Origin of the sequence: Bradyrhizobium sp. CCBAU 21365, from assembly GCF_015291305.1 — a bacterium.
In the GTDB taxonomy this organism is placed as follows: domain Bacteria; phylum Pseudomonadota; class Alphaproteobacteria; order Rhizobiales; family Xanthobacteraceae; genus Bradyrhizobium; species Bradyrhizobium elkanii.
This window is the reverse complement of sequence record NZ_CP030036.1, coordinates 6798323-7029008: the sequence shown is the minus strand read 5'-3', so window position 1 is coordinate 7029008 and position 230686 is coordinate 6798323. Positions and strand designations below refer to the sequence as shown.

General features: G+C 64.8%; 199 protein-coding genes, 1 tRNA gene, 2 pseudogenes and 1 riboswitch (2 of these 203 cut by a window edge). Of the genes and pseudogenes, 105 read left to right on the top strand and 97 right to left on the bottom strand.

Annotated elements, in window-relative coordinates; genetic code table 11:
• Both XI02_RS33065 and XI02_RS33060 read left to right on the top strand, forming a co-directional pair.
• Positions 1-403 carry the 3' portion of a class II aldolase/adducin family protein gene (locus XI02_RS33065; RefSeq protein WP_172647311.1) on the top strand. Its footprint begins 326 nt before the window's first position, so only the last 403 of its 729 coding nucleotides appear in the window; its start codon lies beyond the left edge, outside the window; the stop codon is at positions 401-403.
• Positions 400-1908, top strand: a complete 1509-nt coding sequence (locus tag XI02_RS33060; protein WP_172647312.1) for a glycerol-3-phosphate dehydrogenase — start codon at positions 400-402, stop codon at positions 1906-1908. The genes XI02_RS33065 and XI02_RS33060 overlap by 4 nt, the downstream gene beginning before the upstream one ends.
• A 23-nt stretch (positions 1909-1931) precedes the next feature.
• Here the strand turns inward: XI02_RS33060 and XI02_RS33055 are convergent, their stop codons facing one another.
• The 3 genes from XI02_RS33055 to XI02_RS33045 are packed head-to-tail and all read right to left on the bottom strand — an operon-like array spanning position 1932 to position 4510.
• Positions 1932-2927 carry an ABC transporter substrate-binding protein gene (locus XI02_RS33055; RefSeq protein WP_172647313.1) on the bottom strand — a complete coding sequence of 332 codons (996 nt, stop codon included), beginning with the start codon at positions 2925-2927 and terminating at the stop codon, positions 1932-1934.
• Positions 2928-2948: 21 nt separating this feature from the next.
• Positions 2949-3758 carry an ABC transporter ATP-binding protein gene (locus XI02_RS33050; RefSeq protein ID WP_069278535.1) on the bottom strand — a complete coding sequence of 270 codons (810 nt, stop codon included), beginning with the start codon at positions 3756-3758 and terminating at the stop codon, positions 2949-2951.
• Complete coding sequence (locus tag XI02_RS33045; RefSeq protein ID WP_244620870.1) at positions 3755-4510, bottom strand: ABC transporter permease; 756 nt, start codon at positions 4508-4510, stop codon at positions 3755-3757. Before XI02_RS33045 ends, XI02_RS33050 begins: the two co-directional genes overlap by 4 nt.
• A gap of 122 nt (positions 4511-4632) precedes the next feature.
• Here XI02_RS33045 and XI02_RS33040 point away from each other — a divergent pair, with 122 nt between their 5' ends.
• From XI02_RS33040 to XI02_RS33030, 3 genes are read left to right on the top strand one after another with little or no spacing between them, the layout of a single operon-like run.
• Positions 4633-5760: a mandelate racemase/muconate lactonizing enzyme family protein gene (locus XI02_RS33040; protein ID WP_172647314.1), complete on the top strand. Its 1128-nt coding sequence runs from the start codon at positions 4633-4635 to the stop codon at positions 5758-5760.
• Positions 5760-7355, top strand: coding sequence for a GMC family oxidoreductase (locus XI02_RS33035; RefSeq protein WP_172647315.1), 1596 nt, complete (start codon positions 5760-5762; stop codon positions 7353-7355). The genes XI02_RS33040 and XI02_RS33035 overlap by 1 nt, the downstream gene beginning before the upstream one ends.
• Positions 7356-7383: 28 nt before the next feature.
• Positions 7384-8106 (top strand): GntR family transcriptional regulator, encoded by a 723-nt coding sequence (locus XI02_RS33030; protein ID WP_172647316.1) that lies wholly within the window; start codon positions 7384-7386, stop codon positions 8104-8106.
• Between the two features lie 10 nt (positions 8107-8116).
• Here XI02_RS33030 and XI02_RS33025 read toward each other — a convergent pair whose 3' ends face one another.
• Genes XI02_RS33025 through XI02_RS33010 form a run of 4 tightly spaced genes read right to left on the bottom strand, consistent with a single transcriptional unit; the run spans position 8117 to position 11953 of the window.
• Positions 8117-9907: a chloride channel protein gene (locus XI02_RS33025; RefSeq protein ID WP_069278533.1), complete on the bottom strand. Its 1791-nt coding sequence runs from the start codon at positions 9905-9907 to the stop codon at positions 8117-8119.
• 1 nt (position 9908) lies between these two features.
• Entirely contained in the window at positions 9909-10172 is a 264-nt protein-coding gene (locus tag XI02_RS46495; RefSeq protein ID WP_069278532.1) for an SUMF1/EgtB/PvdO family nonheme iron enzyme, read from the bottom strand.
• Entirely contained in the window at positions 10169-10903 is a 735-nt protein-coding gene (locus XI02_RS33015) for an SDR family NAD(P)-dependent oxidoreductase (protein WP_172647317.1), read from the bottom strand. Before XI02_RS33015 ends, XI02_RS46495 begins: the two co-directional genes overlap by 4 nt.
• 15 nt (positions 10904-10918) lie before the next feature.
• The gene (locus XI02_RS33010) at positions 10919-11953 is read right to left on the bottom strand and encodes a LacI family DNA-binding transcriptional regulator (protein ID WP_016848473.1); all 1035 of its coding nucleotides are present in this window, start codon (positions 11951-11953) and stop codon (positions 10919-10921) included.
• Between the two features lie 181 nt (positions 11954-12134).
• Here XI02_RS33010 and XI02_RS33005 point away from each other — a divergent pair, with 181 nt between their 5' ends.
• The 8 genes and pseudogenes from XI02_RS33005 to XI02_RS32970 all read left to right on the top strand — a co-directional run.
• Positions 12135-13436 carry an ABC transporter substrate-binding protein gene (locus tag XI02_RS33005; RefSeq protein ID WP_172647318.1) on the top strand — a complete coding sequence of 434 codons (1302 nt, stop codon included), beginning with the start codon at positions 12135-12137 and terminating at the stop codon, positions 13434-13436.
• 57 nt (positions 13437-13493) lie between these two features.
• Positions 13494-14381: a carbohydrate ABC transporter permease gene (locus tag XI02_RS33000; protein ID WP_194483249.1), complete on the top strand. Its 888-nt coding sequence runs from the start codon at positions 13494-13496 to the stop codon at positions 14379-14381.
• A gap of 4 nt (positions 14382-14385) precedes the next feature.
• Complete coding sequence (locus tag XI02_RS32995; RefSeq protein ID WP_016848476.1) at positions 14386-15213, top strand: carbohydrate ABC transporter permease; 828 nt, start codon at positions 14386-14388, stop codon at positions 15211-15213.
• Between the two features lie 6 nt (positions 15214-15219).
• Entirely contained in the window at positions 15220-16224 is a 1005-nt protein-coding gene (locus tag XI02_RS32990; protein WP_172647319.1) for a zinc-binding dehydrogenase, read from the top strand.
• Positions 16225-16230: 6 nt separating this feature from the next.
• Positions 16231-17304 carry an ABC transporter ATP-binding protein gene (locus XI02_RS32985; protein WP_075968360.1) on the top strand — a complete coding sequence of 358 codons (1074 nt, stop codon included), beginning with the start codon at positions 16231-16233 and terminating at the stop codon, positions 17302-17304.
• Complete coding sequence (locus XI02_RS32980; protein WP_018273190.1) at positions 17301-18260, top strand: sugar kinase; 960 nt, start codon at positions 17301-17303, stop codon at positions 18258-18260. The genes XI02_RS32985 and XI02_RS32980 overlap by 4 nt, the downstream gene beginning before the upstream one ends.
• Positions 18257-19294 carry a tagatose 1,6-diphosphate aldolase gene (locus XI02_RS32975; protein WP_016848480.1) on the top strand — a complete coding sequence of 346 codons (1038 nt, stop codon included), beginning with the start codon at positions 18257-18259 and terminating at the stop codon, positions 19292-19294. The genes XI02_RS32980 and XI02_RS32975 overlap by 4 nt, the downstream gene beginning before the upstream one ends.
• Before the next feature lie 123 nt (positions 19295-19417).
• A pseudogene (locus XI02_RS32970) lies at positions 19418-19590 on the top strand (IS21 family transposase); the annotation flags it as partial.
• A gap of 105 nt (positions 19591-19695) precedes the next feature.
• Here the strand turns inward: XI02_RS32970 and XI02_RS32965 are convergent.
• From XI02_RS32965 to XI02_RS32955, 3 genes are read right to left on the bottom strand one after another with little or no spacing between them, the layout of a single operon-like run.
• Positions 19696-22746 carry an NAD(P)-binding protein gene (locus XI02_RS32965; protein WP_172647320.1) on the bottom strand — a complete coding sequence of 1017 codons (3051 nt, stop codon included), beginning with the start codon at positions 22744-22746 and terminating at the stop codon, positions 19696-19698.
• Positions 22747-22757: 11 nt separating this feature from the next.
• Positions 22758-24968 carry an FAD/NAD(P)-binding protein gene (locus tag XI02_RS32960; protein WP_172647321.1) on the bottom strand — a complete coding sequence of 737 codons (2211 nt, stop codon included), beginning with the start codon at positions 24966-24968 and terminating at the stop codon, positions 22758-22760.
• Positions 24965-28975 (bottom strand): AAA family ATPase, encoded by a 4011-nt coding sequence (locus XI02_RS32955; protein ID WP_172647322.1) that lies wholly within the window; start codon positions 28973-28975, stop codon positions 24965-24967. Before XI02_RS32955 ends, XI02_RS32960 begins: the two co-directional genes overlap by 4 nt.
• Before the next feature lie 967 nt (positions 28976-29942).
• Here XI02_RS32955 and XI02_RS32950 point away from each other — a divergent pair.
• From XI02_RS32950 to XI02_RS32935, 4 genes are all read left to right on the top strand, one after another.
• The gene (locus tag XI02_RS32950; protein WP_172647323.1) at positions 29943-30194 is read left to right on the top strand and encodes a hypothetical protein; all 252 of its coding nucleotides are present in this window, start codon (positions 29943-29945) and stop codon (positions 30192-30194) included.
• A 613-nt stretch (positions 30195-30807) separates the two neighbouring features.
• A complete protein-coding gene (locus XI02_RS32945) occupies positions 30808-32745 on the top strand; it encodes a DUF3604 domain-containing protein (RefSeq protein ID WP_197971363.1) in 1938 nt (645 codons plus the stop codon).
• 15 nt (positions 32746-32760) lie between these two features.
• Entirely contained in the window at positions 32761-33615 is an 855-nt protein-coding gene (locus XI02_RS32940) for a peptidyl-prolyl cis-trans isomerase (RefSeq protein WP_018273186.1), read from the top strand.
• A 2-nt stretch (positions 33616-33617) separates the two neighbouring features.
• Positions 33618-34622: a HupE/UreJ family protein gene (locus XI02_RS32935; protein WP_016844827.1), complete on the top strand. Its 1005-nt coding sequence runs from the start codon at positions 33618-33620 to the stop codon at positions 34620-34622.
• A 220-nt stretch (positions 34623-34842) separates the two neighbouring features.
• On the opposite strand, the gene XI02_RS32930 is transcribed toward XI02_RS32935, so the two are convergent.
• Together XI02_RS32930 and XI02_RS32925 are read right to left on the bottom strand one after the other, a co-directional pair.
• Positions 34843-34918: transfer RNA gene (locus XI02_RS32930), tRNA-Ile, on the bottom strand.
• A gap of 195 nt (positions 34919-35113) precedes the next feature.
• Positions 35114-36082, bottom strand: coding sequence for a tripartite tricarboxylate transporter substrate binding protein (locus tag XI02_RS32925; RefSeq protein ID WP_172647324.1), 969 nt, complete (start codon positions 36080-36082; stop codon positions 35114-35116).
• 119 nt (positions 36083-36201) lie between these two features.
• Here XI02_RS32925 and XI02_RS32920 point away from each other — a divergent pair, with 119 nt between their 5' ends.
• Positions 36202-37170, top strand: coding sequence for a TAXI family TRAP transporter solute-binding subunit (locus XI02_RS32920; protein WP_172647325.1), 969 nt, complete (start codon positions 36202-36204; stop codon positions 37168-37170).
• An 83-nt stretch (positions 37171-37253) separates the two neighbouring features.
• Here the strand turns inward: XI02_RS32920 and XI02_RS32915 are convergent, their stop codons facing one another.
• Positions 37254-38465, bottom strand: coding sequence for an ABC transporter substrate-binding protein (locus tag XI02_RS32915; protein ID WP_172647326.1), 1212 nt, complete (start codon positions 38463-38465; stop codon positions 37254-37256).
• A 184-nt stretch (positions 38466-38649) separates the two neighbouring features.
• Here XI02_RS32915 and XI02_RS32910 point away from each other — a divergent pair, with 184 nt between their 5' ends.
• Complete coding sequence (locus XI02_RS32910; protein ID WP_172647327.1) at positions 38650-39759, top strand: molybdopterin-binding protein; 1110 nt, start codon at positions 38650-38652, stop codon at positions 39757-39759.
• Positions 39760-39768: 9 nt separating this feature from the next.
• Positions 39769-41718, top strand: a complete 1950-nt coding sequence (locus XI02_RS32905; protein ID WP_172647328.1) for a molybdopterin biosynthesis protein — start codon at positions 39769-39771, stop codon at positions 41716-41718.
• 240 nt (positions 41719-41958) lie between these two features.
• Here the strand turns inward: XI02_RS32905 and XI02_RS32900 are convergent, their stop codons facing one another.
• On the bottom strand, positions 41959-42504 hold the full coding sequence (locus tag XI02_RS32900; RefSeq protein ID WP_244981136.1) for a hypothetical protein: 546 nt from the start codon (positions 42502-42504) through the stop codon (positions 41959-41961).
• Between the two features lie 186 nt (positions 42505-42690).
• Between XI02_RS32900 and XI02_RS32895 the strand changes: the two genes are divergently transcribed.
• Positions 42691-42936, top strand: coding sequence for a hypothetical protein (locus XI02_RS32895; protein WP_172647329.1), 246 nt, complete (start codon positions 42691-42693; stop codon positions 42934-42936).
• A gap of 26 nt (positions 42937-42962) precedes the next feature.
• Here XI02_RS32895 and XI02_RS32890 read toward each other — a convergent pair whose 3' ends face one another.
• Positions 42963-43274, bottom strand: coding sequence for a hypothetical protein (locus tag XI02_RS32890; protein WP_016847487.1), 312 nt, complete (start codon positions 43272-43274; stop codon positions 42963-42965).
• 473 nt (positions 43275-43747) lie between these two features.
• Here XI02_RS32890 and XI02_RS32885 point away from each other — a divergent pair, with 473 nt between their 5' ends.
• The 5 genes from XI02_RS32885 (at position 43748) to XI02_RS32865 (ending at position 47457) form a co-directional block, all read left to right on the top strand.
• The gene (locus XI02_RS32885) at positions 43748-44050 is read left to right on the top strand and encodes a hypothetical protein (RefSeq protein ID WP_245164275.1); all 303 of its coding nucleotides are present in this window, start codon (positions 43748-43750) and stop codon (positions 44048-44050) included.
• A gap of 173 nt (positions 44051-44223) precedes the next feature.
• Positions 44224-44751 (top strand): molybdopterin-guanine dinucleotide biosynthesis protein B, encoded by a 528-nt coding sequence (gene mobB, locus XI02_RS32880; RefSeq protein ID WP_244981058.1) that lies wholly within the window; start codon positions 44224-44226, stop codon positions 44749-44751.
• A 54-nt stretch (positions 44752-44805) separates the two neighbouring features.
• Positions 44806-45075 (top strand): sulfurtransferase TusA family protein, encoded by a 270-nt coding sequence (locus XI02_RS32875; RefSeq protein WP_016847484.1) that lies wholly within the window; start codon positions 44806-44808, stop codon positions 45073-45075.
• Between the two features lie 325 nt (positions 45076-45400).
• Positions 45401-47056 carry an OFA family MFS transporter gene (locus XI02_RS32870; protein ID WP_018273122.1) on the top strand — a complete coding sequence of 552 codons (1656 nt, stop codon included), beginning with the start codon at positions 45401-45403 and terminating at the stop codon, positions 47054-47056.
• A 152-nt stretch (positions 47057-47208) separates the two neighbouring features.
• On the top strand, positions 47209-47457 hold the full coding sequence (locus tag XI02_RS32865) for a hypothetical protein (RefSeq protein ID WP_172647332.1): 249 nt from the start codon (positions 47209-47211) through the stop codon (positions 47455-47457).
• A gap of 73 nt (positions 47458-47530) precedes the next feature.
• Here the strand turns inward: XI02_RS32865 and lon are convergent, their stop codons facing one another.
• Together lon and XI02_RS32855 are read right to left on the bottom strand one after the other, a co-directional pair.
• The gene (gene lon / locus XI02_RS32860; protein WP_172647333.1) at positions 47531-49909 is read right to left on the bottom strand and encodes an endopeptidase La; all 2379 of its coding nucleotides are present in this window, start codon (positions 49907-49909) and stop codon (positions 47531-47533) included.
• A gap of 11 nt (positions 49910-49920) precedes the next feature.
• A complete protein-coding gene (locus XI02_RS32855; RefSeq protein WP_016842263.1) occupies positions 49921-50328 on the bottom strand; it encodes an Hsp20/alpha crystallin family protein in 408 nt (135 codons plus the stop codon).
• Between the two features lie 263 nt (positions 50329-50591).
• Between XI02_RS32855 and XI02_RS32850 the strand changes: the two genes are divergently transcribed.
• Both XI02_RS32850 and XI02_RS32845 read left to right on the top strand, forming a co-directional pair.
• Positions 50592-50867 carry a hypothetical protein gene (locus XI02_RS32850; protein ID WP_172647334.1) on the top strand — a complete coding sequence of 92 codons (276 nt, stop codon included), beginning with the start codon at positions 50592-50594 and terminating at the stop codon, positions 50865-50867.
• A gap of 1 nt (position 50868) precedes the next feature.
• Positions 50869-51033: a hypothetical protein gene (locus XI02_RS32845; protein WP_172647335.1), complete on the top strand. Its 165-nt coding sequence runs from the start codon at positions 50869-50871 to the stop codon at positions 51031-51033.
• A gap of 254 nt (positions 51034-51287) precedes the next feature.
• Here XI02_RS32845 and XI02_RS32840 read toward each other — a convergent pair whose 3' ends face one another.
• The 6 genes from XI02_RS32840 to XI02_RS32815 form a co-directional block, all read right to left on the bottom strand.
• Positions 51288-52049 (bottom strand): slipin family protein, encoded by a 762-nt coding sequence (locus XI02_RS32840; protein WP_018273118.1) that lies wholly within the window; start codon positions 52047-52049, stop codon positions 51288-51290.
• Complete coding sequence (locus XI02_RS32835; RefSeq protein ID WP_172647336.1) at positions 52046-53455, bottom strand: nodulation protein NfeD; 1410 nt, start codon at positions 53453-53455, stop codon at positions 52046-52048. The genes XI02_RS32840 and XI02_RS32835 overlap by 4 nt, the downstream gene beginning before the upstream one ends.
• A 115-nt stretch (positions 53456-53570) precedes the next feature.
• A complete protein-coding gene (dapA, locus tag XI02_RS32830) occupies positions 53571-54500 on the bottom strand; it encodes a 4-hydroxy-tetrahydrodipicolinate synthase (RefSeq protein WP_172647337.1) in 930 nt (309 codons plus the stop codon).
• 7 nt (positions 54501-54507) lie between these two features.
• Entirely contained in the window at positions 54508-54762 is a 255-nt protein-coding gene (locus XI02_RS32825; RefSeq protein WP_172647338.1) for a hypothetical protein, read from the bottom strand.
• A gap of 175 nt (positions 54763-54937) precedes the next feature.
• Entirely contained in the window at positions 54938-55213 is a 276-nt protein-coding gene (locus tag XI02_RS32820; RefSeq protein WP_172647339.1) for a hypothetical protein, read from the bottom strand.
• 13 nt (positions 55214-55226) lie between these two features.
• Entirely contained in the window at positions 55227-55691 is a 465-nt protein-coding gene (locus XI02_RS32815; RefSeq protein WP_172647340.1) for a hypothetical protein, read from the bottom strand.
• Positions 55692-56097: 406 nt separating this feature from the next.
• On the opposite strand from XI02_RS32815, the gene XI02_RS32810 reads away from it, so the two are divergent.
• The 7 genes from XI02_RS32810 to XI02_RS32780 all read left to right on the top strand — a co-directional run bounded on the left by XI02_RS32810 (position 56098) and on the right by XI02_RS32780 (position 64595).
• Entirely contained in the window at positions 56098-56187 is a 90-nt protein-coding gene (locus XI02_RS32810; protein ID WP_016846764.1) for a K(+)-transporting ATPase subunit F, read from the top strand.
• Between the two features lie 119 nt (positions 56188-56306).
• A complete protein-coding gene (kdpA, locus tag XI02_RS32805) occupies positions 56307-58010 on the top strand; it encodes a potassium-transporting ATPase subunit KdpA (RefSeq protein WP_018273111.1) in 1704 nt (567 codons plus the stop codon).
• A gap of 24 nt (positions 58011-58034) precedes the next feature.
• The gene (kdpB, locus tag XI02_RS32800) at positions 58035-60149 is read left to right on the top strand and encodes a potassium-transporting ATPase subunit KdpB (protein ID WP_172647341.1); all 2115 of its coding nucleotides are present in this window, start codon (positions 58035-58037) and stop codon (positions 60147-60149) included.
• Positions 60150-60161: 12 nt separating this feature from the next.
• On the top strand, positions 60162-60767 hold the full coding sequence (locus XI02_RS32795; protein WP_172647342.1) for a K(+)-transporting ATPase subunit C: 606 nt from the start codon (positions 60162-60164) through the stop codon (positions 60765-60767).
• A 39-nt stretch (positions 60768-60806) separates the two neighbouring features.
• A complete protein-coding gene (locus tag XI02_RS32790; protein WP_172647343.1) occupies positions 60807-63518 on the top strand; it encodes a sensor histidine kinase KdpD in 2712 nt (903 codons plus the stop codon).
• Positions 63515-64204 carry a response regulator gene (locus XI02_RS32785; protein ID WP_018273107.1) on the top strand — a complete coding sequence of 230 codons (690 nt, stop codon included), beginning with the start codon at positions 63515-63517 and terminating at the stop codon, positions 64202-64204. Before XI02_RS32790 ends, XI02_RS32785 begins: the two co-directional genes overlap by 4 nt.
• A gap of 148 nt (positions 64205-64352) precedes the next feature.
• Positions 64353-64595 carry a DUF6496 domain-containing protein gene (locus XI02_RS32780; protein WP_172647344.1) on the top strand — a complete coding sequence of 81 codons (243 nt, stop codon included), beginning with the start codon at positions 64353-64355 and terminating at the stop codon, positions 64593-64595.
• Positions 64596-64707: 112 nt separating this feature from the next.
• Here the strand turns inward: XI02_RS32780 and XI02_RS32775 are convergent, their stop codons facing one another.
• Complete coding sequence (locus tag XI02_RS32775; protein ID WP_172647345.1) at positions 64708-65589, bottom strand: Ku protein; 882 nt, start codon at positions 65587-65589, stop codon at positions 64708-64710.
• Between the two features lie 116 nt (positions 65590-65705).
• Between XI02_RS32775 and ligD the strand changes: the two genes are divergently transcribed.
• Positions 65706-68345, top strand: coding sequence for a DNA ligase D (ligD, locus tag XI02_RS32770; RefSeq protein ID WP_172647346.1), 2640 nt, complete (start codon positions 65706-65708; stop codon positions 68343-68345).
• Between the two features lie 176 nt (positions 68346-68521).
• On the opposite strand, the gene XI02_RS32765 is transcribed toward ligD, so the two are convergent.
• Positions 68522-68686 carry a DUF3309 family protein gene (locus tag XI02_RS32765; protein WP_016846774.1) on the bottom strand — a complete coding sequence of 55 codons (165 nt, stop codon included), beginning with the start codon at positions 68684-68686 and terminating at the stop codon, positions 68522-68524.
• 168 nt (positions 68687-68854) lie between these two features.
• On the opposite strand from XI02_RS32765, the gene XI02_RS32760 reads away from it, so the two are divergent.
• The gene (locus tag XI02_RS32760; RefSeq protein WP_016846775.1) at positions 68855-69163 is read left to right on the top strand and encodes a polyhydroxyalkanoic acid system family protein; all 309 of its coding nucleotides are present in this window, start codon (positions 68855-68857) and stop codon (positions 69161-69163) included.
• A gap of 9 nt (positions 69164-69172) precedes the next feature.
• Here the strand turns inward: XI02_RS32760 and treY are convergent, their stop codons facing one another.
• Genes treY through XI02_RS32730 form a run of 6 tightly spaced genes read right to left on the bottom strand, consistent with a single transcriptional unit; the run spans position 69173 to position 83215 of the window.
• The gene (gene treY, locus XI02_RS32755; protein ID WP_172647347.1) at positions 69173-71956 is read right to left on the bottom strand and encodes a malto-oligosyltrehalose synthase; all 2784 of its coding nucleotides are present in this window, start codon (positions 71954-71956) and stop codon (positions 69173-69175) included.
• 4 nt (positions 71957-71960) lie between these two features.
• Positions 71961-73733, bottom strand: coding sequence for a malto-oligosyltrehalose trehalohydrolase (gene treZ / locus XI02_RS32750; protein ID WP_172647348.1), 1773 nt, complete (start codon positions 73731-73733; stop codon positions 71961-71963).
• Positions 73730-75802 (bottom strand): glycogen debranching protein GlgX, encoded by a 2073-nt coding sequence (glgX, locus tag XI02_RS32745; RefSeq protein WP_172647349.1) that lies wholly within the window; start codon positions 75800-75802, stop codon positions 73730-73732. The genes treZ and glgX overlap by 4 nt, the downstream gene beginning before the upstream one ends.
• A gap of 3 nt (positions 75803-75805) precedes the next feature.
• A complete protein-coding gene (gene glgB / locus XI02_RS32740; protein WP_172647350.1) occupies positions 75806-77953 on the bottom strand; it encodes a 1,4-alpha-glucan branching protein GlgB in 2148 nt (715 codons plus the stop codon).
• A complete protein-coding gene (gene treS / locus XI02_RS32735; protein WP_026193167.1) occupies positions 77950-81255 on the bottom strand; it encodes a maltose alpha-D-glucosyltransferase in 3306 nt (1101 codons plus the stop codon). Before treS ends, glgB begins: the two co-directional genes overlap by 4 nt.
• Positions 81256-81265: 10 nt before the next feature.
• Positions 81266-83215, bottom strand: coding sequence for an alpha-1,4-glucan--maltose-1-phosphate maltosyltransferase (locus tag XI02_RS32730; RefSeq protein ID WP_172647351.1), 1950 nt, complete (start codon positions 83213-83215; stop codon positions 81266-81268).
• A gap of 203 nt (positions 83216-83418) precedes the next feature.
• Between XI02_RS32730 and malQ the strand changes: the two genes are divergently transcribed.
• Together malQ and XI02_RS32720 are read left to right on the top strand one after the other, a co-directional pair.
• Positions 83419-85371 (top strand): 4-alpha-glucanotransferase, encoded by a 1953-nt coding sequence (malQ, locus tag XI02_RS32725; RefSeq protein ID WP_172647352.1) that lies wholly within the window; start codon positions 83419-83421, stop codon positions 85369-85371.
• 15 nt (positions 85372-85386) lie between these two features.
• Positions 85387-87195 (top strand): glycoside hydrolase family 15 protein, encoded by a 1809-nt coding sequence (locus XI02_RS32720; RefSeq protein WP_172647353.1) that lies wholly within the window; start codon positions 85387-85389, stop codon positions 87193-87195.
• Positions 87196-87428: 233 nt separating this feature from the next.
• Here the strand turns inward: XI02_RS32720 and XI02_RS32715 are convergent, their stop codons facing one another.
• The 8 genes from XI02_RS32715 to XI02_RS32680 all read right to left on the bottom strand — a co-directional run bounded on the left by XI02_RS32715 (position 87429) and on the right by XI02_RS32680 (position 96289).
• Entirely contained in the window at positions 87429-88232 is an 804-nt protein-coding gene (locus XI02_RS32715) for a Cof-type HAD-IIB family hydrolase (RefSeq protein ID WP_172647354.1), read from the bottom strand.
• Positions 88229-88717 (bottom strand): gluconokinase, encoded by a 489-nt coding sequence (locus XI02_RS32710; RefSeq protein ID WP_018273094.1) that lies wholly within the window; start codon positions 88715-88717, stop codon positions 88229-88231. The genes XI02_RS32715 and XI02_RS32710 overlap by 4 nt, the downstream gene beginning before the upstream one ends.
• A gap of 28 nt (positions 88718-88745) precedes the next feature.
• Positions 88746-89498 carry a 6-phosphogluconolactonase gene (gene pgl / locus XI02_RS32705; RefSeq protein WP_172647355.1) on the bottom strand — a complete coding sequence of 251 codons (753 nt, stop codon included), beginning with the start codon at positions 89496-89498 and terminating at the stop codon, positions 88746-88748.
• Between the two features lies 1 nt (position 89499).
• Entirely contained in the window at positions 89500-90993 is a 1494-nt protein-coding gene (zwf, locus tag XI02_RS32700; RefSeq protein ID WP_172647356.1) for a glucose-6-phosphate dehydrogenase, read from the bottom strand.
• Positions 90994-91110: 117 nt separating this feature from the next.
• A complete protein-coding gene (gnd, locus tag XI02_RS32695) occupies positions 91111-92094 on the bottom strand; it encodes a phosphogluconate dehydrogenase (NAD(+)-dependent, decarboxylating) (protein WP_018273091.1) in 984 nt (327 codons plus the stop codon).
• A gap of 12 nt (positions 92095-92106) precedes the next feature.
• Complete coding sequence (locus tag XI02_RS32690) at positions 92107-94953, bottom strand: bifunctional transaldolase/phosoglucose isomerase (protein WP_172647357.1); 2847 nt, start codon at positions 94951-94953, stop codon at positions 92107-92109.
• A gap of 217 nt (positions 94954-95170) precedes the next feature.
• Positions 95171-95617 (bottom strand): DsrE family protein, encoded by a 447-nt coding sequence (locus XI02_RS32685; RefSeq protein WP_172647358.1) that lies wholly within the window; start codon positions 95615-95617, stop codon positions 95171-95173.
• A 54-nt stretch (positions 95618-95671) separates the two neighbouring features.
• Entirely contained in the window at positions 95672-96289 is a 618-nt protein-coding gene (locus XI02_RS32680; protein ID WP_172647359.1) for a hypothetical protein, read from the bottom strand.
• A 499-nt stretch (positions 96290-96788) separates the two neighbouring features.
• On the opposite strand from XI02_RS32680, the gene XI02_RS32675 reads away from it, so the two are divergent.
• The 4 genes from XI02_RS32675 to XI02_RS32660 all read left to right on the top strand — a co-directional run bounded on the left by XI02_RS32675 (position 96789) and on the right by XI02_RS32660 (position 103116).
• Positions 96789-98732 (top strand): PrkA family serine protein kinase, encoded by a 1944-nt coding sequence (locus XI02_RS32675; RefSeq protein ID WP_016844047.1) that lies wholly within the window; start codon positions 96789-96791, stop codon positions 98730-98732.
• 117 nt (positions 98733-98849) lie between these two features.
• Positions 98850-100118 (top strand): YeaH/YhbH family protein, encoded by a 1269-nt coding sequence (locus tag XI02_RS32670; protein ID WP_172649109.1) that lies wholly within the window; start codon positions 98850-98852, stop codon positions 100116-100118.
• A 4-nt stretch (positions 100119-100122) separates the two neighbouring features.
• Positions 100123-101667 (top strand): SpoVR family protein, encoded by a 1545-nt coding sequence (locus tag XI02_RS32665; protein WP_172647360.1) that lies wholly within the window; start codon positions 100123-100125, stop codon positions 101665-101667.
• 258 nt (positions 101668-101925) lie between these two features.
• Positions 101926-103116, top strand: coding sequence for an ABC transporter substrate-binding protein (locus tag XI02_RS32660; protein WP_172647361.1), 1191 nt, complete (start codon positions 101926-101928; stop codon positions 103114-103116).
• 214 nt (positions 103117-103330) lie between these two features.
• Here the strand turns inward: XI02_RS32660 and XI02_RS32655 are convergent, their stop codons facing one another.
• The 4 genes from XI02_RS32655 to XI02_RS32640 form a co-directional block, all read right to left on the bottom strand.
• On the bottom strand, positions 103331-104386 hold the full coding sequence (locus tag XI02_RS32655; protein ID WP_016844043.1) for a 2-oxoacid:ferredoxin oxidoreductase subunit beta: 1056 nt from the start codon (positions 104384-104386) through the stop codon (positions 103331-103333).
• A 166-nt stretch (positions 104387-104552) separates the two neighbouring features.
• Positions 104553-106400 carry a 2-oxoacid:acceptor oxidoreductase subunit alpha gene (locus XI02_RS32650; RefSeq protein ID WP_016844042.1) on the bottom strand — a complete coding sequence of 616 codons (1848 nt, stop codon included), beginning with the start codon at positions 106398-106400 and terminating at the stop codon, positions 104553-104555.
• On the bottom strand, positions 106370-108169 hold the full coding sequence (locus tag XI02_RS32645) for an FAD-dependent oxidoreductase (protein WP_026193164.1): 1800 nt from the start codon (positions 108167-108169) through the stop codon (positions 106370-106372). The genes XI02_RS32650 and XI02_RS32645 overlap by 31 nt, the downstream gene beginning before the upstream one ends.
• Positions 108170-108457: 288 nt before the next feature.
• Positions 108458-109129 (bottom strand): DUF4286 family protein, encoded by a 672-nt coding sequence (locus XI02_RS32640; protein ID WP_172647362.1) that lies wholly within the window; start codon positions 109127-109129, stop codon positions 108458-108460.
• 184 nt (positions 109130-109313) lie between these two features.
• Between XI02_RS32640 and XI02_RS32635 the strand changes: the two genes are divergently transcribed.
• Positions 109314-111671 carry a caspase family protein gene (locus XI02_RS32635; protein WP_172647363.1) on the top strand — a complete coding sequence of 786 codons (2358 nt, stop codon included), beginning with the start codon at positions 109314-109316 and terminating at the stop codon, positions 111669-111671.
• Positions 111672-111953: 282 nt separating this feature from the next.
• Here XI02_RS32635 and pip read toward each other — a convergent pair whose 3' ends face one another.
• The 6 genes from pip to pqqA all read right to left on the bottom strand — a co-directional run bounded on the left by pip (position 111954) and on the right by pqqA (position 116408).
• Positions 111954-112925: a prolyl aminopeptidase gene (pip, locus tag XI02_RS32630; RefSeq protein ID WP_069278074.1), complete on the bottom strand. Its 972-nt coding sequence runs from the start codon at positions 112923-112925 to the stop codon at positions 111954-111956.
• Positions 112915-114147, bottom strand: coding sequence for a pyrroloquinoline quinone biosynthesis protein PqqE (pqqE, locus tag XI02_RS32625; RefSeq protein WP_018273077.1), 1233 nt, complete (start codon positions 114145-114147; stop codon positions 112915-112917). Before pqqE ends, pip begins: the two co-directional genes overlap by 11 nt.
• Positions 114144-114452: a pyrroloquinoline quinone biosynthesis peptide chaperone PqqD gene (gene pqqD, locus XI02_RS32620; RefSeq protein ID WP_016839838.1), complete on the bottom strand. Its 309-nt coding sequence runs from the start codon at positions 114450-114452 to the stop codon at positions 114144-114146. The genes pqqE and pqqD overlap by 4 nt, the downstream gene beginning before the upstream one ends.
• Before the next feature lie 10 nt (positions 114453-114462).
• Positions 114463-115218, bottom strand: a complete 756-nt coding sequence (pqqC, locus tag XI02_RS32615) for a pyrroloquinoline-quinone synthase PqqC (RefSeq protein ID WP_172649110.1) — start codon at positions 115216-115218, stop codon at positions 114463-114465.
• A gap of 20 nt (positions 115219-115238) precedes the next feature.
• Complete coding sequence (gene pqqB, locus XI02_RS32610; protein WP_172647364.1) at positions 115239-116168, bottom strand: pyrroloquinoline quinone biosynthesis protein PqqB; 930 nt, start codon at positions 116166-116168, stop codon at positions 115239-115241.
• Between the two features lie 159 nt (positions 116169-116327).
• Positions 116328-116408, bottom strand: coding sequence for a pyrroloquinoline quinone precursor peptide PqqA (pqqA, locus tag XI02_RS32605; RefSeq protein WP_035635412.1), 81 nt, complete (start codon positions 116406-116408; stop codon positions 116328-116330).
• A gap of 325 nt (positions 116409-116733) precedes the next feature.
• Here pqqA and XI02_RS32600 point away from each other — a divergent pair, with 325 nt between their 5' ends.
• The 9 genes from XI02_RS32600 (at position 116734) to XI02_RS32560 (ending at position 126489) form a co-directional block, all read left to right on the top strand.
• Entirely contained in the window at positions 116734-116991 is a 258-nt protein-coding gene (locus tag XI02_RS32600) for a hypothetical protein (protein WP_016839844.1), read from the top strand.
• A 167-nt stretch (positions 116992-117158) separates the two neighbouring features.
• Positions 117159-118430: a sorbosone dehydrogenase family protein gene (locus XI02_RS32595; protein ID WP_172647365.1), complete on the top strand. Its 1272-nt coding sequence runs from the start codon at positions 117159-117161 to the stop codon at positions 118428-118430.
• A 72-nt stretch (positions 118431-118502) separates the two neighbouring features.
• Positions 118503-119069, top strand: a complete 567-nt coding sequence (locus XI02_RS32590; protein ID WP_172647366.1) for a c-type cytochrome — start codon at positions 118503-118505, stop codon at positions 119067-119069.
• A gap of 71 nt (positions 119070-119140) precedes the next feature.
• Entirely contained in the window at positions 119141-120532 is a 1392-nt protein-coding gene (locus tag XI02_RS32585; RefSeq protein WP_172647367.1) for an amidase family protein, read from the top strand.
• 1 nt (position 120533) lies between these two features.
• Complete coding sequence (locus XI02_RS32580) at positions 120534-121010, top strand: glutathione peroxidase (RefSeq protein WP_172647368.1); 477 nt, start codon at positions 120534-120536, stop codon at positions 121008-121010.
• Positions 121007-121273 (top strand): DUF3297 family protein, encoded by a 267-nt coding sequence (locus XI02_RS32575; protein WP_016848389.1) that lies wholly within the window; start codon positions 121007-121009, stop codon positions 121271-121273. The genes XI02_RS32580 and XI02_RS32575 overlap by 4 nt, the downstream gene beginning before the upstream one ends.
• A 137-nt stretch (positions 121274-121410) precedes the next feature.
• Positions 121411-122580: a mandelate racemase/muconate lactonizing enzyme family protein gene (locus XI02_RS32570; protein WP_172647369.1), complete on the top strand. Its 1170-nt coding sequence runs from the start codon at positions 121411-121413 to the stop codon at positions 122578-122580.
• Positions 122581-122761: 181 nt separating this feature from the next.
• Positions 122762-123823: a hypothetical protein gene (locus tag XI02_RS32565; RefSeq protein ID WP_172647370.1), complete on the top strand. Its 1062-nt coding sequence runs from the start codon at positions 122762-122764 to the stop codon at positions 123821-123823.
• A gap of 299 nt (positions 123824-124122) precedes the next feature.
• Positions 124123-126489, top strand: coding sequence for a TonB-dependent siderophore receptor (locus XI02_RS32560; protein WP_244981059.1), 2367 nt, complete (start codon positions 124123-124125; stop codon positions 126487-126489).
• Positions 126490-126632: 143 nt separating this feature from the next.
• On the opposite strand, the gene XI02_RS32555 is transcribed toward XI02_RS32560, so the two are convergent.
• Positions 126633-127985, bottom strand: a complete 1353-nt coding sequence (locus tag XI02_RS32555) for a malonyl-CoA decarboxylase (protein WP_172647371.1) — start codon at positions 127983-127985, stop codon at positions 126633-126635.
• Positions 127986-128143: 158 nt separating this feature from the next.
• Complete coding sequence (locus tag XI02_RS32550; RefSeq protein ID WP_028342411.1) at positions 128144-128944, bottom strand: helix-turn-helix domain-containing protein; 801 nt, start codon at positions 128942-128944, stop codon at positions 128144-128146.
• 74 nt (positions 128945-129018) lie between these two features.
• Here XI02_RS32550 and XI02_RS32545 point away from each other — a divergent pair, with 74 nt between their 5' ends.
• From XI02_RS32545 to XI02_RS32520, 6 genes are all read left to right on the top strand, one after another.
• A complete protein-coding gene (locus tag XI02_RS32545; RefSeq protein WP_018273066.1) occupies positions 129019-130209 on the top strand; it encodes an MFS transporter in 1191 nt (396 codons plus the stop codon).
• Positions 130210-130413: 204 nt separating this feature from the next.
• Entirely contained in the window at positions 130414-131958 is a 1545-nt protein-coding gene (locus XI02_RS32540; protein WP_172647372.1) for an SUMF1/EgtB/PvdO family nonheme iron enzyme, read from the top strand.
• A 37-nt stretch (positions 131959-131995) separates the two neighbouring features.
• Positions 131996-132421, top strand: coding sequence for a DUF4399 domain-containing protein (locus XI02_RS32535; RefSeq protein WP_016848375.1), 426 nt, complete (start codon positions 131996-131998; stop codon positions 132419-132421).
• A gap of 157 nt (positions 132422-132578) precedes the next feature.
• Positions 132579-133325, top strand: coding sequence for a transporter substrate-binding domain-containing protein (locus XI02_RS32530; protein WP_244981060.1), 747 nt, complete (start codon positions 132579-132581; stop codon positions 133323-133325).
• Positions 133326-133752: 427 nt separating this feature from the next.
• Positions 133753-134571, top strand: coding sequence for a formate/nitrite transporter family protein (locus tag XI02_RS32525; protein WP_016848373.1), 819 nt, complete (start codon positions 133753-133755; stop codon positions 134569-134571).
• Between the two features lie 186 nt (positions 134572-134757).
• The gene (locus XI02_RS32520; RefSeq protein ID WP_172647374.1) at positions 134758-136494 is read left to right on the top strand and encodes a bifunctional protein-serine/threonine kinase/phosphatase; all 1737 of its coding nucleotides are present in this window, start codon (positions 134758-134760) and stop codon (positions 136492-136494) included.
• A 153-nt stretch (positions 136495-136647) separates the two neighbouring features.
• Here XI02_RS32520 and XI02_RS32515 read toward each other — a convergent pair whose 3' ends face one another.
• Both XI02_RS32515 and XI02_RS32510 read right to left on the bottom strand, forming a co-directional pair.
• On the bottom strand, positions 136648-137442 hold the full coding sequence (locus tag XI02_RS32515; protein WP_172647375.1) for an extracellular solute-binding protein: 795 nt from the start codon (positions 137440-137442) through the stop codon (positions 136648-136650).
• Between the two features lie 238 nt (positions 137443-137680).
• Complete coding sequence (locus XI02_RS32510; RefSeq protein ID WP_172647376.1) at positions 137681-138904, bottom strand: polyhydroxyalkanoate depolymerase; 1224 nt, start codon at positions 138902-138904, stop codon at positions 137681-137683.
• A gap of 174 nt (positions 138905-139078) precedes the next feature.
• Between XI02_RS32510 and XI02_RS32505 the strand changes: the two genes are divergently transcribed.
• From XI02_RS32505 to XI02_RS32495, 3 genes are all read left to right on the top strand, one after another.
• Entirely contained in the window at positions 139079-139735 is a 657-nt protein-coding gene (locus tag XI02_RS32505; protein WP_016848369.1) for a glutathione S-transferase, read from the top strand.
• 321 nt (positions 139736-140056) lie between these two features.
• Positions 140057-140491 carry a cupin domain-containing protein gene (locus XI02_RS32500; protein WP_016848368.1) on the top strand — a complete coding sequence of 145 codons (435 nt, stop codon included), beginning with the start codon at positions 140057-140059 and terminating at the stop codon, positions 140489-140491.
• A gap of 30 nt (positions 140492-140521) precedes the next feature.
• A complete protein-coding gene (locus XI02_RS32495; protein ID WP_016848367.1) occupies positions 140522-140659 on the top strand; it encodes a hypothetical protein in 138 nt (45 codons plus the stop codon).
• Positions 140660-140749: 90 nt separating this feature from the next.
• Here the strand turns inward: XI02_RS32495 and XI02_RS32490 are convergent, their stop codons facing one another.
• Entirely contained in the window at positions 140750-140974 is a 225-nt protein-coding gene (locus tag XI02_RS32490) for a hypothetical protein (RefSeq protein ID WP_016848366.1), read from the bottom strand.
• 195 nt (positions 140975-141169) lie between these two features.
• Here XI02_RS32490 and XI02_RS32485 point away from each other — a divergent pair, with 195 nt between their 5' ends.
• Complete coding sequence (locus XI02_RS32485) at positions 141170-141520, top strand: hypothetical protein (RefSeq protein ID WP_172647377.1); 351 nt, start codon at positions 141170-141172, stop codon at positions 141518-141520.
• Positions 141521-141718: 198 nt separating this feature from the next.
• Here XI02_RS32485 and XI02_RS32480 read toward each other — a convergent pair whose 3' ends face one another.
• Together XI02_RS32480 and XI02_RS32475 are read right to left on the bottom strand one after the other, a co-directional pair.
• The gene (locus tag XI02_RS32480; protein WP_172647378.1) at positions 141719-142822 is read right to left on the bottom strand and encodes a mandelate racemase/muconate lactonizing enzyme family protein; all 1104 of its coding nucleotides are present in this window, start codon (positions 142820-142822) and stop codon (positions 141719-141721) included.
• 223 nt (positions 142823-143045) lie between these two features.
• Positions 143046-144287: an ABC transporter substrate-binding protein gene (locus tag XI02_RS32475; protein WP_172647379.1), complete on the bottom strand. Its 1242-nt coding sequence runs from the start codon at positions 144285-144287 to the stop codon at positions 143046-143048.
• Between the two features lie 238 nt (positions 144288-144525).
• Between XI02_RS32475 and XI02_RS32470 the strand changes: the two genes are divergently transcribed.
• From XI02_RS32470 to XI02_RS32460, 3 genes are all read left to right on the top strand, one after another.
• The gene (locus XI02_RS32470) at positions 144526-145365 is read left to right on the top strand and encodes an AraC family transcriptional regulator (protein WP_172647380.1); all 840 of its coding nucleotides are present in this window, start codon (positions 144526-144528) and stop codon (positions 145363-145365) included.
• A 210-nt stretch (positions 145366-145575) separates the two neighbouring features.
• A protein-coding gene (locus tag XI02_RS32465) for an IS5 family transposase (RefSeq protein ID WP_085967191.1) occupies positions 145576-146339 on the top strand; the annotation gives its coding sequence in 2 pieces (ribosomal slippage) (positions 145576-145911 and positions 145914-146339; 762 coding nt in all).
• 209 nt (positions 146340-146548) lie between these two features.
• Complete coding sequence (locus XI02_RS32460; RefSeq protein WP_018269112.1) at positions 146549-147838, top strand: IS4 family transposase; 1290 nt, start codon at positions 146549-146551, stop codon at positions 147836-147838.
• Between the two features lie 46 nt (positions 147839-147884).
• Here the strand turns inward: XI02_RS32460 and XI02_RS32455 are convergent, their stop codons facing one another.
• Entirely contained in the window at positions 147885-148895 is a 1011-nt protein-coding gene (locus tag XI02_RS32455; protein ID WP_026193158.1) for a polyprenyl synthetase family protein, read from the bottom strand.
• Between the two features lie 135 nt (positions 148896-149030).
• Between XI02_RS32455 and XI02_RS32450 the strand changes: the two genes are divergently transcribed.
• The 8 genes from XI02_RS32450 (at position 149031) to XI02_RS32415 (ending at position 156509) form a co-directional block, all read left to right on the top strand.
• Complete coding sequence (locus tag XI02_RS32450; RefSeq protein ID WP_026193157.1) at positions 149031-149258, top strand: DUF2007 domain-containing protein; 228 nt, start codon at positions 149031-149033, stop codon at positions 149256-149258.
• Positions 149251-150078 (top strand): tRNA1(Val) (adenine(37)-N6)-methyltransferase, encoded by an 828-nt coding sequence (locus tag XI02_RS32445; protein WP_080586147.1) that lies wholly within the window; start codon positions 149251-149253, stop codon positions 150076-150078. Before XI02_RS32450 ends, XI02_RS32445 begins: the two co-directional genes overlap by 8 nt.
• Before the next feature lie 245 nt (positions 150079-150323).
• The gene (locus XI02_RS32440; protein ID WP_172647381.1) at positions 150324-151235 is read left to right on the top strand and encodes a S49 family peptidase; all 912 of its coding nucleotides are present in this window, start codon (positions 150324-150326) and stop codon (positions 151233-151235) included.
• A gap of 116 nt (positions 151236-151351) precedes the next feature.
• On the top strand, positions 151352-151543 hold the full coding sequence (locus XI02_RS32435) for a hypothetical protein (protein WP_026193154.1): 192 nt from the start codon (positions 151352-151354) through the stop codon (positions 151541-151543).
• A 117-nt stretch (positions 151544-151660) separates the two neighbouring features.
• Positions 151661-152596 (top strand): glycine--tRNA ligase subunit alpha, encoded by a 936-nt coding sequence (locus XI02_RS32430; RefSeq protein ID WP_172647382.1) that lies wholly within the window; start codon positions 151661-151663, stop codon positions 152594-152596.
• On the top strand, positions 152596-154692 hold the full coding sequence (glyS, locus tag XI02_RS32425) for a glycine--tRNA ligase subunit beta (protein WP_172647383.1): 2097 nt from the start codon (positions 152596-152598) through the stop codon (positions 154690-154692). The genes XI02_RS32430 and glyS overlap by 1 nt, the downstream gene beginning before the upstream one ends.
• Before the next feature lie 3 nt (positions 154693-154695).
• Entirely contained in the window at positions 154696-155289 is a 594-nt protein-coding gene (locus tag XI02_RS32420; RefSeq protein ID WP_172647384.1) for a bifunctional 2-polyprenyl-6-hydroxyphenol methylase/3-demethylubiquinol 3-O-methyltransferase UbiG, read from the top strand.
• A 119-nt stretch (positions 155290-155408) separates the two neighbouring features.
• Positions 155409-156509: a hypothetical protein gene (locus tag XI02_RS32415; RefSeq protein ID WP_172647385.1), complete on the top strand. Its 1101-nt coding sequence runs from the start codon at positions 155409-155411 to the stop codon at positions 156507-156509.
• Positions 156510-156850: 341 nt separating this feature from the next.
• Here XI02_RS32415 and XI02_RS32410 read toward each other — a convergent pair whose 3' ends face one another.
• Positions 156851-157210 carry a DUF1236 domain-containing protein gene (locus tag XI02_RS32410; protein ID WP_026193153.1) on the bottom strand — a complete coding sequence of 120 codons (360 nt, stop codon included), beginning with the start codon at positions 157208-157210 and terminating at the stop codon, positions 156851-156853.
• Positions 157211-157444: 234 nt separating this feature from the next.
• Here XI02_RS32410 and XI02_RS32405 point away from each other — a divergent pair, with 234 nt between their 5' ends.
• The 7 genes from XI02_RS32405 (at position 157445) to XI02_RS32375 (ending at position 166013) form a co-directional block, all read left to right on the top strand.
• Positions 157445-157600, top strand: coding sequence for a DUF3096 domain-containing protein (locus XI02_RS32405; RefSeq protein ID WP_016844375.1), 156 nt, complete (start codon positions 157445-157447; stop codon positions 157598-157600).
• A 91-nt stretch (positions 157601-157691) separates the two neighbouring features.
• A complete protein-coding gene (gene ppdK / locus XI02_RS32400; RefSeq protein WP_172647386.1) occupies positions 157692-160601 on the top strand; it encodes a pyruvate, phosphate dikinase in 2910 nt (969 codons plus the stop codon).
• Positions 160602-160929: 328 nt separating this feature from the next.
• Complete coding sequence (locus XI02_RS32395) at positions 160930-162408, top strand: cell wall hydrolase (RefSeq protein WP_172647387.1); 1479 nt, start codon at positions 160930-160932, stop codon at positions 162406-162408.
• Positions 162409-162598: 190 nt separating this feature from the next.
• Positions 162599-163843: an MFS transporter gene (locus XI02_RS32390; RefSeq protein ID WP_172647388.1), complete on the top strand. Its 1245-nt coding sequence runs from the start codon at positions 162599-162601 to the stop codon at positions 163841-163843.
• Between the two features lie 46 nt (positions 163844-163889).
• A complete protein-coding gene (locus XI02_RS32385) occupies positions 163890-164876 on the top strand; it encodes an MDR family oxidoreductase (RefSeq protein WP_172647389.1) in 987 nt (328 codons plus the stop codon).
• A 185-nt stretch (positions 164877-165061) separates the two neighbouring features.
• The gene (locus tag XI02_RS32380) at positions 165062-165640 is read left to right on the top strand and encodes a hypothetical protein (RefSeq protein WP_172647390.1); all 579 of its coding nucleotides are present in this window, start codon (positions 165062-165064) and stop codon (positions 165638-165640) included.
• 139 nt (positions 165641-165779) lie between these two features.
• Positions 165780-166013, top strand: a complete 234-nt coding sequence (locus tag XI02_RS32375; protein ID WP_016844381.1) for a hypothetical protein — start codon at positions 165780-165782, stop codon at positions 166011-166013.
• A 25-nt stretch (positions 166014-166038) separates the two neighbouring features.
• Here the strand turns inward: XI02_RS32375 and XI02_RS32370 are convergent, their stop codons facing one another.
• From XI02_RS32370 to XI02_RS32350, 5 genes are all read right to left on the bottom strand, one after another.
• Positions 166039-168744, bottom strand: a complete 2706-nt coding sequence (locus XI02_RS32370) for a DUF2339 domain-containing protein (RefSeq protein ID WP_194483248.1) — start codon at positions 168742-168744, stop codon at positions 166039-166041.
• Positions 168745-168853: 109 nt separating this feature from the next.
• A complete protein-coding gene (locus XI02_RS32365) occupies positions 168854-169360 on the bottom strand; it encodes a tyrosine phosphatase family protein (RefSeq protein WP_018273050.1) in 507 nt (168 codons plus the stop codon).
• A 115-nt stretch (positions 169361-169475) separates the two neighbouring features.
• On the bottom strand, positions 169476-170087 hold the full coding sequence (locus tag XI02_RS32360; protein ID WP_016844262.1) for a YfbR-like 5'-deoxynucleotidase: 612 nt from the start codon (positions 170085-170087) through the stop codon (positions 169476-169478).
• On the bottom strand, positions 170084-170710 hold the full coding sequence (locus tag XI02_RS32355) for a DNA-3-methyladenine glycosylase I (protein ID WP_016844261.1): 627 nt from the start codon (positions 170708-170710) through the stop codon (positions 170084-170086). The genes XI02_RS32360 and XI02_RS32355 overlap by 4 nt, the downstream gene beginning before the upstream one ends.
• Positions 170707-171597 (bottom strand): folate-binding protein YgfZ, encoded by an 891-nt coding sequence (locus XI02_RS32350; protein ID WP_244981137.1) that lies wholly within the window; start codon positions 171595-171597, stop codon positions 170707-170709. The genes XI02_RS32355 and XI02_RS32350 overlap by 4 nt, the downstream gene beginning before the upstream one ends.
• A gap of 119 nt (positions 171598-171716) precedes the next feature.
• Here XI02_RS32350 and XI02_RS32345 point away from each other — a divergent pair, with 119 nt between their 5' ends.
• Positions 171717-173051: a dihydroorotase gene (locus XI02_RS32345; RefSeq protein WP_069278045.1), complete on the top strand. Its 1335-nt coding sequence runs from the start codon at positions 171717-171719 to the stop codon at positions 173049-173051.
• Between the two features lie 65 nt (positions 173052-173116).
• Here XI02_RS32345 and XI02_RS32340 read toward each other — a convergent pair whose 3' ends face one another.
• From XI02_RS32340 to XI02_RS32320, 5 genes are all read right to left on the bottom strand, one after another.
• The gene (locus XI02_RS32340; RefSeq protein WP_069278044.1) at positions 173117-173383 is read right to left on the bottom strand and encodes a hypothetical protein; all 267 of its coding nucleotides are present in this window, start codon (positions 173381-173383) and stop codon (positions 173117-173119) included.
• Positions 173384-173539: 156 nt separating this feature from the next.
• Positions 173540-174196: an HAD family hydrolase gene (locus XI02_RS32335; RefSeq protein ID WP_069278043.1), complete on the bottom strand. Its 657-nt coding sequence runs from the start codon at positions 174194-174196 to the stop codon at positions 173540-173542.
• Positions 174186-174563, bottom strand: coding sequence for a TIGR02301 family protein (locus XI02_RS32330; protein WP_028343726.1), 378 nt, complete (start codon positions 174561-174563; stop codon positions 174186-174188). The genes XI02_RS32335 and XI02_RS32330 overlap by 11 nt, the downstream gene beginning before the upstream one ends.
• A gap of 85 nt (positions 174564-174648) precedes the next feature.
• Positions 174649-175068: an NUDIX hydrolase gene (locus XI02_RS32325; protein WP_069278042.1), complete on the bottom strand. Its 420-nt coding sequence runs from the start codon at positions 175066-175068 to the stop codon at positions 174649-174651.
• Between the two features lie 42 nt (positions 175069-175110).
• Complete coding sequence (locus XI02_RS32320; RefSeq protein ID WP_172647393.1) at positions 175111-175611, bottom strand: hypothetical protein; 501 nt, start codon at positions 175609-175611, stop codon at positions 175111-175113.
• Positions 175612-175673: 62 nt separating this feature from the next.
• Here XI02_RS32320 and XI02_RS32315 point away from each other — a divergent pair, with 62 nt between their 5' ends.
• Complete coding sequence (locus XI02_RS32315; protein WP_172647394.1) at positions 175674-176435, top strand: SOS response-associated peptidase; 762 nt, start codon at positions 175674-175676, stop codon at positions 176433-176435.
• A 266-nt stretch (positions 176436-176701) separates the two neighbouring features.
• Here the strand turns inward: XI02_RS32315 and XI02_RS32310 are convergent, their stop codons facing one another.
• Genes XI02_RS32310 through XI02_RS32300 form a run of 3 tightly spaced genes read right to left on the bottom strand, consistent with a single transcriptional unit; the run spans position 176702 to position 178009 of the window.
• Positions 176702-177097 (bottom strand): RidA family protein, encoded by a 396-nt coding sequence (locus XI02_RS32310; protein ID WP_172647395.1) that lies wholly within the window; start codon positions 177095-177097, stop codon positions 176702-176704.
• A gap of 4 nt (positions 177098-177101) precedes the next feature.
• A complete protein-coding gene (locus XI02_RS32305) occupies positions 177102-177581 on the bottom strand; it encodes a DUF6691 family protein (protein ID WP_172647396.1) in 480 nt (159 codons plus the stop codon).
• Positions 177582-177583: 2 nt separating this feature from the next.
• Positions 177584-178009 carry a YeeE/YedE family protein gene (locus XI02_RS32300; protein ID WP_018273048.1) on the bottom strand — a complete coding sequence of 142 codons (426 nt, stop codon included), beginning with the start codon at positions 178007-178009 and terminating at the stop codon, positions 177584-177586.
• 206 nt (positions 178010-178215) lie between these two features.
• On the opposite strand from XI02_RS32300, the gene XI02_RS32295 reads away from it, so the two are divergent.
• Positions 178216-178650, top strand: a complete 435-nt coding sequence (locus XI02_RS32295) for a hypothetical protein (RefSeq protein ID WP_016840903.1) — start codon at positions 178216-178218, stop codon at positions 178648-178650.
• A gap of 25 nt (positions 178651-178675) precedes the next feature.
• Here XI02_RS32295 and XI02_RS32290 read toward each other — a convergent pair whose 3' ends face one another.
• Positions 178676-179197 carry a mismatch-specific DNA-glycosylase gene (locus XI02_RS32290; protein ID WP_172647397.1) on the bottom strand — a complete coding sequence of 174 codons (522 nt, stop codon included), beginning with the start codon at positions 179195-179197 and terminating at the stop codon, positions 178676-178678.
• 134 nt (positions 179198-179331) lie between these two features.
• Positions 179332-179727 (bottom strand): hypothetical protein, encoded by a 396-nt coding sequence (locus tag XI02_RS32285; protein ID WP_069278036.1) that lies wholly within the window; start codon positions 179725-179727, stop codon positions 179332-179334.
• Positions 179728-179881: 154 nt separating this feature from the next.
• On the opposite strand from XI02_RS32285, the gene XI02_RS32280 reads away from it, so the two are divergent.
• Positions 179882-181552 carry an NAD(P)/FAD-dependent oxidoreductase gene (locus XI02_RS32280; protein WP_172647398.1) on the top strand — a complete coding sequence of 557 codons (1671 nt, stop codon included), beginning with the start codon at positions 179882-179884 and terminating at the stop codon, positions 181550-181552.
• Between the two features lie 91 nt (positions 181553-181643).
• Here XI02_RS32280 and XI02_RS32275 read toward each other — a convergent pair whose 3' ends face one another.
• The 7 genes from XI02_RS32275 to XI02_RS32245 form a co-directional block, all read right to left on the bottom strand.
• Positions 181644-182039, bottom strand: a complete 396-nt coding sequence (locus tag XI02_RS32275) for a hypothetical protein (RefSeq protein WP_069278034.1) — start codon at positions 182037-182039, stop codon at positions 181644-181646.
• A 391-nt stretch (positions 182040-182430) separates the two neighbouring features.
• Entirely contained in the window at positions 182431-184329 is a 1899-nt protein-coding gene (gene thiC, locus XI02_RS32270; RefSeq protein ID WP_172647399.1) for a phosphomethylpyrimidine synthase ThiC, read from the bottom strand.
• Positions 184330-184487: 158 nt separating this feature from the next.
• Positions 184488-185096: a thiamine phosphate synthase gene (locus XI02_RS32265; RefSeq protein ID WP_172647400.1), complete on the bottom strand. Its 609-nt coding sequence runs from the start codon at positions 185094-185096 to the stop codon at positions 184488-184490.
• Complete coding sequence (locus XI02_RS32260) at positions 185083-185865, bottom strand: thiazole synthase (protein ID WP_172647401.1); 783 nt, start codon at positions 185863-185865, stop codon at positions 185083-185085. The genes XI02_RS32265 and XI02_RS32260 overlap by 14 nt, the downstream gene beginning before the upstream one ends.
• Positions 185866-186049: 184 nt before the next feature.
• Entirely contained in the window at positions 186050-186247 is a 198-nt protein-coding gene (gene thiS / locus XI02_RS32255) for a sulfur carrier protein ThiS (protein ID WP_016840913.1), read from the bottom strand.
• Positions 186238-187251 carry an FAD-dependent oxidoreductase gene (locus XI02_RS32250; RefSeq protein WP_016840914.1) on the bottom strand — a complete coding sequence of 338 codons (1014 nt, stop codon included), beginning with the start codon at positions 187249-187251 and terminating at the stop codon, positions 186238-186240. The genes thiS and XI02_RS32250 overlap by 10 nt, the downstream gene beginning before the upstream one ends.
• Positions 187239-187380: riboswitch (TPP riboswitch) on the bottom strand. It overlaps the preceding gene by 13 nt.
• Positions 187381-187530: 150 nt before the next feature.
• On the bottom strand, positions 187531-188055 hold the full coding sequence (locus XI02_RS32245; RefSeq protein ID WP_172647402.1) for a lytic transglycosylase domain-containing protein: 525 nt from the start codon (positions 188053-188055) through the stop codon (positions 187531-187533).
• 376 nt (positions 188056-188431) lie between these two features.
• On the opposite strand from XI02_RS32245, the gene XI02_RS32240 reads away from it, so the two are divergent.
• Positions 188432-188629 (top strand): hypothetical protein, encoded by a 198-nt coding sequence (locus XI02_RS32240; RefSeq protein ID WP_016840916.1) that lies wholly within the window; start codon positions 188432-188434, stop codon positions 188627-188629.
• A 29-nt stretch (positions 188630-188658) separates the two neighbouring features.
• Here the strand turns inward: XI02_RS32240 and XI02_RS32235 are convergent, their stop codons facing one another.
• Positions 188659-190017: an ATP-binding protein gene (locus XI02_RS32235; protein WP_172647403.1), complete on the bottom strand. Its 1359-nt coding sequence runs from the start codon at positions 190015-190017 to the stop codon at positions 188659-188661.
• A gap of 2 nt (positions 190018-190019) precedes the next feature.
• Positions 190020-190757 carry a response regulator gene (locus tag XI02_RS32230; RefSeq protein ID WP_018273044.1) on the bottom strand — a complete coding sequence of 246 codons (738 nt, stop codon included), beginning with the start codon at positions 190755-190757 and terminating at the stop codon, positions 190020-190022.
• 288 nt (positions 190758-191045) lie between these two features.
• On the opposite strand from XI02_RS32230, the gene XI02_RS32225 reads away from it, so the two are divergent.
• Positions 191046-191423 carry a PRC-barrel domain-containing protein gene (locus XI02_RS32225; protein WP_018273043.1) on the top strand — a complete coding sequence of 126 codons (378 nt, stop codon included), beginning with the start codon at positions 191046-191048 and terminating at the stop codon, positions 191421-191423.
• On the opposite strand, the gene XI02_RS32220 is transcribed toward XI02_RS32225, so the two are convergent.
• Positions 191405-191800: a hypothetical protein gene (locus tag XI02_RS32220; protein WP_172647404.1), complete on the bottom strand. Its 396-nt coding sequence runs from the start codon at positions 191798-191800 to the stop codon at positions 191405-191407. The two genes, XI02_RS32225 and XI02_RS32220, sit on opposite strands and share 19 nt — an antisense overlap.
• Between XI02_RS32220 and XI02_RS32215 the strand changes: the two genes are divergently transcribed.
• Positions 191781-192317, top strand: a complete 537-nt coding sequence (locus tag XI02_RS32215; protein ID WP_016841647.1) for a PRC-barrel domain-containing protein — start codon at positions 191781-191783, stop codon at positions 192315-192317. The genes XI02_RS32220 and XI02_RS32215 overlap by 20 nt on opposite strands.
• 223 nt (positions 192318-192540) lie before the next feature.
• Positions 192541-195609, top strand: a complete 3069-nt coding sequence (locus tag XI02_RS32210; protein ID WP_172647405.1) for a glycoside hydrolase family 38 C-terminal domain-containing protein — start codon at positions 192541-192543, stop codon at positions 195607-195609.
• 84 nt (positions 195610-195693) lie between these two features.
• Here XI02_RS32210 and XI02_RS32205 read toward each other — a convergent pair whose 3' ends face one another.
• From XI02_RS32205 to XI02_RS32195, 3 genes are all read right to left on the bottom strand, one after another.
• A complete protein-coding gene (locus XI02_RS32205; RefSeq protein WP_057015099.1) occupies positions 195694-196908 on the bottom strand; it encodes an ABC transporter substrate-binding protein in 1215 nt (404 codons plus the stop codon).
• Between the two features lie 203 nt (positions 196909-197111).
• Positions 197112-198680 carry a DUF4403 family protein gene (locus tag XI02_RS32200; protein WP_172649113.1) on the bottom strand — a complete coding sequence of 523 codons (1569 nt, stop codon included), beginning with the start codon at positions 198678-198680 and terminating at the stop codon, positions 197112-197114.
• Between the two features lie 189 nt (positions 198681-198869).
• Entirely contained in the window at positions 198870-199559 is a 690-nt protein-coding gene (locus XI02_RS32195; RefSeq protein WP_069278024.1) for a L,D-transpeptidase, read from the bottom strand.
• A 253-nt stretch (positions 199560-199812) separates the two neighbouring features.
• On the opposite strand from XI02_RS32195, the gene XI02_RS32190 reads away from it, so the two are divergent.
• Positions 199813-201033: an acyltransferase gene (locus tag XI02_RS32190; RefSeq protein ID WP_245163951.1), complete on the top strand. Its 1221-nt coding sequence runs from the start codon at positions 199813-199815 to the stop codon at positions 201031-201033.
• Between the two features lie 23 nt (positions 201034-201056).
• Here the strand turns inward: XI02_RS32190 and XI02_RS32185 are convergent, their stop codons facing one another.
• Together XI02_RS32185 and XI02_RS32180 are read right to left on the bottom strand one after the other, a co-directional pair.
• Positions 201057-201839, bottom strand: a complete 783-nt coding sequence (locus tag XI02_RS32185) for a sulfite exporter TauE/SafE family protein (protein WP_026193148.1) — start codon at positions 201837-201839, stop codon at positions 201057-201059.
• A 115-nt stretch (positions 201840-201954) separates the two neighbouring features.
• Positions 201955-203337 (bottom strand): TAXI family TRAP transporter solute-binding subunit, encoded by a 1383-nt coding sequence (locus XI02_RS32180; RefSeq protein ID WP_016841640.1) that lies wholly within the window; start codon positions 203335-203337, stop codon positions 201955-201957.
• Between the two features lie 138 nt (positions 203338-203475).
• On the opposite strand from XI02_RS32180, the gene XI02_RS32175 reads away from it, so the two are divergent.
• The 3 genes from XI02_RS32175 to XI02_RS32165 all read left to right on the top strand — a co-directional run bounded on the left by XI02_RS32175 (position 203476) and on the right by XI02_RS32165 (position 206114).
• On the top strand, positions 203476-204531 hold the full coding sequence (locus tag XI02_RS32175) for a glycosyltransferase family 1 protein (protein WP_172647406.1): 1056 nt from the start codon (positions 203476-203478) through the stop codon (positions 204529-204531).
• A gap of 33 nt (positions 204532-204564) precedes the next feature.
• Positions 204565-205254 carry a class I SAM-dependent methyltransferase gene (locus XI02_RS32170; protein WP_018273037.1) on the top strand — a complete coding sequence of 230 codons (690 nt, stop codon included), beginning with the start codon at positions 204565-204567 and terminating at the stop codon, positions 205252-205254.
• 242 nt (positions 205255-205496) lie between these two features.
• Positions 205497-206114 (top strand): hypothetical protein, encoded by a 618-nt coding sequence (locus tag XI02_RS32165; RefSeq protein WP_172647407.1) that lies wholly within the window; start codon positions 205497-205499, stop codon positions 206112-206114.
• 291 nt (positions 206115-206405) lie between these two features.
• Here XI02_RS32165 and XI02_RS32160 read toward each other — a convergent pair whose 3' ends face one another.
• Positions 206406-208070 carry an aminotransferase class III-fold pyridoxal phosphate-dependent enzyme gene (locus XI02_RS32160; RefSeq protein WP_172647408.1) on the bottom strand — a complete coding sequence of 555 codons (1665 nt, stop codon included), beginning with the start codon at positions 208068-208070 and terminating at the stop codon, positions 206406-206408.
• A gap of 34 nt (positions 208071-208104) precedes the next feature.
• Here XI02_RS32160 and asd point away from each other — a divergent pair, with 34 nt between their 5' ends.
• Both asd and XI02_RS32150 read left to right on the top strand, forming a co-directional pair.
• Positions 208105-208971 (top strand): archaetidylserine decarboxylase, encoded by an 867-nt coding sequence (gene asd / locus XI02_RS32155; RefSeq protein ID WP_172647409.1) that lies wholly within the window; start codon positions 208105-208107, stop codon positions 208969-208971.
• Positions 208972-209092: 121 nt separating this feature from the next.
• Entirely contained in the window at positions 209093-209893 is an 801-nt protein-coding gene (locus XI02_RS32150) for an NUDIX hydrolase (RefSeq protein WP_018273036.1), read from the top strand.
• Here XI02_RS32150 and XI02_RS32145 read toward each other — a convergent pair whose 3' ends face one another.
• Entirely contained in the window at positions 209894-211633 is a 1740-nt protein-coding gene (locus XI02_RS32145; RefSeq protein ID WP_246783596.1) for a winged helix-turn-helix domain-containing protein, read from the bottom strand.
• A 241-nt stretch (positions 211634-211874) separates the two neighbouring features.
• Between XI02_RS32145 and XI02_RS32140 the strand changes: the two genes are divergently transcribed.
• The 3 genes from XI02_RS32140 (at position 211875) to XI02_RS32130 (ending at position 213614) form a co-directional block, all read left to right on the top strand.
• Positions 211875-212180, top strand: a complete 306-nt coding sequence (locus XI02_RS32140) for a nickel-binding protein (RefSeq protein ID WP_018273035.1) — start codon at positions 211875-211877, stop codon at positions 212178-212180.
• Between the two features lie 78 nt (positions 212181-212258).
• A complete protein-coding gene (locus XI02_RS32135; RefSeq protein ID WP_172647411.1) occupies positions 212259-212669 on the top strand; it encodes a hypothetical protein in 411 nt (136 codons plus the stop codon).
• A 117-nt stretch (positions 212670-212786) separates the two neighbouring features.
• Positions 212787-213614: a class I SAM-dependent methyltransferase gene (locus XI02_RS32130; protein WP_244981063.1), complete on the top strand. Its 828-nt coding sequence runs from the start codon at positions 212787-212789 to the stop codon at positions 213612-213614.
• Positions 213615-213706: 92 nt separating this feature from the next.
• Here the strand turns inward: XI02_RS32130 and XI02_RS32125 are convergent, their stop codons facing one another.
• The 4 genes and pseudogenes from XI02_RS32125 to XI02_RS45565 form a co-directional block, all read right to left on the bottom strand.
• Positions 213707-215209: a FecR domain-containing protein gene (locus XI02_RS32125; protein ID WP_370142927.1), complete on the bottom strand. Its 1503-nt coding sequence runs from the start codon at positions 215207-215209 to the stop codon at positions 213707-213709.
• 159 nt (positions 215210-215368) lie between these two features.
• Positions 215369-215692, bottom strand: coding sequence for a hypothetical protein (locus XI02_RS32120; RefSeq protein ID WP_245163952.1), 324 nt, complete (start codon positions 215690-215692; stop codon positions 215369-215371).
• 143 nt (positions 215693-215835) lie between these two features.
• On the bottom strand, positions 215836-216450 hold the full coding sequence (locus XI02_RS32115) for an inner membrane-spanning protein YciB (protein WP_172647415.1): 615 nt from the start codon (positions 216448-216450) through the stop codon (positions 215836-215838).
• A gap of 186 nt (positions 216451-216636) precedes the next feature.
• Positions 216637-216745 (bottom strand): annotated as a pseudogene (locus XI02_RS45565) (DUF2147 domain-containing protein); the annotation flags it as partial.
• Positions 216746-217290: 545 nt separating this feature from the next.
• Between XI02_RS45565 and XI02_RS32110 the strand changes: the two are divergent.
• From XI02_RS32110 to XI02_RS32095, 4 genes are all read left to right on the top strand, one after another.
• Positions 217291-220914 carry an autotransporter domain-containing protein gene (locus XI02_RS32110; RefSeq protein ID WP_244981065.1) on the top strand — a complete coding sequence of 1208 codons (3624 nt, stop codon included), beginning with the start codon at positions 217291-217293 and terminating at the stop codon, positions 220912-220914.
• Between the two features lie 126 nt (positions 220915-221040).
• Positions 221041-222276 (top strand): extensin family protein, encoded by a 1236-nt coding sequence (locus tag XI02_RS32105; RefSeq protein ID WP_172647416.1) that lies wholly within the window; start codon positions 221041-221043, stop codon positions 222274-222276.
• Positions 222277-222389: 113 nt separating this feature from the next.
• Positions 222390-222767 (top strand): response regulator, encoded by a 378-nt coding sequence (locus XI02_RS32100; RefSeq protein ID WP_016845813.1) that lies wholly within the window; start codon positions 222390-222392, stop codon positions 222765-222767.
• A gap of 75 nt (positions 222768-222842) precedes the next feature.
• A complete protein-coding gene (locus XI02_RS32095; protein ID WP_016845814.1) occupies positions 222843-223541 on the top strand; it encodes an ABC transporter permease in 699 nt (232 codons plus the stop codon).
• Here the strand turns inward: XI02_RS32095 and XI02_RS32090 are convergent.
• Entirely contained in the window at positions 223515-224336 is an 822-nt protein-coding gene (locus XI02_RS32090; protein WP_172647417.1) for an extracellular solute-binding protein, read from the bottom strand. The genes XI02_RS32095 and XI02_RS32090 overlap by 27 nt on opposite strands.
• Before the next feature lie 140 nt (positions 224337-224476).
• Here XI02_RS32090 and XI02_RS32085 point away from each other — a divergent pair, with 140 nt between their 5' ends.
• A complete protein-coding gene (locus XI02_RS32085) occupies positions 224477-225181 on the top strand; it encodes an SDR family oxidoreductase (RefSeq protein WP_016845816.1) in 705 nt (234 codons plus the stop codon).
• A gap of 272 nt (positions 225182-225453) precedes the next feature.
• Positions 225454-228126: an alpha/beta hydrolase fold domain-containing protein gene (locus XI02_RS32080; protein WP_172647418.1), complete on the top strand. Its 2673-nt coding sequence runs from the start codon at positions 225454-225456 to the stop codon at positions 228124-228126.
• Between the two features lie 242 nt (positions 228127-228368).
• Here the strand turns inward: XI02_RS32080 and XI02_RS32075 are convergent, their stop codons facing one another.
• On the bottom strand, positions 228369-229211 hold the full coding sequence (locus XI02_RS32075) for a GNAT family N-acetyltransferase (RefSeq protein ID WP_172647419.1): 843 nt from the start codon (positions 229209-229211) through the stop codon (positions 228369-228371).
• 172 nt (positions 229212-229383) lie between these two features.
• On the bottom strand, positions 229384-230028 hold the full coding sequence (locus XI02_RS32070) for a TetR/AcrR family transcriptional regulator (protein WP_016845819.1): 645 nt from the start codon (positions 230026-230028) through the stop codon (positions 229384-229386).
• Between the two features lie 188 nt (positions 230029-230216).
• On the opposite strand from XI02_RS32070, the gene XI02_RS32065 reads away from it, so the two are divergent.
• Positions 230217-230686: the 5' portion of an HlyD family secretion protein gene (locus tag XI02_RS32065; protein ID WP_172647420.1), read on the top strand. 817 nt of this gene lie beyond the right edge of the window; only the first 470 of its 1287 coding nucleotides appear in the window; its start codon is at positions 230217-230219; its stop codon lies off the right edge, out of view.

The following is a 230686-nucleotide window of genomic DNA, read 5'->3' as shown; positions in this document are numbered from 1 at the left end:
GCGCAAGCCGATCCCGGCCTGCCATTACATGATGGCGGCGTTCGGCGGCACCGAGATCCGCTGCGCCGGCTATGCGCGCTACGGCACCAAGGAATTGTCCGACCATGCGATCGCGGCGCTCGAAGGACGCAACGGCTGCCTGCTCGCCAATCACGGCATGATCGCGCTCGGCGCCAATCTCGACAAGGCGATGTGGCTCGCGGTCGAGCTCGAGACCATCGCGCGGCAGTACTACCTCTCGCTGGCGCTCGATTCGCGCGTCATCCTGACCGACGAGGAGATTGCCGACACCGCGAAGGGATTCTCCACTTACGGTCTGCAGGCGCCGAAGCCGAACAAGGCCCGCGCAACGGCAAAGGCAGCGCCGCGCCGCGCCGAGAAACGGCGCAGCAGCAAGCGATGACGGGCACTGCGCCGGTCGCAGGTAAAGATCACGGGCTGGTCGATATCGCGGTCATCGGTGGCGGCATCAACGGCGCCGGCATCGCCCGCGACGCCGCCGGCCGCGGGCTGAAGGTGCTGCTCTGCGAGAAGGATGATTTCGCCGAGGGCACCTCGTCGCGCTCGGGCAAGCTGATCCATGGCGGGCTGCGCTATCTCGAATATTACGAGTTCCGCCTGGTGCGCGAGGCGCTGATCGAGCGCGAGGTGCTGCTCGCGTCGGCGCCGCACATCATCTGGCCGATGCGCTTCGTGCTGCCGCATTCGCCGGAGCAGCGGCCGGCGTGGCTGGTCCGCACCGGGCTGTTGCTCTACGACCATCTCGGTGGCCGCAAGCAGCTGCCGGCGAGCCGCAGCCTGGATCTGTCGCGCGCTCCGGAGGGCGCGCCGCTGCGTCAGGAGTTCCGGCGAGGCTTCGAATATTCGGACTGCTGGGTCGATGACAGCAGGCTGGTGATCCTCAATCTGATCGATGCCGCGCAGAACGGCGCCTGCATCCTGCCGCGCACGCGGGCGGTGCGTGCGCGCCGCGACGGCGGGACCTGGCTGCTCGAGATGCACGGCGATGACGGCACAACGCAGGTCGTGCGGTCGCGCGCGCTGGTCAACGCCGCCGGGCCGTGGGTTCAGGATGTCATCCAGGGCGTGGCGGGCCTGAACTCCGCCCAGAGCGTACGGCTGGTCAAGGGCAGCCACATCGTGGTGCCGAAATTCTGGAACGGGCCGCAGGCCTATCTGCTGCAGAACAGCGATCGCCGGGTGATCTTCGTCAACCCCTATGAGGACGGTCTCGCGTTGATCGGCACCACGGACATTCCCTATCACGGCCGCGCCGAGGACGTCGCGATCGGCGAGGACGAGACCGATTACCTGTTGCAGGTCTTGCGCCGCTATTTCCAGACGCCGCCGCAGGCGAGCGCGATCGTGCACGCGTTCTCCGGGGTCCGGCCGCTCTATGACGACAACGCCGACAATCCGTCGGCGGTGACGCGCGACTATGTGTTCGAGGTTCACGGCGCCGAGGGCATGCCGCCGCTGCTCTCGATCTTCGGCGGCAAGATCACGACCTACCGCCGGCTGGCGGAGCAGGCGCTGCAGCGCCTCGCGCCGTGGTTTCCGAAGCTGTCGTCGGCCTGGACCGCGCATCGGCCGCTGCCGGGCGGCGACATCGGCGGCAGCTTCGATGAATTCTCAAACGGCCTGGCACGCGACTATCCCGATTTGCCGCGAATGCTCATCCATCACTATGCCCGTCTCTATGGGACGCGCGCGCGCCAACTGCTGGGGCCGGTCCGCAGCGCCGTCGACCTCGGCCGTCATTTCGGCGGTGAGTTCTATGAATGCGAAGCGGTCTATCTCCGCGAGAAGGAGTGGGCCAGGAAGCCTGCCGACTTCCTGGACCGGCGCACCAAGCACGGCCTGCATTTGACGCCGGCACAGCGCCTCGCGTTCGAGAGCTTTCTCTAGGACGGCATCCGCGTCCAGATGCGTCACGCAATCGTTTTCAAATACAGGCTCGGATCGAAATACTTGCTTGCCGGCGTAAAGTCCTTGATGCCGGCATTGGCCATGAAGAAGTCGGTCGATTGCTGCAGCCAGTTGGTGACCGTGCCGTCGGAATACATCCGCTTCCAGTCCCGCGACGAGAACATCTTCTGCGCCTTGAACGATTCGTCGATGTCGGCCATCGGGGTCTGGCTGTAATGGCCCTTCTGCAGCTTTTCCATCGCCTCGGTGCTGTTCGCGATGATGTAGTCATTGGCATCGGCCCAGCCACGGATCAGCTTCGCCAGCGTTTCCTTGTTGGGCTCGTAATAGTCGTTGGCCGCGGCCCAGCCGCCGATGATCGCGGCCTTTGGATAATAGGCTGAGGCGTCGGCGAGCTTGACCGCGCCCGGCACCTTGTCGCGAACCGTCACGTTGAAGGGCACCCAGAGCGCAACGGCAGGCACCGCGCCTGAAATGAAGGCGGTTACGGCGGCAGGCATGGTCTGGTTGACGAGTTCGACCTCTTTGGGATCGACCTTGTTCGCGCGCAGCGCGGTGTCCAGGAACACATGCGCGGTGGTGCCGGTCGCAGTTGCGATCCGCTTACCCTTCAGATCCTCGAATGACTTGATGCCCTGATCGCCGCGCACCCAGAGCTGTGCGGTCGCGACCTCGATGTCGTTGATGAGGAAGACCTTGCCCTGGCCGCGGGCCGGGAAGTTCGAGAGCACGGCGCCCGTCGCCAGCACGTCGAGGCTGCCGCCGATCAGCGCCTGGAAGATTTCGAGGCCGGTATTGAACTGCCGCAGCTCGAGATCCAGTCCCTGCTTTTCAAAGGAGCCGCGGTCCATGCCGGTCCAGATCTGGCCGTCGACGGCAACGGTGTGCAGATAGCCGACCCGAACTTTTGTTTTTGCCTGCGCAATCGCAGGCGCTGCGGCGGTGAAGGACCCCAGGGCAAGCCCGGCCGTCGTGGTCAGAAATTGTCGCCGATCCATAGGTCGTCCTCCGCTGTGTTGTTATTCCGAGAATGAGACCGGACGCATCTGCGCCTGCTGGGCGCGATACTCGTCCATCACCAGATGCTTGATATGGCTTCGCAACTCGCCGAATTCGGGCCGCTCCTGGATCGATTCGTCGCGCGGATAGGCGAACGGCACGTCGATGATCTGCCTGATCCGCGCCGGCCGCGCGGTCACCACCACGATGCGGGACGCGAGATAGATCGCCTCCTCCACGGAATGGGTGATCAGCATGACCGTCTTGCCTTCGGTCTGGAGCACCTTGAGCAGCAGGTTCTGCATGTTGGAACGGGTCTGGGCGTCGAGCGCACCGAACGGCTCGTCCATCAGCAGGAACTGCGGCTTGACGGCGTAAGCCCGCGCGATCGCGAGCCGCTGCCGCATGCCGCCGGACAAATGCTTCGGATAGGAGTTGGCGAAGTCGGACAGCCCCATCAGGCCAAGATAGTGATCGCAGATCGCATCGCGCTCGCCGGCGGCGACGTGATTGGCCCGGAGCGTCAGGCCGAAAGCGATGTTCTGTTTCACCGTCAGCCACGGGAAGACGCCATATTCCTGGAAGATGACGCCGCGCTCGGGACCGGGACCGGCGACGGGCTGTCCGTCGAACAGCACGGTTCCGGTCGTCGGCTTCTGGAAGCCGGCGAGCATGCTCATCATCGTGGTCTTGCCGCAGCCTGAAGGGCCGATCACCGCGATGAAATCGCCATCGTTGATATCGTAGCTGACATCCTCGACGACGTTGAGGCGTCCCTTCGGGGTCTCGAAGGCAAGCGAAACCTTGTCGAACCGTGCACGCGTGGTCATGCGATGGCCCGATCCTGCCAGACCAGCAACCGGGCCGTGATCTTGCGCAGGATCATGTCCATGATCAGCGCGATCAGGCCGATGCAGATGATGCCGACATAGATGACGTCGAGCAGGAAGTAGGTCGACGCATTCTGGATCATGGCGCCAAGCCCACGCTGGGCCGCGATCAGTTCGGATGCCACCAGCGTTGCCCAGGCTACCCCAAGCGCGACCCGCAGCGCGGTGAGGATGTGCGGAACGGTGAGAGGAATGATGACCTTGCGAAAGATTTCCGCCTGATTGGCGCCGAGGGTCTGCGCCACGCGGATATAGAGCGGCGTGATCTGCGAGACACCCTCATACATGACGATCACGCCGGAGAAGAACGAGGCGTAGAACAGGATGACGAGCTTTGCGAGCTCGTCCACGCCGAAATAGACGATGACAAGCGGGATCAGGGCGATCGGCGGCAGCGCGCGGAAGAAGTTGATCATGGGGTCGGCGAAGGTGCGGGCCGGGCGATACCATCCGAGCAGAAAGCCGACCGGCACCGCGACGAGAATTCCAAGCGAGACGCCGAAAAAGACGCGCCTCGTCGAGGCGAAGATGTCGATCAAAAGGCCTTCCTTGGTGAGAAGCTCGACGAACTTCGCGGCGACCTGATGCGGGGCGGGGATCAGCGATGCGTTGACGAAGCCGCTCCAGCGCACGGCATACCAGAGCAGGATCGCACCGACCCAAGGTATCAATCCGAGACCAAGGCGTCTCACGCCAGCTCCGTCCATTCGACGCATCCACCCAGATTGCAGTTGATGTTTGGCCGAGTCATATTATAAATAGGAGGACCATACAAGCGCCGCTTTGGTCGCAGGCGCCGCAGGCATTTCCGCGCATGACATCGCCGCCTTTCACTATCCGGAGCGTCCAGGCCTTTGGCTTCCGCTATCCGCTGACGACACCGGTCATCACCTCGTTCGGGCGCATGGGGGACCGGCCTGCCGTGTTCGTTCGGATCGAGGACACGGACGGTTACGCGGGCTGGGGCGAGGTCTGGTGCAACTTTCCCTCGCCGGGTGCCGAGCATCGTGTTCGGCTGGTCAACGAGGTTCTGGCACCGGCGCTTGTCGGATTGAGGGCAAGCGAACCTGATGCCGCATTCGAGCGATTGACGCGGGGAACTTCGGTGCTCGCGTTGCAATCCGGCGAAGCGGGCCCGTTCGCGCAATCGATCGCCGGCATCGATCTCGCCGTCTGGGATCTCCATGCGCGCCGCCGGAACGTTGCGTTGTGGAAACTGCTCGGCGGATCGCGGAAGCGGATCAAGGTCTATGCCAGCGGCATCAATCCCGTCGGATCGGAGCGGGCGGCGGAAGCAGCCCTCGGCCGCGGCTATCGCGCCTTGAAGCTGAAGATCGGCTTCGATCCGGCAGACGACCGGGCCAATCTCGCCGCGCTGCGCCGCCTCGTCGGCGATGGCATGCTTGCAGCCGACGTCAACCAGGGTTGGACCATCGCGCAGGCGCTCGAGCGTGCGCCGCAGCTCGAGCCGTTCGGCCTTGCCTGGCTCGAGGAGCCGATCCGCGCGGACCGTCCGCGGCAGGAATGGAAGCAGCTACACGAGACGATCCGTTTTCCGCTCGCGGCCGGTGAGAACATCGCGAGCCACGCCGGCTTTGCCGAGGTGCTGAGCGAGCCGGTTCTCGGTATCGTCCAGCCCGACATCGCCAAGTGGGGCGGGCTCTCGGCTTGCGCCGGCATCGCCCGTGACATCCTGGCGTCAGGCAAGATGTTCTGTCCGCACTATCTCGGCGCCGGCATCGGCCTCTTGGCGTCGGCGCATCTGCTGGCGGGCGTCGGCGGCGAGGGACTGCTGGAGGTCGACAGCAATGAGAACCCGCTGCGGGATCAATTTTGCGGCCCCGTGCTGGACGTCAGCGATGGCATGATCGAGCTCGGCGACGGGGCGGGTCTCGGCATCACGCCCGATCTTGCCTCGATCGAACGATACCGGACCGCTTGATGTCGGGACTTGGCTACGATTACATCATTGTCGGTGCGGGGTCGGCCGGCTGTGTGGTCGCAAACAGACTGTCGGCTGATCCTGCCTGCCGCGTGCTGCTGCTCGAAGCCGGCGGATCGGACCGGAATTTCTGGCTCAAGCTGCCGGTCGGCTATTACCGGACCATCTACAACGAGCGCTTCTCGCGCCTGTTCAGGACCGAGCCGTCGGAAGGAAGCGGCGGCCGCGCCATCGTCTGGCCGCGCGGCCGCGTGCTCGGCGGATCGTCGTCGATCAACGGCCTGATCTTCATCCGCGGCCAGCACGAGGATTTTGACGACTGGGAACGTCTCGGCGCCGACGGCTGGAGCTATCGCGACGTCCTGCCCTATTTCCGGCGCTACGAGCGCTATCGCGGCGGCGAGAGCCAGTTTCACGGCGGCCTCGGAGAGTTCGAGGTCTCCGACCTGCGGAACGACAATCCGGCGTCGAGGGCCTGGGTGGAGGCGGGCGTGCAGTTCGGCCTGCCGCGCAATCCCGACTTCAACGGCGCGACGACGCTTGGCGTCGGGTCCTATCAGCTCGGCATCGGGCGGCATTGGCGGACCAGCTCGGCATCCGCCTTTCTTCGACCGATTGCCGACCGGCGCAATCTGACCATCATCACGCACGCACAGGTGAGCAAAGTCACTTTCAACGGCCGCGTCGCGACCGGCGTCGAGTGGATCAGCAAGGGGCAGGTTCATCGCGCGACAGCCGATCGCGAGGTCATCCTGTCCGGCGGCGCGCTGCAATCGCCGCAAATCCTCCAGCTTTCCGGGATCGGTCCGGCCGACCTGCTTCGCAAGCACGGTATTCCCGTCGTCACCGACTCGCCCGAAGTCGGCTCCAATCTGCAGGACCATTACCAGGCACGGCTGATCGTGCGCCTGAAGGAGCGGATCTCGCTCAATGACCAGGTCCGCCATCCTGTCGAGCTCGCGAAGATGGGGTTGCAATGGATGCTGGCCGGGCGGGGGCCGTTGACGGTGGGGGCGGGACAGGTGGGCGGAGCGGCCTGTACCGAATATGCGGTCGGTGGGCGTCCGGACGTGCAGTTCAACGTGATGCCGCTGTCCGTCGACAAGCCCGGCGAACCCCTCCACAGCTATTCCGGCTTCACGGCCTCGGTCTGGCAATGCCACGGCCGGTCGCGCGGACAGCTCGCGATCCGCTCGGCCGATCCGTTCGAGCAGCCGCTGATCGTGCCCAATTATTTCGCCGAGGAGATCGACCGCAAGACCATTGTTGCCGGCCTCAAGATCTTGCGCGAGATCTATCAGCAAAAGGCGTTCCGCCCGTTCTGGGATGTCGAGATGGTGCCGGGCGAGGCCGCAAGCAATGATGCCGGGCTGTGGGATTTCGCGCGCAACACCGGCGGCACGGTGTTTCACTGCGTCGGGACCTGCCGCATGGGTAGCGACGCGCGGGCGGTACTCGATCCGCAGCTGCGGGTGCGCGGCGTCGAGCGGCTGCGCGTGATCGACGCCTCGGTGATGCCGCAAATCACCTCGGCCAACACCAATGCGACGAGCCTGATGATCGGCGAACGCGGTGCAGCCCTTGTGATGCCGTGATTGGGCCGCTTGATTTCCGGAGGGCGAGATGGAATTGAGTTCCGACAGTCACGTCCCCAAATATGCGCAGATTGCCGATATTTTTCGCCAGCGGATCGCGCGCGGTGTCTGGAGTCAAGGTTTTCGCCTGCCGGCCAATGAGGAGCTGGCGGCCGAGTTCAGCGTCTCGCGCGTCACCATCAGGCAGGCCGTCGAACTGCTCGCCCGCGACGGTGTCATCGAGGCGCAGCAGGGCCGCGGCACCTTCGTCACCGGGACCGTACGGCAGGACCGCTGGCTCAAGGTCGAGACCACCCTGGCCGATCTCGCGGACATGTACCGCGACACCTCTCCGGAGATCATCAACATCTCGGAAAGCCGGAGCGATGCGCCGCTGCTTCCCGAAGACGGCAAGCCGGCCGAGAAATATGTCTTCATGCGCCGTCTGCACTCGCGCCAGAAGCAGCCTTACTGCGTCATTTCCATCTATCTCGATGAGAAGATCTTTCGCAGGTCTCCAAAGCGCTTTCGCAACGAGACGGTGATCCCGATCCTCAACGATCTCAGGGATCCGGCGATTGCCAGCGCACGCCAGACATTGACCATCGGAACCGCAGACATCGAGGCCGCGCGGCTGCTGCGCGTGCCTTTGAACTCGCCGGTTGCCGAAGTCCGCCGTGTCTTCACGGCGAGCGATCGCACCGTGATCTATCTCGGTGAAGTCACCTATCGCGGCGATTTTGTGCGGATCGATATGGATCTAAGGCCATAGCGCGCAAGTATCACCGCGAAAACAGCTCCTGGTTCCGGCGTTCGAGCTCTTCCCCATAGGTGCGCAGCACATGGGATTCGCTTAAGGTGCCGATCGTGACGCGATGGTCGGCACGGTCAATGACCGCGAGGACGTCGGCTTCGCTCCGTTCAAAGGCCTTCAGGATCTCGCGAACCGACGTGGTCGGAAGCAGGTACTCATCCTGCTGCTGGGCCAGCGACCCGAGCGGATCGTCGTCCCGATTGGTGACGGAATGCAGCGTCGCCGACGCAACGATGCCGGCATAGCTGCCGTTCGGATCGCGCAGCACGACCTGCCGAACCTGCGCCGGCGAAAACAGCTTCTGCGCCTCGCCGATCGGCATTGTGGTCAGCGCATTCTCGAAGTCGGCACGCATCAGGGAGGCTGCGCTCATTTGACGGACCCAGCCGATGTCCTGCGGACCGCGGATCACCTCGCCGCGCAGGTGGAAGCGCCATGTCGCAAAGCTGTAGCCGAACAACTCGCGGACGATCAGCGCGCAGACCGATGATGCGACCACCGCCCCGACGGTCACGGAGAAATCGCCGGTGATCTCGAGTGCGAGACAAACCATGCTGAACGGTGCGCCCAGCACGCCGGTTCCGAGCGCGGCAAGAGCCGCGATGGCGGCGGTGCCGGGCTGAAGCGCGAGTGTGGGGAAGGGGCCGGTCAGCACGACGCTGTAGAGCTGGCCGATCAGCGCGCCAAGTAGCAGCGAGGCAAAGAACAGGCCGCCGCGAAAGCCGGAGCCGAGCGAGACGGCCGATGCCAGGATCTTGAGCACGATGGTCGTCGTGAGCAGGAGCCAGGTCGGATTGCTGACCAGCAGGATCTGCATTGCGCCATGGCCGGCGCCGAGCACGGTCGGCGTCAGCAGGGCGAGGCCGCCGAGGAGCAGGCCGCCAAGGATCGGACGCATGAATCCGCTGAAAAGGCTGACGCGCTGAAAGCAACGTTCTGAGAATGCGACCGCGAGCATGACGAGGATGCTGACGAATGCGCAAATGATGCCGATCAGAACGGTCTGTCCGATCATCTCGACGGACACGGGCGATGGGAAGCCAGGCACCATCAGAAACGACTGATGCGTCAACTCCCGTGCCACCAGCCAGGCCGTGACGGCGCTGGCGATGACGGGCACGAGAGCGGCCGAGGTGTAGGCTCCCAGCACGACCTCGAAGGCATAGAAGGCGCCGGCCAGCGGAGCCGAAAACGCTGCGCTGATCGCCCCCGCCGCGCCGCAGGCCACCAACAGCCGCATGTCGTTGCGGCGGGCGGCGAGGCGCTGGCCGACATGGGAGCCAAACATCGAGCAGATCTGCGTGTATCCCGCTTCCAGTCCGACCGACCCACCGAACCCGTTGGACAACAGCGTCTGGATCGAGATCAGCAGGCTGCCGCGGAAGGACACCCGGCCGCCATAGAGCGCGTTGGCTTCGATGGCGTCAGCGAGCTGCTGTCCCTTCACGCGTCGCGCGAAGTACAGCCCGATCAGCGCCAGGACCAGGCCGCCAACTGCCGGGATCAGCAGGGTGCGCTGCCAGGAAATCACGCCGGTGGCGCTGAGATGTGCGTCGAGGGGAATGTCGAACAGCAGCGCGTGCGAGGCCTGGCTGAGGCCCGAGATCGCCGCAACGAGGACGCCGCTCAGCAACCCGACGACAATGCCGACCAGCACGAGGCCAGTCTCGCGATTGCGCACGAAATTGCGCAAGAACTGCGGCAACAGACGGGTGCCGGGAGCAGCGGCCGGCTTCGCGGCATTTGTCGCCAGCGTCATCCTATGCCGGATCCTGTAGCTGCTCGGTGCGCACGACAGGGAAGCCGATCTTGCTCGACGGGCCGACCGACGCGTTCGGGCATCGCGCTGCGAAGCGGCGGCTGCCGCAGGACTCGTCGCTGAGGAAGGATCCACCGCGCGTCGAGCGGTTCGGTGCAGGCTCGCGATTCAAGGGGACTCCCGACGGTGCGAGGCGGTCCTCGTACCATTCCCAAACATTTCCGGCGACATTATGCAGGCCGTATCCGTTGCTTTCCTGGCTCATCCGGCAAGAAACCCGCCATCCACCGTGACGACGGTGCCGGTAGCATATTGTGATGCCGGCATGCAGAGGAACGCGACGGCTCCCGCAATGTCCTCCGGCTGACCCCAGCGCTTGAACGCGGTGCGATCGGCGATGCGCTGATAGTGCGCGCGATCGGTGCGGCCGGCTGCATTGATCGCCGTTTCGATATAGCCGGGGGCAACCGCATTGACCCGGATGCCTTGCTCGGCCCATGCCAGGGCGAGCGCCTTGGTCAGCATCACGACACCGCCCTTGCTGGCGCAATAGGCCGGGATTCGCGGCAGCGCCAATGTCGCGTTCATCGAGGCAAGATTGACGATCGAGCCCTTGCTCTCGGCGAGAAGCGGACGGAACGCCATGCAGGTTCGAAAGGTGCCCGTGAGATTGACGTCGAGAACCTTCATGAAGGTTTCGATCTCGTATTCCTTGTCGCGGGCAAGGATTCCCGCGCAGTTGACCAGCGCATCGACGCGCTTTTGCTGTCGGGCGAAAGAGGCGACAGCGTCGTCGTTCGTGACGTCGAGCGTTGCGAGTGTGAGGCTGGCGCGCGATTTCAGCAAAGTGCGCGCCAGATCGGTCTCGTTGGCCGCCGTTGCGGTCACCGTCGCGCCGAGGTCGCAAAACTGATTGCTGATTGCGGCGCCGATGTCGCCGGCGCCGCCGATCACCACGGCATGGAAGTCGGGCGCAAGAGAGAAATTTGAGCGCATCGGATAGGTCTCGCTTCAGGATTTGAGAGGGGGAGCCGTCGATTCACGGACCACCAGGGAGAAGTCGATCTCGCGATGCATGATGGTCTGCTCGCCGGCGAGGCTGCGCACCAGATATTCCCCGGCGCGCTGCCAGGTTTCTCCGGTCGGTACGTGGATCGTGGTCAGGCTCGGCCGCAAATGGCGGCTCCAGTCGAGATCGTCGAAGCCGACCACCGACAGGTCGCGCGGCACCGAAAATCCGTCGCGCTCCGCCTCGAGCAACACGCCGTAGGCGATCACATCGTTGCCGCAGACGACGGCGGTCGGACGATCCTTCAGGTTGAGGAGATAGCGGGCCGCTTCGCGCGCGTCGTCCAGCGTGTAGGGTACCTCGACATGCCATTGTGGAGGAAGCTCCAGGCCGTTCTCGGTGAGGGCGCGACGAAAGCCGGCGACGCGAGCGCTGGCGCGGTCGTTGTTGCGCTGGAGCGCCGAGACGATCCCGATGCGGCGGTGGCCAAGCTCGATGACGTGCGCGGCGGCGCGATGGGCGGCCGCTTCGTTGTTGGTTCCGACGCAAGGGTGGGGTCGATCAGGCTGGTAGATGCCGACATTGATGAAGGGAACCGCATTGTCCGCAAGCAACTTGCGCAGTCCGTCGTGATGGCAATCGCCGCGCAGCACAAGTCCATCGACGCCGCGGCTGATCAAATTGCGCGCTTGCTGCAATTCGACGTCGAGATCGTAGCCGCTCGTGGTGAGAAACAGCATGTATCCGACCGAGGAGAGGTACTGCTGGAGCGAGGCGATGCCGCGCGCGAACATCGTATTGTCGATTGTCGGAACGATCGCGCCGAGCGTGCGCGAGCGCCGTGACGACAGGATGCGCGCCGGCGCATGCGGGATGTAGCCGAGCGCGTCGATGGCCTGTTCGATGCGCGCCCGCAAGGAAGGGCTTACCGCATCGGGATTGTTGAGTGCGCGGGACACCGAGGCCGTGGAGACGCCGGCGCGGGCTGCGACGGCGCGGATGCCCTGTTTCACGGATTTGGCGTTGGTCAATCGCATCAATGTAACGTTACATTCGATGAGGCAAACCGCGTGGTAGCGGTAATCTTGTAAATTTGCCGCAGAATATGCAGTTTGTCCATTGCTTGACACGACCGATGTGAGGTCTAAATTGTAACCGTTTTCAAGCCGCGTTCAAATGGCCCGCCAGCTTAAGGCGGCCAGCCGGGAGGAGAGTTCGATGAAGGCCAGGATGCTCGCGACGCACGTCGCGTTGCCCGTTCTTGCGATTGTCGCCGTCAGCGCGCAGGCTCATGCGGCCGATTTCGACTGGATGAAGTTCAAGGGCAGGACCGTCACCTTTCTCGCCAACAACAATCCGGTCGCGCAGGCGCTGCTGACCTACAAGGCCGATTTCGAGAAGCTGACCGGCATGACCCTGAAGGTCGACGGCTATCAGGAACAGCAGATGCGCCAGCGTCTGGTCACCGTCATGAATGCGAACAGCGACGAGGTTGACGTGTTCATGACGCTGCCTTCGCGCGAGGGCGAGCAGTTCGCCGCGGCCGGCTGGTACGGCGATCTCACTGCGATGGCCAAGAACGAGGTGGCCAAGGAATACGACCCCGCCGGCTTGAGCCAGGCCTTGCTCAAGGCCGCGACCTTCGGCGGCAAGCTGACCAGCATGCCGATGAACATCGAAGGTCCGATCTTCTATTATCGTACCGACATCTTCAAGAAGTGCGGCATTGAGGCGCCAAACACCATCAAGGATGTCGAGGCGGCCGCCGAGAAGATCAAGACCTGCGACAGCGCCGTCACGCCCTTCGTCTCGCGTGGCCTCAAGCCCGCGGTCGCCTACACCTTCAGCAACATGCTGCACAACATCGGAGGCAGCTACATCGCAGGCGGCAAGTCGAACCTCTGCTCGGCCAAGGGCAAGGAAGCACTCGACACCTACAGCCGGCTGCTGCGCGACTTCGGTCCGCCGGGTGTGGTCAACTACAGCTTCCAGCAGATTTCGGCGCTCTACCGCAGCGGCCGCGCCGCGATGGCGTTCGAATCCTCGAATGAGTTGCGCACTGTGATGGAGGGCGGCGCGCGCCTGAAGGACACCGGTCTGTTGCCGTTCCCGGCAGGCGAGGCCGGCCAGGTGCCGACCACGATCGGCTGGGGCATGGCGGTGTCCTCGCACAGCAAACAGCCGGACGCGGCCTGGTACTTCGTGCAGTGGGCGACCAGCCCCGAGGTGCAGAAGAAGATGGCGCTCCAGGGCATTGCCCCGCCGCGGCCATCGGTCGCCAAGGATCCTGAGTACCGGAAATGGATCGACGAGGAGCCGGTGCGTAAGGAATGGCAGGGCGCACTCGACGTGCTTGCGACCAAGGGTTCATCGGAAGTCGGCTATCCCATCATTGCCAATCCGGAATCGCGCGAGTTCATCGGTCAGGCGGTACAAGATCTGATCCTGAAGCAGAAGAGCGTCGATCAGGCCTGTGCCGACGCAGACAAGGCGCTCGATGCGCTGATCGCGCAGAAGTAAAGGTCCGAGGCCGGCTTCGCGCCGGTCGGCATCTCATTCGATCAAGGACATGGACGCATGTCGGATACGGCTGCGACACTCACGCAGGATCGGCAGAGGCTGGAGATGTCGGCGCTCTCGGCGCCGGCGGTGATCTTCACGGTCGCGATGATCGCGTTTCCGGTCGTCTATACGATCTGGCTCGGCTTCCAGAATTTCTCCTCGACCGGCAAGCAGTCCTTCGCGGGTCTCGCCAATTACTCAAAGCTGATCTCCGATTACGAGTTTTGGCACGGGCTGTGGGTCACCATAGCGCTCTATGTGCTGTCGTTGGTGCTCCAGCTTGTCTTCGGCATGTGGCTGGCTCTGGTGTTGTTTCACGCCAAGCGCCTGCCGGGAATCGTGCGTTCGCTGTTCATCTCACCGTTCATGATGCCGCCGGTGGTGGCGGGCATGATGTGGCTCGTGATTCTCGATCCCTCGCTCGGGGCGGCCAATTACATCCTCCAGTCGTTCGGCCTGCCGCCGTCGGACTGGCTGGCGTCGCCGACCTGGGTCATTCCGACCGTCGCTCTGATCGACAGCTGGCAGTGGACGCCGTACGTCGCCTTGATCGTGCTGGGCGGCCTGCAATCCCTGCCGCCGAGCGTCTACGAGGCGGCGCAGATCGACGGAGCTTCGCCGTTCAAGACCTTCCAGCGCATCACTCTGCCGCTGCTGTTGCCGACCATCGTCACCGCGGCCATCCTGCGCAGCGTCGATCTCCTGCGTTTCTTCGACATCATCTACATCACGACTCAGGGCGGGCCGGGCAACGCCTCGAACACACTCAACATCTACGGCTTCCGGGTGGGTTTCGAGTTCTTCAACATCGGCTATGCCAGCGCCCTGATGCTGACGCTGACCGCGATCGTGTTCGGCGCCGTGCTCGCCTTCAACCGCCTGCGCGGCGCCGTGGCGTGGTGATGTCATGACGGATGCCGCCAACACCGACCGCTGGATCCGCTGGCTCAACACCGTCCAACTCGTGCTGGCCGGCGTGCTCATCATGGCCCCGACCGTCTGGATGGTGCTGTCCTCGTTCAAGCCGTCGTTCGAGGTGACGGCCTATCCGCCGACGCTGATCTTCACGCCAACGCTCGACAATTATGTCGAGCTGACGAAGACCACGCCGTTCCTCAGCTATGCGCTCAACAGCCTCATCGTCACCGTCGGCTCGACAGCGCTCGGCCTACTGTTCGGCATCCCGGCTGCTTTCGCCGTGTCCTGGACACGGATCTCGTGGCCGGCGATCCTGACGCTCGCCGCGCGCATGGCGCCCGGCACGCTGTTCCTGCTGCCGTGGTACGTCATGTTCCGGCAAATCGGCATGATCGGCTCCTACACCGCGCTGATCCTGAGCCACGCGGTCATCACGCTGCCGATCGTGATTTGGGTGCTGCTGCCATCCTTCGACGGCATCCCGCGCAGCGTCTTCGAGGCGGCGCAGGTCGACGGGTGTAGCGTCACGCGCATCCTCTGGCGCATCGCGCTGCCGCTGGTGGCGTCCGGCGTCGCCGTCTCGGCGATCCTCGCCTTCGTCTTCTCGTGGAACTACTTCCTGTTTGCGCTGGTGCTCTCCAACGGCGACACCAAGACGCTGATCGCGGCGGCCTTCAACTTCATCGGCGAAGGCTCGACGCAATGGGGCGCCCTCATGGCCGCGGCGACGCTGATCGCGCTGCCGCCGCTGGTGTTGGCGGCTCTGGTGCAGCGCTGGCTGGTGTCCGGACTGACGCTCGGCGCGGTGAAAGGTTAGTATCTGATGAACGTGTCACCCCGTCCGAATTCGATCATGCAGGCCGCGGTCTTCCACGGCAACGACCGCATCACCATTGAGCGCGTGGCAATGCCCGACGTCGGCACGGGTGAAGTGCTCGTGCGCGTTTCGCGCACCGCGCTGTGTGGTTCGGACTTGAAGCTCTGGCACAAGGGCGCAGAGTTCACTGCCGGACACGAAATCTTTGGCGTCGTCGAGCAGCCCGGTCACCGGCTGCATGGTCGGCGCTGTGCCGTCTATATTCCCTTGCATTGCGGCCACTGCGCCGCCTGCAAGCGCGGCGACACCCAGATGTGCCTGGAGGTCTCGAGCCTGATCGGCTGGAACCGGCCGGGCGGCTATGCCGAATATGTTCCGGTGCCGGAAAACTGTTTGCTGCCGGTGCCTGACGATATCGAGGACAGCCTCGCGCCGCTGCTGCTCGACACCATCGGCACGTCGGGCCACGCCGTCCGCTTCGTCAGCCGCGTGGTGCCGCCGGGTGAGGCCGGACCTGTTCTTGTCATGGGCGCCGGGCCAGTGGGTCTCGGCGTCGTGCTGGCGCTCCGCGCGCTCGGCTACAACGACATCCACGTCGCCGACCCCAATGCGACGCGGTTGACGATCGCGCAATCCTTCGGAGCGAAGGCGCATCCCGTCGGCGACACATCGCAGCGCTTCGCTCTCATCATGGAATGCTCCGGTGCGCATGCGGCGCGCAATCTCGGCATCGAGCTTGTCCTGCCCCGTGGCGCGCTGGTGCTGGTCGGCGAGAACGCCGCGCCCTGGACCATCGAAGAAGGCAAGGTGTTCCGCCGCAAGGACTTCTACATGATCCGGACCTTCTACTTCCCGGTCTCGGATTTCGAGCCGAACATCGAGCTGCTGCGCAAGTTCAAGGACGAATACCGCGTCCTCGTCGACGGCGAGTTCGGCCTGTCGGCCCTGCCTGAGAATTTCGCCCGCTTTGCCAGGGGCGAGCTGATCAAGCCGGTACTGGCGCTGGGTTAGGCGATCATGGCCTCGATCTCGATCCGCAACCTCGTCAAGCGCTACGGCAATTTCACCGTGATCCCCGATCTCAATCTGGAGATCGCGGACCATGAATTCGTCGTGTTCGTGGGGCCATCCGGATGTGGCAAGTCGACACTGCTACGAATCATCGCGGGTCTCGAGCCGATCACGTCCGGGGACCTCTACATCGGCGACAAGCGCGTCAACGGCGTGCAAGCGGCACAGCGCGACATCGCGATGGTGTTCCAGGACTACGCGCTCTATCCGCACATGCGCGTCTACGACAACATGTCGTTCGCATTGGAGTTGCGGGGAACGCCGAAGGCGGAGATCGATGCGCGCGTGAAGCGTGCCGCCGCGCTCCTGCACATCGAGCCCTATCTCGATCGCAAGCCGAAGGAGCTCTCCGGCGGACAGCGCCAGCGCGTCGCCATGGGCCGTGCGATTGTGCGCAATCCCAAGGCGTTTCTGTTCGACGAGCCGTTGTCCAACCTCGACGCAAAACTGCGCGGGCAGGTGCGGGCCGAGATCAAGGCGCTATCGCAGGAGCTCAAGACCACCATGGTTTTCGTGACCCACGACCAGATCGAGGCCATGACGATGGCCGACCGGATCGTGGTGCTCCAGGGCGGGACGATCCAGCAATACGACACGCCGGAGACGGTCTACGAGCGGCCGGCCAACCAGTTCGTCGCCGGCTTCATCGGCTCGCCCGCCATGAACTTTTTCCCGGTCGAATGGCGCGGGGAGCGCGCGATCCTTTCGCAAGGCGCAGAGGCGATGCCGCTGGATGGCGAGACCGCAAGCCACCTGCGCCGGGCCGGCAGCGCGATCCTCGGCGTTCGTCCCGAGCATTTCGTCGCGGCCACTGATACGGCCGATAGCGTTGCGATCAACGTCAAGCTCGTCGAGCCGCTCGGCTCGGACACCCTGATTCATTTCGATCTCGCCGGCGTCTCCGCGATTGCAAGGGTCGATCCGTCGTTGCGGCCCAAGCTCGGCGATCGCCTCAGCCTTCGGCCGCAGCCGGGCAAGACGCATTTGTTCGATGCAGCGAACGGGCAGGTCTTGCGGTGAGCGCATCGGCGAATATCGAAGATCTTTCGGCGCTCGCGGATGTGGCGTCCGGAGCCAGGTGTGTCCAGGTAATCTGCCTTGGGCTATCCGCGCTTGATCAGGTCTGGCGCGTCGATCGGCTCTTTGCGGGCAACAGCGAGAAGATAAAGGCCATCGACTACGGTACCCTTGGCGGCGGAATGGCCGCCAATGCCGCGGTCGCGGTCGCACGGCTCGGTGCCTCCGTCGCGTTCTGGGGGCGGGCAGGGGACGATGCCGCCGGGCACGAGATGCGGTCGGCTTTTGCTGCCGAAGGTGTCGAGGTCGAGAATTTTCGGCTGTTTCCCGATGGCCGTTCTTCGGTCTCAGGGATCATTGTCGACAGTTCGGGCGAGCGGCAGATCGTGAACTTCCGTGGTCTCTTTCCGGAAGCGGCCGATTGGCTTCCGCTTGAAGCCGTCGCTCGCGCATCCTCGGTGCTGGCCGATCCGCGCTGGGTGGAGGGCGCCGCGACGCTGTTTCGCGAGGCGCGTGCGCGCGGCATACCGACGGTGCTCGACGGCGACATGGCTGATGCCGAGGTATTCGAGAGACTGCTGCCGCTGACCGACCACGCGATCTTCTCCGAGCCCGCGCTCGCTTCGTTCGCCGGATCTGCCAAAGACGAATCTCTCGCAGCACTGGCGCGCTTCCGCTGCAGCGTCATCGCCGTCACGCGCGGCGAGGGTGGCGTCAGTTGGTACGAGAATGGCCAGCTGCACCGGCGCGCCGCCTATGCCGTCGATGTCGTCGATACCACCGGTGCCGGCGACGTCTTCCACGGCGCTTATGCCCTTGCGATCGGCGTCGGCCTCGATGTGCGCAACGCCATGGCGTTTTCTGCAGCCACGGCCGCGATGAAATGTCGCCACGCCGGTGGCCGCAACGGAATCCCCACCATCAACGACTGTCTTGCATTCATGAGGACGAAGCCATGAGGACGATTGGAAAGAACCGCGGGCTGGGACGCCTTGCTGACGCGGAAGGCCACTTTCGCATGGTCGCGCTGGATCAGCGGCCGCCGCTGTTCGATGCCATTGCGAAGGCGAAGGGCATCACGCGGGATCAGGTCGAATATTCCGACGTCACTGCGGCCAAGCGGCTCCTCGTGGAAAACCTCGCGCCGCATTGCAGTTCGATGCTGTTCGACCCGAATTTTGCCGTGCCCGCCGCGATCGATCTGTTGCCGCCGCGCTGCGGTCTGATCATGACGCTGGAGGAGCATCGCGTCGAGGAAACCGCGGGCGGACGCAAGTCGCGCGCGATCGCCAACTGGAGTGTGGAGAAAATTCGCGCCATGGGCGGCGACGCCGTCAAGGTGCTGGCCTGGTATCGGCCGGATGCGGACGCCGCGGTAAACCAGCATCAGAAGCGGTTCGTGCGCGAGATTGGCGAGGAGTGCGCCCGCCACGACGTTCCCTATGTTCTTGAACTGCTGGTCTATCCGTTCCTTGGTAGCGCCAATCACACCGCCGATTATGTGGAATCGCCTGGCAAGCTCCCGGGCCTCGTCATCGACAGCGTGCGCGAGTTTGCCAAGCCCGAATACGGCGTCGATCTGCTGAAGCTTGAGAGCCCTCTCGCGGCCAACAGCCTGCCGGCCCGTGACGGCAGCACCGAAGCCAGGGCCGCGCAGAAGGAATTCGATGCGATCGGCGATATCTGCCGTGAGCGGAGCATTCCCTGGGTCTTGTTGTCGGGCGGCGCCGCGCCGGAAAAATTCGAGCGCGTCCTCGACTTCGCCTATGCCGCGGGCGCGGGCGGTTTCCTCGCGGGCCGCACCATCTGGCTCGATGCCGTCCTGAAGAATTTCCCGGACCTTACGGCGGTTTCGGCGAGCCTGCGCAAGGATGGCCTCGGCGTGCTTGAGCGGCTCAACAAGCTGACGACGGCCAAGGGCACGCCGTGGAAGGCGCGCTTTCCTGTATTCACCGATATCAAACAGGAGGGCGACTTCGCGCGCGCCTATTGAAATGGTAACGGCTCGCGCGATCACGTGTCGTGCGGCATCATCCTGCGCTGCCCTGCTCCGAAGCAGCCTCCCTAAGGTCGGGCTGTTGCGCTGCCTGCTTTGGAATGAAGCAGGTGGTCGGGGATGCTGGTCGTGGAGACGATTGCGCGGATACGGCGCGAGCACTTCATCAAGGGCAAGACGATCAAGGAGATCGTCCGCGACCTGAAGTGTCGCGGAACACGGTCCGGAAGGTGCTGAGGTCGGGAGAGACCTCCTTCGAGTACGAGCGGCAGGTACAGCCACGACCAAAGCTGGTCGACTCTCGCCGTTTTGATGGCGGTCGTCATCCTAAGAGCTTCGTACGAGCGCGGTGTCTTGGCGACCATTGAGCGAATTAGTGGCGCCAAGCTTCCAGGCCGTCAGCGTCGTACCAAGATACGGCCCAGCAATGCCGTGCTGTACTCGCCGGTGGCCCTCGCCAGATTTCTTGCGCTCGAACTCGGCCGCCCGGCCGGAAAGTTGAAGGGCAGGCTGAGCGTCCAAGGCGCGATGAACCGGAATCCCCAAGCGTCGTCCTTTTGCGGCGGCTTTGAGATCGGTGCGAGTTCGATCTCCTCTGCCTTATGGGCGAAAGGCGAGGATAGCGCGATCTTGCCTTTGATGGGTTGAACGACCGCACCGCCAAGACCGTATTTCAGCATCGAGTAGATGAAATTGCCATCCGGCTGGACGCCGACCAGAGGCTGATCCAGTTTGTCGCGGATTTGCTTGATGACGAGATAGCTGTCGATGCCACCGGGCACGCCGTCGCGCTCGAACCAGGTTCTTATGGTGCCGGATGAGCTTCGCATGGAGAAGGAGTCATTGTCATCCTGGATTCGTGCGACCTGTTTGTTGAAGCCGTAAAGATTCTGGCCGATCAACGTGGCTGCCAGCGAGCTCACAAACAAATGCGGCATGTAGCTGAACAGGACGTTCTGCAATGAAGGTGCGTTCTTATGGATAACGTCGGGAATCAGCTGGGCTATTTCCAGGTAGTGCGCGCCGCCGAAGGGTAGTGGTCCCGGACGCACGTTGCGTTGCCGGGCAAAGATCAGGACGACATGATGCGGTGGCTCGGGGATATGCTCCGGTGTCTCTTCCGTGTTGCCATCGGGCGACGCGCCGTAATGCGCTGTCTTGATCGTGCTGTGGGGCGCTGGAGGTTCGAGGAGTGTCAGCCCATCGGGTAGCATTTTCTCGAGTTCGGAGCGCGACCGTTGTTGGACGACGCAGAACGCCTCGATTTCGCCGGTGCCGGCGACGGCGTTTGTGGCAAGCTTGCGCAGCAGGTCCAATGCCGGCAACAAGGCGGTTGGCAGCGAAACGTCGTCGAAGTCGTTGGCGTTTGGCATGGCAATATCTACTCCTGCAATTGCGGCTGCCGCAGAGCGGCCCGCCATGACCGATGCTTCAATACAACCCGCATTAATACCGGTACGAACCCAGTCGCCGGCGAGAAAGAGATTGTCGACCCCCGAATTGCCGGCCTCCATGCGTTTGAACACGCTGCCAGGAACTGATAGCACATATCGGTCCGAGGGATTGATGTTCACCCGCGGATATTGCGCGAAGAACCGCCTTCGAGTCGGGGGGCAATAAGCACGATAGTCGAAGAATCGCTCCCAACGAATGGCATGGCCGGGGCCTTCAATTCCGGGCCACAAGAAGTGAAGGTTGTTCTCGACCCAGTGCAGCATCCTTCGCCTCTGCCGCGCGAGCATCCTGGCCGGATAGCTGTGTTCGCAGAACGGGGGCGGCGGATCCGCGGGATCGTCGACCAGGGAGCCGACGAAGTATGCCAACCCCTTGGGAGGCGGTTGAGGCCATTTTTCCAGCGGCAACATCAGGCTCAGGTCGGCCCAGGTATCGAGCGGCAATACGAATCCCGAAAGAGCCGTTCGATCCTGCTTGCAACCGAGCTCTCGCATGCCGACGCTTGTCCATGCTTGAAAGGCTACCGTCGCCGTCGTCTTGATGGCATCGACCATCTCTCGCCAGCCGGGCGTGTGGCAGATCAGGTCCTTGCATATCGTGCGGAATGCGCCGATGCCGATGCCGAGCACGACATCGTCGAAGTCCCTCCCTCGCAGCAACTTCCGGGGAGGGTCGACGCCGGGCCACTTCGTCCACGCCGATTCCAGGTCTATTCTTTGGTCTCGCAGATCCTGCCCTTGGACCAGCTGACAGGAGTCTGGATGGGAAGGCCAGCTCGGGATTGTGCCATCTGCGCCGATCCAGATCAGCGGATCGTAAGAATTGCCGGAGTGGGTTGTCGCCTGAACGGTGGTGTCGATGAATTCGATCGAAGCTTTGTCTTGAGACAGTCCGATGTGCTCGACCTTGGTAAAGAATTCGAACTTGACGTGGCGTTTCGTGAGAACCTGGTAGAGCGGAGCGAACAGCAGCTCGCCCATGGTCGCCTTGAGAAGGTAGAAGAACGACCCGCGATATGTGAAGAGCAGCTTCAATAGGATGCGGGTGCCGGTGCCAGCCGCCACATTCCTGCAGGGAATGACATTCCCGCGTTCATCCGTGTGGCTACCGAAGAACCCGAACACATAATCATAGCAGCCACGGACGATGGCGGAATCCAGCGCCGAATCCGAGCAGCCGTTCGACCTCATCCAATCGGTCCACTCCTGATGGTCGATGCAGTCGAAGCCCTGCCACAGCACGCCGTCGCTCAACATGCCGATCGCGATCGTCAGCGCGACCTCCGCCACGACCTCGCGCGGGTCGCGAGACATGGCGGCCGACGCCGGCTTGCCGCAGAGCTGAGTCCGCGCATGCCTTAGTATCGTCTGTAGTTCGGCGGCGTCACTCGGGCTGACCGCCCTGGGATCCTGCGGCAGGATATCGACCTTCGCCCGCGCCGTTCTGAAAGGACCGTCGGTTGCTCCGGCCGCCACAGCGGAGTGCTGGGTCCCCTCCGGCCATTGGTCCGTGAAGCCAGCGATCGACTGGCTCTGCTGCACCGAGCATTCGAGCAGTGAGCGCAGAAAATCGATGAGCGAGAATGCGGGACGCGGTGTGCCCGGAATTCCTTCATGGGGTGGAATGTCGATAGTCCATGAAGCCCAACCCGAATTGAACGGCTCCATGAGCACGGATCGATCGAGGCCCTCGAAGGCGTTCTCGCGTGATCCGAACGGCGGGCTGAGATCGAGATCGTTCATCGCGGCATAAAGCCGGTCGACCAGTTCGAATGCGTTATCGTAAAAGCCGGTCCAGACATGAAGTCCGTGTTCCTCGGCGCGATACCCTTTTTCCTTGTCGCGGCCGACCGCTCCCTTGCCGCCAAGCCGCCAGCCGATCGTGTAGACGGTGATGTCGAACAGTTGATGCAGGGGATCCTGCTCCGTCAGCTCGAACGCCGCGCTGAGCGCCGCGACACCGCCTCCCAGGATTGCAATCTTTCTGCGCGCCATGCAGCCAATCCTCATTCAGCGGGAGCGGGCGCGCAGCTGCGCATAACATCACAGAGAGACAGATATTGTCGGGTCGCGTGAAGAAAACGCTCGCCGGGAATTTCGAGCTCTGCGCCGGTGATCGCGCGCGCCGCCTGCATTCCCGAGATCACGGCTGTTTCAACGCATTCGGTGTTGAAGCCGGTGTCGATCCAGGTTCCGGCGAGGTACAGGTGCTTGAAGCCGGACTCGTCGGTCTTCAGGCGCCAGGCGCTGGTGCCGGCCGCCGTCGCGACACAGCAATCCCAGGGACTGACATTGGCTTTGACGTGCTGCGCCCTGATCCGGCGATAGTCGTCGCGATCCTGGTCGTCGTAGAGCACGGTCCAGTCAAACGCACCGTTCGTCATTACCTTCGGCCAGATGAATTTAGCCTTGTGCTCGAGCCAATCCAACGTCTTGAGATAGGCCAGCAGATTTGCCATCTCCTGGGCATGCCGGCTTGTCCGCGGCGCTGCGTACAATTTCGAAGGGAAGACGTCACAGAGGTAGTGAAGCGAGTAGGGAGGGTCGCGGCGCTCATATCGCAGGAGCTGAGACATGTCCGCCCAGATGTCGAGAGGATTGGGGCCTGACACCAGCGCCGGCTTTTGTCCGGACCAGCCGAGGCCGGCAAGCGGGCGCGTGCTCCAGAGCTGAACTGCGATACTGGGCACCAGGCGAAGCTTTGCCGCCATATTCCAGAAGTCGGTGCTGTAGTTGTAAAGGTCGTCGAACGGCTCGTGCTTTGCTTCAATGCTAGATAGGCCCGGTCCGGGCGGTCGCTCGACACTTTTGTTACCCGTGAACTTCTTGAAAGCGCCGAGCGGTATCGCCAGGACGACATCGTCGAAATCGTCGATTCGTGTCTTTACGTCGGTGCCGACCCGCTCGTTGCACCAGAACGATTCAAAATCAACGCAGCCGTTGGGGGGGACGTCGAGGTGAAGCCAGTCGGGTTGGCTGCTCCAGCCGAACAGTCCATGGCCAATCGGTACGGTCCATTCATAGCCGGACTTCGGTATCGCCTGCACGTCAAAGTGCAGTGAATCGACAGATCGCCCATCCGACGAGACCCGGATATCGGTCAGTTTGTGAAAGAACCGAAACTCGACGTCTCGCTGCTTGAGTATCTCGAACAGGGGAGCGACAATCACTTCGCCTGCACCGGCCTGCAGCTCCCACGCCACGGCTCCTTGATAGGTTCCGAGTGCTCGAAGCAGGACCTGGACCGCGGTTCCTGCGCCGTAGCTCGCGTTGGCGATGTCTCCGTCCGGATACTGAAACATCGTGTCGTAGAGCGCTCTCACCATTGGCGACTGCTTGACCAGTGAGGGCTCGGCGCCATGACGAACCAACCAGCGGCGAAAGTCCTCGCCGTCCATCTGCTGGATGGATCGTTGCTCAATCACGATGTCGTCGAAAATGCCGTCCACCAGCGGCCACGCTAGTCGCAAGGCCTGGTCGAACAAGTGACCGGCTGCGGTATTCGCAAAGGTCATATGACAACTGGCGCCGGCAGCGCCCTGAAGCACCCGGCGGACCAATTCCATGTCCGCGGGGCCAAACGAGATCATGTCTTCGTCGAGATGCAACAGCCATGCCGAGGCAATCTCCAGACAGGTTCTGGCCGTCACCACACCGAGTAGTCTTGAGGGTGGAAACTGCGGATCGTCGCGCATTTTGATCGTTTCGATCGAAACTTCGTCGAGCTTGACGATCGGCGAGTCTGACCCGAGCGCATAATCGTGGAAGGCGATCAACAGCCCTATCGCGTGCGACAGACAATTGGCGATGCTGAGGTCAGCCGGTTCTCTGCCGGGTATACCGACTTTCTTCGATGTCGGAAAGCTGACGTCATACACGCTCGGCTTGGCCCCATCGGGATCGCCGATCGGCGTGTAACCCTGCGGGAGAATCAAGCAGTTCAATCCGACTGTCGGTCCTTCCCGCGGCAAATTTTGGTAAACCTCCTCCAACATCTGGAAGGCGTTCAGGTAGTGGCCGAACCAGATATGCAGGCCATGCTCGATGTTGCGGCCCTGCGCATCGCGCCCGCTGGCGCACTTGCCTCCGAGCCGCCATCCCAGCTGGTAGACCGTGACGTGATACTGCTTGCGCAATTCCGGGGTAAGGCTGAGCTGATAGGCGGCGGAAAGTCCCGCCATTCCGCCGCCCACGATGATGATGCGGCGTTGACTCAAGTCTGTCTCCATTGCGACGACAGCGATGGATGGACACGTTTCAGTTCGGCGAGTTCCTTGGCGGCGCCGAGGCGTTCAAAGATGTCAGCCGCCTGCCGCAGGCGAGACTCACGCTCAGGATCGCTCGCGCTGATCGCAAGGCCGGTTCGATAGATCGCCTGCGCCTGCTCGCGGGGGGTTTGCAGCAGCTCGGCCATTTTGGCGGCGCGCTTCCAATTCTCGAGCGCCCGCGCCGGTTGACCGGTCAGGAAGCGCAATCGGCCGTTCATTAACAGACTGTAGAGACGGCAGATCGGCGATGTTCGAGCGAGCCGGGAAAGCTCCCGGCACGCCAGCTTCGCCTGGCTTTGAATGTTCGGAGAGACCGAGCCGGAAGCTCGCTCCCAATGGCTCAGTAAGACATCGGCGATTCCTGCCGGTCCGAAGGCATATCCGCCCCACACAACGCCGCATTCGCGCAAGATTGGAAGTCCCCGTTCCGCAAGCTCAAGGGCGACTGCGACCTCGCCGCGCTCGAGATAGCCGGCCGCGGCCACGCCCGTGCAAAGCAATTGTTCCGTGCGGATCAACCGCTGACCCGCCAACGCTTTCAGTTTGTCGAGGCATCCGTTATCAGCCCCGCCCCGGGTGATGTCGATCAATGCCCGCAAGGAAAGACTCCAAGCGCGGATCTGCGGCGGGGAATCGTCGGAGAGTTCCGCGAACAGCCTGGCAAGCCGCTCGTCGGCGAGCGAAATATATCCCCGCAACAGCGCGATGAAGATCAACATCGTCTCGCTGTTCTGCGCACGCTTTCGGTCTCCCAAGCGCTCGTAACAACGTCTTGCATGTTCGCCATGCGCCTCGGCATTGTCCCATTCGGCGAGGCCATAAGAGAGAACGCCGAGAACGAGTCGGACCCGCGCGATCTCTGGCAGCGAGCCGTAATCTTCCGCCAATTGGATCGCGCGCGCTCCGTAGGTGCGGCCGATCCCCACCATGCCGGACATCCCCATTCCGAGGGCCAGCGCGCTGTATCCTCGAATCGTCTCTGGGGTCGCGCCGCATTTTTCGGCCAGGTTCAACGAGGCCAGGGTTCCGTTGAGCACGGCCAGCGAGTCGTTCTGGTAAAAATACTGCTCCGACAGAAATTCGTGCATATGAGCGACGCGCTGCATGTCGGACCTGTCCTGCTCAGCCAGGTCCACTTGTTTCGACGAAGTAAATCGTAACCTCAACTGGGTTGCGGCGTTGCGAACAAGCGCGCCGATTCGTTCGGTCTTGCTCGCCGGGAGACGATGACCAAGCAACTCCATCGCGCGTTGGTAGTGGTTGGCCGAGCTCTCGTAGTCCGACAATTCGTGACAGGCATCGCCGAGGATGACCTCCCAAGCCGCCTTGCGGCTGCTTCCGATCTGGATCGCTTCGCGCTGCGTGAGATCGAATAGCTTCTCCACGTAACGGATCGCTTCGCGATTTGCCGAGTTGTTGCGCGACTGTTGCGCCGCAAGCTCGAGGTAAGTGATCGCCCGCAACGGCTCACCGCCAAGCTCGAGATGCCTTGCCAGGCGCGCATAATTCGGTTGCAGCTCCTCGGCGTGATGCTGCTCGATGAAGCCGGCAATCCGCCGATGGAGGGTCCTTCGCTGCGCAACAGACAAGACATGATAGGCAACCTCCATCGTTATGGAGTGCCTAAACACAAAGGACAGTGGCTTCGTCTCGCGATCGAGTTGCAGGAAGTCGGAGTCGATCAGTCGGCGGATGCATTCCGCCTTGGTGGCAGCGGACAACTCCGGGACGATTTGATCCAGCAACTCGGAGGAGAAGGCGTCGCCGACAGCACTGGCGGCCTTGAGCACCAGCTGGTCGTCGAGCGATAGCAGGTCGATCCGGCTGACGATTGCGCGTTCAACGCTGGTCGAGAGCGAGATGCTGGACTCGGCGAGACTCTGTTCGTCGAACGAACAAATCCCCCGCGTAACCTGAATCTTTCCGGTATCCCTGAGCGCGAGCGCGAGCTCCTCGCTGAAGAACGGATTTCCGCTGGCATGACCGTAGACATATCGCACTAATTCCGGCGGAACCTCGGACGATCTCAGGCGCCGCTTCACCAGCAGCCGCACGTCGTCGCGCGACAGCCGGTCGAGCCGCAGCTGCAGCGACGAGGCGAGTTCGACGGCAAGGCGCTGCTCTGCGATCGTTGTCGTCTGGGTCCGCTGGGTAACCACGATCAGGAAGTCAGAAAGCCGGCGCGCGACGGCGCCGAGCAGTTCGATCGAGGGGCCGTCGAACCAGTGGACGTCCTCCATCAGGAGGATGCGAACGCTCGATCGGCGTAGGATGAAGATCACGAGTTCTTCGATCGCGCTCGCGCGAGCCGAGCCGACGATCTGTTCGGTGAAGGCGAATTCGGAAAATCCCAGTGGAATGACTTCTTCGAGCAGCGGAAGCCAATTCAGCAGCGACTCGTTTTCGAGCAGCGCTTCCGACAATTCGCGTCGAACCCGCAGTCCGTCACCCGGTCCTTCAAACTGCAAGATCTGCCGCAACACGGCGCGCCACACGAAATAGGGCGTCGATCTTTCGATGGCCGTGGCATTTGCGATCAGGACGGCGTGATTGTCGGCCTGCGCCGATCCGATGAAGTCTTCGAGCAGGCGCGATTTTCCGATGCCGGCTTCACCTGCAATGAGGACGAGCTTACCGGTTCCCGTCTTCAGACCGTCGAGGCAGCTCCTGAGCATCGCGGCTTCGCTGACGCGGTCAATGATGGTGCGCCGGGGCGGAGCATGGAAATCGTCGGACACTGCCGCCGGGCTGAACGCCAACATCGATGCGCCCGTCCCCTTGACCTGGAGATGTGGCAGCAGGTTGAACACGATCCTGCGCCCGACGGCCTGGGCCGTCGTGGCGTCGCAGACGATGTCGCCCTGTGCGGCCTCGGCGAAATGCGCGGCCACATTGATCGCCTGCCCAAAAATCCCGAACGTCCTTTGATGGAGGCCGCCATAGTTGCTGCAGAACAGGCGGCCCGTCGCCATGCCGACAGAAATAGGAATGGCCTTCGCTTCCAGCTGGCGACGGAGGCGCAGACACGCCTCGACGGCTCTGAAGGGATCGTCTTCGTGGGCAAGCGGAGCCAATCCGAAGACGAGCGTGAGAGTCAGGCCCTTGTCGTCCATCAGGACCTGATGAACGGTTCCCTCGAGCCGTTCGGCGATTTGCTGGACGTCAACGACGAAGGCCTGCAGTCTCGTCAAGAAATCATCATCGAAAATGAAATCGGGAAGGCCGACCCGCGCCACTGTGAGCGTGCGAAACTCGCCGACCCAGTCGCTGGCGTCGGCCTTGTCCGTGTGGCTTCCGAAGATAGTGCCGATTATCGGTGCCACGGCACTAGGCGAGTTCATTCCAAGGAGCCGCGCCCCATAGGGCATGGGTTCGAGTTCGCACGAGCCCGAGCCCGCCAACAGCCGCGCGGCGTTTGCACACAACGCGATGTCGCCGATCTCGGCCTTCTGATAAGCGAGGCCGATGCTGTAGAAGGGGGCACCGGCTGCAACATAGTGCCATTTGTCCTGCCAACCGCCGAGCCTGCAGAAGAACACTTCGCCGGTTTCTACTGCCGTACGCGCATTGATCGCTTCTCGGCCCGGCCCGGCGGTCATGGCCTGTCGCAGCGCAAGGCCGCAGCGTACGGCCTGCGCGGTAGCGACTGCAGCGTCCGGATCGACCCAAATCGCGAGAATGGCGTCGCCGGCGAAAGCGACGATGTCGCCTCCCGCTGAATCGATCACGTCGGCCAGTATCGCAAAGCAATCGTTGATGAAGTAGGTAAGGCTTTCGGCGCCGTCGCCGGCAGCGCGGTCGGTCTTCGCCGTGAAGCCAGCAATGTCGATAAGCAGTACTGCCGCGGTCCGGGCTTCCGCGCGAGGGTTGTTTGACCAGTCCTGAGACTGGAGGCGTGCATTCACCCATTTTGGCGTGTGGGCGGCTTGCTCCCTTGCGACAGCTCCGGCAGGCATTGCACGACCTCGGCTCAATGGAGCCGGAATGGAACCCTGTCTTGGAGAGAAAATCAACAAACCAGCGGCTCGCGGACCGCCGGGAGACCGTCAGCGGTCTTGTCCAATTGCTCGACACTATGCCTTTATGTCTAAAATGCCTTTTATCACTTTGGTGGCATGCGAGCTGTGGGGTGGCTCACAATGATCGTCAAACCTTGGGTCCGTCCGTGATCCGGAAAGAGCGCGACCACAGGCGATGACTTGCCACTCACGCGCCGAGCGGATGTGGTGCTTGAGGAGGCTCGGTGTTTTCATGTTGACGTGCACATGAAGGGCTGGCCGAGCCGTGCGCATGAGGCGGCGCGAACGCGCGGCAATGGACGGCTCACTGGCTCTCTCAGCTTTCGACGCTTTGCTTTGGTCCAGTCTTCACGAGGCTGCTCGTTCTGCACAAGCTGGGCTTTCCTACCGAATATCCCCGAGCTGAAAGTCCTTCCGCTGTTGGCTCATCTTCTCACCCAGCGAGCCAAATTGAGGCTTAACACATTGAAAACACTGCAGCGGGAAATGACGCGGCGATCCCGGCAGGTGGGATATCTTGAGCGAATTCAATGACATGCATTGGATGGACGTCTGAATGGCGCCATTACCCGCCTTGGTGTTTTTGTTGCGGTGGCTACCCGGGCAGGGCATTTTTGGTTCCGAAGCCGAACGCGAGGCACAGAGACAGCAGCGCGCCGAACTGCTGGAAGGCAGGTGGTTAGCCTCGTGAGCGGCGATTCCAGACTTCCAGATCCGGAATCCCGTCCTAATCGGCTGGGACCGAACAGGGCGGTGTCTCGGCCTCAGTGCCGAGACGGAAAGGTTGAGACACAACCGTGGTGACTTCGAAGTGGGAAAGCCGGTGCAATATACCCATGGTCACCAAGGCGCCTTTGAATGAAGCGCTGCTCGATACGGCCAGCCGGGCGCGAATGCGAACCCCGTGAATAAGAAAGCGCCCGAGTCTCAGATCATGGCGCCGTACCAAATCACGAGCGCGAAGATCACCAGCAAGACGATGGTGATGATTTGTTCACCGATGGGTATCGGCTGTCTGTCCATGACGGCCCGGCCCTCCGTGCGCGGGAGCGGGATGCTGCAACGGGCCGTTGGTTCGTCAGCACAGCGGGACCCGCTTAAAATGCGTGCGGGCGGCCATTGGCTCCAGGCCCAGGAAGGTGATGCAAAATCCTGACGGCTCGAAGTCTGCACCCTCCGTGGCCAAAGGATCATGGCCCAAACGGACTATCCGTCGGGCGAAAACGTCACTGCGATTTTCTCACAGTGAGCGGCATGCGGAAATCTCGAGTGCCAAATCAGCTATCGGTCTGACGCCGTCAAATGATCATGGTGTGCGAACCTGCTCACGAACGAATGCACGTATCTGGTGCGGCAGTGGCCTTAGGAGCAACGAGAACTCCGTAAGATATTGATCCTCTTGGTGGGCCCGGCAGGACTCGAGCCTGCAACCAGACCGTTATGAGCGCAGCGCGCATCCGGCAAATCTGAACGTTTTCAACGATTTTCGTGCTCATTTGTTCGTTTTCATGCACGTTCGTTCACGGGGTTTCTGTGGGATTTCTGGTGGGCGGCGGATCAGCATAGATCTCGCATGGCTCCCCGAGCGCGCAAAGCGCGCTGTTGGGCCAAGGTCCATTATGCCGTCCCTAGACGCAATGTCGGCAATGGCCGGAAGCAGACCTACGCTTTGAGCTGGATCAAGGGTTTTGGACGCTCTCAATCATATGGTTGTTAATTGATCGCCAAGATTACTGAATCTGCATGGGGATTAAGGGGGGGAGATTGTCATGACGTCTCGAAGCGTTATGTGCGCATTGGTGTCGACCCTGATGCTAGGGACGATCTTGCCTGCGACCGCGGACGATACGGGTTCTCTCACCAAGGACAAAGCGGAAGCAGTCTTCAAGAAGCCTGCCAACTACTCCCCTTACGCTGATCGCGATTTCCCTACTCGACCGTTCTTCGGGGATACCCATCTGCACACGGCGATATCCTTTGATGCCGGTGCATTCGGCGCTCGCCTGAAGCCGCGGGATGCCTACCGCTTTGCACGGGGCGAACAAATCACATCCAATAGCGGACAACCCGTGAAGCTATCGCGTCCGCTCGATTTTCTCGTCGTCGCCGACCATTCCGACAACATGGGTTTCTTCACTGACATGATGGCGGGCAAACCGGAAATCCTGGCCGATCCGACTGGGCGACGCTGGTACGACATGATCCAGTCTGGCAAGGGCGACGAGGCGGCCATCGAGATCATTATCGCCTTCTCTCACGGAACTTTTCCAAAGGACCTCATCTATTTCCCGGGTACCCGGGCCTATCACAATACCTGGCTCGACAATATCGCCGCGGCAGAACAGTACAATGATCCTGGGCGCTTCACGGCTTTCATCGGTTACGAGTGGACCTCCAACACCGGCGGAAACAACCTGCACCGCAACGTCATCTTCCGTGACAATGGTGACAAGGCGAGTCAGGTCGATCCGTTCACGGTGACGCCTCCGTTCGGCAGCGACAATCCCGCCGAGCTCTGGAAGTGGATGGACAACTACGAGAAGAAGACTGGTGGCAGTGTGCTCGCCATCAGCCATAACGGCAATCTCAGCAACGGTCTGATGTTCCCAACCGTCGAGACATTCGGCAAGAAGGTTGACCGAGACTATGCCGAGACCCGCGCGAAGTGGGAGCGACTCTACGAGACCACTCAGACCAAAGGTGATAGCGAAACGCACCCCTTCCTGTCGCCGAACGACGAATTCGCGAATTTTGAACGATGGGACAAGGGCAACCTTGACGGGAGCGTCGCCAAGAAGAAGGAAATGCTCGAGTTTGAATATGCCCGGTCGGCTCTCAAGAACGGCCTCAAACTGGAGCAGTCACTGGGCGTCAATCCGTACAAGTTTGGAATGGTCGGAAGCACCGATGCTCACACGGGCCTCGTCGCGATCGAGGAAGAGAACTTCTTCGGCAAGACTGCACCCCAAGAGCCGAGCCCCAAGCGGATGCTGTCGACCTTCATTGACAACAAGGAGACCGGCATAAACGTCATGGACTGGGAGGTGTCGGCCTCCGGCTACGCGGCGGTCTGGGCCAAGGAGAATACGCGGGCTTCATTGTGGGACGCGATGGAGCGCAAGGAGACATACGCGACCACTGGCTCGCGTATGATCGTTCGCTTTTTCGGCGGCTGGGATTTCGCGCCGGGTGATGCCGACAATCGCCTGCCGGCCAATATCGGCTACACCAAGGGGGTGCCGATGGGCGGCGACCTCGCTGCCGCGCCGCAAGGCAAGGCCCCGACGTTCCTTGTCGCGGCGCTGAAGGATCCGATCGGCGCCAATCTGGACCGCTACCAGATCGTCAAGGGATGGCTCGACAAGGACGGCAATGCTCAAGAGAAGGTGTATGACGTCACTTGGTCGGGCGACCGCAAACCCGACGCTAAGACCGGCAAGTTGCCTTCGGTGGGCAGCACGGTCGATCTTGCCAACGCTACTTGGACCAACACGATCGGGGCGCCAGAGTTGATTACGGTCTGGAAGGACCCTGAGTTCGATCCGGCGCTGCGAGCCTTCTATTACGGTCGGGTCATCGAGATTCCAACTCCGCGGTGGACGGCCTATGACGCGAAGCGGTTCAGCGTCACCCCGCTGCCGGGGACGACCATGACCGTGACGGAGCGGGCGTATACATCCCCGATTTGGTACACGCCGAAGAAATAGCGCGAGAGTTCAGTCATGCGGCGGATTCTTCGCGAACCCCTGCTTCACTTCGTCATTCTCGGCACAATCCTGTTCGCCGTTCATGCCGGCGTGACCCGGAGTGGGAGTGCGCCCGTCCAGGACATCATCGTCTCGCGGAGCCGTATCACACATCTGGCAAGTATGTTCAGCCGCAGCTGGCGCCGCGAGCCGAATCCGGACGAACTCAACGAGCTGGTCAATGACTATGTCCACGAGGAAGTCCTCTATCGCGAAGCCAAGGCGATGGGACTCGACAACGACGACCCCGTAATCCGGAGACGACTTCGCCAAAAACTCGAATTCCTGGCCGAAAACGTCGCGACACAGCGCGCACCAACCGATGACGAGCTGAACCGACTGCTGCAGAGCGAACCCGAGCGGTTCAGAACCGACGGCCGCTATTCTTTCTCGCATGTCTTTCTGGATCCCGGCCGTCATCGCGACGATCTGGCAGACCAGCAGAGCACTCTGCGGAAAGCGCTCAAGGAACCTGATGAGGGCCTCGATCCATCCCAGTTCGGCGACCGTTTCCTGCTCGGCCAATCGTTTGCCGATGTGCCGGCCAATGAGCTGAGCCGTTTGTTCGGTGAGGATTTTCCGGAACAACTTGCCCAAATCCCGCTGGGCTCCTGGGAGGGGCCGATTCAGTCCTCCTACGGGCTCCATTTCATCCGACTGACAGGCCGGGATCAAGCGCGGCTTCCTTCGCTCAACGAAGCGAGAGAAAAACTCCTGCGCGAATGGAATGAACGCGAACGTATCAAGGCCAATGCGGAGGCGTTCGCCCGGCTTCGCGGCCGCTATCGCATCGTCATTGAACAGGCTTCCGAGCCGTCACGTAGACAGTAACCATGATGCGTCTGGTTTGCGCCATCGCTATCCTGCTTGGCTGGATGTGCCTTTCGGGCAGCGCGCACGAGCTGCGCCCTGCATATCTCGAAATCAGACAGAGCGGGAATGACGTCTTTGACATTCTCTGGAAAGTGCCGGCTCTCGGCGATCAACTTCGATTAGCGCTTGATGTCGAACTGCCTGACGACACCGTCGTGGTGACTGAACCACGCTCGACCTTTGCCAACAATTCATTTGTCACCCGCTGGCAAGTTAGCCACCCTGGCTTGCTCGCTGGCAAAACCATCGCAATCTCCGGCCTGCAATCCACGTTGACGGATGCCCTCGTCCGCATCGAGTGGAGCGGCGGAGGCAGCCAGGTCGTGCGCCTCACGCCAGCGCGGCCCGCCTTCCAGCTTGAGCCGCGCCAAACTGCTCTGACCATCGCAATGACTTATGTCGGAATGGGTATCGAGCATATCTTGACCGGCTACGACCATCTGCTGTTCCTGTTTGGGATAATGATGATCGTACCCGGCTTGCGCCGTCTGATTGGCACGATTACTGCGTTCACCGTTGCGCACTCCATCACGCTGGCGCTGGCGTCGCTGGGCGTCGTGAACCTGCCGCGGCCGCCGATCGAGGCCATGATTGCGCTGAGCATCATGATCGTCGCCACCGAGGTGGTCAAAATGTCTCGAGGTGAAATCGGGATCACTGTCCGCTACCCGTGGGCGGTCGTCTTCCCCTTCGGACTCCTGCATGGGCTCGGCTTCGCTGGCGCATTACTGGACACCGGTCTGCCTCAACAGGACGTGCCCCTGGCCCTGTTCGCCTTCAACGTCGGTGTCGAATGCGGACAACTCATCTTCATTGCCGCGCTACTGGGCGGAGCCCACATCGTTCAGCGAATCCCGCATGGTGAACCAATCCTCCTCAGGGCCCGACAGGTCGTCACCTACGGGATCGGCATGATCGCAGGCTTCTGGCTAATCGAGCGGTCGCTTAGCTTCATTGCAGCCTGAGCGACTTCCCGTTCTTAGTCCGTACCTGACTCAACGGTGCGCTGCTCGAATGTCCGGGATCACGGGCGAAGTGATGCGCTCGCTTAGACGCAAAGATTGATTCTTTCGGTCGCGTGACACGCACAACGGATTCCCTCAATTCAACGTGTGAGCAGACCGTTGCAGTTTCGGGGTAGGCTTTAGCACTGAGGACAATGACCTATAAGTATTTGATTTCCTTTGGTGGGCCCGGCAGGACTCGAACCTGCAACCAGACCGTTATGAGCGGCCGGCTCTAACCATTGAGCTACAGGCCCCGCCGCCTTGCGGGCCGCGGGGCGCGGCCGGCAACGGTGCGGGCTCCGTTTACAGGGTGACTGCGGTTTCGGCAATGCTGCCCCCGCGTCCCTGTGCCGTCGCCGCCGGGCCAGCCACGTCTTGCGGCCGGCATGCTGGAACAGCGGCCGGGCAGCCATCTTGCCTAGGCCTCCGTCTCCCTGGCGACCGGCGCCTCAATCCACCGAGACGCCGGCAAACTCGACGACTTTGCGCCATTTCTCGGTTTCGTCGGCCACCAGCTTGCCGAATTCGGCCGGGGCCATCGGCTTCGGGATGCCGCCGACTTCGGCAAGTCGCGCCACGAGCTTGGGATCCTTCAAGGCTTCGCCGACCGCCGCATTGAGCGCATCGACGATCTCCGGCGGGGTGCCCTTCGGCGCCGAGATGCCGTAGAAGCCGACCGCCTCGAATCCCGGCACGGTCTCGGCGATCGCCGGCACGTCGGGCACGCCCGCCCAGCGCTTCGGCGAGGTGACGCCGAGCGCGCGGACGTTGCCGCCGCGGGCCTGCTCCAGCGCCGACGGCAGATTGTCGAAGATCAGCTGTACCTTGTTGGAGATGATGTCGGGGAAGGCGATCGCGGATCCCCGATACGGCACATGCAGCATGTCGCACTTGGTCATCGCCTTGAACAGCTCAGCCGACATGTGCACCGAGGTGCCGTTGCCCGAAGAGGCATAGGAGATCTTGCCGGGATTGGCCTTGCAGTAGTCGATGAACTCCTGGACGGTCTTCACCGGCATCGCGTTCGAGACCACCAGCATGTTGGTGAGCTGCATGATGCTCGCGACCGGAGTGGTGTCGCGCAGGAAGTCGAACGGCAGCTTCTTGTAGAGCGAGGTCGAGATCGCGTTGTTGGGCGCGACGAACAACAGCGTATAGCCGTCAGCCGGCGAGTTGATCGAGGCGGCGGCGGCGATGTTGCCGCCCGAGCCGGTGCGGTTCTCGACGATGAATTGCTGGCCGAAATGATCCGACAGCCACTGGCTCATGATGCGGGCGACGATGTCGACCGGGCCGCCGGCGGCAAACCCGATCACCCAGCGCACCGGGCGGTTCGGATAGTCGGATGCGGATGAGGGGGCAATCGAGGCGAGGCAGCAAATCAAACCAAGCAAGGCAGCACGCACGAACCGGATCATCGTCTCTCCCGTCATTTTCTTGTGACTGTTGCCGGCATGGTTTCACAAAACGCTGGCTTTGCCTACGACGTCGCTCGTGCGACGATAGTCGGGCTCGTGTGGAATGCTTGAGGCTCGGGATGAAATTCGCTGTTATGATATACGCCGGCGCGCTGCTGCTCGCGGGCGGGGCGGCGGCGCAGGAGGGGGGCAAGATCATTTCCAGAACCACGATCAGTTTCGCCACGGCGACGCCGGGTGGCGGCTTTCCGCTGTATGGCAATGCCTTCGCCGAGGTGATGAATGCGGCCGACCCGACGCTGTCGATCGACCCGCGCAACACCAAGGGCTCCAATGAGAACATCCCGCTGCTCGAGGCCGGCAACGTCGATATTGCAACGGTGGCCGGCGAGCCGTCCTATGAAGCCTTCATGGGCATCGGCCGGCCGAAGGCCACGAAGCTCAAGATCCTCACCGCGATGTATTCGAGCCCGGGCATGTTCGTGGTGCGGGCGGACAGCCCGTACAAGACGATCCAGGATCTCGTCGGCCAGCCCGTCGCATTCGGCGCCAAGGGTTCCGGCCTGCCGATCCTGTCGCGCTACATCCTCGACGGCATCGGGCTGAAGCAGGACGAGGACTTCAAGTCGATCTATCTCGATCGCGCCGGCGACGGGCCGGCGATGGTCGAGGACGGCCGCGCCGCCGCATTGTGGGGCGCCGGCATCGGCTGGCCCGGCTTCACCAAGATGGCCGAGAGCGCCACCGGCGCGCGCTTCATCGCGCCGACCACGGAGGAGATCGCCCGCATCCGCGCCAAGCACACTTTCCTCAAGCCGCTGACGATCCCCGCCGGCAGCTATCCTAACCAGACCGCAGCCATCTCTTCGGTCGGCTCCTGGAGCTACATCCTGGTGCGCGAGACCTTGCCCGACGACGTCGCCTACCGGCTGGCGAAGACGCTGCACGGTATCGAGACGACCTTCTGCAACAAGCTGGCCCAAGCGTGCGAGACCACGGCGGCGAACACCGTCGCCGCCGCGCCTGATATCAACCTGATCCACCCGGGCGTGCTCAGATATTTCCGCGAGATTGGGGTGGCGAAATGATGAGGACGAATAGCCAGTAGCGAATGGCGAATGGAAATTCCGATCTAGCGCCATCGCTACTCTCTATTCGCCATTCGCCTATCCTATTTCTTCGCCATCGCGCAGGCCGGGTCCGGCGGGCCGAACGCGTCTTCGCCGGAGATCTTGGCCAGGATCTTGTAGTAGTCCCACGGATATTTCGACTCGGCCGGGGTCTTGACCTGCACCAGCCAGAGGTCGTGCACCATCAGATTGTCTTCGCGCAGCTTGCCGTTGCGGGCGAAGAAATCCTCGACCGGCTTCTCGCGCATCTTGGCCGCGACCTTGAGCGGATCGTCGGTGCCGGCATCCTTGATCGCGTTCAGATAGGCGGTCACGGAGGAGTAGACGCCGGCCTGCCACATCGTCGGCATCCGGTTCATCTTGGCGAAATAGCGCTTCGACCATTCGCGGGTCTTGTCGTCCATGTCCCAGTAGAACGAGGTGGTCAGCAGCAGGCCCTGCGCGGCCGACAGCCCGATCGAGTGGATGTCGGTGATCAGCGCCAGCAGCGCCGCCATCTGCTGCCCGCCGGCGAAGACGCCGAACTCGGCGGCGGTCTTGATCTCGTTGGTGTTGTTGGGCGGTCCACCGGCAATGCCGATGATCTTGGCCTTCGAGGCCTGCGCCTGCAGGATGAAGGACGACAGATCGGGCGTCGCAAACGGCGGCCGCACCGCGCCGAGCACCTTGCCGCCGTTCTTGGTCACGATCGCGGAGGCGTCCTTCTCCAGCGAGTGGCCGAATGCATAATCGTCGGTGATGAAGAACCAGCTGTCGCCGCCGCGCTTCACCACCTCCTGCGCGGTGCCGACCGCGAGCGCCCTGGTGTCGAACACCCACTGTATCGCATAGGGCGAGCAGAATTTGCCGTGGAAATCGGTCGCGCCGGTCGAGTGCGTGATGAACAGCTTCTTCTTCTCGTTCGCGATGTTCTGCACCGCGAGCCCGACCGCCGAGACCGGCACGTCGACGATGAGGTCGACCTGATCGACGTCATACCAGCGTCGCGCGATGGTCGCGCCGATATCGGGCTTGAGCTGGTGATCGCCGACGATCACCGAGATTGGCTTGCCGAGCACCTTGCCGCCGAAATCGTCGACCGCCATCTGCGCGGCGGTGACCGAGCCCTGGCCGGTCGGCGTCGAGGCGGGGCCGTTCATGTCGGTCAGCACGCCGATCTTGATGATGTCGTCGGATACCTGCGCCGATACGGTCGGGGAGGCCAGCAGCGCGGCTGCGAACGTCCCGAACATGGCTAGTCTGGTGGCCTTCATTCTGTCTCCCTCCTGAATTGGCGCATTGGCCATTATTGGTTGTGCCGGGCCTTCGGGGACCGGTCATATTGGTTTCTTTTGCAACTATATTGGGGACCGCGTCAACGCGCCATCGGTCTAATGACGCAGCCCCGGTGTGGCGAGAGGCAGTTTCTTTCGGGGCCGATTCAGTCCATAGCGGGCCATGGTCACCGCCCAGCGCCTTCCGCCTTCGCTCATCCCGCTCGATGCGGCACTGGCTGCCGTGCTGCGCGACGTCGGACCGGTCCAGCCGATCGTGTTGCCGCCGGCCGACGCCTTGCGCTGCATTGCAGCCGAGATGCCGGCCTTGCGCGCCTACCCGCCGCACGATGTCGCGGTCAGCGACGGGTGGGCGATGCGCGCCAATGACCTGGTCGGCGCGTCGTCCTATGCGCCGTTGCCGCTGGCCGAACCTCCGGTCTGGGTCGCGGCAGGCGCCGCGATGCCTGAAGGCACCGACTGCGTGGTCGATGCGGATGCCGTCGATACCTCCGGTCCGCTTCCGCAGGTGCTCGCCGAAGCAATCCCGGGGCAGGGCGTCAGGCGTGCCGGCAGCGACATCGCCGTTGGGCGCACCGTGATCGCAGCAGGCGAGCCGCTGCTGCCGCGCGGCCAGCTGCTCGCGCGCGCGGCCGGACTGCAGGTGTTGCGTGTGCGACGGCCGCGACTCCGCATCGTCAACGTCGCCAATGGTGAGCTGACCGCACAACTGATCGCTGACACCGCGCGCCTCGCCGGTGCTGCGGTCGTCGTCATCGAGTCGGCACCCGATGTGGCGGCGATTGCAAACGCACTCGATACCGACGGCTGCGATCTGATGGTCACGATCGGCGGCACCGGCGTCGGTCACACCGATGCTGTGGCGAATGCGCTGGCAACGCGCGGCACGCTGATCGCGCACGGCATCGCGCTGCAGCCCGGGCGCACCACGGCGATCGGACGGATCCATACCACTCCGGTCGTCGCCCTGCCTGGCGCGCCGGATCAGGCCTTCGCGGCCTGGTGGGCGATTGCGCTTCCCCTGCTCGACCGCCTGTCGGGCCGGCGCTCGCGCAAAACGCTGGCGCTGCCGCTGGAACGCAAGATCGCCTCCGGCGTCGGCGTTGCCGAGGTCGTGCTGCTGATACGCGAGCAAGGTTCCTGGGCGGCGCTTGCGACCGGCGACCTGTCGCTCGATGCCATCGCGCGCGCCGAAGCCCTGCTGATCGTGCCCGGCGCCGCCGAGGGCTTCGCTGCGGGCACGGTGGTCGATGCCTATATATTGCGGGAGTGAGTTCCCGAGATGAGCAACAGTTTCACGCCGAAACCCAATCCATCCGTCGAGCAGGACCAGTTCCTGACCATTCTGTCGCGCGAGGAGGCGCTCGAACGCTTCGAGGCGGCGCTGTTCCCGCGTCAATTGCCGTTCGAGAGACGGCTGCTCGCCGATGCGCTCGGCCGTGCACTGGCGGAGGACGTGGTGGCACCGATCGACGTGCCGCCATTCGATCGCTCCAATGTCGACGGCTTTGCGGTGCGCTCGGCCGATCTGGCGCGCGCCGGCGAGGCCGCGCCGGTGCAACTCGCGCTGAACGACGAGACGATTTCGTGCGGGACTGCGCCCACCCTGCCGGTGCTCCCGGGTACTGCAACTGCGATTGCGACCGGCGGTCCGGTGCCGCGCGGCGCGGATGCCATCGTGATGGTCGAGCACACTCAGCCTGCTGGCCACGGCACCATCGAGGTCCGGCGTGCGGCGTCGCCCGGCCAGTTCGTGTCCTATGCCGGCTCCGACATCGCGCGCGGCGAGGCCCTGCTGCGCGCGGGAACGATGATCGGGTCGCGCGAGATCGGCATGCTCGCGGCCTGCGGCATCGCCGACGTTCAGGTGGTGCGTCGTCCGCGCGTCGCAATCCTCTCGACCGGCGACGAACTGGTGCAGCCGGGCGAGACGCTGCGGCCGGCCGCGATCTACGACACCAATGGTGCGATCGTCGCCGCGGCGATTGCCGAGAATGGCGGCGGCGCGGCGTTCCTTGGCGCGATCGCCGACAACGAGGCAATGCTCGAGGCCGCGATGCGCAAGGCGCTGGCGGACAGCGACATGCTGGTGCTGTCGGGCGGCACCTCCAAGGGCGCGGGCGACGTCTCGCACCGGATCATCACTCGCCTCGGCAAGCCCGGCATCATCGCGCATGGCGTGGCGCTGAAGCCCGGCAAGCCGCTGTGCCTTGCGGTGTGCGACGGCAAGCCGGTGGTCATCCTGCCGGGCTTTCCGACCTCGGCGATGTTCACCTTCCACGACATGATCGTGCCGGCGCTGCGCCGGATGGCCGGGCTGCCGCCGCGATCGGATGCCACGGTGGCGGCGAAGGTGCCGGTGCGCATCGCCTCCGAACTCGGGCGTACCGAGTTCGTTATGGTGTCGCTGGTCGAGGGCGCCGACGGGCTGATCGCCTACCCCAGCGGCAAGGGTTCGGGCGCGATCACCTCGTTCGCGCAGGCCGACGGCTTCCTGAAGATCGAGGCGCTCGCCGACCAGCTGCCGGCCGGCAGCGAGGCCGAGGTGACGCTGTTCACGCCGCATGTGCGGGTGCCCGATCTCGTCATCGTCGGCAGCCATTGCACCGGGCTCGATCTCGTCACCGCGCCGCTGGCGCATGCCGGTCTCGTGGTGCGTTCGATCGCGGTCGGCAGCCTCGGCGGGCTCGCTGCCGCCAAGCGCGGCGAATGCGATCTCGCCCCGATCCATCTGTTCGACGACAAGACCGAGACCTACAACACGCCGTATCTGGCCGACGGGCTCGAGCTGGTGCCGGGCTGGCGGCGCATGCAGGGCATCGTGTTTCGCAGGGACGACACCCGCTTTGCCGGCCTGAGCGCAGAGCAGGCGGTGCGCGCCGCGCTCGCCGATCCCGCCTGCATCATGGTCAACCGCAACCAGGGTGCCGGCACCCGTATCCTGATCGATCGCCTGCTGGCGGGCAGCCGGCCCGACGGTTACTGGAATCAGCCGCGCTCGCACAATGCGGTTGCGGCCGCGGTGGCGCAGCACCGCGCCGACTGGGGCATGACCATCGCACCGGTCGCCGATGCGTCGGGACTCGGCTTCATACCGCTTGCCGAAGAGCATTATGACTTCGCATTGGTGACCGCGCGCAAGCAGCGGCCGGCAGTGCGGGCCTTTCTCGATGCGCTGGCGTCGGATGAGGGGCGGGCTGCATTGACGAAGGCGGGGTTCAGGCCGGCGTAGCCGGTGTGCCGCTCTGCCGCACCATCACAGCTGTCGTCCCTGCGAAAGCAGGGACCCATACGCCGCGGCGGGTTTTGAGAAACGGGACTCGTCGTCCCAGCATCGCGTAACAATTTGCATTTGTGGTTATGGGTCCCTGCTTTCGCAGGGACGACACTGAATGCGTTGCGCGGCCAGAGGATCACACATCCGCGTTCTCGCGACATGAATTGTCCTGCCGGAGGCACCCTGATCACTCGCTTAGCTTGCGGTCCAGGAAGTCGACGTAGGAATTGTCCGGGTCCAGTTTGACGGCCAGGCGAAGATGCGCATGGCGAGCTCGCGCGGATCGATGTTCAACGGTTCATCAGAGGCGATCGCCACGCCTTCCATTCTGGACGGCAGCCACAGCGAGACATGCCTGAACTGGCCCATCATGGCCTTGAGTATCATCTTCGGAAGAATGCCGCGGTTGAAATCCAGCGGCACCCATTGCGCGAGAACGCCGCCGGGACGCATCTTCTGCTTTGCCAACGCATAGAATTCCTCCGTGTAGAGGTTGATGACGCCGGCATCATGAGGCGGCGGAGGCTCGAGCGTGATGACGTCAAATGTCTCCTTGGTCCCCAGCAGGAAGTGGCGCCCGTCCGCGACGATCTGATGGACTTTGGGGTTTTGATAGAACTGCTTGTTGATCGGCACGAAGTGGGGCGCGAATTCGAAAACCGTCGACGCCAGATCGACCGCGTCGATGGATTGCAATTCCTCATGGGTGCTGACCGCTCCCACCGTGGTTCCGGTCCCGATGCAAATGACGACAGCCGTTTCAACCGGGCCCTGGTGCAGCAGAATGGGATAGTGCGATCCGGCCTCCCAAGGCTCTGCCCAGCGAGAGACCGAAAAAGAAGCTTGCCACCGTGACGCTGACGGAGATGGTCGCGCTTCCCAGCACGAATTGCAGTTGCTTGAACCAGAGAACCTGCAGGATCAGCGATGCCGCGCCCGACGCCAAAAGATCGCCGTGACCAGAACCCGGTTTTTCAGGCTTACGGCGTCTCGAACGCCATCACGATTGCGCACTGGACCGGTCTCCCGTTGAACGGGAGAACAGGTAAGGCAAATGCTCTTATATTATTGCCTTATGGCGGAGCGGCGCTGCGCGGCAGCCGAATCGCATTGAGATTGCTCGAAAAATTGTCGTTTGGCGGATGCTTGCCGGGGCCGACGATCGCGCTGTGAGAGGGCCTGTGCGTTGCGGATCCGGCTCAGTGCCGCATGGCCGTCTCCACGAACTCCAGCACGGAGCGCGGGACCTCTTCGTATTCGACGAAACGGCGCCGAAGCTCGTCGGCAATGTCGGTGGTGACGTCGCGCGACCATCCTTCGTTGGTATTGAAGGCCACGATGCGGACCGGACGGCTGTACTGGTCATCCAGCAGGCGCCGGATCAGCGTTTTCCGGTCGGTGCCTTCTTCGTCGGTTTCGCTCCAGGCACGACCCAGTCGGCCAAAATCGTTCAGCACCAGATAGGTGTCGTGATCGATTGAATGCGGCACAATCGAAGGCGAGCGAGGCATACATAGTCCTCCATGGTGCACATTATCGTGTTCCGATCGCCCTGCGTATTGGAAATTTCGAGGTATATCCGCTGGATAGCGGGATCGCGCGTGACGTGAGCGGGGGCTGCAACATGCATTGGAGCAAACCGTCCCGTCGCTGGTTATCTCTTGTCACCGACATGGGCCCTGTTGTGGATGTCGGTGGTTGAGCGACCGATGGGGCTCCCACCCGCTCGAGGAGCGGAGCGATGTTAAGAAGGCTTCGTTTTAGGAATACAACGCTGGAAGAAGTGCTGGCAGTCGATACGCAGCGGCCGCGGAAGAGGCTGCGGATGCGTGACCAGCCCCCGAGAGAGAGCCGATCGGCAAGGCTTGCCAAGCCGGGGCGGCCGGTCAGTCAACGGACCGACTGACCCAGCGGAATAGCGCGCCGAGCCCGAGTTGCGCGGTGGCCCGTGAACGGGTTCGCCGATCGCGGCGACCAACCCATCATGGCACTCGACACCGTCAATTTTCGCAGGATCGCCGCGCTCATCGCAGCGGCCGGCACCTTGTTCTGGCTCTACACCTTCTACGCCATCGCCCACGTGCCGCCTGGCGACGGCACCGGCTTCCAGTGGCTGGCGGTGTTTCCGCTCGGCATGGTGTTCGGCCTGTTCTTCCTGCCGGCCTGGCTGCTCGTCGCCATCGGCCGATTGCCGAGATTCACCGCGGCGCTTGGGGTCTGTGGCCTGATCGCGTTCGCGGTGCTGTGGGCACAGCTGCTGCAGGAGTTTCCGAGGGTCGTCCTCTAGCGAGCCAGTCGATCCTCGTCCGCCGGCAAGCCTGGCATGACATTGCTCCAAGGCTGATATAAGCAGCGTTGGGCGCAAGTCGCGGCTTTCCGTCGTCACGGCTGGTCCCGGCCATGTCGGGCGGAACCGCAGGCGTCGATGCCCTAACGATCGGTATGTCTTCGGAGACGCGTATGAAAGTGATTGGCCTCGCGGGGTGGAGCGGTGCCGGCAAGACCACCCTGCTGTCGCGGGTGATCCCCTGCCTGCTGGGCCGCGGCCTGCGCGTCTCCGTGATCAAGCACGCCCACCATGAATTCGATGTCGACGTGCCCGGCAAGGACTCCTGGGTGCACCGGCAATCCGGTGCGACCGAGGTGCTGGTGTCCTCGACGCGGCGCTGGGCGCTGATGCACGAGCTGCGCGGCGCCGACGAGCCGCGGCTGCCGGAGCTGCTCGCCAAGATGGCGCAGGTCGATCTGGTCGTGGTCGAAGGCTTCAAGCGTGAGCCGGTCAACAAGATCGAGGTGTACCGCGCCGCCAACGGCAAGCCGCTGCTGTTTCCCGACGACCCGCGCGTGGTCGGGATCGCCAGCGACGTCGCCGTTGCAACCACGCTGCCGGTCGCGCATCTCGACGACATCGAGGACGTTGCCAAATTGATGCTGCGCGCCGCGACCCCCGTCGACGACGTGCTCGCGTCGGCTCCGGCCGAAGGCTGAAGTGGATGAGGAGGCGGCGTTGACGATGCAGGACGGCTTCGCCATGGTCGAACCATGACAACGACGAAGCTCGATCTCACCGGCCTGAAATGCCCGCTGCCGGCGCTGAAGACGCGCAAGGCCCTCAGGAGCGTGACGGCGGGAGATTTCCTCGAGGTGCATTGCACCGATCCGCTTTCGGTGATCGATATCCCGGCCCTGATCCAGGAGACCGGCGACAAGGTCGAGATCACCGAACGAAGCGATGCAAGGATCGTATTCTTGATCGAGAAGATCAATGGAGCGATAGATAACTCAAATGCTGCGTTGCCGCGTACGCGCTAGATGCAGCTTGATATCTACCTTTTGCCTATCGACACCTATTTTCCATTCTGCGCGAATTGATAATGTCCGCCGGGTTGTGGTGCTGGAGTTGTGCTCGAGCGTGGCCGCATCGACGGACAACGACTGGGCCTGTGTCCAGATCACGGGCTGCACGGCCGGGCATATCCGGTCGTATTGGGGGTTAGCATTTCCGGAATGTGCGTGGTTGGTCCCGGCGCATTGAGGAAATGTGCGGAGCTGCCGGCTGACGCTGGCCGCAATGGGCTGAGACGGGATCGAAGACGCAGATGCGCCTGTCGTAATGGCGGCTGCAGGGGAGGTGTCAATGACCACAGTGAGCAGCGCCGGACGCGTATCCGCGTCAGGTGCAGGTTTCCTCGACAAGGAACATACAATCGCGACCGCCGGCTTCAACCGCTGGCTGGTGCCGCCGGCCGCGCTCTGCATCCATCTGTGCATCGGCATGGCCTACGGCTTCTCGGTGTTCTGGCTGCCGCTGTCGCGCGCGATCGGCCTGACTGCGCCGAAGGCGTGCCCCGACATCTCGTTGGTGCAGGAGCTGTTCACCACCACCTGCGACTGGAAGGTCGCGAGCCTCGGGTGGATGTACACGCTGTTCTTCGTGCTGCTCGGCGTCTCCGCCGCGATCTGGGGCGGCTGGCTTGAGAAGGTCGGTCCGCGCAAGGCCGGCTTCGTCGCGGCGCTGTGCTGGGCCGGCGGTCTCGTGATCGGCGCGCTCGGCGTCTACACGCACCAGCTCTGGCTGATGTGGCTCGGCTCCGGCGTGATCGGCGGTGTCGGCCTCGGCCTCGGCTACATCTCGCCGGTGTCGACGCTGGTGAAATGGTTCCCCGACCGGCGCGGCATGGCGACCGGCATGGCGATCATGGGCTTCGGCGGCGGCGCGATGATCGGCGCCCCGCTCGCCGACAAGCTGATGAACTACTTCAAGACCCCGACCTCGGTCGGCGTCTGGGAGACCTTCCTCGCCATGGGCGCGATCTACTTCGTGTTCATGATGATCGGCGCGTTCCGCTATCGCATTCCGCCGGCCGGCTGGCAGCCCGAGGGCTGGACGCCGCCGGCGAAGGCCAACGCGATGATCTCGAGCAAGCACGTCCATCTCGACAACGCGCACAAGACGCCGCAATTCTGGCTGATCTGGTGGGTGCTCTGCCTGAACGTGTCGGCGGGCATCGGCGTGATCGGCATGGCCTCGCCGATGTTGCAGGAGATCTTCGCGGGCAAGCTGATCGGCCTGCCCAATGTCGGCTTCAACCAGCTCGATGCCGGACAGAAGGCGCAGATCGCGGCGATCGCGGCCGGCTTTGCCGGATTGCTGTCGCTGTTCAACATCGGCGGCCGCTTCTTCTGGGCGTCGCTGTCGGACAAGATCGGCCGCAAGAACACCTACTACACGTTCTTCATCCTCGGCATCGCGCTCTACGCGCTGGCGCCGACCTTCGCCGCGATGGGATCGAAGCTTCTGTTCGTGCTCGGCTTCGGCATCATCCTGTCGATGTATGGCGGCGGCTTCGCCACCGTGCCGGCCTATCTCGCCGACATGTTCGGCACCCAGTTCGTCGGCGCCATCCACGGCCGTCTGCTGACGGCGTGGTCGACCGCCGGCATCATCGGTCCCGTCGTGGTGAACTACATCCGCGAGTTCCAGTTGGCCGCCGGCGTGCCGCGCGACCAGCTCTACAACACCACGATGTACATCCTGTGCGCCATGCTGATCGCGGGCCTGATCTGCAACTATTTGATCAAGCCGGTCGATCCGAAATGGCATATGAGCGACGCCGAGGTCGCCAAGCTGCAGGATGCGAGCGCCAGCGCCGCGGCGGCCGGACCGCACGGTTCCTACGGGATCGGGTTTGGCGGGCTCGACGCCAAGGCGGCGCTGTTCTGGCTGTTCGTCGGCATTCCGCTGGCGTGGGGCGTCTACATGACGCTGCTCAGCGCGGTCAAAATCCTCTGATCGCATACCGGGCCGCGCGCGGGACATCTGGCATCCCGCGCGCGGCCTACAGCGTTTTCCAGCGAATTGGATGCCGGTTCGCGTGAAGAAAACGCGTCAAACAAGAAGCTCTACGCCGTTCAATTCAACAGATAATCAAGGACATTTCAGTCATGTTTCGTACCGCAAGCTGTCTTGTGGCCGCGTTGCTTCTCGCCGGCTCGCTGCACACCGCGTCAGCCCAGACGACCGAGGCCAAGCCGTCGAAGGTCAAGCTCACCATGCAGAAGGTGAAGGACATGAAGGCGCAGTGGAAGGCCAACAAGCCCAAGCTGAAGGTCTGCCGCGCCGAGGTGAAGTCGAAGGGCCTGACCGGCGACGACCGCTGGTTCTACATCGAAGAATGCATGGGCAAGAGCTGAGCGGCATCGCTCCGCCATCTGCAACGCGTGACGGCGATCGCCGTCACGCCCTCTTGTTGGGTTTGGGACGCGATCACTCTGCGGCGGCGGGCGTCGTCTTGGCGGGCTCCAGCGCCGCTGCGATCGCCTCGTCGACCCGTTCGAGCCAGATGAACTCCAGCTTGGCGCGGGCGCCGGCGGGGATGTCGTCGAAGTCGCGCCTGTTGCGCGCCGGCAGCATCACACGGGTCAGGCCGGCGGCCGCGGCCGCAACCACCTTCTCCTTGATGCCGCCGACCGGCAGCACGAGGCCGCGCAGCGAGATCTCGCCGGTCATCGCGGTGTCGCTGCGCACCGTGCGGTCGGTCAACAGCGAGGTGAGGGCGGTGAACATCGCAACGCCTGCGCTCGGGCCGTCCTTCGGCGTCGCGCCGGCGGGAACGTGGACGTGGATGTCGCTCTTCTCGAACACGCCGGGATCGATGCCGAGCTGGGAGGCGCGGCTCTTCACCAAGGTCAGCGCGGCCTGCACGCTCTCGCGCATCACCTCGCCGAGCTGGCCGGTGAGGATCAGCGCGCCGCGGCCCGCGGTGCGCGACGCCTCGATGAACAGGATGTCGCCGCCGACCGGCGTCCAGGCGAGTCCAGTGGCAACGCCCGGGATGCTGGTGCGCATCGCGATCTCGTTCTCGAACCTTGGCTGGCCGAGCAGCGACACGATCTCCTTCGGCGCGATGGTGACGTGGCTCGTGCTGCCTTCGGCGATCTGCACCGCGACGTTGCGCAGAACCTTGCCGATCTCGCGCTCCAGGTTGCGCACGCCGGCCTCGCGGGTGTAGCTGCGGATGATTAGCCGCAGCGCATCCGGATCGATCTCGACCTGCTCGGCCTTGATCCCGTTGGCCTCGAGCTGGCGCCGCACCAGATACCGCTTGGCGATCTCGAGCTTCTCGTCCTCGGTGTAGCCGGCGAGGCTGATCAGCTCCATGCGGTCGAGCAGTGGCCCGGGAACGCCGTCGAGCATGTTGGCGGTAGCGATGAACACGACGCGCGAGAGGTCGAACGGCACGCCGAGATAATTGTCGCGGAAGGTCGAGTTCTGTTCGGGGTCGAGCACCTCGAGCATCGCGGCCGACGGATCGCCCTGGATGCCGCGGCCCATCTTGTCGATCTCATCCAGCATCATGACGCAATTGCGCGCGCCGGCCTTCTTGATCGCCTGGATGATGTTGCCGGGCAGCGCGCCGATATAGGTGCGGCGATGGCCGCGAATCTCGGCCTCGTCATGCACACCGCCGAGCGAGACACGGACGAACGGCCGCGACATCGCGCGTGCGATCGATTGGCCGAGCGAGGTCTTGCCGACGCCGGGCGGGCCGAGGAAGCACAGGATCGGCGCCTTGCCGCCGGGCGCGAGCTTGCGCACCGCCAGATATTCGATGATGCGGCTCTTGATCTTCTCGAGGCCATAATGGTCCTGGTCGAGGATCTTGCGTGCCTCCGCGATGTCGATCGGCTTCTCCTCCGGCAGGCTCCAGGGCAGCTCGATCAGCCAGTCGAGATAGCTGCGCACCATGCCGGACTCGGCCGCGGCCTCCGGCATCCGCTCGTAGCGGCGCAGTTCCTTCTGCGCCTGGCTTTCGGCCTCTGGCGGCATCTTGGCTTCTGCAATCGCCTTGGTCAGTTCGGCGACTTCCGCGGCCTTGCCGTCGCCTTCGCCGAGCTGGCGCTGGATCGTCGCCATCTGCTCGCGCAGGATCGCCTCGCGCTGCCGCTCGTCGAACACGGCCTTGGTCTTCTGCCCGATCTCCTGGCTCAGCCTCAGCACCTCGATGCGCTCGGCGAGGTGACGCGACACCTTGTCCATCCGCGCCACGAGATCGATGGTTTCCAGGATGTCCTGCTTCTCCGACGGCTTGATGTCCATGTAGGAGGTCGCAAGGTCGGCGAGGGTTGCCGGCGAGGTGGTGCCCTGCAGCGCTGCGATCAGCTCCTGCGGCACTTGCGGTAGCAATTGTGCGGCCTCCAGCGCCTGGCGCTGCAGATTGAGGAAGCGCGCCTCGATCTCGGGCGAGGTGGTGGTCGGCTCCGGGATCTGCAGCACGCGGGCCGCGAGGAACGGCGTGCCGGGCAGATAGTCGAGCACGCGCATGCGCTGCACTCCCTGGCAGACCAGGTGATGAGTGTCGTCGGCGCCGGTGATGTAGCGCACGATGTTGGCGACGGTGCCGACGCGGTACAGCCCGTCCGGACCGGGATCGTTGGTCTCGGGATCGCGCTGCAGCAGGATGCCGATCGGCCGCTGCTCGCGCACCGCCTGCTGGGCCGCGGCAATCGACGTCGCGCGGGCGATCGTGATCGGAATGATGACATCCGGAAACAGCACGGTGTTGCGCACCGGGACGATGATCAGCGCGTCGCTCGGGATCGGCGTCGAAGTCGATGCTGGGCTTGAAACGTCTGAGGTAGCCATGTCGAAATCCTTTAGCTCGACTTTCCGAGCCGCAGGCCGACGCAGCCATGCGCGGCAAAACGGCTGATGGTGTAGCGGCCGGTCGGCAGCGCGATGCGGCGCTCGAACCGGCCCTGCGGCAGTTCGAGGCGCAGGATGCGGGCGTTGCGGAGTTCAGGGGGCAGGGTGCGGCGGCCGGAGATCACCAGCGTGCCGCCGTCGAGCGCGGCCTCGACCTCGTCGGGATCGACCCCCGGCAACGCGACCAGGATCAGGATTTCATCCTCGGTCTCGATCACGTCGGTCGGCGGTTCCCAGCTCGGCTCGCTGCTTCCCGCGCGCGGGTGCAAATTGAGGAAGCTCTGGTGCAACCGTTCGGCGCGGGCGAGCGCCTCGATCGCATCCGACAGCATCCAGTTGATCTGATCCTTGGGCCGCATGGGCACTCTCCACGTCGCATTGGGAGGCGAGGTTACCGGTCTTGCCGCCGACCGTAAACCGGCCCCTTGCGCTGCTGATCGGGGGTCAAATTGTCCGAAATCGCGCGATTTGAGGCATGGTCGCGATGCACCGACCGCGTCCGGACGCTTATGCCGCGGCTATGTGACAGGGCTGCGGCTGCTCTCGAATTCCTACGGCCTTCCCAGCATCTTCTAGCGTGATGCGGTGCGCTCGCGCGCGCTGCCAAACGGGAAGGTGGCACATGACCTTGCTCCATTACCACGATGCCCGGCCGCACGGTTCGGCCAGCGCGATGCCCTTGATGCTGCGGCGGACCGTCAGGCGGATCGGCCTCGTCTTCAGGACTGTTCACCGCGCGGTCGCCGCCGCCAAGATTCATCGGCTGCGCAATGAGCTGCTGCTGCATCGCGGCCAGCAGGATTGGGCGCGGATCCATCTCAATGTCGGCATGCTCGGCGGCGACGCCGAGAGATATCCGCGGGCGCCGGTCGTGCTCGGCGAGAAGTGGGACTACTGAGATGCGCGCAGTTTCGTTCATCGCTGCCCTGCCGCGCCGCGCCGCTGAAGGGCTGCTCACATTCCTCGCCTGGATCGGCGAAGAGCCGATCGGCGGCTATCGGCCCGAGGCGCATTACATGCGCGGTCCAAGGCCTGCGTGGCGGGCCAAGCATCCCGGGAGTTAGATTAGTTAGAACGAGATGACTTTACTCGGAATCGGCGACGGACTCCGCTTCACCTCGCCCCGCGTGCGGGGAGAGGTCGGAACGCATCGTTAGATGCGTTCCGGGTGAGGGGGAGCCCCCGCAAACGCAGCTATCACTGTGTAAGCGGAGACGGCCCCTCACCCCAACCCTCTCCCCGCAAGCGCGGGGAGAGGGAGCGCGGTGCCGTCGTAGTCGCTACACAGCCCAATCTCATCAAGCTTTGGCAAACCAGCTCATGTCGCTTCACGTCGCGGCGCCAGATGATCGAGCAGGTTCATCGGGAGCGGGAAGACCACGGTCGAGGAGCGCTCGCCGGCAATGTCGTGCAGCGCCGCGAAGTAGCGCAGCTGCATCGCCTGCGGCTCCTGGGCGAGGATCCGGCCGGCCTCGACCAGCTTCTCGGCGGCCTGCTGCTCGCCCATCGCGTTGATCACCTTGGCGCGCCGCAGCCGTTCCGCCTCGGCCTGCTTGGCGATCGCCCGCACCATCGTCTCGTTGATATCGATATCCTTGATCTCGACCGCGGTGACCTTGATGCCCCAGACGTCGGTCTGCTTGTCGAGGGTCTCCTGGATATCGGCGTTGAGCCGGTCGCGTTCCGCCAGCATCTCGTCGAGCTCGTGCTTGCCGAGCACCGAGCGCAGCGTGGTCTGCGCAAGCTGGCTGGTCGCGGCCATGTAATCGCTGACCTTGATGATGGCGCGCTCGGGATCGACGATGCGAAAGTACAGCACGGCGTTGACCTTGACCGAGACGTTGTCGCGCGAAATCACGTCCTGCGGCGGTACCACCTGCACCACCACCCTGAGATCGACTTTCACCAGCTGCTGCACCACCGGAATCAGGATGATGAGCCCCGGGCCCTTCACCCCGGTGAAACGGCCGAGCGTGAAGATGACGCCACGCTCGTATTCGCGCAGCACGCGCACCGCCTGGGTCAGGAAGATGACGACCAGCAGCGCGATCGCCGCATAGGTGAAATAATCAAGCATCATGCTGTACCTCCTTCGCCGGCGGATGCCGGCGCACGCCGCACGACCAGCGTCAAATCGATGATGTTGGCGACCTCGACCGTGTCTCCCGCCGTGAATGTCTCGGTGCTGCGCGCTTGCCAGCGTTCGCCGTTGGTGAAGACGTGACCAGTGGTCTCGGACCAGTCGAGCACCTCGGCCGATAGCCCGCGCATGGCTTGCGCACCGATCCGCACCGGGCCCTTGCGCGCGCGGCGGAGCGCGCCGAGCACGACGAGAATGAGCCCCGTGAACATCGCGGCGACGATGCCGATGACCGGCCATGACAGCCGGTATCCGGGCGCCTCGATCCGAAACAGCATGGCTGCTCCAAGCACGAAGGCGACTATTCCTCCGAGGCCGATCACGACGGTCGGATTGAAGGCTTCGATTGCGAGCAGCGCGATCCCGACCAGCATCAGGGCGAAGCCGGCGTAGTTGATCGGCAGCATGTTGAGCGCGTAGAGACCGAGCAGCAGGCAGATCGTCCCGACAACCCCCGGCGCCACGGCACCGGGCGACATGAACTCGAAGATCAGGCCGTAGATGCCGACCATCAGGAGAATGAATGCGATGTTGGGGTCGGTGATGACCGCAAGCGTGCGCGCGATCCAGGTGGGATCGATGGCCTCGATCGCGGCGTCCCTGGTCGCCAGGCGTTGCGTCTTGCCGCCTGGGAGCTCGATGGTCCGGCCATCGACCTGCCTGAGCAGGTCGGCCGGATCGCGCGCGGTGAGATCAATGACGTTGGCTTGCAGCGCAGCGTTGGCGGAGAGGGTAGCGGCATCGCGCACCGCCTTCTCGGCCCAGTCGGCATTGCGGCCACGCAATTCGGCGAGGCTGCGGATGAAGGCAACGGCATCATTCGTCACCTTCGCCGTCATGGCATCCTTGGTTTCGGACGGATGACCGCCGTCCTTCTGGTCCTTGCCGCCCTTGTCCGGGGTGCTGCCCGGCAGCCCCGGTATCGGGCCGCCAATCTGCACCGGCGTCGCGGCGCCGATATTGGTGCCGGGCGCCATGGCCGCGAGATGAGTCGCATAGAGGATATAGGTCCCGGCGCTCGCGGCATGGGCGCCGGAGGGCGCAACATAGCCGACCACGGGAACGGGCGAGGCCAGCACGTCGGCGATGATCTCGCGCATGCTGGTGCTGAGGCCGCCCGGCGTATTCAAACGCAGGATGACAATTTCGGCGCGACGCTCGGCGGCCTTGGCCAGGCCGTCCTTGACGTAGCTGGCCGCTGCCGGCCCGATTGCCCCGTCGATTGAAATGGTCAGGGCAAGATGGCTGTTGTCCGCGGCCGGACCGGGACGGATGGAGACAACCAGAGCGACCAGGACGGTCGCAACAACGAGGGCCGCCTTGAAGGTGGTGTGCACGGCAAGCACTCCCTTGCCGTGGATATGGGGCGCCGTTTCGGAACCTCAAGTTGGCGTCGTGTCACCGACACCCGTGTGCTGATCGCATTGTGCATTGCGATGGGCTATGTCGGGTCGGCAAATCTCAATGCGCGGCCGCGAGGTACTCGTCGGCAAGCTCAGCGATCGCCTGCGAGACCTCGGCCTTTGCCGACCCGTTCAATTGCACGATCGGCAGCCGCGTCGCCGGCTGCATGAATCCCAGAAGCGCCAGCGCGAACTTCAATGCGGCGGGATGCTCGCGCTCCAGCAAGGTCGCAAGCGGCACCAGCCGCTGGTGCAACTCCCGCGCCTGATACAACCGTCCCTCGCGGAAATGCCTGTGAACGGCCACGTACAGATCGGGCGCGACGTTCGTCACGGCCGAGATGCAGCCATCGCCACCGGCGGCGAGCCAGGCCAGCGAGGAGGCGTCGTCGCCGCTCAGCATCCGGAATGTCGCCGGCAGGCGTGAGCGCAGGCGTGCCAGCCGGGCAACGTCACCGCTGCCGTCGCGCAATCCCACGAAGCGCGGCGATGCGGCGAGCTCGAGCAGCGTCTCGTCGGCAAGGCCCTTCACCGTGCGCGACGGAATGTCGTGCAGGATGACAGGCAGCGTGGTGGCCGCGGCGACGGCGCGGAAATGCGCCGCCGTACCCTGTGGCATCGGCTTGTTGTAATAGGGCACGACCGACATGACGGCGTCGGCGCCGGCCGCTTCCACGGCGCGGGCCAGCGTGACGGCATGATCGGTCGCGTTCGATCCGGCGCCGGCGATGATGCGAACCCGCTTGCGCGCGACGCTTGCGGCGATGCGCACGAGCTGCACGCGGTCCGCGGGCTCCAGCGTCGTGCTTTCACCGGCGGTCTCGCCGACCACCAGCGCGGTGGCGCCCGCCGCGATCTGGCGCTCGCACAGCCGGCCGAACGCGTCCGCGTCGATTTCGCCCCGATGGTTGAAGGGGGTCGGAAGATCGGGGATGAAGCCCGACAGCCATGCGGCCGTGTCGGCTTTCGCAGCCGTTTGCCAGGTCATGGGCGGCTCACGCCACGCGGCTTGCGGGGAGGCTCGCGGTCTCGCCGCGCATATCGAGCTCGATCTCACGCGACAGCTCGACGATCATTTCGGGATGCTGGCCGTTCTCGAACAGCGCGTATTTGACAGCCTGGGCGCGGTTGACGAACAGGCCGCCATAGAGGCCGTTCTGTTGCTGGGCGACCCACTGGCCGCGATGGTTGCGGCCGATGAAGACGATGGTGGACGCTGCGCTACACGAGGGAGGCTCGATGAGTTTCACGGTGGTATTCCTTCTTTTTATTTCTGAAGCGCTTTCGTCACGCGAATCGGTATCCACTTCGCTCGAAAGCGCTTCAGTCACAGTCACGCGATCAATGTCTGATTTGCCGGATATGAAATCGAGCGCGAAGGACGGCCGACTTCATAGGAGCGGCATAGGATTTTCCGGGATGGATTCAGAGGCGCTGGACGATGCCGGTGCCGAGCGCGCACAGCGCGACGTAGGCGGTCATCTCATCCCAGTGGTTGAGGTTTGCGGCAAACGGCATTTCGCGCCTGGCGATCCCGGCAAAGGCGCAGATCACGGCCGACATCCACAACAGCGTGACGATGCCCTTGCCGAAGCCCGCGCCGGCGAACACGGCAAAGCCGATCATGATGGCAAGCCGGAAGCCGAACCGGACCATGACCTGGACCGACTGCAGCTGTCGCGGCAGTTGTTTGGTGTCCACGGCGGCGCCGCCTTCAGCCGATATTGTCGACGAACAGCGGCTCGTATAGCGCGCGCGTGTCGCGACGGACGGTCGGCACGCTGGTTCGGCTATCGGGCGTCGAGATCCGCTGCGCCTCGACGAAGGCGCTGAGGATCGCGAGCGCAAGATCGGCATGGCGGGACTCGATCGACTGGTCGAGCCAGTCCGGCAGCTCGCGTTCGCGCGACAACGCGCAGTGCCACTCGCCCTCGTCATAGACCAGACGGCGGATCTGCCATTGCGGCAGTTCCAGATCGAGCAGCGCGATCGCGGCGTCGGTCCAGGCGCCTGACTGGATCAGGCGCTCGATCTGGCGGGTCTTGCCGCTCTGTCCGACCGAGGGAAAGCGCCGGCAGGTCTGGGTGATGATGTCGGCCATGAATTCGGCTGTCACCGCATAGGCATCGCGCAGCCGTTCGCCGAGATCGGTCGAGGTGTTTTGGGAAAGCACTGACATAGCGTCATCTCGTCTTGCGCGGCCCAAGAAAGCCAAGCTCAAGGCATTGGCCGCAGGCTGAAAATGGCCGGAGTGCCATTTGAAAACGAGATGAGGGGAGGGGCGGAGATATAGGGATTCCATAAAGACCACGCGTCGTCCCGGCCTTCGCCGGGACGACGGCTGCGCAGGTCGTGGCACTTATACGATTCCTATAACGTCCTTATTCGCCACCTCTCGAAAACCTATGCCCCGGATGGCACCTCACGGCCATCCGGCGCGGAGCGCTTATACGATCGCCCCGCGCCCCCTCGGATGCATAGGAGTCTCTCATGATGGATATTCTCATGGCGGCGCTCGCGATCGGCTTCTTCGCGGCCGGCATCGGCTACGCCTACGCCTGTGAACGACTGTAACGGAGGCGGCGATGATCTTCGATTATTCGCTCGCCGGCCTCGTCTCGCTCGGCCTGCTGTTCTACCTCACCTACGCATTGCTGCGGCCCGAACGCTTCTAGGCGGTCGGCGATGCTTGCGCTTTGCACAATTCTGTTGGCCGACGCGGTGCTGACCGGGCTGTTGCTCGGCGTGTTCGCGTCGATGCTGCGCTTCGCTCCCATTCGAAAGGTTTGACGCAATGACCGTCATCGGCTGGATTCAAATTATTCTGTTTTGCGCGATCGTTGCCGCGCTGGTCAAACCGCTCGGCTGGTACATGACCCGCGTGTTCAATGGCGAACGCACCTTCCTGTCGCCCGTGCTGCGCCCGGTCGAGCTCGGCATCTACTGGGTCGGCGGCGTCGACGAGCGGCGCGAGCAGCACTGGCTGACCTATACGGTCGCCATGCTGCTGTTCCATGTCGGCGGCTTCGCCATCATCTACGGCCTGATGCGGCTGCAGGCGGTGCTGCCGTTCAATCCGGCCGGGCAGTCGGCGGTTGCCGAGGACCTCTCCTTCAACACCGCGATCTCCTTCATCACCAACACCAACTGGCAGAACTACGGCGGCGAGAGCACGCTGTCCTATCTGGTCCAGATGCTGGGCCTGACCCACCAGAACTTCCTGTCGGCCGCGACCGGCATCGCGCTGGCGATGGCGCTGATCCGCGGCTTCACCCGCTCGTCGATGCGCACCGTCGGCAATTTCTGGGTCGATGTCACCCGCTGCACGCTCTATGTGCTGCTGCCGATCTGCATCGTCTATGCGCTGTTCCTGGTTTGGCAGGGTATGCCGCAGACGCTTCACGCCTATATCGACGCCACCACGCTGGAGGGCGGCAAGCAGACCATCGCGCTCGGGCCTGTCGCCTCGCAGGTTGCGATCAAGATGCTCGGCACCAATGGTGGCGGCTTCTTCAACGCCAACGCCGCGCATCCCTTCGAGAACCCGACCGGGCTGTCGAACCTCGTGCAGATGGTCTCGATCTTCGCGCTCGGCGCCGCCATGACCAACGTGTTCGGCCGCATGGTCGGTAACGAGCGCCAGGGCTGGGCGATCTTCGCCGTGATGGGCATCCTGTTCGTCGCCGGCGTCACCGTCACCTATTGGGCGGAGGCCAACGGCACCTCGGCGCTGCACGCGCTCGGCCTCACCGGGGGCAACATGGAGGGCAAGGAGGTCCGCTTCGGCATCGTCGCGTCCTCGCTGTTTGCCGTGATCACCACCGCCGCCTCCTGCGGCGCGGTCAATGCGATGCATGACAGCTTCACCGCGCTCGGCGGCATGATCCCGCTGATCAACATGCAGCTCGGCGAGATCATCGTCGGCGGCGTCGGCGCCGGCCTCTACGGGATGCTGCTGTTCGTCGTGCTGGCGATCTTCGTCGCCGGCCTGATGGTCGGCCGCACCCCGGAATACGTTGGCAAGAAGATCGAGGCGCGCGAAGTCAAGATGGCGATGCTCGCGATCCTGGTGCTGCCGCTGATGTATCTCGGCTGGACCGCCGTTGGCGTGGTGTACCCGACCGCAGTCGCATCGATGGCCAATGCCGGCCCTCACGGCTTCAGCGAGGTACTCTACGCCTTCACCTCGCAGACCGCCAACAACGGTTCGGCTTTCGCCGGCCTCACCGGCAATATTCTCTTCTACAATCTCGCCGGCGCATGCGCGATGTTCGTCGGCCGCTTCTTCATGATCGTACCGGCCATGGCCATCGCGGGATCGTTGGCGGAGAAGAAGACCCATCCGCCGTCGGCAGGGACGTTCCCGACGACTGGCGGGCTGTTCGTCGGCCTGGTCGTCGGCGTCATCCTGATCATCGGCGGTCTGACCTTCTTCCCAGCGCTGGCGCTCGGACCGATCGTCGAGCACCTCGCGATGAACGCCAACAACCTGTTCTGATCGAATTAGATTGGAGTGACATCCATGGAAACCATGAAACTGCAGAAGCAGGTGAAGGCGTCGACCATGCTCGACCCGAAGATCCTGGTGCCGGCGATCTCGTCGGCCTTCGTCAAGCTCGATCCGAGGCTGATGGTGAAGAACCCCGTCATGTTCGTGGTCGAGATCGTCGCCGCGTTGACCACCGTCATCTTCGTGCGCGATCTCGTCACCGGCGGCGCCAGCCTGGGCTTCACCTTCCAGATCATCCTCTGGCTCTGGTTCACGGTGCTGTTCGCCAACTTCGCCGAGGCCGTCGCCGAAGGCCGTGGCAAGGCGCAGGCGGAGTCGCTGAAGAAGACCCGTACCGAGAGCCAGGCCAAGCTGTTGACCGGCACCGACCGGACCTATCGCATGGTGCCCGGCACTTCGCTGAAGGTCGGCGACATCGTGCTGGTCGAGGCCGGCGACAACATCCCCTCCGACGGCGAGGTGATCGAAGGCGTGGCCTCGGTCAATGAAGCCGCGATCACCGGTGAATCCGCGCCTGTGATCCGCGAGTCCGGCGGCGATCGTTCCGCGGTCACCGGCGGCACCCAGGTGCTGTCGGACTGGATCCGCGTCCGCATCACCGCGGCGCAAGGCTCGACCTTCATCGATCGCATGATCAAGCTGGTGGAGGGCGCCGAGCGGCAGAAGACGCCGAACGAGATCGCGCTCAACATCCTGCTGGCGGGTCTCACCATCATCTTCGTGTTCGCCACGGTGACGATTCCGAGCTATGCGGCCTATGCCGGCGGCTCGATCTCGGTCGTGGTGCTGGTCGCGCTGTTCGTCACGCTGATCCCGACCACGATCGGCGCGCTATTGTCGGCGATCGGCATCGCCGGCATGGACCGCCTGGTGCGCTTCAACGTGCTGGCGATGTCCGGTCGCGCGGTGGAGGCCGCCGGCGACGTCGATACGCTGCTGCTGGACAAGACCGGCACCATCACGCTCGGCAACCGCCAGGCGACCGCGTTTCGTCCGATCCGCGGCGTCTCCGAACAGGAGCTGGCTGACGCGGCGCAGCTTGCCTCGCTCGCCGACGAAACGCCGGAGGGCCGCTCGATCGTGGTGCTCGCCAAGGAGAAGTACGGCATCCGCGGCCGCGACATGCACGAGCTTGCCGCGACCTTCGTGCCGTTCACGGCGCAGACCCGCATGAGCGGTATCGATGCCGGCTCATCTTCGGTCCGCAAGGGCGCGGTGGACGCCATCCTGAACCACATCAACGGTGGCAGCGCGTCGACAACGACCGAGGGCAGCACCGTTCGTGCCATCCAGGCGAATGTCAACACGGATGCCGCACGCGAGTTGCAGGCGATATCCGATGAGATCGCCAAGGCCGGCGGCACACCGTTGGCTGTCGCCAAGGACGGCCGCCTGCTCGGCGTGATCCACCTCAAGGATATCGTCAAGGGCGGTATCCGCGAGCGCTTCGCCGAATTGCGTCGTATGGGCATCCGCACCGTGATGATCACCGGCGACAACCCGATGACCGCGGCTGCGATCGCGGCCGAGGCCGGCGTCGACGACTTCCTGGCGCAGGCAACCCCCGAGGACAAGCTCAAGCTGATCCGCGACGAGCAGTCCAAGGGCAAGCTGGTCGCGATGTGCGGCGACGGTACCAACGACGCGCCGGCGCTCGCGCAGGCCGATGTCGGCGTGGCCATGAACACCGGCACGCAGGCCGCCCGCGAAGCCGGCAACATGGTCGACCTCGATTCCAACCCGACCAAGCTGATCGAGGTGGTCGAGATCGGCAAGCAGCTGCTGATGACCCGCGGCGCGCTGACCACGTTCTCGATCGCCAACGACGTCGCGAAGTATTTTGCGATCATCCCGGCGATGTTCCTCGCGTTCTATCCGCAGCTTCAGGTGCTCAACATCATGCATCTGGCGAGTCCGCAGAGCGCGATCCTGTCGGCGATCATCTTCAACGCGCTGATCATCATTGCGCTGATCCCGCTGGCGCTGAAGGGCGTCAAGTACCGCGCGGTCGGTGCCGGCGCGTTGCTCAGCCGCAACCTGATGATCTACGGCGTGGGTGGCATCATCATCCCGTTCATCGGCATCAAGGCGATCGACCTCGTCGTCGCCGCTTTGGGCCTGGCTTAAGGAGCCGCAATCATGCTGAAAGAAATCCGCCCCGCCATCCTCGTGCTGGTCCTGCTGACCGCGATCACGGGCCTTGCCTATCCGCTCGCCATCACCGGGATCGCCGGCGTCATCTTCCCGCGGCAGGCGCAAGGCAGCCTGATCGAGCAGGACGGCAAGGTGATCGGCTCCGCCCTGATCGGGCAGGAGTTCAAGGAAGACAAATACTTCCACGGCCGGCCGTCGGCAACGGTCGCGCCCGATCCGAACGACTCCGCGAAGACCGTGCCGGCGCCTTATAACGCGGCCAATTCCGGCGGCTCCAACCTCGGTCCGACCAGCAAGGCGCTGAACGACCGGGTCAAGGAGGATGTCGAGAAGCTGAAGGCGGAGAACCCGTCCGCCAGCGTGCCGGTCGATCTCGTCACCACGTCGGGCAGCGGGCTCGATCCGGATATCTCGCCGGACGCCGCGCTGTTCCAGGTGCCGCGGGTCGCCAAGGCGCGCAGCATGTCCGAGGACGCGGTGCGCGAGCTGGTGACGCAGAACACGCAAGGCCGCTTCGCCGGCGTCATCGGTGAGCCCCGCGTTAACGTTCTTGCGCTCAACCTGGCGCTCGACGCGGCAAACGCAAAATAGGGGAGTAGGCTGTCTCTCGCAGGATGACTATATTGCGGTATGGCCAATCAGCGCGACCCTGACAAACGACCCTCGCCGGATGCGCTGCTGGAGGCGGCGCGCCGGGAGACCGATCGATCGGGCCGGTTGAAGATCTTCATCGGCGCCGCCCCCGGCGTCGGCAAGACCTACGAGATGCTCTCGAGCGCCCACGCCCGCCTCAAGGCGGGCGTCGACGTCGTGGTCGGCGTCGTCGAAACCCACGGACGGGCGGAGACGGAGGCCCTGCTCAAGGGCCTCGAAGTGATACCGCGGAAGCGGCTGGCTTATCGCGACCAGACGCTCGAAGAGATGGACCTCGATGCATTGATCGCGCGACGGCCGCAGCTCGCGCTGGTCGACGAGCTCGCCCATACCAATGCGCCGGGCAGCCGGCATCCCAAGCGCTATCTCGACGTCGAGGAGTTGCTGTCGCACGGCATCGACGTCTACACCGCGATCAACATCCAGCACATCGAGAGCCTCAACGACGTCGTCGCGCAGATCACCCATGTGCGGGTGCGCGAGACGGTGCCCGACTCGGTGGTCGATCGCGCCGATGCGATCGAGCTGATCGACCTGACGCCCGACGATCTGATCCAGCGGCTCAAGGAGGGCAAGGTCTATGTGCCCAAGCAGGCCGAACGGGCGCTGGAACACTATTTCTCGCCCGGCAATCTGACCGCGCTGCGCGAGCTGGCGCTGCGCCGCACCGCCGAGCGGGTCGACGAGCAGCTGCTCAACCACATGCAGGCCAATGCGATCCAAGGGCCCTGGGCCGCCGGTGAGCGCATCCTGGTCTGCCTGAGCGAGGATCCGCGCGCGGCCGGCCTCGTGCGCTACACCAAGCGCCTCGCCGACCGGCTGCATGCGCAATGGACCGCGGTCAGCATCGAGACGCGGCGCAGCCTGCAGCTGAGCGACGAGCAGCGCGACCGGCTGGCCGACACCATGCGGCTCGCGGAATCGCTCGGCGGCGAGGCGCTGACGCTTCCCGGCGTCGGCCGCCGCATCGCCGACGACGTCATCAATTTCGCCCAGGCCAACAACGTCACCCAGATCATCATCGGCAAGTCGACGCGCTCGCGCTGGTTCGAGCTGACGCATGGATCCGTGGTGCACGATCTGGTGCGGCGCGCCGGCAATATCAGCGTCAACGTGATCGCCGGCGACGAGTTGCCGGTCGGCAAGGCGGCGGTGCAAACCGCGCAGCGGCAGGAGCCGTTCAATCCGCGGCCCTATCTGATGGCGCTGCTGCTGGCGGCGCTCGGGCTCGGCGCGGCCAAGCTGATCCAACCGTTCTTCGGCATCGAGAATGTCGACCTCGTCTTCCTGACCGCCGTGGTCGGCGCCGCGGCGCGCTACGGCCTCGGGCCGTCGCTGCTGGCGAGCGTCGCGGCCTCGCTGTGCTACAATTTCTTCTTCCTGCCGCCGGTCTATACCTTCACCATCACCGACCCGACCAATGTCGCGGCGTTCTTCTTCTTCATGCTGATCGCGCTTCTGGTCTCCAACGTCGCGGCGCGGGTGCGCACCCAGGCCGACACCGCGATCAGCCGCGTCCGCACCACCGAATCGCTCTATGCCTTCAGCCGCAAGCTCGCCGGCACCGCGACGCTGGACGACGTGTTGTGGGCGACCGCCTACCAGATCGCGCTGATGCTCAAGGTGCGCGTGGTGCTGCTGCTGCCTGAGGACGGAATGCTGACCGTCAAGAGCGGCTATCCGCCGGAGGATCAGCTCGATCAGGCCGATCTCGCCGCCGCCAATTGGGCCTGGGGCAACGATCGCCCGGCCGGCCGCGGCTCCGACACGCTGCCGGGGGGAAAACGGCTGTTCCTGCCGATGCGCACCGGCCGCGGCCCGATCGGGGTGATCGGCATCGACGACGACCGCACCGGGCCCTTGCTGACGCCGGACCAGCGCCGGCTGCTCGATGCGCTGGTCGACCAGGGCGCGCTCGCGATCGAGCGCGTGCTGCTGGTCGAGGACATGGACCGCGTCAAGCGCACGGTGGAATCCGACCGGCTGCGCGGCGCGCTCCTGACCTCGATCTCGCACGACCTCAAGACGCCGCTGGCCTCGGTGCTCGGCTCGGCCTCGGCGCTGCGCGACCTCGGCGCCAACCTGAGCGATGCCCAGAAGCACGATCTGCTCGCCACCGTGATCGACGAGTCCGAGCGGCTGAATCGATTCATCGCCAATCTGCTCGACATGACCAAGCTGGAATCCGGCGCGATCGTGCCCAACACGGCGCGGCACGATGTCGGCGAGATCGTCGGCAGCGCGCTGCGCCGGGCGAGCAAGATCCTGGTGCATCACCGGGTGTCGCTGGAGCTCGCGGCCGACCTGCCGATGCTGGAGCTCGACGCCGTGCTGTTCGAGCAGGTGCTGTTCAACCTGCTCGACAATGCCGCCAAATACGCCCCATCGGACACCACGATCTCGATCCGCGGCGCCCGCGACCGCGACACGATCGCACTGCAGGTCCTCGACGAAGGCAACGGCATCCCCGCGGCCGAGCTCGAAAGCGTGTTCGACAAATTCTATCGCGCCGAGAAGGGCGACCATGTCCGCCCCGGCACCGGCCTCGGACTTGCAATCTCGCGCGGCTTCGTCGAGGCGATGCGCGGCACGATCGCAGCGGCCAACCGCGCCGACCGCAGCGGCGCCGTCATTACCATCCGCCTGCCGATCCCCGCCGACACCAACGCGCTGGACACTGCTGCATGAACGCCACGCCGATCAAGGTCCTGATCATCGACGACGAGCCGCCGATCCGCAAGCTGCTGCGGATGGGACTGAGCACGCAGGGCTACGACATTCTCGAGGCATCCAACGGCAAGCTGGCGCTGGAGATGCTGGCCGAGGGGCCGGCGCTGATCATCCTCGACCTCGGCTTACCCGACATCCAGGGCCACGATCTCCTGCGCATGATCCGCGGCCGCAACGAGAGCGTGCCGATCGTGGTGCTGTCGAGCCGCGGCGACGAGGCCGGCAAGGTGCAGGCGCTCGACCTCGGCGCCGACGATTATCTGACCAAGCCGTTCGGCATGGACGAATTGCTGGCGCGGTTGCGCGCGGCGCTGCGGCACCAGTTGCAGGTGCAGGGCGAGCGGCCGGTGTTCCGCTCCGGCGATCTCTCGGTCGACCTGGTGCGCCGGATCGTCAAGGTCGGCGACAGGGAGATCAAGCTGTCGCCGAAGGAATATGACCTGTTGCGCGTGCTGGTGCAGCATGCCGGCAAGGTGCTGACCCACCGCTTCCTCTTGAAGGAATTGTGGGACGAGCTGACCGACGCGCAATATCTGCGGGTCTATGTGCGCCAGCTTCGCCAGAAGATCGAGGCCGACCCCGAGCGTCCGCAATTCGTGCTGACCGAGACCGGCATCGGCTATCGGCTGCGCGCGGCGGACTGACATGTAGCCCGGATGAGCGAAGCGATATCCGGGGCATCTCCCGCATGTCGCTGCGCTCATGCGGGCTACGTTGGTGCCGTCGCCCGACGACACCAAACGGAACTTTCGCTGCCATCGAGGCTTGTTTTCCGTTAGCGGGAGACAACCCATGGCAAGGAAGTATTCGCGGAAGGCATCGCGCGATGTCGAGCGCGCGATGAAGAAACGCAAGGCCGGCACGCTGCGCAGCGGCCGGTCCAAGAAGAAGGTGAAGAGCCGCAAGCAGGCGATCGCGATCGGGCTATCCGAGGCGCGTGCCAAGCGGCGGAAGGTGCCGAAGAAGGCGTCCAAGAAGAATACGGCGAAGAAGCGCAAGACTGCCAAGAAGCGGAAGAGCTCGAAGAAGAAGTAGCGGACGAGTTGCATCCATCCGTCATTGCGAGGAGCGTAGCGACGAAGCAATCCATCCCTCCGCGTGTGTGGAGAGATGGATTGCTTCGCTGCGCTCGCGAGGACGAGAGATCTCACCCCGCCTTGCGCCGCCGCGCGCTTGACCGGTGCGCCTTCTTGGCGGCGCGGCGATGCGCGGTCGGGCGGCGTGCGGTGGAGCGCCTTGCGCCGCTCTTGCCGCCCTTGAGGCTCTGCTGCAGCGCGTCCATCAGGCTCACGACGTTGCTTGGCTTCTCCTCGCGCTCGGCGGCCTTGATCGGCTTGCCGGCCGCCTTGCGGCGGACCAGGGCCTTCAGCGCGGTCTCATACTCGTCCTTGAATTTCGACGGATCGAAATGCGCAGCCTTGCTGTCGAGGATATGGCCGGCGAGCTCGATCATGTCTTTCGTGACCTTTGGGCTCTTGATGTCGTCGAAATAATCATCGGCGTCGCGCAGCTCGTAGGGGTAGCGCAAGGTGGTGCCGAGCATACCCTTGTCGAGCGGCTCGATCGCGATCACATGCTCGCGGTTGGTCAGCACGATCCGCGCCAGCGCGACGCGGTCCTGATCCTTCATGGCGTCGCGGATCACCGCGAACGCGTCGACGCCGGCCTTGCCGTCGGGCCTGATATAGTAGGGGTGGTCGAGATAGCGCTTGTCGATCTCGCCCTCGGGCACGAAGCTGTCGATGTCGATGGTATGGTTGCTCTCGATCTGGACCGCCTCGAGCTCGTCCTTCTCGATCTCGACATATTTGCCCTTGCTGACCTCGTAGCCACGGCCCTTCTGGTCGCCCTCGACGACGTCGCCGGTCTCGGTATCGACCATCTGCTGCTTCAGCCGGTTGCCGGTCTCCCGGTTGATCATGTGGAAGCGGGTCTTCTCGACCGCGGTCGAGGCCGGGTAGAGCGCCACCGGGCATGACACCAGCGAGAGCTTGAGCGTGCCTTTCCAGTAGGCGCGGGGAGCGGCCATGATCGCCTCCAAACAGCTTGAGTTTGGAACTTGAACGGATACCGTGGGTTTTGGTTCCTGATGGCCGCACGGAGGCGGCGGCCGTCGTTTGCGCCGAGGGTTTTCCGAGGTTTGTTGTGTCGCTGAGAAACCTGTCCACCTATCGCAAGAAGCGCGACTTCGAGAAGACCAGCGAGCCGTCGGGCGACGTCAAGGTCGCACCCAGCAAGCAGCGGCGCTTCGTCATCCAGAAGCACGACGCGACGCGGCTGCATTACGATCTGAGGCTCGAATTCGACGGCGTCTTCAAGTCCTGGGCGGTGACGCGCGGGCCGTCGCTCGATCCGCATGACAAGCGGCTGGCGGTGGAGGTCGAGGATCATCCGCTCGACTATGGCGATTTCGAAGGCACCATTCCCGAAGGCCAGTATGGCGGCGGCACGGTGCAGCTGTGGGATCGCGGCACCTGGGAATCGGACGATCCCGAGCGCGGCTTCAGGAAGGGCGACCTGAAGTTCACGCTCGAGGGCGACAAGCTGCACGGCAGCTGGGTGCTGGTGCGGATGAAGGGGGACCGCTTTGGCGGCAAGCGCACCAACTGGCTCCTGATCAAGCACCGCGACGAATATGCCGTTGACGGCAACGGCGAGGAGATCCTCGACGAGGACCGTTCGGTCGCCTCCGGACGCTCGATGGCGCAGATCGCGGCCGGCAAGGGCCGGGCGCCGAAGCCGTTCATGCTGGCCAAGGGCAACGGCAAGGCCAAAGCTGACGCGGTCTGGCAGTCCAACCACGGCATGGCCGCGGACGCGCGTGCCAGGACCAAGGCGCCTGCGCCCAAGGAGCGGCTGAAAGTGGCGCGGCAGGCGAAACCGAAGCAGGTATCGGAGATGCCTGATTTCGTCGCGCCACAGCTGTGCCGGGCCGTCGAAGCGCCGCCCGGCGGCGCCGGCTGGTGCCATGAGATCAAGTTCGACGGCTACCGCGTGCAGCTCCGTGTCGAAGACGGCGAGGCCGTGCTGAAGACGCGCAAGGGGCTCGACTGGACCGCCAAGTTCGGCGCGATCGTGAAGGAGGCGGAGAAGCTGCCCAACGCGCTGATCGATGGCGAGATCGTCGCGCTCGACAAGTACGGCACGCCGCATTTTTCGACTCTGCAGGCCGCGCTCTCCGACGGCCAGACGGATCGGCTGATCTTCTACGCGTTCGACCTGCTGTTCGCCGGTACCGAAGATCTTCGCCCGCTGCCGCTCATCGAGCGCAAGGCGCGGCTGAAGAAGCTGCTCGCCGTGCGCAAGAATAACCCTTTGATCCGCTACGTCGAGCATTTCGAGGAAAGCGGCGAGACCGTGCTGGATTCGGCCCGCAAGCTCGACCTCGAAGGCATCGTCTCCAAGCGGCTGGACAGGCCCTACCGCTCCGGCCGGTCGGATGATTGGACCAAGGCGAAGGTTCGCGCCGGCCATGAGGTGGTGCTCGGCGGCTGGAAGACCACCAACGGCAAATTCCGCTCGCTGATGGCGGGCGTCTATCGCGGCGATCATCTGGCGTTTGTCGGCATCGTCGGCACCGGCTTCGGCCAGGATACCGTCCGCCGCATCATGCCGGCGCTGAAGGCGGCGGAGGCGGACAAGAGCCCGTTCGGCGGCAAGGACGCGCCGAAGAAGACCCGCGACGTGCACTGGCTGAAGCCGGAGCTGGTCGCCGAAATCGAGTTCGCCGGCTGGACCGATGCCGGAAATATCCGCCAGGCCGCCTTCAAGGGCCTGCGCCAGGACAAGCCGGCGCACGAGGTCGTGGCCGAGCGGCCGGTTGTAACCAAAGTGGTGAAGCCGATGGCCAAGGGCGTGGCGAAGAAGGGCACCGGGAAGGCGTCCAGCGAGGTGATGGGCGTCGTCATCTCGCATCCGGACAAGGCGCTGTGGCCTGATGCGGGCGATGGCGAGCCGGTGACCAAGCTCGACCTCGCCAACTATTTCGAGGCGGTCGGCGAATGGATGATCTCCTATCTCAAAGGTCGGCCGTGCTCGATCGTGCGTGCGCCCGACGGCATCAAGGGCGAGACCTTCTTCCAGCGTCATGCGATGGCCGGCACGTCGAAACTGCTCAAGCTTGCGAAGGTCTCGGGCGACCGCAAACCCTATCTGCAGATCGACCAGGTCGAGGGCCTGGCGGCGGTTGCGCAGGCCGGCGGCCTCGAACTGCATCCCTGGAATTGCGCGCCCGATGCCTATGACACGCCGGGCCGGCTGGTGTTCGATCTCGATCCCGCGCCCGATGTCGCGTTCGCCGACGTGATCGACGCCGCCAAGGACATGCGGCAGCGGCTGACCGCGGTCGGCCTCGAAAGCTTCTGCAAGACCACCGGCGGCAAGGGGCTGCACGTCGTCGCACCGCTGCTCGCAGGCAGCAGGGACAAGGTGACGTGGAAGGAGGCCAAGGCGTTCGCGCAGGCGGTCTGCCAGTGGATGGCCCAGGACGATCCCGAGCGCTATCTGATCAACATGTCCAAGGCCAAGCGCACGGGAAAGATCTTCCTCGACTATTTGCGCAACGACAGGATGTCGACGGCGGTCGCGGTGTTGTCGCCGCGGGCGCGTCCGGGAGCGACGGTGTCGATGCCGTTGACCTGGCCGCAGCTGCGCGGTGATCTCGATCCGAAGAAATTCACGCTACGCACCGTGCCGGCCTTGCTCGCCAAGACGAAAGCCTGGGATGGCTACGAGGACGCAGCGTCGTCGATCAAGTCGGCGATGAAGAAGCTCGCGGCGCAGTAGAAACTGTTGGGCAAGCTCGTGCCGCCGGGCTTGGTTCGTCATACCCCGCGGAAGCGGGGTATCCGGTATGCCGCGGCTTATCGGTTCAATCGCAAGCGTCTCTGGAATACTGGATCACCCGCTTTCGCGGGTGATGACAGTCGTTGATGGTGGATCGGGTACAGTGCCGCCACGCGCTACAGTCGTCCCATCAGGAGCAGGATCAGCAGGATCACGATGACCAGACCGAGCCCGCCGCCGCCGTAATAACCGGTGCCGTAAAACGGTCCGCCGCCGATGCCGCTGAAGCCACCAAGCAGCGCAATGATCAGAATGATGAGAAGGATCGTTCCAATTGACATCTAGCGTCTCCTCAGCCCCGCGGGCTCGTCTCGTTTCTGCCCTTCGGGAAGGAAAACAACCCGTAACTGTGAAGGTTCCGGAGTTGGCGGTGCGATAAAACTGTGTGGTTCTTCCGTTTGCCTTGGAACAGAACTACATCAACGAAATCCACAGAGGAGTGCATCGCAATGTCGGCGCCGCTGATCGTTTCGATACCCCATAGCCTCGGCCGCGACGAGGCGATGCGCCGCTTGAAAACGGGCCTGTCGCGCGCGACGGCGAACCTGCCGGTGCTGAGCGTCGACGAGGAGCGCTGGGACGATAACCGCATGAGTTTTCGCGTCCGCGCGCTGGGGCAGGTCGCGGCCGGGCATGTCGATGTCGAGGATGCCCATGTGCGCGTCGAGGTAACGCTGCCGTGGCTGCTGCAACGGTTCGCCGAGGTCGCGCAGGTGGCGATCCAGAAGCGCGGGAAGTTGCTGCTGACCAAGCGCTGATGCAGGACGTCAGGCGTGCGAGCGCGCTCGTTTTGAGGTTGGTTTCGACGCCGTTGCGGCCTTGGCCTTTAGCACCGCGACCGGAAGATTGGCGAACAGCGCCGGGAGCTGAATCCTGGTGGCTCCATCCGGGAGTGCATACCCCGTCACGTCGATCTCACCCTCAAAAGCTTCGGGGCGCGGCCAGTTGCGGCCGCCCTGCGTAAACGGGGCGAATGATCTTGCCACCGCAACGATGGCCGCCTCGCGGCCATGGCGCCGCGCGAAGGCAATGACGTGATCGCGGTGCGGGCCGCTGACCGCGAGCGGCACGTAGTCGCCGCTGGTGAACACATCGGCCATCTCGTTACGGAGCCGTAGCAGATGCCGCGTCCATGCGAATTTGAGACGGCCGTCGCGCCAGTTTTGGGCCAGTGCGTCCCAATCCGGCGTCTCCAGTGCGGCGAGCATTCCTGTCCGTTCGGCGAAGTCGACCGGGCGGCGGTTGTCCGGATCGACCAGCGAAAGATCCCAGCGTTCGGTGCCCTGGTAGAAATCCGGCACGCCAGGCATGGTTGCCTTCAGCGTGATCTGGCTGAGCGAATTCAGCGCGCCGATCAACGCGGTGCGCTGCGCCAGCGTCCCCAGCGCATCGAGGAATTCCGGCGAGGTCTTGCGATCGAGGATGCGCTCGATAAAGGCTTTCACGCCGGCTTCGTAAGGCTCGTGCGGATTGAGCCAGCTGGTTTCCTGCTTGCCCTCGCGCGCCGCCTTCAACGCGTAGGCCTGGATGCGACCGACGAGCGACGCATCATCGGGATCCCAGGCGCCGAGCAGGGCCTGATACAGCATGTATTCGAACGTCGCCGACGGCGCGCGCATCTCGCGGTCGAGCACGAGATGCGGCGCATTCAGCACCTTCCAGCGCGCCACCGCGCTGGTCCATTCGCCGGGGATCTCCGCAAGCGCCATGATGCGGGCGCGGGCGTCCTCGCCGCGCTTGGTGTCATGGGTCGCGGTCGCCGTCATGCCGTGCGGCCATTCGCGGGCGCGGGCGGTCATCATGGCGTGGAAGGTCTCGGGCGCGATCGCGCTCGCCGCCGGATCGCCGCCGACCTCGTTGAGCGCCAGCAACCGGTGATAGCGGTAGAAGGCGGTGTCCTCCAGCGACTTCGCCATCATCGGCCCGGTGAATTGCTGCACCTTCAGCGCGAAGCGCCGGACTCGCGGCGCGCCATGCGGCGGCCGGCCGGGCTGCAAAAGGTCCATGGTCAAGGCATCGCGCAGGAAATCGAAGATACCCTCGTCGGCGGCGAACCAGTCGGCGCGGGCGCGCTCGATGGTCTCGCTGATCAGCGCGCGGTCATGTGCGGCCGGTCCCGAGGCGGTGAGATAGGTGCGATAGACCGGAAAGTGCAGCACATAGAGCTCGAGCGCCTGCCGCAGACTGTCGCCGGAGAAGTCGCGGGTCGAGTAGTGTCCGCTGGCAATGCGCGCGAGCAGCCGCGCCAGCACGGTGAATTCGCTGGTGAGCAGCGTCTCCAGCACGCGCTGCTTGGCCTCGCGCAACACCGGCGTCAGGTTCGGCGACTGGTTGCTGATCTGGCGCCAGATCTCGTTGAGCGGATCGAGGCCGCGACCGTCGACCAGTGCCTGGCTGATCGTGTTCATCCATTCATAGCCGGTGGTGCCGTGAACGCCGCTGAATCTCGGAAGCTTCTCGTCCTCGCCGAGGATCTTCTCGATCACCATGTAGAAGGGTCTGGCCTTCGCGCCCTGCGCGGAGCGGACCAGGCGGCGCAGCCGCTGGAAGTACTGCGCGGGATCGCGCAGGCCGTCGATATGGTCGAGCCGCAGGCCCTGCAGCCGGTCTTCGGCGATCAGCCGCTTGACGAGGCTATGGCTCGCCTCGAAGGTGGCGGCGTCCTCGACCCTGAGGCCGGCCAGCGTGTTGACGTCGAAGAAGCGGCGATAGTTGATGTCGCTGGACGCCAGCCGCCAGTGGCCGAGCTTGTAGTGCTGGCGTTCCAGCAAATGATGCAGCGCCAGCGTCTGGGTCGGGCGGTCCTCGCCGGCGCGATAGGCATCGAGGCCGCGTGCGATGATGTCGGCGCCGCCCTCGATCGCCTTGATCGCCGCCTTCAGCGCCGGCGCCTCGAGGCGGTTGGGGTGACGCAGCCCCCGGTATTGCGCGGCGAGCTCGAGCATCGCACGTCCGGCGGTGCTCTGTTCGGCGGCGGCCTCGCGGACGGTGGTGCGCAGCACCTCGCCATAGCGCTCCGGCGCGATCGGCAGGCGGTGCTCGAAATACCAGGCCGAGAAGCTGCCTTCGTTCGCGTCATAGCGCAGCTCGATGTCGCCGCGCTCCAGCGCCTGGCCGTAGGACGAGCCGAGGATCGGCAGCAGCACGCCGCCGCGCGCGCGATAGGGCAGCTGGTCCCAGTCGATGTCGAAGGAGACCGCGTGCGGCGACGCCGGTCCCCATTCCAGCACGTCGAGCCACCACGGATTGTCGGCGAAGTGAACGCCGACATGGTTCGGCACGAAATCCAGGATCAGGCCGAGATCATGGCGCTTCAATGCGTCGCTCAGCCGCGCAAAGCCCTCTTCGCCCCCGAGCTCCGGGTTGAATTTGGTGTGGTCGACGACGTCATAGCCGTGGGTCGAGCCCTTGCGCGCCTTCATGAAGGGCGACGCATAGACATGGCTGATGCCGAGCGCCTTCAGATACGGCGCCACGCCGGCGGCGGCATCGAAGTCGAAATCGGCAGTGAGTTGCAGACGGTAGGTTGCGATCGGGATCGCCGGAGGCATTGTGCTATCCGATGTGCCAGCGCACCGCCCAGCCGGGGAGGCGGCTCGACAACGCGCCGCCCCAGATCGCAGTTCCCTTCGGCTCCGGTCCATCGGCGATGTCGCGATCGGACAAATTGGCGGTCAGCCGCAGCGTGCCGCCGTCGCCCATCTGCCAATGCGCCGTCAACAGGTCGCCTGCCACGACGGCATCGCCGAAGCGGCACCCTCTGAGCCGCGGCATGATCTCCTGCCGGCGCACGGCGAGCAGGCCGCGCACCAGCGCAAGCCGTGCGCGCGCCGGATCATGGCCGAGCGCCGCCCAGTCGAGCACGGCCGACCGCACCGCTTCGTCGGCAAGCGGGTCGGGAATGTCGTCGCCATATTTGGCATAGGCCCAGGCGAATTCCTTGCGCCGTCCGGCGCGGACCGCGTTGGCGAGGTCGCCCTTGAAATCGCAGAAAAACGGGAAGGGCGTCGTCGCGCCCCATTCCTCACCCATGAACAGCATCGGCGTGGTCGGCGCGATCAGCGTCACCGCCAGCGCCGCCGCGACCGCCTCCGGCCGGGCAATGCTGACGAGGCGATCGCCGAGCGGCCGGTTGCCGATCTGGTCATGGTTCTGCAGGAAGTTGATGAAGCAGGTCGGCGACAGTGCGCCGCTTGGCTCGCCGCGGGCCTTGCCGCCCCAGAAGTCCGAGATTTCGCCCTGGTAGATGTAGCCGGACGACAGCGCGCGTGCGAGGTCCTGCTTCGGCGCCCGGTAGTCGCCATAGTAGCCCTGCGTCTCGCCGGTCAGCAGCACGTGCCAGGCGTGATGATAGTCGTCGTTCCACTGGCCGCGGAATTTGCCGTGCGGCGGATCCTCGGTGGCATCGAGCAGGCTTGCAATGTTGTCGCCGTTCTCGAGCACGAGGTTGATGTCGCGGCCGGTCTCGGTGGCGAGTTTGCCGGCGGCCCTGCTGAAATCATGCAGGACGGAGACTTCGCCGGCCTCGACGATGGTGTTGACCGCGTCGAAGCGCAGCCCGTCGAATCGATAGTCGCGCAGCCAGCTCACGACGCTGCCGATCGCAAACGCGCGCACCTCGGGCACGCGATAGTCGATCGCGCTGCCCCACGGCGTATGGGCATCGCTGAAGAACGAGGGCGCATAGCGGCCGAGATAATTCCCCTCGGGGCCGAAATGGTTATAGACCACGTCGAGCATCACCATCAGCCCGCGCAGATGCGCTTCGTCGATCAGGGTCTTGAGGTCGTCGGGCCGGCCATAGGCGCTGTCGGGCGCGTACCACAGCACGCCGTCATATCCCCAGTTGCGCTTGCCGGCGAAATCCGCCAGCGGCATCAGCTCGAGCGCGGTGATGCCGGTCGCCACGAGATGATCGAGCTTGTCGATCATGGCGCGGTAGGTGCCCTCCGGCGTGAAGGTGCCGACATGGGCTTCGAGAACGACGGCCTCGTGCCAGGGACGGCCGCGCCACTCGTTGGCGCGCCATTTGAAGGCGGCGTGATCGATCACCTCGCTCGGGCCGAACACGTCGTCCGGCTGGAATGCGGAGGCGGGATCCGGCACATCGACTTCGTCATCGACGCGGAATTTGTAACGCGTGCCGGCGCGCGCGCCTGCGATTTCGGCGACGTACCAGCCGGCGGCGTCGCGCGTGAGCGCGTGCGCATCGCGGCTTCGCGTATGCGGGTCGTCGATCAAGAGGTCGACGCGCTTGGCCGCCGGCGCCCAGAGCCGGAAGCGCGTGCCGTCAGGTGTCAGCTCGGCGCCGAAATGTTGTCTGTTCATGCGGAGCCTGCAAATGCCAGCACGGAGCGCGGGGGTGCCGTGGTATCGGCGCCGGATGCGAATTGCTCAGCCGTTTGCTCGGCTTTGGTCGTGTTCAGGACCTGCTGCCAGTTCTTGTATTCCGCCATCCTCGGCATCCTGAACACGATCTCCTGCGGTGCGGCATTGAGAACGATAAAGATCGGCGCCTGTCCTGGTTCCATCGGTCCCAGCACATAGGCGAGGAATCGGCTCTCGGGGAATTTCCAGTCGGATTCCTTCATCTCCTCCGCCGCGGGCGTCAGCCAGAGCACGCCGTAGCTGCCGTCGGTGCGGCGGCCGTCGAGCCAGCGCTGGCAGCGGATCTGGCCGAAGCGCTGGCGCAGCGCGGTGAGGTGGCCGATGAAATCGATGGCGTCGTCGTCCGTGCCGAGGTTCTCCCAGCCGATCCAGCCGGTCTCGTTGTCCTGGCAATAGGCGTTGTTGTTGCCGTCTTGCGTGTTCGCGACCTCGTCGCCGGCGAGGACCAGCGGTGTCCCTTGCGCCAGCAGCAGGCAGGCCAGCGCATTCTTCCTGAGCTGGCGGCGCAGCGCGATGATGGCAGGATCGTCGGTCGGGCCCTCATGGCCGCAATTGTTGCTGTGATTGTCGTTGGAGCCGTCGCGATTGTCCTCGCCGTTGGCCTCGTTGTGCTTCTCGTTGTAGCTGAAGAGATCGGCGAGCGTGAAGCCGTCATGCACCGTGATGTGGTTGACGCTGGCGCGGGTCGCGCGGTTGTCGTGGTGAAACAGATCCGAGGACGCGGTCATGCGGCCCGAGATATCGCCGATCAGGCTGCCTTCGCCGCTCCAGTAGCGCCGCATCGCGCTGCGATAGCGATCATTCCATTCCGACCATTGCGATGGGAACGCACCGACCTGGTAGCCGCCGAGACCGAGGTCCCAGGGCTCGGCGACCATCTTGGCGGTCGCCAGCACCGGGTCCTGGCGGATCGCGGTGAGGAAGGGGTGGTTGCGGTCGAACCCGTTCGGCCCGCGCGCCAGGGTCGTAGCGAGATCGAAGCGGAAGCCGTCGACATGGCAGACCTCGACCCAGTAGCGCAGCGAATCCATCACCATCTGCAGCACGCGCGGATGGGTGAGGTTGACCGAGCTGCCGCAGCCGGTGAAGTCGTCGTAGAAGCGCGGGTTCTCTCGGTTCAGCCAGTAATAGGAGGCATTGTCGATGCCGCGGAAGCACAGCGTCGGGCCCATATGGTTGCCCTCGGCGGTGTGGTTGTAGACGACGTCGAGCAGCACCTCGATGCCGGCATCGTGCAGCCGCGCCACCGTGGTGCGGAAGGAATCGAGCGCATTGTCCTGGGCGTAGCGTGCTTCCGGCGCGAAGAAGGCGATGGTGTTGTAGCCCCAGTAGTTCGCCAGCTTCTTCTCGACCAGGATGCGGTCGTCGATCAGGCCGTGGATCGGCAACAGCTCGATGGTGGTGACGCCGAGCCGCTTGAGATGGTCGATCATCGCCGGCGACGACAGGCCGCCATAGGTGCCGCGGAGGTTCGGCGGCACGTCCTCGCGCCTCTGCGTCAGGCCCTTGACGTGGGCCTCATAGATGATGGTGTCCTCCCAGGGAATGTGCGGCCGGATCTCGCGGCGGCCCCAGTTGAAGCTCTCGTCGACCACCACCGCCTTCGGCATGCCGCGGGCATTGTCGCGCCGGTCGAAGGAGAGGTCCTCGCGCGCGCTGCCGGTGCGATAGGCGAAATGCGCGTCGCTCCATACCAGCCTGCCGGCGAGCCGCTTGGCGTAGGGATCGAGCAGCAGCTTGTTGGCGTTGAAGCGATGGCCGCGCTCCGGCGCGTAGGGCCCGTAAACGCGATAGCCGTAGAGCTGGCCCGGCGAGACGTCGTTGAGGTAGCAGTGCCAGACGTCCTCGGTGCGCTCCGGCATCTCGATCCGCTCGAGCTCGCGGCGGCCCTGGCCGTCGAACAGGCACAGCTCGACCTTCTCCGCATTCGCCGAGAACAGCGCAAAATTGGTGCCTCTGCCGTCCCAGCTTGCACCGAGCCGTGCGGACGTGCCCCCGGTCAGTCGCATCAATCAGCTTTCCGGTACGAGGAAGATCGCAGCCAGCGGCGGAATGGTCAGGCTCAGTTCGGGCGTGGGGGCCTCCGACGCGCGCACCTCGCCGACATTGCCGACATTGGTGCCGCCGTAATGCGCGGAATCCGAGTTGAACACCTCGTGCCACTTGCCCGCGAACGGCACCCGGACGCGATAGTCGCGGTAGATGTTGGGCGAGAAATTCGCGACGACGAGGCAGCGTGCGCGCTCAGTATTGCCCTTGCGAATCCAGCCGAACACATTGCTGTTGGCGTCGTCGGTGATGACCCACTCGAAGCCGGCCTGGTCGCAATCGAGCTCGTGCAGCGCCGGCAGCGCGCGATAGAGCCGGTTGAGGTCGCGGACCAGGTTCTGGATGCCGCTGTGCCTCGGCTGTTGCAGCAGATGCCAATCGATCGAGTAGTCGTGATTCCACTCGCGTTCCTGGCCGAACTCGCAGCCCATGAACATCAGCTTCTTGCCGGGGTGGCCGAACATGAAGCTGTAATAGGCGCGCAGATTGGCAAAGCGTTGCCAGTCGTCGCCGGGCATGCGGCCGAGGATCGAACGCTTGCCGTGCACGACCTCGTCATGGGACAGCGGCAGAATGAAATTTTCCGAAAAGGCGTAGTGCAGGCCGAACAGGATGTCGCCGTGATGGTATTTGCGGTGGATCGGATCCTTGCCGATATATTTCAGCGTGTCGTGCATCCAGCCCATGTTCCACTTGTAGCCGAAGCCGAGCCCGCCATATTCGACCGGACGCGACACCTGCGGCCACGCCGTGGATTCTTCCGCCGCCGTCGTCGCCTGCGGGAAGTGCGCGAACAATTCGGTGTTGAAGCGGCGCAGGAAGTCGATCGCCTCGATGTTTTCCCGGCCGCCATATTTGTTCGGAATCCAGCCACCGGCGGGACGGCTGTAGTCGAGATAGAGCATGGAGGCGACGGCATCGACGCGCAGCCCGTCGATGCCGTAGCGATCGAGCCAGAACAGCGCGTTCGACACCAGGAAGTTGGTGACCTCGGTGCGCCCGTAATTGTAGATCAGCGTGCCCCAATCGAGGTGCCGGCCCTGCAGCGGATTGGCGTGCTCGTAGAGCGCGGTGCCGTCGAAATTGCCGAGCCCGTGCGGATCGTCGGGGAAATGCCCGGGCACCCAGTCGAGCAGCACGGCGAGCCCGGCGCCGTGGCAGGCGTCGATCAGCGCGGCGAAATCGTCCGGCGAGCCGAACCGGCTGGTCGGCGCGAACATGCCGGTCGGCTGGTAGCCCCAGGAGCCGTCGAACGGATGCTCGGTGATGGGCAGGAATTCGACATGGGTAAAGCCCATGTCGCTGGCATAGGCCGGCAGCTGCTCCGCCATCTCGCGATAGGTCAGCCACTCGTTGCGGCCCTTGCGCCGCCACGAGCCGAGATGGACCTCGTAGATCGACATCGGAGAGCTCAGCGCATTGGCGCGATCCGGCGCCGGGCGCGGATGCGGGATCCTGCGCTCGTCGATCACGATCGAGGCGGTCTTCGGGCGCACCTCGGCGGCGAACGCCAGCGGATCGGACTTCAGCGGCAAATGCTGGCCGTTGCGCCCGATGATCTCGAACTTGTAGTGGTCGCCGACCCGTGCACGCGGGATGAACAGTTCCCAGTAGCCAGGGCCGCGCACGCGCATCGGATGGCGCCGTCCGTCCCAGAAATTGAAGTCGCCGACCACGCTGACCCGGCGCGCATTCGGCGCCAGCACCACGAAGCCGATGCCGTCGACACCGTCGAGCGTCATCGGATGCGCGCCGAGCGTGTCGTAGACGCGCTGATGCGTGCCCTCGCCGAGCAGATAGAGATCGAAATCGCTCAGGATCGGCGGAAAGCGGTAGGCATCCTCCAGCTCGACGACGTTGTCGCCGAAGCGGGCGCGGAGCTGGTAGCGCGTCGAGCCGTTCGGCAGGGGACCTGCGAACAGGCCGGCGTCATGGATCCGCGCCAGCGGCGCCGTCTCGCCATGCTCGCCGATCGCCTCGACATTGCTGGCATCGGGCAGGAAGGCGCGCACGACGTTGCGGTCCCCCTCGGGGTGAAGCCCGAGATAGTGGAAGGGGTCGGAGTGGCGGCCCTCGATGATGGCATAGGCCTCGGCGGGCAGTTTGCTCATGCAACCTCATGCGGCTGTTGCGCCAGGATCCTCAGCAGGCCGGTGAGCGGCACCCGCAGCCAATCCGGCCGGTTGGCCAGCTCATACTCGATCTCATAGAAGGCTTTCTCAAGCAGGAAAAAATTGAGCAGGCGATCGGCCGTCTTGGCGTCGGCGGGCCACAGGCGCTGGCCGGCCATCGTCTCGCGATAGGCCGCCAGCAGGGTATCCGCGGCCTGGTCGCGCCATTCGGCCAGGGCGAGGCTCAGCCGGCCGCTCTCGTCGGGGGAGACCTTGAGCGTCCGTTCCAGCGCGGCGGTCGCCGCATAGTCGATCGAACGGATCAGGCCGGCGACGTCGCGCGCCGGCGGTGCCTTGCGCCGCCGCTCGGCGATGGTGCGGCCCGGTCCGCCGTCGAAATCGATGATGAAGACGTCGTCCTTGACCACCAGCAGCTGACCGAGATGCAGGTCGCCGTGATGGCGGATGTTGAAGCCGTCGGTCTCGCGCGGCAGCAGTGCCTTGAGCCGCTCCGGCAGCGTGTCGTGCTGGGCCTGCAACTGATCGGCCAGCAGCCGGTCGGCCTCCTTCAGCGAGCCGCGCCGCTGCTTCAGCGTATCGAACACGCGCTCGGCCCGCGCCATGATCTCGTCGGCCCAGCGCTGCAGGTCGTCGGGTTTGGTCGGCTCGGGCGCGAAGTCCGGCAGGTCGCGGTTGCTGGCGAGCGCCATATGCAGCTCGGCGAGCCGCTTTCCGCTATGCGACATGTGGCGCAGATAGGTGGCCTGGTCGCCGTTCTCCACGGGGTGCTCGCTCACTGTCAGCAGGCGCTGCCGTTCGACTAGGCGGTCGAGGTGTGCGCCTGCGATGGTCCAGAGGTCGCCCTGGTTGACGACCATCGCATGCAGCACGGCGATGGCGCTGCGCTTGTCGCCCTCGATCAGCTCGGCGGTGCCGAGCAAGGCAGGGGTGTTCGGAAAATTGACCACTTCGGTGAGGAAGCGGCCCATCTCGATCTCCGGATTGATGCCGACCTCGAGCTTGCGGTAGATCTTGGTGACATATTCGTTGTCGACCAGCGCGGTCGAATGCGGCTGGTCGTTCTCAAAGACCCGGATGCGCTCGGGCTGCCGTACCGGCCGGTCGGAGAAGCGGCTGGTCGGGCGGAATTCGAGCTTGAGGCCTTGCTCGCCTTCGTCGACCGTGAGGTTCTCCCGCAAGTTGCGCAGGAACAGGCCGGTGAAGATCTGGTCGGTGGCGACATCGAGCAAGGTGCCCTCGCGCGCGCCCTGGCGCACGGCGGCGAACGCGCGCGGGTTGTAGCGCTCGCGGTCGAAGCGCACCCACTCGATCTGCATCGGCAGCACGTAGCGGCTGGTGGTGCCGCGTTGCGTGGTCTCGAAGAAGGCAAGCCACGGCCGGTTGTCGCCGATGTCGCAGAACGGGATCGCGGAGACCAGCATCGGCTGGATCGCGCTGGCCGAGCGCTCCGGATACCAGCGCGTGCGGGCGAGGTGGCCGGGCAGCACGTCGTGCTCGAACACGCCGCGGGTGCGTGCCAACGACATCCAGGTCGAATTCAGCGGCACCACCAGCGTCTCGAATTCGGGCACCGCGCGCGGCGTCACCGGCTCGGACTTGTCGCGCTCCTGCAGCTGGAACCAGTAGAAGCCATACGGCGCGAGCGTGATCATGTAGGGCAGCTCGCCGATCGCCGGAAACCGCGTGCGCCCGAGCATCTCGAGCGGAATGCGGTCCTTGAAGGCGGACAGATCGAGCTCGGTGGCCTGCGCCGACCGCGACAGATTGGCGACGCACAGGATCGCTTCACCCTGGTACTGGCGCACATAGGCCAGCACCGAGCGGTTCTCCGGGCGGATGAAGGTCATGGTGCCGCGCCCGAAGGCAAGCGTCGACTTGCGTACTGCGATCAGCCGCTTGGTCGCCGAAAGCAGCGAGGACAGGCTGCGCGACTGCGCCTCGACATTGACGGATTCATAGCCGTAGACCGGATCCATGATCATCGGCGCGTAGAGCCGCGCCGGGTCGGCGCGCGAGAAGCCGCCGTTGCGATCCGGCGACCACTGCATCGGCGTCCGCACGCCGTTGCGGTCGCCGAGATAGATGTTGTCGCCCATGCCGATCTCGTCGCCGTAATAGATGATCGGCGTGCCCGGGAACGACAGCAGCAGCGAGTTCATCAGCTCGATCTTGCGCCGGTCGTTGTCCATCAGCGGCGCAAGGCGGCGGCGGATGCCGACATTGATGCGGGCGCGCGGGTCGTTGGCGTAGGTCGACCACAGATAGTCGCGCTCGACGTCGGTGACCATTTCCAGCGTCAGCTCGTCGTGATTGCGCAGGAACAGCGCCCACTGCGCAGCGGCGGGAATGTCGGGCGTCTGCCGCAGGATGTCGGTGATCGGAAAGCGGTCTTCCTGGGCGATCGCCATGTAGATGCGTGGCATCAGCGGGAAGTGATAGGCCATGTGGCATTCGTCGCCATGGCCGAAATATTCCTGCACGTCCTCCGGCCATTGATTGGCTTCGGCCAGCAGGATCTTGCCCTTGGCATAGGCGTCGAGCTCCTGGCGCAGCCGCTTGATGATGGCATGCGTCTCCGGCAGGTTCTCGTTGTTGGTGCCGTCGCGCTCGCACAGATAGGGGATGGCGTCGAGCCGGAAACCGTCGACGCCGGTGTCGAGCCAGCGCTTCATCACCTGCACGATGGCGCGCACCACGCGCGGATTGTCGAAATTCAGGTCCGGCTGGTGCGAGAAGAAGCGATGCCAGTAGAACTGGCCGGCTTCCGGATCCCAGGTCCAGTTCGACTTCTCCGTATCCGTAAAAATAATCCTTGTATCGAGGTATTTCTGGTCGGTGTCGCTCCAGACGTACCAGCTTCGCGCGCTCGAATTCGGCGGGCTGCGGCGCGCGCGCTTGAACCACGCATGCTGGTCCGAGGTGTGGTTGACGACCAGCTCGGTGATGACGCGCAGGCCGCGCTTCTTGGCCTCCTGGATGAAGCGCTTGAAGTCCTTCATCGTCCCGAAATCGGGATTGATGTCGCCATAGTCGCCGATGTCGTAGCCGTCGTCGCGGCCGGGCGAGGGATAGAACGGCAACAGCCACAGCGCGGTGACGCCGAGCTCCTGCAGATAGCCGAGTTTCTCCGTCAGCCCCGCGAAGTCGCCGATGCCGTCATTGTTGCTGTCGGCAAATGCCTTGACATGCAGCTGGTAAATGATCGCGTCCTTGTACCACAGCTGGTCCGCAGTCTCGGTTGCGACCTTCTCCTGGGTATTGACGGAGGAGAATACGTTCATGACGGCTCCTTCAGGCGACACAGCGCAGCAGCAACGCGGGATCGCGCGCAGGATCTAGACGTAGACGGATGCCTCCCCATTCGAGCGCGTGGCGCTCTCCGGTGACAAGGTCTTCCACTGCCGAGACGGGGCGGCGGGCATCGCCACGGCCGACCATGACGTCGCCGAGCGGCAGCCAGACCTCACGCAGCTCGGCTGACAATGCAATCGCGGCCGCGATCACATTGCCCTGATCGACCGCCTCCTTGATGAAGCCGATCACGCCGCCGTCATCGACACTGATAAAGCGCAAATTGGCGAATTGTTGCAGGGCCGGATTGCCGCGTCTGATCCGGTTGAGAGCTGCGATATAGGGCTTGATGTTCCCCGGCTGCTCCCAGTTGCGAACCCTGATCTCGTACTTCTCGGAGTTGAGATATTCCTCGCGACCGGGGACCGGCGTGTGCTCGAGCAATTCGAAGCCGCTGTAGATGCCATAGCTGCTTGAAAGCGTCGCGGCCAGCGCGAGACGCGACTTGAACATCCAGGATTCGCCGCTTTGCAGGTGGAAGGGCAGGACGTCCGGTGTGTTGACGAAGAAATTCGGCCGAAAGAAGTCACGCTCGGGATAGGAGGTCAACTCGCCGAGATATTGTTCGAGCTCGAAGCGCTGCGTCCGCCAGGTGAAATAGCTGTACGACTGCGTGAAGCCGAGCTTGGCGAGGCCCTTCATCAGTTTCGGTCGCGCGAAGGCCTCCGCAAGGAACAGCACGTCCGCGTCGCGGTCCCGCACCTCGCGGATCAGCCATTCCCAGAACGCCAGCGGCTTGGTGTGCGGATTGTCGACCCGGAAGATCCTGACGCCCTGTTCGATCCAGAACAGCACGACGTCGCGCAGCGCGCGCCACAACGCGCCGGCGTCTTCGGACCCGAAATCCGGATTGACGACATCATCCCAGCGCTGCGGTGGATGCTCGGCCGTGCGCATCGATCCGTCCGGGCGCCGCTTGAACCACTCCGGATGCGCGTTCAGCCAGGGATGATCGGGGGAGCACTGCACGGCGAAATCGAGCGCGACCTCGAGGCCATGCGCCTGGCTTGCCGCCACGAAGGCGCGGAAGTCGTCGAGCGTGCCGAGTTCCGGATGCACGGCGTCGTGGCCGCCCTCGGCTGCGCCGATCGCGTAAGGGCTGCCGGGATCGCCCGCCTGTGCGATCGCGGCATTGTTGCGGCCCTTGCGATGCTGCCGGCCGATCGGGTGGATCGGCGCGAGCAGGACGACGTCAAAGCCCATCGCGGCGATGTCGGGAAGTCGCGCGATGCAGTCGTTGAAGGTTGCATGCATGCCCGGTGTCTTGCCCTGGCTGCGCGGAAACATCTGGTACCATGCGCCGCTGCGCGCCCGCGGGCGGTCCGCAGTCAGCGGGTAGAGCTGCGATCGCATCAGATCGCGGCGAAACTGGCTGCCGGCCATCGCCTCCCGCAATTCGGGCGCGAGCAGCGCACCTGGTTCGCCGGTCTGCAGAAAGATTTCGCACTGCCTGATGATGACGGCCGCCGCCGCCGGGCTGCCGGCCTGCGCCCGGGTCAGCATGCCCGCGCCTTCGAGCGCGTCCAGCGTGCGGTCGCCGCCATCGCGCGGCTTCTGCTCGAAGCGATGCCGCCAACTGTCGAATTCATCGGTCCAGGCCTCGATCGCGAAGGCGTAGCGGCCGGGCCGGTCGGGCACGAAGGCGCCGCCCCACCGGTCATCGCTGTGCGGCGTCATCGGCGCGACCTGCCATTCGTCGTCGCCCTCGCGCCGCCACACCAATGTCGCCGACATCACGTCATGTCCGGCACGGTAGATGTCGGCCCACACCTCGACAGGTTCGCCCACAATGCGCTTGACCGGAAAGCGGCCGCCATCAACCGACGGATAGACATCGGTGATATGAAAAGTGCCATTGGCACTCTCGACAGGCCGGAGGGTTTTGTTCACGGTGATGCCGCCATTAAAAATGCAAATGACGTCCCGGCGCCGGGAAGGAGGCGCGCCAGACCCATATAGAAAGCCGCTCGCCGGGCAATGGTTCCCGGTGGGAACGCCGGATAGGGTAGAGCGTTGAACATCAACTATCCCTTTCCCGTATCTGTACAATTTAGCAACGACCCACCTACCGTTGCGAGCAGGCAGCGTGCCGAATGGACCTTTACGCCAAAGCCCAGACCCTGAGAATCCAGACCGAGTATATCGATGGCAGCGGTCACCGCCGTGTGACAACCCCCGAGGCGCTCACGGCGATCCTCGACGCGCTGCCGCCGCAGGCGCCCCGTCGGATCATCGCCGATCCCGTGGTGATCCGAGGCGGCCAGGCTGCGCAAACGCGGCTCTCCGAGGCGGCGCGGCTTCCGGTGCAATGGAAGCTTGCGAATGGCACCGGGGTGCTCGCGCAGGGCGAGGTGCGTGAGCGCAGCGTGACGTGGCCGTCCGGTCTGCCCGAAGGCGTGCATCGGCTGCAACTGTCGGACGCATCGGGCGCCAGCGAGGAACTGCCGCTGCTGGTGGCGCCGCAGGGCGCGTTCGGCGGCGAGTTCGACCGCTGCTGGGTGATCGCGGTGCAACTCTACGGCGTGCGGTCGGCGCGCAACTGGGGCATCGGCGACTTCACCGACCTGCAGCACCTGCTCGAATTCGCCCACCGGCTCGGCGCCGACGGCGTCGGGCTCAATCCGCTGCATGCGCTGTTCGACGATCGGCCCGGCGATTGCAGTCCGTACTCACCGAACAGCCGGCTGTTCCTCAATGGGCTCTACATCGACGTCGAGCAGATTCCCGAATTCCGCGCCGATGCCGAGACCAAGGCCGCGCTGGCACCGCTCCGCAGCCACGACATGGTCGACTATGTCGGCGTCGCGGCGCAGAAATGGCCCGCGCTGCGCGCGGCGTTCGCGGCCTTCAAGGCCAACCCGGGCCTCGGCCGCTGGCAGGATTTCGAGGCCTATCGCAACGAGCAGGGCACGCTGCTGTCGCGCTTCGCCTGCTTCGAGGTGATGCGGCACAAATTCAACACGCCGTGGTGGGAATGGCCGGACGAATGGCGGCAGCCGAGCGATGCAGCTTGCGCCAGATTGCGCCGTGCGCGCGACTCCGCCGCCGAGGTCGAGTTCGTCGAATTCGTGCAATGGACCGCAGACCGTCAGCTCGGCGCCTGCCAGGCGCTTGCGCACAAGCTCGGCATGCGGGTCGGGCTTTATCTCGACGTTGCCGTCGGCGTGCAGTCGGACGGTTTCGACGCCTGGAATGAGCAGACCGCGATCTCGCGCCATCTCGGCGTCGGCGCGCCGCCGGACCCGCTCAACACGGCGGGCCAGGACTGGGGGCTTGCCGGCTTCAATGCCGCGGGCCTTGAACAGCGCTCGTTCGAGCCGTTCAGGCAGATGCTGCGCGCCTCGATGCACCACGCCGGCGCAATCAGGCTCGACCATGCGTTCGGGCTGAAGCGCCTCTATCTGGTGCCGCGCGGCTTCGGCCCGGCCAATGGCGCCTATGTGCTGATGCCGTTCGAGGCGCTGCTGGCGGCGACCGCGCAGGAGAGCATGGCGAGCCGCTGCGTCGTGATCGGCGAGGATCTCGGCACCGTACCTCCGGGGTTCCGCGAGCAGATGAACGGCTGGGGCATCTGGTCCTATCTCGTGATGATGTTCGAGACCAACGACCGGGGCGTCTTCCGCAACGCGGACTACTATTTGCCGGATGCGCTGGTGACCTTCAACACCCACGACCTCTCGACCTATGCGGGCTGGCGCTCGTTCAGCGACCTCAAGACCAAGCGTGCGCTCGGGATCGATCCTGGCGAGACCGACGAGGGGCGCTGGCACGCGCTCGGCCAACTCGACGACGTGCTGCGCCGGCACGACATCCATGCGAACGATTTCTATTCGGTGGCGAGCTTGCTGGCACGCACGCGGTCGCGGATGATGGCGGTGTCGATGGAGGACCTGCTCGGCATTGTCGAGCAGCCGAACATCCCCGGCACCGTCTACGAGCATCCGAACTGGAAGCGGCGGCTCCCGGTCTCGATCGAGCATCTCGCGTCGGCGATCGACGTCGACGCGCTCAAGCGCGCGACCCGCGAGCGCTCCCACACCGGGTAACGCGGAGCGCAGCGGGTGGCCTCTCGTATCGAAGACTATGGACTGATCGGAGATTGCGAGACCGCAGCCCTGGTCGGCCGCGACGGCTCGATCGACTGGCTGTGTTGGCCCGCGTTCGATTCCGACCCCTGCTTCGCGGCGCTGCTTGGCACGTCGAGGAATGGTCGCTGGCTGCTGGCGCCCACAGGCGAGATCAAGCAGACCGCGCGGCGCTACTGGGACGATACGCTGATCCTGGAGACCCGGTTCGAGACCGAAGGCGGCGCGGTCGCGCTGATCGACTTCATGCCGCCGCGCGGCAACGCCTCCGATGTGGTCCGCCTCGTTCGCGGCATCAGCGGCCGCGTCAAGATGCGCATGGAGCTGGTGATCCGCTTCGGCTTCGGTGTCGATGTCCCCTGGGTGCGGAAGAATCCGGATGGCGACGGGCTTCTGGCGATCAGCGGGCAGGACATGACCGTGCTGCGCACGCCGGTCGAAACCCGCGGCAAGGACCTGACCACGATCGCCGATTTCGAGGTCGGCGAGGGCGACACGGTGCCGTTCGTCCTGACCTATGGACCGTCCTATCACCCGGTGCCGGAGCCGATCGACCCAGAGGCTGCGCTGAAGGACACCGAGGAATACTGGCGGGAATGGTGCAGCCGTTCGACCTATGACGGCAGCTATCAACGCGCCCTCGTGATGCGCTCGCTGATCACGCTGAAGGCGCTGACCTTCAGGCCGACCGGCGGCATCGTCGCGGCACCCACCACGTCGTTGCCGGAAAAGCTCGGCGGCGCGCGCAATTGGGACTACCGGTTCTGCTGGCTGCGCGACGCCACCTTTACGCTGCTGGCTCTGATGAATTCGGGCTACACCGAGGAAGCGGCGGCCTGGCACAACTGGCTGCTGCGGGCCGCGGCCGGCGCGCCGGCCAGCATGCAGATCATGTACGGCATCCTGGGCCAGCGGCGCCTGCTGGAATGGGAGGCCGGATGGCTGCCCGGCTATGAAGGGGCGCAGCCGGTGCGTGTCGGCAACGCCGCGCATGCGCAGCTGCAACTCGACGTCTATGGCGAGCTGATCGATGCCTTCCACCAGTCCCGCATGGCCAGACTGAAGCTCGACAAGGAGAACTGGTCGCTCGAATGCACCGTCGTCGCCCATCTCGCCGATGTCTGGGATCAGCCGGATCACGGCATCTGGGAGCGCCGCGGCACGCCAAGACACTACGTGTTCTCCAAGGTGATGTGCTGGGTCGCCTTCGACCGCGCCATCAAGAGCGCGGAACGGCTGGGCTTCAAGGGACCGCTGGTCAAATGGCGGGTGCTGCGCGACGCCATCCATCGCGACGTTTGCCATCGCGGCTTCGATCCCACCCTCAACAGCTTCGTCGAGAGCTATGGCTCAAAGCTGCTCGACGCCAGCCTGCTGCTGCTGCCGTCGGTCGGCTTCCTGCCGTCCGCCGATCCGCGTATCCGCGGCACGATCGAGGCGATCGAGCGGCACATGATGCCAGACGGTTTCGTGCTGCGCCACGATCCGCGCGAGGTCTCCGATGAGATCCAGCCGATCGAGGGCGCGTTCCTGGCCTGCAGCCTGTGGCTGGCCGACGCCCATGTGCTGGCGGGAGATGTCGACAAGGCGCAGACCATGTTCGACCGCGTGGTCGCGGTCGCCAATGATCTCGGACTGTTGGCCGAGGAGTTCGATTCCGGCGCCGGCCGGCAGACCGGCAATTTTCCGCAGGCGCTGACCCATATCGCGTTGATCAACACCGCGCACAATCTCAGCGCTGCCAGGGCCGACGCCGAGAAGCCCGCGGTGCAGCGTTCGACTTAAACCACCGCGGCGATGCCGCCCTCCGTCTTCCGCTTGCGGGACCGCCGCAGGTGCGCGCTGCCAAAATATCGAAAACAACCCCATGCAAAGGAGCCGGCAACTGCCGGCGTTCGACGAGTCAACTTGACATGTCGGGCAAATCAGGAGTATATTTCCAATAATCAGAAATTGTGCGGGCGACGATCACGCTGCGGCCCGCGCTCGATCACGGGTGGGGCGATTGTCCGCACACCTCAGCGAAGCTGCAACACCGTGTCCATCGCGCGCGCGAAACCGTCCTGCTCGTTGGTTTCGGTGACATGCGTGGCGCGCGCCTTCACGTCATCGCTGGCATTGCCCATCGCGAAGGAGACGCCGCTTCGCGCGAACATGGGCAAATCGTTCTGCATGTCGCCAATCGTGGCGACATTCTCCAGCGGCACGCCAAGGCGCTTCGCGATGCCCTCGATGAAGGTGCCCTTGTCGTGACCGGGCGGGGTGACGTCGAGATAGTAGGTCTGCGAGCGGACCGCCGTGGCATCGCGTCCGACCATCTGCTGCATCTCCACCTCGCAGCGCCGCAGCAGGGCTGCATCCGAGCTGGCGCCGACGATCTTGCAGGCCTGGTCGAGATAGGGAGTGAAATCGCCGACGATGGTCGGATCATGCTTGATCGTGTGCTGCTCGTGGGCGGTGTACTCGCCGTCAGGATTCCGGGTCAGCCAGCGATCGTTGGTAAACAGCCAGATATCGACGCCGCGCTCGTGCAGCATGTCGATGCAGCGTTTTGCGACCGCTGCCGGGATCAAATGCTGCTCGAGGGGCTTGAGCTGCGGATCGACGATCGAGGAGCCGTTGAAGGCACCAATTGGCTGCGTGATCGCAAGCGGCGCAATCAGGAAACCCATCCCGATCGTCGGCCGGCTGGACACGATGGTGAAGCCGATGCTGGCCTCATGCAGCCTGCGCACTGCCGCCCTGGCGCCGTCGGTCAAGGTCTTGTCCTTGGTGAGCAGCGTGCCGTCGACATCGGATACGACAAGGGCGATGCGGGTCATGGGCGGTCCAGCTTCAGTTGAGTGACGATGTCTTCGACGATGATTTCGACCGGACGGTCGATCGCAACCGTGATCGGGCGTTCCTCCGGTGTCGGCGGCTCCAACGTCTTGAACTGGCTGGCGAGCAGCCCCGGCGGCATGAAATGGCCCTTGCGCGCGCCGAGCCGCGTGGCGATCAACTCCTGCGAGCCGTCGAGGAAGACGATGCGGATATCGTCCCGGCCATGCACCAGGATGTCGCGATAGGCACGCTTCAGCGCGGAGCAGGCGATGACGGCGCGTTCGCGGACGCCGCAGGTGCGGTCGATCTCGTCGGCGATCGCGTGCAGCCAGGGCCAGCGATCCTCGTCGGTGAGCGGCTGGCCGGAATGCATTTTGGCGACATTGCCAGGCGGATGAAAACTGTCGCCGTCCTCGAAGCGCCAGCCGATCCTGATCGCCAGGCGGTCGGCGATGGTGCTCTTGCCCGAGCCGGAGACGCCCATCACGACCAGTGCGCAGGGGTTTTGTTCGTCACCCACGAAAGTCCTCCGGCAGCGCGGCCTGATCGATCAGCCAGACGGTCTCGCCCTGCGATCGCGCGCGGTTTGCCGGCAGGTTCTCGCCTGCGAACAGGCGCGTCAAGATCGCGCGCTTGTTCTCGCCCGCCACCTCGAACAGCATCTCGCGGCACGAGGCGAGGGCGGGCAAGGTCAGCGACACGCGCGGCACGAACGGCTCGACATTGGCCTTGGGCACCCCGACCACCCAGCGCTGGGTTTCCTCGACCGCGGGATAACCCGGAAACAGCGAAGCGGTGTGGCCGTCGGGGCCGATGCCCATCAGCACCAGGTCGAATAGCGGACGCTTCGGATCGAGCTGTTCGGCGCCGTAGAACGCCATCAACTCATTCTCGTACAGCGCCGCGCTGACGTCGGGATCCCTGAGATCGGCGGTGTCGGTCGCAATCGGATGGACATTCGCGGCCGGCGCACAGCGGTCGAGGAAGGCCTGACGCGCCATGCTCATGTTGTGCAGCTTGTCCTTGCGCGGCACCAGGCGCTCGTCTCCGATGAACCAGTCGACGCGGTCCCACGGAATCCTTTGGCGATAGTCGGGCGTCGCCAGCAACTGATAGAGCGCCTTGGGGCTGGAGCCGCCGGTGAGGCACACGGCGATCCGGCCGCTGTTTTGGTCGATCCTGGCGATCACCCGCTCGGCGGCCGCCTGCGCCAGTGCCGCCGGATCGGCGACCGTGATGATCCTGCGCTCGCCGGTCGCGGTCATGTCAGCCCAGCTTCCGCCAGCTGCGGCCGTCGCGCGTCAGCAGCGCATTGGCGGCCTCCGGGCCTTCGCTGCCGGCCTTGTAGGGTTGCAAACCGCGTCCGCCGGCGCTCTTCCAGGCGTCGAGGAAAGGCTGCACCGCCTGCCACCCGGCCTCGACGCTGTCGGCACGCTGAAACAGGATGTTGTCGCCGATCATGCAGTCATAGATCAGCGTCTCGTAGCCGGTCGACGGCTCGGCCTTGAAGTAGTCCTTGTAGCGGAACTTCATCTCGACGCCGTCGATATTGATGGTCGGGCCGGGTACCTTGGTGTTGAACTGCAGCTCGATGCCCTCGGTCGGCTCGGTGGAGATGACGAGGTAGTTCTGCGACAGGCGATCGACCGACGTGTCGCGGAACATGGCGAACGGCGCCTGCTTGAACTTGATCGCGATCTCGGTGCGCTTGGTGGTCAGCGCCTTGCCGGTGCGCAGGTAGAACGGCACGCCGGCCCAGCGCCAATTGTCGATGGTCAGCTTCAGCGCGGCATAGGTCTCGGTCGAGCTGTCGGGCCTGACGTCGGGCGTCTTGAGAAAGTCCTCGATCTCGGTGTCGCCGATCCGGCCGGCGCGATACTGGCCGCGCACCGAATTGTGCAGCGCCTCATGTTCGCTCTGGGTCTGGATCGCGCTCAGCACCTCGGCTTTTTCGGACCGCACCGCGTGGGCGTCGAACCGCGCCGGCGGCTCCATCGTCACCAGCGACAGCAGCTGGAACAGATGGTTCGGCACCATGTCGCGCAGCGCGCCGGTGGCGTCGTAGAAGCTGCCGCGATGACCAACGCCGAGCTTCTCGTCCACGGTGATCTGGATGTGGTCGATGTGGTTGCGATTCCAGATCGGCTCGAACATGCCGTTGGCGAAGCGCAGCACCAGGATGTTCTGGACGGTTTCCTTGCCGAGATAGTGATCGATCCGGTAGATCTGGTGCTCGTCCATCAGCTTCAGCAGCGCTGAATTCAGCGCCTTGGCCGATGCCAGATCGGTGCCGAACGGCTTCTCGACGATCAGCCGGCGCCAGGCGCCGTTCTCCTCCAGCATGCCGGTGCGCCCGAGCTGCTGGCTGATCGGCAGGAACGCTCGCGGCGGGGTCGCGAGATAGAACAGCCGGTTGCCTCCGGTGCCGCGCGCCGTCTCGAGCTTGTCGAGCCGTTCGTTCATGGCATCGAAGGAGGGCGGATCGCTCGGATCGGCCTCGATCGAGGTGACGCATTCGAACAGCCGCGTGACAACCGCCTCATCGAGCGGCCGGGTCGCGAATTTGCGCAGCCCTTGCATCAGGCTGTCCTTCATCTGGTCGCTCGACATGCCCTTGCGGGCGATGCCGACGACGCAGAATCTGTCCGGCAGCAGATTTCCGGCGGCGAGATTGTAGAGCGCCGGGATGACCAGCCGGTGCGTCAGATCACCGGTGGCGCCGAAGATGATGAAGGAGCAAGGATCGGGTTTCTTCTGCACGTGACCTTCCGCGGTTCTCTTTAGAGCTCCGTTCCGATTGTATCGGAACCGAGCTCTCGATTCTTGTTTGACGCGTTTTCTTCACGCGAACCGGTGCCCACTTCGCTTGAAAACGCTTTATGCCTTTTTCGGCGGCTCCTTGTGGCCGCCGAAACCTGCGCGCATCGCCGAGAGGATCTTCTCCGCGAAGGTGTGATCCTTGCGCGAGCGGAAGCGCGTGTAGAGTGCGGCCGTCAGCACCTCGGCCGGCACGGCTTCGTCGACCGCGGCATTGACGGTCCAGCGGCCTTCGCCGGAATCCTCGACAAAGCCGGAATAGTTGTCGAGCGTGTGGTTCTGCGCCAGCGCCGATGCGGTGAGGTCGAGCAGCCAGGACGGGATCACGCTGCCGCGCCGCCAGACCTCCGCGATGTCGGCGATGTCGAGGTCGAAGCGATGCTCGGCCGGCAGCGCCTCGATATTGGCGTTCTTCAGGATGTCGAAGCCTTCGGCATAGGCCTGCATCAGGCCGTATTCGATGCCGTTATGGATCATCTTGACGAAATGCCCGGCGCCGATCGGGCCGGCGTGGATGTAGCCCTGTTCGATGCGCGGATCGCGGCCCTCGCGGCCGGAGGTGCGCGGAATGTCGCCGATCCCTGGCGCCAGCGTCTTGAAGATCGGGTCGAGCCGGTCGACGACTTTCTTGTCGCCGCCGATCATCATGCAGTAGCCGCGCTCGATGCCCCAGATGCCGCCGCTGGTGCCGACATCGACATAGTGCAGCCCGCGCTCCCTGAGCGCCTTGCCGCGGCGGACGTCGTCCTGCCAGAAGGTGTTGCCGCCGTCGATGATGACGTCGCCCGGCTGCATCAGCTTCGACAGCGCCTCGATGGTGGCTTCGGTGATCTTGCCGGCCGGCAGCATCACCCAGGCGGTGCGCGGCGCCTCCAGCTTGAGGACGAAATCCTCCAGCGACGAGGACCCGGTGGCATTGTCGGCGACGAGCGCCGCGACGGCCTTCGGGTCCTTGTCGTAGACCACGGTGGTGTGGCCCTGGGTCATCAGGCGGCGGACGATGTTGCCGCCCATCCGCCCGAGGCCGATCATGCCGAGTTGCATCCCTCGCCTCCGTCAGTTCAGTGCAGCCGAGATCGCGGCATCGAGCGCCGCGAGCCCGGAGGTGAGATCGCCCTTGAGATGCACGCGCAGCGCCCGCCGACCGCGCTCGGTGAGCACGTCGAAATCGCCGCGGGCCTGCGCCGCCTTGATCACGCCGAAGCTCGCCTTCTGGCCGGGCACCGGCAGGTCCTGCGTATCGTCGGTCGTGACCTGCAGGAACACGCCGCTGTCGGGCCCGCCCTTGTAGGCCTGCCCGGTCGAATGCAGGAAGCGCGGACCGAACTCGGCGCAGGTCGCAAGGTGCTTTGCGTCGCGCAGCTTCAGCCGCATCGCCTGCATGGCGTCGATGGTGTCGCCGTCGCGCTCGATATAGGCGAGCAGGGCGACATAGTCGCCGCGGCCGGAGCGCGCGAGGTGCGCTCTTATCCAGGAGTTGAGATCGCCGTTCGCACCGGCCTTGCGCAGCTCCTCGGCGTTCTGCGCGTCGGTGTAGAGATCGACCCCGTCCGCCGATACCACCGGCTGTTCGGCCGGCAGCGATCCGGTCTTCTCGAACGCGGCCGTCAGCTCGCGGGTCTTGATCTTGGCGGCCTCGACGTCGGGCTGGTTGAAGGGGTTGATGCCGAGGATCGAGCCGGCCACCGCGGTCGCGATCTCGAAGCGGAAGAACTCCTGGCCGATATGGTCGATCGACTGCATCACGATCCGAACCACAGGATGGCCGGCGGCCTCGAGCGCCGCGAGTTTGGCCTCATGCGCGGCGTCGTTCTCGCTATCGGTACGCAGGTCGATGAAGAAGCGGTCGTTGCCGTAGACCGCCGCCTCGCCAATCGTCTCGCCCTCGATCGGGATCAGGCCCTTGCCGTCCTTGCCGGTCGATTCCGCGATCAGCTGCTCGGCCCAGGCGCCGAAATCGGCAACGTCCGGCGAGGCGAAGATCGTCACCTTGTCGCGGCCTTCGAGCCCGGCGATGCCCATCGCGAGCCCGAGCTGCACGCCCGGGTTCTCCTGCGGCGGCACGTCGGCACCGCAGGAGCGCACCATGGCGAGCGTATGGCCGAGCAGGCTGCGGACGTCGATGCCGGCAGCGGCCGCCGGCACCAGACCGAACGGCGACAGCACGGAATAGCGGCCGCCGATCGCAGGGTCGCCGTAGAAGATGCGGGCAAAACCCTGCTTGATCGCGACCTTCTGCAGCGATGAGCCGGGATCGGTCACCGCGATGAAGCGGTGGCCGGCCTTGTCCTTGCCGATCGCCTTCGCCACCCGATCGAAGAAGTAGTCCTTCATCACGTTCGGCTCGGTGGTGCCGCCGGATTTGGAGGAGACGATGAACAGCGTCCTTGCGATGTCGACATACTCCTCCATCGCGCGCACCTGCGCCGGATCGGTGGAGTCGAGCACGTGCAGCCGCGGGAAACCGGACCGGTGCGGGAAGGTCTGGGCCAAGACCTCCGGCCCGAGGCTCGACCCGCCCATGCCGAGCACGACGGCGTCGGTGAAGTTCTGCCCCTTCACGCGCTGGGCGAAGTCCTCGTAGTCGGCGACGTTCGCGGTGGCCGCGCTGGTGAGCCAGCCCAGCCATTTGTCCTCGTCGTCGCCGGTCCAGACCGATTTGTCCTTGTGCCAGAGCCTTCGGATCCTGGCCGAGGCGCGCCATTCCTCGGTGCTCCTCTCGACCGCCTTCTCGATGGCGGCGCCGAGCGCGAGCTTCTGGCGGTCGATGCCGCCGCCGAGCGAGGTGGCGCGCTTGTGGGCGACCGCGCCGTAGAGCTTGTCGGCCGCGTCGGCGAACAGCTTGACGCCGTCCTTGACCAGCTCCTCGGTGATCGCATCGAGCGAGATGCCGGACTTCTCCAGCTCCTCCAGCACATGGCGGGCGTCCTCGACATTCTCCTCGAGGCTGTCGCGGACCTTGCCGTGGTCGCGGAAGGCATCGAGCGTTGCCGGCGGCACGGTGTTGACGGTGTCGGGGCCGATCAGCTCCTCGACATAGAGCACGTCGCTATAGTCCTTGTTCTTGGTACCGGTCGAAGCCCACAACAGCCGCTGCGGCTTGGCGCCCTTGGCCGTCAGCTTGTCCCAGCGGCTGCCTGCGAACAGGTGCTTGTAGTCCTGATAGGCGAGCTTTGCATTGGCGATCGCGACCTTGCCCTTCAAGGCGGCGAGCCGCTCCTTTTCGTGCGGATCGTTGGCCTTCGCGATCTTCTCGTCGAGTTGCTTGTCGACGGCGGTATCGATGCGGCTGACGAAGAAGCTCGCGACGCTCGCGACGTGGGAGGGATCGCCGCCCTTGCCGACGTATTTCTCCAGGCCCTTGAGATGGGCCTCGGCGACCTGGCGATAGACCTTCTGCGAGAACAGCAGCGTGATGTTGATGCTGATGCCTTCGCCGATCAGGTACTCGATCGCCGGCAGGCCCTCCGGCGTCGCCGGCACCTTGACCATCAGGTTCTTGCGGTGGACGTCTTTCCAGAGCCGTTCGGCCTCCGCGATCGTGCCCGTGGTGTCCATCGCGAGATAGGGCGACACCTCGAGGCTGACGAAGCCGTCGCCGCCGTGGCTGTGGTCGTAGACCGGGCGCAGCACGTCGGCGGCGCGCTGGATGTCCTCGACCGCAAGGTGCTCGAACAGGTCGGCGACCGAGCGGTCGCCGCTCTTGAGGGCCTTGCCGATCGCCCCGTCATATTCGTCCGAGCTGCCGATCGCCTTCTCGAAGATCGAGGGGTTGGACGTCACGCCCTTGACGCCGTCGGTCTCGATCAGCCGCTTCAGGTCGCCGTTGGCGACGAAGCCGCGGGCGAGGAAGTCCAGCCAGACGGCCTGGCGGTGATTTTCGAGTGCTTTGACGGGGTTCATGGGTGCCTGTTCTCGTTCGGTCGAGGGTCGATTTTTGGGTTCCCGGGCAGCTTTCGGGGGCGGAGTGGGATTGTCAACATGGCTGGAGCCCCGGGCGGAATATCAGCATTTCCAAGGGATAACGCCATTCACAACAGTTCGATCCCCCTCGGACGCGGTGCGAGCAGACCCTGATCTCAGCACATTTTTATGACGCGTTGCGGCGCAGGACCGCGGGTCAGGGCCGCAAGTAGAGGTAACCCTGGGATTGCAGTTCGGCGAGGCGGACCACCCCGCCGCGCTCGGCGGCGGCGAAGCCGGGGAGCAAGTCGGCGAGGCCGATGTTCTGCGATTTCATGGTGTTGGCGCAGGCGGCGAACTCGATCCCATCCTTGGTGAACCGCGCGACATGTTTCGACAGGTCGGGGTTGGCGGCTGCTGAATGAAACGCCTTCAGCGCCTGGCCGTGCACCACCAGCGCAATCGTGACATTGCCGGGGCCGCCGACGCCGTCGAGATGGTTCTGGATGTTGCCGATCACGAAATTGACCTTGTCGAGGTCGTCGAGGTGGTAGACCGCCTTCAGCTTTTGCGGTGGCGCTTCGGTGGCGGCGTCGGCCCGTGACGCTGCCAAGACAGCGCCGATCGCCGACAGCGTGCCCCAGAGGATGCTGCGTCGGTGCATGGCCTCCCTCGCGCAATTATTGTTGATCCAGTGTTGTCGCTTTGGGCAAACCTATCATTTGTGCCGGAGCGCAGCGAGTTCCTTGCGGTCGGTCACAGGTTCGGCGCATTCGCCTAAGTCCACGCGATCGACGCGAAAGATCTTGTCGTCGGCGCCGGCGAACAGCGCCTCGCCCGCATCGTCGTCGGGCTTGTTGCGATTCCACACCATGATGCGGCCAAGGCGCGCAATCGCGGATCTATTGTCCCTGGATACCCCCACGGTGATGCCGCCGCCCTCGCAATCCACGCCGCATTCGAAGCGAATTTCGCGTCCGGATTCGGCCGCGATCGCGTGATTGCAGTAGCCGCTGGAGTCGAAATTGCCGGAGCGGTGGCGGTACGTGACGCCGAGCCGGAACGAATAGTTGGTAGCCTTGTCCTCCGGCGGGTCTTCGGCTGACCCCAGAAGCTTCATCGCGCTGACCTTCTGCTTGGGATGCTGCGCCAGATGATTTTCATCGTAGCGCCGCACGAAACAGGCGTAGGCTTTCGCGCCGGGCGGGCCCGCGAACATCCTGTTGTCGAAGGCGGCCGCCGCGGCCTTGTCGACGCCTTCCTGCGCCTGGACGGTTAATGGCGCGCCGGTACAGGCGGCGGCTGCGAGTGCGACAACAAGGAACGTCCGCTTCATGGCCGGCCCCGGGAATAGTCGGCGCCTCCAAGGTGTCATCTTTAAAGCGCGGCAATGGTGCCGCGCGGAACTGCGCGGGCTCGTTGCCTTAGTCGCGGCGACACGAAGGCACGTTCAAAGGCTTCTGAACGTTTGTTCATGCGAGTCTGTGGCCCATGCATCTTGACGCCGCGGCTGGACGGTCACACTTTTTCAGGGAAGCCCAACGTTCATCGCCGGAGGGGGAAGCTACCCATTCGGATGTCCGCTTCGGAGGACTGGGCCCCGGTAAACCACGGATGTGGCGAGGGGGTTACAGCCACCAAAAACAAGGGGATATTGATGAACCATTAAGCTTCCTGCCTGTTGATAAGGCAGAGGCTGCACGCGCCGTGCATTGCCGAACTGAGTCGGTCGAGTGTCCAATGGACCCAGCGTGCCGACGCTGATTCGATCCTAGGACGCTCTTGTTACGACTCGTGTCAGTCGTGCGGCGATACATATCGTGGAGAGAGGGATCATGTACAACGATTCTTTGTTCAACGCCTTCGCAAGGTCGTTTGAAGCGCGAAGCCAGACCGACATGTCGATGGCCGAGTATCTGGAGTCGTGTCGAAGCGATCCGATGCGATATGCAAATGCGGCCGAGCGGTTATTGGCGGCAATCGGTGAGCCCCAGATGATCGACACGGCCAAGGACCCACGCCTTGGCCGTATCTTTTTGAACCGTACGATCAGATCGTATCCGGCCTTCGCCGGCTTCTACGGCATGGAGGATACGATCGAGCGCCTCGTCGGCTTCTTCCGTCACGCCGCGCAGGGCCTCGAAGAGCGCAAGCAGATCCTCTACCTGCTCGGGCCGGTCGGCGGCGGCAAGTCATCGCTCGCCGAGCGCATCAAGGCGCTGATGGAAATTCATCCGATCTACGTGCTGAAGGCGGGCGACGAGCTCTCGCCGGTGTTCGAGAGCCCGCTCGGGCTGTTCGATCCGGAGCAACTCGGGCCGATGATCGAGGAGAAGTACGGCATTCCGCGCCGCCGGCTGAGCGGGCTGATGTCGCCCTGGGCCTACAAGCGGCTTGAGGCTTTCGGCGGCGACATCTCGCAATTCCGCGTTGCGCGCATCCAGCCCTCCCGGCTGCGCCAGATCGCGGTTGCCAAGACCGAACCCGGTGACGAGAACAACCAGGACATCTCCTCGCTGGTCGGCAAGGTCGACATCCGCAAGCTCGAGACCTACGCCCAGAACGATCCCGACGCCTACAGCTATTCCGGCGGCCTCAACCGCGCCAACCAGGGTGTGCTCGAATTCGTCGAGATGTTCAAGGCGCCGATCAAGATGCTGCACCCGCTGCTGACCGCGACGCAGGAAGGCAACTATATCGGCACCGAGAATATCGGCGCGATCCCGTTCACCGGCATCATCCTGGCGCACTCGAACGAAGCCGAGTGGCAGAGCTTCAAGACCAACAAGAACAACGAGGCCTTCATCGACCGCATCTGCGTCATCAAGGTCCCGTACTGCCTGCGGGTCACCGAGGAGCAGAAGATCTACGAGAAGCTGATCCAGAGCTCGGAGCTCGCCGCCGCGCCGTGCGCGCCGGCGACGCTGGAGACGCTGGCCCGCTTCTCGGTGATGTCGCGCTTGCGCAAGCACGAGAACTCGACGCTGTTCGGCAAGATGCGGGTCTACGACGGCGAGAGCCTCAAGGAATCCGATCCCAAGGCGCGCAGCGTGCAGGAATACAAGGACGCGGCCGGCGTCGACGAGGGCATGGACGGCGTCTCCACCCGCTTTGCCTTCAAGGTGCTGGCCTCGACCTTCAACCACGACACGACAGAGGTCGGCGCCGATGCGGTGCACCTGATGTATGTCTTGGAGATGGCGATCCGCCGCGAGCAGCTGCCTGACGAGACCGAGAAGCGCTATCTCGAATTCATCAAGGCCGACCTCGCGCCGCGCTATGCCGAGTTCATCGGCAACGAGATCCAGAAGGCCTATCTGGAATCCTACGCCGACTACGGCCAGAACCTGTTCGACCGCTATGTCGACTACGCCGACGCCTGGATCGAGGATCAGGACTTCAAGGATCCCGACACCGGCCAGCTGATGAACCGCGAGCTCCTGAACCAGGAGCTGACCAAGATCGAGAAGCCGGCCGGCATCGCCAATCCGAAGGACTTCCGCAACGAGGTCGTCAAGTTTTCGCTGCGCTCACGGGCGCACAACGGCGGCAAGAATCCGAGCTGGACCTCCTACGAAAAGGTTCGCGACGTGATCGAGAAGCGGATATTCTCGCAGGTCGAGGATCTGCTTCCGGTCATCTCGTTCGGCTCCAAGAAGGACGGCGAGACCGAGAAGAAGCACGGCGAGTTCGTCGAGCGGATGGTGGAGCGCGGTTATACCGAGCGCCAGGTCCGCCGGCTCGTCGAGTGGTACATGCGGGTGAAGCAGGCCGGCTAATGCGCGATCCGGAAAGCCGGCACCGGCTTTCCGTTTCGTCCCGTCCCGTCTCGTCCAAGAAAAATGTGATGCGACTGGTCATGATCGCATCCGGCGTGAGGCAGATGCAACGTGGTCATGCATATCGTCGATCGGCGGTTGAATCCGGGTAGCAAGAGCCTGGAGAACCGCCAGCGCTTCCTGCGGCGCGCCAAGGCGCTGGTGCAGGGAGCCGTCAAGAAGTCGTCACAGGACCGGGACATCAAGGATGTCCTGGAGGGCGGCGAAGTGACAATCCCGCTGGACGGCATGGACGAGCCGCGGTTCCGGCGCGAGGGCGGCACGCGTGACATGGTGCTGCCCGGCAACAAGAAATTCGTCGAGGGCGACTGGCTGCAGCGCCCGAACCAAAGCGGCGCCAAGGGCTCCGGCGCAGGCGAGGGCGACAGCGAGGACGCCTTCCGCTTCGTGCTCAGCCGCGAGGAATTCGTCGACCTCTTCCTCGACGACCTCGAACTGCCCGATCTTGCCAAGCGCAAGCTGGCGGAGACCGAGAGCGAGGGCATCCAGCGCGCCGGCTATGCGACCTCGGGATCGCCCGCCAACATCTCGATCAGCCGCACGGTGAGCCGGGCGCTTGCGCGACGCGTCGCGCTGCGCAGGCCGCGCAAGGAAGAGATCGAGGCGCTCGAGGCCGAGCTTGCGGAATGCGACGACGCCGCGCGCCGCCGCGAGCTGCTGGCGCTGCTCGAAGCGCTGAAGGCCAAGGCCAAACGGATTCCCTTCATCGATCCGATCGACATCCGCTACCGCCGCTTCGAGACGGTGCCGAAGCCGGTGGCGCAGGCCGTGATGTTCTGCCTGATGGACGTCTCGGGCTCGATGTCCGAGCACATGAAGGATCTGGCGAAGCGGTTCTACATGCTGCTCTACGTGTTCCTGAAGCGGCGCTACAAGCACGTCGAGATCGTGTTTATCCGCCATACCGACCGCGCCGAGGAGGTCGACGAAGACACCTTCTTCCACGGACCGGCTTCCGGCGGCACGCTGGTGTCGAGCGCGCTGGTCGCGATGAACGATATCGTCCGCACCCGCTTCCGTCCGGCCGACTGGAACATCTACGCCGCCCAGGCCTCGGACGGCGACAACATGACCTCCGACAGCGCGCTGACCGGTCACCTCCTGACCGACAAGATCCTGCCGGTCTGCCAGTTCTTCGCCTATCTCGAGGTCGGTGAAGCCGCCAACTACACCTTCGACATGCCGGACTCCTCGCTCTGGACGCTTTATGAGCGTCTGCGCAACGAGGGCGCGCCGCTGTCGATGCGCAAGGTGAGCGAGCGCGGCGAGATCTTTCCGGTGTTCCAGGACCTGTTCAAGCGCCGCAGCAAGCAGGAAAGGGTGTAGCGTGATGGGTTCTTCCGGGGAACGGCTGTTCGAGGGCGCCGATTGGGATTTCCAGACCTTGCAGCGGGTCCACGACGCCTGCGAGAAAATCGCGCGCACCGAGCTCGGGCTCGACGTCTATCCCAACCAGATCGAGGTGATCACCGCCGAGCAGATGCTCGACGCCTATTCCTCGGTCGGCATGCCGCTGTTCTACAAGCACTGGTCGTTCGGCAAGCAGTTCGCGTTCCAGGAAGCGTCCTATCGCAAGGGCCTGATGGGCCTCGCCTATGAGATCGTGATCAATTCCTCGCCGTGCATCTCCTATCTGATGGAGGAGAACACGGCGACGATGCAGACGCTGGTGATCGCGCACGCGGCGTTCGGGCACAATCACTTCTTCAAGAACAACTATCTGTTCAAGCAGTGGACCGATGCCGACGGCATTCTCGACTATCTGGAATTCGCCAAAGGCTACATCTCGGTCTGCGAGGACCGCCATGGCCGCGAGACGGTGGAGCGAACGCTCGATGCCGCGCATGCGCTGATGTCGCATGGCGTCGACCGCTATCCCGGAAAGAAGACGCTCGATTTGCGTGCCGAGGAGAAGCGGGCCGGCGAGCGCCGGCAGCACGAGGAAAGCGTGTTCAACGATTTGTGGCGGACGGTGCCGAACACCAAGGCCAAGAGCAAGGCTGCGCTCACGGCCGAGCGCCGCCGCGCGCTGCTCGGCTTGCCGCAGGAGAACATCCTCTATTTCCTCGAGAAGACCGCGCCGCGCCTTGCACCCTGGCAGCGCGAGCTCATCCGCATCGTGCGCCACATCGCGCAGTATTTCTATCCGCAGGGCCAGACCAAGGTGATGAACGAGGGCACCGCGACCTACGTCCATTACCGGATCATGAGCCGGCTGCATCAGCAGGGCCGGATCACCGACGGCAATTTCCTCGAATTCCTGCAGTCGCACACCAATGTGGTGTTCCAGCCCGAATTCGACGACCGCCGCTATTCCGGCTTCAACCCCTACGCGCTCGGCTTCGCCATGATGCAGGACATCGAGCGGATCGTGAAAAATCCGGAGGACGAGGACCGCGAGTGGTTCCCCGACATCGCCGGCAACGGCGACGTCGAGGGCGTGCTGCGCGAGATCTGGGGCAACTACCGCGACGAGAGCTTCATCAACCAGTTCCTCAGCCCGGCGCTGATCCGGCGCTTCCGCATGTTCCATTTGCACGACGACCCCGCGGAAAGCCAGGGGATCAAGGTCGACGCGATCCACGACGAGCGCGGCTACCGCCGGGTCCGCCGCGAGCTGGCGCGGCAATACGACGTCGGCTTCGTCGACGCCAATATCGAGGTCGTGGATGTCGATCTCGACGGCGATCGCCGCCTGATGCTGCGTCACACCACCGTGAAGGGCGCGCAACTCAACGAGACCGACGCGCGGCGCGTGCTGCAGCATCTCGCCGATCTGTGGTCCTACGACGTGGCGCTGACCGAAATCGACGGTACCGACAAGGTGCTGAAGGAATACGTCGTCAGCCCGCGCGCGGCTGCGGTCGCGGCATGAGGATCACGCTCTCGCTGACATGAGCGCGGCGCACACCGCTGTGCGGAATGCGAGTCTTGCTCGGTGAACCTTCCTGACTATCGAAGGCTCACATCATGAACATCCCGGCAACATTCCGACTCTGAAAGCGCATGGCGTTCTATGCGCGAACGCGACTGCCGGCATGCGGAAATCTCGCAAGACGTTCTTGGTGATTGCCTGCGCGGACGCGATGGATAATGTGCGCCGCGTCAAGAAAACCAAGAAAAGGATACGCTCTTGTCAACTCGCTCCCGCCTGGCGGGCTTTCTCGCCTTCACCGCGCTGACGGCCTCCTCGATCTCGCCGTCCGTTGCAGCCGGCACCGCAATCAAGATAGGAAACACCGCGCCCTATAGCGGCCCGGCGTCGGCCTACGGCACGATCGCGCGCGCCGAAGCCGCGTATTTCCAGATGCTCAACGATCACGGCGGCATCAACGGCCGCAAGATCGATTTCGAGAGCCTCGACGACGCCTATTCGCCGTCGAAGACCGTCGAGCAGACCCGCAAGCTCGTCGAGCAGGACGAGGTGCTCGCGGTCTTCAGCGCGGTCGGCACCGCGCCGAACATCTCGGTGCAGAAGTACCTCAACATCAAGCGCGTGCCGCAGCTGTTCGTGTCCTCCGGCGCGACGCGCTGGAACGATCCAAAGCAGTTCCCGTGGACGGTCGGTTTCAATCCGACCTACGAGCTCGAAGGCCGGCTCTACGCAAGATACATCCTGAAGACCAAGCCGGATGCGAAGATCGCCGTCATTACGCCGAACGAGGACGCCGGCAAGGACTATCTCAGGGGTTTCAAGGACGGGCTCGGCGAGCATGTCGGCCAGATCGTCGCGGAGACCACGTATCTCACGACCGATCCTACCATCGATTCCCAGATGGTGACGATGCGCGAGTCCGGCGCGGACGTGTTCTTCGCCGAGGCGACGCCGAAATTCGCGGCGCAGGCGCTGCGCAAGGCGGCGAGCATGGGCTGGAAGCCGCTGACCATCCTGCCGACCGTCTCCAATTCCGTCTCTGCGGTGCTTGAACCGGCCGGCCTCGAGAACGTGATCGGCGTCGTGACCGGGCTCTATCTGAAGGATCCGACCGATCCGCGCTGGGCCGACGATCCCGCGCAGAAGGAGTTTGCGGCCTGGATGAAGAAGTACCAGCCGAATGCGAGCCCGGGCGACCTCTTCAACGTGCAGGGCTATACGGTGGCGCAGGTGATGGCGGCGGTGCTGAAGAACTGCAACGGCGACTACAGCCGCGACAACATCATCAAGCAGGCGACCAATCTGAAGGCGCTCGAGCTGCCGATGCTGTTGCCCGGCATCAAGGTGCAGACCGAGCCCGACAATGTGACGCCGATCCGCCAAATCCAGATGGCGCGGTTCGACGGCAAGTCCTGGGCGCTGTTCGGCGACGTCTTGAGCGACAAGTAGCGGTCACCAACTCCGCTGTGGTCCCTGCCTAGTGCGCAATTGCGCATGGGAGCAGGGACCCATCCGCCGCCGCGCCTTCTTTTGTGAACGGGACTCGTCGTCCCAGCGTAGTTAGACAATCTGCATCGGTGGTTATGGGTCCCTGCTTTCGCAGGGACGACATAGAGTTTGTTGCATGTCCTCGCCACGTCATTGTGACGGCGAGAATGAGTGCTCAGCGCAGGCTCGCGTTGATCTTGTCCAGCACGGCTGAACCCGGGCAGAGCGCCTGTTCGTCCAGCGTGTTGAGCGGCGTCTCGACGGTGTCGAGATGGGTGTGCAGATCCTCGGCTTCGGGATCGACGTAAAGCAGCCCGGTGACGATCTGGCCCTTGGCTGCATGCTTCTGCAGGAAGGTCATCGCGCCGAGCCGATCGTGCGGATCGTAGTCGGCGTCGAGCTTGCGCAGCGCGAGCCGAGAGCCGTCATGCTGCTCGACCACCTGCACGCTGCCCGGCGCATAGTCGACGCTGATCGGATCGCGGCCGACCAGCACGTCGAGGCGGTTCACCGCGTCATTGTGCTCGCGGACATAGTCAAAACTCTTGGTCGAGCCGGCGTGGTTGTTGAAGGCGATGCAGGGGCTGATCACGTCGATGAAGGACGCCCCCTTGTGGCGGATCGCGGCGGCGATCAGCGGCACCAGCTGGGTCTTGTCGCCGGAGAAGCTGCGCGCCACGAAGGTGGCACCGAGCTGCAGCGCGATCGCGACCAGGTCGATCGCATTGTCGGTGTTGGTAACGCCCTTTTTCGACTTCGATCCACGGTCGGCGGTGGCCGAGAACTGGCCCTTGGTCAGGCCGTAGACGCCGTTGTTCTCGACGATATAGGTCATGTTGACGGCGCGCCGGATCGAATGCGCGAACTGGCCGAAGCCGATCGAGGCGGAATCGCCGTCGCCGGAGACGCCGAGATAGATCAGGTCGCGGTTGGCGAGGTTGGCGCCGGTCAGCACCGACGGCATGCGGCCGTGCACCGAGTTGAAGCCGTGCGAATTGCCGAGGAAGTAGTCCGGCGTCTTCGACGAGCAGCCGATCCCGGAAATCTTCGCCACCCGGTGCGGCTCGATCGAGAGCTCGTAACAGGCCTCGATGATCGAGGCGGTGATCGAATCGTGGCCGCAGCCGGCGCACAGGGTCGAGATCTTCCCCTCGTAGTCGCGGTGGGTATAGCCCAGCTCGTTCTTCTTCAGGCCGGGATGATGAAACTTCGGCTTTGCAATGTAGGTCATGACTGCACCTGCGATCCCGACGACGTCATGGCCGGGCTTGTCCCGGCCATCCACGTCTTGGCCAGGAGAAAGGAAGTCGTGGATGCCCGGCCATAGGCGAGCGGAAGCGACGCCGTCCTTCGGACGGCTAAGGCCGGGCATGACGCCGGAGAGGTCAACTGATCGATCATGTCACGGCCTTGCGGAGAGGGGTCACCTTGAGATGATCCTGGTGGTCGCCGATCGCGCCTGCGATGAAGCGCGCGGTGATCGGCGTGCCGTCATAGTGCAGGATCGGCACCAGCCTGACGGGGTCGATGCCGTTCTCGTTGACGATCAGCTGGCGAAGCTGCGCGTCGCGGTTCTGCTCGACCACGTAGACGAAGTCGTGGTCGGCGATGAAGCTCGCGACGCTGGAGTGAAACGGGAAGGCGCGGATGCGCATGCGGTCGAGCTGGTGGCCGCGCGCCTCCAGGATCCCGATCGCCTCGTCCATCGCGGGCGAGGTCGATCCGAAATAGATCACGCCGTATTTGGTCGGCTTCGCCGCATTGGCCTGCAGCGGCCGCGGCACCATGTCCTGGGCGGTCTCGAACTTGCGCACCAGGCGCTGCATGTTGTCGGCGTAGACCGCGCCTTCCTCGGAATAGCGCGCGTAGCGGTCGCGCGAGGTGCCGCGGGTGAAGTAGGAGCCCTTGGTCGGATGCGTGCCGGGATAGGTGCGATAGGGGATGCCGTCGCCGTCGACGTCGAGATAACGGCCGAAGTCGCGGCCTTCCTCGAGCATCTCCGCCGTCATCACCTTGCCGCGGTCGTATTGCTTGGCGTCGTCCCACTTCAGCGGGCGGCACAGCCGGTGGTTCATGCCGATGTCGAGATCGAGCATCAGGAAGATCGTGGTCTGCAGCCGCTCGGCGAGGTCGAAGGCGGCTGCGGCGAACTCGAACGCCTCCGCCGGATCCTCCGGGAACAGCAGCACGTGCTTGGTATCGCCGTGCGAGGCATAGGCGCAGGCGATCACGTCGCATTGCTGGGTGCGGGTCGGCATGCCCGTCGAGGGGCCGGCGCGCTGGATGTTCATGATCACGGCCGGGATCTCGGCGAAATAGGACAGGCCGATGAACTCGGTCATCAGCGAGATGCCGGGACCCGAGGTCGCGGTGAAGGCCCGTGCGCCGTTCCAGGAGGCGCCGATCACGATGCCGATCGAGGCGAGTTCGTCCTCGCCCTGCACGATGGCGTACTTCGCCTTGCCGGTCTCGGGATCGTGGCGATACTTCTTGCAGTGGCTGGTGAAGGCTTCCGCCACCGACGATGACGGGGTGATCGGATACCAGGCGCATACGGTGGCGCCGCCATAGACGGCGCCGAGCGCGGCCGCGCTGTTGCCTTCGACGAAGATGCGGTCGCCGACCTTGTCGGACTTTTTCACCCGCAGCCCGAGCGGGCATTTCAGGTTCTGCAGCGCCCAGTCGCGGCCGAGATGCAGCGCATGGACGTTGGAGGAGAGCAGCTTCTCCTTGCCCTTGTACTGCTCGCCGATCAGCTGCTCGACCAGCTTGGGATCGAGGTCGAGCAGGGCGCAGAGCGCGCCGAGATAGATGATGTTCTTGAACAGCTGGCGCTGCCTGGGATCGGTGTAGGTCGAGTTGGTGATCGCGGTCAGCGGCACGCCGATGACGGTGATGTCCTCGCGGAATTTCGACGATGGCATCGGCTTGGTCGAATCGTAGAACAGATAGCCGCCGGGCTCGATCGAGGCGACGTCCTTGTCCCAGGTCTGCGGGTTCATCGCCACCATCAAGTCGACGCCGCCGCGGGCGCCGAGATGGCCGTCCTCGGTGACGCGCACCTCATACCAGGTCGGCAGGCCCTGGATGTTGGACGGGAAGATGTTGCGTGGCGAGACCGGCACGCCGTGGCGCAGGATCGAGCGCGCGAACAGTTCGTTGGCGGAGGCCGAGCCCGAACCGTTGACGTTGGCGAAGCGGACGACGAAGTCGTTTACGCTGCTGATCGGGCTTTGGACTGGCATGTGGATCCCGCTTGAACCATATCGATGAGGTACTTCTGCATGTCCCAGGCGCCGGTCGGGCAGCGCTCGGCACACAGCCCGCAATGCAGGCAGACGTCTTCGTCCTTCACCATGACGCGGCCGGTCTTGAGGTCGCCGGAGACATAGAGCGCCTGGTCGTGATGCGGCGAGGGCGCTTTCAGCCGCTGCCGCAAATCATCCTCCTCGCCGTTCTCGGTGAAGCTGATGCAGTCCATCGGACAGATGTCGACGCAGGCGTCGCATTCGATGCAGAGCGGCGCGGAAAACACCGTCTGCACGTCGCAATTCAGGCAGCGCTGCGCCTCGCCGAGCGCGAGCTTGAGGTCGTAACCGAGCTCGACCTCGGCGCGGATGTCCTTCAGCGCGACCACCTTGTCGCGATGCGGCACCTTGAAGCGCTTGTCGGCGGAGATGTCGTTGTCGTAGCTCCACTCGTGGATGCCCATCTTCTGCGAGGAGACGTGCACCTCGGGCAGCGGGCGCTCGTTGATGTCCTCACCGGACAGCATGCGGTGGATGGAGAGCGCGGCGTCGTGGCCATGCGCCACCGCCCAGATGATGTTCTTCGGCCCGAACGCCGCATCGCCGCCGAAGAACACCTTCGGATTGGTCGAGACGAACGTCTTGGGATCGACCTTCGGCATGTGCCACTTGTCGAATTCGATGCCGCAATCGGCTTCGATCCAGGGGAACGCGTTCTCCTGGCCGACCGCAACGAGCACATCGTCGCAGGGCACGGTCTCGTCAGGCTCGCCCGAGGGCACGAGATTGCGGCGGCCCTTGGCGTCGTACTCCGCCTTCACCTTCTGGAAGGTGACGCCGATCAGCTTGCCGGCCACATGCTTGAATGCCACCGGCACCATGTAGTTGAGGATCGGGATGTCCTCGTGAAGCGCGTCTTCCTTCTCCCACGGCGAGGCCTTCATTTCCTCGAAGCCGGAGCGGACGATAACCTTGACGCTTTCGCCGCCGAGGCGGCGCGCGGTGCGGCAGCAATCCATCGCGGTGTTGCCGCCGCCGAGCACGATGACGCGGCGGCCGATCTTGTCGACGTGGCCGAACGACACGTTGGCCAGCCACTCGATGCCGATATGGATGTTGGCGGCGGCCTCCTTGCGGCCGGGGATGTCGAGCTCGCGGCCGCGCGGCGCGCCGCTGCCGACAAAGATCGCGTCATAGTTCTCGGCGAGCAGCTGCTTCAGGCTGTCGACGCGCTGGCCGCCCCTGAACTCGACACCGAGACCCAGGATGTAGTCGGTCTCCTCGTCGATCACGCTGTCGGGCAGGCGGAATTTCGGAATCTGGCTGCGCATCATGCCGCCGGCCTTGGGATCGCCGTCGAACACGGTGCAGTGATAGCCGAGCGGCGCGAGATCGCGCGCCACGGTGAGCGAGGCAGGGCCGCCGCCGACCAGCGCGATGCGCTTGCCGTTCTTCGGCCCGGGCTTCGGCAGGCGATGCTTGATGTCGTCCTTGAAGTCCGCGGCGACACGCTTCAGGCGGCAGATCGCGACCGGATTGTCCTCGACACGGCCGCGGCGGCATGCCGGCTCGCATGGACGGTCGCAGGTGCGCCCGAGAATGCCGGGGAACACGTTGGACTTCCAATTGATCATGTAGGCGTCGCTGTAACGCCCCTCAGCAATCAACCGGATGTACTCGGGAACAGGGGTGTGTGCGGGACAGGCCCATTGGCAATCGACTACTTTATGAAAGTAATCCGGCGCCGAGATATCAGTCGGTTTCATTCCTACCTTTGACCCGCGCGAAAATGCCAGACCCGCGCGGCCTTATCGTTGACGACGAACGCTCACGTGGCGTTGTTCTGGTTTTTGAATTGGATCATAGGCTTATCTTATTAGAGCCGTTCCAGAGAAGGCAAAGGCTAAATTGTCCGATCATCAGCTTTCGCGCGGCTGATGCGCGTGTAGCGTTAATCTCGATTGCGTTATGTGGCGGTGCAGCATGATCTGCACGCCACGCTTGCTTGAGAATATGTTTTCGGGAAACCGCTTCGCACGTTTCCGGATCATGCTTTATGGGCGCGGAAGGTCGCTCTTCGCGATATCCCACAACAGCCTGTAGACGCCGCTGCTGACCACGAGCGGCTTCAGGGCTGCGTTACCGGTGATGCCTGCAGCGGCGTTGGGGACTACGCTGACGTCGGTGGCGTCGATCAGCACGAACCAGTCGCCGGCGCCGGGATCGGGTTTCTGCGCATCCGGCGTGAGCGGTTTCGACAGGTCAGCGTCGTTCTCCAGGAGGTGCATCGAGATGATGCCGTCGCGCGACGCTGGATCGAGTTGCTCCCGCAATGCAGCGCGAAGCTTGTCCGCGCCTTCGGCAGGCGGGCGCAGGCGGATGATGCCGAGCGCTGCGCCCCTGCCGACGCCGCGGCTGATCGTGATCCGCGCGACTCCGCGGATCATGTTCTGAAAGCGCGCGATATTGGCCTTCGACCAGTCGGTCTGGTTGGCGAGCGCCTTGCGATAGGCCGGGCTCTCGAGCACATCGAAGGTCGCGGTCGAGTAGAGGCTGAGATATTTCGGCTTGCCGTCATGGGCGACGTAGCGGCGGGCTTCCAGGAAGCCGTCGATGGCGACCCGTTCCTCGAGATGCTCACGGTCGTACCAGCGATTGAATTCAGCTTCGTGCAAGCTGTCGATATCCATCGAGGTCAGCAGCATGCCTTGTCCGGCGATCGGCATCGAGTGCTCCTTTTTTGCCTGTTTTATCCGCGCAATATCGCCTGATCGCGCGGACCAGGGAAGCCGGTTCCCGGCACCGTAGACCAAGGATTGCCACAATTGCTGCAAGCCTGTTCAGCACCGGTTCACAGAGGTAGCATTTCATTCGTTTCGCCAACTCTTGAGAAGAAAAGGGACGACCACCATGGCACGCATTCTGTGGGCATTGATCGTCGGTCTGGTGTCGCTCGCCTCGCTTCCTGTGCATGCGCAGGATCAGGAGAAGCGCCTCGCACTCGTCATCGGCAACGGCGCCTATGAGGCCGGCGCGTTGCAGACCGCCGCGAACGATGCCGGCCTGATCGCGCAGACCTTGCAGGCCGCCGGCTTCGACGTGATCGGCGCACGCGACCTCGACGGCGAAACGCTGCGCAAATCGTTCCGCGATTTCATCCAGAAGGTGCAGGAGGCGGGGCCCAATGCCGTCGCCTTCGTCTATCTCGCCGGCTACGGCGTGCAGCTCACCGGCGAGAACTACTTCGTGCCTGTGGACGCCAAGATTGCCCGCGACACCGACGTGCCGGTCGAGGCGATCCGCATCTCCGACTACAGCCATCAGCTCTCGGCGCTGCCGATCAAGGCCGGCGTGATCGTGCTCGATGCGGCGCGCAGCAATCCCTTCGCCAAGGAAGGCCAGCCGCTGGCCGGCGGTCTTGCGCTGGTCGATCCCGATCCGAAGCTGTTGATCGCCTTCAACTCGGCGCCCGGCACCGTCGCCCCTGACGGTGCGCCGCCTTACGGGCCTTATGCGCAAGCGCTGGCGGAAATGATCCGCACCGGCGGCCTGACCTTGCCCGAGGTGTTCGACCGCGTCCGCTTGCGCGTCAACGAGATGACCAAGGGCGCCGAGATCCCGTGGGATGCGCACAAGGTCGACGCGCCCTTCATGTTCTTCGAGCGCAAGCCGGACGCGCCGCCGCAGCAGGTCGATGCCGGGCTGCGCACCAAGCCGATCCGCGATTTCTCGGCGCAGGATGCCTACGCCGCGGCGCTGGAGCGCGACACGCTGCAGGGCTACGAGGATTACCTGCAGGCCTATCCGAACGATCCGCTGGCGAGGCGCGTGCGCGCGATCGTGGCGGCCCGGCGCGAGGCGATCACCTGGCGGCGCACCTACAATGCCGACACGCCTGATGCGTATTGGTCGTACCTGCGGCGTTATCCGCGCGGGCCGCATGCATACGACGCCCGGCGCCGGCTGGCCTATCTGTCGGCCGCGCTCGAGCCGCCGCCGCAGTTCACGGTGCTCGACTATGACGTGCCGCCGCCGCCGCCCGACGAGGTCGTCTATGTCGACCGTCCGGTGCTGTACTACAGCGATCCGGTGTTCGACTTCGCGCCGCCCCCGCCGCCGCCGGTGGTCTTCCTGCCGCCGCCGCCGCCGGACTTCGTCGTGCTGCCGCCACCGCCGCCGCCGATCGGCCTGTACGTGCTGCCGACGCCGATGTTCGTGGCGATGCCGGCCTATGTCGCCGCACCGGCCTATGTCGTGCCGCCGCAGAACAACATCGTGTTCAACAACATCCACAACACCACCGTCATCAACACGGTCATCAACAACCCCAACCCGACGCCGGCGCAGCTCCATGCGGCCGGGGTGACAGCGGCGATGGGCGGCGCGCCGGTGACGGCGGCACCGCGACTGCCGGCTGCGGCGATGCAGCGCGCCAACCTGCCGGGCGCTCCGCAAGGCGTGACGCCCGCGCAAGGTGCGGCGATGGGAGCTCCACGCGCCGCACCAAACGCGGCCGCGGCACCGAACGCTGCTGCCACTCCGAATGCTGCCGCCGCTCCGAATGCGATGGGCGCGCCGGGCACACCGGGTGCCCATACCCTGCCGGGCGCGAAAAATGGACCGCCGCTGCCGCAGTCGGCGACCGCACCGGCCAATGCCATGCAGCATGGCGCTGTGCCGCCGGGAGCCGCACAACCCGGCGCCGCGCAACCTGGGGCAAAGCCGAATACGGTGGTGCCGGGCAAGCCGGCGACTGCCATGGCGCCTGCCAATGCGCAGCCTGCTCCTCCGGCCAAGCCCGGTGCCGCCCCGGCGACAAACGCGCCCGCCTCACCCGCGGCCGCCGGCAAGCCGGGCGCGCAACCGCTCCCGCATGCCGCGACCGCTCCGACCGCAAACGTGAAGCCCTCGGCGGTACCGTCACCGGCGAACCGCGCGATGTCGACACGGCCGACGCCGGCCGCGCGCCCGGCACCCGCCCGCGCCGCGGTGTCGCCGCCGCCGGTCTCCCGACCCGCGCCGGCGCATGCGGCAGCCCCGCCGGTGCGGGCCGCAGCTCCGCCGCCGCGGCCGGTTGCTCCGCCGCCGCGCGCCGCCGCCATCGCGCCGCGTCCTGCACCGGCACCGGCTCCGCACGTTGCGCCGCCGCCACGGCCGGCGATGCAGGTGCAACGCGCAGCACCGCCGCCGCGAATGGCGGCGCCGCCAAGGCCCGCGCCCGCGCCACGGGCAGCGCCGGCTTGTCCTCCGGGCAAGTGCAAACATTGAGGGAAGCAAGGGAGCCGGTCGAGTTCTTCACCGGCTCCTGATGTCGAGGGTGTTCCGCGGCGGTCTAAAGCGCGATGAGATCAGGTTGAGCTGGAGCGGCATCGAAGGTTCACCTCTCCCTTGGGAGAGGTCGATTTGCGCAGCAAATCGGGAGAGGGGTTACGGTCTATCGAGAGAACAAGAGCCCTCACCCGGATTGCTTCGCAATCCGACCTCTCCCCGGTGGGGAGAGGTGGATCGAAATCGCGGCAAGCCGATTCACCCCAATCTCACAATCAGGCCTTAGCGCTTGGCCGCGAGGTCGGCGATCGCCTTCATCACGGCGTTGCGGATGCCGGGGTCGTAGAGGATGTGGCCCGCGCCATCGATGATGCGGACCTCGCTGCCCGGCCAGCGCGCAGCGAGCGCGTGCGATGTCGCGGGCGGGCACAACAGATCGTAGCGGCCCTGCACCAGGATGCCGGGAATGCCGGCGAGCTTGCCGGCTTCGTCCATCAATTGACGCGGCCGCATGAAGCAATTGTTGGCGAAGTAATGCGCCTCCATGAACGGCGTCGAGGGCAGGGCGCCTGAAGCTTTGAGGTCGAGCCGCGTCTGCTTCGGCGTGTGCTCCGACAACGCGCGTTCGGTGTCGTGCCAGGCCCGCGCGGCCGGCGCATGCACGGCGGCGTCGGGATCGAGGATGCGGCGATAATAGGCCGCAAGCGGCGCTGCACGCTCGCTCTCGGGCAGGAAGTTGAGGAAGTCCTCGGAGAGGGCGGGATAGAAGCGTGGCAAGGCGCGCAGGAAAACGTCGTCCAGCTCCTCCGCGGTGCCGAGAAACGTCGCGCGCAGCACCAGCCCGCTGACCCGCTCGGGATGGGCCTGCGCATAGGCCAGCGCCAGCGTCGCGCCCCAGGAGCCGCCGACCACCATCCAGCGCGCGAAGCCGAACCGCTCGCGGACTTTCTCCATGTCCGCGATCAGGTGCTGCGTCGTGTTGTTGTCGCGGCTGCCCTTCGGCCGGCTGCGGCCGCAGCCGCGCTGGTCGAACAGCACGGCGTGAAAGCGCTCGGGATCGAACAGCCGGCGATGATCGGGCTGGCAGCCGCTGCCGGGGCCGCCATGCAGATAGACCGCGGGGATGCCGCCCTCGCGCCCGACGCTCTCGACATGGAGATCGTGGCCATCGCCGACGTCGAGCCATTCCGACGTCAGCGGCGCAAAGGGATCGGCACGCCTCGCGACCTTGCCGACATCGGCGTCAGGCGCCATTGCGCTTGTCCTGGGATTCGCTCCGGGGTTCGTCCGTCTCCAGCGTGCCGCCGGCGAAGTTACGATACAGGAAGCGGTTCTGCGTGCCGGCGGATTCCCGCTCGGCCTGCTTGAAGATCTCCTCGTGTCGCGGCGACAGCGCGCAGGCCGGGTCGGTGTTGCCGGCATCGCCGGTCAGCGCAAAGGCCTGGCAGCGGCAGCCGCCGTAATCGACCTCGCGGAATTCGCAGCTCTTGCACGGCTCCGGCATCCAGCCGGTGCCGCGATAGCGGTTGAAGGCCTCGGAGTTCTGCCAGATCCAGGCGATCGAATGGTTCGAGCGCACCGATTCGAATTCGAGCCCGGTGATGCTTTCGGCGGCGTGGCACGGCAGCACCTTGCCGGCCGGCGAGATGTTGAAGAACTGGCGGCCCCAGCCGCCCATGCATTTCTTCGGCCGCAGCGCGTAGTAGTCGGGAACAACATAGTCGATCGCGAGCGTGCCCTTCAGGCGCACCTGGGCTTCCTCGACGATGCGGCTGGTCTCCTCGATCTGCTCGATCGTCGGCATCAGCGCGGCGCGGTTCTTCAACGCCCAGCCGTAATACTGCACGTTGGCGACCTCGAGCCGGTCGGCGTCGAGGTCGACCGCCATCTGGATGATGTCGGGCAGCTGATGCAGGTTCTGCCGGTGCATCACCGCATTCACCGTGAGCGGCATGTCGAGCTCGCGCGTCCATTTCGCGACTTCGAGCTTCTTCCGGTGCGCATCCTTCAGACCTGCGACGCGGTCCGCCACAACGGGCTCATTACCCTGGAAGCTGATCTGCACATGGCTGAGGCCGGCGTCGGCCAGCGCCGAAAGCTTGTCTTTCGTCAGCAGCACCGCCGAGGTGATCAGGTTGGAATACAGCCCGACATCGGACGCGCGCTGCACCAGCTCGACGATGTCCTTGCGCGCGGTCGGCTCGCCGCCGGAGAAATGGACCTGCAACACGCCGAGCTCGGCGAGCTCGCTCAGCACCTTCTTCCATTCCTCGGTGGTGAGCTCGGTCGAGCCGCGGTCGAGCTCGACCGGGTTGGAGCAATAGGGACATTGCAGCGGGCAGCGGTGGGTGATCTCGAGAAGCACCGCGAGCGGGATGCCGTAGGTCTCGGCCGCCGAGCGCGTTTGCTCGAGCACCGCGAGCCCGTCGGTTGGGCCTGCTGTCGTCGTCTTGTTGTCGGCGAGCGTGTCACTCATGCTGTGCTCTCGCGCGCTTCGGTCAGAAAGCCCTTGTCGGCCAGATCCTGCAACATGGCGATCACGTCGGTTGCGATCGCCTCGCGCGGGGCGGCATATTTCTCCGCAAGCTGGTCCACCATTGCGGCGACGCTGCGCACGCCGTCGCAGAGCTGCAGCACCTCGACCGCGATGTCATCCGGCGCCAGCACGCGCTCCGGTGCCAGGATCACCCAGACCTGCCGCGTCTCGTCGAATTTCAGCTTGGTATGGCGCGGCAGTTTCGGCCGGCTGGTCTCGCTGACGCTGATGTTGCGGCTGGCCATGATCTTGTCCCTAGCCTGTCTTCGGCACGAAGGCGCCGGGCGGAATCTGGCCGTCGACATAGGCGTGATAGAGCGCGTCGAGCTGCACCCACAGCACGTTGGTTTTGAAGATCAGCGCGTTGCAGACTGCCTCGCGCTCGGCGGCCGTCCTGGCGTGCTGCTTGACGTAGTCGAGCGCGAAGCCGGCGTCGCGCGGCGCCTGGGTCAGGCGGCGGCTGAAATAGCTCATGATGTCGGGGTTGACGAAGTCGTAGTGCTTCAGCATCCCGGAGATGCGCTCCTCGTGCAGGTTCGGCGCGAACAATTCGGTGAGCGAGGAGGCGATCGCCTCCAGCGGCGTGCGGTCGCGGCAGAAATGCACATACGCTTCCACGGCAAAGCGCGTCGCCGGCAGGATGCCTTCGGTGGATTCAACATAGGCCGTGTCGAGGCCGAGGCCCTCGGTCAGCTTCAGCCAGCGCTCGATGCCGCCCTCACTGCCGAGATCGCCGTCATGGTCCTCGATGCGGTGTCGCCACTCGACCCGCGTCATGCGGTCGCGGAAGCGTGTCATCACCATCGCGTCCTTCAGAGGGATCGTGCTCTGGTAGTAGTAGCGGTTCAGCGCCCAGGCCTGGACCTGGCCCTTGTTGAGCTTGCCGCCGTGCAGCAGGCGGTGGAACGGGTGCAGGCTGTGATAGCGCGTGGCACCGATCGTGCGCAGCGTCGCCTCCATCTCCTCGGCACTGTCGAGCGTGATGCCCTTGCCGATCGAGAGCGCGGTCATTCCGGTGGTAGGCACGACATTCACAGCACGATCTCCGTTCCGTCGGCGGGAATCTGCCAACCCGCCTGTTCGGCCGCCTTGCGTTCGGCCGAGGTCCCAAGCAGCGCCGGGTTGGAGTTGTTGATATGCAAAAACACTTTTCGTCCGATGTCGAGCCCGGCGAGGCTGGCGATCGCACCCTGATCGCCCGACATCGCGATATGTCCCATGCCCTGGCCGGTCTTGTTGCCAAGGCCCGCCGCGATCAGTTCGTCATCGCGCCACACCGTGCCGTCGAAAAACACCAGCGGGGCGCCCTTGAGCCGCACTTTCAGATCGTCGGTCACCCGTGCGCAGGCGGCCAGGAAATAGAAATATTTGCCGCTGCGCCTGTCCGCAATACGCAGGCCGAGCGTATCGCCGACGCCGTCGGCGCCCGCCGGATGCGCCTTGCCCTCGAGGTACCACGCGCCCTTGCCGGGAACCTCGAACGGCAGCACCTCAAGCCCGGACGGCGATCCGTCGGGCAGGGCCGGTTCGAAGGCCTGGTCGACCGCGATCGGCCGGCGGTCGACGTTCTTGTCGCTGAGCACGTTGAAGATGCTGTTGGAGCGCAGGATCGCAAGCACCCGCTCATGCGCGTAGATCGTGAACGGCGAGCCCTCACGCATCGACAACAGCCCGGCGACCGCGTCGATCTCGCCATTGGTGAGGATGACGCCCGCGATCGGGCTATGGCGCAGTGCGCCGTGCTTCGGATGCAACTGCGACGTGGCAATCAACTGCTGGCGCAGATCCGGGGACGCATTGACCAGGAACCAGTGCACGCCGTCGCCGCTGACGGCGATCGAGGCTTGCGTGCTCTGCAGTTCGGGGTGGCCGCTTCGCGCCGTCCTGCAGACGGCACAGCCGCAGTTCCACTGCGGAACGCCGCCACCCGCCGCGGCACCCAGGACGACGACACGAAGCATAATCCGTCCCCTGGAGAAGCTTGGCCCTGGAGAAGTTTGTGGACCCAAAAACGTTACGAGGTGGACCCCGGATTTGAAACACACTCCCTCTCTCGGGAGCGCGTTACGCCCGGATGTCCACCTGCGCTAAAACGCTAAACGTGTATGGGGCGCTGCCGCTTACTTGCGGGTTGCGCACATATACATGTTGATTTCCATGCCGACCGACACTTCCACGATCTTCGGTGCTTTCCAGGCCATTTGGCTCTCCTTGTTGCAACCGGACGAACTTTCCGCCCTGCAGAGTAAAGTACTGTGGTTGGAAAAGTTCGCCAGTTAAATTTTCTGTAAGGTGCCGCCTCGAAGGGCATGCTGCACTGCGGCAGGCAAGTTCTGCCCACTCACAAATTTGTGCGCGCGTTTCCCGTCAAAAGCCCGTGGCATCAGACCTTTTTCCTGTTGTTCGCCACACGGTGAATGGTGATCTTGGAATAAGTAGACAGGGCCCTGTGGTCCTCCGAAGGTCCTGTGACGATCCTGGTGCCTCCCCGTGACGGGAGGCGACTAACCGAGCCGAGTTCAGCCGATGCCACGCTATTTCTTCAACACCCGTATCGGCGACGAGCTGATCTCCGATCCCGACGGCGAAATCCTGCGGGATCCCGATCGCGCGTGGGAGATGGCGCGCGCGATGATTCGCGAACTGCTCAAGACCGAGGGCGCCGACGGCGCGCTGCTCAGCGCCGTGATCGAGGTGACCGACGACGAGGGCGAGATCGTGCTGGAGTTTCCATTCACGGAGGCGATCCTCGACCGCCCGGACCGCTCGATGACAAGGCACTGACGCGGGCTGGCCCGCCCGTGTGGTCACAACCGTGCGTTGGCCGATGCCAGCATGTTTCCGATTGCAATTGTCCGGACAAATTCACAAGACTATGAACGGAAAGCCGAACGGCGCCGCGCGACATCAATGGCGCAATCAACAACGGCTTCCACCCAGGGGAGATCTTCATGAAAAAACATTCGTTCGCACCGCGCAGCCTGCTGCTCGCGGGGGCCATGCTCGGGGCGTTCACGCTCTCTGCTGCGGCGCAGCAGCCGGCCGCGCCGGCGCCAGGTGCCACCCCCGCCGCCCAGCCGCTGCCGCCGGGCTCGCCCTTGATCGGGCGTCCGGACAATGAGGCCGCCGCCAAGCTCGCGCCGGTGGCGCCGCCGCCGCTGCCGTCCGCGACCGACAAGCTGCCGCTCGCCAAGCTCAAGGCGCCGGCTGGCTTCAATGTCGAGGTCTATGCGGCCGGCATGGCCAATGCGCGCTCGCTGGCGCTCGGCGACAAGGGCACGGTGTTCGTCGGCAGCCGGCTCGTCGACAAGGTCTATGCGATCGTCAACAAGGACGGCAAGCGCTCGGTCAAGGTGATCGCCTCCGGCCTCTATCGTCCGAACGGCGTCGCCTTCAAGGACGGCACGCTCTACATCGCCGAGCTCTCGAAGGTCTCCAAGATCGACAAGATCGAGGACAATCTCGACAACCCGCCGAAGCCCACCGTCATCTACGACAAGCTGCCGAAGGACGAGGCGCATGGCTGGAAGTTCATCGCCATCGGTCCCGACAACAAGCTTTATGTTCCGGTCGGACAGCCCGGCAACAACGTGCTGCATGACGCCGACCACGGCCAGATCCGTCGCATGAATCTCGATGGCTCCGGCGCCGAGGTCTACGCGCTCGGCGTGCGCAACACGGTCGGCTTCGACTGGAATCCCGAGAACAAGCAGATGTACTTCACCGACAACGGCCGCGACTGGCTGTCGGAGACGGTGCCGGAAGACGAGCTCAACCGCATCACCAAGGCGGGCGAGGATTTCGGCGCGCCGTACTGCTACCAGGGCAACATCATCGATCAGGAGCTCGGCTGGGGCAAGAACTGCAAGGACTACACCGCGCCGGTCGGCCTGATGGGCCCACATACCGCCTCGCTCGGCATGCGCTTCTACACCGGCAGTATGTTCCCGAAGAGCTACAAGAACGTGATCTTCGTCGCGCGTCACGGCTCCTGGAACAAGTCGCAGAAGCAGGGTGGTGACGTGGTCGCCGTCAGGCTGAACAAGGACGGCACGGTGAAGTCGATGGAGCCGTTCCTGACCGGCTTCCTCGAGGACAACAAGTATGTCGGCCGCCCGGTCGACGTCATGCTGCTGAAGGACGGCTCGCTGCTGGTCTCCGACGACTGGAACGGCGCGGTCTATCGCGTCAGCTACGGCAAGCCGAAGGTCGCCAATCAGTAAGTTGCAGCCACGGATCGGGGGCAGCGTCCGCTGCCCCCGATTTTCTTTTGAAGTACATGTAAGGATGGACCGATGCGTAAGTTCGCACTCGTCGCGGCGCTCGCCGCTCTCAGCTTCTCCGCAAATGCCGAGACCATCCAGGAGCGCGCCGCGGCGTGCTTTGCCTGCCATGGCGAGCGTGGCACGTCGGAGACCGAGAACACGCCGTCGCTCGGCGGCCAGACGGCGCCCTATGCGCTGATCCAGCTCTTCATGTTCCGCGAGAAGCTGCGGGTGTTCGACCCGATGAACGAGATGGCGAAGCCGCTGACCGACGACGATTTGCGCGCCTTCTCGGATTTCATCGCGACCTTGCCGAAGCCCACGCCGCCAGCTGACGCCGGCGGTCCCGCGCGGATGGCGCGTGGCCAGGCGCTGGCGCAGCAGAACCGCTGCAACAGCTGCCACAACACCGATTTCTCCGGCAAGGACAACGTCCCGCGCATCGCCAACCAGCGCGAGGACTACCTCGCCAAGACGCTGGCCGAATACAAGGACAACAGCCGCCACGGCTATGACGCCACCATGGCCGACGTGATGCAGACGGTCACCAAGGAGCAGATCGGCGACCTTGCCTATTACATCGCGCATGTCCGCTGAAACATCGGGCGGCGGGCCGCTGGTCATGTTCTCCGCGCGGCGCTAAAACGCAGCGTCACACGGAGTTGCACATGCAGGATATTTGGCGTCTGTCGGCGGCCGAGCTCGCCAGCCTCATCAAATCGAAGAAGGTGTCGGCGAAGGAGGCGGCGGAGGCCGGGCTCGCCCGGCTCGACGCGGTCAACCCGAAGCTTAACGCGGTGGTTGACCACCGGCCGGACGACGTGCTGGCGCAGGCCGCCAAGGTCGATGCGGCCATAGCACGCGGCGAAGCGGTCGGGCCGCTCGCCGGCGTGCCCGTCACCATCAAGGTCAATGTCGACCAGGAGGGCTACGCCACCACCAACGGGCTGAAGGCGCAGCGCGACGTCATCGCCAAGGTCGACAATCCGGTGGTTGCCAATCTGCGCAAGGCCGGCGCGGTGTTGCTCGGCCGCACCAATTGTCCGGCGGTCTCCTATCGCTGGTTCACCACCAACCTCATTCACGGCGACACCAAGAACCCGCGCGATGGCGGCATCACGCCGGGCGGCTCGTCCGGCGGCGCGGGCTCGGCGGTCGCGGCCGGCATCGGCCACATCGCTCACGGCACCGATATCGCCGGCTCGGTCCGCTATCCGGCCTATGCCTGCGGCGTGCACGGCCTGCGGCCGAGCATGGGTCGCATCCCGGCCTTCAATTCGGCTTTGCCGGAGCGTCCGATCGGCCCGCAGATCAGCGCGGTGTCGGGCCCGCTGGCGCGCACCGTCAACGACCTGCGCATCTCGCTCGCGGCGATGTCGGCGCCGGACTATCGCGACCCCTGGTATGCGCCGGTGCCGCTCGAGGGTCCGCCGCGCGAGAAGCGCGTTGCGATGTGCCTCAATCCCGATGGTCTCAACCCGGTGCCGGAAGTGGTCGCCGCGGTGGCCGACGCCGGCAAGCGATTGCAGAAGGCCGGCTGGATCGTCGAGGAGATCGCCGACACGCCGTCCTTGCGCGAGGCGGCCGAGATCCAGACCCGGCTCTGGCTCGGCGACGGCTATGAGGCCCAGCTCGCCTTCGCCGAACGCGAGGGCGATCCCGGCGCGCTGGCCTGCCTGCGCGGCGTCCGCGCCCGGGTGCATCCGTTCGACCTGTCGCAGGCATTGACCCGCCGCGCGACCTTGACGCGCGAATGGTTCGCCTTCTTCGAGAAATATCCGGTGCTGCTGATGCCGGTGTCCGGCGAGCTGCCGTTCCCCGACCATCTCGACCGCAAGGACGAGGCGTCGTTCGCACGGGTGTGGCACGCGCAGCTGCCGCAGATCGCGATCCCGTTCATGGGGCTTCCCGGGCTCGTGGTCTCCACCGGTCTCGTGGGACGGATCCCGGTCGGCGTGCAGCTGGTGGCCGGACGCTACCGTGAGGATCTCTGCCTTGCCGCCGGCGAGGCGGTCGAGGCCGGCGGCACGCCGTCGTCGCCGATCGATCCGGTCAATTGAGATGGCGACCGTTTACGATTTCACCGCCAAGTCGCTCGCCGGCGACGACGTGCCGCTGCAGCGGTTCGAGGGCCAGGTGCTGCTGATCGTGAACACCGCGAGCGCCTGCGGGTTCACGCCGCAATACAAGGGCCTGCAGGAGCTGCACGCCGGCCTCTCGGTGCGCGGCTTTGCGGTGCTCGGCTTTCCCTGCAACCAGTTCGGCGCGCAGGAGCCGGGCGATGCGAAGCAGATCGCCGCGTTCTGCGAGACCAACTATGCGGTGACGTTTCCGATGTTCGCCAAGATCGACGTCAATGGTTCAGGTGCGCATCCATTGTACGAACACCTGAAACGTGAGAAGTCGGGCCTGCTCGGGCCCGCGATCAAATGGAACTTCACCAAGTTCCTGGTCGACCGCGTCGGCAAGGTCGTTGCGCGGCATGCGCCGACCGCCCGGCCCGAAGGATTGAGGAAGGACATCGAGGCGCTGCTATGAGCGACGACAACGACACCAACGACCAATTCCCCGACCGCCTCTCGGTCGATCCGAACAGCCCGTACTACAATGCGGATATTCTCGCCCGCGATGTCGGCATCCGATTCAAGGGTGCCGAGAAGACCAATGTCGAGGAGTACTGCATCAGCGAAGGCTGGGTCCGCGTCACCGCGGGCAACGCCAAGGACCGTTACGGCAATCCGCTCACCATCAAGGTGCACGGGCCGGTCGAGCCGTATTTCCGGGATAAGGCGAAGTCCTGACTCGGGCGCACTTCACGCATCAAACACCGTCATGCCCGGGCTTGTCCCGGGCATCCACGTCTTGACGGTACAACAGAAGTAAGACGTGGATGGCCGGGACAAGCCCGGCCATGACGAACATCAAGGACCAAAACACCATGTCCGTCCGTATCGTCGACGTCCGCGAGGTGACCAAGCCGATCTCCTCGCCGATCCGCAACGCCTATATCGACTTCACCAAGATGACCTCGAGCCTGGTGGCCGTGGTCACCGACGTGGTGCGCGACGGCGAGCGGGTGGTCGGCTACGGCTTCAATTCCAACGGCCGCTACGGGCAGGGCGGTCTGATCCGCGAGCGCTTTGCGCCGCGCCTCAAGGAAGCCGATCCGAAATCGCTGCTCGATGCCGATGGCGGCAATCTCGATCCGGACAAGGTCTGGTCGACGCTGATGTCGAACGAGAAGCCGGGCGGCCATGGCGAGCGCTCGGTCGCGGTCGGCACCATCGACATGGCGGTGTGGGATGCGGTGGCGAAGATCGCGGGCAAGCCGCTGTTCCGGCTGCTCGCCGAGCGCCACGGGCTATCAGCCAATCCGCGCGTCTTCGTCTATGCGGCCGGCGGCTATTACTATCCTGGCAAGGATCTCGGCGCGCTGCGCAAGGAGATGCGCGGCTATCTCGACCGCGGCTACAACGTCGTGAAGATGAAGATCGGCGGCGCGCCGCTCGCCGAGGACCGCGAGCGGATCGAGGCGGTGCTGAAGGAGATCGGCAGCGCGGCGCAGCTTGCGGTCGATGCCAACGGCCGCTTCGATCTGGAGACCGCGATCGCCTACGCCAAGATGCTGCGCGAGTACCCGCTGTTCTGGTACGAGGAGGCCGGCGATCCGCTCGACTACGCGCTGCAGGCCGCGCTGGCCGAGTTCTATCCGGGTGCGATGGCGACCGGCGAGAACCTGTTCAGCCACCAGGATGCGCGGAACCTGATCCGCTACGGCGGCATGCGGCCGGACCGCGACTGGCTGCAATTCGATTGCGCGCTGTCCTACGGGCTCTGCGAGTATCAGCGGACGCTCGAGGTGCTGAAGACCCACGGCTGGTCGCCGAGCCGCTGCATCCCGCATGGCGGCCACCAGATGTCGCTGAACATCGCGGCCGGCCTCGGCCTCGGCGGCAATGAGAGCTACCCCGACCTGTTCCAGCCCTATGGCGGCTTCCCGGACGGCGTGCGCGTCGAGGGTGGCCACATCGTGATGCCCGAGCTTCCCGGCATCGGCTTCGAGGGCAAGTCGGATCTCTACAGGGAGATGAAGGCGCTGGCGGACTAAGTCCGGCCAGCGACCGCGATCCCCTCGGTGCGGGGCGGGCTTGAGTTCGCTTGCAAAATTTTGTGAGCGACGCTCAAGAAATTATTGAACGTTGCTCATTTCTGGATATACTCATGAGAACAGAGCGTCTTTCTCCCGGATGATCGGGAGCAGGCGCGGAACCGGCCGTGAGGAGTGCCGCATGCCATATTCAGCGAAGGATCTCCGGGAAGCCGCCGATGCCGGGGTGATCAGCTCGGCTGATCTGGAACGGCTGCTCACTTTCCTGGCGAGCAGCGCAGGGCAGGGGGCGGCCAGTGACGCCAGCCCTGCCGCCAAGTTCGATGCAGCGCATGTGCTCTGGTACGCCGGCGCGCTCATTGTGATCGGCGCCATGGGCCTGTTCTCGACCCTGGCCTTCACCCAGATGGGCGGCCGGGCGCTGACGATCTGTGCGATGGCCTACGCCACCGGTTTCACCTTCGCAGGACACCATCTTTGGCACCGGAAGAATCTGCGGGTTCCCGGCGGCCTGCTGATCGCGATCGCGGTCTCGATGGCGCCGCTCGCGGTCTACGGCATCCAGGACGAGCTTGGCTGGTGGGGCAAGTTCGGAAAGCCGGGAACCGTGCAGGACTTCTACGTCTGGGTGAAGGGCAGTTGGATATTCATGGAGATTGCGACCGTCGCCGCCGGCATCGTCGCGCTGCGTTACTACCGCTTCGCGTTCATCGTTGCGATCATCTCGGTCGCGCTGTGGTTCATGTCGATGGACCTGGCGCCGTGGCTCAGCGGCATGGCTCACGCCGATTTCGAGATGCGCCGCAGGGTGTCGATCTGGTTCGGGCTGGCCGTGCTCGCGGTGGCGTGGATCGTGGACTATCGCAGTCGCAACGGCGACTTTGCGTTCTGGCTGCATCTGTTCGGCCTGATGGCGTTCTGGGGCGGAATCACCGCGTCCGAAGGCGCGACCGAACTGGGCAAAGCGGTCTACTGCCTGCTCAATGTCGGCCTGATCGCGATCGCCGTGATCCTGTCGCGACGCGCCTATGCGGTGTTCGGCGCGTTCGGTATCTGCCTCTATCTCGGCCATCTCGCCGACGTCGTGTTCAAGGACTCGCTGTGGTTTCCGTTCTCGCTGTCGCTGATCGGCATTGCCGTGATCGCCGCAGGCCTGCTCTACCATCGCAACGAGCGTGCGATCACCGGCTGGATTGACGCGCATCTGCCGGCGGGGTTGCGGCCGCGGTCCGCAACCGCATGACCGAGACGTCCCGATCGTTTAGAACCGCTACAATCTGGAATCGCTACAAGAAGTGCGGCGCGCAAGCGCCGCACTTCGTTTCCAGGCGCAAATCCGGAAGCTGACAGAAACCATTCGCATCCTTGACTTTTCCAACCCTGCGCTCGCCGCGAGGTATATCCGCGTCCATTCGTCGCGATTTTATTCCGTCGTCACGCAAAAATTTTCTCGCGCCCGTCGTCTGGACGCACAGCGCCTCACCTCACTAGAGGACGGCGCATCGCCTTCAGCGAAGGCGAGAGTTGCTTGGGGACGACGTCATGACATCAAGAACACAAGCCCATCGTCGCATTGCCTTGCTTGCGAAGCTGTCGCTGCTCACGGCGAGCTATCTCGCGCTGGGCGTTCCGCTCGCAACATCTGCCGCACAGGCGCAGTCGGCGCAGGCCGGCGCCTCGTCGCTGCCGCCGGTGACCGTCACGCCGCCGGCCACGCAACGTCGCCGCAGCGCGCCATCAACGTCGCGCAACACCGCCGCGGCACGAGGCCGCCGCACCCAGACGGCACGGCGGATCGCGCCCGCGGCAGCGGCAAAACCCTTCGCGCAATCGCAGGACGCGCGCACGGGCACTTCAGGCTATTTCACCAACAGTACGTCAGTTGCGACCAGGACCAACACCGCCATCGTCAACATCCCGCAATCGCTCAACGTGATCACACGGGCGCAGATCCGCGACCAGAACTACCAGGGCCTCACCGACGTCACCCGCTATGTCCCCGGCGTTGCCGTGCACCAGGGCGAGGGCAATCGCGACGAGCTCGTGATCCGCGGCGTCGATTCCAGCGCCAACTTCTTCGTCAACGGCTTTCGTGACGACGTGCAGTATTTCCGCGACACGTACAACGCCCAGAGCATCGAGGTGCTGAGGGGGCCGAGCGCGCTGACCTTCGGCCGCGGCGCCGGCGGCGGCCTGCTCAACCGCACGCTGAAGGAGGCCGACGGCAACCGTGTCTACGAGGCGACGGCGCAGGCCGGCTCGTGGGGCGATCGCCGCGTCAGCCTCGATGCCGGACAGGCGATCAACGACAACGTCGCAGCAAGGCTCAACGTGTTCTACGAAGGCGCCGATGCCTTCCGCAATTTCAATCACCTGGAGCGCTACGGCATCAATCCAACGGTGACGCTGAAGCCCGACGACAACACCAAAATCAAACTGAGCTACGAATATTTCCACGACGAGCGCACCGCCGATCGCGGCAATCCCTCGCAGGGGCTGCCGGGTGGCGCGACCCGTTTCAACCCGACGACGCCGTTCGCGCCGAACGGCGACTTGTCGACCTTCTTCGGCAGCCCCAGCCTGAACACCGCGCAGGCGACGGTGCAGACCGGCATGGCCATCATCGAGCACGATTTCGAGAACGGGCTGACGGTGCGCAACGGCACCATCGCCGCCGACTACCAGAAGTTCTATCAGAACGTCTATCCGACCGGCGGCCCGCTCGCGGGCGCGGTCAATCCAGCCGACACCGCGGTCAATCTCGGCGCCTATCAGCACACGACGAACCGCGACAATGTTTTCAACCAGACCGATTTCACCTACAAGACCTGGACCGGGCCGCTGTTCCACACGGTCGGCTTCGGCACCGAGTTCGGCCGGCAGACCGGCGTCGACATCCGCAACACCGGCGTGTTCCCGAACGGCACCAACACCATCGTGCAGAACCCGTTCGCGCCGACCTATTTCGGACCGGTGACGTTTCTTCACCATTTCACCGGCACCAACAGCGACGGCGTCACCACGCCCGATTCGAACAGCCGCTACGCGCTGAACATCCAGTCCGGCTATCTCAGGGACACCATCGAGATTTCGCGCGCCGTGCAGATCATCGCCGGCGCGCGGTTCGATCGCTACGACATGTCGGCCACCGACATGAACACCAACATCAATCGCAATCGCGTCGACAATCTGGTGTCGCCGCAGGGCGCCCTGATCATCAAGCCGATCAATTCGATGTCGGTCTACACCGCCTACAGCATCTCCTTCCTGCCGGCCTCGGGCGACCAGTTCAGCGCGCTGAACGACGGCACCCTGATCCTGCAGCCGCAGCGCTTCGAGAATGTCGAGCTCGGCATGAAGTGGAACATCAATCCGAAGCTGCTGTTCTCGACCGCGGTCTACAATCTGAACCGCACCAACCAGCCGATCGCCGACGGCAACAATCCCGGCTTCTTCTTCCCCTCCGGCAGCACGCTCACGCGAGGCGTCGAGGCAAGCCTGACCGGCTATGTCACCGAGCAATGGCAGTCGTCGCTGGCCTATGCTTACACCGTCGCGAAGATCACCGGTGCGACCTCGACGACCGTCGTGCCCGGCAACCGCGTCCAGCTGGTGCCGTACAATCAGTTTGCCTGGTGGAACAAGTATCAGTTCACGCCGATGTGGGCGGCCGCGCTCGGCGTGATCTATTTCGGCGATTCCTTCGCCTCGTCCGACGACACGGTGCGGCTGCCGGGCTTCGTGCGCTTCGATGCCGCGGTCTACGCCAAGATCGACGAGACCTGGAGCGCCCAACTCAACGTCGAGAACATCTTCGACAAGGGCTATTGGGCGTCGGCCGACGGCAACAACAACATCTCGCCGGGACAGGGGCGCACGGTGCGGCTGATGGCAAGGGCGAGGTTCTAGCTTTCACCGTCATGCCCGGGCTTGTCCCGGGCATCCACGTCTTTGCCGCGGCCTACAAGAAAGACGTGGATGGCCGGGACAAGCCCGGCCATGACAACGATAGAGAGGTGCGCTCGCAATGACGGGGATGGAGTTCGGCTTGCCTACCCCAACCGCATGTCCAGCAGCCGCCGGCCTTCGCCCTTCAACAGCTTCTTCACCGCGCTCGAGGCGATCACCTCGCCGTTGTTGGCGTAGGCTTCGTGGTTCTTCTCGATGTCGTCGAGGCGATAGAGGTAGTTGACCATGATGCCTGCGGATTCGCGCAGGCCCTTGGGCGAGAGGTCGCCGAGCCAGTTGATCCGCTCCAGCCGTGCGCCGTTGCCGAGATGGAAGCGCGCGACCGAGTCGATCAGTCGTCCCTTCGGCGTGCGCGCCTTCAGGAAATAGTAGGCGGCAAGCGGCTCCAGCACGGCGCGCAGCTGGGTGGCGAGCTCGGCGTTCTCGAACCAGTCGGGCTTGCCGAGGCTTTCCAGCAGCTGGCGGTCCTCATCGGTGAGCGGCACGTCGTCGGCCTGCTTGACCCACTGCATGAAGCCCGGCACCGGCGACAACGTCACGAAGTTGTCGAGCTTCGGCAATTCGCGGCGCAGCTCCTCGACCACCTGCTTGATCAGGAAGCTGCCGAAGGAGATGCCGCCAAGGCCGCGCTGGGTATTGGAGATCGAATAGAACACCGCAGTGCGGGCGCGCTCGACCGGGACCGGCTCGCGCTCTTCCGCAAGCAGCGGCGCGATTGCGCCCGGGATGGTTTCGGTCAGTGCGACCTCGACGAAGATCAGCGGCTCGTCGGCCAGCGCCGGATGGAAGAAGGCGTAGCAGCGGCGATCGATCGGATCGATGCGGCGGCGCAGATCGTCCCAATCGCGGATCTCGTGCACGGCCTCATAACGGATGATCTTCTCCAGAATATTGGCCGGAGACGACCAGTCTATCCTGCGCAGCACGAGGAATCCCCTGTTGAACCAGGACGAGAGCAGATGCACCACGTCGCGATCAAGCGCGGCAAGGTCCTTGTTGCCCTTCATCAGTGAAAGCAGATCCGAGCGGATCGACACCAGCTCGCCGGTGCCGCCCGGCGCGCGATTGAGCCGGCGGATCAATTCCTGGCGGCGCGGCTCGGAGGCGAAATGCAGGTCGCTGGCGTCGTCGCCATTGGCCTTGGTGCGCCAGCTTTCGATCGCCTGCGCCAGCTTGGCGTGATCGGGGCCGAAATCGCGGGCCAGCGTCTGGAAGAACGACAGGCGGCCGGCGGCATCGAGGTGGTGGTAGCGGTCGAGCACTTCGCGCGCCATCGCGGTGCCGGAGGCTTCGCCCCGGCCGGACAGTAGCGCCTCGCACAATTCCAGCAGTTCGGAAGCATCCTGCTTGTCGTTGGCCGGGCTCGCGCGGCCGAGCAGGACGCGGCCACGTTCGGAAATCGTCGAGAGCAGATCGGAGAAGAAGGCATTGGCCATGAGCAGGTCGTATCCAGCAGGTCGTATCCAGTGAAGCCGGACCTTACACGGGATTTAAGGTCGGGAGCACTGCAATCAAGCGCATGGATCGTACGGAAATATGTCGCAGCGCGACAGCGGTATAATTCGTCGTCGCTGCGCCCGATGGCGAATCCCGTTCACGTTTTCTCCGCGAACGCGGTCGGTGTCTTGCCGGTAACCTGGCGGAATGCGTGGGAAAATGCCGGCACGCTGGCATAGCCGAGGTCGGAGGCGACTTGCTTGACCGAAACGTTCGCGGTGCTCGACAGGCGTTCGATGGCGGCCGCGATGCGGGCGCGCTGGCACCAGCTCTTGAACGAGAGCTGCGTCTCCGCCGAGAACAGCCGCGACAGCGTCCGCGCCGAGGTGCCGACCGTGCGCGCCAGCGCATCGATGTCGTGGTCCTTCGTCGGATCGGCCAGCACGATGTCGGCGGCGCGCCGGCAGCGCGGCTCCTGCGGCAGCGGGATGAAGGTCGCGGAATCCTCGGCCTGGTGCAGCTCCAGCATCACGAGGCGGATCAACAGAGCGGTGCGCTCGCGTCCGCATGAGGCGTCGAACAGTGCCAGGATCGCCTGGTGCACCAGCGGTGACACCCGCACCACGAATTCGTGGTCGAGGCTGTCGCTGCGCTTTTCGCGCGCAAGCCAGGCCTGGTCGAAATACAGCGTGCGCATCTCGATGTCGGCGAGCACGTCGATCGCGTGCGGGAGCAGGGCAGGGACCCACACCGCGCGGTCCGGCGGCACCAGCCAGCGCCCCTTCGGCGTCGTCACCTGCATGGTGCCGCTGGCGGCATAGACCAGCTGTGCCTCGCGGTGCATGTGCGGGTCGAGCCGGACGCCCTTGCGGTAGCTGCGCGCCACCAGATGCACGCCGTCCCCGGTGACGCGCCGGTCCTGGTGGAGGGCTCTTATTGGCGGCTCAGCGATAGTCATTGGCGACATCCCGTCAGGACAAGCACCTATAACCTATTTTCGAGCAATTGAAGAATCGCGTGAGAGACGTGCCGATGAACGGTCCAAGCAACAGTCCCAGCCGGGTGATCACCTTCGTCAACGCGGCCCATTTCATCGATCACTACGCGATGCTGATTTTCGCCGCCGCCGTCATCATCATGGGCCCGGCGCTCGGCATGGCCTATTCGGAACTGCTGCCCTATGCGACCCCGGGCTTCATCGCCTTCGGCGCCGGCTCGCTGGTCACGGGCTGGCTCGGCGACCGCTGGAGCCGCCGCCACATGATGGTGATCTTCTTCGTCGGCATCGGCCTGTCGATGATCTCGGTCGGCTTCGTGCAGACGCCGCTGCAGCTCGGCGCCGCGCTGCTGGCGATCGGCATCTTCGCCTCGATCTATCATCCGGTCGGCACCGCGATGATCGTGTCCTATGCCGAGAAGCTCGGCGCCCAGATGGGGATCAACGGCGTCTGGGGCAATCTCGGCGTCGCCTCGTCGGCGCTGGTCACCGGCGTGATTGGCCAGTATCTCGGCTGGCGCTGGGCGTTCATCGTGCCCGGCACGGTCACCGTGCTGATCGGCATCGTCTTTGCGATGACGGTGGTGCATGAGGACCGCAAGGGCTCCAGGCAGGCCGCAGCCCAGGTGCGGGTCGCCAAGGAGGACATGTGGCGGGTGGTGCTGTCGCTGCTGATCGTGGTGATCGCGATCTCCACCACCTTCAACGCGGTGACGGTGGCGCTGCCGAAGCTGTTCGCCGAACGGCTCGCCGATCTGACCAGGAGCCCGGCGCTGCTCGGCGTGATCGCGGCCGGGGTCTATGTGTTCGGCGCGATGACGCAGTACACCATCGGCAAGCTGCTCGACAGATATTCGCTGAAGACGGTGGCGCTGCCGCTGTCGTTCCTGCTGGCGCCGTTCCTTTATCTGGCGGCGAGCCTGTCCAACCTGCCGCTGATCGTGGTCTCGATCGGCATCGTGATGGGCGCGTTCGGCCAGGTCACGGTGAACGATGCCATGGTCGGCAAGTACACCACCGAGGAATGGCGCTCGCGCGCCTATGCGGTGCGCTATTTCGTCGGCTTCACCGCGGCCGGCGCTTCCGTCGGCCTGGTGGCCTGGCTGTACGACCAGGGCGGCTTCTCGATGATGCTGCGCGCGTTCGCGGCACTCTGCCTGCTGGCGATCGCGGCCGCGATCATCCTGCCGCGCGAGATCCGCACCCCGGCCACGCAGGCGGGCTGACACGGGGCGTTTTGCGCCATCTGCCGTTGAGGCAATGCGTGCGCCGACCTGCGGTGCGCCGCTCGGGCACCGCCGGCAAACCGTGACCTGGTCACGGTTCGCCAACTTTGTTCCAACCCGAAGGTGTGGTAAGTTCAAACGGGCCTCGGGGACGAAGGCGCCGATTGCGCCGCGAACACGTGATTGTGGAGCAGCCAGAGCGCCATGGGCGAAATTCGCGACTTCAAGTCAGGCCGGTCACAGTCCGACAATACACAGCCGCCCGGCACTTCGATGCCGCGGCGCCTGGCGGCGATCGTTGTCGGCGATATCGCCGGCTACAGCCGGCTGATGCAACTCGATGAAGAGGGTACGCATACCCGCGTCAAGCGGGCCGAGCGCGATCTGATCGAGCCCACCATTGCCGAGCACCATGGCAAGCTGGTCAAGACCACCGGCGATGGTTTTATCGCGATATTCGACAGTCCGGTCGAAGCCGTCCGGTGCAGCATCGTGATTCAGCAGAACATGATCGGCCGCAACGCGGCGATCGCGAGAGATCGCTGGATCGAGTACCGGATCGGCGTCAACCTCGGCGACGTCATCATCGAGGCCGATGATATCTATGGCGACGGCGTCAACGTGGCTTCGCGCCTGGAAGGGATCGCAGCGCCGGGTGAAGTCTTCATCTCCGGCGGCATCTACGAGCAGATCAAGCACAAGATGGTCTGCGGATACGAATCGCTCGGCGACCGCAAGGTCAAGAATATCACCGATCCGGTCCGGGTTTATCGCGTGCTGCCGGACGCCGCCGCGTATCAGAGGACACGCAGGCGCCGCGAGTCCATTCTGCTCACGCTGCTCGGATTGGCGATCGCGATCATCGCGGGTGGCGTGCTGTGGTATCTGCTCGCCCAACCGCGCGGCAAGCCGGCCGACGTGGTACAGGCGCCTCCGTCACCGACGGCATCGCCTGCCGTCCAGCCGCCGGCACCAAGCCCGGCTCCGACGCAAACCGCAAGTCCGACCCCGGCGGCGCCGACGCAGCAAGCGTCGCCTCAACCCGCGCCCTCCGCGAGCCCGACCCCGGACCTGCCGGAACCCGAACTGGTCTTGCTTCAAGCTGGCAGCTTCTCGATGGGAAGCAATGACGATCCTTCCGAGCGGCCGATCCGCCGCGTGACGGTCAAGCCGTTTGCCATGGGCAAATATCCGGTGACGATCCGCGAATGGAATGCCTGCGCGGCGGCCAAAGCCTGTGGCTTCACGGCCAGCGGCAAGGACGACGTTCCGGTCACCAATGTGAGCTGGAGCGATGCGAAGCAATATGTGACCTGGCTCGCCGAGCGCACCAAGAAGCCCTACCGGCTTCCGAGCGAAGCCGAGTGGGAATATGCGGCGCGGGGCGGGACGCAATCGAAGTACTGGTGGGGCGACCAGATGCAATCGGGCCACGCCGGGTGCAAGGATTGCGGCGGCGACAGTGCGGCCGAGCAGCCGGTCAAGGTCGGCAGCTACAAGCCGAATCCGTTCGGCCTCTACGACATGGGCGGCGGGGTCGATCAGTGGGTCGAGGATTGCTGGCACAGGAATTACCAGGGCGCGCCGACCGACGGTGCGGTCTGGTCCGCCGGCGACTGCGCCTCGCATGTCATCCGCTCCGGCTCGTGGAAGAATGACGCACGCTATGTGCGTCCGGCCAATCGCGATAATTACGACACCAATGTTCGTTATCCGACCCACGGTTTCCGGGTCGCGCTGTCTCCCTGAGCGGTCATCCCTGATCGCCGGGCTTCATGGAGGGGCTATGAAAACTGCAGGCTTGATCATGCTCGCTGCGGCACTGACGCTGTTCGCCGCCCCGGCCGTCGCGCAGAACAAGCCGGCCGGCAAGGACACCAAGCTGTATTTCATCTGGCCGCGTGACGGCGCCAAGCTCAAGAGCCCGTTCTGGTGCCGCTTTGGGTTGCGCAACATGGGCGTCACCCATGCCGGCGACGACTACCCGAACAGCGGCCATCACCATCTTCTGATCGACGTCAATGAGCCGTTGAACCCGAATGAGCCGATTCCGTCGGACAAGTCTCATCTGCACTTCGGTGCGGGCCAGACCGAAACGCAGCTCGATCTGGCGCCCGGCAAGCACACCCTGCAGTTGGTGCTGGGCGACGCCAAGCACTATCCATTCAGCCCGCCGGTCGTCTCCGAAAAAATCACCATCCGGGTCAGATAGGCCGATACGGATAGCTCCCTTGCGAGAACCGGCGCTTGCACAAGGCCGCGCCGTGCGGTTTGTTGCGCGCCTGCCGGACAGCGAGATTCGGCGTGGAGGACGTCTGATGTCGTCTCGACTGCTGCGTCTGGCTGGCCTCGTTCTGGGAGTGATTGTCATGGCCACATCAGCGGATGCCGACGCCTTGAAGGATCAGATCGCGCCGACCGGAAAGCTCCGGGTCGCGATCGCGATCAGCCCGGCCGGCGGCGCGTTCTGGTCGAGCAAGACCGAGAACGGCTATGCGGGCGTTCCCGTCGATCTCGGCCGCGAGATGGCGGCGCAACTCGGCATCCCCGTCGAATATGTCGTGCATCAGAATTCCGGCCAGATCACCGACGCGGCGGCGAAGAGCACCTGGGACATCACCTTCCTGCCCAAGGATCCCGAGCGCGAGACCAAGATGACGTTCGGGCCGATCTATGAGGTTGCCGACGCCACCTATATCGTCAAGCCCGGCTCGACGATCACGAATTTCGCCACACTCGACCAGGACGGCGTCAAGGTCGCCGCCGTCAATGCCACCACCACGATGCGCGGCGCGATCGCCCATCTCAAGCACGCCAAGGTCACGGGCTATCAGACCTATGACGAGATCTTCAATCTGCTGAAGAGCGGCGAGATCGACGCCTTCGCATTGTCGCGCGATCAGCTCAATGCGATGGCGAAGAAGATCCCGGGCACGCACGTGCTGGACGAGACCTTCAAGCAGACCGTCACCGCGGTCGCGGTGCCGCTCAACCATCCGCTCGCCGCGGCCTTTGCCACCGGGTTCATGACCGAGGCGATCGCCAACGGCACGTTGCGCAAGGCCTATGACAACAACGGGCTGAAGGGCTCGCCGGTCCGCACCGAGGTGAAGTGACCTAGCGGTGCTTATCGACTCTTTCCCCGTCACCCCCGCGCAAAGGCGAGGCCTTTGCGCGGGGATGACGGGGATGGAGAGATGCGCATCCTCTGGGCGACAACTGGGCATGCTGCATAATTCCGCGCCATCGTGCCGGCCGGTTCCTGCGTTGTCTGCCTAACTCATTGTATTAAAATGAATTTCAGGCCTGACGCCAGCGTCTCCGCTTGGCATATGCATTGCTTGTGATTGCACCAGTCAATGACGACTGCCGTTCTCCGGATTGCCGAGGCCAGTGCTGGCCGAGGCGAGGGGATCAAGGCGCCCGGCCCGGGCGTCTCGTGCAATCGTTGCAGCCCCATTTCCCCGGACGAGCATTTCAACCAACCCGCGTCGCTTCCGGCAGGCAACCGGCGCGGCCGAATTGCGCAAGGGGATTTTACGAATGGCCTATCTCGCTCCGTCCGAATTCGTCACCAAGATGGTGGATGCCGGCGAATCCAAGATCTTCATGTCGACCCGAGACACCGTGATCCGCGCCTATATGGCGGGCGCGATCCTCGCACTGGCCGCCTGGTTCGCCGTGACGATCAACGTCAATACAGGTCAGCCGCTTGTCGGAGCATTGTTGTTTCCGGTCGGCTTCGTCATGCTCTATCTGCTGGGCTTCGATCTATTGACCGGCGTGTTCGTGCTCTCGCCGCTCGCGCTGCTCGACAAGCGCCCCGGCGTCACGCTTGGCGGCGTCCTGCGCAACTGGGCTCTCGTCTTCATCGGCAATTTCGCCGGCGCGCTCACGGTGGCGTTCATGATGGCGTTCGTGACGACGTTCGGCTTCACGCAGGAGCCCGACAAGGTCGGCATGACCATCGGCAACATCGGTGAGGGGCGGACGCTGGGCTACGCGGCGCATGGCGCGGCGGGCATGGCCACGCTGTTCATCCGCGGCATGCTCTGCAACTGGATGGTCTCGACCGGCGTCGTCGGCGCCATGATCTCCACCACGGTGCCCGGCAAGGTGATCGCGATGTGGATGCCGATCCTGGTGTTCTTCTACATGGTATTCGAGCATTCGGTGGTGAACATGTTCCTGTTCCCGTCCGGACTGATGCTGCATGCGAAGTTTTCGATCATGGACTACCTGATCTGGAACGAGATCCCGACCGTGCTGGGCAACCTCGCCGGCGGCCTCGCCTTCACCGGGCTCACGCTCTACACCACGCATGTGAAGACGGCGCCGAAGCGCCAGCGCCTCGCGGCTTGATCCTGGCCGGCTGGAGCATGATCCGGAAAAGTGTGAAGCGGTTTTCCCTCGCGACAAACGCGCAGCGTTTGCGCGGAGATCATGCTCAGACAAGAAGCCAAAGCGCGATGACGATTCAACATAATCTCATCGCGCTTTGGTTGGGCTCTCCTGTCGCGGAGGGCCCCATTCGCTTTGGGACGGTCGATGCCGCGCGCGCTGAAAATATCGGTCGGGCAATTCTCTGATCAGGGCCGCAAGGACGCCAATCAGGATTTCCACGGCGCCTTGATCCCCGAGGAGCCGCTGCTCGGCCTGAAGGGGATCGCCGTGGTGCTCGCCGACGGCATCTCCTCGAGCAGCGTCGGCCGCATTGCCGCCGAGTCCGCGGTCAAGAGCTTCCTGACCGACTATTACTGCACCTCGGAATCCTGGTCGGTGAAGAGCTCGGCGCAGCGCGTGCTGGAGGCGACCAATTCCTGGCTGCACGCGCAGACAAGGCGCAGCCAGAATCCCTACGACAAGGACAAGGGTTACGTCTGCACGCTGAGCGCCCTGGTCGTCCGGTCGAACACGGCGCATCTGTTCCATGTCGGCGACTCGAGAATCTACCGCGTCGCCGGCAACAGCCTCGAACAACTGACCAACGACCACCGCGTCGTGATCTCCTCGCAGCAGAGCTATCTCGGCCGCGCGCTCGGCGTGAACCCGCAGCTCGAGATCGACTACCAGGCTCTCCCGCTCGAGCGCGGCGACGTCTTCCTGCTGGTGACCGACGGGATCTACGAGCATGTCCCGGCGCGGCAGCTGGCGGAGGCGATCAAAGACGGCGCCGCCGATCTCGATGTTGCCGCGAAGTCGATCGTCGAGCAGGCCTATGAGAACGGCAGCCCGGACAATCTCACCGTGCAGATCGTCCGGATCGACGAATTGCCCGACGCCGATGCCAGCGAGGTGTTCGGCCAGCCGGCTGAACTGCCGCTGCCGCCGCTGCTCGAGGCGCGGATGCTGTTCGACGGCTATCGCATCGTGCGCGAGCTGCACGCGTCGCACCGCAGCCACATCTATCTCGCTGTCGACGAGGACAGCGCCACCACGGTCGCGATCAAGATCCCCTCGATCGACCTGCGCGACGATCCGGCCTATCTGAAGCGCTTTGTGATGGAAGAGTGGGTCGCTCGGCGGATCGACAGCCCGCATGTGCTGAAGCCGTTTCTGCCGCAGCGCAAGCGCAACTTCCTCTACGTCACGATGGAATATATCGACGGTCAGACCCTGACGCAGTGGATCACGGACAATCCCGCACCGGCGCTGGAGACGGTGCGCGACATCACCGAGCAAATTGCAAAAGGGCTGCGCGCCTTCCACCGCAAGGAGATGCTGCATCAGGACGTCAGGCCCGACAACATCATGATCGACAGGACCGGCACGGTGAAGATCATCGATTTCGGCTCGACGCGGATCTCGGGTGTCGCCGAGGCGGTGCCGGCGGGCGTCGAGGATATTCTGGGCACCCAGCAATACACCGCACCGGAGTATTTTTTGGGCGAGGGCGGCACCGCGCGCTCCGATCTGTTCTCGCTCGGCGTCGTTACCTACCAGATGCTGACGGGACGCTTGCCCTATGGCGCGCAGATCGCGCGCGCACGGACGCGATCCGATTTCAACCGGCTGGTCTACCGACCGGCCGCGCATGGCGGCCGCGACGTCCCGACCTGGGTCGACGGCGCGCTGGAGCGGGCCGTGCACGCCAACCCGCTCAAGCGCTACGAGAGCTTTTCGGAGTTCTTGTTCGACCTGCGCAATCCCAACGCGAAATATCTGACGACGTCATCGACCCCGCTGATCGAGCGCAACCCGGTGCTGTTCTGGAAGTCGACCACGCTGCTGCTGGCGCTGGTCGTGGTACTGCTGCTCGCCTACGGCGCGCATCATTTGCGGTAGGGAAAACCAAATCCGCCGGCCTGTGCCCGTCACCCTGAGGAGCGCGCTCTTGCGCGCGTCTCGAAGGGGCGACGACCACCAGCCGGGCCGTGCATCCTTCGAGACGCGCTACGCGCTCCTCAGGATGACGGAGATAGAGTTGGCGATGCCTCGCTAATGCGTCGCGCCGGCGGCGATCGGATCGAGCCCGCTCCTGACCAGCGCGTCGCGCGCATCTGATGAGGCGAGGAAGCTGATCAGCGCCTTGCCGGCCTCACGCTCCTTAGAAGCCGTCGCGATCCCGGCGGAAAACACCGTGATCTTCTGCAACGGCTCCGGCAATGGGCCGACGATGTCGATGCCGGACACCGGCTTCAGCTCGGAGATCTGCTGCAGGCCGATCTCGGCCTCGCCCTTGGCCACGATCTCGCCGACCGGGGTCGCCGGGATCATCCGCGCCTTGTCCTTCATCTGATCGGCGATGCCGAGCTTTGCGAACATCTCGGTCGAGACGTAGACGCCGCTGGCGCTGTCGGAATAGGCGATCGATTTCGCCGCCAGCAGCGCCTGCTTGACGCTGGCGGCCGAGCCGATGTCCGGCTTCGCCGCGCCGGATTTCACCGCGATCCCGATCGGCGACTTCACGAGGTCGACGCGGCTATCAGCCACCACCTTGCCCTGCTTGATGAGATCGCCGAGCGCATAGCCGACCATGATCAGCACGTCGGCCGGCTCGCCGCGCTCCAGCCGTACCGGAATGGCATTGGTCGTCGTGCCCATCGACGGCCCGAAGGCGGTCACCACCTTGTGCCCGGTCTTGCGCTCGAACTCCGGCACGAGCACCTTGTAGGCCGCCGTCAGCCCGCCCGAGATCATGACATGGACTTCGGCGGCGGATACGGCTGAGGTGAAGGCGAGGGCGCCGATGACGGCGAGCGTGAGGGCACGGAAGGCGGTGGCGGCTCGCATGGAGTTTCTCCCTGGACGATTCTTCGGAAGCGGGTCGTCGTGGCCGGGGAGACTACTGCTTGAGGGGATGCGTGGCTAGCCGCAGCGTCTTTGCGAGGTGCGCAACGATGCAGATGGAGCAGTGTCGGAAGGCGAGACTTCGTAGCCCGGATGAAGCGGAGCGAAATCCGGGACCGGCTTCTCCGTGGAAACACCTTCCCGGATTGCGCTTCGCTTCATCCGGGCTACGGGGAATCTCTCACGAATTCACATGCACGAAATCGCGCAGCAGCGGGTAGATCTCGTTGTTCCAGCGCTTGCCGGAAAACACGCCGTAATGGCCGACGCCGGCCTGCATGTGATGCACCTTGCGATAGGTGCGGACCCCGGTGCAGAGGTCTTGCGCGGCGAGCGTCTGGCCGATCGAGCAGATGTCGTCCTTCTCGCCTTCCACCGTCATCAACCCCATGCGCCGGATTGCCGCCGGGTTCACCGGGCGGCCGCGATGCATCAGCATGCCCTGTGGCAACAGATGTTCCTGGAACACATCGCGCACCGTCTCGATGTAAAACTCCGCCGGCAGGTCCATGACCGCGAAATATTCGTCGTAGAAGGTCTTGATCACCTCGGCCTTGGCGGTCTCGCCCTTGGCGAGATGGTCGGCGAGATCGATATGCTGCTTGATGTGCCGCTCCAGGTTCATAGACACGAACGCCGTGAGCTGCACGAAGCCGGGATAGACCTGACGCAACGCGCCCTTGCACTGCATCGGCACGTAGTTGATCAGATTGTCCTCGAACCATTTGATCGGCTTGCTCTTGGCGAATTCGTTCACCTTGGTCGGCTGGATCCTGGTGTCGATCGGCCCGGCCATCAAGGTCAGCGAGGCCGGCCGCGCCGGATGATTGTCTTCCGACATGATCGCGGCGGCCGCCAGCGCCGACACCGAAGGCTGGCAGATCGCCACCATATGCGCGCGCGGGCCGAGCTGGCCGAGGAAGTCGATCAGATGGTCGGTGTAGTCCTCGAGCCCGAACCGGCCCTCCTTGCGCGGGATGTCGCGCGGATTGTGCCAATCGGTGATGTAGACGTCGTGGTCCTGCAGCAGCGTCTTCACGGTGCCGCGCAGCAGCGTGGCAAAATGCCCGGACATCGGCGCCACCAGCAACAGCCGCGGCTGCTCCGGGCCGTCCACCTTCCTGAAATGCAGCAGCGAGCCGAACGGCGTGGCATAGGCGACCTCCTCGGTCACCTCCAATTCCCTGTTGCCGACGGTCACGCTGCCGATGCCGTAGTCGGGGCGGGCATAGCTCAGGCTGGAGCGCGAGATCAGCTCGAGCGCGGCCGCGAGCCGACCGAACGTCCGGTCCGACGCGCCGCGCGGCACCAGATTGAGATAACGCAATGCCGCGGCGGCGCCGGTCCGCCACGGCGCCGTGAGGTCCATATGGTTCTGATAGGCCTGGTACAGCATTGACATCATACGCATCCACCCGTGGCCGGGCTTGCCATGCAATATCGACGCCAGAGGCGGGGCTGGCCGCCCGGCAAATTGGCACGTGGCTTGCTGCAAAAACCGATGGCGCCGGGTGCGCGGCGGCTGAACCGGCGCGCGATGTCCGGGAGCTGAGGACGCGTTCAGGCGTGAGGGACCGATATGGCGAAAGCGACACTCACCATCAGCAGCAAGAATTACTCCTCCTGGTCGCTGCGCGGCTGGCTGCTGGCCAAGTTCGCCGGGCTCGAGTTCGAGGAGGTGGTCACCGCGCCCGACGACCCGTCCGCCCGCGCCGAGCTACTGCTGCTGTCGTCCTCGATCCTGGTGCCGTGCCTGCGCCACGACGGTGCGACGGTCTGGGACACGCTGGCGATCGGCGAGTATCTCAACGAGCTCATGCCGCATGCCGGGTTGTTGCCGGAAGACCGGATCCGGCGCGCGCATTGCCGTTCGATCTCGGGCGAAATCCATTCCGGCTTCACCACGCTGCGGTCGTCGCTGCCGGTCAATCTCAAGGGCCATTTCCCCGGCTTCAAGATCTGGTCGCGGGCGCAGGCCGACATCGATCGCGTCTGCACCATCTGGCGCGATTGCCTCGGCACGTCGGGCGGTCCGTTCCTGTTCGGCGAACGCCGCACCATGGCGGACGCGATGTATGCGCCGGTCGTGACCCGATTCATGACCTATGACGTCAAGCTCGAGCCTGCGCTTGCGGTGTATGCCAGCACCATCATGACGATGCCCGAGATGCAGGAATGGATCGAGGCCGCGAAGGCGGAGCCAGCCGACGTCGAGGAGCTCGAGGTCGAATATTAGGCAGCGCCCGGCCCGGCCTGCCTGCATCGGCGGCTCAAGCACGAGGCAAGCCTTGCTCAATGGACGTGCCGTCGGCACCGGGCTCCGGCCATGCGCGACGGACGCGCGCGACAGCCACTGAGGCGCAAATTCGCGCCTCGCTCCAATTGCTTCCGCGGCGATATCAGCGCATGGCGAGACGGTTCGCCGCAGCCCAACCCGGCTGGCAAGGATTTCGCATGGCAATGACCGAGCTGTGACCGCGACGATGCGACGCTGCCGAAAATTTGGACGCTGAGCCGCGCCGCGATCTCGCGAACACGAGAACCGTGGAGGCTTGAAATGAACCAGCACGCCGTCGTCAGCAAATTCTCCCACGTCAAACCCGGTGACACCGAGTTCAAGGGCGGAGGTCTGCGCGACTTCTTCCTGTATCGCGATCTTGGCATCGCCGATGCCACCAGCGGGCAGGTGATCTGCCATCTGGTCAAGGCCAATCCCGACATGCCGCCGGAGCAGGGCACCGGCTGGCACAAGCATCTGTGCGATTTTCAGATCGTCATCATGACCAAGGGCTGGGCGCGCTTCATGTACGAGGACAAGGAGACGCTGGTCGAGGCCGGCGACGTCATCCATCAGCGTCCCGGCATCACCCACTACCTGTTCGATTACTCGAAGGACATGGAATACCTCGAGATCGTCAGCCCCGCCGATTTCAAGACCGTGGATGTGCCTCCGGCGACCGAAACGGTGCCGCCGATCACGCCTTGGAAATGATCGTCAGGGGGACAGAGAGGAGGGATCGCGATGTCGTCTGCGGAGGAGTTAACCTTTGTTATCGGCCGCTGGCTGCGGCCGATCGTCATGCTTCTGTATGTGGTGCGCAGCCTCGGGCTGATGACCACATCTAGCCGTGAACAACGCAGTACGCTGCTCGATCAATGATTCGGACGCGGTTCGTTCCACCCGCGTTCCAAATCTTAAGACACGGCGCGCGCGCGTCGCGTTTTGAAACAGCGCGCGCCGATGCCGGCCTCAGGCGATGCCCGCCTGCTTCTCGCGCGGCATCCGCCAGGCGATGACGTTGGCTTCCAGCGCGCCGCCGGTGGTGTCATTGCGCCACTGGCCGTTGACGAAGCGGCAGGCGAACGGCAGCTGATACGTTCCGCTATGATCCTCACAAAGCACTTCCACGCGCTGTTCCGGCGCAGGTTCGCCATTGCCATCGAATTGCGCCAACCGTTTTTCGCGCGTTGCCATGCGATCTGTCTCCACTGCCCAAGGTCGAGCCAAAAGGGATCGAACCAAACAAGTTCCGAAGGCCCCCGTCCCCACGAGTAGTCCCCGTAATGGGTGAAGCACACCGCTCGAATGCGGTTTCAGTGTGGTATGTCTGCCTTGCTTTCAGCGTCGCGAGCACAAAACTGTGAATGACGCACTTGCCTGGAGACGCCGATGACCGCTCGTTTTGTTCTCGTCTTGCTGGCGCCGCTTGCACTCGGCGTCGCCGCAACCGCGCATGCGCAGGACGTTCCCGGCATCGAGATCTGCACAGTCGAGAAAACCATGGAGCGGCGCACGAGCTGTCTGCAGAGCAATGTCGATTTCCTGCAGAAGACGATCAACAAGCTCACATCGGATCATCAGCAGAAGCTCGACGCCGCCAACCGACAGATCGCGAGCTTGCAGAAGCTCGTCACCGATCTGCGGGCCGAGCAGGTCAAGCTGACCGAGGATATGAAGAAGAAGGCCGACGCGCCGCCGGCGAAGGATGCCGCGCCCGCCGCGAAGGACGGGACGAAGTAGCAAAGGTCGATCTGCGAATTGTCTCGCCTCTCCCGCTTGCGGGGCAGGGCAATCGCCTATGATTTTTCCGCACCGTCATGCCCGGGACAAGCCCGGGCATGACAAGTTTGCGCGAACATCGATCGCCTCAAGCTCCCAGATGCGATTGCCCAACGCAAGCGGGAGAGGGGATGCACTGCCTTCGCGGCGCGGCTCGACTCACGCCACCCGATACTGCTCCATCACGTCGCGATCCGGCTCGTAGCCGAGGCCGGGGCCTTGCGGCACGGCGACATGGCCGTTGGCGTCGACGTCGATGCGGTCGCCCCACAGGCAGGCGGGACGCTTCATGAAGAACACCTCGATCAGCCCCGCGTCGCGGATCGCCATCAGATGCAGCGTGGCGAGGAAGCCCGGCCCGAAATAGGGCGAGTGCGGAATCACCTGGACGCCGAACTCGTCGGCGAGGACGGCAACCCTCAGGAATTCGGTGATGCCGCCGACCTTGATCACCGAGGGCTGCGCGTGACTGACCGCGCCCGCGGTCATCATCTGGCGGAATTGATGCACGGTGCAGGCGTTCTCGCCGGCCGCGATATCAAGCCGGCCTTCTCTGCGCACCTCGGCGAGTGTCGCAAAATCCTCCGGCGGCCAGACCGGCTCCTCCAGGAACAGCGGCGCGGCCTGCTTGCAGTCGCGCGCGAACTGGATCGCCGCGGGTCCGTCCAGCGGGCAGTTCATGTCGACCATCAGCGGCACGCCGGGGCCGATCGCCTCGCGCGCGGCGGCCACCGCAGGCACGGTGGTCTCGTGCAGCTTGATCGCGGAATAGCCCAGCTTGATCGCCTTCTTGCATTCGGCGGCGATATGCGCCGGATTGCCGATCCGCATCAGGCTCGCATAGGCCGGGATCGTGCTCCGCTTCGCGCCGCCGATCAGTTGATGCAGCGGTACGCCCTTCACCTTGCCGGCGAGATCCCACAGCGCGATGTCGAGCGCCGAGATCGCAAACATCGTGATGCCGTAGCGGCCGAACAGATGCAGGTTGCGCTGGATCTGCTCCATCGCGGCGGGGATGCTGGCGGCGTCAGGCACCTCGAGGCCGCGGGCCTGCGGCGCGATCATCTCGGCCACCGCCGTGCAACTCGTCTTCGGGCAGACATAAGCGAAGGCGTCGCCCCAGCCGGTGAGGCCGGCATCGGTCGAAACCTCGACCAGCACCATGTCGAGCGCCGAGATCGCGGAGGCTCCCTGGCGGAAGCTCGCGGGCCCGGCGTCATAGGGAATGCGGATATGGTGGGCGCGGACGTCGGTGATTTTCATTGTTGTTGTCCTTCCGATCGCAGGATGTGCCTGGAATTCGTGGTGGCCGGACACTTGAGCCTGAAGAACGACGTCGCTTCGGCTGGTCTGGGTTCCGGCCATCGCAAATCTTGCTTGTAACGAGTCTTGCTTGCGACAAATCTTGCTCGTGAATCATGTCGAAGACGTGGATGCCCGGCGCGCGGCCGGGCATCACGAACCGCAAAGTTGTGGAGGAAAGCCCTCAACTGCTCTTCTCGCCGCTCATGATAGGGCCGAACCGCTCCCAGCTCTCGCCCTTGAAGCGCATCATCTGCAGCTGCTCGATCGGCGCATAGTCGTCCGGCCCGGTCTTGATCTTGGTGCCGGGCAGATAGATGCCGATCTCGAAGTTGAGGCTGGCCGCCTGCTTCATCAGGTTCTCGCGGGTAAGATTGTCGCCGCATTGCCGCAGCACCTGCTCGAGCCCCTTGGCGACACCGTAGCCGAATACGGTCGCGGCGTCGTCGAGGTCGCCTTCGGGATACCACTTGGTCATGAAGGCGCGCCACTCGGTCATCGCCGGATCGTTCTTCCACTCGGTATCCTTGGGATCCTTGAGATACGCCGTGGACAGCACGCCCTGGCTCGCTTCATAGCCGGCCGGCTTCATCACGCCGCCGATCGAGCCGGAGACGTTGGTCAGGAACTGCACCGGATGCCAGTCGAGCTCGGCGGCTTTCTTGATCGCCTGCGCCGCGAATTTCGGCGTTGCAATGTTGACGAAGATGTCTGGGTTGGCGCCCTTGATCTGCACGATCTGCGAATCCACCGTCGGTGACGAGGTCTCGTAGGAGGATTCGACGACAATCAGCTTCTTGGCCTGGTCGCCGAGCCCGTCGTGGAGGCCGATCAGATAGTCCTTGCCGAAATCGTCGTTCTGATAAAGCACGCCGATGGTCTTGCCCGGATAATTCTGCAGAATGTACTTGGCATAGATGCGCGCTTCGACCTGGTAGCTCGGCTGCCAGCCCATGGTCCACGGGAAGTTCTTCGGATCGTTCCACTTGGCCGCGCCGGTGGAGACGAACAGCTGCGGCACCTTCTTGGCGTTCATGTATTTCTGGATCGCGGTATTGCCCGGCGTGCCCAGCGGATTGAAGATCAGGAGCACCTCGTCGCTCTCGACCAGCTTGCGGGCCTGCTCGACCATCTTCGGCGGCGAGTAGGCGTCGTCGTAGGAGATGAAGTTGACCTTGCGGCCGTTGATGCCGCCTTCGCTGTTGAGCTTGTTGAAATAGGCGGCTTCGGTCTTGCCGATCGTGGCGTAGGCGGACGCCGGACCGGAATAGGGCATGATGTTGCCGACCTTGATATCGGTGTCGGTTGCGCCCGGATCGTATTTCTTCTGCGCGTTGGCTGCGCTTGCGACGGCGATCGTCAAAAGCCCCGCAAGCGCCGCGGACTTGACGCAGTTGGCATAGCTCAAGCGTTGGTGGTGCATCATTGTCCTCCCTGACATGCTGGCCGCGGCTCTTGCAGTCTTGATTATCGGGCAGCTTGATGAGCCGTCGGATCGATGCGTCGGCGAGTATGCACGATTGCAACATTGTTGCCAGCGACGGCTTTGCGGGTAAATTTCCGTGGAGCGGAACCGCAGTTTCGCCGCCGGGCAGCAAGGACTGTCAAATGCCGCGCGCGGCAGCCGTGCATGATGGCCGAGCTTTGCAGGAAAGCCGTGATCCATGAATCCAGCCCAGAAGGCGCTCTGGTACATCGAAAGCCATCTCGGCGCGCCGCTGACGCTCGACGAGATTGCCGCCGTTGCGGGCGTCTCGCGCTTCCATCTGGTGCGGGCGTTCGCGGAGGCGACCGGGTTCTCGGTGATGCGTTATGTGCGGGCGCGCCGGCTCAGCGAAGCCGCGCGCCAACTCGCGGCCGGTGCGCCCGATATTCTCAGCCTCGCGCTGGATGCGGATTACGGCTCCCACGAAGCATTCACCCGCGCGTTTCGCGACCATTTCGGCGTCACGCCCGAGACGGTGCGCGCGACAACGTGCCTGACGACGCTCAATCTCCAGGAGCCGATCACCATGATCTCGACAGCTCTCGATCACATCGATCCGCCGCGCATTGCCACCGGAAAGGCGTTCCTCGTCGCCGGCATCGGCGAGCGTTACAACCACGACAATGGCAGGGGTGCCGGCATTCCGAAGCAGTGGCAGAGTTTCCACCAGCAATGCGCGCACATCCCCCGTCAGGTCGGCAACATCGCCTATGGCGTCTGCTGCAACGGCGACGATGCCGGCAATTTCGACTACATCGCCGGCGTCGAGGTCGCCGATTTCTCCGACCTGCCGCGCGAGTTCGCGCGCGTCCGGATTCCCGAGCAGAAATACGTCGTGTTCACCCACGCCGACCACATCTCGACCATCCGCCGCACCGTCAACACGATCTGGAATCGCTGGCTGCCGCAATCCGGCATGAAGGTCGCGGACGCGCCGAACTTCGAGCGCTACGACGAGAAGTTCGACGCGAGCACCGGCAATGGCGGGCTGGAGATCTGGGTGCCGGTGAAGGAGTAGCGGGCGCCGGTGCAGCAAACCCTGGTGTCGTCGCTGCGAAAGCAGGGACCCATAACCACCGATGCTGCTTGTGCGATGTTGGAACGACGAGTCCGCGTCACAACTTCGGCCGCAAAGTATGGGTCCCTGCTTTCGCACTAGGTGGTGTGGACTCTAAGGATTCCCTTTTAGGACCAAATCAGATTCAAGACTGCTTTTGGGGAGGCAGTCTTGGGCGTGATGGATCGTTTGGTTTTGAACGACGCGGCGTGGGAGCGGATGGCGCCGTTGATCATAGGCCGGCCGGACCAGAAGGGTTCGACCGGCCGCGACAATCGGATGTTCGTGGAAGGGGTGCTGTGGATCGTGCGTACGGGCTCTCCCTGGCGTGATCTTCCGGAAGCGTTCGGAGATTGGAACAGCGTGTTCCGGCGCTTCAGTCGATGGAGTGCCAAAGGCGTCTGGTGGCGGATTTTTGAGGCGATGTCTGATGATCCGGACTTCGAATATCTGATCGTCGATTCCACCATCGTCCGCGCCCACCAGCACGCTGCCGGGGCCAAAAAAGGGGGTCTGAAGATCAGGCGCTCGGCCGCTCGCGCGGTGGTCTGAGCACGAAGATCCATCTGGCCGTTCGGGGGTTGGGATGCCCCGTGCGGTTCACCCTCACCGCAGGCCAGAAGGGCGATGCACCGCAAGCCGCCGCGTTGATCGAGGGATTGCCTGCCGAGGTCGTCATGGGCGATACGGCCTATGACGCCGATCACTTGCGCCAAGCCATCGCTGCCAAAGGCGCGCTTGCCGTCATCCCCAACAACCCGTCACGCGCGCTCAAATATCCGCTCGACAAGCATCTCTATGCCCAGCGCCATCTCGTGGAATGCTGCTTCTCAAAGCTCAAGCAATTCCGCCGTGTCGCAACCCGCTTCGAAAAGACCGCTCGAAATTATCGGGCGGTCGTCACCCTCGCAGCCATCATTCTCTGGCTGCGGTAAGTGTCCACACCACCTAGAGCATGCACGTATTTGGTGCGGCGGATTGACTCGGGATGGAGACAGGGGATTCCAGAATCGGCGATCCGTGTGATTTCTATTGCGACGCTCCAGGTTGGACGGGGGTGTCGGGTGTTGTTACGAATTGACTGGACGTTAGGACGGTTCGGGGATCGTCGTCTCGATAAAGGGGGGCGGCGCTCGTCGAACGCATGGTTGCGGGCAAGACGGTCTGCCTGCGGCGGCTTTCCAGGGGTGATCGTGCGCTGGAGGTGCGGTTCAACCGCTTTCTCGGCCACGACAAGGTGACGGCGGAGCGGATCATCGAAAGCTGGGGCGACAGCACGGTTGCCGCGGTAGAGGGCCGCCATGTGCTGGCGATCCAGGACACCAGCGAGATCCACTTCAACACCACGCCGCAACGCCGGCGCGGGCTCGGCGAAATCGGCAAGGGCAATAACCACGGCGTGCTGCTGCATCCGCTGCTGGCCGTGGATGCCGACGATGGCAGCTGTCTTGGACTTTTGAGTGGGCAGGTATGGACGCGCCAGGGGCGTCGCACCACGACGCATGACGCACGTGACTTGTCTGACAAGGAATCGCAACGCTGGATATCCACCGCCATTGCGGCCAAGCCGCTGCTCACCGCTGCCGGAACGGTGACGGTCCTCGGTGATCGCGAGAGCGATATCTTTGCCCTTTATGCCAGCTCGGCCGAGCAGCACTTCCATGTCATCGCGCGCAGCATGCATGATCGCAAGCTTGCCGACCGCACCGGCCTGTATGAGGCCACCGACGCCATGCCTGTGGTGGATCGGAGGGCGATCCAACTGCCTGCGCGCGCGGCGCGACCGGCACGTCAGGCCCATCTCGAACTCCGCTTTGGCGCAATCGAGCTTGCCCGCCCGCAGAGCAAGTTCCTGCGCCATTTGCCGAAAAGCTTGCCGCTGGCGGTGGTCGACGTGTGCGAGATCAATGCCGGGCCCGGCGCAGAGCCGCTGCACTGGCGTCTGATCACCTCTCACGAGATCGCCACCGTCGACGACGCCTGGCGTATCGTCGAATGGTACAAGCAGCGCTGGATCATCGAGCAGTTCTTCCGCGTCCTGAAGACGCAAGGCCTCAAGCTCGAAGACAGCCAGATCGGAACCGCCGATCGTCTCCTCAAACTGGTCGCTATCGCCGCCAAGGCAGCCGTCATCACCATCCAGCTTCTGCAAGCGCGCGATGGCGGTCAGCAGCCCATTCGCGTTGCCTTCAACGACAACGAGATCAACGCGCTTGCCGCCCTCAACCGGCAACTCGAGGCCAGGAGCAAGCGACTGAAAAACCCACATCCGCCCGACAGCCTCACCTGGGCAGCCTGGATCATCGGCCGCCTTGGCGGTTGGGACGGCTACCCGTCGTCTAAACCTCCAGGCCCCATCACCTTCAAAAATGGCCTCGAATACTTCCTGGCCGTCGCAGCAGGATGGAGCCTCAGAGATATGTGCATGCCCTAGTGCTTTCGCAGGGACGACACCGTCTTGTTGCTCGCGAGTGCCAAGATCAATGCGAGCGCGCCAGGCAGAACGCGACGACCTCTTCCAGCGCCGTCTTCATCGGCGAGGGCGGGAACAGCGCCAGCGCGTCGACGGCCATCGCGCCGTAGTGCTGGGCGCGGCTGATGGTGTCTTCGAGGGCGCGGTGCTTGGTCATCAGCCCGATCGCGTGGTCGAGGTCGGCGGATCCGATCTCGCCGCGCTCGAGCGCGCGGATCCAGAACTTGCGCTCGGTGTCGTTGCCACGGCGGAAGGCGAGCACCACCGGGAGCGTGATCTTGCCCTCGCGGAAATCGTCGCCGACATTCTTGCCGAGTTTTGCGGATTTGCCGCCATAGTCGAGCACGTCGTCGACGAGCTGGAAGGCGATGCCGAGATTCATGCCGACCGAGCGGCACGCGGTCTGCTCGGCCTTCGGACGGTTGGCGATCACGGGGCCGACCTCGCAGGCCGCGGCAAACAGCTCCGCCGTCTTGCCGCGGATCACGGCGAGATATTCGTCCTCGGTGGTCGCGGTGTTCTTGGCGGCGGCAAGCTGCATCACCTCGCCCTCGGCGATGGTGGCGGCGGCGGCGGAGAGGATGTCGAGCGCGCGCAGCGAGCCGACCTCGACCATCATCCGGAACGCCTGGCCGAGCAGGAAGTCGCCGACCAGCACGCTGGCCTCGTTGCCCCACAGCATCCGCGCGGACAATTTGCCGCGGCGCAACTCGCTCTCGTCGACCACGTCGTCATGCAGCAGGGTCGCGGTGTGCATGAACTCGACCGCGGCGGCGAGCTTGATATGGCCGTCGCCGGAATAGTCGGCGAGCTGGGCCATCGCCAGCGTCAGCATCGGGCGCAACCGCTTGCCCCCGGAGGAGATCAGGTGGTTGGCGACCTCGGGGATCATGGTGACCTCGGAGCCGGTCCGCGAAAGGATCGTCGCGTTGACGCGCTCCATGTCGGCGGCGACAAGTCCCACCAGCCCGTCGATCGAAGCATTGGACGGGCTTTCGAAGGGTACAATAACCGCCACGCTGGTCTCCAATTTTGCCGAATACGCACTATGCTCAGCTATAACAATAGAAACTGCGCGGTGCAGCGGCAAGGCCATCAAGTTATTGACATGTGGCGCAAGTGCCGCACAGGCGGGGCGACAGGAGAGCGTATTTTGCGGGAATTGGTACGGACCAATGACATGGTGCTGGTCTCCGCCATCGGCGCGCTGCTCGACAGCGCTAACATCCACCATCTGGTGCTGGACCAGAACATGAGCATCATCGAGGGCTCGCTCGGCGTGCTGCCGCGGCGGATCCTGGTGCATGAGGACGACAACCACGAGGCCCGCCAGCTCCTGACCGATGCCGGCCTCGGCCACGAATTGCGGGCCGATGACTAGAGCGTTTTCAAGCGAAGTGGACCCCGGTTCGCGTGAAGAAAACGCGTCAAAAAAGGAGTCTCCGGCCGCCGGGATCACCGAAGACGGATTTCTCGGCGGCCAATTGCGCCTGCGGCAACCCCGCAGCGGCCACCGCGCCGGCCATGACGCGATCCTGCTCGCCGCGGCGACGCCGGCACGCCCCGGTGACCGCGTCGTCGATCTCGGCGCCGGTGTCGGCGCGGCCGGACTGGCGGTGGCGCGGCGGGTGAGGGGGATCGATCTCGTTCTGGTCGAAATCGACCCGGCCCTGGCCGAGCTTGCGCGGAATAATGCCGGCACCAACGCGATCATGGCGGAGGTGATCGTGCTTGATGTCGAAGCCGGCGCCGCGGCCTTCGATGATTCCGGCCTCGGGCCCGATAGCGCTGACGTCGTGCTGATGAACCCGCCGTTCAACGATCCGTCGCGGCACCGCGCCTCGCCGGACGGTGTGCGCGAGCGCGCCCATGTCGCGACCGCGACCACGCTGGCCGGCTGGGTTCACGCGGCGCGGCGGATTCTCAAGTCGAACGGGCAGCTTGCGCTGATCTGGCGGGCCGACGGCATTGCCGAGGTGCTGGCCGCGCTGGACCGCGGTTTTGGCAGTCTCGAGATCCTGCCGGTTCACGGCGACGGGACGTCGCCAGCGATCCGAATCCTGGTGCGGGCGACCAAGGGCGGCCGGGCACCGACGCGGCTGCATGCCGCACTGCTGCTCAATGAAGAGTCAGGCGTGCCCAATAAATGGGTGCAGGAGGTGTTGGCTGGGAAGGGGGAATTGCCGCTGGCGCGGCGCTAGCGGGCAGGGCGCTGCCCACGTCGTCAGAGGCACTAAATCACTGCGAAGCCGTTTCCGACTGGCGGTCCGGCGTGGACGTGAAGTGGATCGCCGCCAGGAGTGTACCGATCAGCAAAATCAGCAGATAGATTTTCATGAGTCCCTCTCCGCCCGCGCATTGCAGCCCCAATGACAAAATGCAAAACGCGTTCCACGGATTCCAATGACAGTGGCGTGATAAAAAGTGGTTAATTCGAGGTAACGGCATGAGTGAACAAATAAGTGATCACGCTGGACGTTCGGGACTGCTCGAACGCGTGCAGGCAGTATTGCCGGCGCGCTTCAGGCGCGGCGCGGCCGTCGTGCCGGTGGTGCGGCTGGCAGGCGTGATCGGCGCGGTGACGCCGTTGCGGCCCGGCATGACACTCTCCGGCGTCGCCAAGATGCTGGAGCGCGCCTTTGGCACGCGGAATGCCAAGGCGGTGGCGCTGGTGATCAATTCGCCGGGCGGATCGCCGGTGCAGTCGCGGCAGATTTATTTGCGCATCCGGCAACTCGCCGCCGAGAAGAAGCTCCCGGTGCTGGTGTTCGTCGAGGATGTCGCGGCCTCCGGCGGCTACATGATCGCCTGCGCGGGCGATGAGATCTATTGCGACCCGTCCTCGATCCTCGGCTCGATCGGCGTCGTCGGCGGCAGCTTTGGCCTGGAGGGGCTGATCAAGAAGATCGGGGTCGAGCGCCGGCTCTATACGGCGGGCAACCACAAGGCGATGCTCGACCCCTTCCTTCCCGAGAACCCCGACGACGTCGCCCGGCTGAAGGCGATCCAGCGCGAGATCCATGCGATCTTCATCGCGCTGGTGAAGCAGAGCCGCGGCGGCCGCCTCAACGGCGCCGACGACGTGCTGTTCACCGGCGAATACTGGGCCGGCGATACCGCGATCGGTCTCGGGCTCGCCGATGGCATCGGCGACATCCGCTCCACGCTGCGGGCCCGCTATGGCGACAAGGTGCTGACCCCGGTGATTGCGCCGGCCAGCGGCTTGCTGTCCGGCCTGCTGGGCCGGCGGGCGCCGGGGGCGGGGTCGATGGCGGCGCTGGATGGGCTGGCCGCGCTGCCGGACGAGGTGATCTCGGCGCTGGAAACCCGTGCAATTTGGGCCAGATTCGGGCTGTGAACACAGGGATGTGAGCGCGCCATTTAGTCCCAAAACCGCGATTGCGGCGCAGGCCGCCTTGCGCGAGAATGCCTGTCATTGGGGGCCTGACAGACGTGAACGACAAGGATCGACCGATGCCGCCGCTGATTGCATTCGCAGGCGTCTTGGGAAGCCTGGCCGTGGTCCGCTGGGCGTACAAGACGGCCGTCCGGATCAACCAGGAACTCGAAGAGGCGCGATTGTCCCGTGTGGCCGAGGCCACCCGCGCGGGCGAAATCAAGACCCTGCGCCGCGACCCCGTGACCGGGGCCTATCGCCCGGGCTAACCAGCTCTAGAATCCGCAAAATGGCGGTGCCGGATTTCCGGCATCGCCTTGATTCCATTGGCTGCCGCCGATACGGTCCCGCGCGCCTCACACCCCCTCGCGAGATCGATTCCAACGATGGACGCCCTGCCTGACCACATGCGCCCGGAACGTTCGTTCCAGGGCTTCATCCTGGCCCTTCAGCGGTTCTGGGCCGAGCAGGGTTGCGTCATCCTGCAGCCCTACGACATGGAAATGGGCGCCGGCACCTTCCATCCCGCGACCACGCTGCGTGCGCTGGGGCCAAAGCCCTGGAGCGCGGCCTATGTGCAGCCCTCGCGGCGGCCGAAGGACGGCCGCTACGGCGAAAACCCCAACCGCCTGCAGCACTACTACCAGTTCCAGGTGATCATGAAGCCGTCGCCGGCGAATCTTCAGGACCTGTACCTGAAGTCGCTGGCCGCGATCGGGATCGACGCCGCCGTCCACGACATCCGCTTCGTCGAGGACGACTGGGAAAGCCCGACGCTCGGCGCCTGGGGCCTCGGCTGGGAATGCTGGTGCGACGGCATGGAGGTGTCGCAGTTCACCTACTTCCAGCAGGTCGCCGGCGTCGAATGCGCACCGGTCGCGGGCGAACTCACCTACGGGCTCGAGCGGCTCGCGATGTATGTGCAGGGCGTCGACCGCGTCTACGATCTCAACTTCAACGGCCGCGAGGGCGCCGAGAAGGTGACCTATGGCGACGTCTTCCTGCAGGCCGAGCAGGAATATTCGCGGCACAATTTCGAAGTTGCCGACACCGCGATGCTGTTCGAGCAATTCAGGATGGCGGAAGAGGCCTGCCGCAAATATCTCGCCGCCGGCTGGCGCGAGGGTGGCAACAGTAAGGAACATCTGATGGCCTTGCCGGCCTACGACCAGTGCATCAAGGCGAGCCACGTGTTCAACCTGCTCGACGCCCGCGGCGTCATCTCGGTGACCGAGCGGCAGAGCTACATCGCCCGCGTGCGCGATCTGGCGAAGGCCTGTGGCGAGGCATGGATCCACACTGAAACGGGCAGGGCGATCTGATGCCCGATCTTCTCCTCGAACTGTTCTCCGAAGAAATTCCCGCCCGCATGCAGGCCAAGGCGGCGGACGATCTGCGCCGCATGGTGACTGACAAGCTCGTCGCCGAAGGCCTCGTCTATGAGGGCGCCAAGGCGTTCGCGACCCCGCGCCGCCTTGCGCTGACCGTGCACGGCATTCCCGCGCGCCAGCCCGATTTGAAGGACGAGCGCCGCGGCCCGCGCGTCGGCGGGCCCGAGCCCACGATCCAGGGATTTTTGAAGGCCACGGGCCTGTCCTCAATCAGCGAGGCAAAGATCCAGCACGACAAGAAGGGCGACTTCTACATCGCGCTGATCGAAAAGCCCGGCCGCGCCGCGATCGACGTGATCGCGGAAATGCTGCCGGTGATCATCCGCACCTTCCCCTGGCCGAAATCGATGCGCTGGGGCGCGCGCTCGGCCAAATCAGGCTCGCTCACCTGGGTGCGCCCGCTGCACGCCATCACCGCGACCTTCGGTCTGGAGACCGAGGAGCCTGACATCGTCAAGTTCTCCGTCGACGGCATCGAGGCCGGGCAGACCACCTATGGCCATCGCTTCATGGCGCCGGGTCCGATTTCGGTGCGCCGCTTCGAGGATTACGAGGCCAAGCTGCTCGACGCCAAGGTCGTGCTCGACCCCGACCGCCGCAAGGATACGATCCTGACCGACGCCAAGCAGCTGGCCTTCGCGCAGGGCCTCGAACTGGTCGAGGATCAGGTGCTGCTCGACGAGGTCTCGGGCCTCGTCGAATGGCCGGTCGTGATGATGGGATCGTTCGAGGAGCAATACCTGTCGATCCCGGATGAGGTGATCCGCGCCACCATCCGCAACAACCAGAAGTGCTTCGTGGTCAGGGACCCTAAGACGGGCAAGCTGACCAACAAGTTCGTGCTGACCGCCAACATCGAGGCGCCCGACGGCGGCAAGACCATCGTCGCCGGCAATGAGCGCGTGATCCGTCCGCGGCTGTCGGACGCGAAGTTCTTCTACGAGACCGATCTGAAGACCAAGCTCGAGGACCGGCTGCCGAAGTTCGAGCAGATCGTGTTCCATGAGAAGCTCGGCACCCAGGCGGAACGGATCAAGCGCATCGAGCGGCTCGCCGCCGAGATCGCGCCGCTGGTCGGCGCCGATGTCGAGAAGACCAGGCGCGCCGCCCGCCTCGCCAAGGCGGATTTGCTGACCGAAGTCGTCGGCGAATTCCCCGAGTTGCAGGGCCTGATGGGCAAGTATTACGCGCTGGCGCAGGGCGAGGACGCCTCCGTCGCTGCCGCGAGCGAGGAACATTGGAAGCCGCAGGGGCCGACCGATCGGGTGCCGACCGATCCGGTCAGCGTCGCGGTGGCGCTGGCGGATAAGATGGATACGCTCGCGGGATTCTGGGCGATCGATGAGAAGCCGACGGGTTCGAAGGACCCGTTCGCGCTGCGCCGGGCGGCGCTCGGCGCGATCAGGCTGATCGTCGAGAACACGCTGCGCCTGCCGATCCTGAGGACGGCCAAATCCGCGTTGGTCGGACTGTCGGTCAAGGCCGATGCCGAAACACTGCCGAAAGATCTGCTTGCCTTCTTCGCCGACCGCCTGAAGGTCCAGCTCCGCGACCAGGGCGCGCGGCACGATCTCGTCGATGCGGTGTTCTCGCTCGGCGGCCAGGACGATCTCTTGCTCGTCGTTCGACGCGTCGAGGCGCTCGGCAAATTCCTCGACAGCGACGACGGCAAGAATCTGCTCGCGGGCACCAAACGCGCCGGCAACATCCTCAGCATCGAGGAGAAGAAGGACAAGCGGACCTTCGATGGCGCGCCAGACGCCGCGCTCTACAGGCTCGACGAAGAGAAGGCGCTGGCTGTGGCGATCGACCAGGTGAAGGCCGAGGCCTCCGCCGCCGTCGCCAAGGAAGACTTCGCCGCCGCGATGAGCGCGATGGCGAAGCTGCGCCCGGCGGTCGATGCGTTCTTCGACAAGGTCAAGGTCAATGACGACGATCCGAAGGTGCGCGAAAACCGCCTGAAGCTGCTCAACGAGATCCGTGCCGCGACGCGCGCGGTGGCGGATTTCTCCCGGATCGAGGGCTGATCGATGGACCGCGCGACGCTCGCCGCTTACGACAAGGATGCGGCGGCGTTTGCGCAGGACTGGCACGACCAGCCGGCCCCGGTCGATCTGCACGACATCGTCACGCGTTTCTTCATCAAGGGCGGCGCGACCGCCGATATCGGCTGCGGCAGCGGCCGCGAGGTGGCTTGGCTGAATGCCCACGGCTTTCCGGCCGAAGGCTATGACGCCTCTGAGGGCCTGCTCACGGAGGCCCGTGCTCGCTATCCGACGTTGCGCTTTGCGCGCGCCGAGCTGCCTGACCTGTCCGGCATCGCCGCCGGCAGCTTTGACAATGTGCTGTGCGAGACCGTGATCATGCATCTCGATCACGCGCTGATCGTGCCATCGGTGCGCCGCATGCTCGAACTCGTGAAGCCCGGCGGCGTGCTCTATCTGAGTTGGCGCGTCACCGCAGGCGACGATGCGCGCGATGGGCACGGCCGGCTCTACGTGGCGTTCGATACGGCCTTGGTGCGGACCGAACTGGCGGCGGCCGAATTGCTGCTTGATGCCGAGGTCGTCAGCGCCTCGTCCGGCAAGGTTATTCACCGCATCATCGCGCGAAGACGGGACTGATCCGGCCTCCTGAAATATTTCGACACAATTTGCAATTTGTTAACCATGCCCTGCGAAGGTCCTGACGAAGCAACGATTTCTTAAGACATCGCCCCTCGCGCCAATGCAGGGACCGCCCGATGACCTCGATCGGCACCACGCCCAATCCCTACGCCCAATATGGTTCGGCCTATGCGCGGGCAGCAGCGACGCCCTCGCTGGCGGCGACCTTGTCGGGCGACGGCACCGCCGGCGATCTGTCGGCGTCCTCGACGTCCAACGCCGCAACCAACCTCACGCTGTCGGACGCCGCCCGCGCGCGGCTCGCCAAGGCGCCGCTGCCGGATTTTGCCACCGTCACCAGCGATGCACGCATCACGCTCGACCGGCTCTACACGGTCGCCGGCGTCAAGGCACCAATCGTCGACGGCAAGACCACCATCGATCTCTCGACGCTGGACCGTCGCTCGCTGTTTGCGATCTCGACCAACAATGGCGGCAAGTTCACGCCGGACGAGCAGGCGGTTGCCGCCACCGAACTGAAGCGGCGCTTCGACAAGGCGTTGGAACCGTCGCTGGCGACCACGCGCCTGACCGGCGACTACAGCGTCAGCTACAAGGCCGCGCTCGATTATCTCGATGGCGCGAGCGATGAGGAGAAGGCCACCGCAACCTGGGCCAGCCAGCGCGCCGCGGTGCTGAAGGGTGTTCAGGCGACGCAGCAGGATCCCAACACGGCGCCATCGGGAATTTCCGGCGATCCGGTCGCGGCCGCGCTGGCGGGGACGGCGCCTCCCACGAAGAGCACCACGCGCGACATCAGCAGCATCGCCAGCGACGTGCGCGCCTTCCTCGATCGGCAGAAGGGCGAGGCGGCGAAGAGCGGCAAGGAGCTGGTCTACGATTCCCGCCGCAAGACCGGACAGCTCGCCGACCTGTCCTCGCTCGACAACCGCTCGCTCTCGGCGATCTCGCTGAACCAGGACAAGAAGTTCTCCACCGAGGAGATCTTCGTGGCCAAGCAGGAACTCAACACGCGGACGCGTCTCGCCGTGCTCGACGCGCTGAAGCAGAGCCAGACCGCCGGCGATCCGCGCCAGTTCAGCCTCGGCATCCTCAAGCAATACTCCTCGATGAGCGCCGAGGAGCGCCAGGCGGCCAACTGGACGCAGGATTTCCAAGACGCAGCGATCAAGAGCTACAAGTCGACCTCGACGTTGCTCTCGATCCTGAAGTCGTAGATCGAGACGAGATAAGATTAGATCGAATAGCACCGCGAAGGCGGTTCGCTCCCTCTCCCGCTTGCGGGGGAGGGTGGGGGTGGGGGCTCTCTCCGCGAGTCACATCGCGGAGAGAGCCCCCATCCGCATCATCGCATCTTCGATGCGAGGCGACCTCCCCCGCAAGCGGGAGAGGTGAGCCAGTCCGCCGCAACACCGATTCAACATGACATCATGCTTTAGAACGGAAGAGCCCCGCCCGGAGGGGAGACCGGACGGGGCTTTCTGGTCCGGTCGATCCTCGCGCACATCCGCTTGCGCGGCGCCCGGACTGTCGTTCAGGCGATCGTGCTGACGTTGATCTAGTCGACCACCTGAACGATCCGTCGCGAACGCGGCTCGACCAGAACGGTCTCACCGTTCACGACGGTGTAACGATAGGGCGTCGCGCCGAACCGCTGCGGCACGTCGTAAGTGGTCACGCCGGCGTCCGGCAGCACGGTGCCGACCACGATGCGATCCGGAACCGTGTAGTTCGGCACGCGCTCGCGTACGATGTACTCACGGAAGGCCGGACGCTGCTCGACAGCAATGCCCTCGTCATCATCGACTGCAACCGGCGGGCCACCGCGGACGACGCCAACGGTCTGGGCCTGTGCGGCAACAGCCGGCACCGTGATCGCAGCAGCAACCGCTGCAACGGCAAGTATTCTGTTTCGCATGGCTCGCTCCATTCTTTTTCGGTGCGCGCCAGCCTTCGCCGATGCGCACGGCGAGCCAATGCATCGGCTGCGGTGATGTTCCGGAAAACCGCCGCCATATACGCGGCAATTTGGAGCAATTTTCGTGAGTTGCGGGAACTCTCAGGCCGTGCGGGCGTCTTGATGTGGGAACCCCCTCAGCGGATAAACTGCCGCTCGATTCGCTCTTCCAAGAAACCCCCGGAGAAAACTTCAATGACCATCACCGCTGGGCATCTGCCTGCTATCGTGGCTCTGATCGCAGGCGTCCTGATCCTGATCATGCCGCGGCTCCTGAATTACATCGTCGCGATCTATCTGATCTTCGTCGGGCTCGTGGGGATGGGTCTGCTGCGCTGGCTGCACCTCTAGCGGGAAAGCAGGGTTTCGCGGCTTGCGCGGAACCCCTCAAAATGGTGTAAGGCGCGCATCTTCGACCCCTCTTTTCGGATTGTTGTCTGACATGGCCAAAGCCGTCGCGAAGTCCAAGAAAACTGCCGAGAAAACAGCAGCGAAATCAAAGCCCTCCGCCGCAGCCCGCAAGGCCGCACCAGCGCGCAAGGCGCTGAAGAAGAGCGCCCCGAAGGCGGCGCCGAAAGCCGCCCCCAAATCGGCTGCAAAGCCGGCCGCAAAGCCCGCCAGCAAGGCGCCGGCGAAGGCCGTTGCGAAGAAGGCGGCCCCGGCTGCGATCAAGGCCGGCAAGTGGGTCTATACGTTCGGCGACGGCAAGGCCGAGGGCCAGGCGACCTTGCGCAATCTGCTCGGCGGCAAGGGCGCCAACCTGGCGGAAATGGCCAATCTCGGCCTGCCGGTGCCTCCCGGCTTCACCATTCCGACCTCGGTCTGCACCTATTTCTACGAGCACGACAAGACGTATCCGAAGGAATTGAAAGCACAGGTTGAGAAGGCGCTCGACTATGTCGGCAAGCTGACCGGCAAGACGTTCGGCGACGCCAAGAACCCGCTGCTGGTCTCGGTCCGCTCGGGCGCGCGCGCCTCGATGCCGGGCATGATGGACACCGTGCTCAACCTCGGCCTCAACGACCGCACCGTCGAGGCGCTCGCCGAACTCTCCGGTGACCGCCGCTTCGCCTATGACAGCTATCGCCGCTTCATCACGATGTATTCGGACGTGGTGCTCGGCTTCGAGCATCATCACTTCGAGGACATCCTCGATACCTTCAAGGACGGCCAGGGCTATTCGCTCGACACCGACCTCACCGGCGACGACTGGGTCGAACTGGTCGGCAAGTACAAGGAGGCGGTCGCCAAGGAGACCGGCCACGACTTCCCGCAGGATCCGCACGACCAGCTGTGGGGCGCGATCGGCGCGGTGTTCTCATCCTGGATGAACGCCCGCGCGGTGACCTATCGCAAGCTGCATGACATTCCGGAATCCTGGGGCACCGCCGTCAACGTGCAGGCGATGGTGTTTGGCAACATGGGCGAGACCTCGGCCACCGGCGTCGCGTTCACCCGCAACCCCTCGACCGGCGAAAGCAAGCTCTACGGCGAGTTCCTGATCAACGCGCAGGGCGAGGACGTCGTTGCCGGCATCCGCACGCCGCAGGACATCACCGAGGAAGCGCGCCAGGAATCCGGCTCCGACAAGCTGTCGATGGAAGCCGCGATGCCGGTCGCGTTCAAGGAGCTGACGCGGATCTATACGCTGCTCGAGAAGCATTACCGCGACATGCAGGACATGGAGTTCACGGTCGAGCAGGGCAAGCTGTGGATGCTGCAGACCCGCGGCGGCAAGCGCACCGCGAAGGCGGCGCTGCGCATCGCGGTCGAGCTCGCCAATGAAGGCCTGATCTCGCGCAAGGACGCGGTGACGCGGATTGATCCGGCCTCGCTCGACCAGCTGCTGCACCCGACCATCGATCCGGCCGCCAAGCGCGACGTGATCGCGACCGGCCTGCCGGCCTCGCCCGGCGCTGCCTCCGGCGAGATCGTGTTCTCGTCGGACGAAGCGGCCAAGCTGCAGGCCGACGGACGCAAGGTGATTTTGGTCCGCATCGAGACCAGCCCGGAAGACATCCACGGCATGCACGCCGCGGAAGGCATCCTCACCACCCGCGGCGGCATGACCTCGCACGCGGCGGTGGTCGCGCGCGGCATGGGCAAGCCCTGCGTCTCCGGCTGCGGCACCATTCGCGTCGATTACGGCCGCGGCACCATGAGCGTGGGGTCGCGCACCTTCAAGACCGGCGACGTCATCACGATCGACGGCTCGGTCGGACAGGTGCTGGCCGGCCGCATGCCGATGATCGAGCCGGAACTGTCCGGCGAGTTCGGCACGCTGATGGGCTGGGCCGACGAGGTCCGCAAGCTCGGCGTCCGCGTCAACGGCGATACGCCCGATGACGCGCGCACCGCGGTGAAGTTCGGCGCGGAAGGCATCGGCCTCTGCCGCACCGAGCACATGTTCTTCGAAGAGACCCGCATCCGCACCGTGCGCGAGATGATCCTCTCCGAGGACGAGCAGTCGCGCCGCGCCGCGCTGTCGAAGCTGCTGCCGATGCAGCGCGCCGACTTCGTCGAGCTGTTCGAGATCATGCAGGGTCTGCCGGTCACGATCCGCTTGCTCGATCCGCCGCTGCACGAGTTCCTGCCGCACACCCAGGCCGAGATCGAGGAAGTGGCGCGCGCCATGAACACCGATCCGCGCAAGCTCGCCGACCGCGCCCGCGAACTCTCCGAGTTCAACCCGATGCTCGGTTTCCGCGGCTGCCGTCTTGCGATCGCCTACCCGGAGATCGCCGAGATGCAGGCGCGCGCGATCTTCGAGGCCGCCGTCGAGGCCGGCAAGCGCACCGGCAAGCCGGTCGGTCTCGAGGTGATGGTGCCGCTGATCGCGACCAAGGCCGAGTTCGATCTGGTCAAGGCGCGGATCGATGCGACCGCCAACGCGGTGATGAAGGAAACCGGCGTCAAGCTGAGCTACCAGGTCGGCACCATGATCGAGCTGCCGCGCGCCTGCCTGATGGCGGGCGAGGTGGCCGAGACCGCGGAGTTCTTCTCCTTCGGCACCAACGACCTGACGCAGACCACCTACGGCATCAGCCGCGACGACGCCGCGAGCTTCCTCGGCACCTATGTCGCCAAGGGCATTCTCGAGATCGATCCGTTCATCTCGGTCGATCGCGACGGCGTCGGCGAACTCGTCAGGATCGGCGTCACCCGCGGCCGCAAGACGCGGCCGAGCCTCAAGGTCGGCATCTGCGGCGAGCACGGCGGCGATCCCGCGTCGGTCGCGTTCTGCCACGAGGTCGGGCTCGACTACGTCTCGTGCTCGCCCTATCGCGTGCCGATCGCGCGTCTCGCCGCAGCGCAGGCCGCGCTCGGCAAGGAGATCGCCAGCCAGGCGTGAGCGATTATGTAGTTCAGAGAAGTGCAATGGCCGGGACCAAGTCCCGGCCATTTTTGCTTCTTGCGTGCGCCGTCGTCAGCACGCAGCGACGGTGGCGCGTAACACCTTGTTCACCATCTTCGTTGACCTGTCGTTTACGACTTTCATGCGCCGCGCGTTTACCAAAGCGCGCAATGCAACATGCGAAAGATGCGCGATCGCTTGAGTGTAGCGCGCGAGCAACGCCGATTAACTCCGCGGCAACCTAAACGGTTTAGCAACGAGAAAGGTCGAATTGCGCGGATGTACCGCGTTCGATTGCACTCAGTAAGCGTTGCGTGAGCGTACGATGTTTGTGTCGCGTAACCAGCCGAAGGGCGCACGTCTTGCGCTCTTCGGTCTCGGTCTTGGCATCTTCGCACTGATGCCGACCGAGATCGGATATCAGGATATTGCCTCGCTCCTGGCCCGGCAGCCCGGCGTCGCCGAGCGCTGGCAGAAGCGCGTCTTCGCCTCCGCCGTCGGCTCCATCCAGGTCGCGACCTACAGCTTCGGCCGTCCGATCGGCACGTCCGCGCCGCAAAGCCCGCAAATCCTGCTCGCCAGACTGGACAGTTCGAACCTCGACATTACCGGAACGGTGACGCGCAATCCGATCGCAGCCCCGCCGCCGCGCTACCAGGCATCCGATTTTCCCAAGGTCGATCGCACCCTCAAGGGCGATCGCCTCGTCGTCAGGCGGCCCGATCAGGTCGAACCGGCGGAGCCCGCAAATACCGCGCCGGCGAACGAAGATCCCGCGACATCGAATTCGTCGGTCAAAGGCATGAAGACCGCGACCGCGCCCGCCGACAGCGCGCCGCTCGATCCTGAATTGCAGGAGGCGCTGCGCGCGCCGCCCTTGCCGCAATATGCCAAGCCGTCGCCGCAGCAGGACGACGTGTCGCTCTCGCTCGAGGCCAACCCGCTCGACGATCTGAAGGCCGCGCCCGCGAAGCCCGCGGCTGCGCCCGCCGACGCGGCGCGCGAGCGCGACCCGTTCGCATTCCAGACCGCCAGCCTGTTCTTCGGCTCGTCGCTCGGCACGCCGGAGAATCTCGAGCGCTGGCAGCCCGGCGAGGCGCCGGTTGTCGTGACGCCGGCAGCAACGCCCGATCCCGACATGAAGGTGATGGCATCGTTGCCGGTCGATGCCGACGGTCCGGTCAAGGCCGGCGAGATGGGCGAGAGCATCGCGCCGAAGGGCGAGGTCAATGCCGACGACCAGCACACCAAGACGCCGGCGGAGCGGCTCGGCCTGTTCGACGAGAAGTCGCGCGCCAAGTCGGAGAAGTGCCTCGCCGAGGCGGTCTATTTCGAAGCCCGCGGCGAAGCGGTGCGTGGCCAGATCGCGGTCGCCCAGGTGGTGCTGAACCGCGCCTTCTCCGGCAAATATCCGGAGACGGTGTGCGGCGTGGTCTACCAGAACAAGAACCGCCACTACGCCTGTCAGTTCACCTTCGCCTGCGACAACATCCCTGACGTCGTCCGCGAGCCCGACATGTGGGATCGCGCCAGGAAGATCGCGAAGGCGATGCTCGACGGCGAATTGTGGCTGCCGGAAGTCAACCGCTCGACCCACTACCACGCCTACTGGGTGCGGCCGTCCTGGGTCAGCGAGATGAAGAAGATGTACAAGTTCGGCGTCCATACCTTCTATCGCCCGCGCGCCTGGGGCGACGGCAGCGACGCGCCGAGCTGGGGCAACCCGGCCGAGACCGCCAAGATCTCGGCGCAACTTGCCGAGGCCGCCCAGAGCTCGGCCGAGCAGGCCAGCGCCCGGCGATAGGGCCCTCCGCCTCCCGTTCCGCGGCCGGCGTGCCCCGGAATGACGGTCATCATCCTCTCCGATTCTGCAGAGCAGCCCTGCAGGCGAATATTTTTCTCCGGCCCCTCTTGGGGTTTTCATGCACCTGCATTAACTCCCCGTAACGTTCGGCGGGGCGGCTCCCCGCGCAGCAGTTGCGGGGGAAGACAAGATGGCCGCTACCACCGGGGATCTTCGATCGACGTCGGGCACGTGGCGCACGCCGCTTGTCATCATCGTCTGCGGCTGCGCGATTGCGCTGCTGAGCTTCGGGCCGCGCTCCAGCCTCGGCTTCTTCGTGCAGCCGATGAGCCATGAATTCACCTGGGGCCGCGACGTGTTCGGCCTCGCGCTGGCGCTGCAGAACCTGCTGTGGGGGCTCGGCCAGCCGATCGCCGGTGCGATTGCCGACCGCTTCGGCCTGCTGCGCGTCATGGTCGTCGGCGCACTGCTTTACGCCGCGGGTCTGTTGCTGATGCGCTATTCGACGACGCCGCTGTCGCTCGATATCGGCGCCGGCGTCCTGATCGGTTTCGGCCTGTCGGGCTCCTCGTTCAACCTGGTGCTGTCGGCATTCAGCAAGCTGTTGCCGCCCGCGCAGCGCGGCATCGCGCTCGGCGCCGGCACCGCCGCGGGCTCGTTCGGCCAATTCCTGTTCGCGCCGTTCGGCGTCGCGATGATCGACAATTTCGGCTGGCAGACCGCGCTCCTCGTGTTCGGCGCGCTGATGCTGCTGATCCTGCCGCTGTCGCTGGCGCTCTCGACACCGCCGGCGGAGACGAATGATGCCGCGCCGGCCGATCAGCAGTCGTTCAAGACCGCGCTGGCGGAGGCGTTCGGCCATCGCTCCTACGTGCTGCTGGTGCTCGGCTTCTTCACCTGCGGCTTCCAACTCGCCTTCATCACCGTGCATCTGCCGGCCTATCTCGCCGACCGCGGCATTCCGGCATCGACCGGCGGCTGGGTGATCGCGGCGATCGGCCTGTTCAACATCGTGGGCTCGCTCAGCGTCGGCTGGCTGCAGAACGTTTTCCCGAAGCGCTACATCCTGTCGGTGATCTACTTCACCCGCGCGCTGTCGATCATCGCCTTCATCTCGTTCCCGATCACGACCTTCTCGGCGATTGCGTTCGGCGCCATCTCCGGCCTGACCTGGCTCTCCACGGTGCCGCCGACCTCGGCGCTGGTGGCGCTGATGTTCGGCACGCGCTGGTTTGCGACGCTGTACGGCTTCGCCTTCGTCAGCCATCAGGTTGGCGGCTTCCTCGGAGTCTGGCTCGGCGGCATCGTGTTCGAGCAGTATGGCTCCTACACCCCGATCTGGTGGCTGTCGGTGCTGTTTGGCGTGCTGTCGGCGCTGATCAACCTGCCGATTGTCGAAAAGCCCGTCGTTCGCCCGGTTGCGCAGCCTGCCTGATGGGGTAAACCATTCCCCGAAACCAAGATTACGGGGAGTGCACATCGTGGCAACGTTCAAGGCAATCAGGATCGACAAGGCGGACAAGGGTACCACCGCCGCACTCACCCAATTCGACGAAGCCGAGCTGATGGACGGCGACGTCACCGTCCTCGTCGAGTGGTCGACGCTGAACTACAAGGACGGCCTCGCACTGACCGGCAAGGCGCCGGTGGTGCGCCGGTTCCCGATGATCGCCGGCATCGATTTCGCCGGCACGGTCGAGCAATCCAGCCATCCGGACTGGAAGGCGGGCGACAAGGTCGTCTGCAACGGCTGGGGCATGGGCGAGACCCATCTCGGCGCCTACGCCGAAAAGGCCCGCGTCAAGGGCGACTGGCTGGTGCGGCTGCCCGACGGCATCTCGGCCCGCGATGCGATGGCGGTCGGTACCGCCGGCTATACCGCGATGCTCTCGGTGCTGGCGCTGGAGAAGCACGGTCTGACCCCGAAGAGCGGCCCTGTGGTAGTCACGGGTGCCGCCGGCGGCGTCGGCTCGGTGGCGATCGCCGTGCTCTCGAAGCTCGGCTACCACGTCATCGCGTCGACCGGGCGGATGTCGGAGACCGATTATCTCAAGGGTCTCGGCGCCACCGAGGTGATCGACCGCGCCGAACTGTCAGGTGCGCCCAAGGCCCTGGCGAAGGAGCGCTGGGCCGGCGGCGTCGACAGCGTCGGGTCGACCACGCTCGCCAACCTGCTGTCGATGACGAAGTATGGCGGAGCCATCGCGGCCTGCGGTCTGGCAGCCGGTATGGATCTGCCGTCGTCGGTCGCGCCCTTCATTTTGCGGGGTGTGTGCCTTCTCGGTATCGATTCAGTAATGTGTCCGATCGAGCTGCGGAGGACTGCCTGGCGCCGTCTTGCCAGCGACCTGGATAAGGCGAAACTGGCTGATATCACTCACGAAATCGCCCTGGACGAAGTCATGGGCTTTGGCGCGAAAATCCTCGGTGGCCAGGTCCGCGGCCGCATCGTGGTCAAAATAGTCTGAGGACGTTCAGACTTTACCAACCAAGCTGCTCCAATGTTGCCACTGTTGGTATGGTAAGCAGCGGGTAAAGAGACTTGCGGCATGATCCCGGGGGGCCGGGTTTCCTCGCGCAGACGCCGAAAAGCGTTGGTGCGGGGTCATGCGCAACAAGGAGCGAGTGCCCGCGCTCGTCAGTGGAGTAGCTCATGCTTGCGCGTTTGGTGTTGGGGGCCGTCACGGCCGGAGCGATGGTCGTGCCGGCAATCGCGGGCCAGATGAACGCCGATGAGGCCCGCAGGTTCGTCGCCGGCAAGGTGTTCGAGTTCACCTGTTTCGATGGCACCCGCGGTGCCGGCCGCATCCTCGACGATCTGGGCGCGGCAGGCTCGGTCCAGTTCTCCGGCTCGGGGCCGATCCGTCACCTGCGCCTGCCCGGCAACACGCTGCAGATCCGCGGTCAGAGCGTTTGCGCGTCCCTGAAGGGCATTCCGTTCGAACCGTGCTTCAATCTCGACAAGCAGGACGACCGCTCGTTCCGCGGCTCGGTCTCCGGTATGGGCTTTGCCTATTGCGATTTCCATCACCAAGGCGGCCAGCAGATGCTGATGGCGCGCGCGGCGGCGCGTCCGCGCTCGCTGCATCCGCGCACCCGATCCGCGGATGCCTCGCAGACCGAAGTGTCGCGCGTTGAGACGCCGCAGGTCGGAAGCGCGAAGCTCGAGCCGGTGAAGGCCGAGCCCGCCAAGGTCGAGAGCGCGCCGGAATTGCGCCGCTCCACCGACTAACCTTTCATCTGCGCGCTAGCGGGAATAGCGCCGCCAAACCGTAGTCATACGGATGGCGGTCGCCACGCCTTGCTCGCTACTCAATACCTGGCGTTCGCCGCGAGGCGGGACATTGGGGCCTCTGATTTTGAGTAGTCATATGGCGCAATATTTTTTTCGAATCAGTGACGGCGATTACGCTGGTGCATCCGACCACGCGACGGAGTTTGAAAGCCGCGACGTGGCCTGGGCCGAGATGACCAAGGTCTGCGGAAATTTTCTCGGCAGCATTTCGCGCAATCTGAAGCAGAACAGCGAATGGCACATGGAGCTGCTCGACGAGGGCAGAAAACCCGTGTTCAGGATTCGACTGGTCGCCGAGTCCGTCGACTGAAGGCTGTCTTTCGGGACGGCAGGTCCTAACCCTCAGCCTCCGCGAGCGGCGGAGCGGTTCGCCTGCGAAACAGGATCCGCTGATACAACCAGCCGATCGCGACCAGCACGATGCCAAGGCACATGAACGACAGCGCGCGGTAGACACCCGTGAGCGTCGACATGTCGATCAGGAACGCCTTCAGGATCGTCAGCCCGATCACCGCAGCAGACGCGAGGCGCGCCCGCTGCGAGTTGACCATGACGCCGATGCCGAGCAGCGCGACGCCGAACATCAGCCAGGCGATCGAATAGGTGTACTGCTCCGCGCCCGTGGTCTCGCCGCGCGTTAGCACCGGTCCATGGTAGAGCCTGCGGATTTCGAACGTGACATAGGCGAGCGCAAGCACCAGCGCGGCGGCGGCGATCGTGTTGGCATAGCCGGCAGGACGGTGGCGCGCCACCGCATAGGACAGCAGCAGCGCCAGCACCGCCGGCAGCGCGTAACCGAGCAGCAGCAGATTGATGAAGCTGCCGCCGACGTCCTGCCACCACAGCATCGGGTTCTCCAGTGCCAGCAGCCCGAACAGGCTGGCAAGCCCGGCGAACGCGGTCAGCAGGATCGCGCCGACATTGTGCACGATGCTGCCGCTACGCAGGCGCAGCCGCTCCAGTCCGATCGCCATCGCAAGCGTCACGCCGACTTGCAGTGCGACCTCGGTCAGCCCGGCGCTGGCGTAATAGACATCGCCGCTGTTGACCGCGTGGCGGATCTCCATGAAGGCGAGCAGCACCGTGAACAGGATCGCGGCGGCCTCGACGATGCGCAGCGGGACGTCGTCGCCGCTGCGGCGCAGGAAATGGCTTGCCGCCCAGAATGACAGCGCCGGCACGCCATAGCCCCACAGCAGCCAGTTGAAGATCGGCGTGGTGCCGACAGCGTCGCCCGCGATCCGCGGCTCATAGCCGATGCGCAGCATCACGATGCCGGCCAGGATCGCGGCAAGCCAGCGCAGGAACGGAATCGGCCGCCGCACCGACAGCCACGCCGTGCCCATCGACACCAGCGCGAGCGCGATGGTGAGCCAGCCCTTGTCGAGTGCGAAGGTCAGCGCCAGCGCCAGCGAGGCGAGGGCGCCGGTGGCGGACAACGCAATCGACGGCGACAGCTCCGGCCGCTCGCCGCGCCGGGTCAGCGCCTCGGTCGCGGCTGCGTAGGCCGCCGCCAGCAGCACGGCGAGGATCGCGAACGGGATCGAACGGTCGAGATGCGCGATGCGTGCATAGAGCGCGACCAGCAGCGCGACCGGCGTGAACACCGCCGCCGCGGCCCAGGTCACCGTGACCTTCGTCGTGGCAAAACGGAATTGCGCGAGGAAGCCGGCGATGCCGAAGGCGGCTGCGAACAGCGCCGCGGTGACGAGATGCAGCGAGACCGAGCCATCAGTCGCGGACGGACCAATGCCGGGGATCGCGCCGCCCGGCAGCACCAGCATGTCGACGTTGCGGCGGACGGCCCATTCGCCGAACACAATGAACACGAAGATCGACGCGGCGCCGATCGCACGGGTAGCGGCAGGCGCCCGCCAGGCGACAGGCAGGCTTGCGGCTGTCAGCAGCGCAAAGCCGATCATCGCGGTGTCGGCGTGGGCGCTGTTGAGCACGATCAGCATCGCACCGAGCAGATAGGCGGCGAGCGAGCCCGACGAAATCGGCTCGATCTCCTCACCATCGCCGTCGGGGCCGAACATGAAGCCGCAGACCACGAGCAGCGCCGCCAGCACGAAGCCTGCGATCACGTGGAAGACGTGCGGCGCGATCATCTCGGGCCCGCACGCCAGGCATGGGAAGGTCCACAGCAGCGCGAAGGCGATCGTCGTGACCGCGAGCCAGCGCCACAGCCGGATGCGGGCGAGGCCGAATGCCGCCGCCGTGACGATGGCGAGGTAAATGTAAAGCGACCAGAAGTCGGGTTTGTCTGACGACACCAGCAGCGGCGTGACGAAGGCGCCGACGGTGCCGAGCCCGGCCAGCGCAGGTCCGTGCAGCAGCGCGGCGGCCAGCGTGCCGAGCGCGACCATGCCGAGCAGGATGAAAGCGGTTGCGGGCGCGAGGAAGTCGTACAGCGCGTAGGCGGCGTAGACGGTGGCGAATGCCACGGCGGTGCCGGCCGCGGTGAGGATCGCCGGGATGTTGGCGATCGGCAGCGCCGCGATATTGGAGATGCCTTCCTGGCGCCTGGTCCATTCACCGGCGCCGAGCAGCGCCAGCGCAAACAATCCGCCGAGCATCGTGCGAACGCCGGGGCCGAGCAACCCCGCCTCGATCGAATAGCGCACCATGAAGAAGCCGCCGAGCGCGAGCGTCAGGCCGCCGATCCAAACCACCCAGCGCGTGCCGAGCGTCTCCTCGAAGCCAGGCGCCGGCTGCGGCGGCGCCGGCGGTTCTGGCAGGGGCGGCGGTGCGGCGCCTACAGCGTCCGCGGCTGGCTCGCTCTGCGCGGCTGGCTCGCCGGGAGCGGCCTCCGGGAGCGGTGGCGGCGTGATGGAAGGCGCCGTCGGCAGCGTCTGCTCGAACTCCTGCATAGGGGCCAGCGGCGGCGGCACGGCCGTCCGCGCGGCGGCGCCGCCCGCGGCCTCGATCGCATCCAGCCGTCGCTGCAGGAGGTCGATCCGGCCCAGCGCCTTGCGCGCGAAAATGATCGCGACGATGGCGAGGACGAGCGTCAGGAAGTCGAATGGCGAATCGAACATCGGGCCTCCGGCAGGACGCGCCGGACTTGGCCAGCCGGCGGCCCGTCGCAACCTAGTAGTGCAGTAAGGAGGACCGGAAGTTCAAGCGATCGGCCGTCACCGGCCGCGCTTAGTCCAGATCGATGTGGAAAGGCCGCCCTTCGACGCTCATGCTGCCGGGACCCATCGCGTCGAGTGCGCGCAGCATCCGGCCCTCGCGTCCCAGCGCCTTGTCGGCGAGGCTGACGATCAGCCGGTTGGGGGCCGCGATCGGCGAGGCCTCGCGGATCATCCGGGCGATGGACATTTCGTCGCGGTGCGGGTTGAGCGCGCAGACCGTGGCAAATGCGCTCGCGGTCGAACGGCTGATGCCGGCGTAGCAATGCACCACCATCGGTGCTTGGCGATCCCAGCCGCGCACGAAGCTCAGCACCTTCTCGATATGCGTCTCGTTGGGCGCAACGAACCCGTCCATCTGTTCGATGATGTCGTCCATCGACACTTTCAGGTGGTTGGCCGGCAGCACGGAGGGCGGCCGCTGAACCTGGTCGACATTGGCCATCACGGTCAGTACATGGCTGGCGCCGGTGGCGCGAACCGTGTCGGAGAGTGCGGCAAGCGAGCAGACGTGAAGCATGATGGTCCTTTTATCGGGTACACCGGATTATAACGGCTGCTCCCGAACGGGCAAAGGCGGGGGTGCTATGCCGATTCTGCGTTTTGCGGCGCAACCGGCGGCACGTGTGCCGCTCCTATGACGCGTGCAATGCCTTGAAGCGCTCGAGAAACTGCTTTTCGGCCCGCGCTGCGGTCCACGGCGTCAGATAGTCGCGTTCGGTCGCTTCGGGCAGTTCCGGATCGCGGCCGAACAGCCGCTTGGCCTCGGCTTGCGAAAATCCCGCCAGATGCGTCGCCTCCAGATACGCGGCGCCGCGATCGGCGGCCTTGATCTGCTGGGTGATCTCGTCCGCCAGCACCGCGGGCAGGCCGAAGCGGACATGGATCGCCGACAACAGCCGCTTCTCCACCGTCTTGTATTCGCCTGACAGCACCGCCTTGAACGGCGAGATCATGTCGCCGATGACATATTCGGGTGCGTCATGCAGCAGTGCGGCGAGACGATGGCTGATATCGACGCGTGGCATCTGCTGGCGCATTACCGCCTCGACCAGCAACGTATGCTGCGCCACCGAGAAGATGTGCGCGCCGCTGGTCTGACCATTCCAGCGCGCGACCCGCGCCAACCCGTGCGCGATATCGACGATCTCGATATCGAGCGGTGACGGATCGAGCAGGTCCAGCCGGCGTCCGGACAACATCCGCTGCCAGGCGCGGGTAGCCTCCGTCGATTTGCGCGCCGTCATTTTTTCTTGAGCCGCGGCGTGCGGAGCTTGCCGCTGCAGGCTTCGTGGCAGAAGCAGGTGACGAGGTGGTCGTTGACCATGCCGGTCGCCTGCATGAAGGCGTAGACGATGGTGGGGCCGACGAATTTGAAGCCGCGCGCGCCGAGCTCCTTGGAGACCTTGATCGAGACCGGCGTCGAGGCCGGCACACTCGCGGTGGTCTTGAATTGATTGACCTTCGGCTTGCCGTCGACGAAGTCCCAGAGGAATTTCGAGAAGCCCGGGCCTTTCTCCATGATCTCCAGATAACCCTTCGCACTCGCCACCGCGCCTTCGATCTTGGCGCGGTTGCGGACGATGCCGGCGTCGTTCATCAGCGCGTGCACCTTCTTGTCGTTGTAGCGCGCGATCTTCTCGGGCTGGAAATCGTCGAAGGCTTTGCGGAAATTCTCGCGCTTGCGCAGGATCGTGATCCAGGACAGGCCGGCCTGGAAGCCGTCTAGGATCAGCTTTTCATAGAGTGCGCGGTCGTCATATTCCGGCACGCCCCATTCATTGTCGTGATAGGCGACGTAGAACGCATCCTCGCCCGGCCAGGGGCAGCGTGTCTTGCCGTCGGGATGCAGTTGCGCGGTACGGCTCATGCGACGGTCTGCTTGGGTGTGATGCGGACGGCGTCAGGTTCGGCGAGGTGAAGCGACAGCCCGCCCGCGGTCAGCGCAAGGCCGGCATCGAGCGCGTCGGCGACGCGGTCGATGCGCACGAGCGCGAGACCTTTCTCGCCGGCGGTCGAGCCGATGGTGCCGACCTGCTTGTCGCCGGCCAGGATCGTTGCGCCAGCCTCTGGCGCGGGGCCATCGAGAATGATCTTCACTGTGCGAGTGCGCGCCGTGCCGCGGTGCTGCATGCGCGACACCACCTCCTGGCCGACATAGCAGCCCTTGTCGAAATCGACGCCGCTCAGGCGATCCATATTGGTCTCGTGCGGGAAGGCGTCGCCATACATGAAGTCGAGCCCGCCGCGCGGCACTCCGGTGGCGATCCGATGCGCCTCATAGGCGCTGGAGTCGACGAGGTCGGCACCGATCAGCTCGGCGAGCTTCTGCTTCAAATCTTCCGGGATCAGGATGCGCCAGCCGAGCGTGGGGGTGCGCGGATCGGCGAACGCGAGATCCGGTGTCGCCACCGGATCGCCATCCCAGGCTGCCAGCACACCGAGGCTGTCGGAAAGGTTCTCGACCACGACCTTGGCGCGCAGCTTGTAGAAGCCGAGCTTGTCGGCGAGGCCCTTGGCGAGCGCGCGCGGCGCGTCGATCAGGAAGCCGCCGCCATGGCCGGCAGGTATCTCGGTGATCAGGAAATCGACGATGATCTTGCCCTGCGGCGTCAGCAGCGCGCCAAACCGGGCCTGTCCCGCGCGCAGCTCGGCGATATCGGCGGTGATGAGGCCGTTGAGGAAGTTGCGGGCGTCCTCGCCAGAGACCTTGACTACGCCCCGATCTGGAAGAAACGCTGCTTTCATTCGCAAAATTGGCTCTTTTTCCAAGTTCCTTGGGAAACGCGCAGGCCGCGATATCCCCTGCCAAGCTAAGGCGCTAGAGTGCGCCGAACAAGGCCCGGGCGACAGCCGAAAGCGGGCGTCGAGGACCGATGAATCAGCATTTTGACACCATTCTAAAATCCGGCACCGTGGTCAATCAGGACGGCGAGGGCGTGCGCGATATCGGTATCGCGGGCGGCCGCATCGCCGCGATCGGCTCGCTCGGTCAGGCTTCGGCCGGCGAGGTGATCGACTGCAAGGGCCTGCACATCCTGCCCGGCGTGATGGACACCCAGGTGCATTTCCGCGAGCCGGGGTTGACCCAGAAGGAAGACCTCGAGACCGGCTCGCGCAGCGCGGTGATGGGCGGGGTCACCGCCGTGTTCGAGATGCCGAACACCAATCCGCTGACGGTCACCGAAGAGGCGTTCACCGACAAGATCAAGCGCGGCCGCCATCGCATGCATTGCGATTTCGCGTTCTTCATCGGCGGCACCCGCGAGAACGTGCAGGACCTGCCGGAGCTCGAGCGCGCGCCGGGCTGTGCCGGCGTCAAGGTGTTCATCGGCTCCTCCACCGGCGCGCTGCTGGTCGAGGACGACGAGAGCCTGCGGCGGATCTTTCAGGTGATCCGGCGCCGCGCCGCGTTCCATGCCGAGGACGAATATCGCCTCAACGAGCGCAAGCCGCGGCGGATCGAGGGCGACCCGCGCTCGCATCCGGTGTGGCGTGACGAGACCGCCGCGCTGATGGCGACCGAGCGCCTGGTCAATCTGGCGCGCGAGACCGGCAAGCGCATCCACGTGCTGCACATCTCGACCAAGGAAGAGATTCTGTACCTGCGCGACCACAAGGATGTCGCGTCCTGCGAGGCGACGCCGCACCATCTCACCATGGCCGCGCCGGAGTGCTACGAGCGGCTCGGCACGCTGGCCCAGATGAACCCGCCGGTGCGCTCGGCCGATCATCGCGCCGGCATCTGGTACGGCATCGAGCAGGGCATCATCGACGTGCTCGGCTCGGACCACGCGCCGCATACGCTGGAGGAGAAGGCCAAGAGCTATCCGGCCTCGCCGTCGGGCATGACCGGTGTGCAGACGCTGGTGCCGCTGATGCTCGATCACGTCAATGCCGGGCGGCTGTCGCTACAGCGCTTCGTCGATCTCACCAGCGCGGGGCCCGCGCGCCTGTTCAACATCGCCTGCAAGGGTCGCATCGCGGCGGGTTACGATGCCGACTTCACCATCGTCGACCTGAAGCGGAGCGAGACCATCACCAACAAATGGATCGCCTCGCGCGCCGCCTGGACGCCCTATGACGGCGTGCGGGTGCAGGGCTGGCCGGTCGGCACCTTTGTGCGCGGCAGGCGGGTGATGTGGCAGGGCGAAGTCACGACACCGTCCACCGGTGAACCGGTCCGGTTCCTCGAGACGCTGAAGCAGTAGGTTCGCGTTTGACGCGTTTTCTTGACGCGAACCGGCGGCCCACTTCGCTCGACAACGCTATCGTTTTACTGCCTGGCCAATGCCAGCGAGAACTCGCCGTTGCGCACGCGCGCGGCGAGGCCCTCGGCGAATGTCGCCACCGCGTCCTCGCCATAGGTGCCGACGAGCTCGGCCAGCGCCGCGAACAGGCTCGCCTGCGCGAGGCAGTCGCCATCGACGCCGTCGTGACGCGCTTCAGCCCAGGCCTCGTTCAGGTAGCCCAGCGCGGCCTGTTTCTGCTCGTGGTCGGGTCGCGGGTCTTGGTGATGGGGGAAGGACGCTGGATGGCGCATGAAACTCTGCAAAATTGACTGCGCGCGGTCCGAGGAGCGAACCACTGCGACGTGCGAGATGTATCACGCATGCGGGTACCGCCTAGCCCACATCTTTCGAAAAGGTTAACGGCCAACCCGGCATTTAAAGGGGAATTCCGGATATCCGGGCCGCGATCAGCCGAATGAGCTGTGGATATGGTCCAGCACCGCGCGCGGCGTGGCGCACAGATGGCTGGCGCCGGCCTCGGTCAGCTCCTCCGGCGTGCCGTAGCCATAGGTGACGCCGACCGCCCGGATGCCGTTTCGATTCGCCCCGATCACGTCGTGGCTGCGATCGCCGATCATCAGGGATTCGGCCGGATCGGCCCCGGTCTGCGCCAGCGCATAGGCGAGCAGGTCGACCTTGTTGACCCGGGTTCCGTCGAACTCCGAGCCGAACACGTGGTCGAAATAGCCGCCGAGGCCGAAATGCGCGATGATCCGCGTCGCAAACACATGCGGCTTCGAGGTCGCCACGAACATCTGGCCCGGCCGCTGGCGCAGCGCCGCCAGAACCTCCGCGATATCGGGATAGACCGCGTTCTCGAACAGCCCGACATCGCCGAATCTTTCGCGGTAGAGCCCGACCGCGCGGTCGGCGAGCTCCTCGCCGCCGAGCAGCATCGCAAAGCTCGCCCGCAAGGGCGGCCCGATGCACCAGGTCAGGTCATCCTGCGAGGGAACCGGGCGGCCGAGCTTTTCCAGCGCGTACTGGATCGAGCCGGTGATGCCGGGCTTCGGGTCGGTCAGGGTGCCGTCGAGGTCGAAGAAGATCGCCCGTTCAGTTGGCATAGCGGGCCGTCAGGTCGCGGGAGATTTTCGAGCCCTCCTCGATGTAGCGGCGGATCGCCACGGTGGCCGCGGGCGTGCAGGTCCGGTAGGTCTGCTGGAAGCCGTTGTAGCCGCGGTTGAAGCCCGCGATCATGCGGGCGCGGCGGTCGCCGGAGGGGGTCTCGGCATCGATCAGCGCCTGCATCTCGTTGCGCCATTTGGCGCCCTCGTTGGAGCCGCAGATGCCGCGCAGATAGTGCAGGGCGCCGAGGATCTCGGCCAGCCGCTGCAAATCGCCGTCGAACGGCGCAGCCGCGTCCTGCGCCCGGGCGGGCGTCGCAAGGCATGCCGACATCAGGATCACAACGGCGAGAAAGGCTCTGATCATCAGGGGTTCCGGAATGGCGGTGGTATGCCCCCTCAATGCGCCCGAGGCAAGGCGGCAGGACCCGCCAAAGCCGCCAAAACGGGCCTCAAGCCAGCCGCCGGGCGGCCGCAATGACCTCATGCAGGCCGCCGGTGACCTTGAGGTCGCCGATCTCCTCCGGCGCCAGCCATTTGAAATCGTCGTGCTCGTCGTTCAGGTGAGGCTCGCAGGATGCCCAGCGCGCGGCGAAGGTCATGATCAGATAGTGCCCGCCTCCGGGGCCGGCCGGCAGCACCTCGCGCCAGCCGGCGAGGCCGAGGATCTCGACCTTCAGACCGGTCTCCTCGTCGATCTCCCGGTGCAGGGCGGTGTGCAGCGTCTCGCCGAACTCGACCCGGCCGCCGGGCAGCGAATAGAAGCCCTTGCCCGGCGAGCGGGCGCGGCGCACCAGCAGCACCTTGCCGTCACGGAAAATCACGCCGGACACGGCGAGCTGCGGGCGGATCGTAGGTTCGGGAGAGGTCAAGGTGATTGGCAGCCGGTTGTGAAGGCCATCATGCCCGATATCTCAGGCGCCCGCCATGATGCTGTCGACATCGGCCTCTGCGGCGCCGTTGATGATACCGGCGGTCAGCATCACCAGCGGCTTGACCCAGACGATCGCCTGCTCGGCGAGCGCGACCCGACTCTTGTCCTGCTGCAATTGCCGCATCGCCGCCCCGACCTCGGTCAGGATCTTCGTCATGCTGTCGGTGAGCTGGTCGAATTCGGCCCGGATTGCGGTATCCGCGGTCTCATAGGCCTCGATCGCGAGATCGCGCGCCCGGAAATTGGACGCGGTGAAATGCTCGGCATAGGACAGCGGCTGCCATTCGAGGAAATCGCTGGCGCATTCCGGCAGGTCCGGAACCATCTCCAGCAGCATGATGGCTTCGTTGAAGTGATTGAGGTAGTCGGTGGCAAGCCCGGTGCGGGGATTGATGTTGGCGGCGCGCAACAGCGCCGCCCGCGCCTCGTCGGGATACGTCGGTCGCGGGGAAGAGCCCGCTATGGCGGCCGTTGAGGTCATTGATCGCAGTCTTTAACGGTCCAAGTTAAGGCAGAATAAACGGATACCACTCTGGACGGCAAATGTGCGGACGCTTCGTCATTACCTCGCCGCCGGCGGTCCTGCGCGAAATGTTCGGCTATATCGAGCAGCCGAATTTTCCGCCGCGGTACAATGTTGCGCCGACCCAGCCGATCCCGGTGGTGCTGCTGCAGAATGGCGGCAGGCATTTTCAATTGATGCGCTGGGGCCTGATCCCGTCCTGGGTCAAGGACCCCAGGACCTTCTCGCTCCTGATCAACGCGCGCTCCGAGACGGTGCGCGAGAAGCCCGCATTCAAGAACGCGATCAAGCGGCGCCGCGCGCTGATCCCGGCCGACGGCTACTACGAATGGCAGGACGCCGGCGGCCGCAAGCGGCCGTTCTTCATCCATCGCCGCGACGGCCATCCGCTCGCCTTCGCCGCGCTCGCCGAGACCTGGATGGGACCGAACGGCGAGGAGCAGGACACGGTTGCGATCGTCACCGCGCCCGCGAGCCCCGACCTCGCGCAATTGCATCACCGCGTGCCGGTCACGATCAGGCCCGAGCAATTCGCGCGCTGGCTCGACTGCCTGCCGAACGATGTCGACGACGTGATGCCGATGCTGAAGGGCCCCGAGGTCGGCGAGTTCGCCTGGCACCAGGTGACGATGCGCGTCAACGCCGTCGCCAACGACGATGCGCAATTGCTGCTGCCGATGACCGCGGAGGAGATCGCCGCGGAGGACGCGCCGCAGCCGAAGAAGGCCGCGCCGAGAAAGGCGACTATGCGCGAGGACGACGGGCAGGGGTCGTTGTTTTGAGGGCTCACTGAACCGGCGTGATGCAGCGCGGATTTGCGTCAGCTCTCTCCACATCGTCGTCCTGGCGAAGGCCAGGACCCATAACCACCGAATTTGCTTGTGAACGGGAACGCGGCCCCAGCGTCGCGCGACAATTGAGATTTGGGGTAATGGGTCCTGGCCTTCGCCAGGACGACGATGAAGATGGACCTCGATTCAACCGGTGCGCAATTGCGCACCTGAGGGCTCGCGCCAAGTGGCACGCTCCGGCATGACAGAGCCAGAGATCACCCCTTCACCGACGCCACGCCCTCGATCTCGATCAGCATCTTCGGATTCGGCAGCGCCACCACCACGCAGGTGGTGCGCGCGGGGTAGGGCGCGGGGCCGAACGCGCCGGCATAGAGCGCGTTCATCGTCGCGACGTCGCTGGCGCGCGTCAGCAGCACGTTGACCTTGACGAGATCGCGCATCGTCGCGCCAGCCTCGCTCAGCACGCGCTTGAAATTGATGACGACATTGGCGAACTGCGCCTCGAAGCCGTCGGGCAGCTCGCGATTGGCGTCGAAGCCGGGGATGCCGGAGATGAACAGCAAATCGCCGACGCGAGCGCCGAACGAGAGTGGCGGCGCCTGGATGCCGGGCGGAGGAGGGAAGTGCTTGATTGCGGTCTTTTCAGTCATTGGGTCACCCGTCTGCGCGAGATGGAAGGGGAGAAGTTTCGATGGCGCGCGGCGCCGCTGCACGCCGGCGCCAAAGATTCCTGCCGAAGAGATTCTGGCCGATCATGCCTGCGAGCATCGCGGCGACGAAGACCACGATCGGCAGCGAGAGGCCGGCAAGATTGACCAGTGCCGGCCCTGGGCAGATGCCGACGAGGCCCCAGCCGATGCCGAACAGCACCGCGCCGGCAACCAGCGGCGCATCGATGTCGTTGCGGTCGGGCCAGAGGAAGCGCGCCGAGAAGGCGGGTGTCGTGCGCCGCCGCGCGATCGCAAAGCCGGTTGCTGCGACCGCAACCGCGCCCGCCATCACGAAGGCGAGCGTCGCGTCCCACGCGCCAAACAGATCGAGGAAGCCGAGCACCTTCTGCGGATCGGTCATGCCGGAGATCAGAAGCCCCGCGCCGAAGATCAGGCCGCAAATAAAGCTTACGAGAGGTGCCATCGCTAGCCTCCGATCCCGTGCCTGACGAATGCGACCGTTGCGATCGCCGTCAGCATGAAGATGCATGTTGCCACGATCGAGCGGCCGGACAGCCGCGCAAAGCCGCAGACGCCGTGGCCCGAGGTGCAGCCATTGCCCATCCTTGTGCCGAACCCGACCAGCAGTCCCGCGATCGCGACCACCACAAGGCTCGCGTTGATCGCCGGCCGCGGCAGCGGCGCGCCGAACAGCGCCGCAATCAGGGGCGCTCCGATCAGTCCCGCGATGAACGCAATGCGCCAGGCGCGGTCGGCGGTATCGGCCTGCAGCGCGCCGCCGACGATGCCGGTGACCCCGGCGATTCGCCCGGTCAGCAGCATCAAGAGCGCGGCGGCAAGCCCGATCAGCGCGCCGCCGGCAAGGCCGGAAAGTGGGGTGAAATCGTGCATCGATGCAGATCCCTGTTGCGCAAACTCCTCAGCGAACCGGCAAAGCGGTGGGCGCGCATGCGCCAGTGGTCGCGCGGCTGCGGAGGCGATGATAGACTCCGCGCCATCAGGAACAAGCGCAATCCCGCATGTTTCGCGGCATTTCAGTGGTGCCGCCGGTCGGTTGGGTTGCCGCGATTCGCTCTCACTTCGTCCGGAGAACTCCCATGAGATTGCCATCCGTCGCCCGCGCCGCGCTGCTCGCGCTGGCGATGCTCACCGGAACGTCCGCCGCCCTGGCTGACGAGGGCGCGGTGACGCTCGTGATCTTCAAGGGCGGCTGGGTGTTCGGCGGCTCCGCCGGCAAGGGCGTCATGACCTTCCACGGCCAGACCTACGGGCTCACGGCCGGCGGGCTGGACTATGGCCTCGTGTTCGGCGGCTCGCAGACCACGTTGCAGGGCCGGGTGCGCAATATCCGCCGTCCGCAGGACATCAACGGCGTCTATGCCGCGGCGGGCATGGGCGTTGCGCTCGGCGCCGGCGTGCGCGGCATCCTTTTGACCAACCCGAACGGCGCGGTGCTCGAGCTGAGCGGCAAGCAGGTCGGCCTGATGGCCAATGTCGACCTCAGCGGGCTTGCGATCACGTTGAAGGAGTAGGGGGCGCGGGCTTCGTCCGCGGGCTCTACCCATCCGATTCCGTGATCCACTCGGCGAGTTCGCGCCACGGCTTTAAGGTCCAATGCCCCGAGGCCGCGCCTGATGGCGACGGCAGCACGAACACTTCGGGAAAGCCGTTCATTGGTGGCTGCCGGCCGGGCACGAGCGCGGTGGTCGGCCTGCTGTAAAACAGGCTCGCCGCCTTCCTGCTGGTGAAGGCGACAGTCTTCGGCCGGTAGGTCGCGATCTTCGCCCTGAAGCCGACGACGTCGAACGACTGCCTGCTGATTTCGTGATCCATCCCGGCGCCGGTCTTGGAGAGATCGGTGAAGCCGATGCCGAGCGCGAGCAGCGCGGCGAATTCGTCCGGCCGATAGCGCCGCGGCGTGATGCCGGCCTCATGCAGCGCGCGCCAGAACCGGTTGCCAGGATGCGCATAATAGTGCCCGACGGCGGCTGACCGCGTGCTCGCCGCGGTGCCGACGAACACCAGGCGCAGATTGGCGCGGAGCTGGTCGGGGAGGCGGTGGCGGTTGTGATCGGGCATCTCGGAAGGGCCAATAGAGCATTGATGAGACAGAGTTGAGTAGCAGCCGCGAACGAGCTGCGCTCCCTCTCCGCGGGGAGGGGTGGGGTGGCGGCCCTCTCCGCAAGACCCATTCAACCAAACTTCGTCACGGGCTAGCGTACCGGCTCCCTGATCTTTTCTTCCGTCGTGACCGCTTGCGACGGTCCGGTCGCGCGCACCATCAGGAACGTGCCCGAGAACGCCGTGCCGCGGATGCTCCAGCGGCCGTCGATCTCGGTCGCGTCGGCGTTGACCGCGCCTTCATAGTGCACGGTGTCATAGCCGTAGCCCGGCGGCTCGTAGCGTTTGACGAACGTAACAGCGCTGCCGGAGCGATGGCCCGCGAGCGAGGCGTTGTGCGTGCTGATCGGACAGCCCGGCGTCACGCAAGGTTCGGTCACGCTGCCGCCGAGCGCGCCGCCGGCGTCGATCAGCGTCGCCAGGAACGTGACCATGCCGCTCGGCTGAACATAGCTGCCGTCCCAGACGCCGGTGAGATTGTCGGTCATGTCGCTTGCCCGGACTGCGTTTGGTGAATTGCAGTGATCGATGTGGTGCAGGCAGCGCCTCAACGCAAGTCGCGCCCGCTCGCGCGCGGTTGCCTGCAGGTGCAAAAGGGTCTGTAATCCAGCCAAACAGATCAAGAAGAATTCGGGAGCGGACATGACGGGAGAGGCGAAAACCCATTATGAGGTGATCGTGGTCGGCGCCGGCGTCGCGGGCATCTACCAGATCAAGCGGCTGGCTGATCTCGGCATCGACGCCACCGTGCTCGAAGCCGCGCCCGACCTCGGCGGCACCTGGTACTGGAACCGCTATCCGGGCTGCCGCTTCGATTCCGAGAGCTACACCTACGGCTTCTCGTTCTCGCGCGAACTGCTCGACGAATGGCACTGGAAGGAGCGCTTCTCCGGCCAGCCGGAGAATTTGCGCTACCTCAACTACGTCGCCGACAAGTTCGACCTGCGCAAGCACATGCAGTTCAATTGCAAGGTCGAGACCATGCAGTTCGACGAGACGCGCGATCTCTGGCAATTGAGGATCGGTGACGGCCGCGAACTGACCTGCCGCTTCGTGGTGCTCGCGATCGGGCTGCTGTCGGCGCCGACCATGCCGCGCGTGCCCGGCATCGATGACTTCAAGGGCCGGTCGTTCCACACCTACTACTGGCCGCATGAGCCGGTCGATCTCGCCGGCAAGAAGGTCGCGGTGATCGGTACCGGCGCGACCGGCATTCAATTGATCGGCGAGATCGCCGACAAGGTCGGCGAGCTCACGGTGTTTCAGCGCCGGCCGAACTGGAGCGCGCCGCTCAACAACTCCGCGATCTCCGACCAGGAGATGGCCGACATCCGCGCGCGCTATGACGAGATTTTTGCTGCCTGCGCGCTGACGCCGGGCAGCTTCGTGCACGGGCCCGACAAGCGCGGCTTCTACGAGGTGAGCCGCGAGGAGCGCCTCAACCTGTGGGACAAGCTCTACGACGAGCCCGGCTTCGGCATCTGGCTCGCGAACTTCCGTGAGATCTTCATGGATGAAGCCGCCAATGCCGAGCTCTCGGAATATATCGCGGGCCGCATCCGCCAGCGCGTGAACGATCCTGATGTCGCCGAGAAGCTGATCCCGCGAGATCACGGTTTTGGCGTGCAGCGCCTGCCGCTGGAGACAAGGTATTTCGAGGCGTACAATCGCGACAACGTGCAGCTCGTCGATCTCTCCGAGACGCCGCTGGTCCGCGTCACCGAGAAAGGCCTGCGCACCACGGCGCGCGACTACGACTTCGATATCATCGTCTACGCCACCGGCTTCGACGCCATCACCGGCGCCTACGACCTGATCGATATCAGGGGCATCGGCGGCGAGCGCCTCGCCGACAAGTGGAAGCACGCGCCGTCGACCTTCCTCGGCATGCTCGTGCACGGCTTCCCGAACCTGTTGATGCCGACCGGACCGCAAAGCGCCTCCGCGTCGACGAACTTCCCGCGCGGCATCGAGAACGGCGTCAACTGGTGCACCAATCTGCTGCAATACATGTGGGACCGCGGCCTCACCCGCGCCGACGCCACGCTGGAGGCGCAGCAGCGCTGGACCGCGCATGTCGTCAAGATGTACGAGATCATGCTGATGCGCAAAGCCAAGTCGTGGTTCACCGGCTACAACTCCAACGTCGCCGGCCACGAGGAGGGCACCGTGCGCTACTTCGTCTACAACGGCGGTACGCCGAAGTTTTTGGGGATCATCAACGGGGTCGCGGCGGAGGGGTATCGGGAGATTGCGTTTGGGGCGGGGGCGCGGGGTGGCGCGCAAGCGACCGTTGGCGCGACGGCGTCATAGGGTAGGGTTAGCCGACGGGTCCGCGCAAAGCGCGGCGTAGGACCTTCGCTAGCCGATCATCCGCGTTGCTCTCCGGCTGTCGCCACCGCTATCACATCGAGCAGCGAACATACGGCGTCTCCACCGGCACCGGTTCCTTTGAGCTGAGTATGATCTTGTTCTCGCCGGAGAGCTTTATGTCGAATGACACGTCCGAAACCGCGACGCCGTCCGAGCACGCCGCAATCACGCGGACATTCTGCCCGTCGTCATGCAACGATTTAACAGTGCATTTTTGAAACGTGCCGGTGATTTGCTTGCCCTGGACGATCAAGCCACCCGCGTTGAAATCGGCATCTTTCCTGAACGCGAGCTTGTTGTTCTCCTTGGTGAAGACCTGGTTGCAAGCCGAGGCGTCGATCGTCCAGGCTCCGTTCAAATCCGCAGCCTGAGTCGAGGCCGCTTGTGCAACGAGAAGTATGAATAGCACGGCGTTGAAGGTTCTCATGAAACTCTCCAATCAAATGGTCATTAGGCTGCTGGACCCTCTGCGACCGAACGTGGAATTGGCGCTCAATCGCCTGCCTGAGGGGGCAGGGGCAATATCCCCGACCCGACCTTCATCGCTTTTGAGCGTCATAGCAAGCGATGAGATAACGGATTTTTCGTTGATCCAAGTCAAGGGTTCTGCGGAGCGCCTGGTGTGGCCCTGGGCCGGTTGCCGTCGTGACCGGCCCTCTACAAGCCGCACACCCGCAATGGACTACAAGTGAATGGTCTAGACGCAAAAAGGCCGGGCTTTCACCCGGCCTTTCGTTTTTGGATGGATGCCCGGGTCATCTCGCGCGAAGACGTGCTTCGCACTGTTGCCCGGCACGACAAGCGGTGAGGGCGAGCCCTCACAACACCCGATTGCTTTCCTTCACCTTGTCCGCATCGAGATACACGCTAGACCCCATCTCCTTGAACTTGGCGCTCATCGTCGCCATGCCGTCCTCGATGGTGGCTGACACCGACATCCCAACGCCCGTCGGGTCGTTGAGCGTCGCGGCGTAGTCGCGGACGTCCTGGGTGATTTTCATCGAGCAGAATTTCGGGCCGCACATCGAGCAGAAATGCGCGACCTTGTGGGCTTCCTTCGGCAGGGTCTCGTCGTGGAAGTTCTTCGCGGTGTCCGGATCGAGGCCGAGGTTGAACTGGTCCTCCCAGCGGAAGTCGAACCGGGCGCGGCTGAGCGCATCGTCGCGCAACTGCGCGGCGGGGTGGCCCTTGGCCAGATCAGAGGCGTGGGCCGCGATCTTGTAGGTGATGACGCCGGTCTTGACGTCGTTGCGGTCGGGCAGGCCGAGATGCTCCTTCGGCGTCACGTAGCACAGCATCGCGCAGCCGAACCAGCCGATCATCGCCGCGCCAATGCCCGAGGTGATGTGGTCGTAGCCCGGCGCGATGTCGGTCGTCAGCGGCCCGAGAGTGTAGAACGGCGCCTCGCCGCACTCCTTGAGCTGCTTGTCCATGTTGATCTTGATCTTGTGCATCGGCACGTGGCCGGGGCCCTCGATCATGACCTGGCAGCCCTTGTCCCACGCGATTTTTGTCAGTTCGCCGAGCGTTTCCAGCTCCGCGAACTGCGCGCGGTCGTTGGCGTCGGCGATCGAGCCGGGACGCAGGCCGTCGCCGAGCGAGAACGAGACGTCGTACTTGCGCATCAGATCGCAGATCTCGTCGAAATGCGTGTACAGAAAACTCTCCTTGTGATGCGCCAGGCACCACTTCGCCATGATCGAACCGCCGCGCGACACGATGCCGGTGACGCGGTTGGCGGTGAGGTGGATGTAAGAGAGGCGCACGCCGGCGTGGATCGTGAAATAGTCGACGCCCTGTTCGCACTGCTCGATCAGGGTGTCCTTGTAGAGCTCCCAGGTCAGCTTGACGGGATCGCCGTCGCACTTCTCCAGCGCCTGGTAGATCGGCACGGTGCCGATCGGCACCGGCGAGTTGCGCAAAATCCATTCGCGGGTGGTGTGGATGTTGCGCCCCGTGGAGAGGTCCATCACGGTGTCGGCGCCCCAGCGGATCGCCCACACCATCTTGTCGACCTCTTCCTCGACCGACGAGGTCACCGCCGAGTTGCCGATATTGGCGTTGATCTTGGTCAGGAAGTTGCGGCCGATGATCATCGGCTCGAGCTCGGCATGGTTGATGTTGGAGGGAATGATGGCGCGGCCGCGCGCGATCTCGCTGCGGACGAATTCCGGGGTGATGAAGGCCGGCACCGCAGCGCCGAAGCTTTCGCCGTCGGCAAGCGCGGCCTCGGCGCGCTCGAGCTGTTGCTTGCGGCCGAGATTCTCGCGCTCGGCGACGTAGATCATCTCCTTGGTGATGATGCCGGCGCGGGCGAATTCGAGCTGCGTGATCCTGTGGCCGTCGAGCCCGCGCAGCGGCGCGTGGTGCGCGGTGAACGCCTTGGCGGCATGCGCCGCGCCGACATTGCCGTTGTCCTCCGGCTTGATGGTGCGGCCCTCATATTCCTCGACGCCGCCGCGCTCCTTGACCCAGGCGAGCCGATTGCGCGGCAGGCCGGCGTTGACGTCGATCGTGACGTTCGGGTCTGTGTAGGGGCCCGACGTGTCGTAGACCGGCAGGTTCGGCTCGCCGGCGCCCTCCGACAGCATGATCTCGCGCAGCGGCACGCGAACGTCGGGCGCGGCCTCCGGCGTCGCAAAGATCTTGCGCGAGGCGGGCAGCGCGCCGGTGGTGACGGCGGGACGGGTGGTGTCGGGATTGGAGCGGATGTTCATGAGGGATCCTCCGTTTTAATTCGTGTGCGAAATGTTGACCTCGTCATCCTGAGGAGCGCGAAGCGCGTCTCGAAGGATAAACGAGCCGGGCCGTCGACCCTTCGAGACGCGCGTGCCGCGCTCCTCAGGGTGACGGAATGGGCAGGGTATTGTGTGCATCACGCGGCCTCCGCGCTGAGGCCGAGCCATTGTCTGACCCGCGCGTCGGGGTCGGGGTTCTGGGTGACGTCACTGACGACGGCGATCGAATCGGCGCCGGCGGCGAAGATCTCGGCCGCGTGCTCGAACTTGATGCCGCCGATCGCGACAAGGGGGATCGAGCCGATCCGCTTCTTCCACTCGGTGATCTTCGGAATGCCCTGCGGCTCGAACCGCATCGATTTGAGCGTGGTGAAGAAGATCGGGCCGAGCGCGACATAGTCGGGCTTGGCCGCGAGCGCGGTGACGAGCTCGGCGTCGTCATGGGTGGAGACGCCGAGCGTCAATTTCGCTTTGCGGATCTCGGCGAGGTCGGCCTCAGCGAGGTCTTCCTGGCCGAGATGCAGATGCTCGGCGCCGGCGACGATCGCCGCGCGCCAATAGTCGTTGACGACGAGCTTGGTCGGCGTGCCCTTGGTCACCGCCAGCGCGTCGCTGACGATCTGCAGCGCCCCGGCATCGTCGAGCTCCTTGGCGCGCAGCTGGATGGTGCCGACGCCGAGTTTGGTCAGTCGTTCGACCCACTTGATGCTGTCGACGACGGGATAGAACGGATCAGGATACGGCATGCCAGAACGGGGTCCCAACGACAGGGGTGGAGGGGGAGGCGAAGTCGCGGGCTTCCATCAGCCCGGCTTCATAGGCGGTGCGGCCGGCCTCGACGCCGAGGCGGAAGGCATTGGCCATCGCAACGGGATCGGCGGCTTTGGCGACCGCAGTGTTGAGCAGCACCGCGTCATAGCCGAGCTCGAGCGCTTCGGCGGCATGCGACGGCGCGCCCAGGCCGGCGTCGACCACCAGGGTGATGTCGGGCAGGCGGTCGCGCAACAGCTTCAGCGCGTCGCGGTTGGTGATGCCCTTGGCGCTGCCGATCGGCGCGGCCCACGGCATCACCACCCTGCAGCCGGCGTCGACCAACCGCAAGGCGACCGAGAAATCCTCGGTGCAATAGGGGAACACCTCAAAGCCGTCTTTGATCAGGATGCCGGCCGCCTCGACCAGGCCGACCACGTCGGGCTGCAGCGTGTCATTGTCCGCGATCACTTCCAGCTTGATCCACGGCGTGCCGAACAATTCGCGCGCGAGCTTGGCGGTGGTCACCGCCTCCTTGACGCTGCGGCAGCCCGCGGTATTCGGCAGCACGGTGACGCCGAGCTCGCGGATCAGCGACCAGAATGCATCACCGGTCTTGCCGCCCGCCGCCTCGCGCCGCAGCGACACCGTGACGATGCCGGCGCCCGAGGCGCGGATCGCGTTCTGCATGATCGCAGGCGAGGGATACAGCGCCGTGCCGATCAGCAGGCGGGACGAGAAGGATTTGCCGTAGAAGGTGACCATGTGTCTCCTCAAACTATGCCGTCGTCCCGGCGAAGGCCGGGACCCATAACCACGACCGAAAATTGTCGGATGGGACGTCTCCCCGCGTGCATCAATGAAGGGCCGCGGCGTATGGGTCCCGGCTCCGTGCGCAAGCGCGCACTCGGCCGGGACGACATGGGGAGAGTGTGTGCGCCAGCCATCATCACCCTCCCTGCCGCGGGGTGATGATCTCGATCTCGTCGCCGGCCTTCAGCGCGGTGTCGGCCCAGCGGCCCTTCGGCACCACGTCGTAGTTCAGCGCGATCGCGAAATGCGTGCCCTCGTAGTCGAGTTCGGCCAGCAGCGCATCGACGCTGCCCGCGCTGATCTCCCGCTGCTCGCCGTTGACGATCACGCGCATTGCATCACCTCATTGTCGATTTCGCCGCGCGCGAGATAGGCGAGCGTCAGCTCGGCCAGCGCCGGCGCCAGCAGGAAGCCATGACGGTAGAGTCCGTTCACCGTGATGCGTTCCTGCTCGATCCTGATTTTCGGCAGATTGTCGGGAAAGGCGGGCCTGAGCCCGGCGCCGAATTCGACGATGCGCGCCTCGGCAAACGCCGGATGCACGACATAGGCCGCGCCCAACAGCTCCAGCGCGGAGCGCACGCTGACGCCGTTGTCCTCGGCCTCGATCGAGGTCGCGCCCAGCATGAAGCGGCCGTCGCCGCGCGGGATCACGTAAAGCGGCCAGCGCGGATGGATCAGCCGCACGGGACGCGCCAATTCGACCTCGGAGGTCTCGATGATGATCATCTCGCCCTTGACGCCGCGCAAGCTCGGCTCGCGGTCGTGCGCGGCAAAGCCGCGGCAGTCGATCACGAGGCCGTCGAGATCGGTTGCCTCGGCGTCGCTGCCGAACTTGATGGCGCCGCCGGCCTTGGCGATCGCGGCATGCAGCCGCGGCAGCACGCGGCGCGGCTCGACATGGCCCTCGTCGGGGTAGAACAGGGCGTCACGGAAACGGCCCTCGAGCGACGGCTCGAGCGCGCGAACGCCCTCGGCGTCGAGCCGGCGATGGCCTGACGTGAGGCGGGCAAAGCGCTCGAAATCGGCGCGATCGCGCGGATGCGCCACCACCAGCGAGCCGTTGAACGGGGTTTCCGGGACGTGCTGCCGCCAGAGCTCGAGCGAGCGGATGCCGAGCCGGGAGATCACGGGCTCGGAGGCCTCCGCCTCGCACCACGGCGCCAGCATCCCGCCGGCGAAGTAGCTTGTGGATTCCGTCATCGCGGCGTCACTGCGCTCATGCAGGGTGACGGCACGTCCGGCCTCTGCGAGCAACAGCGCATGCCAGGCGCCGGCTATGCCTGCGCCGATGATGGTGACAGGGGAATCCCCCCGCAGTCTTGACGTCTGATACATCCCTGTCCCTTCGCCGGCATGACCCGGATCAGGTTCAAAGGGTCACCGCGGTCCCGGACTATTCGCCTACTGGCTAGTCCAAGCTTGCGGTATCTCAGCTCCTCCTTCGGAGCACCCCTCGGAACGCCCCTAATGTAGGCGGATAGGCTTGTGTGTCAACTTGTATGCCAGACGCGGGCGCCCTGCGGTGCCGCACCTCTTCACATCAGGTGCTAGCGGAACGATCGCGCGATCTGCGTTGAGAGGCGGTGTCGAGGAGGCCGGCCACGCTATGTGGCGCTATTTTTCGGCCTGTTCCGGCTTCGGCTCGGCGGTATCGGCCGTCATTTGCTCCGACTTGGCGAGTTCCTTCGGCGGTGCACCCGCGCCGCCATGCTTCGCTTCCTTCAGGCGATCGCCGCGCTGGCGCTTTGCGACGTAGTAATACCCGCCCGCGAAATAACGCACGGCTCGATCGTGATTGCCATTGGCGGCGCGATAGGCGCCGGCGAGGTACTTGATGCCGTATTTGAGGTTGGTCTGCGGATCGCGCAGACCCTCGGCGGTACCGGTGTAGCCGAGGCCGCGTGCAGTGCCGAGCTTGATCTGCATCAGCCCGATGGTGCCGCCACGTCCGATCAGCTGCGGATGGTACTTGCTCTCACGCACGATGACGCGATGCACCAGCTCTTCCGGCACGAGGTTCGCCTGGGCCTCGGCCGCTACCATCGCCTCATATTGCGCGCGCGATTGCGCCTGCGCGCTCGCGCAGGACGCCAGCACCGCGATCGCGGCAAGGCAGCCAAGGGCTTGTACGGTCTTCATCTCGGTCGCTCGGGGCCTTCAGATGCGCGTCGGTTCTGCGGTCTCATTGGTACGGCGACCGGGCAGGAATGTGGCAAAACCTTCGCATCAGCGAACGTTATGCGTCCGTGATTGTCCGGATGCCGGTGGGCCGGCCGACGATTGCGCGAATGACGCTTCAAATTGTTCGCTTCAACCGTCTCAGCCAAAAATTGTCTTGGCCTGCAATTTCCTCGCAATTTTCCTGACTAATTTTGCCGCACGCTATCCACAGCAGTTTGTCGTGCAAACGAATCAATGAGGGTCTAGACTTCAACCCACGACAGAGCGTGCGAGCGTTCAATCAGCGGCTCTGTCCATTGCAAGCACGCAAGAAACAACATTCGGGAGATGCGCCATGGTCCGTCAGGACACCGGCTATTTGCCTCGCGAAAATCCCTGCGCGCAATGCGGCAAGCCGATCGCCCGCCCCGACTGGGTGGAGCACAGCGAAGGCCGTACGTCATTCCTGTGGAATTGCCGCGCCTGCAATTACCGCTTCGAGGCCATCGCGATCTACGAAGAAGCGGAGCTTATTACACCGCTCGCCGCCTGACGTCTCCTCATCGCATCAGCTTCGGCTGATCAGGCCGCGGATTTCTGCCGCGGCTGCAACTGTTGCTGCCGCGTCGGCAATTCGATCCGGACCACGAGCCCGTGCGGCTTGCGATCGTGCAGCGACAGCGTGCCGGCGTGCGCGAGCACGATGGCGTTGGCGATCGACAGACCAAGGCCGAAGCCTTCGGCCTCATCCATGTTGCGCGCCTGGTCGCCGCGCACGAACGGCTGCAGCACACTCGCCTTGTGCGCATCCGAAATGCCGGGCCCGTCATCCTCGATGTCGACGACGAGGCGGTCGGGCTTGACGTCGAGGCGGACGGCAACTTCGCCGCCGAACCGCACGGCATTGTCCACCAGATTGGTGATGCAGCGATGCAGGTCGGCCGGCCGCGCGGTCGCCATCGCGTGCTGTGGGCCCGCGTAGCTGACCTTGTGTCGCATGTCGGCGAACTGATCGGTGACGAGGTGCAGCGTGCTCGCGATGTCGACCAGCGTCATCTCCTCGAGCTTGCGGTCGTTGCGCAGGAACGACAGCACCGATTCCAGCATCGAGCGCATCTGGTCGAGGTCGCGCAGCATGCGGTGGCGATGGGTCTCGTCCTCGATGAATTCGGCGCGCAGCCGCATCCGCGTGATCGGCGTGCGCAGATCATGGCTGATCGCGGCCAGCATCTTGGTGCGATCGTCGATCAGCGCGGTGATGCGCTCGCGCATCCGGTTCAGCGCCCGGGCCAGCGAACGGATCTCCTCCGGACCGCGCTCGGGCAGTGGCGCGGCGGCCCCGTTCAGGCTGAAGGTCTCGGCGGCCTTGACGAAGGACGACAGCGGCGCGGTCAGCGCCCATGCCGCCCACAGGCCGAGCAGGGTGACGCTGATGACGGCGAACAGCACCGTCATCATCCACGGTCCGCCCCAGAACGGCCGCATGTGCTGATCCGGCGTCAGGTTGGCGGCGAACATGGCGCCATCGGGCAGGCGGATCGCGACGCGGCGAATTTCGCCGTCATGCGGCGTGCCGCCGGCCTCGCGCGGCAGCAGGAAGATGCGATAGCCGGCGCCGAGCCGGCGCAGCGCGTGCAGGCTCGGCGTGTCGGTTTCGGTGAGCGCGCCGGCATCGGCCGGCAGGTCGCCGATCGCAAGTTGCGGGAAGGCACGGGCGACGTCGGCCACGAGCCGCGGCCGCTCCGACGCCGGGGCATGCCCGAGCAGCTGCGCGGCTGCGGCGAGCTGGGTGTGCCAGCGATCCGAAGGCTCCAGCCGATCAGGGCGATGGATCAGGAAGGTGGCGGTGATGATCAAATGCAGCGCGACGATTGAAACGACGACCAGCGCCGCCATCTGGGCGCCGATTCCCCGCAGACTCAGCACGCGCAGCAGCTTCATGGTCAGTTGTTCGTGGCGGCAACCGCCTCCACCCTCGGCGTGAACACATAGCCGCCGGAACGCACCGTCTTGATCATGGTGGCTTCCTGCGGATCGGGCTCGATCTTGCGGCGGATGCGGCTGACCAGCACGTCGATCGAACGTTCGAACGAGCCGGCGCTGCGGCCCTGGGTCAGGTCGAGCAGGCTGTCGCGCGACAGCACGCGGCCGGGCCGCTCGCAGAAGGTGCGCAGCAGGTCGAACTCGGCGCTGGTCATGGCGACGCGCGCGCCTTCGGGGTTGCGCAGCTCGCGCAGGCGGATGTCGATACGCCAGCCGAGGAAGGTCAGCGTGGTCGCGCCCTCGATCGCGCTGGCGTTGCGCGCGGCGGCCTGCCGGCGCAGCACCGCGTTGATCCGCGCCAGCAGCTCGCGCGGGTTGAACGGCTTTGCCAGGTAATCGTCGGCGCCCATCTCGAGGCCGAGGATGCGGTCGACGTCCTCGCCGCGCGCGGTCAGCATGATGATCGGCGTCTGCGATTCCGCCCGCACCTTGCGGCACAGGCTGAGGCCGTCCTCGCCGGGCAGCATGACGTCGAGCACCAGGAGATCCACTCGGTGGTCGGTCATCGCCTTGGCCATCTCGCGGCCGTCGGAGGCGGTCGTGACATGACAGGAATTGGTACGGAGATATTTTGCGATAAGGGACCGCGTCTCGCGGTCGTCCTCGACGACAAGGATATTGGGCGCAGCCTGGGTCATACCGATCTTTTGTCCGTGATTCGGGGAAAGCGGCTCAGGAATTTTGTTTCAGTATGTGTCTGAAATCTTGCCCGGCTATCCCGGTTAACAGGTCGGCGGCAGGGAGAAAAGTTATCGTTCTGTCATCAATCCTGATGCCCTGAAATGCAGGCAGAACCATCCCGGGACAGTGCACCGGTCCCTGGTCGCCATCGCAGCCGGAGGAAGGGCAGGGCGGCTGTCATATCCAGGGGCGGAACCCGTCCCCCTTGCGACGCGTTATTTCCCTTTCAAGTCAGGGAGGGTGAGATGGCTGTCGAGGTCGAGACCAGGCCGCATCAGCTCATCGCAAGCGACCGGGTCGAGGGGACGGCGGTGCGCCGGGCCAATGGCGACATGATCGGCCATATCGAGCGGCTGATGATCGACAAGATCTCGGGCAAGGTATCGTACGCGGTGTTGAGCTTCGGCGGCTTCCTGGGCATCGGAACCAATTTGATCCCGCTACCTTGGGGCCGGCTGCACTACAACCCGACGTTCGAGGCCTATGAGCTCGACATCGAGGACGAGGAGCTGAAGCGCGCGCCGTCGTTCCGTGCCGACAAGGATTTCGATTGGGGCGATCGCTCGCAGGAAGTCGAGCTGCATCGCTTCTACGGCGTGCCGCCCTATTGGGGCGGCTTCTGATCGCGCGGCAACATGCGCGAATGACGGCGCACGTCGATCGATGATGCGGTCGCTGGGACGAGCACGCGGCGTGTGCAGCGCGGTTCGCCGGGACGACTTAGTGAGCCAAACATCGTCACATCATGGACTGCGCGTCCGGCGCAGTCGTGAGGCTCAACCGCAAGCTTAGTTGAGAGATCACGATCGCTTCCGTCAAGCGGCGCAGCGTTCCATGCGCTGAAAAGCCCCGCTCCAGTCGGCCGCATCGCCTTATCGTGTTCCTCGGCATCCAAGCGGCTTTTGATCGCAGGTCCGTTAGGAACGGTTGCGAAGATGACGGGTTTTCCCAGCATCGATTTTGCGAGAGGAGAGCCATCAATGTTGGTCAAATCCATCATCGCCGGCCTCGCCGGCACCGCGCTGCTTGCAACCGTCGCCGTTGCGCAGACGCCAACCGACAAGGGCGACAAGATGTCTCCTGCGGCCACGTCGCCGGCTCCAGCGGCATCGACGTCAGCGACGTCGCCGACCGAGTTCAAGGGCAACTGGCGTGCGTCGAAGGTCGCCGGACTCAGCGTCTATAACGACAAGAACGAGAGCGTCGGGTCGATCAACGATCTGCTGATGGACAAGAGCGGTACGATCAAGGCGGTCGTGATCGGTGTCGGCGGCTTCCTTGGCGTCGGCGAGCATCTGGTCGCCGTGCCGCTCGACAAGGTGAAGTTCGTCAGCGAGCCGATCGCCTATACCGGCGCGTCCAACGGTACCGGCGGCACCGCCAAGACGAACACCACCACGGGCGCAGCCCCGGCGGCGGCGGCGAAGCCGAATCCCTGGTATCCGGATCACGCCGTGTTCAACGCGTCCAAGGATGAGCTGAAGGCGATGCCTGAGTTCAAGTACTCGACCGACTAAGGCATATCGCGACCTGCAGGAAAAAAGCGCGTCCGGCTGCTGCCGGGCGCGCTTCTTGCTGGCCGATGGATAAAATCCGGGAAGAGTGTAAGGATCAGGTCGGGCAATCCAGTTCGGACAGCGCGTCTCCAGGCATTGGAGAGGTGAGGTCCGCGAAGCGACCCGTTGCAATCATCATCAACCGATTGAGCTTACGCAATCATTCTTCAAATGGCTGAACCTGATGAATGACAAGGACCGCGAGAGCGGCGATCCCGCGGTAGCCCGGATTCGCGGCCGCTACCCGCAATACACGCGGCGCCGGTTGCAAGGCTTTGCGGAGCGGCTGCAACAGAAGATTCATGCCGACCGCGTGCCGGTCACCTCGCTCGCGCTTGCCGGTCCCACCGAGCGAATCAGCCTCGAGGACGCGCTCACGCTCGATTATCGGCCGGCCCCATTGGGCGAGACGCTGGGACCGCTATGGGCGACCTATTGGGTGCACGTCGTGGCCGAGGTGCCGCAGGCCTGGGCCGGCTCGCGCGTGGATCTGTATTGGGACAGCCGCTCGGAAGCGTTGCTGTGGCTCAACGGACGTTCCTCGCAGGGTCTCAATCCCGGCCGCCACACCGCGCCGCTCGTTCAGTCGGCGAGCGGCGGGGAGACGATCAGCTTCCATGTGGAGGTGGCCTGCAACGGCCTGTTCGGTGCGTTCTGGAGCGATCCGCAGGCCTACGCGCTGGTCGCCTGCGAGCTGCGCCGCTTCGATCCCGAGGCCTCGGCATTCTATTTCGACTACGAAGTGCTGCGCCAGCTCGAGGCTGACCGCGATCCCACGACAAAGTCGAGGTCATACGGAGCTGTCGGAGAGACGGCGCAGCCGGCGCTGGATCGGACCTGGGCGGGGCGCCTGCTGCACGATCTCAACCGCATCTGCAACATCACCGACCCCGACGATCGCGCGACATGGCCGGCGGCGCGGGCGATCCTCGACGGCCTGCTCGCGGCACGAAATGGCAGCATCACCCACGAGATGTCGGCGATCGGCCACGCCCATCTCGACACGGCATGGCTGTGGCCGCTGGCGGAAACCCGGCGCAAGGCGCAACGCAGTTTCTCCACGGCGGTTGCGCTGATGGAGCGCTATCCCGATTTCAAGTTCGCCTGCTCGCAGGCCTATCAGTATGCCGTCATCGAACAGAATGACCCTGACCTGTTCGCCCGAATTCGCGCCAAGGCCGCCGCCGGCCAATGGATTCCGGTCGGCGGCAGCTGGATCGAGCCGGACTGCAATCTGCCGTGGGGCGAGTCGATCTGCCGTCAGTTCCTCTATGGGCAGCGCTATTTCGAGCGAACGTTCGGTGCGCGCTCCAGCGTGTTCTGGAATCCAGACGTGTTCGGCTACGACGCCCAGCTGCCGCAGCTGATGCAGCAGGCGGGGATGTCGCGCTTCCTGACCCAGAAGCTGTCGTGGAACAAGTTCACCTCACCGCCGCATCACAGCTTCCATTGGCGCGGACTGGACGGCAGCGCGGTGCTGGCGCATTTCCCGCCGGCGGACACCTACAACGGATCGGCGCAGGTCGCGGAGCTCCGCTATCACGCCGCCAATTACAAGGACGCCGACCGTTCGTCCGACGCACTCTATCTGTTCGGCTATGGCGACGGCGGCGGCGGTGCCGACGAGACGATGCTCGAGACGTTGCAGCGCGCAAGGGACTTGCAGGGGCTGCCGCGGATCCAGATTCGCTCCGTCGACGAGTTCTTCGACCGCCTGGCGATATCGACGCCGGATCTGGCGACGATCGAAGGCGAGCTCTATCTCGAATATCATCGTGGCACCTACACCACGCAGGCCGAGACCAAGCGCCTCAACCGCGCTTGCGAGGCCGGCCTTCAGGCGCTCGAATTCGTGACCACTGTCGCGGCTGCCTGCCGGCAACCGGCACCATCCGCACAGGAGATCGAAGCGCTGTGGCGCACGCTGCTGGTCAACCAGTTCCACGACATCATTCCCGGCAGCAGCGTCCGCGAGGTCTATGAACGTGCGGAGGTCGAACTCGCCGGCGTGGCGGAGGAGGCCGGGCGTCGCACGCAAGCCGTGCTGGCGACACTGTGCGATCCCGAAGACGGCACTTGGACACCCGTCAACACGCTGGGCTGCGCGCGCGCCGGGGTCGCGTCCGACCCCGACGGCGAGCTTCGTCACATCGTCGCCGCGCCGTTTGCGGCGGGCGAAACGACGACGACCGACGATCGCGTTGTGGTCGCCGCCGATGCGGACGGCTTCGTGCTGTCGAACGCGCGGCTCGAAGCGCGCATTGATCGCAGCGGGCTTGTTCGGTCGCTGCTGCATGTTGCGACCGGCCGCGAGACCTTCGCATCACCGGCAGCCCGGCTGCTGCTGCTCGATGACCGGCCGCTCGATTTCGAGGCATGGGATATCGATCCGTTCGCGCTGGAGACCGTGCGCGAGGTGGCAGGGGAGGTGAGCTGCGCCGTGCTGTCGGATGGCGGACTGCGCGGCGAGGTCCGTTTCGAGCGCGGGCTCGGACGCGCGAGCCGGCTCGCGCAGGCGATCCGCCTCGATGCCGGCGCCGATCATCTCGAATTCGAAACCACGGTCGATTGGCAGGAGCGCAAGACGGCGCTGAAGGTCATGTTCCCCGTCGCGTGCCGTGCATCCAACGCAACCTATGAAACCATGTTCGGCGCAACCGAGCGGCCGACGCATGCCAACACGGATGCCGATGCGGCCAAGTACGAGGTGCCCGGCCATCGCTGGGCCGATCTCGCCGAGCCGGATTTCGGCGTGTCGCTGTTCAGCGACTGCCGTCACGGCTATTCGGCGTTCGGCAACCAGCTCGCGCTGACGCTGCTGCGCGGCTCCGAATTGCCTGATCCGCAGGCCGATATCAGGCGGCACCGGATGCGCTATGCGATCTATCCTCATCGCGGCGACTGGCGCAGCGCGGACACGGTCGGGCGCGCCCTGCGGTTCGAGCGTCCGGTGCTGTGGACGAAAGGAAAACCGCGCGCGCCGTTGCGACACTCGCTTTTGGCCGCGTCCCCGGCCAACGTGATCGTCGATACGATCAAGCCCGCCGAGGATGGCGACGGCTGGGTGGTGCGGCTCTACGAGAGCGCAGGCATTCGCGCCGCCGCGACGCTCGATTTCGGCGTCGACATCGCGTCGGTGTGGATGAGCAACACCCTGGAAGACCGCATCGAGGCCCTGCCGACCGAGGGTCGGCGGTACCGCTTGGCGCTGCGTCCATTCCAGATCGCAACGCTGCGGGTCTTCCAGGCGTAATGCTTGCAGTGAACTTTCGCCCCGCCCGGCTTGCGCGGAGAAGCCGGATCGCATCGCCAGATGCGATCCGGTGTGGACTAGCCGTCAGTTCGACTTCACAAGCGGACAGCCGCCCTTGTCGAGCGGGCGGAACGCCTCGTCGCCGGGCACGGTGGCGATCAGCTTGTAGAGGTCCCACTCGCCCTTGGATTCCTCGGGCTTCTTGACCTCGAACAGATACATGTCGTGCACCATGCGGCCGTCGATCCGGATATGGCCGTTCTTGGCGAAGAAGTCGTTGACCGGCGTGGCGCGCATCTGGGCCATCACCTTCGGCGCCTCGTCGGTGCCGATGGCCTCGATCGCCTTCAGGTAATGCATGGTCGCCGAGTAGAGGCCGGCCTGGATCATGGTCGGCATGTGGCCGACCTTCTCGTTGAAGCGCTTCGAGAAGGCGCGGGTCTCGTCGTTCATGTCCCAGTAGAAGGCGTCGGTGACGATCAGGCCCTGGGTCGCCTTGATGCCGAGCGAATGGGTGTCGGTGATCTCCTGGAGCAGCGCGATCATCTTCTGGCCGCCCTGGGTCAGGCCGAATTCGGAAGCCTGCTTCAGCGCGTTGGTGGTGTCGCCGCCGGCGTTCGCCAGCGCCACGACCTTGGCCTTGGAGGCCTGCGCCTGCAGCAGGAAGGACGAGAAGTCCGACGAGTTGAGCGGATGACGCACGTCGCCCAGCACCTTGCCGCCGCTTTCCTTGACCACATTGGCGGCATCGCGTTCCAGCGCCATGCCGAAGGCGTAGTCGGCGGTGACGAAGAACCAGGTGTCCTCGCCGCGCTTGACCATCGCCTTGCCGGCGACGTTCGACAGCGCATAGGTGTCGTAGGTCCAGTGCACCGTGTTGGGCGAGCAGGCGGTGCCAGTGATATCGGAGGAGCCGCCGCCGGAATTGATGTGGATTCTGTTCTTCTCGCGCGTCAGCGCCGAGATCGGCAATGCGACCGACGAGGTCGGCACGTCGAGGATCGCGTCGACCTTGTCGTTGTCGTACCAGTTGCGTGCGATGTTGACGCCGACGTCGGGCTTGTTCTGGTGATCCGCTGCGATCACCTGCACCGGCTTGCCTTTCACCTTGCCGCCGTAATCGGCGACCGCCATCTCGACGGCGGCGACCGAGCCCTTGCCGGTGGCGTCCGCATAGAGGCTCGACATGTCGGTGAGCACGCCGATCTTGACGACGTCGTCGGAGATCTGGGCGTTCGCCGCGGTCGCTGAAACCGCGAGCGCGAGGCCGGCCGCCGCTGCGGCCAAGAGTGTTTTCATCGTGTTTTTCTCCCTGACTTTTTCATTGAGGGTTGCTTCCACCGGGGCGTTCTAGCCGCTGCGACAAGCTGTCGCAAAGGCGACTTTTTGAGCATGCGCCGGAACCCGGCTTGATCGCCGGCGCGCTTTTACCTCGCCCCGCTCGCGCAGAGGGGTCGGATTACGAGGCAATCCGGGTGAGGGTACAGGTCCTGCTGCGCCGGTCAGAGCGCCGGTAACGCGGTGACGGCGGCCTTGATGGTGCCGTCGGTTTCCACGATCACCCGCAACGTCTTGGAATCGAAGTCGATCCCGGCCAGCCGGATGCTGTTGACTTCGGCGTCGACGCGGATGCCTTCTTCGTTCTTCTGCAGGTCGGCGATGGCGGCGGCGACCTTGCGCTGTGCGTTGGTCGCGAATGGCTTCAGGTCGACCACCAGCCGGTCGTTGAGGGTCTGCTGCATGTGCGGGATCGCGGCGCGCGCGGCGGCGCCGAGCAGGCCGAACGCGGCCTCGGATTCCACCGCCAGCTCGACGTCGGTCAGCCGCAGCGTTTGCGACGGCTGGTCGAGCCGCGGCCGGCCCCAGATGTGCACGGTCGCCTCGGCGCCCAGGCCGAACCAGCTGGCCTTCTCCTTGGCGTGCACCAGGAGCGAGATCAGAAGCCGGTCGCCGGAGGCGGCGATGCTCGCGCTCTTGACGGTCACGTCGACCGGACCAGAGCCGTCCTCGGGGAAGGTCTTGCCCTTGAGCTGCGCCTCGACCAGCTGGCTCAGCGTGGTGAAGGACAGGTCGACCGGCAGGCCGATCGCGACCTGGCTCGCCATCGGCGGCACGATCGAGAGTTTTTCCGGGAATGGGCAGTTCGGGGTGGTCTGCGCCTCCGTGATCCGCGTCTCGGCCTCGATCCCCATCGTCAGGATCAACGAGGACGCATCGACCTTCGGCTGCGCGGCGATCGCGCGGGTCGGTCGCAGCTCGAGCCACATCGGCGGCATCGAGGTGGTGCCGCCGGTGCCTTGCAGCGGGATCGAGCGGCAGGCCTTGGCCCATTGCGTGCGGGCGTTGTTCTGGAACACCGGGTCGTTGTGCAATCGGGCCTCGACCACAGAAATCTGGTCGGCGACCGCCTTGTCGATGACAGGCTTGACCTGCGCCGGCACGCTGATGCGGACGCCGGCCGTCGACAGGCTGGTGTCGCCGAGATTGACCTGTGCCTGCAGGTTCGGCTCGATCCGCCAGGATGCGCCGAGCTTCGGCCGCGCGGTGAGGGTGACGTTGCCCTTGATCTCGGCGTTGGCGTTGATGTTCTTGATGTTCACGGCGCCGATCTGCTTGGCGACATTGCCGCCGAGCAGGCTGCCGAGCGCGTCGTTGACCGCGCCGGTTGCCTTGGCGGACAACGCGCCGGTGACCTTGAGCGTGCCGTTGATCGGGGTGGTCAGCGTCAGCACGTCCTGCGCGCCGGTGGCCGCGATCGGCCCGCGCGATGCGGTCCAGCCGATGTCGGCATTTTGCAGGATTTGCTGGACCGGGTTGTCGGCCTTGCCGCCGAATGTCTTGGGCGCGCCGCGTTCGGCGGCATCGCGGATCGCCGACAGCGCGACCGAGACCTGCGCCACGACCGTCGAGGAACGCGGCGCCTGCGGCAGCGGCGGCAGCTCTGCGAGCTTCGGCTTCTGCACGGTGACGCTCGGCGCGAGCCAGTCCATTGCCTTGAGGCTGATCACGAACGAGACCAGTACCACCGCGGTCCCGAGCGCTATCGTCCTTGGATGCATCGGTAGACGCATCATTCCCCCGGATGAAAATCAACTTGACGGCTTGTACAGGCCCCCCGACGAGGGCGCCAGTGTGGCGGGATCAAGCTGCTTCAGGGGCGGAAGGCGTTAAGGTTGATGAACGCGGCAACGGCCCCGGCACGAAGTGCCGGAGCCGTCGTCGAGGACGCCTTTACGAAGGACGCCTTGGAGGGGAGGGGCTTAGCGGACGGCCGAGCCGAGATCGGCGCGGCGGTCGGTCATCGGCAGCACGATCACCTTGGTGCCGACGCTGACCCGCGAATAGAGGTCGGAGACATCTGCATTGGTCAGGCGCAGGCAACCGGAGGACACGCGGGTGCCGATCGTCTCCGGCGCGTTGGTGCCGTGGATGCGGTAGATGGTGCCGCCGAGATACATGGCGCGGGCGCCGAGCGGATTGCCGGGGCCGCCGGCCATGTGGCGCGGCAGATAGGGCTGGCGGGCGATCATTTCCGGCGGGGGCGTCCAATCCGGCCACTCCGCCTTCTTGGTGATGGTCTGGGTACCCGACCAGGTGAAGCCGTCGCGGCCGATGCCGATGCCGTAGCGCATGGCCTGGCCGTTGCCGAGCACGAGATAGAGATAGGTGTGCGGGGTGTCGATGATGATGGTGCCGGGCGCCTCGCGCGTCGGATAGGCGACGACCTGGCGGCGCAGGCGGGCGGGCAATTCGACCGAACGGTCTTCCTCCTGCGCCTGCGGCATCGACTGCACCGGGGGCTGCACGGCCTCGGTCGGCGGCGTCAGGATGAAGGGGAAGATCGGCAGCGGAGCGGCCGCGGCGGTATTTGCGAATGCGACGGTGCCAATCGCCAGCGCACCGAAGGCGGCGGCAGCGAGACGCGAGTTCAGCTTGATGGAATTGAACATTGTCGACCCCTGTTGTTTGCGCCCTGCGCGCCAGTTCCGGCGCGTCGTTGGGTCAAAGCAGTACAGGTGAGGCGTTTCAGTACGTTTGCACGAAATCGCCAAAATGGTTTCGTGCCGTTAGGGAATTGTTTCGTGCGTGTTTCATCGCACGGTTAAGGCCGGGTTGCCGGGAAGGGGGTGTACCGCCGCAAGACAGTCTTCCTGGCACGGCGCTTGCTGTCCCAGCGCATTGTTTCGGAATGGAGTGGAAATGATGCTGGGGCACACGATCGGCAGCATGCTGGATCGGCAGAAGGGCTTCGGCCCGGGGTTCGATTTTCTCCGTATCGCACTGGCGATTTCCGTCGTCGCCGCCCACGCGCCCTATGTCGCGAGCGGCAGTGGCGGCGGCGAGCAGGCGTGGATCGCCTGGTTTCCGCATTACGCCATTCTCGTGATGTTCTTCGCGCTGAGCGGCTTTCTGATCGCGGCGAGCGGGCTGCGGCTCTCGCTGAAGGAATTTCTCACCAATCGCGGCATGCGGATCATTCCGGCGCTCGCGGTCGAGATCGTGCTGTCGGCGCTGATCCTCGGGCCGATCTTCACCGCGCTGCCGCTGCACGACTACTTCACCAGTTTCGGCACCTACAAATATTTCACCAACATCATCGGCCTCGTGAACTACGTCCTGCCCGGCGTGTTCAGCGGCAATCCCGCGCCGGAGGTCAACAGCTCGCTGTGGACGGTGCCGTTCGAATATGGCTGCTACGCGCTGATGACGGTGTTCATCCTGTTCGGCCTGTTGCGCAAGCCGCCGCTCATCGTGCTCGGTGCGCTCGTGCTGGTCGGCATCGGCCTTGCGCTCGCACTCACCGGGCATAGCGCGCAATCGTCGCAACTGCCCGCCGGCGTCGCCGGCACGCTGCACGACAGGATCTTCAGCACGGCGCCGTTCCTCGGACGCGGCGCGAAGCTGCCGGTCGCGTTCATGCTCGGCATCGCGATCTATCTCTATCGTGACCGCATTCCCTACAACGGATGGCTTCTCGCCGCGTGCTGCGCGCTCTGCGCGGGCGCCGCGCTGCTCGGTCCGGCGGACTGGATGAGCCAGCCGGTGCTCAATCTCCTGATCGCCCCGGCGCTGGTCTACATTACCGCATATCTCGGCGTCTCGAAGCTGCCGCGGCTGCCGCTGGTCTCGCGCGGCGACTATTCCTACGGCATCTATCTCTACGGATTTCCGGTGCAGCAGGTGGTGCGGGTATGGCTGCCGCACGCGCCCGTGATCGTTCAGTTCGCGATCGCACTGCTGCTGATCACGCTGTTCGCCGCGTTCTCCTGGCACTGGATCGAGAAGCCGATCCTGAAACTGCGCAGCCGCTTCTCGTTCGTGGCGCGCCAGCGCCTTGCGCCGGACGACGCGGCCGCGACGCGCCAGGACATTGCGCCGCTTGCCGTTGCCGCGAACGCCGTCCGCAGCAGGCAGTCCTCCTGACGAGGAGCCAGCACTCTCGCGGTTCAGGAGCTGAGATATCCGGCCAATCCGTCCCACAGCAGCTTGGCGGCGGTGATGACCAGAATGGCGTAGCAGGCGCGGTACAGCGCGCGCTGGTCGAGACGTTCGTGCAGCCGCCATCCGGCCCAGACGCCGACCGGCACCGCCGGCACGCAAAGCGCCATCAGCATCCACAGGCTGTGTGACGGTGTGGCGAGCACGAGCCACGGGCCTGCCTTCAAGAGGTTGCCGACCGTGAAGAACAGGCTGGTGGTGCCGGCGTAAAGCGCCTTCGGCATGCCGAGCGGCAGCAGATAGATCGCAAGCGGCGGCCCGCCCGAATGCGCCACCATCGTGGTGACGCCGGAGGACAAGCCGGCGAACGTCGCCTTGAACGCGGAGCGCGGACGCGGCTTGATCTCGCCGCCGCCGAGAAACCACAGCGCGGCGAACACCAGCGTCACCACGCCCATCACGATCTCGACGGCATGCCGGTCGAGATCGCGCAGCACGAAGTAGCCGAGGCCGATGCCGACGACGAGCGCCGGCAGCAGCATCGCGAGGTCGATGCGCGACCATGTGCTCGGGCGCCAGAACCGCAGCGCGGTGACGTCCATGACGATGAACAACGGCGCCAGCAGCGCGCCCGCCGCGATCGGGTCCATCGCCAGCGACAGCAGCGGGATGCCGACGATGGCAAAGCCGCCGCCGAACGCGCCCTTCATGAAGGCGATCAGGAAGACGCCGGCCAGCGCGACCGCGAGCACAAACGGCGCGGGCAGGTCAGCGACGATGGACGTGATCATGGTGTCGTGCGAGGCGTTGTGGTGGTACTCAACATGGCCACGCGCGCCTGTACGCGCAATCGAAACATTGCTCTCGGTGCACATTGCTCTCGGTGCAATTCGGCGTGCACGCGGCCTAGCCGGCGCGCATCCGCGGCAGGCCCGGCTTGTCGCCATTGATCACGGCGCGGCGATCGGAGACGGCGTGATGGAATTGCTCGAGCGTCAGCCCGATCGCCGAGAGATCGCCGTCCTCGATCGCGCCGTCGTCGTAGCAATCGAGCGCCTCGCGCAACAGCCCGTCCGCATCTGCCTGCATCGCTGCGAGTTCTTCCGGCGTCTCGGCGCCGCGCACCCGCGAGATCAGTGTCAGCAGATTGTCGCGATGGGTGACGTAGTGCTCGCGCTCGTCGCGCTTCATGTAGTGGCGCAGCCAGGCGGCCGCCGAGCCGAGGCCGGAAAGCAGCAGGATGCCGCCCCAGATGTAATCGGAGTATTTTTCGAGGAAGGTGCGCTCGGTACCGTCGATATAGGCGGCCGCCCCTTGATGCGCCGGCAGCGCGGCGTCCTTGTCGGTGTCGGGCTTTTCGATCTTGGCCGCCGCCGGCAGATCGCGCGCGACCTGGAGGCGCAGCGTGAACAGCTGCCGGTCGAGCGCGCCGACAGTCGCCTCGCTCAGCGCATGTTGCGCGATGATGAGGTGATTGACGCTGACGGTCTCGACCTTGTCCTCGGGCCGCGCCGGCGACGAGGAGAAGATGCTGCCGGCGATCTCCTCGGACTCATAGCGCGGATGTTTCTGTGCCATCGCTTCCGAGACGTCGACCGGGAGGAAGACCGGCTCGCCGCGCGCCGCCGCCGTCGCCGTAATCGCTTCCGCCGTCACCTTGCTGTCGAGCGGGCCGACGGTCATGTAGGCATCGAGCGAGGGATCGCGCGCGAGGTCGGCGATCTTGTTGACGGCGAACTGGCTGACCGCGACCTTGTCGGGGTTGACGCCGGACTCGGTCAGGATCACGCGCAGCAGCGTGACGTTGGCCTGCGTGCTGCCGACCACGCCGACCTTGTGGCCGGCGAGGTCATCGATGCTCTTGATCTTCGCGGACCGCCGCTTGCCCTTGGCGCCCGAGGGCGCCCACAGCACGACGACATTCTTGCGCAGGATCGCAACCGACTCGGCGCTCGCGGGCAGATCGAGGTCGCCGCGCACCACCGCGAGGTCGACCTTGTTTGCCGTGAACAGCGCGATGCTCTCGGCGGACCCCTGCGTCGTGACCGGCTTCAGCCGCACCGAGCTGCCGTCGTGCGTAAAGGCCTGGGCGAAGCCCTGGATCAGCTTGACGTCCTCGCTGCCGGTCGGGCCGACCGCGATCGCGAGCGTCACCGGACGCAGCGCGTAATACAGCGCGCCGGCGGCGAGACCGAACACAAGCATGCCGGCCGCAAGGATCAGCAGCGACGAATTTCGTCGCCTGAGCCTGCGGCGCTTGGCGCCGGGATTTTCACTCTGCTCTGACATCTGGCTGTCACGTTACACGAAAAACCGGCCGTTTGCCGTGAAAAACAACCTAACATTTCGATGACGTCATACGTTTGAAACATCCATGTCAGAACGTCGTGCGAGCAGAATCAAGATTAACGATTTGGATCTCCTGCAATGCGCATACTCGTTGCGACCGATGCCTGGCATCCGCAAGTCAACGGCGTGGTCCGGACGCTGACGTCGCTTGCGCGCAGCGCAGCCGGGCTCGGCGCCGAGATCGAATTCCTCACTCCCGACGGTTTCCGTTCGGTCGGCGTGCCGACCTATCCGGGCCTGCGCGTGGCGCTGCCGAACCGCCGCGAGATCGCGCGCCGGATCGAGGAGGCTGCGCCTGAGGCGATCCACATCGCGACCGAAGGGCCGATCGGCTGGGCGGTGCGCGGCTATTGCCGGCGCAACAAGCTGGCCTTCACCACATCCTATACAACGCGCTTCCCGGAATATGTTTCTGTTCGTACCGGCATTCCCGACAGTGTCGGCTATGCGGTGCTGCGCCACTTCCACGCCGCCGGCTCGATGACGATGGTCGCGACCGACTCGCTGCGGTCAGAGCTCGCCGAGCGCGGCTTCCGCAGGCTCGGCTTCTGGACCCGCGGCGTCGACACCAGGATCTTCAATCCGGACCAGCCGGCGCTGCTCGATCTGCCGCGGCCGATCTTCATGACCATGGGCCGCGTCGCGGTGGAGAAGAACCTCGACGCCTTCCTGTCGCTGGACCTGCCGGGCTCCAAGGTCGTGGTCGGCGACGGCCCGCAAAGGGCGGCATTGGAACAGAAATATCCAGACGCGATTTTTCTCGGCGAGAAGAAGGGGCAGGATTTGACCTCGCACCTTGCCGCCGCCGACGTCTTCGTGTTCCCGAGCCTGACCGACACCTTCGGTGTCGTGCAGCTCGAGGCGCTGGCCTGCGGCACGCCGGTCGCGGCATTCCCGGTCACCGGCCCGAAGGATGTCATCGCCAACCATCCGATCGGCGCGATCGACAACGACCTGCGCAACGCCTGCCTGCGCGCGCTGACGATGTCGCGCACGGACTGCCGCAATTTTGCGTTGGAGCGTTCCTGGGAAAACAGTGCGCGTCAGTTCATCGGCAATCTGGCCACGCTGCAGCCGAGCCGCGCGCCGCGGCACGCCCGCCGCGTTGCCGGCCGCAGTGCGGTTCCGAATTAACAGCTCAATCGAACGAGAGACGAGAGACGATCTATGGCTGAAATCATCAAGCTGGGTGCCGACCGTTCCATGGATTTCGACCGCGAGACGGTCGAGCAGGCCTATGACCGCTGGGCGCCGATCTACGACCTCGTGTTCGGCGGTGTGTTCAGCAAGGGCCGGCAGGCCGCGATCCAGGCCACCAACAAGATCGGTGGCCGGGTGCTCGAGGTCGGCGTCGGCACCGGCATCTCGCTGCCGCTCTACAGCCAGAACGTCCGCATCTTTGGCACCGATATCTCGGAAGCGATGCTGGAGAAAGCCAAGAAGCGGGTTGCGGAGCAGGGCCTGAAGAATGTCGAGGGCCTCGCGGTGATGGACGCCGAGAAGCTCGAGTTCTCCGACAATTCGTTCGACGTGGTGATGGCGCAGTATGTGCTGTCGGCGGTGCCGAACCCGGAAGCCGCGCTCGACGAGTTCGCCCGCGTGGTGCGTCCGGGCGGCGAACTGATCATCCTGACCCGCGTCAGCGCCGACGCCGGCGTCCGCCGCTTCATCGAGCAGAAGCTGCAGCCGGTGGTGCGCCCGCTCGGGTTCCGGACCGCCGAATTCGCCTGGTCGCGCTACACCAAATGGCTCGCGGGCGCGCGCGGCATGGAGCTCGCGGAGCGCCGCCTGATTCCGCCGCTCGGCCATTTCTCGCTGGTCCGCTTCCGCAAGGCGGATGTCGCCAAAGCCGCCTGAGGCGGCCCGGCCAGGCGGCCCAGCCCGCCGCTCCTCCCGGCTGAGGTAGCGCACAGCGCATCCCGAACCGGGAGGCTACGATCTCCTTCGCCTTATCCCCGCAGACTTCGTCGGGATGAGGCAAAACCCTGCTCCGGTTGCGTCAAGGCGTCGCTCCGCATTGTCATATGTCATTATGATGATGTCACACGCGATACATCGAATCCCTGTAAATCCTGTCCCGAAAGATGTTGGGGGAACCAATGATCAAGAATTTCCTGCAAGAGCTGCGTACCCAGCGCTGGGATGACCATCGCTTCTATCATCACAGCCGGATCAACCAGAGCCTGCACTTCGTCAGCGCGCTGAGCTTCCTGTTCGCCTATGTGATGCTGTTCTTCGATCCGGTCGTATCGGCACTGGTCGGCTGGCTGGTCTCGATGACCTCGCGCCAGGCCGGTCATTTCTTCTTCGAGCCGAAGGGTTACGACCACGTCAACCAGGCGACCCACGAGCACAAGGAAGACATCAAGGTCGGCTACAATCTGCAGCGCAAGGTCGTGCTGATGGCGATCTGGGCGCTGTCGCCGATGGTGCTGTACTTCGATCCGACCCTGTTCGGCCTGTTCAAGCCCTGGGTCACGATAGGCGACTTCACCCGCCAGGTGGCCAAGATCTGGCTCGTGGTCGGCGTCGGCGGCCTCCTGTTCCGCACCATCCATTTGTTCTTCATCCGCGACGTCGAGACCGGCCTCGTCTGGATGACCAAGATCATCACCGACCCCTTCAACGACCTGAAGCTCTATCACAAGGCGCCGCTGTTCCTGATGAAGGGCGAACTGATCGATCCGGGTCTCGAGAAGCACGTCAAGCACGCCTGATCGTTGCTCCCAGCGTCTTCAAACTGCGTCATGCCCGGGCTTGTCCCGGGCATCTACGTTCTTAGGGTTCCCGTGAAGATTTTACGCCGCGCTGCTGGCCACAACCGGACTACGCTCCCTCTCCCGCTTGCGGGGGAGGGCTGGGGTGAGGGTGTTGCCGCGAGTCGGAACCTTTGCGTGGAGAGAGCCCCCACCCAGATCGCATCTTGCGATGCGATCTGGCCTCCCCCGCAAGCGGGAGAGGCGAAGAGGCAAGAGCGGGGCGAGGGGGCGGAGGAACAGCGCGTTGGCTCAGCGGCCGAACCTCACGGCGACCATCTCTTTCAGGATCTGGCGCTTGATGTTCTTGTTGGTGAGGCCCGGCTTGTGCCACCACCAGCCGTCGCGCTTCATCTTCTCGGCCGCCGCGACGAAGCGGTCGCTGACCTCGGCGAAGTCGGCGTCGGTGTAGTTGAGGGTGAAGATCAGGCGGCCGGTGCCGACCCAGCTCAGCGCCAGTCCCTCGGCCCGCAGATAGTATTGCAGCATCCAGTTGTAGCGGGACGGCTCGGTGTAATAGACGGTCCAGATCGACGAGATGTTGCCGACGCGAACCGGAAGGCCCGCGGCTTTGAGCCGCTCGTTGAGCGCCCTGGCGCGGCCGTTCCAGGTCTCGTCCAGCCCGTTGTAAATCGAGCGGAAGTTCGGGCTGGCGAGCCGGCTCAGGAACTCGTCCATCGCCGTCATCACATAGGGATGCGAGTTGAAGGTGCCGCGGGCAAAGCAGATGTCGGCCGGACGGTCGTCGCGGAAGCGGCGCATCAGGTCCTTGCGACCGCACACCACGCCGACCGGAAGCCCGCCGGCCAGGCTCTTGCCGTAGGTCGCCATGTCGGCCTTGACGCCGAAATATTCCTGGGCGCCGCCGGCGGCGAGGCGGAAGCCGACGAACACCTCGTCGAAGATCAGGACGATGCCGCGCTCGGTGCAGACTTCGCGCAGCTTCTTCAGCCATTCGGTGTAGGCGGCGCGGTCGTATTTGGAGGAACGCGAGGAGTCGACCAGCGCGGAATCGCCGGGCGCGTTGGAATTCGGATGCAGCGCCTGCAGCGGGTTGACCAGCACACAGGCGATGTCATTGCGCGTCCGCAGCACGTGCAGCGTCCTCTCCGACATGTCGGCGAGCGTGAAGGTCTCGTGCGGCGACACCGGGTTGCCGACGCCGGGTTGCACGTCGCCCCACCAGCCGTGATAGGCGCCGGCGAAGCGCACGAGGCGCTTGCGCTTGGTGTGGTAGCGCGCGAGCCGCACCGCCTGCATCACGGCCTCGGTGCCGGACATGTGGAACGAGACCTCGTCGAGGCCGGACAGCTCGCAGAGCCGTTTGACGTTGTCGGCAATGACCGGGTGATAGGGCCCGAGCACGGGGCCAAGCGCGTGGGCGCGCTTCTCACCCTCGGCGACGCACTCCTTGTAGAAGTCGTTGCCGAAGATGTTGACACCGTAGGAGCCGGTCAGGTCGTAGAACACATTGCCGTCGACGTCGGTGACAGTGACGCCGCTGGAAGCCTCGACGAACGCCGAGGTGCCGAGATGCTCGCGCACGAGGCGGCTGTACTGGAACGGCACGCGGTAGGTTTCGGTGAACTGCAGGTCGGAGATGCGCTCCGTCACCTCGGCGGTCAACGCGCGGCCCTTGGGGTAGCGATCCCCGTAGAGGCCGGCGAGGCGGAAGAAGCCGTCCTGGCGCTGCATCGCGATGTCCTTCGGCGCACCGTCGGAGCGGAAGAAGTCGTCGATGTCGAATTCGTAGTGCGGGACCATCCGCGCGACCATCTTGGACATCTTGGAATGTCCGGTCAGCGAGCGGTGCTTGGCGCGCGACAGCGCGATGCGGGCCTGAATTTTGGGGAAAGCTGCGGCGGCGCCGGCAAGCGCGGCGGCGGACAGCGAGAGAATCGGAAGGGATGTTTCCATGACAGAAGCGCTAGCCTCAGCACCTAACAGATTCATGACAGTCAAGGGCCTGATCTCGGCGTTCACCCAGCAGGAGGACCTCAATTTCCTGCTAACCAACCGGATTCCGCGGGCCGCGCTGACCCGCTTCATGGGCTGGTTCTCCAAGGTCGAGAACCCCCTGGTGCGCGTCGCCTCGATCGCCTGCTGGAAGCTGTTCTCCGACCTCGATCTGTCGGAGGCCAAGAAGACGGAGTTCAGGAGCCTGCACGATTGCTTCACCCGCGAGCTCAAGCCCGGCCTGCGTCCGGCGGCAGCCGATCCCGCCATCATCGCGAGCCCGTCGGATGCGATCATCGGCGCGCATGGGCGGATCGAGGACGGGCAATTGTTCCAGGTCAAGGGCGCGCCCTATTCGCTGCTCGATCTGGTCGGCGATCCCGCGCTGCTGGAGCAGCACCGGAACGGCCGCTTCGTCACGCTGCGGCTGACCTCGAGCATGTATCACCGTTTCCACGCGCCCTATGATCTTGCCATCGACAAGGTGACGTTCATTCATGGCGATGTCTGGAACGTCAATCCGATCGCGCTGAAGCGGATCGAGCGGCTGTTCTGCAAGAACGAGCGCGCGGTGCTGCGCGCCAAGCTTCCAACCGGCGAAGCACTGACGCTGGTTCCGGTCGCCGCCATCCTGGTGGCGAGCCTCCGCCTGCATTTCCTCGATATCACGCTGAACGCGCAGTCGCGGGGCCCGGTGGATTTCTCCTGTGACGCGCATATGAAGAAGGGCGATGAGCTCGGCTGGTTCGAGCACGGCTCGACCATTATCGTGCTGGCGCCCGGCAATTTCGAATTCTGCGACAATGTCGCGGAGGGAACGCGGATCAAATGCGGCGAACCGTTGCTGCGAAAGCCTTTATAGCCTTGTTTCCATCGCGCTCATCGTTTGAGCATGAAAACCGGCTTCCACTTTTCGAGATCATGCTTAGAATGGTCGGGATCGTCGTGCGACGATCCTAAATCGCAAACCTGATGGACACGAGATGGCGCGGACGCCTGTTCTGGCGGCGGGAGGCATTGTGCTGCGGCGGGAGACACCGCCGCGCTTTGCCGTCGTGCGCCTGCGCAAGCGCAATGAGTGGGTGTTGCCGAAGGGCAAGCTCGACGACGGCGAGACGCCGCGCGCCGCCGCCGAGCGTGAGGTGCTCGAGGAAACCGGCCACGACGTCGACGTGCACGAATTCCTCGGCACGCTGGTCTATGATTCAGGCGGCCGTTCCAAGGTGGTGCACTACTGGCGCATGGATGCCGGCGGCAAGCCGGTGCGGGCGCTGATGAACGACATCCGCGAAGTGGACTGGCTGCCGCTCGACGCGGCGCTCGAGCGTCTGTCGCGCGGCTATGAGCGCGCGTTTCTGGAGAATGTCGGACCGATCGCGTTGCAGGCCGCGGCGCTCGCCGAGCGCGAGCGGCGCGCGCGGGCAAGGGCCGTGGCCGCAGAGCGCCGGCGGAGTCGCGAAGCCGCAGTGCCACAGGTCATCGACGAGCAGGAGGTTGCCGACGCGCCGGATGTTGCCGATGCGGCCGCCCCGGCAGAGGCGCCGGCCATCGATCAGCCGCCGCTGGCGCAAGGCGAACCCGATCCGCCGGCCATGGCGCCGCACGACGTTCCGGTGGCCGCACCCGATGCAGCTGCCGAGACCGAGCGGGGCGCCGAGACGGTGATCCCTGAACAAGCGCCGCCATTGATGCACGAGGTCGCGCCGGCCGGCGCGGCACCTCAGCCCGCGCCGCGCAAGAATCTGATCGAACGCGTGCGCGACTGGCTGCGTCGCGCGGCGTGATCATCCGCACATCTGACGTCGCGCCGTTGGCTGCCAGGCGTCGATGTCGCGCTGCAAGGCAAGACACTCGGCAAGCCGCTTGGGTGAACCCAGGTCGCGCGCCAGAAGCTGTGCCGCATGAACTTCGGCAATGGCGCCGCGAACGTCGCCATGCTGCAGCTGGAGGCTGGAGATCTGAAGCCTCAGCCGCACGATCTGAACCCGCCCTTCGATGCTGGACCACAGCTGGCGAGCGAGATGGAGATGCCGCATGGCTGTTTCATGATCCTGCCGGGAAATCGCGAGGATCGCCTGCGCTTCGTTGGTCAGCGCACGGATCGAGGGCATCGGCCAGCGATCCGGACTTCCCGAAAGTTCGCAGATCAATGCCTTCGCTCGAGCGGTCCGATGCGTGTGTGCGGCAACCAGCGCCAGATGCGCGAGCAGGATTCCGCGCCGCTGCAGCGTCCACCAGGTCTTGCCGATCAGGCTCCGCTCGAGGCTGGCATAGGCGGCTTCCGCTTCGCCTCTTGCGAGCAGCAGCATGGCGCGGCCCGGTTCCGGGCACCAGCCCAGCGTGTAAGCCCTGTCATAGGCTTCGAGCGCTGCGTCGTCATTGCCGATCGCCGCCTGAATATCGCCCAGCACCCGGTTGGCATCGCCCAGCGACCAGGGCGCATCGCTGGTCAGGCGCGCGAGCGCATCCTGAATGCGCGCCAGCGCTTCGTCGAGCGAGCCCCTGATGCCGAGCACCTCGGAGCGGTGCAACTGGCATGAGCCCGTCAGCTCCATGCCGCTGCCCGAGCAGAAATTCTGGTAGCTCCGCGTCCACTGGTCGGCGCGTGCCCAATCTCCGAACATCCGGGCCGCCCAGAGGATGTTGCAATAGAGGTTGCCGCCCATGATCGGGTCCAGATTATTGCTGGACAGGGCAACTGCGGCGGCATGGTCCTGATCGGACAGTCCTCCGTGTGTGTCGCCGAGGCACAGCCGATAGAAGCCGCGATAGGCCAGGCTCAGCGCTTCGATATTGATCGCATCCTTGTATCTGACGGCGGTGTAGGCAGCGTCGGCCAACCCGAGTGCCTGTTCCGGCTCGCCATCGAAAGCAGCCAGTTTCGACTTCATCCACAACACCAGGGCCGTCGTCGGGGGATCGTCGAGCGTTGAAGCCCAATCCTCCGCCCGCGCGAGCCAGCCCTTTCCGATCGCGGCCTGGCCGCTTTCGAAATGCAAGGCCGAGAGTGCTATCGCGTCGACCGTGGCGCCTGCCGCGTCACCGGCCTGGCTGCGTGCCGCGACTGCGCGAACCAGAATCGGAATCGCTGCCGTGGCCCTGCCGAGGCACTGCAGGGCAAGCGCCCAATCGTGGAAATCTTCAGCGTTGAGCTGGCCGCTTTCGTCCGCGCTCGCGAACAGGGTCGCTGCCTGCAACCACAATTGTCCGGCCGCTGCGCGTCGGGCGAGACCGATTGCACCGATTGCACCGACGGTGCCATCGACTTGCTTGGGGTCAATGCGTTCCGGCTGCCTGATCTCGGACTCGAGGAAAAAGCGATAGCCTTTGCCCGGCAGATTTCGGATCGCGCCGTCCATGCCGCCGTTGCGGAGCGCGGCGCGCAACGCACTCACCGCCCGCTGCAGCGAGTTGTCGGTGACCGTCACATCCGGCCAGACGGCTTCGAGGAGTTCTTCCTTGGAGATGACCCGCTCGCGGTGTCGAACCAGATAGATCAGCAGATCGAACACACGCGGCTGCAATGGGACCTCTTGGCGCGCGCACAGCAGCACGCGTCCAGCTTCATCAAGCTCGAACAGTCCAAATGAGAATGCCATGTGTATGAGTTCGGGCTCGGCGGAAAAGGTTCAGGCAAAGATCAGACAAAGATCAGGCAATGATCAGTCCGCGGTAAGGACAGTCGGCATCGACGGCGTCTATAGCTCATCATGGCTCGCCATGAGCGCAGCCTGCCGTTCAACGGTCGCAACCGAGGAGATTTCGATGGAACTCTATGTCATTCGCCGTCCGAGCGCCTGGGCGAACATGGGCGAGCTGGAACTCGCCGGCGCAACATCCGCCAGGATCGGCGACGAGCAGATGCCGGACCGCGTCCGCTGGATCCGCAGCTATGTGGTGCATGAGGCGGACGGTCGCATCGGCACATTCTGCATATACGAGGCGCGTGACGGTGACTCGATCCGGGAGCATGCGCGCTGCGTCGGCATGCCGGGCGAGGAATTCTACAAGGTCGCGGCAACCGTGGTGGTGCGTGGTGATCCGGTCCAACCGCCCATTGCAGCCGAATGACGCCTGCGCGGCGTCGCATGGCGTATCCCGGCCAAAGCTGATCCGGGGCGCCATCACACTTCGATCAAGGAAACGATTATGTCGATTTCATTCATGGAATCCATTTCAAGTCCGGTACGAAGGCATTTTTCCTTCCTGCTTTTGCGTATCCGCCGGATCGTCAATCAATTGGTCGCAGGCATGCTCGCACATCGCGAGCGGCAGGCCAGTCGCCTGATGCCGCGCGAGGCCGGCGGCCGTCAGTCGAAGGGCGCCGGTAACCGCTGCTCGCGGCCGGTCGGCCGAAGCGCACTGCTCGGGCTGGTGATCGCGGGTTTGTCCTCACCCGTGTTCACCAGAGCGGAGGAGCCTGTCGCTCGGGAGCATCGTGCAGCTCCGGCGCAGCAGGAGGCCTCGACTCAGCGTGGCAGCCACGGCTGCAGGCATCGCTCGGACTGGAGCATAGTTGCCGCATCGACCATCCCGGTCCTGCTCGACCGCCGCACGTAGCGCGCAGCACATTTGAAGTCATTGCACTGCTCGACGCCGTTTTGGCGCAACTCGCGGACTTTCGGCGAAGCCGGTGGCCTCGCCACGAGCCGCATCACATTTTCAAAGGAGATGCACATGAACGTTCAGACCGAAATGCCGACTGTCGATCTCGCCGCCGTCAAGGCGCGCCAGCAAGCCACCTGGAGTTCGGGCGACTACGCGATCGTCGGCACCACGCTCCAGATCGTCGGCGAGATGCTCTGCGAGGCAGTCGACCTGCGCAGCAATCAAATGGTGCTCGACGTCGCCGCCGGCAACGGCAATGCGACGCTGGCCGCGGCGCGGCGCTTTGCCGACGTGGTCTCGACCGACTACGTCGCAGCGTTGCTCGAGCGCGGCCGCGAGCGGGCGGCCGCGGAGCGTCTGCCCGTCACGTTCCAGGAAGCGGACGCGGAGAAGTTGCCGTTTGCCGACGCCAGCTTTGATGTCGTGCTGTCGACCTTCGGTGTCATGTTCACCGCCGATCAGCAGCAAGCGGCGAATGAACTGCGCCGCGTCTGCCGCATCGGTGGCAAGATCGGCCTTGCGAGCTGGACGCCGGAAGGGTTCATCGGCCAGGTGTTCAAGACCATCGGCAAATATGTACCGCCGGCGCCGGGCGTGAAGTCTCCCGCGTTGTGGGGCACCGAGGCGCATCTCGGCGCCTTGTTCGGCCCGCAGGCGAGGCTTGATGCCAAGCGCAGGCACTTCCATTTCCGTTACAGGTCGCGCGAGCATTTCCTCGAGATCTTTCGCACCTATTACGGTCCGGTGCTGAAGGCGTTCGGGGCGATCGATCCGGTCAAGCAGCAATTGCTCGCCGCCGACATGTTCAGCCTGATGGACCAGTTCAATATCGCCAGGGACGGCACGCTGGTGATCCCGGGTGAGTATCTGGAGGCTGTGATCACCAGGCGGGGCTGATCTGCCGCCCGCCTTCGGTCGATCTGCGCGTGGCGCCGGCGTTCTCGCCGGCGCCATTCGCACGTTTGATCGACATTGATGCGATCGCTCGGTTACTGACGCTTGTCCCTGGGCGGAGGCGGCGCGCGCCGTTGCTGGAAGCCTGGACGCGCCTGCACGGCGGGCCGTTGCACGCCCGGTACGGCCTGCTGGACGCCGGGTCGCATCTGGCCGGGCGCCTGTGGCACAGGCTGCGCGGTGCCTTGTCGCGGCGCGCCCGGTTGACCCGGCTGGGCCGCTGGTGGTCCTGGCTGGCGCACGCCGCCCGGCGCCTGTGTGCGGCCGGGCTGCAGGCCGCCCGGCCGTGCCGGCGATTGTTGTCCGCCGGGTTGCGTCGCGCCGCCTTGGCGCGCGGGCTGTTGTCCGGCTGGCGTCTGGACGCCGGTCGCGTGCGGCAGCGTCGCGCCGCCGGGTTGGCCGGGCAGCGCATGCTGTGCGCCGCCTTGCTGCTGCGTGCCGGGCTGCTGCGAGCCTTGCCGGCCAGGCGTGCCCGGTTGCTGGCCGGGACGGTTCGGCTGGCCGGGCTGCTGCAACTGGCCCGGACGGTTCTGCTGACCCGGCTGCTGCGGCGCGTTGCGGTTCTGGCCCGGCAAGCCGTTCTGCCGCTGCGGGTTCGGCTGCACCGGCTGGCCGCGGTTCGGATAGGGCGCGGCCGGATTCGCCCTGCGGAAATCGGGATTGGCGCGGCGGAAGTCGCGCTGCTCGGTCACGACCTGACGGCCCAGTGTCTGCGCGCTATGGACCTGGCGCACAAAGCCCTGGTCGCGCGTGATCTGTTGCGGCGAGATCGTCAGCGGCACCGCGGCGAAGCGGGCGCCGCCGGTGCCCGGACGAATCGCAAAGCCGCTCGCGCCGCGCGTCAGCACGCCGAGCGAAGCGCCACTGCGGTCGTTGACCTCGATGCGGCCGACATGTCCGTCGGCGTCGGGATAGAGCTTGATGCCGACATTCCTGCTGGTCGCGGTGGCGCCTTCGGGCACTTCGACGAGGCCGGTGGTGCCGCGGATGCCGAGCGTCGCGGTCGGGGTCGAGATCTTCATGTCGCCGGTCTTGGCGACCGCGGCGGCGACGAAGGCCGCCGTTCCCTTGGTGACGTTGAACAGCGCGCTGTTCTGCTGGCCGCCGTCCTCATAGACATAATTGTCGATCGTGATCCTGGCATTGGCGCGCAGGTTGAAGGTGGTGCCGTCGTTGAAGGTGATGCCGAGCGAGGAGGTCGCCGATGTCGCGACCTCGTCATTGGCAAAGATGTCGTCGCGGATCTGCAGCGGCGTCGCGGTGTTGTTGCGCGTGACGGTCGCGGTTCCTGTCAGTGTTGCCACGTTGCCGATCGGCTCCGGCGCCGCGGGCTGCGCATTCGCGGCCGGCGCCGGCGTTGCAGGAGCGGGCGTAGCAGGAGCAGGTGTTGCCGGCGTCGGACTCGGCGCCGGGGCGGGCGCCTGTGCAGGCTGCGCTTGTGCGAGCCGCGTCAGGTCCGGCGCGGCATTGGCCGTTGGTTGCCAACCGATCGTGACGCCGGCGCCAAGCAGCAGCGCAAATAGAAGGGGGCGGCGCATCACCATCGATTCCCGGGGAGGCAGTGGGGACGGCAATTGAGCCGCGTCAGGCTGAATGCCGGATGAACGGTCCCGCCTTGTTGTCATCGCAGACCGAAACGATCAAGCACCGCGCTCCGTTGCCGGAAGCGCGGTGCCTGGTCGCTGTTGGGGTTTTGGTTAGCCGCGCTTGTGAGGAGTGAGATTGAGCGGTTTCGCCGGCTTGGTCGCGGGCGCATAACCCGCGGGTTGCGCAGCCGCCGGCGGCACGTGGTGGAACACCGCCTTGCAGCCGTCGCTGAGCAGCGTGCGCTGGCGGATCATGCAGGCGGTGACGCGATCGACATCGGGGATTTCCGAGCTGCACAGCCGCATGGCGTCGCTGGTGCACATCTGCTGCTGCTCGTCGGTGTAGGCATAGGACGCCGAGCTCAGCAGACCGAGCGTGAACGCAGTTGCCGCCAGCAGTTTGCCGTGACGAAGCGCGGAAGCGGTGAAAGCCATCATGTCCCCCTTGTGATCGCGCCGAAGCAGCGCGTTGTCGAAGCCATCACTAGGCAGGCTTGGTTTCGGCAATTCTTCGTCGTCATGGCAAAATGGTTTCGTCGCGCGGGCCGTTTGTTTCGTCGACCACACCCGGTCGGGGGCTACGGCGCCGCTGGCGCCGCTGCCCCTTCGAGCGCGAGCACGGCCTCGCGCTGCGTCTCCGGCATGGCGCGGATGCGCCGTCTCGCGATCAGGCGGAGCGCGGCAAAGCCGCCGAGGAACACCACGATCTTGCTCGCGGTGCCGAAGATCGGCATCACGACGGCCCATGTCGTGATCCCGCAGGTCAGTGCGACGAAGGCGTTCACACCGGCGGAGACGAACATCAGGGCGGCCCAGGCATAACCGACATTGACTGCGACATCGGGCACGACTTTCTGGGCGATCTCGGGCAGGTAGCGGTTGAGCCAGCCGGGTTTGAGCATCACGATGCCGACGATGGCGTAGATCACGCTCGGCTTGAACAGCACGAAGCGCGGGTCATGGGTCAGCAACGTGGCGGCGCCGGCGGCGACGACCAGGAACAGGCTGAGCCACTCCATGGTGTCGATCCGCTTGCCGCGCACCATCTGGACGCCGATCTGCACGACGCCGAATGCGACGCCGAGGCCGACCGCAAGCGCAGTGTTGTGCGTCAGCAGGAACAGCACCAGAAAGACAAGCGTCGAGGCGAGATCGAGGGCCAACAGCCTTGCCGCGGTGAGGAAGTGCTTCATTGATTGCCAATCGCCCGCAGGTTCAATTCATTTTCGACAATGCGGCTCTTATAGCGGGTCCGGCGACCCACATGAAGCGACCGCCGGGCAGATACAAGCCATTACCTGGAGGCGACTCGCCAAACTCGATGTCCGCCTGGCCGTTGCACAGCAGCGGACATCAGGTCGTACTCGCGGGCGAGCCGGCCGCTTCCAGGTCTGACCAATGCAGAACACGCCACCGAAGGCGCGGCCCTGCGCGCGCATCGCATGCGAGCCCTCTCATCGCGATCGTCGAGTCGTGGTTGCGGCCGGAGTGAACGCAAAAAAGCAAAGCGCCCGGCGGGGCGGCCGCCGGGCGCTGAACTCATGCCTGGTCGAATGTTCTAGAACACGCCGAGAATAATGGCGCCGACGAAGGCTAACGCGATGTACGCGGCCACAATGCTCAGCTTGCTCAGCAGAGGACTCGCGAAATCCATTGGGGAAACTCCCTCGGTTCACAACGCTGCCCGATTAACGTCAAAGTTAGCAAGGGGTTCCAGGCCGAAAAAGTCAGTCTTGTTGTCAGGCCCGCTATTCGCGGCAATGCCGCATTGCGATGCGCGGCTCAAATAGCCGCCGAATCAAGGCGTTGACGCGCCGCAAATATATTCGGCGGCGGTGCCGGTTCCAGGCGCCGGATAACGGTACCGTTCGGATGTCCGTCGGTTGCTCTCGCTTCTGCCGTACGCATCGTGAGCCTGTGTCGTTGCGCCGCAAGGCAGCATCGTCATTTGTTGTGCGCCTGTCACAAACCATACCCAGATTGCCGCCGGAATGACCGGGGCTCACCCCCGGTAACGTATTTGGGAGCGTTACGTGAAATCTGAGTTTCTGAGCCGCGCAAGCCGGCTTGCGCTGGCTATTTCTGCGACTTCGTTGGGGTTCTCCTCTCCGGCACTGGCCGCAAGCTTCAGCACTCCTCCGAACAGCACGACGGCGCAGACCGTCTCCAACAATGACACCGGCTCGGTCGCCGCCGGCAGCAGCCTGTCGGTGACGGGCACCGCGATCACCTGGATCACCGGCCTGTCGTCGCCCGGCGTCGTCATCACCAACAATGGCACCATCTCGGCGACGTCGCGCGGCATCGACACCTCGAGCAGCGCCATCAGCGGCAATCTCACGCTGATCAACAATGCCGGCGCGGTCTTCGCCGCGTCCAACGATGCATTCCGGATCAATGGCGGCCTGAGCAGCGGGTCGGTCACCGTCGACAATGCCGGCACCGTCCAGTCGACGGGCAACGGCCGCGTCTTCGACTTCGTCAACGCGACGTCGAACACCACCGTGTTCTCGATCACCAACCAGAGCGGCGGCACCATCAGGTCATCCGGCAGCGACGTGATGCGGATCGGCGGCGGGGCCACCACGATTACCAATTCCGGCCTGATCGACGCGACCAATACGGCCGGGTCTCGCGCGATCCGCGCCACCACCAATCTCAACAACGTGATCTCGCTGTCGGTCGTCAACAATGCGGGCGCGACGATCCAGTCGGCGGACGACGCCATCCAGATCAACGGCGCGTCGGGCAGCAACAGCACGACGGCGGCCAGGTTCTCGGTCGACAATGCCGGCACCATCAAATCGGCGACCGGCCAGGCGATCGACTTCGACAATCTCACCTCGACCGCCGCGAGCGTTCACATCACCAACCGCGCGACCGGCTTGATCACCGCGGCCAATGCGGATGCGATCCGTCCCGGCGAGAACTTCACGATCGACAATTACGGCCAGATCATCGCCAATGGCACGATCGATCCGGCAACCGGCCGGCCCAGCGCCGATGCGATCGATCTTCAGGGCGGCCACAACGGTACCGTCAACAACTATGCCGGCGGCCTGATCTCGGGTGCGAAGAACGGCACCGCGGGCGATGCCGGCACCATCACGGTCAACAATTTTGCCGGTGCAACCATCATCGGCCGCAACGGTGCGGGCGTCGGCGGCGGCAACGCCATCGTCACCAATTACGGCACCATCACCGGGGCGATCGACGGCGTGTCGACGCGCAGCGATGGCGACGGCATCGATATCGACAATGTCCTGACGCTGACCAATTACGGCATCGTGCAGGGCACCGGCGCGACCGGCGCCGACGACGGCGGCCGCTTCAACAACAGCGAAGGCCTTGCGATCGGCGGCGGCACCATCCGCAACTACGGCACCATCAGCGGCGCCGCGGCGGGCATCGTCGTCAACAACGATTCAAATCCGGACCATTCGCGCAGCGGATCGGCGGCGCTCGACCTGATCAACTATGCCGGCGCTACCATCGTCGGCAACAACAGCTATGCGATCCGCTCCGAGAACAAGACCGGCAATGCCGCCGTCGACAACGACAGGATCGTCAACTACGGCACCATCATCGGCAACGGCACAATTCCCGATCCCAACGGCGTTACGCTGCTGCAGAACGGCACGCCCGACACCGGCTCGGTCGGTACGCTGAACGGCGTGACCTATACCGGCACCGGCTCGACCCGCTTCATCCGCGGCGACGGCGCGGCGATCCAGACCGGCGAGGGCGCCGACGTGCTGTCCAACTACGGCACCATCATCGGCAATACCGGCCGCGCGATCAGCATGGAAGGCGGCGACGACACGCTCAATCTCTATGGCGGCTCGACTGTCGCCGGCCGGATCGATGGTGGGGTCGGCGCCGACACGCTCAATCTGTTCGGTCCGGGCACGGGCACGCTCTCGAACGTGATCAATTTCGAGCTGCTCAACGTGCAGGGCGGCGTCTGGACTGTGACCGACGCGCAGAGCTACCAGGCCGGCGCCACCATCGGCTCCGGCGCGACGCTGCTGGTCAATGGCTCGCTTGGCAATGCCGTGACCGTCAATGCCGGCGGCACGCTCGGTGGCAACGGCAGCGTCGGCAATGTCCTGGTCGATGGCGGCACGCTGTCACCGGGCAATTCGATCGGTACGCTCACGGTGCAGGGCAGCCTGACCTTCACCGCCGCATCCACCTATCTGGTCGAAGTGTCGGCCGCGGCGTCCGATCGCACCAACGTGACAGGCGCGGCAACGCTCGGCGGCGCCACGGTCAACGCGTCCTTCACCGGCACCACGTTCCAGAAGCAGTACACCATCCTCAATGCGGCCGGCGGTGTTAGCGGCAGCTTTGCCGGGCCGGTCAACAGCAATTTGCCGTCGAACCTCATCTCCAGCCTGAGCTATGACGCCAACAACGTCTATCTCAACCTGGCGCTGAATTTTGCCGCAACCGGAAAGCTCAGCGGCAACCAGGCCGCGGTCGGCAATGCGATCACCAACTCGTTCAACAGCACCGGCAGCGTTCCCGCCGCATTCGGCGCGCTGACTCCGGCCGGGCTGACGCAGGCGTCGGGCGAACTCGGCACCGGCTCGCAGCAGACCACCTTCGATGCCATGAACATGTTCCTCGGCGTCATGACGGATCCCTTCACCGAAGGGCGCGGCGGCATGTCTGCAAATGGCGGCGCGTCGCAATTCGCCGGTGACACCATGAGCTACGCATCGACCGGCATGTCGCGTGCGATGGCCGCGCGCGACGCCTATGCCGCGATCTATCGCAAGGCGCTGCCGCCACCGCAGACGTTCGAGCAGCGCTGGAGCGTCTGGGCGGCGGGCTTCGGCGGCGGGCAGAGCACCGATGGCGGCACCGCCGTCGGATCGAATTCGACGACGAGCCGCATTTTCGGTGTCGCCGTCGGCGCCGACTACCGGATCTCGCCCGACACGATCGCGGGCCTTGCGCTCGCCGGCGGCGGTACCAATTTCACCGTGGCCAATGCACTCGGCGGCGGACGCTCCGACCTGTTCCAGACCGGCGCCTTCATCCGTCATGGATTTGGCCCGGCCTATCTGCTGGGCGCGCTGGCCTATGGCTGGCAGGACGTCACCACCGATCGCACCGTGACGATCGCCGGCATCGACCGGCTGCGCGCGCAGTTCAACGCCAATGCGCTCTCTGGCCGGATCGAAGGCGGCTATCGCTTCATCACGCCGTGGTCGCTGGCGCTGACGCCCTATGCCGCCGGACAGTTCACGACCTACGATCTGCCGTCCTGTGCCGAGCAGGTGCTGTCGGGATCGAGCGCGTTCGCGGTGGCCTATGGCGCCAAGACCGTTACCGCCACGCGCAGCGAATTCGGCGTCCGCAGCGACCGCTCGATCGCGTTGCAGGATGGCATTCTCAGCTTGCGCGGCCGACTTGCCTGGGCGCACGACTACAACACCGATCGCAGCGTTGCCGCGACATTCCAGACGCTGCCGGGCGCGTCCTTCGTGGTCAACGGTGCGGCGCCGGCGAGCGATGCGGTGCTCACCACCGCGAGCGCGGCGATGAACTGGACCAGCGGCTGGTCGGCGGCGCTCACCTTCGAAGGCGAGTTCTCCGACGTCACGTCGTCCTATGGCGGCAAGGGTGTCGTTCGCTACACGTGGTGATGACGATCATTCTCGGCAGGGCGCGTGTTGGCCTGCCGGGTTCCGCTGCATGGTTAAGGACAGCTGAAAACAACGCATCGAAATGCGTTGAAGAGTCTTTAATCAAATTCGCAGAACCTCCGCGCCATGACGCGTGGAGTTCGTTTGTATCTCGTCGGCTCCCTTGTCCTTGTGTCGCTTGCTGGTTGCGGTCGCGGTCTGTTTCAGACCGCCGAGCGCGAACCGTGGCGGGCCGAGGCCGAGGCCGCATGCCTGAAGTCGGGCGCGGTCAAGGAGAGCGCCGATCTCGTCCGCATTGATCCGATCTCCGGTCCCGGCGTCTGCGGCGCCGAGTTCCCGCTCAAGGTCGCCGCGCTCGGTGAAGCCAGTTCAGCTTACGGATTTGCCGACGACAGCCTGCGTCCGCCGGCATCAGTCGGCAACCAGCCGCGCTGGCCGATCAACCGCCAGCCGTCTCCGCCGCCCGCGCAGGTGCCGTATTCCAATCAGGCCGTCGGCCAGCCGAGCTATGGCAATGAGCCGAGCTATGGCAGCCGTCAGAATGGGCCGGTCTCGCTGTCGGCGCCCGGCGTTCCGCCGCAGCAGGACGAGATCGATTTGCCGCCGGATGGCTCGCCCGACGCCAGGGGCGAGCGACCTTATTATCCGGGCCTGCCCTCCAATCCGCAGCGCGACAGCGCGGCTGCGCCCTCTTCACCGGCACCGTATTCCCAGCAGCCGCCCGGCGCGCCACCGCCGCCGCGGCTCGGTCCCTCGAGCGGCAATCCGGTGGTGACGGTCGGCCCGGTCGCAGTGAAGCCGGCGGCAACGCTGGCGTGCCCGATCGTCTCGGTGCTCGAGCGCTGGCTCGCCGATTCCGTGCAGCCTGCGGCGCAGCGCTGGTTCGGCGCGCGTGTCGTCGAGATCAAGCAGATCTCGGCCTATTCCTGCCGCGGCATGAACGGCAATTCGCACGCGCATATTTCCGAGCACGCCTTCGGCAATGCGCTCGACATCGCAGCCTTCACGCTGGCTGACGGTCGCCGCATCACCGTGAAGGATGGCTGGAAGGGCCTGCCGGAAGAGCAGGGCTTTCTGCGCGATGTCCAGGCCGCCGCCTGCCAGCAATTCACCACGGTGCTGGCGCCGGGGTCCAACGTCTATCACTACGACCACATCCATGTGGATCTGATGCGCCGGGCCAGCCGGCGCCTGATCTGCCAGCCCGCCGCCGTCTCGGGCGAGGAGGTCGCGGCGCGTGCCGGCGGCCGTAACCCCTATGCAACGCGCGAACCTTATGTCACAGGATCGCTCGGCGGCAGAAAGCCGGCCCCGCGGGGTAAGGCGGGGGTCAACGAAGAAGACGAATTCGCCGACGAATAGGGGCGCGTCTGATACCCGTATTTTTACTGGGTGACACCGTGCAAACGGTAGCCACTTTTGTTGCATATGCTCGCTGAGTCGGGCGCACCCGGCTGATTGTTTGGGGGATAGCTTTGCAAGACGCGCCGATCATTCTCGTCATCGAAGACGATCGTGATCTTCAGATGATGGTGGAGGACGCCCTGAGAGACGGCGGCTATGAGCCGGCGATCGCAGGTTCGGGCGAGGAAGCCCTGACGCTGCTGAAGGCGTTCCGCACCAAATACAGTGCACTGGTCACCGACATTCGCCTGCTCGGCCGGCTCGACGGCTGGCGTGTGGCGCGCGGCGCGCGCGAGATCGATCCGTCATTCCCGGTGCTCTACATCACCGGCGGCGGCGGCGACGAGTGGCCGACCAGGGGCGTGCCGGACAGCGTGCTGCTGAACAAGCCGTTCTCGCCCGATGAACTGGTTGCGGCCGTGGCGAAGCTGCTCGAGAATGCCGCCTAGGCCTCAGCGATTGATCGCCCGCGCGAAATCGGCGATGCGGAGGTTGGACGGGGCTAACGTGTCTTCCAGGCCGGCATGAATGACTTCGCACAGTCGATCACGGCGGCAGCTTCCCTGATAGCCGGTCGCGATCCGGTCCTGCTCGGGATCGTCGCATTGTCGTTGCGTGTCAGCCTACTGGCGAGCCTGCTCGCGCTGCTGATCGGCGCGCCGATCGGCGGCTGGCTTGCGATATCGAGATTTCGCGGACGGCAGGTGGTGATCGTGCTCGCCAATGCCTGTCTCGGCCTGCCGCCGGTCGTGGTCGGCCTCGGGCTTTATCTCCTGCTGTCGCGATCCGGACCGTTGGGCTTCGCCGGGCTGTTGTTCACGCCGACGGCGATGGTGGTGGCGCAGGTCATCCTGGCGACGCCGATCGTGGTTGCGCTGGTGCATCGTCCGGTCGCGCTGCTGTGGGCGGAATATGCCGACCTGATCCGCACCGACGGCCTGTCCCGCCTGCGCAGCCTTGCGCTGGTGTTCTCGCTCGGCCGCGCCTCGCTGCTCACCGCGTTCCTCGCCGCGTTCGGCCGCGCCATCGCGGAGGTCGGCGCCATCATCATCGTGGGCGGCAATATCAGCGGCTATACGCGAACGATGACGACCGCGATCGCGCTCGAGACCAGCAAGGGCGAGCTGGCGCTCGGCCTCGGGCTCGGCGTCATCCTGCTTGCGCTGAGCGTCAGCGTCAGCACGATCGCGTTTCTGCTAGTGCGCGGCGTTGGGGAAAAATAGCTGCTCGCCGCCGACCTTGTAGCCGGCGATGGCCGACTGCCCGGCCTGCGAGACCAGCCAGTCGATGAAGGCCTGGCCGTCCGCGGCCTTCACCGTCGGATGCTTCGCCGGATTGACCAGCATCACGCCGTACTGGTTGAACAGCCGCCGGTCGCCTTCGGTCAGCACGGCGAGCTCGCCGCGGTTCTTGAACGACAGCCAGGTGCCGCGGTCGGACAGCACATAGGCATTCGACGCGGATGCCATGTTGAGCGCCGGACCCATGCCCTGGCCGATCTCGCGATACCACTGGCCTTTCGCCGAGCCGAGATCGACGCCGGCCGCATTCCAGAGCCGCAGCTCGGCCTCGTGCGTGCCGGAGTGGTCGCCGCGCGAGATGAAGGCCGATTTGGTCGCGGCGATCTTGCGCAGGGCGTCCGCGACATCCTTGCCGCCGGCGATATGCGCCGGATCGGCCGCCTTCGGGCCGACGATGACGAAGTCGTTGTACATCACGTCATATCGCCTGGTCGCAAAGCCCTCGGCCAGGAACTTCTCTTCGGCCACACGATCATGCACGAACACGACATCAGCATCGCCGCGCCGTCCGATGTCGAGCGCCTGTCCGGTGCCGACCGCGACCACCTTCACGGCAATGCCCGAGGCCTCCGAGAAGCGCGGCAGCAGATAGCCGAACAAGCCGGACTGCTCGGTCGATGTCGTCGAGGCCACGATGATGGACCGGGTCTGCGCGAGCGTCGGGCCGGCGAACAACAGCGCGGCGGCGATGAGGAGGTTTCGAACGAACGATGCCATGTGAATGCTGCTTATCGGAGAATGATGTCGGTCACCTTGCCGCATTTCGTCCGGTGGCGCAAAGCAGGCGCGATGTCGCGCACTGCGATTGGCGGTGCTAGGGTCGCCCCGAACGAAGCAATAAGAAGGGATATCGGATCATGGCAGCAGAGAAGGTCGCGCTCGTTACCGCGGGCGGCAGCGGCATGGGAGCGGCGGCGGCGCGGCGCCTCGCGGCCGATGGTTTCCGCGTTGCGATCCTGTCGTCGTCGGGCAAGGGCGAGGCGCTGGCGAAGGAGCTCGGCGGCCTCGGCTTCACCGGTTCGAACCGTTCCAACGATGATCTGAAGCGCGCCGTCGACGGCGTGGTGGCGCGCTGGGGCCGCATCGATGCGTTGGTCAACAGCGCCGGCCACGGCCCGCGCGCGGGTGTGCTCGAACTGACTGACGAGCAGTGGCACACCGGTCTCGACGTCTATCTGATGAACGTGATCCGCCCGACGCGTCTCGTCGCGCCTCACATGCAGGCGCAGAAGTCGGGCGCGATCGTCAACATCTCCACCGCCTGGGCGTTCGAGCCGAGCGCGATGTTTCCGACCTCGGCGGTGTTCCGCGCCGGGCTCGCCGCGTTCACAAAACTGTTCACCGACAGCTACGCCGCCAGCAATGTGCGCATGAACAACGTGCTGCCGGGCTGGATCGACAGCCTGCCGGCAACCGACGAGCGGCGCGACAGCGTGCCGATGAAGCGCTATGGCAAGGCGGAAGAGATCGCCGCAACCATCAGCTTCCTCGTCTCCGACGGAGCGGGCTATATCACCGGCCAGAACATCCGCGTCGATGGCGGATTGATGCGGTCGATTTGAGGCAACTGGTAAACCCGTCATCTTCAAGGCAAGTGAGTTTGTGACTCACAAGCGGCACCAAATGTTCGCCGGGACGACATCAAAGTGTGCGGCGCCGTTCGTACCCGTTGCGTCGCCACAACGTACGTCACCACTTGCGTCTACGCGCTGCGCGGCGCGCTCCAGGCCGCGGGCGTCACAATTGCGGCGACCTCTGATTGCGTTTGTCGTGATGACAAACTGAAAGCGCAGGGCTAGCCTTCCGTCAAATCAAAACATACGGGAGGAATGGCATGCCAGACGCAGCAGTTGCAGCACGCGCTTCAGACTCCACGCAGAGCGGAACCACGCAGCAGGTCGACGTTGCGGTGGTCGGCGCCGGCTTCGCCGGACTTTACCTGCTGCATCGGTTGCGCAAGGCGGGCTTCTCGGCGGTTGCGCTCGAAGAGGGCGCCGACGTCGGCGGCACCTGGTACTGGAATCGCTATCCCGGCGCCCGCTGCGACATCCAGACCATCGACTACAGCTACACCTTCGATCCCGAGCTCGATCAGGCCTGGACCTGGTCGGAGAAATACGCCACCCAGCCGGAAATCCTGCGCTATCTCGGCTTCGTCGCCGACCGCTACGATCTGCGTCGCGACATCAGGTTCGGCACCAAAGTCACGCAGGCGACCTGGAACGATGCGACCGGACGCTGGCAGATCGCGACCAACAACGGCGCCAACGTCTCGTGCCGCTACTACATCATGGCGACCGGCTGCCTGTCGTCGCCGAAGCCGCCGGAGATCGACGGCGTCAAGGACTTCAAGGGCGAGATCTATTTCACCGGCCGCTGGCCGCATCAGGGCGTCGATCTCAAGGGCAAGCGCGTTGCGGTGATCGGCACCGGATCGTCGGGCATTCAGTCGATTCCCTTGATCGCCGAGCAGGCCGCGCAACTCACCGTGTTCCAGCGCACGCCGAACTTCGCGCTGCCTGCGGGCAACGGCCCGGCGCCGGAGGATCGCAAGACCTATTTCGAGAGCGACCGCGCCGCCTATCGCGAGCAGGCGCGCTGGTCGATGGCCGGCGTGCCCTATCCGCAGCAGACCGTGGTGAGCTGGCAACTGAGCGACGCCGAACGCCGCGAGCGGTTCGAGAAGGCGTGGGCGGCGGGCGACCTTGTCCACATCCTGACCCAGCTCTGGGCCGACCAGGCCGTCGATGTCGACGGCAACAGACTGGTCGCCGATCTGATCCGCGAGAAGATCGGCGCCGTGGTCAAGGATCCGGAGACGGCGGCGGCGCTTGCCCCGCATGATCATCCGTTCGGCGCCAAGCGTCCGTGCCTCGATACCAATTACTACGCGACCTACAACCGTCCGAACGTGACGTTGGTGAATTTGCGGCAGGAGCCGATCAAGGCGATCACCGCCAGCGGCATCTCGACCGACAAGCGCAGCTTCGATGTCGACGTCATCGTGTTCGCCACCGGCTTCGACGCGATGACCGGCGCCATCATGGCGGTGCATCCGATCTCCGGCCGCGGCGGCAAGTCGCTGTCGGATGTCTGGGCGCACGGACCGCAGACCTATCTCGGCGTCACCGTCGCGGGCTTCCCCAATCTGTTCATGATCACCGGTCCCGGCAGCCCGTCGGTGCTGTCGAACATGGCTGTCTCGATCGAGCAGCATGTCGATTGGGTGGTGGAACGGATCGCCGCGCTTCGCGACGCCGGCTTCACCACGATGGAAGCGACAGAGACGGCGCAAGCCGGCTGGGAACGGCACATGGCCGACTGCGCGACGCTGACGCTGCACCGGCTCGCCAATACCTGGTACACGGGCGCCAACGTACCCGGCAAGCCGCAAGGCGTGATGCCTTATACGGGCGGCGTCGGTCCGTATCGCAGCATCTGCAACGAGGTGGTCGGCCGCGGCATGCTCGGCTTCAAGCTCTCGGGTCCCGGCGTTGCCGAGCAATGCAATGACGGCGAGGTCGTGCGCTTGCAGCCGGATGTGCGGCTGGTGCTGAACCTGCTTGGCGAGTTGAATCTGCCGCCGCTCGAGACGATGGGGGCGCAGGGCACGCGCGACTTCCTCACCGAGTTCAACAAGGGGCGTCCTGCCGGCCGCCCGGTCGGCGAGGTCGGCAGCGGCATGCTGCAGGGCGCGGACGGTCCGCTGCCGTACAAGCTCTACCGGCCGGCGACGCCGGGGCCGCATCCGATCGCGGTGTATTTCCACGGCGGCGGCTGGGTGCTCGGCGACGAGATGTCGGACGATCCGTTCTGCCGCGACCTGTGCCGTCGCACCGGCATGATCATCGTCAGCGTCGGCTATCGCCACGCGCCCGAGCATCGCTTCCCGGCCGCGGCCGAGGACGGCTATGCAGCGGCGCGCTGGATCGCGGCCCACACCGCCGAGCTCGGCGGCAGGGCAGGGCCGCTGCTGGTCGCCGGCTGGAGCGCCGGCGGCAACATCGCGGCCGTCACCTGCCAGCTCGCGCGCGATCGCGGCGGGCCCGAGATCGCGGGCCAGCTCCTGATCTGTCCGGTCACCGATTCCACATTCGACCGGCCGTCCTATGTCGACAACGCGACCGGCTACTTCCTGACCCGCGGCCTGATGTACTGGTTCTGGGACCTGTACTGCTCGCCGGCCGACCGCACCGACCCGCGCGTCGCGCCGCTGCGCGGCAAGCTCGAAGGCCTGCCGCCGGCGTTCATCGCGACCAGCGAGTTCGACCCGCTGCGCGACGAGGGCATCGCCTATGGCGACGCGCTCGCCAAGGCCGGCGTCAGGGTCGAGCAGCTCAAGGCGCAGGGTCACTTCCACTCGTCGTTCGTGATGGTCGACGTCATCATCACCGGCGTCAGCGGCCGCGTGAAGATGGCGAAGGCACTGCGGCGCTTCGCTGGCCTGCCCGAGGAGATCGAGCAGGACAACGTCGCCGCGCCGGAGGTCAACGCGGCGGCGAACTAGTTCGGGAATGTGATCAGGTGGCGCGTCATGTCCGGGCTCGTCCCGGGCACCCACCTGTTGTCGCGGGGGCGTTTCGCCAGAATATCGAAAACAACCCCATGCAAAGTAGCCGGCGGCGGCTGGCGCTCGACCAGGCGACTTGACACGTCGGGCAACTCAGGGGCATATTTCCAATATTCCGAAATCTATGCGAACGCGCCAGAACGCCGCATCCTTGCCGTGCGACGTCGTCGCGTCATGCCCTAGCCGAGCTCGAACGTCGTGACGCCGAACACGCGATCGATCCGGAGTGGCGGGATCGCGCCGGTATACATCCGCGCGGTCTCGAACACCGGTAACAGCCCGAGGTCTTGCGCCAGCGCGACGGCGTCGCGGTTGACCGCGGGAACATCGAGGAAGATCTCGCCGCCGCCTGCGCTCGCGAGCAATGCCGACAGGATGGCCTCGGCGCCGGCACGGTCATCGGCAATGAGCGGGCCGATCTTGCGGCCGGTCCGGCAGGGGCGGATCACGCCCCAGCCGGCCAGCCTGCCGTCGCGCATCAGCGCGCGCCCGACATGTCCCGGCGTATTGATCCAGCTGCGCAGGAAGGCGGGGCGCGGGGCCGGAAACACCGTGGCGTCATCGGCTTCGATCAGCGCCATAGGCACATCGCTCAGCGCGACGATGCGGGCTTTCGGCGCAGATGGTGCGGCGACGGTGCCGCCATAGCGCACATTGGCGTAGGCAAGCGCGAAGCCGGACTTCTGGTAGTTCGCCTGCTGCGCCACCACGCCATCGAGCCCGATCACGCGCGGGCGCGCATGTGCGATGGCCGCATTCCAGATCTTCAGGCCGTGGCCGCGGCCGCGCAGGTCCGGGCGCACGATGTAGAAGCCCAGGAAGGAAAATTGCGCGCCGTAATTGACGCAGGAGATCACCGCGGCAGGCGCGCCATCGAGCTCGCCGATGGAGAAACCCTGCGGGTCCTCGGCGGCAAAGCAGGGCGCATCGGCGAGACCCGGATTCCATCCCTCCGCCGCGGCCCAGTCCACCGCGAGCGCGATCTCGTCCGGCCGCATGTGTCGGATGCTGAGGTCATTCATGGCGGATGATTACCTTCGATTTGCCATGGTAGCGCGCCGCTGTCTCCTCGTCATGGCGAGCGAGGCGAAGCAATCCATCGGGCCGCAAGAAAGAAGAATAGATTGCTTCGTCGCTTCAGCGCAAAAATGCTTTGCAATTTTGTCGCGAGCGCCTCGCAATGACGGTGCGCGATCAGCTCGCCTGCTTCGGCCGGTACGCCGCGAAGAACACGCGCGTCGCGCTGTCGACGACGGTTGCGATCCGCTCCGGCGAGGGCGACGGCTTGGCCTGGAAGATGAACGCCTGGAACAGCGTCGCCTGGCACATCTGCATGAATTGCCAGGCCGCGAGCTGGTAGTCGTCGATCACGAGCTCGCCGAGCGCGGCGCGCGCCTCGAGATAGGCGGCGAAGCGGTCGACAGTGTGGGCGATGACGTGGGTGTAGAACCGGCTGCCGAGCTCGGGCATCCGCTCGGCGATCGCCATCACGGTGCGGATCGCCGAGCCGCCGCCGGGCCGGCACAACACCGCGACATAGGCGCGGCCGAACTCGGGGAGGGTGGTGTCGACGTCGCGCGCCGGATCGAAATTGAAGGCGACCTGGCCCTGCTCGAGTTTTTCCTCCTCGACGATCGCCGCGAACAGCCCGGCCTTGTCGGGGAAATAGACATAGAGCGTGCCCTTGGAGACGCCGGCAGCGCGCGCGATCTCGCCCATGCTCGCGCCGTCAAAGCCGAGCTCCAGGAACACCTTGCGGGCGCCGTCCAGGATCTGGCGGCGTTTCGACGATTCCTCCTCGCCGACGGACTGGAGGGAGGTTTGGGGCGCTGCAACCATTGATTTAGCTTCTCGGGAAAGAACTCAACCCATAGTAGGAAAGGGAAGAATCGAAGCCTTATAATCTGGCAGATGGGAATATAGATTGACCGAACCGTTCGGTCAATGGTATCTTGGGAGTGACGATGCGCCGCACGGCCCTTATTCCGCCATCGCGCGCGTCAAGATTTTTTTGGGGAGCCTCGGCTATGGCCGCAGCACGGGATCAGGCTGCACGCATTGTTCGTTCCGGGCCCGAGATGGCCGAGGACGCGATCGCGCGCGATGCATCCGCCGATCTCGGCGAGCAGGGCCGGGCTGATGAAGCCAAGCGTCCCGCGGACGCGCCGCCCGCTTCTGCGCCCGAGCAGCCGGCGGCTTCGTCCGTTGCGGCGCCGGCGCCGAAATCCGGCAAACGCAAATTCGTGATGATGGGCGTGGTCGGCCTGCTCGCGCTCGCCGCCGCGGGCTATGCCGCCTATTACCTGATGGTCGGGCGGTTCTACGTCTCGACCGACGATGCCTATGTCCGCGCCAACAACTCCATGCTCGGCGCGCGCGTCGCGGGCCATATCGCGGCGATCCTGCCCGGCGACAACGCGTTGGTGCGCGCGGGCGACGTGATCTTCCGGATCGATGACGGCGACTACCGTATCGCGGTCGACGCCGCGCGCACCCG

What these genes read in the sequence shown, in the direction of transcription:
- XI02_RS33060 (WP_172647312.1), top strand. Translation starts at nt 400, where the DNA reads ATGACGGGCACTGCGCCGGTCGCAGGTAAAGATCACGGGCTGGTCGAT.
- XI02_RS33055 (WP_172647313.1), bottom strand. Translation starts at nt 2,927, where the DNA reads ATGGATCGGCGACAATTTCTGACCACGACGGCCGGGCTTGCCCTGGGG.
- XI02_RS33050 (WP_069278535.1), bottom strand. Translation starts at nt 3,758, where the DNA reads ATGACCACGCGTGCACGGTTCGACAAGGTTTCGCTTGCCTTCGAGACC.
- XI02_RS33040 (WP_172647314.1), top strand. Translation starts at nt 4,633, where the DNA reads ATGACATCGCCGCCTTTCACTATCCGGAGCGTCCAGGCCTTTGGCTTC.
- XI02_RS33035 (WP_172647315.1), top strand. Translation starts at nt 5,760, where the DNA reads ATGTCGGGACTTGGCTACGATTACATCATTGTCGGTGCGGGGTCGGCC.
- XI02_RS33030 (WP_172647316.1), top strand. Translation starts at nt 7,384, where the DNA reads ATGGAATTGAGTTCCGACAGTCACGTCCCCAAATATGCGCAGATTGCC.
- XI02_RS33025 (WP_069278533.1), bottom strand. Translation starts at nt 9,907, where the DNA reads ATGACGCTGGCGACAAATGCCGCGAAGCCGGCCGCTGCTCCCGGCACC.
- XI02_RS46495 (WP_069278532.1), bottom strand. Translation starts at nt 10,172, where the DNA reads ATGAGCCAGGAAAGCAACGGATACGGCCTGCATAATGTCGCCGGAAAT.
- XI02_RS33015 (WP_172647317.1), bottom strand. Translation starts at nt 10,903, where the DNA reads ATGCGCTCAAATTTCTCTCTTGCGCCCGACTTCCATGCCGTGGTGATC.
- XI02_RS33010 (WP_016848473.1), bottom strand. Translation starts at nt 11,953, where the DNA reads ATGCGATTGACCAACGCCAAATCCGTGAAACAGGGCATCCGCGCCGTC.
- XI02_RS33005 (WP_172647318.1), top strand. Translation starts at nt 12,135, where the DNA reads ATGAAGGCCAGGATGCTCGCGACGCACGTCGCGTTGCCCGTTCTTGCG.
- XI02_RS33000 (WP_194483249.1), top strand. Translation starts at nt 13,494, where the DNA reads ATGTCGGATACGGCTGCGACACTCACGCAGGATCGGCAGAGGCTGGAG.
- XI02_RS32995 (WP_016848476.1), top strand. Translation starts at nt 14,386, where the DNA reads ATGACGGATGCCGCCAACACCGACCGCTGGATCCGCTGGCTCAACACC.
- XI02_RS32990 (WP_172647319.1), top strand. Translation starts at nt 15,220, where the DNA reads ATGAACGTGTCACCCCGTCCGAATTCGATCATGCAGGCCGCGGTCTTC.
- XI02_RS32985 (WP_075968360.1), top strand. Translation starts at nt 16,231, where the DNA reads ATGGCCTCGATCTCGATCCGCAACCTCGTCAAGCGCTACGGCAATTTC.
- XI02_RS32975 (WP_016848480.1), top strand. Translation starts at nt 18,257, where the DNA reads ATGAGGACGATTGGAAAGAACCGCGGGCTGGGACGCCTTGCTGACGCG.
- XI02_RS32965 (WP_172647320.1), bottom strand. Translation starts at nt 22,746, where the DNA reads ATGGCGCGCAGAAAGATTGCAATCCTGGGAGGCGGTGTCGCGGCGCTC.
- XI02_RS32955 (WP_172647322.1), bottom strand. Translation starts at nt 28,975, where the DNA reads ATGCCTGCCGGAGCTGTCGCAAGGGAGCAAGCCGCCCACACGCCAAAA.
- XI02_RS32945 (WP_197971363.1), top strand. Translation starts at nt 30,808, where the DNA reads ATGACGTCTCGAAGCGTTATGTGCGCATTGGTGTCGACCCTGATGCTA.
- XI02_RS32940 (WP_018273186.1), top strand. Translation starts at nt 32,761, where the DNA reads ATGCGGCGGATTCTTCGCGAACCCCTGCTTCACTTCGTCATTCTCGGC.
- XI02_RS32935 (WP_016844827.1), top strand. Translation starts at nt 33,618, where the DNA reads ATGATGCGTCTGGTTTGCGCCATCGCTATCCTGCTTGGCTGGATGTGC.
- XI02_RS32925 (WP_172647324.1), bottom strand. Translation starts at nt 36,082, where the DNA reads ATGATCCGGTTCGTGCGTGCTGCCTTGCTTGGTTTGATTTGCTGCCTC.
- XI02_RS32920 (WP_172647325.1), top strand. Translation starts at nt 36,202, where the DNA reads ATGAAATTCGCTGTTATGATATACGCCGGCGCGCTGCTGCTCGCGGGC.
- XI02_RS32915 (WP_172647326.1), bottom strand. Translation starts at nt 38,465, where the DNA reads ATGAAGGCCACCAGACTAGCCATGTTCGGGACGTTCGCAGCCGCGCTG.
- XI02_RS32910 (WP_172647327.1), top strand. Translation starts at nt 38,650, where the DNA reads ATGGTCACCGCCCAGCGCCTTCCGCCTTCGCTCATCCCGCTCGATGCG.
- XI02_RS32905 (WP_172647328.1), top strand. Translation starts at nt 39,769, where the DNA reads ATGAGCAACAGTTTCACGCCGAAACCCAATCCATCCGTCGAGCAGGAC.
- XI02_RS32895 (WP_172647329.1), top strand. Translation starts at nt 42,691, where the DNA reads ATGCCGCGCCCGACGCCAAAAGATCGCCGTGACCAGAACCCGGTTTTT.
- XI02_RS32890 (WP_016847487.1), bottom strand. Translation starts at nt 43,274, where the DNA reads ATGCCTCGCTCGCCTTCGATTGTGCCGCATTCAATCGATCACGACACC.
- XI02_RS32885 (WP_245164275.1), top strand. Translation starts at nt 43,748, where the DNA reads ATGGCACTCGACACCGTCAATTTTCGCAGGATCGCCGCGCTCATCGCA.
- mobB (WP_244981058.1), top strand. Translation starts at nt 44,224, where the DNA reads ATGAAAGTGATTGGCCTCGCGGGGTGGAGCGGTGCCGGCAAGACCACC.
- XI02_RS32875 (WP_016847484.1), top strand. Translation starts at nt 44,806, where the DNA reads ATGACAACGACGAAGCTCGATCTCACCGGCCTGAAATGCCCGCTGCCG.
- XI02_RS32870 (WP_018273122.1), top strand. Translation starts at nt 45,401, where the DNA reads ATGACCACAGTGAGCAGCGCCGGACGCGTATCCGCGTCAGGTGCAGGT.
- XI02_RS32865 (WP_172647332.1), top strand. Translation starts at nt 47,209, where the DNA reads ATGTTTCGTACCGCAAGCTGTCTTGTGGCCGCGTTGCTTCTCGCCGGC.
- lon (WP_172647333.1), bottom strand. Translation starts at nt 49,909, where the DNA reads ATGGCTACCTCAGACGTTTCAAGCCCAGCATCGACTTCGACGCCGATC.
- XI02_RS32855 (WP_016842263.1), bottom strand. Translation starts at nt 50,328, where the DNA reads ATGCGGCCCAAGGATCAGATCAACTGGATGCTGTCGGATGCGATCGAG.
- XI02_RS32850 (WP_172647334.1), top strand. Translation starts at nt 50,592, where the DNA reads ATGACCTTGCTCCATTACCACGATGCCCGGCCGCACGGTTCGGCCAGC.
- XI02_RS32845 (WP_172647335.1), top strand. Translation starts at nt 50,869, where the DNA reads ATGCGCGCAGTTTCGTTCATCGCTGCCCTGCCGCGCCGCGCCGCTGAA.
- XI02_RS32840 (WP_018273118.1), bottom strand. Translation starts at nt 52,049, where the DNA reads ATGATGCTTGATTATTTCACCTATGCGGCGATCGCGCTGCTGGTCGTC.
- dapA (WP_172647337.1), bottom strand. Translation starts at nt 54,500, where the DNA reads ATGACCTGGCAAACGGCTGCGAAAGCCGACACGGCCGCATGGCTGTCG.
- XI02_RS32815 (WP_172647340.1), bottom strand. Translation starts at nt 55,691, where the DNA reads ATGTCAGTGCTTTCCCAAAACACCTCGACCGATCTCGGCGAACGGCTG.
- XI02_RS32810 (WP_016846764.1), top strand. Translation starts at nt 56,098, where the DNA reads ATGATCTTCGATTATTCGCTCGCCGGCCTCGTCTCGCTCGGCCTGCTG.
- kdpA (WP_018273111.1), top strand. Translation starts at nt 56,307, where the DNA reads ATGACCGTCATCGGCTGGATTCAAATTATTCTGTTTTGCGCGATCGTT.
- kdpB (WP_172647341.1), top strand. Translation starts at nt 58,035, where the DNA reads ATGGAAACCATGAAACTGCAGAAGCAGGTGAAGGCGTCGACCATGCTC.
- XI02_RS32795 (WP_172647342.1), top strand. Translation starts at nt 60,162, where the DNA reads ATGCTGAAAGAAATCCGCCCCGCCATCCTCGTGCTGGTCCTGCTGACC.
- XI02_RS32790 (WP_172647343.1), top strand. Translation starts at nt 60,807, where the DNA reads ATGGCCAATCAGCGCGACCCTGACAAACGACCCTCGCCGGATGCGCTG.
- XI02_RS32785 (WP_018273107.1), top strand. Translation starts at nt 63,515, where the DNA reads ATGAACGCCACGCCGATCAAGGTCCTGATCATCGACGACGAGCCGCCG.
- XI02_RS32780 (WP_172647344.1), top strand. Translation starts at nt 64,353, where the DNA reads ATGGCAAGGAAGTATTCGCGGAAGGCATCGCGCGATGTCGAGCGCGCG.
- XI02_RS32775 (WP_172647345.1), bottom strand. Translation starts at nt 65,589, where the DNA reads ATGGCCGCTCCCCGCGCCTACTGGAAAGGCACGCTCAAGCTCTCGCTG.
- XI02_RS32765 (WP_016846774.1), bottom strand. Translation starts at nt 68,686, where the DNA reads ATGTCAATTGGAACGATCCTTCTCATCATTCTGATCATTGCGCTGCTT.
- XI02_RS32760 (WP_016846775.1), top strand. Translation starts at nt 68,855, where the DNA reads ATGTCGGCGCCGCTGATCGTTTCGATACCCCATAGCCTCGGCCGCGAC.
- treY (WP_172647347.1), bottom strand. Translation starts at nt 71,956, where the DNA reads ATGCCTCCGGCGATCCCGATCGCAACCTACCGTCTGCAACTCACTGCC.
- treZ (WP_172647348.1), bottom strand. Translation starts at nt 73,733, where the DNA reads ATGAACAGACAACATTTCGGCGCCGAGCTGACACCTGACGGCACGCGC.
- glgX (WP_172647349.1), bottom strand. Translation starts at nt 75,802, where the DNA reads ATGCGACTGACCGGGGGCACGTCCGCACGGCTCGGTGCAAGCTGGGAC.
- glgB (WP_172647350.1), bottom strand. Translation starts at nt 77,953, where the DNA reads ATGAGCAAACTGCCCGCCGAGGCCTATGCCATCATCGAGGGCCGCCAC.
- treS (WP_026193167.1), bottom strand. Translation starts at nt 81,255, where the DNA reads ATGAACGTATTCTCCTCCGTCAATACCCAGGAGAAGGTCGCAACCGAG.
- malQ (WP_172647352.1), top strand. Translation starts at nt 83,419, where the DNA reads ATGGACCTTTACGCCAAAGCCCAGACCCTGAGAATCCAGACCGAGTAT.
- XI02_RS32715 (WP_172647354.1), bottom strand. Translation starts at nt 88,232, where the DNA reads ATGACCCGCATCGCCCTTGTCGTATCCGATGTCGACGGCACGCTGCTC.
- XI02_RS32710 (WP_018273094.1), bottom strand. Translation starts at nt 88,717, where the DNA reads ATGGGCGTCTCCGGCTCGGGCAAGAGCACCATCGCCGACCGCCTGGCG.
- pgl (WP_172647355.1), bottom strand. Translation starts at nt 89,498, where the DNA reads ATGACCGCGACCGGCGAGCGCAGGATCATCACGGTCGCCGATCCGGCG.
- gnd (WP_018273091.1), bottom strand. Translation starts at nt 92,094, where the DNA reads ATGCAACTCGGCATGATCGGCCTCGGGCGGATGGGCGGCAACATCGTC.
- XI02_RS32690 (WP_172647357.1), bottom strand. Translation starts at nt 94,953, where the DNA reads ATGAACCCCGTCAAAGCACTCGAAAATCACCGCCAGGCCGTCTGGCTG.
- XI02_RS32685 (WP_172647358.1), bottom strand. Translation starts at nt 95,617, where the DNA reads ATGCACCGACGCAGCATCCTCTGGGGCACGCTGTCGGCGATCGGCGCT.
- XI02_RS32680 (WP_172647359.1), bottom strand. Translation starts at nt 96,289, where the DNA reads ATGAAGCGGACGTTCCTTGTTGTCGCACTCGCAGCCGCCGCCTGTACC.
- XI02_RS32675 (WP_016844047.1), top strand. Translation starts at nt 96,789, where the DNA reads ATGTACAACGATTCTTTGTTCAACGCCTTCGCAAGGTCGTTTGAAGCG.
- XI02_RS32670 (WP_172649109.1), top strand. Translation starts at nt 98,850, where the DNA reads ATGCATATCGTCGATCGGCGGTTGAATCCGGGTAGCAAGAGCCTGGAG.
- XI02_RS32665 (WP_172647360.1), top strand. Translation starts at nt 100,123, where the DNA reads ATGGGTTCTTCCGGGGAACGGCTGTTCGAGGGCGCCGATTGGGATTTC.
- XI02_RS32655 (WP_016844043.1), bottom strand. Translation starts at nt 104,386, where the DNA reads ATGACCTACATTGCAAAGCCGAAGTTTCATCATCCCGGCCTGAAGAAG.
- XI02_RS32650 (WP_016844042.1), bottom strand. Translation starts at nt 106,400, where the DNA reads ATGCCAGTCCAAAGCCCGATCAGCAGCGTAAACGACTTCGTCGTCCGC.
- XI02_RS32645 (WP_026193164.1), bottom strand. Translation starts at nt 108,169, where the DNA reads ATGAAACCGACTGATATCTCGGCGCCGGATTACTTTCATAAAGTAGTC.
- XI02_RS32640 (WP_172647362.1), bottom strand. Translation starts at nt 109,129, where the DNA reads ATGCCGATCGCCGGACAAGGCATGCTGCTGACCTCGATGGATATCGAC.
- XI02_RS32635 (WP_172647363.1), top strand. Translation starts at nt 109,314, where the DNA reads ATGGCACGCATTCTGTGGGCATTGATCGTCGGTCTGGTGTCGCTCGCC.
- pip (WP_069278074.1), bottom strand. Translation starts at nt 112,925, where the DNA reads ATGGCGCCTGACGCCGATGTCGGCAAGGTCGCGAGGCGTGCCGATCCC.
- pqqE (WP_018273077.1), bottom strand. Translation starts at nt 114,147, where the DNA reads ATGAGTGACACGCTCGCCGACAACAAGACGACGACAGCAGGCCCAACC.
- pqqD (WP_016839838.1), bottom strand. Translation starts at nt 114,452, where the DNA reads ATGGCCAGCCGCAACATCAGCGTCAGCGAGACCAGCCGGCCGAAACTG.
- pqqC (WP_172649110.1), bottom strand. Translation starts at nt 115,218, where the DNA reads ATGACCGCGCTCTCGATCGGCAAGGGCATCACGCTCGACAGTGCCGAG.
- pqqB (WP_172647364.1), bottom strand. Translation starts at nt 116,168, where the DNA reads ATGCTTCGTGTCGTCGTCCTGGGTGCCGCGGCGGGTGGCGGCGTTCCG.
- pqqA (WP_035635412.1), bottom strand. Translation starts at nt 116,408, where the DNA reads ATGGCCTGGAAAGCACCGAAGATCGTGGAAGTGTCGGTCGGCATGGAA.
- XI02_RS32600 (WP_016839844.1), top strand. Translation starts at nt 116,734, where the DNA reads ATGCCACGCTATTTCTTCAACACCCGTATCGGCGACGAGCTGATCTCC.
- XI02_RS32595 (WP_172647365.1), top strand. Translation starts at nt 117,159, where the DNA reads ATGAAAAAACATTCGTTCGCACCGCGCAGCCTGCTGCTCGCGGGGGCC.
- XI02_RS32590 (WP_172647366.1), top strand. Translation starts at nt 118,503, where the DNA reads ATGCGTAAGTTCGCACTCGTCGCGGCGCTCGCCGCTCTCAGCTTCTCC.
- XI02_RS32585 (WP_172647367.1), top strand. Translation starts at nt 119,141, where the DNA reads ATGCAGGATATTTGGCGTCTGTCGGCGGCCGAGCTCGCCAGCCTCATC.
- XI02_RS32580 (WP_172647368.1), top strand. Translation starts at nt 120,534, where the DNA reads ATGGCGACCGTTTACGATTTCACCGCCAAGTCGCTCGCCGGCGACGAC.
- XI02_RS32575 (WP_016848389.1), top strand. Translation starts at nt 121,007, where the DNA reads ATGAGCGACGACAACGACACCAACGACCAATTCCCCGACCGCCTCTCG.
- XI02_RS32570 (WP_172647369.1), top strand. Translation starts at nt 121,411, where the DNA reads ATGTCCGTCCGTATCGTCGACGTCCGCGAGGTGACCAAGCCGATCTCC.
- XI02_RS32565 (WP_172647370.1), top strand. Translation starts at nt 122,762, where the DNA reads ATGCCATATTCAGCGAAGGATCTCCGGGAAGCCGCCGATGCCGGGGTG.
- XI02_RS32560 (WP_244981059.1), top strand. Translation starts at nt 124,123, where the DNA reads ATGACATCAAGAACACAAGCCCATCGTCGCATTGCCTTGCTTGCGAAG.
- XI02_RS32555 (WP_172647371.1), bottom strand. Translation starts at nt 127,985, where the DNA reads ATGGCCAATGCCTTCTTCTCCGATCTGCTCTCGACGATTTCCGAACGT.
- XI02_RS32550 (WP_028342411.1), bottom strand. Translation starts at nt 128,944, where the DNA reads ATGACTATCGCTGAGCCGCCAATAAGAGCCCTCCACCAGGACCGGCGC.
- XI02_RS32545 (WP_018273066.1), top strand. Translation starts at nt 129,019, where the DNA reads ATGAACGGTCCAAGCAACAGTCCCAGCCGGGTGATCACCTTCGTCAAC.
- XI02_RS32540 (WP_172647372.1), top strand. Translation starts at nt 130,414, where the DNA reads ATGGGCGAAATTCGCGACTTCAAGTCAGGCCGGTCACAGTCCGACAAT.
- XI02_RS32535 (WP_016848375.1), top strand. Translation starts at nt 131,996, where the DNA reads ATGAAAACTGCAGGCTTGATCATGCTCGCTGCGGCACTGACGCTGTTC.
- XI02_RS32530 (WP_244981060.1), top strand. Translation starts at nt 132,579, where the DNA reads ATGGCCACATCAGCGGATGCCGACGCCTTGAAGGATCAGATCGCGCCG.
- XI02_RS32525 (WP_016848373.1), top strand. Translation starts at nt 133,753, where the DNA reads ATGGCCTATCTCGCTCCGTCCGAATTCGTCACCAAGATGGTGGATGCC.
- XI02_RS32520 (WP_172647374.1), top strand. Translation starts at nt 134,758, where the DNA reads ATGCCGCGCGCGCTGAAAATATCGGTCGGGCAATTCTCTGATCAGGGC.
- XI02_RS32515 (WP_172647375.1), bottom strand. Translation starts at nt 137,442, where the DNA reads ATGCGAGCCGCCACCGCCTTCCGTGCCCTCACGCTCGCCGTCATCGGC.
- XI02_RS32510 (WP_172647376.1), bottom strand. Translation starts at nt 138,904, where the DNA reads ATGATGTCAATGCTGTACCAGGCCTATCAGAACCATATGGACCTCACG.
- XI02_RS32505 (WP_016848369.1), top strand. Translation starts at nt 139,079, where the DNA reads ATGGCGAAAGCGACACTCACCATCAGCAGCAAGAATTACTCCTCCTGG.
- XI02_RS32500 (WP_016848368.1), top strand. Translation starts at nt 140,057, where the DNA reads ATGAACCAGCACGCCGTCGTCAGCAAATTCTCCCACGTCAAACCCGGT.
- XI02_RS32495 (WP_016848367.1), top strand. Translation starts at nt 140,522, where the DNA reads ATGTCGTCTGCGGAGGAGTTAACCTTTGTTATCGGCCGCTGGCTGCGG.
- XI02_RS32490 (WP_016848366.1), bottom strand. Translation starts at nt 140,974, where the DNA reads ATGGCAACGCGCGAAAAACGGTTGGCGCAATTCGATGGCAATGGCGAA.
- XI02_RS32485 (WP_172647377.1), top strand. Translation starts at nt 141,170, where the DNA reads ATGACCGCTCGTTTTGTTCTCGTCTTGCTGGCGCCGCTTGCACTCGGC.
- XI02_RS32480 (WP_172647378.1), bottom strand. Translation starts at nt 142,822, where the DNA reads ATGAAAATCACCGACGTCCGCGCCCACCATATCCGCATTCCCTATGAC.
- XI02_RS32475 (WP_172647379.1), bottom strand. Translation starts at nt 144,287, where the DNA reads ATGATGCACCACCAACGCTTGAGCTATGCCAACTGCGTCAAGTCCGCG.
- XI02_RS32470 (WP_172647380.1), top strand. Translation starts at nt 144,526, where the DNA reads ATGAATCCAGCCCAGAAGGCGCTCTGGTACATCGAAAGCCATCTCGGC.
- XI02_RS32460 (WP_018269112.1), top strand. Translation starts at nt 146,549, where the DNA reads ATGGTTGCGGGCAAGACGGTCTGCCTGCGGCGGCTTTCCAGGGGTGAT.
- XI02_RS32445 (WP_080586147.1), top strand. Translation starts at nt 149,251, where the DNA reads ATGACTAGAGCGTTTTCAAGCGAAGTGGACCCCGGTTCGCGTGAAGAA.
- XI02_RS32440 (WP_172647381.1), top strand. Translation starts at nt 150,324, where the DNA reads ATGAGTGAACAAATAAGTGATCACGCTGGACGTTCGGGACTGCTCGAA.
- XI02_RS32435 (WP_026193154.1), top strand. Translation starts at nt 151,352, where the DNA reads ATGCCGCCGCTGATTGCATTCGCAGGCGTCTTGGGAAGCCTGGCCGTG.
- XI02_RS32430 (WP_172647382.1), top strand. Translation starts at nt 151,661, where the DNA reads ATGGACGCCCTGCCTGACCACATGCGCCCGGAACGTTCGTTCCAGGGC.
- glyS (WP_172647383.1), top strand. Translation starts at nt 152,596, where the DNA reads ATGCCCGATCTTCTCCTCGAACTGTTCTCCGAAGAAATTCCCGCCCGC.
- XI02_RS32420 (WP_172647384.1), top strand. Translation starts at nt 154,696, where the DNA reads ATGGACCGCGCGACGCTCGCCGCTTACGACAAGGATGCGGCGGCGTTT.
- XI02_RS32415 (WP_172647385.1), top strand. Translation starts at nt 155,409, where the DNA reads ATGACCTCGATCGGCACCACGCCCAATCCCTACGCCCAATATGGTTCG.
- XI02_RS32410 (WP_026193153.1), bottom strand. Translation starts at nt 157,210, where the DNA reads ATGCGAAACAGAATACTTGCCGTTGCAGCGGTTGCTGCTGCGATCACG.
- XI02_RS32405 (WP_016844375.1), top strand. Translation starts at nt 157,445, where the DNA reads ATGACCATCACCGCTGGGCATCTGCCTGCTATCGTGGCTCTGATCGCA.
- ppdK (WP_172647386.1), top strand. Translation starts at nt 157,692, where the DNA reads ATGGCCAAAGCCGTCGCGAAGTCCAAGAAAACTGCCGAGAAAACAGCA.
- XI02_RS32395 (WP_172647387.1), top strand. Translation starts at nt 160,930, where the DNA reads ATGTTTGTGTCGCGTAACCAGCCGAAGGGCGCACGTCTTGCGCTCTTC.
- XI02_RS32390 (WP_172647388.1), top strand. Translation starts at nt 162,599, where the DNA reads ATGGCCGCTACCACCGGGGATCTTCGATCGACGTCGGGCACGTGGCGC.
- XI02_RS32380 (WP_172647390.1), top strand. Translation starts at nt 165,062, where the DNA reads ATGCTTGCGCGTTTGGTGTTGGGGGCCGTCACGGCCGGAGCGATGGTC.
- XI02_RS32375 (WP_016844381.1), top strand. Translation starts at nt 165,780, where the DNA reads ATGGCGCAATATTTTTTTCGAATCAGTGACGGCGATTACGCTGGTGCA.
- XI02_RS32370 (WP_194483248.1), bottom strand. Translation starts at nt 168,744, where the DNA reads ATGTTCGATTCGCCATTCGACTTCCTGACGCTCGTCCTCGCCATCGTC.
- XI02_RS32365 (WP_018273050.1), bottom strand. Translation starts at nt 169,360, where the DNA reads ATGCTTCACGTCTGCTCGCTTGCCGCACTCTCCGACACGGTTCGCGCC.
- XI02_RS32360 (WP_016844262.1), bottom strand. Translation starts at nt 170,087, where the DNA reads ATGACGGCGCGCAAATCGACGGAGGCTACCCGCGCCTGGCAGCGGATG.
- XI02_RS32355 (WP_016844261.1), bottom strand. Translation starts at nt 170,710, where the DNA reads ATGAGCCGTACCGCGCAACTGCATCCCGACGGCAAGACACGCTGCCCC.
- XI02_RS32345 (WP_069278045.1), top strand. Translation starts at nt 171,717, where the DNA reads ATGAATCAGCATTTTGACACCATTCTAAAATCCGGCACCGTGGTCAAT.
- XI02_RS32340 (WP_069278044.1), bottom strand. Translation starts at nt 173,383, where the DNA reads ATGCGCCATCCAGCGTCCTTCCCCCATCACCAAGACCCGCGACCCGAC.
- XI02_RS32335 (WP_069278043.1), bottom strand. Translation starts at nt 174,196, where the DNA reads ATGCCAACTGAACGGGCGATCTTCTTCGACCTCGACGGCACCCTGACC.
- XI02_RS32330 (WP_028343726.1), bottom strand. Translation starts at nt 174,563, where the DNA reads ATGATCAGAGCCTTTCTCGCCGTTGTGATCCTGATGTCGGCATGCCTT.
- XI02_RS32320 (WP_172647393.1), bottom strand. Translation starts at nt 175,611, where the DNA reads ATGACCTCAACGGCCGCCATAGCGGGCTCTTCCCCGCGACCGACGTAT.
- XI02_RS32315 (WP_172647394.1), top strand. Translation starts at nt 175,674, where the DNA reads ATGTGCGGACGCTTCGTCATTACCTCGCCGCCGGCGGTCCTGCGCGAA.
- XI02_RS32310 (WP_172647395.1), bottom strand. Translation starts at nt 177,097, where the DNA reads ATGACTGAAAAGACCGCAATCAAGCACTTCCCTCCTCCGCCCGGCATC.
- XI02_RS32305 (WP_172647396.1), bottom strand. Translation starts at nt 177,581, where the DNA reads ATGGCACCTCTCGTAAGCTTTATTTGCGGCCTGATCTTCGGCGCGGGG.
- XI02_RS32300 (WP_018273048.1), bottom strand. Translation starts at nt 178,009, where the DNA reads ATGCACGATTTCACCCCACTTTCCGGCCTTGCCGGCGGCGCGCTGATC.
- XI02_RS32295 (WP_016840903.1), top strand. Translation starts at nt 178,216, where the DNA reads ATGAGATTGCCATCCGTCGCCCGCGCCGCGCTGCTCGCGCTGGCGATG.
- XI02_RS32290 (WP_172647397.1), bottom strand. Translation starts at nt 179,197, where the DNA reads ATGCCCGATCACAACCGCCACCGCCTCCCCGACCAGCTCCGCGCCAAT.
- XI02_RS32285 (WP_069278036.1), bottom strand. Translation starts at nt 179,727, where the DNA reads ATGACCGACAATCTCACCGGCGTCTGGGACGGCAGCTATGTTCAGCCG.
- XI02_RS32280 (WP_172647398.1), top strand. Translation starts at nt 179,882, where the DNA reads ATGACGGGAGAGGCGAAAACCCATTATGAGGTGATCGTGGTCGGCGCC.
- XI02_RS32275 (WP_069278034.1), bottom strand. Translation starts at nt 182,039, where the DNA reads ATGAGAACCTTCAACGCCGTGCTATTCATACTTCTCGTTGCACAAGCG.
- thiC (WP_172647399.1), bottom strand. Translation starts at nt 184,329, where the DNA reads ATGAACATCCGCTCCAATCCCGACACCACCCGTCCCGCCGTCACCACC.
- XI02_RS32265 (WP_172647400.1), bottom strand. Translation starts at nt 185,096, where the DNA reads ATGCCGTATCCTGATCCGTTCTATCCCGTCGTCGACAGCATCAAGTGG.
- XI02_RS32260 (WP_172647401.1), bottom strand. Translation starts at nt 185,865, where the DNA reads ATGGTCACCTTCTACGGCAAATCCTTCTCGTCCCGCCTGCTGATCGGC.
- thiS (WP_016840913.1), bottom strand. Translation starts at nt 186,247, where the DNA reads ATGCGCGTGATCGTCAACGGCGAGCAGCGGGAGATCAGCGCGGGCAGC.
- XI02_RS32250 (WP_016840914.1), bottom strand. Translation starts at nt 187,251, where the DNA reads ATGTATCAGACGTCAAGACTGCGGGGGGATTCCCCTGTCACCATCATC.
- XI02_RS32245 (WP_172647402.1), bottom strand. Translation starts at nt 188,055, where the DNA reads ATGAAGACCGTACAAGCCCTTGGCTGCCTTGCCGCGATCGCGGTGCTG.
- XI02_RS32240 (WP_016840916.1), top strand. Translation starts at nt 188,432, where the DNA reads ATGGTCCGTCAGGACACCGGCTATTTGCCTCGCGAAAATCCCTGCGCG.
- XI02_RS32235 (WP_172647403.1), bottom strand. Translation starts at nt 190,017, where the DNA reads ATGAAGCTGCTGCGCGTGCTGAGTCTGCGGGGAATCGGCGCCCAGATG.
- XI02_RS32230 (WP_018273044.1), bottom strand. Translation starts at nt 190,757, where the DNA reads ATGACCCAGGCTGCGCCCAATATCCTTGTCGTCGAGGACGACCGCGAG.
- XI02_RS32225 (WP_018273043.1), top strand. Translation starts at nt 191,046, where the DNA reads ATGGCTGTCGAGGTCGAGACCAGGCCGCATCAGCTCATCGCAAGCGAC.
- XI02_RS32215 (WP_016841647.1), top strand. Translation starts at nt 191,781, where the DNA reads ATGTTGGTCAAATCCATCATCGCCGGCCTCGCCGGCACCGCGCTGCTT.
- XI02_RS32220 (WP_172647404.1), bottom strand. Translation starts at nt 191,800, where the DNA reads ATGATGGATTTGACCAACATTGATGGCTCTCCTCTCGCAAAATCGATG.
- XI02_RS32210 (WP_172647405.1), top strand. Translation starts at nt 192,541, where the DNA reads ATGAATGACAAGGACCGCGAGAGCGGCGATCCCGCGGTAGCCCGGATT.
- XI02_RS32205 (WP_057015099.1), bottom strand. Translation starts at nt 196,908, where the DNA reads ATGAAAACACTCTTGGCCGCAGCGGCGGCCGGCCTCGCGCTCGCGGTT.
- XI02_RS32200 (WP_172649113.1), bottom strand. Translation starts at nt 198,680, where the DNA reads ATGCGTCTACCGATGCATCCAAGGACGATAGCGCTCGGGACCGCGGTG.
- XI02_RS32195 (WP_069278024.1), bottom strand. Translation starts at nt 199,559, where the DNA reads ATGTTCAATTCCATCAAGCTGAACTCGCGTCTCGCTGCCGCCGCCTTC.
- XI02_RS32190 (WP_245163951.1), top strand. Translation starts at nt 199,813, where the DNA reads ATGCTGGGGCACACGATCGGCAGCATGCTGGATCGGCAGAAGGGCTTC.
- XI02_RS32185 (WP_026193148.1), bottom strand. Translation starts at nt 201,839, where the DNA reads ATGATCACGTCCATCGTCGCTGACCTGCCCGCGCCGTTTGTGCTCGCG.
- XI02_RS32180 (WP_016841640.1), bottom strand. Translation starts at nt 203,337, where the DNA reads ATGTCAGAGCAGAGTGAAAATCCCGGCGCCAAGCGCCGCAGGCTCAGG.
- XI02_RS32175 (WP_172647406.1), top strand. Translation starts at nt 203,476, where the DNA reads ATGCGCATACTCGTTGCGACCGATGCCTGGCATCCGCAAGTCAACGGC.
- XI02_RS32170 (WP_018273037.1), top strand. Translation starts at nt 204,565, where the DNA reads ATGGCTGAAATCATCAAGCTGGGTGCCGACCGTTCCATGGATTTCGAC.
- XI02_RS32165 (WP_172647407.1), top strand. Translation starts at nt 205,497, where the DNA reads ATGATCAAGAATTTCCTGCAAGAGCTGCGTACCCAGCGCTGGGATGAC.
- XI02_RS32160 (WP_172647408.1), bottom strand. Translation starts at nt 208,070, where the DNA reads ATGGAAACATCCCTTCCGATTCTCTCGCTGTCCGCCGCCGCGCTTGCC.
- asd (WP_172647409.1), top strand. Translation starts at nt 208,105, where the DNA reads ATGACAGTCAAGGGCCTGATCTCGGCGTTCACCCAGCAGGAGGACCTC.
- XI02_RS32150 (WP_018273036.1), top strand. Translation starts at nt 209,093, where the DNA reads ATGGCGCGGACGCCTGTTCTGGCGGCGGGAGGCATTGTGCTGCGGCGG.
- XI02_RS32140 (WP_018273035.1), top strand. Translation starts at nt 211,875, where the DNA reads ATGGAACTCTATGTCATTCGCCGTCCGAGCGCCTGGGCGAACATGGGC.
- XI02_RS32135 (WP_172647411.1), top strand. Translation starts at nt 212,259, where the DNA reads ATGTCGATTTCATTCATGGAATCCATTTCAAGTCCGGTACGAAGGCAT.
- XI02_RS32130 (WP_244981063.1), top strand. Translation starts at nt 212,787, where the DNA reads ATGAACGTTCAGACCGAAATGCCGACTGTCGATCTCGCCGCCGTCAAG.
- XI02_RS32125 (WP_370142927.1), bottom strand. Translation starts at nt 215,209, where the DNA reads ATGCGCCGCCCCCTTCTATTTGCGCTGCTGCTTGGCGCCGGCGTCACG.
- XI02_RS32120 (WP_245163952.1), bottom strand. Translation starts at nt 215,692, where the DNA reads ATGGCTTTCACCGCTTCCGCGCTTCGTCACGGCAAACTGCTGGCGGCA.
- XI02_RS32115 (WP_172647415.1), bottom strand. Translation starts at nt 216,450, where the DNA reads ATGAAGCACTTCCTCACCGCGGCAAGGCTGTTGGCCCTCGATCTCGCC.
- XI02_RS32105 (WP_172647416.1), top strand. Translation starts at nt 221,041, where the DNA reads ATGACGCGTGGAGTTCGTTTGTATCTCGTCGGCTCCCTTGTCCTTGTG.
- XI02_RS32095 (WP_016845814.1), top strand. Translation starts at nt 222,843, where the DNA reads ATGAATGACTTCGCACAGTCGATCACGGCGGCAGCTTCCCTGATAGCC.
- XI02_RS32090 (WP_172647417.1), bottom strand. Translation starts at nt 224,336, where the DNA reads ATGGCATCGTTCGTTCGAAACCTCCTCATCGCCGCCGCGCTGTTGTTC.
- XI02_RS32085 (WP_016845816.1), top strand. Translation starts at nt 224,477, where the DNA reads ATGGCAGCAGAGAAGGTCGCGCTCGTTACCGCGGGCGGCAGCGGCATG.
- XI02_RS32080 (WP_172647418.1), top strand. Translation starts at nt 225,454, where the DNA reads ATGCCAGACGCAGCAGTTGCAGCACGCGCTTCAGACTCCACGCAGAGC.
- XI02_RS32075 (WP_172647419.1), bottom strand. Translation starts at nt 229,211, where the DNA reads ATGAATGACCTCAGCATCCGACACATGCGGCCGGACGAGATCGCGCTC.
- XI02_RS32070 (WP_016845819.1), bottom strand. Translation starts at nt 230,028, where the DNA reads ATGGTTGCAGCGCCCCAAACCTCCCTCCAGTCCGTCGGCGAGGAGGAA.